Origin of the sequence: Pseudomonas sp. D4-21, assembly GCF_051132125.1 — a bacterium.
GTDB lineage: Bacteria > Pseudomonadota > Gammaproteobacteria > Pseudomonadales > Pseudomonadaceae > Aquipseudomonas.
Genome location: NZ_CP071664.1, coordinates 1,599,708 through 1,824,199 on the forward strand (window position 1 = coordinate 1,599,708; position 224,492 = coordinate 1,824,199).

The 224,492-nt window shown below is 60.8% G+C and carries 213 protein-coding genes, 5 tRNA genes, 1 rRNA gene and 2 pseudogenes (2 of these 221 cut by a window edge); 139 read left to right on the top strand and 82 right to left on the bottom strand.

Annotation, left to right across the window (positions count from 1 at the left end):
• The 5 genes from J3Q04_RS07165 to puuE all read right to left on the bottom strand — a co-directional run.
• Positions 1-141: the 5' end (the start) of a urate hydroxylase PuuD gene (locus tag J3Q04_RS07165; protein ID WP_434607215.1), read on the bottom strand. Its footprint begins 1,155 nt before the window's first position; the window shows 141 of its 1,296 coding nt (coding positions 1-141); it begins with the start codon at positions 139-141; its stop codon lies off the left edge, out of view.
• A 51-nt stretch (positions 142-192) separates the two neighbouring features.
• Complete coding sequence (locus J3Q04_RS07170; protein ID WP_025214983.1) at positions 193-696, bottom strand: ureidoglycolate lyase; 504 nt, start codon at positions 694-696, stop codon at positions 193-195.
• A 120-nt stretch (positions 697-816) separates the two neighbouring features.
• Positions 817-1,812, bottom strand: coding sequence for an allantoicase (alc, locus tag J3Q04_RS07175; protein ID WP_434607213.1), 996 nt, complete (start codon positions 1,810-1,812; stop codon positions 817-819).
• Positions 1,813-1,878: 66 nt separating this feature from the next.
• On the bottom strand, positions 1,879-2,394 hold the full coding sequence (gene uraD / locus J3Q04_RS07180; RefSeq protein WP_420766974.1) for a 2-oxo-4-hydroxy-4-carboxy-5-ureidoimidazoline decarboxylase: 516 nt from the start codon (positions 2,392-2,394) through the stop codon (positions 1,879-1,881).
• Entirely contained in the window at positions 2,391-3,317 is a 927-nt protein-coding gene (gene puuE, locus J3Q04_RS07185; protein ID WP_420766973.1) for an allantoinase PuuE, read from the bottom strand. Before puuE ends, uraD begins: the two co-directional genes overlap by 4 nt.
• A 412-nt stretch (positions 3,318-3,729) precedes the next feature.
• Between puuE and uraH the strand changes: the two genes are divergently transcribed.
• The gene (uraH, locus tag J3Q04_RS07190; protein WP_420766972.1) at positions 3,730-4,083 is read left to right on the top strand and encodes a hydroxyisourate hydrolase; all 354 of its coding nucleotides are present in this window, start codon (positions 3,730-3,732) and stop codon (positions 4,081-4,083) included.
• Positions 4,084-4,268: 185 nt separating this feature from the next.
• On the opposite strand, the gene J3Q04_RS07195 is transcribed toward uraH, so the two are convergent.
• The 3 genes from J3Q04_RS07195 to J3Q04_RS07205 form a co-directional block, all read right to left on the bottom strand.
• A complete protein-coding gene (locus J3Q04_RS07195; protein WP_420766971.1) occupies positions 4,269-4,895 on the bottom strand; it encodes a LysE family translocator in 627 nt (208 codons plus the stop codon).
• 63 nt (positions 4,896-4,958) lie between these two features.
• Positions 4,959-6,308, bottom strand: coding sequence for an NCS2 family permease (locus J3Q04_RS07200; protein WP_434560115.1), 1,350 nt, complete (start codon positions 6,306-6,308; stop codon positions 4,959-4,961).
• 332 nt (positions 6,309-6,640) lie between these two features.
• Positions 6,641-7,078, bottom strand: coding sequence for a MarR family winged helix-turn-helix transcriptional regulator (locus J3Q04_RS07205; RefSeq protein ID WP_420766969.1), 438 nt, complete (start codon positions 7,076-7,078; stop codon positions 6,641-6,643).
• Between the two features lie 81 nt (positions 7,079-7,159).
• On the opposite strand from J3Q04_RS07205, the gene J3Q04_RS07210 reads away from it, so the two are divergent.
• Positions 7,160-8,326, top strand: a complete 1,167-nt coding sequence (locus tag J3Q04_RS07210; protein WP_434607207.1) for a PLP-dependent aminotransferase family protein — start codon at positions 7,160-7,162, stop codon at positions 8,324-8,326.
• Positions 8,327-8,470: 144 nt separating this feature from the next.
• Here the strand turns inward: J3Q04_RS07210 and J3Q04_RS07215 are convergent, their stop codons facing one another.
• The 5 genes from J3Q04_RS07215 to J3Q04_RS07235 all read right to left on the bottom strand — a co-directional run bounded on the left by J3Q04_RS07215 (position 8,471) and on the right by J3Q04_RS07235 (position 11,243).
• Positions 8,471-8,842: a glutathione S-transferase N-terminal domain-containing protein gene (locus J3Q04_RS07215; protein WP_434560111.1), complete on the bottom strand. Its 372-nt coding sequence runs from the start codon at positions 8,840-8,842 to the stop codon at positions 8,471-8,473.
• Positions 8,843-8,945: 103 nt separating this feature from the next.
• Positions 8,946-9,491, bottom strand: a complete 546-nt coding sequence (folE, locus tag J3Q04_RS07220) for a GTP cyclohydrolase I FolE (RefSeq protein WP_030142335.1) — start codon at positions 9,489-9,491, stop codon at positions 8,946-8,948.
• Between the two features lie 78 nt (positions 9,492-9,569).
• Positions 9,570-10,127: a Smr/MutS family protein gene (locus J3Q04_RS07225; protein ID WP_045156639.1), complete on the bottom strand. Its 558-nt coding sequence runs from the start codon at positions 10,125-10,127 to the stop codon at positions 9,570-9,572.
• 74 nt (positions 10,128-10,201) lie between these two features.
• Complete coding sequence (locus J3Q04_RS07230) at positions 10,202-10,522, bottom strand: hypothetical protein (RefSeq protein ID WP_420766966.1); 321 nt, start codon at positions 10,520-10,522, stop codon at positions 10,202-10,204.
• Positions 10,523-10,652: 130 nt separating this feature from the next.
• Complete coding sequence (locus J3Q04_RS07235; protein ID WP_420766965.1) at positions 10,653-11,243, bottom strand: cysteine hydrolase family protein; 591 nt, start codon at positions 11,241-11,243, stop codon at positions 10,653-10,655.
• Between the two features lie 253 nt (positions 11,244-11,496).
• Here J3Q04_RS07235 and prmB point away from each other — a divergent pair, with 253 nt between their 5' ends.
• Positions 11,497-12,405 (top strand): 50S ribosomal protein L3 N(5)-glutamine methyltransferase, encoded by a 909-nt coding sequence (gene prmB / locus J3Q04_RS07240; RefSeq protein ID WP_420766964.1) that lies wholly within the window; start codon positions 11,497-11,499, stop codon positions 12,403-12,405.
• A gap of 85 nt (positions 12,406-12,490) precedes the next feature.
• On the opposite strand, the gene J3Q04_RS07245 is transcribed toward prmB, so the two are convergent.
• Both J3Q04_RS07245 and J3Q04_RS07250 read right to left on the bottom strand, forming a co-directional pair.
• Positions 12,491-13,288 carry a hypothetical protein gene (locus J3Q04_RS07245; RefSeq protein ID WP_420766963.1) on the bottom strand — a complete coding sequence of 266 codons (798 nt, stop codon included), beginning with the start codon at positions 13,286-13,288 and terminating at the stop codon, positions 12,491-12,493.
• A gap of 110 nt (positions 13,289-13,398) precedes the next feature.
• The gene (locus J3Q04_RS07250) at positions 13,399-14,364 is read right to left on the bottom strand and encodes an alpha/beta hydrolase (protein ID WP_434607203.1); all 966 of its coding nucleotides are present in this window, start codon (positions 14,362-14,364) and stop codon (positions 13,399-13,401) included.
• A 129-nt stretch (positions 14,365-14,493) separates the two neighbouring features.
• On the opposite strand from J3Q04_RS07250, the gene aroC reads away from it, so the two are divergent.
• From aroC to mtnC, 5 genes are read left to right on the top strand one after another with little or no spacing between them, the layout of a single operon-like run.
• On the top strand, positions 14,494-15,585 hold the full coding sequence (gene aroC / locus J3Q04_RS07255) for a chorismate synthase (RefSeq protein ID WP_434560105.1): 1,092 nt from the start codon (positions 14,494-14,496) through the stop codon (positions 15,583-15,585).
• A 34-nt stretch (positions 15,586-15,619) separates the two neighbouring features.
• A complete protein-coding gene (locus tag J3Q04_RS07260; protein WP_434564133.1) occupies positions 15,620-16,765 on the top strand; it encodes an MFS transporter in 1,146 nt (381 codons plus the stop codon).
• Complete coding sequence (locus J3Q04_RS07265; protein ID WP_434607201.1) at positions 16,762-17,382, top strand: methylthioribulose 1-phosphate dehydratase; 621 nt, start codon at positions 16,762-16,764, stop codon at positions 17,380-17,382. The genes J3Q04_RS07260 and J3Q04_RS07265 overlap by 4 nt, the downstream gene beginning before the upstream one ends.
• 17 nt (positions 17,383-17,399) lie before the next feature.
• Complete coding sequence (locus J3Q04_RS07270) at positions 17,400-17,945, top strand: 1,2-dihydroxy-3-keto-5-methylthiopentene dioxygenase (RefSeq protein ID WP_434560101.1); 546 nt, start codon at positions 17,400-17,402, stop codon at positions 17,943-17,945.
• 4 nt (positions 17,946-17,949) lie between these two features.
• On the top strand, positions 17,950-18,639 hold the full coding sequence (gene mtnC, locus J3Q04_RS07275) for an acireductone synthase (RefSeq protein ID WP_434607199.1): 690 nt from the start codon (positions 17,950-17,952) through the stop codon (positions 18,637-18,639).
• 64 nt (positions 18,640-18,703) lie between these two features.
• Here the strand turns inward: mtnC and J3Q04_RS07280 are convergent, their stop codons facing one another.
• A complete protein-coding gene (locus J3Q04_RS07280) occupies positions 18,704-18,982 on the bottom strand; it encodes a DUF3509 domain-containing protein (RefSeq protein ID WP_030142324.1) in 279 nt (92 codons plus the stop codon).
• 356 nt (positions 18,983-19,338) lie between these two features.
• On the opposite strand from J3Q04_RS07280, the gene J3Q04_RS07285 reads away from it, so the two are divergent.
• The 4 genes from J3Q04_RS07285 to J3Q04_RS07300 all read left to right on the top strand — a co-directional run bounded on the left by J3Q04_RS07285 (position 19,339) and on the right by J3Q04_RS07300 (position 22,644).
• Entirely contained in the window at positions 19,339-21,165 is a 1,827-nt protein-coding gene (locus tag J3Q04_RS07285) for a long-chain-acyl-CoA synthetase (protein ID WP_434607196.1), read from the top strand.
• Positions 21,166-21,260: 95 nt separating this feature from the next.
• Complete coding sequence (locus tag J3Q04_RS07290; RefSeq protein WP_420766956.1) at positions 21,261-21,779, top strand: ankyrin repeat domain-containing protein; 519 nt, start codon at positions 21,261-21,263, stop codon at positions 21,777-21,779.
• A gap of 71 nt (positions 21,780-21,850) precedes the next feature.
• Complete coding sequence (locus tag J3Q04_RS07295; RefSeq protein ID WP_420766955.1) at positions 21,851-22,381, top strand: hypothetical protein; 531 nt, start codon at positions 21,851-21,853, stop codon at positions 22,379-22,381.
• 71 nt (positions 22,382-22,452) lie between these two features.
• Positions 22,453-22,644 (top strand): PLDc N-terminal domain-containing protein, encoded by a 192-nt coding sequence (locus J3Q04_RS07300; RefSeq protein WP_053149901.1) that lies wholly within the window; start codon positions 22,453-22,455, stop codon positions 22,642-22,644.
• Between the two features lie 65 nt (positions 22,645-22,709).
• On the opposite strand, the gene J3Q04_RS07305 is transcribed toward J3Q04_RS07300, so the two are convergent.
• The 9 genes from J3Q04_RS07305 to gcl all read right to left on the bottom strand — a co-directional run bounded on the left by J3Q04_RS07305 (position 22,710) and on the right by gcl (position 33,639).
• A complete protein-coding gene (locus J3Q04_RS07305; protein WP_420766954.1) occupies positions 22,710-23,909 on the bottom strand; it encodes an MFS transporter in 1,200 nt (399 codons plus the stop codon).
• Positions 23,910-24,157: 248 nt separating this feature from the next.
• Positions 24,158-25,156 carry a sulfate ABC transporter substrate-binding protein gene (locus tag J3Q04_RS07310; RefSeq protein WP_434607193.1) on the bottom strand — a complete coding sequence of 333 codons (999 nt, stop codon included), beginning with the start codon at positions 25,154-25,156 and terminating at the stop codon, positions 24,158-24,160.
• A gap of 90 nt (positions 25,157-25,246) precedes the next feature.
• Positions 25,247-26,071 (bottom strand): ion transporter, encoded by an 825-nt coding sequence (locus J3Q04_RS07315; protein WP_420766952.1) that lies wholly within the window; start codon positions 26,069-26,071, stop codon positions 25,247-25,249.
• A 21-nt stretch (positions 26,072-26,092) separates the two neighbouring features.
• Positions 26,093-26,995, bottom strand: a complete 903-nt coding sequence (locus J3Q04_RS07320; RefSeq protein ID WP_434607191.1) for an urea transporter — start codon at positions 26,993-26,995, stop codon at positions 26,093-26,095.
• 123 nt (positions 26,996-27,118) lie between these two features.
• Positions 27,119-28,534 carry a pyruvate kinase gene (gene pyk, locus J3Q04_RS07325; protein WP_434607189.1) on the bottom strand — a complete coding sequence of 472 codons (1,416 nt, stop codon included), beginning with the start codon at positions 28,532-28,534 and terminating at the stop codon, positions 27,119-27,121.
• Complete coding sequence (locus J3Q04_RS07330; RefSeq protein ID WP_434607188.1) at positions 28,524-29,804, bottom strand: glycerate kinase type-2 family protein; 1,281 nt, start codon at positions 29,802-29,804, stop codon at positions 28,524-28,526. Before J3Q04_RS07330 ends, pyk begins: the two co-directional genes overlap by 11 nt.
• Before the next feature lie 149 nt (positions 29,805-29,953).
• Complete coding sequence (locus J3Q04_RS07335) at positions 29,954-30,844, bottom strand: 2-hydroxy-3-oxopropionate reductase (protein ID WP_420766948.1); 891 nt, start codon at positions 30,842-30,844, stop codon at positions 29,954-29,956.
• Between the two features lie 161 nt (positions 30,845-31,005).
• Positions 31,006-31,788: a hydroxypyruvate isomerase gene (gene hyi / locus J3Q04_RS07340; RefSeq protein WP_434607185.1), complete on the bottom strand. Its 783-nt coding sequence runs from the start codon at positions 31,786-31,788 to the stop codon at positions 31,006-31,008.
• Positions 31,789-31,863: 75 nt separating this feature from the next.
• Positions 31,864-33,639, bottom strand: coding sequence for a glyoxylate carboligase (gene gcl, locus J3Q04_RS07345; protein WP_434560083.1), 1,776 nt, complete (start codon positions 33,637-33,639; stop codon positions 31,864-31,866).
• Positions 33,640-33,906: 267 nt separating this feature from the next.
• Here gcl and J3Q04_RS07350 point away from each other — a divergent pair, with 267 nt between their 5' ends.
• Positions 33,907-34,341 (top strand): GlcG/HbpS family heme-binding protein, encoded by a 435-nt coding sequence (locus J3Q04_RS07350; protein WP_434607183.1) that lies wholly within the window; start codon positions 33,907-33,909, stop codon positions 34,339-34,341.
• Between the two features lie 210 nt (positions 34,342-34,551).
• Positions 34,552-35,010, top strand: a complete 459-nt coding sequence (locus J3Q04_RS07355; RefSeq protein ID WP_434607181.1) for an REP-associated tyrosine transposase — start codon at positions 34,552-34,554, stop codon at positions 35,008-35,010.
• A gap of 138 nt (positions 35,011-35,148) precedes the next feature.
• On the opposite strand, the gene J3Q04_RS07360 is transcribed toward J3Q04_RS07355, so the two are convergent.
• Positions 35,149-35,757, bottom strand: a complete 609-nt coding sequence (locus J3Q04_RS07360; RefSeq protein ID WP_420766943.1) for a TetR/AcrR family transcriptional regulator — start codon at positions 35,755-35,757, stop codon at positions 35,149-35,151.
• 131 nt (positions 35,758-35,888) lie between these two features.
• Here J3Q04_RS07360 and J3Q04_RS07365 point away from each other — a divergent pair, with 131 nt between their 5' ends.
• On the top strand, positions 35,889-36,803 hold the full coding sequence (locus J3Q04_RS07365; RefSeq protein WP_420766942.1) for a DUF808 domain-containing protein: 915 nt from the start codon (positions 35,889-35,891) through the stop codon (positions 36,801-36,803).
• A 129-nt stretch (positions 36,804-36,932) separates the two neighbouring features.
• Here J3Q04_RS07365 and J3Q04_RS07370 read toward each other — a convergent pair whose 3' ends face one another.
• Positions 36,933-37,721, bottom strand: a complete 789-nt coding sequence (locus tag J3Q04_RS07370) for an MlaA family lipoprotein (RefSeq protein WP_434607178.1) — start codon at positions 37,719-37,721, stop codon at positions 36,933-36,935.
• Positions 37,714-39,012 (bottom strand): serine/threonine protein kinase, encoded by a 1,299-nt coding sequence (locus tag J3Q04_RS07375; protein ID WP_420766940.1) that lies wholly within the window; start codon positions 39,010-39,012, stop codon positions 37,714-37,716. The genes J3Q04_RS07370 and J3Q04_RS07375 overlap by 8 nt, the downstream gene beginning before the upstream one ends.
• 427 nt (positions 39,013-39,439) lie before the next feature.
• Between J3Q04_RS07375 and J3Q04_RS07380 the strand changes: the two genes are divergently transcribed.
• From J3Q04_RS07380 to J3Q04_RS07390, 3 genes are all read left to right on the top strand, one after another.
• Positions 39,440-40,294, top strand: a complete 855-nt coding sequence (locus J3Q04_RS07380) for a glycine betaine ABC transporter substrate-binding protein (protein WP_420766939.1) — start codon at positions 39,440-39,442, stop codon at positions 40,292-40,294.
• 316 nt (positions 40,295-40,610) lie between these two features.
• Positions 40,611-40,922, top strand: a complete 312-nt coding sequence (locus J3Q04_RS07385; protein ID WP_420766938.1) for a DUF485 domain-containing protein — start codon at positions 40,611-40,613, stop codon at positions 40,920-40,922.
• Positions 40,919-42,577: a cation acetate symporter gene (locus tag J3Q04_RS07390; protein WP_434607175.1), complete on the top strand. Its 1,659-nt coding sequence runs from the start codon at positions 40,919-40,921 to the stop codon at positions 42,575-42,577. Before J3Q04_RS07385 ends, J3Q04_RS07390 begins: the two co-directional genes overlap by 4 nt.
• 277 nt (positions 42,578-42,854) lie before the next feature.
• Here the strand turns inward: J3Q04_RS07390 and gltA are convergent, their stop codons facing one another.
• Positions 42,855-44,144: a citrate synthase gene (gene gltA / locus J3Q04_RS07395; protein WP_003172803.1), complete on the bottom strand. Its 1,290-nt coding sequence runs from the start codon at positions 44,142-44,144 to the stop codon at positions 42,855-42,857.
• Between the two features lie 365 nt (positions 44,145-44,509).
• Here gltA and sdhC point away from each other — a divergent pair, with 365 nt between their 5' ends.
• From sdhC to J3Q04_RS07450, 11 genes are all read left to right on the top strand, one after another.
• Positions 44,510-44,884: a succinate dehydrogenase, cytochrome b556 subunit gene (gene sdhC / locus J3Q04_RS07400; RefSeq protein ID WP_024780620.1), complete on the top strand. Its 375-nt coding sequence runs from the start codon at positions 44,510-44,512 to the stop codon at positions 44,882-44,884.
• Positions 44,878-45,246 carry a succinate dehydrogenase, hydrophobic membrane anchor protein gene (gene sdhD, locus J3Q04_RS07405; RefSeq protein ID WP_003179222.1) on the top strand — a complete coding sequence of 123 codons (369 nt, stop codon included), beginning with the start codon at positions 44,878-44,880 and terminating at the stop codon, positions 45,244-45,246. Before sdhC ends, sdhD begins: the two co-directional genes overlap by 7 nt.
• Before the next feature lie 3 nt (positions 45,247-45,249).
• Positions 45,250-47,022 carry a succinate dehydrogenase flavoprotein subunit gene (sdhA, locus tag J3Q04_RS07410; RefSeq protein WP_039594132.1) on the top strand — a complete coding sequence of 591 codons (1,773 nt, stop codon included), beginning with the start codon at positions 45,250-45,252 and terminating at the stop codon, positions 47,020-47,022.
• A gap of 11 nt (positions 47,023-47,033) precedes the next feature.
• Positions 47,034-47,738 carry a succinate dehydrogenase iron-sulfur subunit gene (locus J3Q04_RS07415; protein ID WP_039594133.1) on the top strand — a complete coding sequence of 235 codons (705 nt, stop codon included), beginning with the start codon at positions 47,034-47,036 and terminating at the stop codon, positions 47,736-47,738.
• A gap of 262 nt (positions 47,739-48,000) precedes the next feature.
• The gene (locus J3Q04_RS07420; protein ID WP_420766934.1) at positions 48,001-50,832 is read left to right on the top strand and encodes a 2-oxoglutarate dehydrogenase E1 component; all 2,832 of its coding nucleotides are present in this window, start codon (positions 48,001-48,003) and stop codon (positions 50,830-50,832) included.
• A 42-nt stretch (positions 50,833-50,874) separates the two neighbouring features.
• Positions 50,875-52,098 (top strand): 2-oxoglutarate dehydrogenase complex dihydrolipoyllysine-residue succinyltransferase, encoded by a 1,224-nt coding sequence (gene odhB / locus J3Q04_RS07425; protein ID WP_420766933.1) that lies wholly within the window; start codon positions 50,875-50,877, stop codon positions 52,096-52,098.
• 111 nt (positions 52,099-52,209) lie between these two features.
• Positions 52,210-53,646, top strand: a complete 1,437-nt coding sequence (lpdA, locus tag J3Q04_RS07430; protein ID WP_434607172.1) for a dihydrolipoyl dehydrogenase — start codon at positions 52,210-52,212, stop codon at positions 53,644-53,646.
• Positions 53,647-53,843: 197 nt separating this feature from the next.
• On the top strand, positions 53,844-55,010 hold the full coding sequence (sucC, locus tag J3Q04_RS07435) for an ADP-forming succinate--CoA ligase subunit beta (protein ID WP_003179235.1): 1,167 nt from the start codon (positions 53,844-53,846) through the stop codon (positions 55,008-55,010).
• Positions 55,010-55,894, top strand: a complete 885-nt coding sequence (sucD, locus tag J3Q04_RS07440; protein ID WP_039594137.1) for a succinate--CoA ligase subunit alpha — start codon at positions 55,010-55,012, stop codon at positions 55,892-55,894. Before sucC ends, sucD begins: the two co-directional genes overlap by 1 nt.
• 330 nt (positions 55,895-56,224) lie before the next feature.
• A complete protein-coding gene (brnQ, locus tag J3Q04_RS07445) occupies positions 56,225-57,538 on the top strand; it encodes a branched-chain amino acid transport system II carrier protein (protein WP_434607169.1) in 1,314 nt (437 codons plus the stop codon).
• Between the two features lie 136 nt (positions 57,539-57,674).
• Positions 57,675-58,412, top strand: coding sequence for a DUF599 domain-containing protein (locus tag J3Q04_RS07450; RefSeq protein WP_420766930.1), 738 nt, complete (start codon positions 57,675-57,677; stop codon positions 58,410-58,412).
• Between the two features lie 73 nt (positions 58,413-58,485).
• Here J3Q04_RS07450 and J3Q04_RS07455 read toward each other — a convergent pair whose 3' ends face one another.
• A complete protein-coding gene (locus tag J3Q04_RS07455) occupies positions 58,486-58,737 on the bottom strand; it encodes a hypothetical protein (protein WP_420766929.1) in 252 nt (83 codons plus the stop codon).
• 147 nt (positions 58,738-58,884) lie between these two features.
• Between J3Q04_RS07455 and J3Q04_RS07460 the strand changes: the two genes are divergently transcribed.
• The 4 genes from J3Q04_RS07460 (at position 58,885) to J3Q04_RS07475 (ending at position 62,608) form a co-directional block, all read left to right on the top strand.
• Entirely contained in the window at positions 58,885-59,361 is a 477-nt protein-coding gene (locus J3Q04_RS07460) for a PaaI family thioesterase (protein WP_434560070.1), read from the top strand.
• On the top strand, positions 59,358-59,819 hold the full coding sequence (locus tag J3Q04_RS07465) for a PaaI family thioesterase (protein ID WP_434607166.1): 462 nt from the start codon (positions 59,358-59,360) through the stop codon (positions 59,817-59,819). Before J3Q04_RS07460 ends, J3Q04_RS07465 begins: the two co-directional genes overlap by 4 nt.
• An 87-nt stretch (positions 59,820-59,906) precedes the next feature.
• A complete protein-coding gene (htpG, locus tag J3Q04_RS07470; RefSeq protein WP_434607164.1) occupies positions 59,907-61,811 on the top strand; it encodes a molecular chaperone HtpG in 1,905 nt (634 codons plus the stop codon).
• Positions 61,812-61,879: 68 nt separating this feature from the next.
• Positions 61,880-62,608, top strand: a complete 729-nt coding sequence (locus J3Q04_RS07475) for a dienelactone hydrolase family protein (protein ID WP_434607162.1) — start codon at positions 61,880-61,882, stop codon at positions 62,606-62,608.
• A gap of 153 nt (positions 62,609-62,761) precedes the next feature.
• On the opposite strand, the gene J3Q04_RS07480 is transcribed toward J3Q04_RS07475, so the two are convergent.
• Positions 62,762-63,622, bottom strand: a complete 861-nt coding sequence (locus J3Q04_RS07480) for a pirin family protein (RefSeq protein ID WP_434607160.1) — start codon at positions 63,620-63,622, stop codon at positions 62,762-62,764.
• 120 nt (positions 63,623-63,742) lie between these two features.
• On the opposite strand from J3Q04_RS07480, the gene J3Q04_RS07485 reads away from it, so the two are divergent.
• Together J3Q04_RS07485 and J3Q04_RS07490 are read left to right on the top strand one after the other, a co-directional pair.
• A complete protein-coding gene (locus J3Q04_RS07485; RefSeq protein WP_420766923.1) occupies positions 63,743-64,759 on the top strand; it encodes an amidohydrolase family protein in 1,017 nt (338 codons plus the stop codon).
• A 146-nt stretch (positions 64,760-64,905) separates the two neighbouring features.
• Positions 64,906-65,370 (top strand): DUF3859 domain-containing protein, encoded by a 465-nt coding sequence (locus tag J3Q04_RS07490; RefSeq protein WP_434607158.1) that lies wholly within the window; start codon positions 64,906-64,908, stop codon positions 65,368-65,370.
• Positions 65,371-65,562: 192 nt separating this feature from the next.
• Here J3Q04_RS07490 and fabB read toward each other — a convergent pair whose 3' ends face one another.
• The 5 genes from fabB to J3Q04_RS07515 all read right to left on the bottom strand — a co-directional run bounded on the left by fabB (position 65,563) and on the right by J3Q04_RS07515 (position 72,551).
• Positions 65,563-66,783 carry a beta-ketoacyl-ACP synthase I gene (fabB, locus tag J3Q04_RS07495; RefSeq protein ID WP_420766921.1) on the bottom strand — a complete coding sequence of 407 codons (1,221 nt, stop codon included), beginning with the start codon at positions 66,781-66,783 and terminating at the stop codon, positions 65,563-65,565.
• An 11-nt stretch (positions 66,784-66,794) separates the two neighbouring features.
• Positions 66,795-67,310, bottom strand: coding sequence for a 3-hydroxyacyl-[acyl-carrier-protein] dehydratase FabA (gene fabA, locus J3Q04_RS07500; RefSeq protein ID WP_030138344.1), 516 nt, complete (start codon positions 67,308-67,310; stop codon positions 66,795-66,797).
• A gap of 250 nt (positions 67,311-67,560) precedes the next feature.
• On the bottom strand, positions 67,561-69,462 hold the full coding sequence (locus J3Q04_RS07505) for an ATP-binding protein (protein WP_434607156.1): 1,902 nt from the start codon (positions 69,460-69,462) through the stop codon (positions 67,561-67,563).
• Positions 69,459-70,391 (bottom strand): ABC transporter substrate-binding protein, encoded by a 933-nt coding sequence (locus J3Q04_RS07510; RefSeq protein ID WP_434607154.1) that lies wholly within the window; start codon positions 70,389-70,391, stop codon positions 69,459-69,461. Before J3Q04_RS07510 ends, J3Q04_RS07505 begins: the two co-directional genes overlap by 4 nt.
• Complete coding sequence (locus tag J3Q04_RS07515; RefSeq protein ID WP_434560056.1) at positions 70,392-72,551, bottom strand: TonB-dependent receptor plug domain-containing protein; 2,160 nt, start codon at positions 72,549-72,551, stop codon at positions 70,392-70,394.
• A 164-nt stretch (positions 72,552-72,715) separates the two neighbouring features.
• Between J3Q04_RS07515 and J3Q04_RS07520 the strand changes: the two genes are divergently transcribed.
• The 8 genes from J3Q04_RS07520 to J3Q04_RS07555 all read left to right on the top strand — a co-directional run bounded on the left by J3Q04_RS07520 (position 72,716) and on the right by J3Q04_RS07555 (position 78,897).
• Entirely contained in the window at positions 72,716-73,741 is a 1,026-nt protein-coding gene (locus J3Q04_RS07520; RefSeq protein ID WP_420766917.1) for an NAD(P)H-dependent glycerol-3-phosphate dehydrogenase, read from the top strand.
• Positions 73,742-73,769: 28 nt separating this feature from the next.
• The gene (locus tag J3Q04_RS07525; protein ID WP_420766916.1) at positions 73,770-74,117 is read left to right on the top strand and encodes a DUF4389 domain-containing protein; all 348 of its coding nucleotides are present in this window, start codon (positions 73,770-73,772) and stop codon (positions 74,115-74,117) included.
• Entirely contained in the window at positions 74,114-74,566 is a 453-nt protein-coding gene (gene sixA, locus J3Q04_RS07530; RefSeq protein ID WP_420766915.1) for a phosphohistidine phosphatase SixA, read from the top strand. The genes J3Q04_RS07525 and sixA overlap by 4 nt, the downstream gene beginning before the upstream one ends.
• 46 nt (positions 74,567-74,612) lie before the next feature.
• On the top strand, positions 74,613-75,056 hold the full coding sequence (locus tag J3Q04_RS07535) for a hotdog fold thioesterase (RefSeq protein WP_420766914.1): 444 nt from the start codon (positions 74,613-74,615) through the stop codon (positions 75,054-75,056).
• 151 nt (positions 75,057-75,207) lie between these two features.
• Positions 75,208-76,002: an alpha/beta fold hydrolase gene (locus tag J3Q04_RS07540; RefSeq protein WP_434607151.1), complete on the top strand. Its 795-nt coding sequence runs from the start codon at positions 75,208-75,210 to the stop codon at positions 76,000-76,002.
• Positions 75,999-76,850 carry an alpha/beta hydrolase gene (locus J3Q04_RS07545; RefSeq protein WP_434607149.1) on the top strand — a complete coding sequence of 284 codons (852 nt, stop codon included), beginning with the start codon at positions 75,999-76,001 and terminating at the stop codon, positions 76,848-76,850. Before J3Q04_RS07540 ends, J3Q04_RS07545 begins: the two co-directional genes overlap by 4 nt.
• A gap of 129 nt (positions 76,851-76,979) precedes the next feature.
• Positions 76,980-77,798: a DUF4892 domain-containing protein gene (locus J3Q04_RS07550; RefSeq protein ID WP_434607147.1), complete on the top strand. Its 819-nt coding sequence runs from the start codon at positions 76,980-76,982 to the stop codon at positions 77,796-77,798.
• Between the two features lie 61 nt (positions 77,799-77,859).
• A complete protein-coding gene (locus tag J3Q04_RS07555; protein ID WP_420766910.1) occupies positions 77,860-78,897 on the top strand; it encodes an AI-2E family transporter in 1,038 nt (345 codons plus the stop codon).
• Between the two features lie 9 nt (positions 78,898-78,906).
• On the opposite strand, the gene J3Q04_RS07560 is transcribed toward J3Q04_RS07555, so the two are convergent.
• Both J3Q04_RS07560 and J3Q04_RS07565 read right to left on the bottom strand, forming a co-directional pair.
• Positions 78,907-79,947, bottom strand: coding sequence for a sensor histidine kinase (locus J3Q04_RS07560; protein WP_434560046.1), 1,041 nt, complete (start codon positions 79,945-79,947; stop codon positions 78,907-78,909).
• Positions 79,947-80,705, bottom strand: coding sequence for a response regulator (locus tag J3Q04_RS07565; protein WP_434607144.1), 759 nt, complete (start codon positions 80,703-80,705; stop codon positions 79,947-79,949). Before J3Q04_RS07565 ends, J3Q04_RS07560 begins: the two co-directional genes overlap by 1 nt.
• 275 nt (positions 80,706-80,980) lie before the next feature.
• Here J3Q04_RS07565 and pyrF point away from each other — a divergent pair, with 275 nt between their 5' ends.
• Positions 80,981-81,679 carry an orotidine-5'-phosphate decarboxylase gene (gene pyrF / locus J3Q04_RS07570; RefSeq protein WP_420766907.1) on the top strand — a complete coding sequence of 233 codons (699 nt, stop codon included), beginning with the start codon at positions 80,981-80,983 and terminating at the stop codon, positions 81,677-81,679.
• Between the two features lie 76 nt (positions 81,680-81,755).
• On the opposite strand, the gene J3Q04_RS07575 is transcribed toward pyrF, so the two are convergent.
• A complete protein-coding gene (locus J3Q04_RS07575; protein ID WP_420766906.1) occupies positions 81,756-82,760 on the bottom strand; it encodes an NADP-dependent oxidoreductase in 1,005 nt (334 codons plus the stop codon).
• Between the two features lie 226 nt (positions 82,761-82,986).
• Between J3Q04_RS07575 and J3Q04_RS07580 the strand changes: the two genes are divergently transcribed.
• From J3Q04_RS07580 to J3Q04_RS07595, 4 genes and pseudogenes are all read left to right on the top strand, one after another.
• Positions 82,987-83,748 carry an SDR family oxidoreductase gene (locus J3Q04_RS07580; protein WP_420766905.1) on the top strand — a complete coding sequence of 254 codons (762 nt, stop codon included), beginning with the start codon at positions 82,987-82,989 and terminating at the stop codon, positions 83,746-83,748.
• A gap of 208 nt (positions 83,749-83,956) precedes the next feature.
• Entirely contained in the window at positions 83,957-85,354 is a 1,398-nt protein-coding gene (locus tag J3Q04_RS07585; protein WP_434607141.1) for a PLP-dependent aminotransferase family protein, read from the top strand.
• A 1,022-nt stretch (positions 85,355-86,376) separates the two neighbouring features.
• A pseudogene (locus tag J3Q04_RS07590) lies at positions 86,377-86,523 on the top strand (HAMP domain-containing protein); the annotation flags it as partial.
• 204 nt (positions 86,524-86,727) lie between these two features.
• Positions 86,728-87,432: a methyl-accepting chemotaxis protein gene (locus J3Q04_RS07595; RefSeq protein ID WP_434635635.1), complete on the top strand. Its 705-nt coding sequence runs from the start codon at positions 86,728-86,730 to the stop codon at positions 87,430-87,432.
• A gap of 164 nt (positions 87,433-87,596) precedes the next feature.
• On the opposite strand, the gene J3Q04_RS07600 is transcribed toward J3Q04_RS07595, so the two are convergent.
• The gene (locus J3Q04_RS07600) at positions 87,597-88,355 is read right to left on the bottom strand and encodes a hypothetical protein (RefSeq protein WP_434560042.1); all 759 of its coding nucleotides are present in this window, start codon (positions 88,353-88,355) and stop codon (positions 87,597-87,599) included.
• 371 nt (positions 88,356-88,726) lie between these two features.
• Between J3Q04_RS07600 and J3Q04_RS07605 the strand changes: the two genes are divergently transcribed.
• The 4 genes from J3Q04_RS07605 to J3Q04_RS07620 all read left to right on the top strand — a co-directional run bounded on the left by J3Q04_RS07605 (position 88,727) and on the right by J3Q04_RS07620 (position 89,140).
• Positions 88,727-88,802: transfer RNA gene (locus J3Q04_RS07605), tRNA-Glu, on the top strand.
• A gap of 2 nt (positions 88,803-88,804) precedes the next feature.
• Positions 88,805-88,880, top strand: a tRNA-Gly gene (locus tag J3Q04_RS07610).
• 105 nt (positions 88,881-88,985) lie between these two features.
• Positions 88,986-89,061: transfer RNA gene (locus tag J3Q04_RS07615), tRNA-Glu, on the top strand.
• A 3-nt stretch (positions 89,062-89,064) separates the two neighbouring features.
• A tRNA-Gly gene (locus J3Q04_RS07620) sits at positions 89,065-89,140 on the top strand.
• A gap of 181 nt (positions 89,141-89,321) precedes the next feature.
• Here J3Q04_RS07620 and J3Q04_RS07625 read toward each other — a convergent pair.
• Both J3Q04_RS07625 and J3Q04_RS07630 read right to left on the bottom strand, forming a co-directional pair.
• Positions 89,322-89,729 carry a PA2817 family protein gene (locus J3Q04_RS07625; protein WP_420766902.1) on the bottom strand — a complete coding sequence of 136 codons (408 nt, stop codon included), beginning with the start codon at positions 89,727-89,729 and terminating at the stop codon, positions 89,322-89,324.
• A gap of 77 nt (positions 89,730-89,806) precedes the next feature.
• Entirely contained in the window at positions 89,807-92,254 is a 2,448-nt protein-coding gene (locus J3Q04_RS07630; RefSeq protein WP_434560040.1) for an acyl-CoA dehydrogenase, read from the bottom strand.
• Positions 92,255-92,557: 303 nt separating this feature from the next.
• Between J3Q04_RS07630 and J3Q04_RS07635 the strand changes: the two genes are divergently transcribed.
• The 3 genes from J3Q04_RS07635 (at position 92,558) to J3Q04_RS07645 (ending at position 95,025) form a co-directional block, all read left to right on the top strand.
• On the top strand, positions 92,558-93,181 hold the full coding sequence (locus J3Q04_RS07635; RefSeq protein WP_420766900.1) for a glutathione S-transferase family protein: 624 nt from the start codon (positions 92,558-92,560) through the stop codon (positions 93,179-93,181).
• 135 nt (positions 93,182-93,316) lie between these two features.
• Positions 93,317-94,249 carry an ABC transporter ATP-binding protein gene (locus J3Q04_RS07640; protein WP_434607138.1) on the top strand — a complete coding sequence of 311 codons (933 nt, stop codon included), beginning with the start codon at positions 93,317-93,319 and terminating at the stop codon, positions 94,247-94,249.
• Positions 94,246-95,025, top strand: coding sequence for an ABC transporter permease (locus J3Q04_RS07645; protein WP_420766898.1), 780 nt, complete (start codon positions 94,246-94,248; stop codon positions 95,023-95,025). The genes J3Q04_RS07640 and J3Q04_RS07645 overlap by 4 nt, the downstream gene beginning before the upstream one ends.
• A 58-nt stretch (positions 95,026-95,083) precedes the next feature.
• Here the strand turns inward: J3Q04_RS07645 and J3Q04_RS07650 are convergent, their stop codons facing one another.
• On the bottom strand, positions 95,084-95,599 hold the full coding sequence (locus tag J3Q04_RS07650) for a DUF2062 domain-containing protein (RefSeq protein WP_420766897.1): 516 nt from the start codon (positions 95,597-95,599) through the stop codon (positions 95,084-95,086).
• A gap of 145 nt (positions 95,600-95,744) precedes the next feature.
• On the opposite strand from J3Q04_RS07650, the gene J3Q04_RS07655 reads away from it, so the two are divergent.
• The 12 genes from J3Q04_RS07655 (at position 95,745) to J3Q04_RS07710 (ending at position 107,239) form a co-directional block, all read left to right on the top strand.
• Positions 95,745-97,991 (top strand): DNA internalization-related competence protein ComEC/Rec2, encoded by a 2,247-nt coding sequence (locus tag J3Q04_RS07655; RefSeq protein WP_434607135.1) that lies wholly within the window; start codon positions 95,745-95,747, stop codon positions 97,989-97,991.
• Positions 97,992-98,087: 96 nt separating this feature from the next.
• Positions 98,088-98,723, top strand: a complete 636-nt coding sequence (locus J3Q04_RS07660) for a MotA/TolQ/ExbB proton channel family protein (protein WP_420766996.1) — start codon at positions 98,088-98,090, stop codon at positions 98,721-98,723.
• Positions 98,720-99,148, top strand: a complete 429-nt coding sequence (locus J3Q04_RS07665) for an ExbD/TolR family protein (protein WP_434607133.1) — start codon at positions 98,720-98,722, stop codon at positions 99,146-99,148. Before J3Q04_RS07660 ends, J3Q04_RS07665 begins: the two co-directional genes overlap by 4 nt.
• Positions 99,148-100,158, top strand: coding sequence for a tetraacyldisaccharide 4'-kinase (lpxK, locus tag J3Q04_RS07670; RefSeq protein WP_434607131.1), 1,011 nt, complete (start codon positions 99,148-99,150; stop codon positions 100,156-100,158). The genes J3Q04_RS07665 and lpxK overlap by 1 nt, the downstream gene beginning before the upstream one ends.
• Positions 100,159-100,180: 22 nt before the next feature.
• Positions 100,181-100,366 carry a Trm112 family protein gene (locus J3Q04_RS07675; protein WP_003179363.1) on the top strand — a complete coding sequence of 62 codons (186 nt, stop codon included), beginning with the start codon at positions 100,181-100,183 and terminating at the stop codon, positions 100,364-100,366.
• Complete coding sequence (gene kdsB / locus J3Q04_RS07680; RefSeq protein WP_434607129.1) at positions 100,363-101,127, top strand: 3-deoxy-manno-octulosonate cytidylyltransferase; 765 nt, start codon at positions 100,363-100,365, stop codon at positions 101,125-101,127. The genes J3Q04_RS07675 and kdsB overlap by 4 nt, the downstream gene beginning before the upstream one ends.
• Entirely contained in the window at positions 101,127-101,591 is a 465-nt protein-coding gene (locus J3Q04_RS07685) for a low molecular weight protein-tyrosine-phosphatase (RefSeq protein ID WP_434607127.1), read from the top strand. The genes kdsB and J3Q04_RS07685 overlap by 1 nt, the downstream gene beginning before the upstream one ends.
• A complete protein-coding gene (murB, locus tag J3Q04_RS07690) occupies positions 101,588-102,607 on the top strand; it encodes a UDP-N-acetylmuramate dehydrogenase (RefSeq protein WP_434560030.1) in 1,020 nt (339 codons plus the stop codon). The genes J3Q04_RS07685 and murB overlap by 4 nt, the downstream gene beginning before the upstream one ends.
• Positions 102,608-102,874: 267 nt before the next feature.
• Complete coding sequence (locus tag J3Q04_RS07695) at positions 102,875-103,345, top strand: (2Fe-2S)-binding protein (protein WP_420766995.1); 471 nt, start codon at positions 102,875-102,877, stop codon at positions 103,343-103,345.
• Positions 103,342-105,657: a molybdopterin cofactor-binding domain-containing protein gene (locus J3Q04_RS07700; RefSeq protein WP_434607123.1), complete on the top strand. Its 2,316-nt coding sequence runs from the start codon at positions 103,342-103,344 to the stop codon at positions 105,655-105,657. The genes J3Q04_RS07695 and J3Q04_RS07700 overlap by 4 nt, the downstream gene beginning before the upstream one ends.
• Positions 105,657-106,628 carry an XdhC family protein gene (locus J3Q04_RS07705; protein WP_434607120.1) on the top strand — a complete coding sequence of 324 codons (972 nt, stop codon included), beginning with the start codon at positions 105,657-105,659 and terminating at the stop codon, positions 106,626-106,628. Before J3Q04_RS07700 ends, J3Q04_RS07705 begins: the two co-directional genes overlap by 1 nt.
• Before the next feature lie 20 nt (positions 106,629-106,648).
• On the top strand, positions 106,649-107,239 hold the full coding sequence (locus J3Q04_RS07710; RefSeq protein ID WP_434607118.1) for a nucleotidyltransferase family protein: 591 nt from the start codon (positions 106,649-106,651) through the stop codon (positions 107,237-107,239).
• 1,731 nt (positions 107,240-108,970) lie between these two features.
• Here the strand turns inward: J3Q04_RS07710 and rne are convergent.
• Positions 108,971-112,147, bottom strand: a complete 3,177-nt coding sequence (rne, locus tag J3Q04_RS07715) for a ribonuclease E (protein ID WP_434607116.1) — start codon at positions 112,145-112,147, stop codon at positions 108,971-108,973.
• Positions 112,148-112,856: 709 nt separating this feature from the next.
• Between rne and rluC the strand changes: the two genes are divergently transcribed.
• The 3 genes from rluC to J3Q04_RS07730 are packed head-to-tail and all read left to right on the top strand — an operon-like array spanning position 112,857 to position 115,475.
• The gene (rluC, locus tag J3Q04_RS07720) at positions 112,857-113,813 is read left to right on the top strand and encodes a 23S rRNA pseudouridine(955/2504/2580) synthase RluC (protein ID WP_434607114.1); all 957 of its coding nucleotides are present in this window, start codon (positions 112,857-112,859) and stop codon (positions 113,811-113,813) included.
• Positions 113,803-114,465: an HAD-IA family hydrolase gene (locus J3Q04_RS07725; RefSeq protein ID WP_420767180.1), complete on the top strand. Its 663-nt coding sequence runs from the start codon at positions 113,803-113,805 to the stop codon at positions 114,463-114,465. Before rluC ends, J3Q04_RS07725 begins: the two co-directional genes overlap by 11 nt.
• 20 nt (positions 114,466-114,485) lie before the next feature.
• Positions 114,486-115,475: a S49 family peptidase gene (locus J3Q04_RS07730; RefSeq protein ID WP_434560018.1), complete on the top strand. Its 990-nt coding sequence runs from the start codon at positions 114,486-114,488 to the stop codon at positions 115,473-115,475.
• 42 nt (positions 115,476-115,517) lie between these two features.
• On the opposite strand, the gene J3Q04_RS07735 is transcribed toward J3Q04_RS07730, so the two are convergent.
• On the bottom strand, positions 115,518-116,096 hold the full coding sequence (locus J3Q04_RS07735) for a Maf family protein (protein ID WP_420767182.1): 579 nt from the start codon (positions 116,094-116,096) through the stop codon (positions 115,518-115,520).
• 105 nt (positions 116,097-116,201) lie between these two features.
• On the opposite strand from J3Q04_RS07735, the gene J3Q04_RS07740 reads away from it, so the two are divergent.
• The 23 genes from J3Q04_RS07740 (at position 116,202) to araH (ending at position 136,445) form a co-directional block, all read left to right on the top strand.
• Entirely contained in the window at positions 116,202-116,729 is a 528-nt protein-coding gene (locus tag J3Q04_RS07740; RefSeq protein ID WP_003204262.1) for a YceD family protein, read from the top strand.
• 13 nt (positions 116,730-116,742) lie between these two features.
• Positions 116,743-116,925: a 50S ribosomal protein L32 gene (gene rpmF / locus J3Q04_RS07745; protein WP_003179396.1), complete on the top strand. Its 183-nt coding sequence runs from the start codon at positions 116,743-116,745 to the stop codon at positions 116,923-116,925.
• Positions 116,926-116,929: 4 nt separating this feature from the next.
• Positions 116,930-117,940 (top strand): phosphate acyltransferase PlsX, encoded by a 1,011-nt coding sequence (plsX, locus tag J3Q04_RS07750; protein ID WP_420767183.1) that lies wholly within the window; start codon positions 116,930-116,932, stop codon positions 117,938-117,940.
• A 123-nt stretch (positions 117,941-118,063) separates the two neighbouring features.
• Positions 118,064-119,002, top strand: a complete 939-nt coding sequence (gene fabD / locus J3Q04_RS07755; RefSeq protein ID WP_434607108.1) for an ACP S-malonyltransferase — start codon at positions 118,064-118,066, stop codon at positions 119,000-119,002.
• A 15-nt stretch (positions 119,003-119,017) separates the two neighbouring features.
• On the top strand, positions 119,018-119,761 hold the full coding sequence (gene fabG, locus J3Q04_RS07760; RefSeq protein WP_420767185.1) for a 3-oxoacyl-ACP reductase FabG: 744 nt from the start codon (positions 119,018-119,020) through the stop codon (positions 119,759-119,761).
• A gap of 190 nt (positions 119,762-119,951) precedes the next feature.
• Positions 119,952-120,188 (top strand): acyl carrier protein, encoded by a 237-nt coding sequence (gene acpP, locus J3Q04_RS07765; RefSeq protein ID WP_003175607.1) that lies wholly within the window; start codon positions 119,952-119,954, stop codon positions 120,186-120,188.
• Between the two features lie 108 nt (positions 120,189-120,296).
• Positions 120,297-121,541 (top strand): beta-ketoacyl-ACP synthase II, encoded by a 1,245-nt coding sequence (gene fabF, locus J3Q04_RS07770; RefSeq protein WP_109754384.1) that lies wholly within the window; start codon positions 120,297-120,299, stop codon positions 121,539-121,541.
• Positions 121,541-122,356, top strand: coding sequence for an aminodeoxychorismate lyase (gene pabC, locus J3Q04_RS07775; protein WP_434607106.1), 816 nt, complete (start codon positions 121,541-121,543; stop codon positions 122,354-122,356). Before fabF ends, pabC begins: the two co-directional genes overlap by 1 nt.
• A gap of 3 nt (positions 122,357-122,359) precedes the next feature.
• Entirely contained in the window at positions 122,360-123,520 is a 1,161-nt protein-coding gene (gene mltG, locus J3Q04_RS07780) for an endolytic transglycosylase MltG (RefSeq protein WP_434560010.1), read from the top strand.
• A gap of 20 nt (positions 123,521-123,540) precedes the next feature.
• Positions 123,541-124,173: a dTMP kinase gene (tmk, locus tag J3Q04_RS07785; RefSeq protein ID WP_434607102.1), complete on the top strand. Its 633-nt coding sequence runs from the start codon at positions 123,541-123,543 to the stop codon at positions 124,171-124,173.
• The gene (locus tag J3Q04_RS07790; RefSeq protein WP_434607099.1) at positions 124,166-125,152 is read left to right on the top strand and encodes a DNA polymerase III subunit delta'; all 987 of its coding nucleotides are present in this window, start codon (positions 124,166-124,168) and stop codon (positions 125,150-125,152) included. Before tmk ends, J3Q04_RS07790 begins: the two co-directional genes overlap by 8 nt.
• Before the next feature lie 40 nt (positions 125,153-125,192).
• The gene (locus J3Q04_RS07795; RefSeq protein ID WP_186611513.1) at positions 125,193-125,549 is read left to right on the top strand and encodes a PilZ domain-containing protein; all 357 of its coding nucleotides are present in this window, start codon (positions 125,193-125,195) and stop codon (positions 125,547-125,549) included.
• 10 nt (positions 125,550-125,559) lie between these two features.
• Positions 125,560-126,354, top strand: a complete 795-nt coding sequence (locus J3Q04_RS07800; protein WP_434607096.1) for a TatD family hydrolase — start codon at positions 125,560-125,562, stop codon at positions 126,352-126,354.
• A gap of 383 nt (positions 126,355-126,737) precedes the next feature.
• Positions 126,738-127,376, top strand: a complete 639-nt coding sequence (locus J3Q04_RS07805; RefSeq protein WP_039593659.1) for a TetR/AcrR family transcriptional regulator — start codon at positions 126,738-126,740, stop codon at positions 127,374-127,376.
• 138 nt (positions 127,377-127,514) lie between these two features.
• Complete coding sequence (locus J3Q04_RS07810; protein ID WP_420767192.1) at positions 127,515-128,483, top strand: GTP 3',8-cyclase MoaA; 969 nt, start codon at positions 127,515-127,517, stop codon at positions 128,481-128,483.
• A 211-nt stretch (positions 128,484-128,694) separates the two neighbouring features.
• A complete protein-coding gene (locus tag J3Q04_RS07815; protein WP_039593661.1) occupies positions 128,695-129,300 on the top strand; it encodes a DUF4823 domain-containing protein in 606 nt (201 codons plus the stop codon).
• A gap of 15 nt (positions 129,301-129,315) precedes the next feature.
• Positions 129,316-129,876 (top strand): DUF1285 domain-containing protein, encoded by a 561-nt coding sequence (locus J3Q04_RS07820; protein ID WP_434607092.1) that lies wholly within the window; start codon positions 129,316-129,318, stop codon positions 129,874-129,876.
• A gap of 114 nt (positions 129,877-129,990) precedes the next feature.
• Positions 129,991-130,734 carry a FadR/GntR family transcriptional regulator gene (locus J3Q04_RS07825; protein ID WP_434560002.1) on the top strand — a complete coding sequence of 248 codons (744 nt, stop codon included), beginning with the start codon at positions 129,991-129,993 and terminating at the stop codon, positions 130,732-130,734.
• Positions 130,735-131,610 carry an SMP-30/gluconolactonase/LRE family protein gene (locus J3Q04_RS07830; protein WP_434560000.1) on the top strand — a complete coding sequence of 292 codons (876 nt, stop codon included), beginning with the start codon at positions 130,735-130,737 and terminating at the stop codon, positions 131,608-131,610.
• Positions 131,611-131,847: 237 nt separating this feature from the next.
• Entirely contained in the window at positions 131,848-132,666 is an 819-nt protein-coding gene (locus tag J3Q04_RS07835; RefSeq protein WP_434607089.1) for an SDR family oxidoreductase, read from the top strand.
• A 175-nt stretch (positions 132,667-132,841) separates the two neighbouring features.
• Positions 132,842-133,846: a substrate-binding domain-containing protein gene (locus J3Q04_RS07840; protein WP_420767197.1), complete on the top strand. Its 1,005-nt coding sequence runs from the start codon at positions 132,842-132,844 to the stop codon at positions 133,844-133,846.
• A gap of 75 nt (positions 133,847-133,921) precedes the next feature.
• Positions 133,922-135,466, top strand: coding sequence for an L-arabinose ABC transporter ATP-binding protein AraG (gene araG / locus J3Q04_RS07845; protein ID WP_420767198.1), 1,545 nt, complete (start codon positions 133,922-133,924; stop codon positions 135,464-135,466).
• A 10-nt stretch (positions 135,467-135,476) separates the two neighbouring features.
• Complete coding sequence (araH, locus tag J3Q04_RS07850) at positions 135,477-136,445, top strand: L-arabinose ABC transporter permease AraH (RefSeq protein WP_420767199.1); 969 nt, start codon at positions 135,477-135,479, stop codon at positions 136,443-136,445.
• A 205-nt stretch (positions 136,446-136,650) separates the two neighbouring features.
• Here araH and J3Q04_RS07855 read toward each other — a convergent pair whose 3' ends face one another.
• Both J3Q04_RS07855 and J3Q04_RS07860 read right to left on the bottom strand, forming a co-directional pair.
• Complete coding sequence (locus tag J3Q04_RS07855; protein WP_434559996.1) at positions 136,651-137,031, bottom strand: Rho termination factor N-terminal domain-containing protein; 381 nt, start codon at positions 137,029-137,031, stop codon at positions 136,651-136,653.
• Between the two features lie 32 nt (positions 137,032-137,063).
• Entirely contained in the window at positions 137,064-137,411 is a 348-nt protein-coding gene (locus J3Q04_RS07860; RefSeq protein WP_434559994.1) for a hypothetical protein, read from the bottom strand.
• Between the two features lie 166 nt (positions 137,412-137,577).
• Between J3Q04_RS07860 and J3Q04_RS07865 the strand changes: the two genes are divergently transcribed.
• Positions 137,578-138,060 carry a GNAT family N-acetyltransferase gene (locus J3Q04_RS07865; RefSeq protein WP_030137727.1) on the top strand — a complete coding sequence of 161 codons (483 nt, stop codon included), beginning with the start codon at positions 137,578-137,580 and terminating at the stop codon, positions 138,058-138,060.
• 3 nt (positions 138,061-138,063) lie between these two features.
• Here J3Q04_RS07865 and J3Q04_RS07870 read toward each other — a convergent pair whose 3' ends face one another.
• Positions 138,064-138,696 (bottom strand): glutathione S-transferase family protein, encoded by a 633-nt coding sequence (locus tag J3Q04_RS07870; RefSeq protein WP_420767202.1) that lies wholly within the window; start codon positions 138,694-138,696, stop codon positions 138,064-138,066.
• A 186-nt stretch (positions 138,697-138,882) separates the two neighbouring features.
• Here J3Q04_RS07870 and J3Q04_RS07875 point away from each other — a divergent pair, with 186 nt between their 5' ends.
• From J3Q04_RS07875 to J3Q04_RS07895, 5 genes are all read left to right on the top strand, one after another.
• Positions 138,883-139,866: a 2-dehydro-3-deoxygalactonokinase gene (locus J3Q04_RS07875; RefSeq protein WP_420767203.1), complete on the top strand. Its 984-nt coding sequence runs from the start codon at positions 138,883-138,885 to the stop codon at positions 139,864-139,866.
• Between the two features lie 19 nt (positions 139,867-139,885).
• Positions 139,886-140,506, top strand: a complete 621-nt coding sequence (locus J3Q04_RS07880) for a 2-dehydro-3-deoxy-6-phosphogalactonate aldolase (RefSeq protein ID WP_434607083.1) — start codon at positions 139,886-139,888, stop codon at positions 140,504-140,506.
• A gap of 49 nt (positions 140,507-140,555) precedes the next feature.
• Positions 140,556-141,704 (top strand): galactonate dehydratase, encoded by a 1,149-nt coding sequence (gene dgoD, locus J3Q04_RS07885; RefSeq protein ID WP_420767205.1) that lies wholly within the window; start codon positions 140,556-140,558, stop codon positions 141,702-141,704.
• A gap of 113 nt (positions 141,705-141,817) precedes the next feature.
• Positions 141,818-143,128 carry an MFS transporter gene (locus J3Q04_RS07890; RefSeq protein ID WP_420767206.1) on the top strand — a complete coding sequence of 437 codons (1,311 nt, stop codon included), beginning with the start codon at positions 141,818-141,820 and terminating at the stop codon, positions 143,126-143,128.
• A 57-nt stretch (positions 143,129-143,185) separates the two neighbouring features.
• Positions 143,186-143,989, top strand: coding sequence for an IclR family transcriptional regulator (locus J3Q04_RS07895; RefSeq protein WP_420767207.1), 804 nt, complete (start codon positions 143,186-143,188; stop codon positions 143,987-143,989).
• Positions 143,990-143,995: 6 nt separating this feature from the next.
• On the opposite strand, the gene J3Q04_RS07900 is transcribed toward J3Q04_RS07895, so the two are convergent.
• Positions 143,996-145,048: an NAD(P)-dependent alcohol dehydrogenase gene (locus J3Q04_RS07900; RefSeq protein WP_434607080.1), complete on the bottom strand. Its 1,053-nt coding sequence runs from the start codon at positions 145,046-145,048 to the stop codon at positions 143,996-143,998.
• A gap of 178 nt (positions 145,049-145,226) precedes the next feature.
• Between J3Q04_RS07900 and J3Q04_RS07905 the strand changes: the two genes are divergently transcribed.
• Entirely contained in the window at positions 145,227-146,117 is an 891-nt protein-coding gene (locus tag J3Q04_RS07905) for an AraC family transcriptional regulator (protein ID WP_420767269.1), read from the top strand.
• A gap of 183 nt (positions 146,118-146,300) precedes the next feature.
• On the opposite strand, the gene J3Q04_RS07910 is transcribed toward J3Q04_RS07905, so the two are convergent.
• Entirely contained in the window at positions 146,301-147,965 is a 1,665-nt protein-coding gene (locus tag J3Q04_RS07910) for an electron transfer flavoprotein-ubiquinone oxidoreductase (RefSeq protein ID WP_434607078.1), read from the bottom strand.
• A 546-nt stretch (positions 147,966-148,511) separates the two neighbouring features.
• Here J3Q04_RS07910 and J3Q04_RS07915 point away from each other — a divergent pair.
• The 11 genes from J3Q04_RS07915 to J3Q04_RS07965 all read left to right on the top strand — a co-directional run bounded on the left by J3Q04_RS07915 (position 148,512) and on the right by J3Q04_RS07965 (position 156,456).
• Positions 148,512-149,261, top strand: a complete 750-nt coding sequence (locus J3Q04_RS07915) for an electron transfer flavoprotein subunit beta/FixA family protein (protein ID WP_007908338.1) — start codon at positions 148,512-148,514, stop codon at positions 149,259-149,261.
• Between the two features lies 1 nt (position 149,262).
• Positions 149,263-150,192 carry an electron transfer flavoprotein subunit alpha/FixB family protein gene (locus J3Q04_RS07920; protein ID WP_420767210.1) on the top strand — a complete coding sequence of 310 codons (930 nt, stop codon included), beginning with the start codon at positions 149,263-149,265 and terminating at the stop codon, positions 150,190-150,192.
• 75 nt (positions 150,193-150,267) lie between these two features.
• Positions 150,268-151,092: a substrate-binding periplasmic protein gene (locus J3Q04_RS07925; protein WP_420767211.1), complete on the top strand. Its 825-nt coding sequence runs from the start codon at positions 150,268-150,270 to the stop codon at positions 151,090-151,092.
• A gap of 9 nt (positions 151,093-151,101) precedes the next feature.
• Entirely contained in the window at positions 151,102-151,461 is a 360-nt protein-coding gene (locus J3Q04_RS07930) for a DUF4398 domain-containing protein (RefSeq protein ID WP_420767212.1), read from the top strand.
• Complete coding sequence (locus tag J3Q04_RS07935) at positions 151,458-152,267, top strand: OmpA family protein (RefSeq protein ID WP_434607074.1); 810 nt, start codon at positions 151,458-151,460, stop codon at positions 152,265-152,267. The genes J3Q04_RS07930 and J3Q04_RS07935 overlap by 4 nt, the downstream gene beginning before the upstream one ends.
• Before the next feature lie 194 nt (positions 152,268-152,461).
• Positions 152,462-153,904, top strand: a complete 1,443-nt coding sequence (locus tag J3Q04_RS07940; RefSeq protein WP_420767214.1) for a PLP-dependent aminotransferase family protein — start codon at positions 152,462-152,464, stop codon at positions 153,902-153,904.
• Positions 153,905-153,989: 85 nt separating this feature from the next.
• Entirely contained in the window at positions 153,990-154,472 is a 483-nt protein-coding gene (locus J3Q04_RS07945; RefSeq protein WP_434559976.1) for a translation initiation factor 2, read from the top strand.
• Positions 154,473-154,619: 147 nt separating this feature from the next.
• Positions 154,620-154,874 carry a YkgJ family cysteine cluster protein gene (locus J3Q04_RS07950; RefSeq protein ID WP_434607072.1) on the top strand — a complete coding sequence of 85 codons (255 nt, stop codon included), beginning with the start codon at positions 154,620-154,622 and terminating at the stop codon, positions 154,872-154,874.
• A gap of 54 nt (positions 154,875-154,928) precedes the next feature.
• Positions 154,929-155,537 carry an START domain-containing protein gene (locus J3Q04_RS07955; RefSeq protein WP_420767217.1) on the top strand — a complete coding sequence of 203 codons (609 nt, stop codon included), beginning with the start codon at positions 154,929-154,931 and terminating at the stop codon, positions 155,535-155,537.
• Positions 155,538-155,675: 138 nt separating this feature from the next.
• Positions 155,676-155,912 (top strand): hypothetical protein, encoded by a 237-nt coding sequence (locus J3Q04_RS07960; protein WP_420767218.1) that lies wholly within the window; start codon positions 155,676-155,678, stop codon positions 155,910-155,912.
• A 202-nt stretch (positions 155,913-156,114) separates the two neighbouring features.
• Positions 156,115-156,456, top strand: coding sequence for a ribonuclease E inhibitor RraB (locus tag J3Q04_RS07965; protein ID WP_420767219.1), 342 nt, complete (start codon positions 156,115-156,117; stop codon positions 156,454-156,456).
• A 161-nt stretch (positions 156,457-156,617) separates the two neighbouring features.
• On the opposite strand, the gene J3Q04_RS07970 is transcribed toward J3Q04_RS07965, so the two are convergent.
• Complete coding sequence (locus J3Q04_RS07970; RefSeq protein WP_434607069.1) at positions 156,618-157,430, bottom strand: c-type cytochrome; 813 nt, start codon at positions 157,428-157,430, stop codon at positions 156,618-156,620.
• A gap of 610 nt (positions 157,431-158,040) precedes the next feature.
• On the opposite strand from J3Q04_RS07970, the gene J3Q04_RS07975 reads away from it, so the two are divergent.
• The 3 genes from J3Q04_RS07975 (at position 158,041) to J3Q04_RS07985 (ending at position 162,237) form a co-directional block, all read left to right on the top strand.
• Complete coding sequence (locus J3Q04_RS07975) at positions 158,041-159,246, top strand: acetyl-CoA C-acetyltransferase (RefSeq protein ID WP_434607067.1); 1,206 nt, start codon at positions 158,041-158,043, stop codon at positions 159,244-159,246.
• A gap of 24 nt (positions 159,247-159,270) precedes the next feature.
• Entirely contained in the window at positions 159,271-161,415 is a 2,145-nt protein-coding gene (locus J3Q04_RS07980) for a 3-hydroxyacyl-CoA dehydrogenase NAD-binding domain-containing protein (protein WP_434607065.1), read from the top strand.
• Positions 161,416-161,502: 87 nt separating this feature from the next.
• Positions 161,503-162,237, top strand: coding sequence for an amidotransferase (locus J3Q04_RS07985; RefSeq protein WP_434607063.1), 735 nt, complete (start codon positions 161,503-161,505; stop codon positions 162,235-162,237).
• Positions 162,238-162,332: 95 nt separating this feature from the next.
• Here J3Q04_RS07985 and J3Q04_RS07990 read toward each other — a convergent pair whose 3' ends face one another.
• From J3Q04_RS07990 to J3Q04_RS08000, 3 genes are all read right to left on the bottom strand, one after another.
• Positions 162,333-163,304, bottom strand: coding sequence for a magnesium and cobalt transport protein CorA (locus J3Q04_RS07990; protein WP_420767224.1), 972 nt, complete (start codon positions 163,302-163,304; stop codon positions 162,333-162,335).
• A gap of 132 nt (positions 163,305-163,436) precedes the next feature.
• A complete protein-coding gene (locus tag J3Q04_RS07995) occupies positions 163,437-164,159 on the bottom strand; it encodes a 1-acylglycerol-3-phosphate O-acyltransferase (RefSeq protein ID WP_420767225.1) in 723 nt (240 codons plus the stop codon).
• A 186-nt stretch (positions 164,160-164,345) separates the two neighbouring features.
• On the bottom strand, positions 164,346-165,035 hold the full coding sequence (locus tag J3Q04_RS08000) for a crotonase/enoyl-CoA hydratase family protein (protein ID WP_434607061.1): 690 nt from the start codon (positions 165,033-165,035) through the stop codon (positions 164,346-164,348).
• A 306-nt stretch (positions 165,036-165,341) separates the two neighbouring features.
• Between J3Q04_RS08000 and J3Q04_RS08005 the strand changes: the two genes are divergently transcribed.
• The 3 genes from J3Q04_RS08005 to J3Q04_RS08015 all read left to right on the top strand — a co-directional run bounded on the left by J3Q04_RS08005 (position 165,342) and on the right by J3Q04_RS08015 (position 167,309).
• Positions 165,342-165,431, top strand: a tRNA-Ser gene (locus J3Q04_RS08005).
• 237 nt (positions 165,432-165,668) lie between these two features.
• The gene (locus J3Q04_RS08010) at positions 165,669-166,691 is read left to right on the top strand and encodes a UV damage endonuclease UvsE (protein ID WP_434607059.1); all 1,023 of its coding nucleotides are present in this window, start codon (positions 165,669-165,671) and stop codon (positions 166,689-166,691) included.
• Between the two features lie 126 nt (positions 166,692-166,817).
• Positions 166,818-167,309 carry a nuclear transport factor 2 family protein gene (locus tag J3Q04_RS08015; RefSeq protein WP_434607057.1) on the top strand — a complete coding sequence of 164 codons (492 nt, stop codon included), beginning with the start codon at positions 166,818-166,820 and terminating at the stop codon, positions 167,307-167,309.
• Here the strand turns inward: J3Q04_RS08015 and J3Q04_RS08020 are convergent.
• Positions 167,284-168,261 carry a DMT family transporter gene (locus J3Q04_RS08020; protein ID WP_434607056.1) on the bottom strand — a complete coding sequence of 326 codons (978 nt, stop codon included), beginning with the start codon at positions 168,259-168,261 and terminating at the stop codon, positions 167,284-167,286. The two genes, J3Q04_RS08015 and J3Q04_RS08020, sit on opposite strands and share 26 nt — an antisense overlap.
• A 127-nt stretch (positions 168,262-168,388) precedes the next feature.
• Between J3Q04_RS08020 and J3Q04_RS08025 the strand changes: the two genes are divergently transcribed.
• From J3Q04_RS08025 to J3Q04_RS08035, 3 genes are all read left to right on the top strand, one after another.
• Entirely contained in the window at positions 168,389-168,970 is a 582-nt protein-coding gene (locus tag J3Q04_RS08025; RefSeq protein WP_434607054.1) for a hypothetical protein, read from the top strand.
• 44 nt (positions 168,971-169,014) lie between these two features.
• The gene (locus tag J3Q04_RS08030; RefSeq protein WP_434607052.1) at positions 169,015-169,590 is read left to right on the top strand and encodes a GNAT family N-acetyltransferase; all 576 of its coding nucleotides are present in this window, start codon (positions 169,015-169,017) and stop codon (positions 169,588-169,590) included.
• 254 nt (positions 169,591-169,844) lie between these two features.
• Positions 169,845-171,017 carry a zinc-dependent alcohol dehydrogenase gene (locus J3Q04_RS08035; protein WP_434559954.1) on the top strand — a complete coding sequence of 391 codons (1,173 nt, stop codon included), beginning with the start codon at positions 169,845-169,847 and terminating at the stop codon, positions 171,015-171,017.
• 143 nt (positions 171,018-171,160) lie between these two features.
• Here the strand turns inward: J3Q04_RS08035 and J3Q04_RS08040 are convergent, their stop codons facing one another.
• Genes J3Q04_RS08040 through J3Q04_RS08065 form a run of 6 tightly spaced genes read right to left on the bottom strand, consistent with a single transcriptional unit; the run spans position 171,161 to position 185,273 of the window.
• Positions 171,161-173,335, bottom strand: a complete 2,175-nt coding sequence (locus J3Q04_RS08040) for an HlyD family efflux transporter periplasmic adaptor subunit (RefSeq protein ID WP_434607049.1) — start codon at positions 173,333-173,335, stop codon at positions 171,161-171,163.
• The gene (locus J3Q04_RS08045; RefSeq protein ID WP_434607046.1) at positions 173,332-174,711 is read right to left on the bottom strand and encodes an efflux RND transporter periplasmic adaptor subunit; all 1,380 of its coding nucleotides are present in this window, start codon (positions 174,709-174,711) and stop codon (positions 173,332-173,334) included. Before J3Q04_RS08045 ends, J3Q04_RS08040 begins: the two co-directional genes overlap by 4 nt.
• A complete protein-coding gene (locus tag J3Q04_RS08050) occupies positions 174,708-175,469 on the bottom strand; it encodes an efflux RND transporter periplasmic adaptor subunit (protein ID WP_434607044.1) in 762 nt (253 codons plus the stop codon). Before J3Q04_RS08050 ends, J3Q04_RS08045 begins: the two co-directional genes overlap by 4 nt.
• On the bottom strand, positions 175,466-177,364 hold the full coding sequence (locus J3Q04_RS08055) for a TolC family protein (RefSeq protein ID WP_434607042.1): 1,899 nt from the start codon (positions 177,362-177,364) through the stop codon (positions 175,466-175,468). Before J3Q04_RS08055 ends, J3Q04_RS08050 begins: the two co-directional genes overlap by 4 nt.
• A 39-nt stretch (positions 177,365-177,403) precedes the next feature.
• Positions 177,404-185,002, bottom strand: a complete 7,599-nt coding sequence (locus J3Q04_RS08060; RefSeq protein WP_434607040.1) for an Ig-like domain-containing protein — start codon at positions 185,000-185,002, stop codon at positions 177,404-177,406.
• A 46-nt stretch (positions 185,003-185,048) separates the two neighbouring features.
• Positions 185,049-185,273 carry a hypothetical protein gene (locus J3Q04_RS08065; RefSeq protein ID WP_434607038.1) on the bottom strand — a complete coding sequence of 75 codons (225 nt, stop codon included), beginning with the start codon at positions 185,271-185,273 and terminating at the stop codon, positions 185,049-185,051.
• A 240-nt stretch (positions 185,274-185,513) separates the two neighbouring features.
• Here J3Q04_RS08065 and J3Q04_RS08070 point away from each other — a divergent pair, with 240 nt between their 5' ends.
• The 6 genes from J3Q04_RS08070 to J3Q04_RS08095 all read left to right on the top strand — a co-directional run bounded on the left by J3Q04_RS08070 (position 185,514) and on the right by J3Q04_RS08095 (position 190,666).
• A complete protein-coding gene (locus tag J3Q04_RS08070; RefSeq protein WP_434559940.1) occupies positions 185,514-187,703 on the top strand; it encodes a response regulator in 2,190 nt (729 codons plus the stop codon).
• Between the two features lie 656 nt (positions 187,704-188,359).
• Positions 188,360-188,776: a glycine zipper domain-containing protein gene (locus tag J3Q04_RS08075; RefSeq protein WP_420767236.1), complete on the top strand. Its 417-nt coding sequence runs from the start codon at positions 188,360-188,362 to the stop codon at positions 188,774-188,776.
• Positions 188,777-188,895: 119 nt separating this feature from the next.
• The gene (locus J3Q04_RS08080) at positions 188,896-189,069 is read left to right on the top strand and encodes a hypothetical protein (RefSeq protein ID WP_434559938.1); all 174 of its coding nucleotides are present in this window, start codon (positions 188,896-188,898) and stop codon (positions 189,067-189,069) included.
• Positions 189,070-189,111: 42 nt separating this feature from the next.
• On the top strand, positions 189,112-189,315 hold the full coding sequence (locus J3Q04_RS08085) for a hypothetical protein (RefSeq protein ID WP_420767238.1): 204 nt from the start codon (positions 189,112-189,114) through the stop codon (positions 189,313-189,315).
• A gap of 85 nt (positions 189,316-189,400) precedes the next feature.
• Entirely contained in the window at positions 189,401-189,772 is a 372-nt protein-coding gene (locus tag J3Q04_RS08090; RefSeq protein ID WP_434559936.1) for a hypothetical protein, read from the top strand.
• A gap of 198 nt (positions 189,773-189,970) precedes the next feature.
• A complete protein-coding gene (locus J3Q04_RS08095; RefSeq protein WP_434607034.1) occupies positions 189,971-190,666 on the top strand; it encodes an HAD-IA family hydrolase in 696 nt (231 codons plus the stop codon).
• 40 nt (positions 190,667-190,706) lie between these two features.
• Here the strand turns inward: J3Q04_RS08095 and J3Q04_RS08100 are convergent, their stop codons facing one another.
• A complete protein-coding gene (locus J3Q04_RS08100) occupies positions 190,707-191,453 on the bottom strand; it encodes a 3-oxoacyl-ACP reductase family protein (protein ID WP_434607031.1) in 747 nt (248 codons plus the stop codon).
• A gap of 125 nt (positions 191,454-191,578) precedes the next feature.
• Here J3Q04_RS08100 and J3Q04_RS08105 point away from each other — a divergent pair, with 125 nt between their 5' ends.
• Positions 191,579-192,502: a LysR family transcriptional regulator gene (locus tag J3Q04_RS08105; RefSeq protein WP_434559934.1), complete on the top strand. Its 924-nt coding sequence runs from the start codon at positions 191,579-191,581 to the stop codon at positions 192,500-192,502.
• A 125-nt stretch (positions 192,503-192,627) separates the two neighbouring features.
• Here J3Q04_RS08105 and J3Q04_RS08110 read toward each other — a convergent pair whose 3' ends face one another.
• The 3 genes from J3Q04_RS08110 to J3Q04_RS08120 all read right to left on the bottom strand — a co-directional run bounded on the left by J3Q04_RS08110 (position 192,628) and on the right by J3Q04_RS08120 (position 196,140).
• Entirely contained in the window at positions 192,628-193,356 is a 729-nt protein-coding gene (locus J3Q04_RS08110; protein WP_434607028.1) for an aspartate/glutamate racemase family protein, read from the bottom strand.
• 58 nt (positions 193,357-193,414) lie between these two features.
• Entirely contained in the window at positions 193,415-194,944 is a 1,530-nt protein-coding gene (locus tag J3Q04_RS08115; RefSeq protein WP_434607026.1) for an NCS1 family nucleobase:cation symporter-1, read from the bottom strand.
• Positions 194,945-195,396: 452 nt separating this feature from the next.
• On the bottom strand, positions 195,397-196,140 hold the full coding sequence (locus J3Q04_RS08120; protein ID WP_420767244.1) for a phosphoadenylyl-sulfate reductase: 744 nt from the start codon (positions 196,138-196,140) through the stop codon (positions 195,397-195,399).
• A gap of 172 nt (positions 196,141-196,312) precedes the next feature.
• Here J3Q04_RS08120 and thrH point away from each other — a divergent pair, with 172 nt between their 5' ends.
• Positions 196,313-196,930, top strand: a complete 618-nt coding sequence (thrH, locus tag J3Q04_RS08125; RefSeq protein ID WP_434559930.1) for a bifunctional phosphoserine phosphatase/homoserine phosphotransferase ThrH — start codon at positions 196,313-196,315, stop codon at positions 196,928-196,930.
• A gap of 103 nt (positions 196,931-197,033) precedes the next feature.
• Here thrH and pabB read toward each other — a convergent pair whose 3' ends face one another.
• From pabB to J3Q04_RS08145, 4 genes are all read right to left on the bottom strand, one after another.
• Complete coding sequence (gene pabB / locus J3Q04_RS08130; protein WP_434607023.1) at positions 197,034-198,377, bottom strand: aminodeoxychorismate synthase component I; 1,344 nt, start codon at positions 198,375-198,377, stop codon at positions 197,034-197,036.
• Between the two features lie 277 nt (positions 198,378-198,654).
• On the bottom strand, positions 198,655-199,641 hold the full coding sequence (locus tag J3Q04_RS08135; protein WP_039593716.1) for an alpha-L-glutamate ligase-like protein: 987 nt from the start codon (positions 199,639-199,641) through the stop codon (positions 198,655-198,657).
• Complete coding sequence (locus tag J3Q04_RS08140; RefSeq protein ID WP_420767247.1) at positions 199,641-201,173, bottom strand: inactive transglutaminase family protein; 1,533 nt, start codon at positions 201,171-201,173, stop codon at positions 199,641-199,643. The genes J3Q04_RS08135 and J3Q04_RS08140 overlap by 1 nt, the downstream gene beginning before the upstream one ends.
• A 5-nt stretch (positions 201,174-201,178) precedes the next feature.
• Positions 201,179-201,715 (bottom strand): ATP-dependent zinc protease family protein, encoded by a 537-nt coding sequence (locus J3Q04_RS08145; protein ID WP_434607019.1) that lies wholly within the window; start codon positions 201,713-201,715, stop codon positions 201,179-201,181.
• Positions 201,716-201,992: 277 nt separating this feature from the next.
• Here J3Q04_RS08145 and J3Q04_RS08150 point away from each other — a divergent pair, with 277 nt between their 5' ends.
• The 5 genes from J3Q04_RS08150 to prpF all read left to right on the top strand — a co-directional run bounded on the left by J3Q04_RS08150 (position 201,993) and on the right by prpF (position 208,795).
• Positions 201,993-202,706, top strand: a complete 714-nt coding sequence (locus J3Q04_RS08150; RefSeq protein ID WP_434607017.1) for a GntR family transcriptional regulator — start codon at positions 201,993-201,995, stop codon at positions 202,704-202,706.
• Positions 202,703-203,587, top strand: coding sequence for a methylisocitrate lyase (gene prpB / locus J3Q04_RS08155; protein ID WP_434607015.1), 885 nt, complete (start codon positions 202,703-202,705; stop codon positions 203,585-203,587). The genes J3Q04_RS08150 and prpB overlap by 4 nt, the downstream gene beginning before the upstream one ends.
• 40 nt (positions 203,588-203,627) lie before the next feature.
• Positions 203,628-204,755, top strand: coding sequence for a bifunctional 2-methylcitrate synthase/citrate synthase (gene prpC, locus J3Q04_RS08160; protein ID WP_434559924.1), 1,128 nt, complete (start codon positions 203,628-203,630; stop codon positions 204,753-204,755).
• A gap of 204 nt (positions 204,756-204,959) precedes the next feature.
• A complete protein-coding gene (gene acnD / locus J3Q04_RS08165; protein WP_434607012.1) occupies positions 204,960-207,551 on the top strand; it encodes a Fe/S-dependent 2-methylisocitrate dehydratase AcnD in 2,592 nt (863 codons plus the stop codon).
• A 53-nt stretch (positions 207,552-207,604) separates the two neighbouring features.
• A complete protein-coding gene (gene prpF, locus J3Q04_RS08170; RefSeq protein ID WP_434607009.1) occupies positions 207,605-208,795 on the top strand; it encodes a 2-methylaconitate cis-trans isomerase PrpF in 1,191 nt (396 codons plus the stop codon).
• Between the two features lie 125 nt (positions 208,796-208,920).
• Here prpF and J3Q04_RS08175 read toward each other — a convergent pair whose 3' ends face one another.
• From J3Q04_RS08175 to soxR, 9 genes and pseudogenes are all read right to left on the bottom strand, one after another.
• A complete protein-coding gene (locus J3Q04_RS08175) occupies positions 208,921-209,814 on the bottom strand; it encodes a metal ABC transporter substrate-binding protein (protein WP_434607006.1) in 894 nt (297 codons plus the stop codon).
• Positions 209,815-210,714, bottom strand: a complete 900-nt coding sequence (locus J3Q04_RS08180; RefSeq protein ID WP_434607003.1) for a metal ABC transporter permease — start codon at positions 210,712-210,714, stop codon at positions 209,815-209,817.
• On the bottom strand, positions 210,714-211,466 hold the full coding sequence (locus tag J3Q04_RS08185) for a metal ABC transporter ATP-binding protein (protein ID WP_434607001.1): 753 nt from the start codon (positions 211,464-211,466) through the stop codon (positions 210,714-210,716). The genes J3Q04_RS08180 and J3Q04_RS08185 overlap by 1 nt, the downstream gene beginning before the upstream one ends.
• The gene (locus tag J3Q04_RS08190) at positions 211,463-212,392 is read right to left on the bottom strand and encodes a metal ABC transporter substrate-binding protein (RefSeq protein ID WP_434606998.1); all 930 of its coding nucleotides are present in this window, start codon (positions 212,390-212,392) and stop codon (positions 211,463-211,465) included. Before J3Q04_RS08190 ends, J3Q04_RS08185 begins: the two co-directional genes overlap by 4 nt.
• Positions 212,393-212,427: 35 nt before the next feature.
• Positions 212,428-213,003: a DUF6162 family protein gene (locus J3Q04_RS08195; RefSeq protein ID WP_434606997.1), complete on the bottom strand. Its 576-nt coding sequence runs from the start codon at positions 213,001-213,003 to the stop codon at positions 212,428-212,430.
• Positions 213,000-213,326 (bottom strand): hypothetical protein, encoded by a 327-nt coding sequence (locus tag J3Q04_RS08200; RefSeq protein ID WP_420767257.1) that lies wholly within the window; start codon positions 213,324-213,326, stop codon positions 213,000-213,002. The genes J3Q04_RS08195 and J3Q04_RS08200 overlap by 4 nt, the downstream gene beginning before the upstream one ends.
• Complete coding sequence (locus J3Q04_RS08205; RefSeq protein ID WP_434606995.1) at positions 213,323-213,865, bottom strand: thiamine pyrophosphate-binding protein; 543 nt, start codon at positions 213,863-213,865, stop codon at positions 213,323-213,325. The genes J3Q04_RS08200 and J3Q04_RS08205 overlap by 4 nt, the downstream gene beginning before the upstream one ends.
• Positions 213,862-215,076 carry a PepSY-associated TM helix domain-containing protein gene (locus tag J3Q04_RS08210; RefSeq protein WP_420767259.1) on the bottom strand — a complete coding sequence of 405 codons (1,215 nt, stop codon included), beginning with the start codon at positions 215,074-215,076 and terminating at the stop codon, positions 213,862-213,864. The genes J3Q04_RS08205 and J3Q04_RS08210 overlap by 4 nt, the downstream gene beginning before the upstream one ends.
• Before the next feature lie 222 nt (positions 215,077-215,298).
• Positions 215,299-215,666, bottom strand: a pseudogene (soxR, locus tag J3Q04_RS08215) (redox-sensitive transcriptional activator SoxR); the annotation flags it as partial.
• Positions 215,667-215,918: 252 nt separating this feature from the next.
• On the opposite strand from soxR, the gene J3Q04_RS08220 reads away from it, so the two are divergent.
• From J3Q04_RS08220 to J3Q04_RS08235, 4 genes are all read left to right on the top strand, one after another.
• The gene (locus tag J3Q04_RS08220) at positions 215,919-216,185 is read left to right on the top strand and encodes a hypothetical protein (protein WP_420767260.1); all 267 of its coding nucleotides are present in this window, start codon (positions 215,919-215,921) and stop codon (positions 216,183-216,185) included.
• A 98-nt stretch (positions 216,186-216,283) separates the two neighbouring features.
• Entirely contained in the window at positions 216,284-216,904 is a 621-nt protein-coding gene (locus J3Q04_RS08225; protein ID WP_434606991.1) for a LysE family translocator, read from the top strand.
• 155 nt (positions 216,905-217,059) lie between these two features.
• Positions 217,060-218,226: a cysteine desulfurase family protein gene (locus J3Q04_RS08230; protein ID WP_420767262.1), complete on the top strand. Its 1,167-nt coding sequence runs from the start codon at positions 217,060-217,062 to the stop codon at positions 218,224-218,226.
• Positions 218,227-218,276: 50 nt separating this feature from the next.
• Positions 218,277-220,085, top strand: a complete 1,809-nt coding sequence (locus tag J3Q04_RS08235) for an aminopeptidase P family protein (protein ID WP_420767263.1) — start codon at positions 218,277-218,279, stop codon at positions 220,083-220,085.
• A 10-nt stretch (positions 220,086-220,095) separates the two neighbouring features.
• Here J3Q04_RS08235 and J3Q04_RS08240 read toward each other — a convergent pair whose 3' ends face one another.
• Entirely contained in the window at positions 220,096-220,686 is a 591-nt protein-coding gene (locus J3Q04_RS08240; protein WP_420767264.1) for a 2-hydroxychromene-2-carboxylate isomerase, read from the bottom strand.
• Positions 220,687-220,717: 31 nt separating this feature from the next.
• Positions 220,718-221,446 (bottom strand): SDR family oxidoreductase, encoded by a 729-nt coding sequence (locus tag J3Q04_RS08245; RefSeq protein WP_420767265.1) that lies wholly within the window; start codon positions 221,444-221,446, stop codon positions 220,718-220,720.
• Positions 221,447-221,535: 89 nt separating this feature from the next.
• Here J3Q04_RS08245 and J3Q04_RS08250 point away from each other — a divergent pair, with 89 nt between their 5' ends.
• Entirely contained in the window at positions 221,536-222,105 is a 570-nt protein-coding gene (locus tag J3Q04_RS08250; protein ID WP_434606987.1) for a TetR/AcrR family transcriptional regulator, read from the top strand.
• Between the two features lie 8 nt (positions 222,106-222,113).
• Here J3Q04_RS08250 and J3Q04_RS08255 read toward each other — a convergent pair whose 3' ends face one another.
• Both J3Q04_RS08255 and rhtA read right to left on the bottom strand, forming a co-directional pair.
• Positions 222,114-222,395: a hypothetical protein gene (locus J3Q04_RS08255; RefSeq protein ID WP_420767267.1), complete on the bottom strand. Its 282-nt coding sequence runs from the start codon at positions 222,393-222,395 to the stop codon at positions 222,114-222,116.
• 165 nt (positions 222,396-222,560) lie between these two features.
• Entirely contained in the window at positions 222,561-223,448 is an 888-nt protein-coding gene (gene rhtA, locus J3Q04_RS08260; protein ID WP_420767268.1) for a threonine/homoserine exporter RhtA, read from the bottom strand.
• 682 nt (positions 223,449-224,130) lie between these two features.
• Here rhtA and J3Q04_RS08265 point away from each other — a divergent pair.
• Positions 224,131-224,492 (top strand): 16S ribosomal RNA (locus tag J3Q04_RS08265) (it continues 1,177 nt past the right edge of the window).

Here is a 224,492-nt window from a genome sequence, read left to right on the forward strand (position 1 = left end):
CAGGCCGCTCTTGGGGTTGACGCGATTGAGGTTGTTTTCCAGCCAGACGAAGTAGAACGACGCGCCGATCCAGGCTACGCCAGTGATCATATGAACCCAGCGAATGCTCAGGTTCAGCCATTCCAGCATATGTGCTTCCACAGTCTTTACCTCTCGCCCGTCACGCTTGTTTTCGCGTGATCGGACCTTCTCTTATTGGTGGGGGGCGAGGATCAAAAACTCATCCTCTTTGAAAAAATGCTCATCGCAGTTGTTGCCTGTGCCACTGCGATCAACCACCAGGAAGTCATCCCGCTTTTCGATCGTCAGCACCGGGTGGTGCCAGACGCCGCGATGGTAATTGATGCCCTGCCTGCCGTTGGTGACGAAGGCGCGGACCAAGCCTGATACAGGTGCATCGCCAAGTGGCGCGACCACGATCAGAAAGGGGTTGCCGAGCAGCGGAATGAAGGCCTGGCTGCCCAGCGGATGGCGCTCCAGCATGCGCACGGTCAGTGGCATCTCCAGCGCGTCGGCGCGGAAGATGCTGATGATCGCCTTGTCGTCCGGCGTGGCGGTTTCTACCGTCGCCAGGCGATGAAAGCGCATGGTCGAACCGTTGTTGATCATGAAGTGATCGCTGCCGTCGGTTTCGATCACGTCACCGAACGGGGCGAAGGCTTCTTTGGTCAATGGTTCGATCTTGAGAGTGCGCATGCTGGTCTTCTTTACCTTGAATTCATTGTTGTCTGTTCTATTGCTATCGCGAGCAGGCTCGCTCCCACATTTGACCGCCTACCCTGTGGGAGCGAGCCCTGCTCGCGATTGGCTTCACCGCTATTTAGCGACCTTGCCAAGCACCCGCAGGCGACTCACGCCACCATCCGGGAACACGTTCAGGCGGATATGGGTGATTGGCCCCAGCGCCTTGATCTGTTCGGCGAAGGTGTGTTCGGCGTGCATTTCCAGCTTCTGGCTCGGCAGCAGCTCGCGCCAGAACAGCGATTGGGTTTCGATCTGGCTGTCGGTGCCACCTTTGACGAATGCGCCCTGGATCGAGCAGCTGTCCGGGTAATTGCCCTTGAAGTGCAGGGTGTCGACGACGACTTGTTCAACGATACCGGCATGGCCCAGGGCGACGATTACCCAGTCATTGCCAGGCGTGCGACGACGGGCGGTTTCCCAGCCATCGCCCATGTTAATGCCGCGGCCCGGGTTGAGAATGTTGCTCATGCGGCCGAAGTGCTCGTCGGAGCAGGCCAGGGCGCGCCCGCCATTGAGGGCGGCGGCCAGGTCGATCTGTTCGTTGTCGCCCACGGCGGACCAGTCGCGATACGGAACACCATAGACCCGCAGGCGAGCCACGCCGCCATCCGGATAAATGTTGAAGCGCAGATGGCTGAATGCTTGCTCGTTGCTGATTTCGTGGTAGTGGTGGCTGTTGCCTTGCAGCTCGACGGCCGACAGCACTTCAGTCCATTGGGTGTTTTCGTCCGGCTCGCCTTCGGCCAGGAAGCAGGCTTCCAGGGAAGCCGATGGCGGGTAGTTGCCGGTGAAGAATGAAGTGTCGATGTCCACGCCCTTGATCGAGCCCGGCACGCCCAGGCGGATCACCGCGCTGTCGTAGCCTTCGAAGCGCTTGCGGCGCGACTCCCAGCCATCCATCCACTTGCCGTTGTCATCGAACACGCCCTCCTTCCACACGGCCGGGGTCGGCTGGAACAGGCGGTTGGCGTCGGCGAACCAGTCGTCGGTGACCGAGATGATCTTGGTGCCCAGACGGGCGTCGGCCAGGTTGACGAACTTTTCGAACGGTACGGCGTAAGCTTTCATTCTTCTTGTCTGCCTTTGATAAGTTGGCTGGGGATGCTTGCAGGACCTGTCTTCAGGAGCCGCTCGCTAAAGGGTCAGTAATCGGAACAACGCGATCTTGTTGATCTCTGCCAGCGCGCATTTGAATTCGGCGTCTGCCGAGTGGTGGATGCGCGTCTCGAACGCGGCGAGGATCTGGTGCCGGTTGCTGCCTTTTACCGCCATGATGAAGGGAAACTTGAACTTGGCTTTATAGGCCTCGTTCAGCTCGGTGAAGCGCTGGAACTCTTCGGCCGTGCATTGGTGGATACCGGCGCCAGCCTGTTCGTTGGTGCTGGCTTCGGTCAGTTGTCCCTGGACGGCGGCTTTGCCGGCCAGGTCCGGGTGAGCGTTGATCAGGGCCAGTTGGCTGGCGTGATCGGCACTCAACAGGATGTCGCTCATGCGCTGGTGCAGGGTTTCGATCTCGTCGATCGAAGGGTCCTGGCCCAGGTCGAAGGCCTTTTCGGCCACCCATGGCGAATGTTCGTAAATGTCAGCGAAGGCTTTGACGAACGCTTCGCGGCTCAAGGTGGAAGGCTTGAGGGTTTGGAAAGCGGTCATTTGGACGCTCCCTGATACGGATGGGTCTGCTGCCAATGGCGAGCGATGTCGACGCGGCGACTGAACCACACCTGCTCATGACCCTTGACGTATTCGAGGAAACGCTTGAGGGAGGCCAGGCGCGCGGGGCGGCCGATCAGGCGGCAATGCAGGCCGATGGAAAGCATCTTCGGCGCTTCGGCGCCTTCGGCATACAACACGTCGAAAGCGTCCTTGAGGTACTGGAAGAAATCGTCGCCCTTGTTGAAACCCTGCACTTGGGTGAAGCGCATGTCATTGGTGTCCAGGGTGTAAGGGATGACCAGGTGCGCCTTGCCGGTGGGGTTGTTTGGCTCCCAGTAGGGCAGGTCGTCGTCGTAGGTGTCGCTGTCGTAGAGGAAGCCGCCTTCTTCCATCACTAGCCGGCGGGTGTTCGGGCCGGTGCGGCCGGTGTACCAGCCCAGCGGACGCTCGCCAGTGATTTCGGTGAGGATGCGGATCGCTTCGAGCATGTGCTCGCGTTCCTGGGCCTCGTCCATATATTGGTAATCGATCCAGCGATAGCCATGGCTGCAGATTTCGTGGCCGGCGGCGACCATCGCGCGAATCACGTCCGGATGACGCTGGGCAGCCATGGCCACGGCGAAGATGGTCAGTGGTATATCGAACTCCTTGAACAGCTTGAGGATCCGCCAGACCCCTGCGCGGCTGCCATACTCGTACAGCGACTCCATGCTCATGTTGCGCTCGCCCTGCAGCGGTTGCGCCGCGACCATCTCCGAAAGGAACGCTTCGGACTCCTTGTCGCCATGCAACACGTTGCGCTCGCCACCTTCCTCATAGTTGAGTACGAAGGAGAGGGCGATGCGGGCATTGCCCGGCCATTGGGGATGGGGAGGGTTACTGCCGTAACCGATCAGGTCGCGTGGGTAGTCAGCGCTCACTGCAGTCTTCCTTCTTGTTCGAACCATGTAGGTGGCGCCCTGGCGATGGATATCGGGCTGGCGTCACGACGATGGACTGATTGTATACAACTTTGTCTTCGACTTGTAAGCCTGTTTTTTGCATTTTTTACCGCCAACGTTGCCGTATCGGTGCTGCAAGAAACTTGCCTACCCAGTCAGCTAATGTTGCATAAGCCCTTATATGCCTGGGGTTGGGGTAAAAACAAATGACGATTGCCGTGGTTGGCGAAGTGAAGCAGATATCTGTTTTTTATTGTGTACAATTCAGCTTTAAAGTGTCTTAATTCGCTCACTGCCGTGATCTTTCGTGCTTCGAAATGGTGCGGCTTGTCTTTCAACTGATTCAGGAGGCGCCGTGCCTGGCTGTTCCGCATCCGGGCACGCACAATCGATGGGACGTCTGACTACACACGTTTTAGATGCCGCACACGGCTGTCCAGGCAGCGCGATCAAGATCGAACTGTATCGCGTCGAAGGTTCAGAACTGCAACGGGTTGCCAGTGCAGTGACCAACAGCGATGGCCGTTGTGACGCACCACTGCTGCAAGGAGACGACTACCGCAGCGGGGTCTACCAGATCCAATTCCACGCCGGCGATTACTACCGCGCCCGTGGCGTGCAACTGTCCGAGCCGGCCTTCCTGGATGTGGTGGTGCTGCGCTTTGGCATTTCGCAAGAGCAGGAGCATTACCATGTGCCGTTGCTGATTTCGCCCTACGCCTATTCAACCTATCGAGGCAGCTGAGCCCCCAAGCAGCTGCCTTGCCCTGGAAGCGACTGCGCATAGAGCTTCTTTGGTTTTTAGCCCGCTCACACTGCGGGCTTTTTTTCGCCTATCAAATAGGCGAGGGCCTTATCGCGAGCAAGCTCGCTTCCACAATCGAATGCGTTTCAACTGTGGGAGCGAGCCTGCTCGCGAAGATTTTTTTCTCAGCGGCTCAGCAAGGAGGCCGCCCCGGCCCCGCTGAACAACCCGGCGCTGACCCGGTTGAACCAGCTCTGGCCCTTGCCCGTGCGCAGATAGCGGGCAGCGCCATGGGCACCGAGGCCATACGCCAGCTTGCAGAGCAGGTCGAGCACGGTCCAAGTGGCGATCATCACCAGCAGTTGCGGCAAGAACGGCTGCTCGGCACTCAGGAATTGCGGCAGGAATGCCGCGAAGAAAAGGATGTCCTTCGGGTTGCTCGCGCCGAGTACGAACGCACGGCCGAACAGCGCGCGGAAACGCGGAATGGGGGCGGCTTGCGGTACCTCGGCACCCTGGGAAGGCTGGCGCGATTGCTGCCAGCTCTGCCAGGCGAGGTAGAACAGGTACAGCGCGCCGACGATTTTCAAGGCGCTGAACAACTGCTCCGACGCCAGCAACAGGGCACCGAGCCCCAGCGCCGACGCACTCAACAAGCAGATCGATGCCACCACTCCACCAAGGAAAGCCGGGTAGGATCGGCGCAAGCCGTAGTTCAGGCTGTTGCTGATCATCAGTAACGATAACGGGCCGGGGATAAGGATTACCACCAACGCGGCACCACTGAACAACAACCAGGTTTCCAGATTCATTGCTTTGCTCCTGACGTACAAAAGCCCCACCCGACAGGGTGAGGCGGGTAAGGCTCGTGCCGCTTACAAGAAGATGAACTTGGCGATAAAGATCGCACAAAGCACCCAGAGACTGACGGATATTTCCTTGTGTTTACCGGTGCCAGCCTTGAGCACGACGTAAGTGATGAAGCCGAGCGCGATGCCATCGGCGACCGAGAACGTCAGAGGCATCATGATGGCGGTGACGATCGCTGGAATGCTGTCGGTCGCTTCGTCCCATTCGATATGGGCCATGCCACCCATCATCAGCATGGCGACATAGATCAGGGCGCCGGCTGTCGCATAAGCAGGGATCATCCCGGCCAGCGGCGCGAAGAACATGGCGGCGATGAACAGCACACCGACCGTGACTGCGGTAAGGCCCGTGCGGCCACCGGCCGCGACTCCGGCGGCGCTTTCCACGTAGCTGGTCACGGGCGGCACGCCGACCATGGCGCCGAACACGCTGGAGGCGCTGTCCGCCTTCAACGCCTTGGACAGGTTTTCGATCTTGCCATCCGGTTTCACCAGGCCGGCGCGCTGGGCCACGCCCATCAGCGTCCCGGCGGTATCGAACATATGTACGAACAGGAAAGCCAGCACCACGCTGATCATGCTGACGTTGAATACACCGGCCACGTCCATGGCCATCCAGGTCGGTGCCAGGCTGGGCGGCGTGGACATCACGCCGTTGTATTGCACCAGCCCCAGGCCCCAACCGGCCAGGGTCACGGCGATGATGCTGATGAGGATCGCGCCGAACACGCGGTGGTAGCTCAGCACGGCAATCATCAGGAAGCATACGGCAGCCAGCAGCGGTCCCGGTTCATGCAGCGAGCCCAGCTTGATCAGCGTGGCGGGGCTGTCGACGATGATGCCGGCGGTTTTCAGGCCGATCAGCCCGAGAAACAGCCCGACCCCCGCGCCCATCGCGTAGCGCAGGCTCACCGGGATACTGTTGAGCAGCCATTCACGCACCCGTGACAAGGTCAGGAACATGAACAGCACGCCGGAAATAAACACCGCGCCCAAGGCGGTTTCCCAGTTGTAGCCCATGGTGCCGACCACGGTGTAAGTGAAAAAGGCGTTTAATCCCATGCCCGGCGCGAGGCCCACCGGCCAGTTCGCGTAGAGGCCCATCAGCAGGCAACCCAGGGCGGCGGCAATGCAGGTGGCGACGAACGCGGCGCCATGATCGATGCCCGCGTCGGCCATGATGTTGGGGTTGACGAAAATGATGTAGGCCATGGTGATGAAAGTCGTCACACCGGCAATCAACTCGGTCTTCACCGTGGTGCCATGCAAGCTGAGTTTGAAGATGCGCTCCAGCCAGCCACTGCGTGATGGCGGCGAAAGATCCAAGGTCTGGGCTTCGGGTTTGCGGCTTTCCACAGCGAGTACTCCTCAAGAGTTTTATTGTTATTTCCGGCACCGCACGCCCCCTGAGGGTGGCGGCGAGGCATTGAGGCAGGTAAGGCTGGCGTAGTAGTTGACTTGTTGGTCAGGAACTCGCACGAAGCGAATTATGCTTTTGTATACAAATAAAGCAAATAATGTTTTCTGTTTTGTTGACGAAATTTCGAGCGATAGGGATATATCCCTTCTGCGGACGCTATCGCGAGTGAGCTCGCTCACACAGTGGGCTGTGATGAATGCGAGATTTGTGATCACCGCTGAACGCTGTGGGAGCGAGTTTGCTCGCGATAGCGTTGGACCAGACGCTTTCACTCGCCAGATTTACCCAAGGCCAGGTTCACCGCCAGCCAGCCATCCACCGCCGCTTCCCCGGCCTCGGCAAACACCCGCTCCAGCAATTTCACTTGTTCGCGGCGCAGCGCCTGTTCGAATCGCTGGCCCTCGGCGGTCAGCTCCAACAATCGTTTGCGCTTGTCGGCCTCGGACGCGACGCTGTTGACCAGATGCATTTCCATCAATTGCCGCAATGGCATGTTCAATGCCTGTTTGGTCACGCCCAGCAGCGCCAGCAACTCCTTGACGCTCAAGGATGGGTAACGGGCGATGAAAAAGACGATGCGCTGATGCACTCGGCTCAAGCCCCGGCGTTCGAGCATTTCATCGGCCTTGGCGGTGAAAGCCTGGTAACCAAAGAAGAATGCTTCCATGGCCATTTGCTGGGAGGTGGGGTTTTTAAGGTCAAGCATATTGACGTTTCCAGAAAGAGCGGGGTAATTTCAGTCAAGCAGTTTGACTTATATTTCCAACGCTTCGCTACAGGTGACCCCATGGCTTTTTCCGAACGTGTCTCGCGCCTCAAAAGTTCTCTTATCCGCGAAATCCTCGCCGCGGCGCAGCGCCCGGAAGTGATGTCGTTCGCCGGTGGCCTGCCGGCCGAAGCCATGTTGCCAAAAGTGGAGTGGGCGGCGATGCCGTTGTCCATGGGGCAATACGGCATGAGCGAAGGTGAGCCGGCCCTGCGCGAAGCGTTGGCGGCGCAGGCGCGGTCGTTAGGGCTGGCTTGTGAGGCGAGCCAGGTTTTGGTGGTCAGCGGTTCCCAGCAAACCCTCGACCTGACGGCGAAGTTGTACATCGACGTCGGCACCGAGGTGATGCTCGAGGCACCTACCTACCTGGCGGCCTTGCAGATCTTCCAACTGTTCGGCGCCGACTGCATCACCGTCCCCCTTGAGGCGGATGGCCCGGACCTGGAACAACTGCGGGCGCGCCTGGAGCGGCATCGCCCGGCGTTCATCTACCTGATCCCGACGTTCCAGAATCCATCGGCGGTACGCTACAGCGAGGCCAAGCGCGATGCCGTGGCGGCGCTGCTGGATGAATTCGGCGTGACCCTGGTCGAAGACGAACCCTATCGCGAACTGACCTTCGACGGTGGCAGCGCCACGCCAATCGCCAGTCGCTTGAAAACGGCCAGCTGGATCTACACCGGCACCGTGTCGAAAACCCTGCTGCCGGGGCTGCGCGTGGGTTACCTGATCGCCAGTCCGGACCTGTTCCCGCACCTGCTGCGGCTCAAGCAGTCGGCGGACCTGCACACCAATCGCATCGGCCAATGGCAGGCGCTGCAGTGGATTGGCACCGAGCAATATCGCCGCCATATGCAGGAGTTGAGAGATTTCTATCGGGATCGGCGCGACCGCTTCGAGGCTGCATTGCAAAGGCATTTTGCCGACATCGCCGATTGGAACACGCCCCAGGGTGGGCTATTTTTCTGGCTGACGCTCAAGCAACCGCTGGACACCCGCACCTTGCTCGCCGCAGCGCTGGCGGCTGACGTGGCGTTCATGCCAGGGGAACCGTTTTTCCCTGAGCCAGACAAGCATCCTGGCCACTTGCGCTTGAACTTCAGCCACATCGATCCGGCGCGACTGGATGAAGGGTTGAAGCGGTTGGCGGGGGTGGTACGGGGGGCGTTGGCGGCCAGGGCAGCCTGAGATATCCAGTGGATGGGCCGACCCCATCGCGAGCAAGCTCGTTCCCACAGGGGACCGTGCATGATTGCAGATTTGTAATCAGCACCAGCCTTCTGTGAGAGCGAGCTTGCTCGCGATGAGGCCTTGAAGCTCACTACAAAACAATCAGACCGCCGAAAACCGCTTATCCAGATAATCAATGATCACCTTGGATTCATACATCCAGGTGGTCTCGCCATTTTCTTCAATGCGCAGGCACGGCACCTTGATCCTGCCGCCCTGTTCCAGCAGCGTCTGGCGATCCTGCTCGTTGTTCTTGGCATCGCGCAAGGCCACCGGTACGTTCAGGCGACGCAGGGTCCTGCGAGTCTTCACGCAGAAGGGGCAGGCATGAAATTGATACAGGGTCAGGCTGCGAGCGGCCTGGTCGACTTGCGCCTGGGCGTCGGCCGGGCGCTGTTTCTTGCCGGGGCGGGTGATGAAATCGATAAGGATGATGAGCTGGCCCAGGCCAACTCGAAGCGCTTTGACGATCACGTTATAGCCTCACGGCAGGGAAGAAGAGGGCGCGCAGCTTACCTGATTTTTCGCAGGCGAAAAAAAACCGGCGATCAATGCCGGTTTTCTTCGAGCGACGTTTTTATTTGATCAGGCTTAGGAATTCCATGCGGGTCGCCGCATTTTCGCGGAATTCGCCCAGCATCACTGAAGTGATCATCGACGAGTTCTGCTTTTCCACACCGCGCATCATCATGCACATGTGCTTGGCCTCGATCACCACCGCCACGCCCAGGGCACCGGTCACCTGCTGGACCGCATCGGCGATCTGGCGACTGAGGTTTTCCTGGATCTGCAGGCGACGGGCGTACATATCGACGATGCGCGCGACCTTCGACAGGCCCAATACCTTGCCGCTCGGGATGTAGGCCACATGGGCCTTGCCGATAAACGGAAGCAAATGGTGTTCGCACAGCGAGTACAACTCGATGTCCTTGACCAGCACCATCTCGCTGTTGTCGGAGCTGAACAAGGCACCGTTGGTGACTTCTTCCAGGGTCTGTTCATAACCGCGGCAAAGGTACTGCATGGCCTTGGCAGCGCGCTTGGGCGTGTCGAGCAGGCCCTCGCGGGAAACGTCCTCGCCCAATTGGCCGAGAATCGCGGTGTAATTCTGTTCCAGAGACATGAAACTACCTGTGGGATTTTACGCAAAGGGCAAGGGTACGGTGGCGGACACGGCGCTGCAAGCTCGGCAATCGAGCGGTTACTCGTCGCGGCCTTCCATCATGGTGCGCTTGAGCATCACGTAGACCGCACCGGCGCCGCCGTGCTTCGCCTGGCAGGAGGTGAAGCCGAGCACTTGTGGGTGCTGGCGCAGCCAGGTGTTGACGTGGCTCTTGATCATGGGGCGCTTGCCGTCCAGCCGCACGGCTTTGCCGTGGGTGACGCGTACGCAGCGGATTTCGAATCTGGTGGCTTCGGCCAGGAAGGCCCAGAGGGTCTCCCGGGCTTTTTCGACGGTCATGCCGTGCAGGTCGAGGCTGCCTTCGAAGGGGATCTGGCCTACCTTCAGCTTGCGCATCTGGCTTTCCTGAACGCCGTCGCGCGCCCACATCAATTCATCTTCGGGGCCGACGTCGATGACGAACTGATCGGACAAGCCATCCACGGTTGTCGCGTCGGTGCGCACGGTTGCGGCCTGGCGCAGCTTGGCGATTTGTGCGCGATCGGCCTTGGGTTTGCCCGTTTCGGCGCGATCGTGTTTGATTGGTTTTACGCCCTGGATCGCACTTTTGAACAGGGAAAAGTCGTCGTCTTGCATGTCAGCCTCCGCGAAGGCCGGCCAGTTTACCCAACTCCCGGGGATTAGGGCGCGACAAAACGTCGGATGGCGGATCAGTCGTGTTTTTTCATCAGATGCGGAGCCATGGCCAGCTCCAGGGATTGGCGGGCGCGACGGCGGCAGCGCCGCCAGAGCCAGATGCCCAACAGCAGTACCAGCAGTCCGATTGCCAGGATGACCGCCGAACCCAGCGGTGTGGCGTTCAGCTCGCCCAGTGCGGGCGGGCGACCGAGTAGGCTTGCGGCGCCAGCCATCGCCAGTAGCACGCCGAGCGTCGCCAGCAGGGCCGCGATCCCCGCGCCGATACGAAATCGCCAGTTGCTCGGGCCCTTGGGCCGCAAGCGACGTGCGTCAAAACCATCGGATATCTTCATTCCGACCTTCCTCAATGGGTATCGGCCCTTCGACCGGAAGATGTTCGGGTTGTTCCTGATACTCCAGTAATTGAAGCAAATGAGAGGCTTTTGCGGATGAGCGGCGCAGCAGGCCGCTCATCGAGCGCTATCAGGTGAAATCGTGGGTCAAGGCCAGTGTGGCGAAGTTGTCTGCCATGATCGCCATTTCGGTCTGGTGCACGTGGTCGGCGCTGAGTACGCCGCCCTTGTGCGGCAGATCACGAGTGGCGCAGGCGTCCTCGACCAGGGTGCAACGAAAACCCAGGTTCTTGGCTGCCCGCACCGTGGTGCTGACGCTGGAGTGGCTCATGAAACCACAGACGATCAGGTCCAGGGGACCGAGGTCTTCCAGGCGCTTCTTCAGGTCAGTGCCGTGGAAAGCGCTCGGCAGCAGTTTTTCGATCACGGTTTCGTCGCCCTGGGGTTCAAGGCCCGGAATGAATTCGCCGCGCTCGCCCTGTGGATCGAACAGCCCGCCATGGGTGCCCAGGTGGCGCACATGTACGATCGGCCGGCCGGCGGCGCGGGCAGCGCCGAGCAATTGCTTGATGTTCGCGACCGCCGCATCCATGCCGCTCAGGGCGAGGGGGCCGGCGAGGTATTCTTTCTGGGCATCGATGATGATCAGGGTCGCTTGACTCAGGTTGGCCGCTGCGTAACCGCGGCCGCTGAGTTGAAACATCGTTTTTGGAACGGACATTCTGGGGCTCCTTCGAGTGGGGCTTTTGCGACATTGTCCTCTGGCGGAGCGGTTCTGTGAATCGCTTCCATCACAAGCACCGTCGTTGCTGGCCTACAGCCTTGTCAAGACAGGCATCTTGTTCAATAGGGTTGACGGAAAACGGAAGGATCCTACGATTGCAGCGATATTTACTGTCGTCCTTGGAGCGCGTTTGGGTAGGCATGCGTTTGGCTGGTAGACTCGCCCGTCGATTTTCCTGGAGTTTGCCGCCGTGATCACTTCCCGCCTTCGTACCCTGCGCGACCATATCCGTTGGGCCGTCAGCCGTTTCCATGGGGAGGATCTGTTCTTTGGCCATGGCACCGACAACGCCTGGGACGAAGCGCGCCAGCTAGTCCTGGGCGCGTTGCACCTGCCTTGGGAAATTGCCGACAGCTACCTGGACTGCCGTCTAGAAGACGAGGAGTTGGTGCATGTGCAGCGTCTGCTGCGCCGACGTATCGCTGAGCGCATTCCGGCCGCTTACCTGTTGGGCGAGGCCTGGTTCTGCGGCATGTCGTTCATCGTCGACGAACGCGTGCTGATTCCTCGTTCGCCCATTGGCGAGTTGATCGAAAAACGCTTCGAGCCTTGGCTGGGCCAGGAGCCCGCGCGAATCCTCGACTTGTGTACCGGCTCCGGTTGCATCGGGATTGCCTGCGCCTATGAGTTCCCCGAGGCCGAGGTGGTGTTGGCCGACCTGTCGTTCGAAGCGCTGGAAGTCGCCAACCAGAACATCGAGCGCCACGGTGTGGACGAACGGGTGTTTACCGTCCAGGGCGATGGTTTCGATGGGCTTCCTGGGCAACGTTTCGACCTGATCGTGTCGAACCCGCCCTACGTCGACGCGGAAGATTTCGCCGACATGCCTCAGGAATACCAGCACGAGCCTGAGCTGGGCCTGGCCTGTGGCGACGACGGTTTGAACCTGGTACGCCGGATGCTCGCCGAGGCGGCCGATCATCTGACGGACAAAGGATTGTTGATCGTCGAAGTGGGCAACAGCCAGGTTCATGTCGAGGCGCTTTATCCAGAAGTCGACTTCGCCTGGCTGGAGTTCGAGCGCGGTGGGCACGGCGTGTTCATGCTCAGCGCCGAGCAATGCCGTGAGCACCAGGCGTTGTTCGCTTCGCGGGTTTGACGCTGGCTGTGTGGGCGACCCCATTCGTGGCGAGGGGATAAATCCTCTCGCCACGGGAGTTGCGTCAGACACTTCTGAGCAGCCATCAATGCCGTGTAGCAATCCAGATCAGCAACCCGGCCTGGAACATCGCAAACGCCACCAGGCAGGTGATGGTGAAGCGCAGGCCCGTGTCTTCACGCTTGAACTTATTGACCTTCTCTTCCTGCTTCTGCAGCTTGACTTCCTGCTCCGCCAGATTCTGCTCGGCCTGTTGCAACATCTGCGCGGCTTCGAGAATCTCGACGAACTGCAGCTTCTCGGTGTTCCAGTCGCCCAGCAGCTCGCCAACCTGGGCTTGCTTGACGCTGCCCTTGAGGTGTTGGGCATCGGCGTAGACCACTTCGAAGCCGTGGGCTTTGAGGAAGTGATCACGACGCAAGCGGGTGTCTTCGTTCAGCGCGTCCTTATTGTTCAGGTCAGTGCCGTCAACCCGATAGGTCGACCAACGCTTCTTGGCCCAAGTGATGCCCTGGGCGGCGAGGAAGCGGCCAATGCCCCGGTTCAAGGGCTCGACTTGCAAGCTGTCGGGCGAGAAGAACAGGCGTTTCTCGACGTGGTCGGCCCACACGTCGAGGTGATTCTGTTCCTTGCGCACTCGCTGGCCGGGCAACTGAATGCTCATGCGCAGCAAGCTGCGTTCCTTGCTATGGCGCTCGGCATAGCTGAACTCGACAAACCGCAGCGGCCGCGCACCGGTGGCGCGATCGGTCTTGAGCGGGGCCAGCCGAAGCATCTTGTGATGTTCGGCCTCAACGTCCGTCCAAGGCAGCTCGGGCGCCGATGGGCCTGCTGGCGCGGCCGCTTCGGCGGCGATGTCGGGAGAAGTCTGAGTCTCAGTCATAACGGCAAAAATCCTGTCCAGGCCGGCTTGTCGGCAGCCATTGCGCTGTCCGACACCGGTTTATCGGCCGGATTTGCCAAGACTAGAGGGCTATAGGCCACCAAACGCGCTTAACGGGCGGCCAACGTGCCAATAAAACTCAGGATGTGGGCACTGAGCTCCGCCGCCAGGGGCAGGTTCGGATCCTTGTAGGAGGCCAGTTGCCGCTTGACGTCGTTGGGCACGATGCGCATCACATGGTTCATGCCCTTGATCAGCGCCAGTTCGGCGTCGGGCTTGGCCACTTTCAATTGCCGGGCATCGTCGACGCTGACTTGGATATCGTGGCTGCCCTGGATGATCAGCGCCGGCATTTTCAGGGCTGCGAAGGCCTGGGCCGGATCCTGGCGGAACAGCGAGATCAAGTAAGGCTGCACGCTGGGGCGAAAGATGACCTGCAGTTGCGCAGGAACATTCGGGTCGGGACGGCCGGCCTTGAGGCTGTCGAGCAACTCGTTGCTGCGCAGCATCAGCGGCGGTGGCAGGCGGGCGCTGAGTTGCTGGCGCAAGACCTCGTCGATGGGGCGCGCGCTGCCGGCCACCGAGATGACCGCCGCCGCGTTGGCCTGGGGCGCGGCGAGGCTGGCGATCAGCGCCCCTTCGCTGTGGCCCAGCAGGATCAGTGGGCCCAGGCGAGGATCGGCGGCCAGCTTGTGGCTCCAGGCCACGGCGTCGGCTACGTAGGCTTCGACGCTCAGGTTGCGTTCGTCCGGTGTGGCGGCGAGGCTGGCGGCCACCCCGCGCTTGTCGTAGCGCACGCTGGCGATGTTCTGCCGGGCCAACACCCAGGCCAGGCGCTTGAGGCTGTCATTGCGCCCGCCTTCGGGGTTGTTTCCGTCACGATCCGTAGGGCCTGAGCCAGAAATGATCAGGACGACGGGCACCGGCGTGTCGGACTTTGGCAGCAGCAGGGAGCCGAAAAGTTCACCGTTGCCGGTGTCGAGGCTGATGGGACGTTGCAGGACGGTGGCCTGGGCGACGCCGCAGACCAGGCCCGTGAAGAGGGTAAGGCTCAACACAAACAGTTTTAACATCATGACGCCATGAGTTGCGAAGGTGCCGGTTGGACTGGCGGGCACTGATAAGGTTCGAGGATGAACTACTCGGGGAGCCTGCGTATACTGGCGCCCATCTCGATTTCTCAGCGATTTCTCGGAGCACCCTGCATGTCCGGCAATACCTACGGCAAGCTGTTCACCGTCACCACCGCGGGCGAAAGCCATGGCCCGGCGTTGGTCGCCATTGTCGACGGCTGCCCGCCGGGCCTGGAGATTTCCCTGGACGACCTTCAGCGTGACCTGGACCGCCGCAAGCCCGGCACCAGCCGCCACACCACCCAGCGCCAGGAAGCCGATGAGGTCGAAATCCTTTCCGGCGTCTTCGAGGGGCGCACCACCGGCTGTGCCATTGGCCTGCTGATCCGTAACACCGACCAGAAGTCCAAGGACTACTCGGCCATCAAGGATCTGTTCCGCCCGGCTCACGCCGACTACACCTACCATCACAAGTACGGCGAGCGCGACTACCGCGGCGGCGGGCGCAGCTCGGCCCGGGAAACCGCGATGCGCGTGGCGGCCGGGGCGATCGCCAAGAAATACCTGGCCAGCCAGGGCATCGTCATCCGCGGCTACATGAGCCAACTGGGCCCGATCGAAATTCCGTTCAAGACCTGGGACTCGGTCGAACAGAATGCCTTCTTCAGCCCCGACCCGGACAAGGTGCCGGAGTTGGAGGCCTACATGGACCAGCTGCGCCGGGACCAGGATTCGGTTGGCGCGAAGATCACCGTGGTCGCCGAAGGCGTGATGCCTGGCCTTGGCGAGCCGATCTTTGACCGTCTCGACGCCGAGCTGGCCCACGCGCTGATGAGCATCAACGCGGTGAAGGGCGTGGAAATCGGCGCCGGTTTCGCCTGCGTCGCCCAGCGCGGCACCGAACATCGTGACGAACTGACGCCACAAGGTTTCCTGAGCAATAACGCCGGTGGGATTCTCGGCGGCATCTCGTCGGGCCAGCCGATCGTCGCGCACCTGGCCTTGAAGCCGACGTCCAGCATCACCACGCCGGGGCGCTCCATCGATATCCATGGCAACCCGGTGGACGTCATCACCAAGGGCCGCCATGATCCGTGCGTGGGCATCCGCGCCACGCCGATCGCCGAAGCGATGATGGCCATCGTGCTGATGGATCATCTGTTGCGCCATCGCGGCCAGAATGCCGACGTTCACGTCGGCACCCCGGTGCTGGGTCAGCTTTGATGGCTGGCCTGCCGACCGCCGTGGCCTGACGACCATGGCGGCGTTGCCGTACTGGCGGCTTTCCAGTTTCTACCTGTTCTATTTCGCGTTGCTCGGTTCCACTGCGCCGTTCCTGGCGCTGTACTTCGATCACCTGGGGTTCAACGCGGCACGCATCGGCGAGCTGGTGGCGATCCCCATGCTGATGCGCTGCGTGGCGCCGAATCTCTGGGGGTGGCTGGGGGACTACACGGGCCGGCGCCTGGCGATCGTGCGGTTCGGCGCGATCTGCACGCTGCTGAGCTTCTCCCTGATCTTCATCGACAAAAGCTACGCCTGGCTGGCGATGGTCATGGCGCTGCATGCATTCTTCTGGCACGCGGTGCTGCCGCAGTTCGAAGTCATCACCCTGGCTCACTTGAGCGGACAAGCCTCGCGCTACAGCCAGATCCGCCTGTGGGGCTCCATCGGGTTCATCATCACGGTCGTTGTGCTCGGCCGCCTGTTCCAATGGCTGAGCCTGGACATTTATCCGGTGGCCCTGGCCTTGATCATGGGTGGCATCGTGCTGAGCAGCTTCTGGGTGCCCAACGCTCAGCCGGTGCAGGGGCCGCGGGTGGCCGGGGACGGATTCCTGCGGCAGTTGCGCAACCCGGGGGTGCTGGCGTTTTATGCCTGCGTCGGCCTGATGCAAATGAGCCACGGGCCGTATTACACCTTCCTGACGCTGCACCTGGAGCGCCTGGGCTACAGCCGTGGATTGATCGGCGTGCTCTGGGCCGTCGGCGTCGTGGCCGAAGTGTTGGTGTTCCTGTTCATGAGCCGGATCCTGGCGCGGTATTCCGTGCGTCGGGTGCTGATGGTCAGTTTCCTGTTGGCGGCGCTGCGCTGGTTGCTGCTCGGCTCGCTGGCCGAATTCCTCTGGGTATTATTGTTTGCCCAGGTGCTCCACGCCGCGACGTTCGGCAGCTTTCACGCCGCTGCCATCCATTTCGTGCAACGTAGTTTCGGCCCGCGCCAACAAGGTCAGGGCCAGGCGCTGTACGCCGCACTGGCCGGCACCGGTGGAGCGCTGGGGGCGTTGTACTCCGGCTATAGCTGGAATGCCATGGGCGCCGGTTGGACATTCAACATCGCCAGCCTCGCAGCCTTCGCTGCAGCCGTTATCATTGCCACACGCATGCAAGAGGACAGGCCATGAGCCTTACCCGTGAACAGCTCGCCCAGCAGATCATCGACGCCGGGCGTTTTTTGTACGGTCGCGGTTGGTCCCCGGCCACCAGCAGCAATTATTCGACCCGTTTAGCGCCCGACCAAGCCTTGCTCACCGTGTCGGGCAAGCACAAAGGGCAGTTGGGCATCGACGATGTGCTCGCCACCGACCTGGATGGCAACAGCCTGGAGCCGGGCAAGAAACCGTCGGCTGAAACCTTGCTGCACACCCAGCTGTATCGCTGGCGCCCACAGATCGGCGCGGTGCTGCATACCCACTCGGTAAACGCCACGGTGCTGTCGCGCCTGACCGGCGAAGCGTTCCTTGACTTTGAAGACTATGAACTGCAAAAAGCCTTCAGCGGCGTCACGACCCATGAGTCCCGGGTCCGCGTGCCGATTTTCGACAACGACCAGGACATCGCGCGCCTGGCCGCCAAGGTCCAACCCTGGCTGGACGCGCATCCCGATTGCGCCGGCTACCTGATCCGTGGCCACGGCCTGTACACCTGGGGGGCGGGCATGAACGATGCGCTGCGCCAGATCGAAGCGTTCGAATTCCTGTTCGAGTGCGAACTCAAGACCCGCGCACTCCTGAACCGATAATTGCTGGAGCCATTGCCATGAGCAGCCTGTCCGTCTACCACGTCTCAAGTCCCGAGATCCCGAACAAGGTACTGACCCACTTCGAGGACATCGCCTCGACCCTGGCCGAAAAGGGCGTGCGGTTCGACCGTTGGGAAGCCGCGGCGAAAATCCAGCCCGGCGCCAGCCCGGAAGAGGTGATCGCCGCCTACAAGTCCCAGATCGACCAATTGATGACCGAGCGCGGCTACGTCACGGTCGACGTCATCAGCCTCAACAGCGACCATCCCCAGAAAGCCGAACTGCGGGCCAAGTTTCTTGATGAACACCGGCATGGCGAGGACGAGGTGCGATTTTTCGTCGCCGGTCGGGGCCTGTTTACCTTGCACATCGACGATTACGTCTACGCGGTCCTGTGCGAGAAGAACGACCTGATCTCGGTGCCCGCCGGTACCCCGCACTGGTTCGACATGGGCGAGCACCCGCATTTTGTCGCCATTCGCCTGTTCAACAACCCGGAAGGCTGGGTCGCGAAATTCACCGGCGATGACATCGCCAGCCGCTTCCCGCGCCTGGAGGACTGACGTCGTGACGATCAAAGCCATCCTCACCGATATCGAGGGCACCACCAGCGCGGTGAGTTTTGTCTTCGACGTGCTGTTTCCCTATGCCGCCGAGCACCTGCCGGACTTTATCCGCCACAACGCCGGGCGCGCCGACGTTGCTCAACAATTGGACGCGGTGCGTCGGGACAGCGGCGAGCCGGACGCTGATATCGAACGGGTTATCGCGATCCTCTTGGGCTGGATCGCCGAGGACCGCAAGGCTACGCCGCTCAAGGCGTTGCAAGGCATGGTCTGGGAGCAGGGCTACGAGGCCGGGCAATTGAAAGGTCACGTTTATCCGGATGCGGTGGATGCGCTGAAACATTGGCATCAGCAAGGCTACCGGTTGTTTGTGTATTCCTCGGGCTCGATCCAGGCGCAAAAGTTGATTTTCGGTTGCTCCGAAGCCGGTGACCTGTCGCCGCTGTTCAGCGGTTATTTCGACACGACCTCGGGGCCCAAGCGGGACGTGCAGTCCTACCAGCGGATCAGCGAGGCGGTGGGTGTCGCGCCGGGGGAAATCCTGTTTCTGTCGGATATCGTCCAGGAACTAGACGCGGCTCGTGGCGCCGGGATGGCCACGTGTGGCCTGGCGCGTGACGGGGGCGACCTGTCCGGGCACGAAACCGTTGAAAGTTTTGCTCGAATCGATCCGTCCCGGTTCGGCGCTTGAACGGCGGACAAAAAAAATCAGGCCATGGAGCCATAAGCTCCAGGCCTGATCCCGGCACAGCGTGTCAGGCGCTGTGATAGGTCGGTAGCGCGAAACGATGCTGGCTTTGCAGCATCGCCACAGGCGGCAATTCGCTGGCTTGTTCAGCCAGATCGCGGCGAATGGCACTGATGGCCCAGGACAACTGGTCCCCGGCGTGCAATTGCGCATAGGAAATCGTGCGTTTGAACAGTTTGCCGTCGCTGTTGCGCAAGGTCAGCAGGATCCCGCCATCCGGGCGTGCCTGGGTAGTGACTTCGTAGTTGGAAAACAGCGATGCAAACTTCTCTTGAATCATGTTCATCGTTCATTGCTCCATGGTATGGCAAACCGTGGAGGGGTAGTTGCAGTGTCTGTGCCAGTATTTGATTTGTTAAAAAATCCTTTTAAAACAATGGCTTAATAAATATCTATATTTTTGCTTTCGTGCAAGTTGCATGAACGGCCATCGTGCATCCTGCATTTTGCGTGGTCCGACAATTATTTTTGGAACCAAACCGTGTCCCCGCGCTCACGCTTCGCCTGTTCCATGCAGCGGATACAAAACATTGCAAAAACCGCGTGTACAGCCTTGGAATCGCTGGCGTACTTTCGATCCAGATTTCGCATAACCCCACACAAGAACCGCGACCCATAAGGTCGGCCGGGGAAGGATCACCCATGAGTCGTACACCCAGCGACGCTATTACCTGGGGCATGATGTTGCGCAAGTTGCCCGCCATCGCCAGAGCTGTTCCCCGCATTGTCAAAGGCATGAAACTCGCCAACGTCCAGGACCCCGCGCAGCCCTGCGGCCTGGGTTGGTGCTTCGAACAAGCCACGCTACGCAACCCCCGAGGCCCGGCGCTACTGTGTGGCGATACGGTGCTGAGTTATGCACAGGTCAACGAGCAGGCCAATCGCATCGCCCATTGCTTGTTGGCGCGAGGCGTCGCGAAGGGCGACTGCGTAGCGATTTTCATCGAGAACCGTCCACAATTGCTGATCACGGTGCTGGCGGTGGCGAAAGTCGGCGCGGTCAGCGCGATGATCAATACCTCGCAAACGGGGGATGCACTGGTCCACAGCCTCGCATTGGTCGCGCCTGTTGCGGTGGTGGTCGGGGATGAGCGGGTCGCAGTGTTCAACGATGTGCGCGGTCGAACCGCGCTACCGGATGCTCGAACGTGGTGGGTGGCGGACCAGGATGCCTCCTCGGCGCCGTCCGGATTTGTCGACCTGATGGGCACAAGCCAGCAATTCCCCGGCGCCGACCCGGCCAGCAGCCAGCAGGTGTTTTTCAACGATCCCTGTTTCTATCTCTACACCTCCGGCACCACGGGGCTACCGAAGGCGGGGGTGTTCCGCCACGGCCGCTGGATGCGCACGTCCACCAGTTTCGGCCTGATCGCCTTGGACATGCAGCCCGACGACATTGTCTATTGCACGCTGCCGCTGTATCACGCCACCGGGTTATGTGTGTGCTGGGGCGCGGCGATCTGCGGTGCCTCGGGATTCGCGATCCGCCGCAAGTTCAGCGCCAGCCAGTTCTGGAGCGACGTGAGAAAGTATCGAGCGACGACCCTGGGTTACGTCGGTGAGCTGTGCCGTTACCTGGTCGATCAGCCTGCCAGCATCACGGACCGGCAGCACCGCGTGACGAAAATGATCGGCAATGGCCTGCGCCCTGACGCCTGGGCGGCGTTCAAGACACGTTTCGGCGTTGACCACATCTGTGAACTTTACGCGGCCAGCGACGGCAACATCGGGTTTACCAACATCCTGAACTTCGATAATACGGTCGGGTTTTCACTGATGGCCTGGGAGCTCGTGCAATACGATCACGACAGCGGCGCGCCCTTGCGCAACCTGCAAGGCCGCATGCAAAAAGTCCCCAAGGGCGAACCGGGCCTGCTATTGGCGCGCATCGACGAAAAGGCGCCGCTGGATGGCTATACCGATCCGGCGAAGACCGAGAAAACCATCCACCGGGACGTTTTCGTCCCGGGCGACCGTTATTTCAACACCGGTGATTTGCTGCGCAACATCGGTTTCGGCCACGGGCAGTTCGTCGATCGTCTCGGCGACACCTACCGCTGGAAAGGCGAAAACGTCTCCACCACGGAAGTCGAGAACGTGTTGCTGCAACATCCGCAGATTGCCGAGGCGGTGGCCTATGGCGTCGAGATCAACGGCACCAATGGTCGCGCCGGCATGGCCGCGATCACACCGGCCGAATCCCTGGCGACCCTGGATTTCAATGAACTGCTGCGGTTTCTCCAGTGCAAACTGCCCGCCTACGCGGTACCGCTGTTCTTGCGCATCAAGGTGAAGATGGACACCACCGGCACCTTCAAATACCGCAAAACCCGTCTCAAGACCGAGGCTTTCGACCCGTGCCAGACAGGCGATGAGCCGATCTACGCCTGGCTGCCCGAGACCTCGACCTATGTGCCCGTGGACCGGCAATTGGCGATGCGCATCCAAGGGGGACAGTACCGCTATTGATTCTGGCTATGAGCATCGCAGAGAAAAAAGGGATGACAGCCCCGGAGTCCCTCGGGAAACTAGCGGCTTTGTGATGAGCCTGATGGAGTTTTCCCATGTCTGATACAAGCCGCCAGATGACCCCGGAAGAAGCAGCGGAATTTGCCGAGCAGGTCTTCAACGTTGCCCGCCAGGGCGACGCCGCGATGATGGCCGCGCTGCTGAGCAAGGGCTTGCCGCCGAACTTGCGCAATCACAAGGGCGATACCTTGCTGATGCTGGCCGCGTACCACGGGCATGTCGAGACGGTAAAAGTCTTGCTGGAACACAAGGCCGATCCGGAAATCCGCAACGACAACGGTCAGAGTCCCATTGCCGGTGCAGCGTTCAAGGGTGACCTTGCGGTGGTTTCAGCCCTGGTGGACGGTGGCGCGCAAGTGGAAGGTTCCTCGTTCGACGGTCGCACGGCATTGATGATGGCGGCGATGTTCAACCGAGTCGAAATCGTCGATTACCTGATCGGCAAAGGCGCCGACCCGAAGGCCAAGGATGCCAACGGCGTCTCGGCACTGGACGCGGCCAGGACCATGGGCGCGGTGGACACCACGGCGCAATTGGAGAAGTTGTTGGGCTGACCTCGCCAAAGGGAGTGGGGGATGCGCTATCCTTCGCGCCCGAAAAAAACACATCGCCACAGGATCCGCCCATGAAAGCCGTACTCATCGAACTCATCAGCAAAATCAGCTCCGGCTGCCTGGGCGAGGCGGACATCGAGAAGATTGCCGATGAGGCGGCCCAGGCCTACGCCGACCCGGTGGCGTTCCTGGCGGCCAACCCGGACATCAATTACGACGACACTTTCCCCATCGCGCTGGGCGAGTGGGTGGTGGTGGGCAGCTTGCCCGATACCGTGTTGTTCCAGGCGGATACCTACGTCGAGTTGTTCGAGCAGATCGTCGCCTCGTTCGGCCCCGGCGTCGCGTTCAACCTCAAGCCCAAGCAACTGGCCAAGACTGAAGCCCTGACCGCACTCAACCGCATCCAGATCCAGATGAGCAGCCTGAACAAGGAAAACGGTGGCTACGTGCTGATGAATTTCAGCCAGTTGCTCGACGATGAATTGCAGATGGTGCTGGTGTACGGCAACGACGTGCCGCGCGTGCTGGAGTTGTGCGCCGAGGTGGGCATCGCCGCGGCACCGTCCTTGGAAGCGCTCAAGGTCGCGGTTCACGTCTGAAGCAATAAAACGGAACCCTTGCCCAGGGGCCGCTATCCTAAATGGGCATATCACCATTCGGGAGCGACACCATGGGTTCCACTTTCAACGGCCTGATTGGCCTGATTATCCTGGCGCTCGATATCTGGGCGATCATCAACGTACTCAAGAGTGGCGCGGGCACCGGGGCGAAAGTCCTTTGGGTACTGCTGATCCTGCTGCTGCCGGTGTTGGGCCTGATCATCTGGGCGATTGCCGGGCCGCGTGGCAACGTGCGGGTCTGACCGCCCGATAAAAAAAATGCCCGACAGGTCATGACCTGTCGGGCATTTTTATTTGCGCGCCGTTATCAGGCTGTCGCCAACGAGGCCTTCTGCGAAGCGCTCAAGAAACGCAGCAAAGCCAGCAGCGGGAAGGCGCTGCCGACGATCACCACCCACAGCCAGCCGCCGTGTTCGTAGACCGCACTGGCGATGGACGAACCGAACGCACCGCCGACGAAGATGCTGGTCATGTACAGCGCGTTCAGTCGGCTGCGACTTTTGGCGTCGAGGGCGTAGATGGTGCGTTGGCCCAGGACCATGTTCATCTGTACGCAGAAATCCAGGACCACGCCGGTCACCGCCAGGCCAATCACGCTGTAGGCCGGGTGAATGAAGGCGGGCAGGAAACTCAAGCTGGCGAACAGCATCGCCAGCAGCGAAGCGACGCGGGTGTGACCGGCATCCGCCAGGCGCCCGGCTATGGGTGCGGCTATGGCACCGATGGCGCCGACCAGGGCGAACAAGGCGATCTCCGTCTGGGTGAGACCATGGTTGCGCGCCAGCTCCAAGGGCGCGGCGGTCCAGAACAGGCTGAACGTGGCGAACATGCAAGCCTGGTAGAACGCCCGTTGACGCAACTGCGGTTGTTGGCGCAACAAGGTGCCGAGCGATCCCAGCAGCTGGCCGTAGGAAGCGCTGTGATCGGGCTGGCGCTTGGGCACGGTCAGCGCCAGGACGATGCTGATGGCCGCCATCAGCACGGCGGCGATCATGAACATCGCCCGCCAGCCGAAATGATCGGCGACGACGCTGGAGATCGGCCGCGCCAGCAGAATTCCAAGCAACAGGCCGCCCATGATCCCACCGACAACCCGTCCCCGGGATTCCTCGGGTGCCAGGTGCGCTGCCAGTGGAATCAGCACTTGCACCGAGACAGAACTGAAGCCAACCAGTAGCGAGACCAGCAGGAACACATTCGGCTGATCGGTGAAGGCCGCACCCAGTAGGCTGGCTATCGCGACCACGGTGGTGAGGATCATCAAGCGCCGGTTTTCCAGCAGATCGCCCAATGGCACCAGGAAAAACAGGCCCAGGGCATAACCGATCTGGGTCAGCGAGACGATCAGGCTGGCCATGGTGCTGGACAGGCCGACGTCGGGAGCGATCAGTTCGATGATGGGTTGGGCGTAGTAGATGTTGGCGACGATGGCGCCGCAGCAGAAGGCGAACAGCAGGACCATGCCGCGGGTCAGGGTGACGCCGGGCGAGGAGGGATGAGCACTCATGGCAATCTCGTCGATCGATTGAAAGGATGGCGTGAGGCTAAAGACTTGCAGGCCTCTGGAACAGGCTTTGCGGCTGATATCAGTCATGCCCGGGATTAATGATGGCCATCAAATTCCTGTGGGAGCGAGCTTGCTCGCGATAGCGGCTGCTTATTCAGCATCGTTGATGCAGACAGACCGTATCGCGAGCAAGCTCGCTCCCACAGGGTGGGGCTTGGCTGACAGGCGGTGTTTATGTGAGTCGAGTCTTACTGTCCGCTATAGATCTGATCGAAAACCCCACCGTCATTGAAGTGAGTTTTCTGCACGGAGCGCCAGTCACCGAAGGTTTTTTCCACCGACAGGAAATCAACTTTCGGGAAGCGGTCCGTGTATTTGGCCAGCACGGCCGGATCCCGCGGACGCAGGTAGTTGGCGGCGGCAATTTCCTGGCCTTCGGGTGACCACAGGTATTTGAGGTACGCCTCGGCGGCTTCGCGGGAGCCTTTTTTCTCGACCACTTTATCCACGACGCTCACTGGCGGCTCGGCTTCGGCGGACACGCTTGGGTAGACCACTTCGAACTGGTCGCGGCCAAACTCGCGGGCGATCATTTCCGCTTCGTTCTCAAAGGTCACCAACACGTCGCCAATCTGGTTGGTCATGAAGGTCGTCGTCGCGGCGCGGCCGCCGGTGTCCAGCACGGGGGCTTGTTTGAACAGCTTGCCGACGAAATCCTTGGCCTTGTTCTCGTCGCCGCCGTTCTTGAGCACGTAACCCCACGCCGACAGGTAGGTGTAGCGACCATTGCCGGAGGTTTTCGGGTTGGGCACGATCACCTGCACGCCGTCCTTGAGCAGATCAGGCCAGTCCTTGAGCGCTTTCGGGTTGCCCTTGCGCACGATGAAGACCGTGGCCGAGGTGAACGGCGCGCTGTTGTTCGGCAAACGGGTGACCCAGTTTTCCGGAACCAGCTTGCCGTTGTCCGCCAAGGCATTGATGTCGGTGGCCATGTTCATGGTGATGACATCCGCAGGCAGCCCATCGATCACCGAACGCGCCTGCTTGCTGGAGCCGCCGAAGGACATCTGTACGGTGATGTTCTCTTTGTGCTCGGCTTGCCAGTGCTTCTGGAACGCAGCGTTGTAGTCCTTGTAGAAATCGCGCATTACGTCGTAGGAAACGTTCAGCAGGGTTGGGGCGGCGTTGGCCAGGCTGCCGAAGGTCAGGCCGGCGGCGAGAAGGGAGGCGCCAAAGAAGTTCTTCACTGCGAATTCCTTTTTATAGGGGGAGGCGGGCGAGTAGCCAGCACACTAATGGCAAGTCTATAGGCCTTCAAGAATTTAAAAGTGCTTTGCTTATTCCGTTTTCTTGAAAAGTGCATTACCGCAACGAGAGCAGAAAGCAGCGCCATGTTCATGGTTGTTTTTGCTGCACACCGGGCAATCGTGCTTGAGCTGGTCGCCCCGCATGGCCGTGGCGAGTTCAGCCGTGAAAATACCCGTGGGCACGGCGATGATCGAGTAACCGGTGATCATCACCAGCGACGACACCACTTGGCCCAGGGGTGTCTTGGGCACGATGTCGCCAAATCCTACGGTGGTCAATGTCACGATAGCCCAATAGATGCCCTTGGGAATGCTGGTGAAACCGTGCTCGGGGCCCTCGATGACGTACATCAGCGTGCCGAATACGGTCACTAGGGTCGAGACGCTGACGAGGAACACGATGATTTTCTGCTTGCTGCCCCGTAGCGCCGCCATCAGGTAGTTGGCTTGCTTGAGGTACGGGCTGAGCTTGAGCACCCGGAAGATCCGCAGCATGCGAATGATCCGCACGATCAACAGGTATTGGGCATCGCTGTAGTACAGCGCCAGGATGCCCGGCACGATTGCCAGCAGGTCCACCAATCCATAGAAACTGAAGGCATAGCGCAGCGGTTTCGGCGAGCAGTACAGGCGTAGGACGTACTCGACGAGAAAGATGAAGGTAAAGCCCCATTCGATGTAGGCCAGCAGGGCCGCGTAGTTCTTGTGCACGCTGTCGATGCTGTCGAGCATCACGATCACCAGGCTGGCAAGGATGATCAGCAGCAGCGTACTGTCGAAGCGCCGGCCGGCCACGGTGTCGGTCTGGAAAATGATCACATAGAGGCGTTCACGCCAGTTGTTGCTGCTGTCCATAACCTTCGCCTGAATCGATGATCAGCGAAGCCTAGGGCGATTGCCCCGCAGAGCGCAAGGCTCGTTATCAAGGATGGCCTGGTGCCAGAGCCGCTCTGTTGAGTGAACCAGCCAGCAGGCGAGGATGAATGGCGCTGTCAGTGGGGCCAGGCCCAGGGCGGCGAAGCCCGGCGTGAGAAAGACCGCCAGTAAAATGCCCGTCAGCGGCTTCCATGGTCCACGGGCCCGTTGACCCAGGGCCACGGCCACCAGCGCCGGGTTATAGCCGCCCAATCCGGACAGGGCGAGGCTACTGTCGTGTTGTAGCCAGGCGAACCCAAGGCCGACGACGGAGCCGAACAGCGCCCAGCCAGCGGCGCGGCGATTGGCGATCAACAGGCCGATCGCGACCAGCGCTCCGGCCAACGGCTGGTCGAGAAACATGACCTGGCCCAGCCCGATCAAAGGGGCCGTCAACAGATCGGGTAACGTCATGTCCAGCGCCGCGGGTGAGGGCGATGGCGGGGGGAAACCCAGCAACAACCAGCCCATCCCCACGAAGGGCGCGGTGTAGGCGGGCAAGCAGCGAGGGCCGGTGGTTCGCTTGAGCCATTGTTGGGTCAGCATCGCACCGAGGCCGCCACCGGCGATGATCAACGGTGGCAGCAACACCGACCACGGCAGGGCCAGGCTCAACAGCAATCCCAGCAGGATGCCGTTGTAGCTGAAGAGGCCAGCTTGTCGATCTTCCTTGGTATAGCCGCGTCGTTGCGCCGTCAGCAATCCAGCCACGCCGCCCAGCAGCGCACCGCCGAGCAAGGTGGGTGCGGTGAGCAGGATGGCCAACAGGCACAGCAAGCCGCACAGCGGATGGCGCTGGAGGAAAATCTGGCTGAAGCCGTTGAGCAGGGCGGTGGCCCAGTCGGGGCAGTGGGGGTTGGGCATGATAGGTGATGTCAGAGGGACCGAGTCGCCTTCATCGCGAGCAAGCTCGCTCCCACAGGGGGTTTGTGATCGCCGCAAATCCAGTGTGGGGCGAGCTTGCTCGCGATAGGGCCAGTACAGGCGCTAGATCAACGTCTCAATGCGCAACGAGTTGGTGGACCCCGGCTGCCCGAACGGCACGCCCGCCGTGATCAGCAAGGTGTCGCCACGCTGGGCCATGCCTTGGGCCTGGGCGATTTCCAGCGCCGTGGAGCACACTTCATCCACCTGCCGCAGCCGATCGTTGACCACCGAATGCACGCCCCAGGCCACGGTCAGGCGGCGAGCGGCCTGCAGGTTCGGCGTGAGGTTGAGGATCGGCACTGTCGGCCGTTCCCGTGCGGCCCGCAGGCTGGAGCTGCCCGACTCGCTGTAATTCACCAGCACCGCCACCGGCAGGACGTTGCTGACCCGGCGAATCGCGCAACTGATGGCGTCCGACACTGTCGCCTCGGCTTTCGGCCGGCTGACGTCCAGTTGCGCCTGGTAGTCGGGGCCGTTTTCCACCTGGCGGATGATCTTGCTCATCATCTGCACGGCTTCGAGGGGGTAATCGCCAGAGGCGGTTTCCGCCGACAGCATCACCGCATCGGCACCTTCGGCCACGGCGTTGGCAACGTCGGTGACTTCGGCGCGGGTCGGCGCCGGGGAGAACCGCATCGACTCCAGCATCTGCGTGGCCACCACCACCGGTTTGCCCAGGGCACGGCAGACGCCGATGATGTTTTTCTGGATATGCGGCACGCTCTCGGCCGGCACCTCGACGCCGAGATCACCACGGGCCACCATGATCGCGTCGCTCAGTTCGGCAATCTCTTGCAATTGGGTGACAGCCGAGGGTTTCTCGATCTTGGCCATCAGGAACGCCTTGTCGCCGATCAGCGCGCGGGCTTCGCGGATGTCCTCGGGGCGCTGCACGAACGACAGCGCCACCCAATCGACGCCCAGCTCCAGGCCGAAGCTCAAGTCGCGGCGGTCCTTGGCGGTCAGCGGGCTCAGGTCAAGCACGGCCTGGGGCACGTTCACGCCCTTGCGGTCCGACAGTTCGCCGCCGTTAAGCACCTCGGTGTCGATGGCGTCGGCATGCTGGGTGATTACCCGCAGGCGCAGCTTGCCGTCGTCCAGCAACAAGTCCATGCCAGGCTCCAACGCCGCGATAATCTCTGGGTGAGGCAGGTTCACCCGGCGTTGATCGCCCGGCGTCGGGTCCAGGTCCAGTCGAAGGGCCTGGCCCCGTTGCAGCAGCACCTTGCCGTCGGCGAATTTGCCAACCCGCAGCTTCGGGCCCTGCAAGTCCATCAGGATGCCCAGCGGATAATTGAGCTGCTGCTCGACTTCGCGAATCCACTGATAGCGCTGGGCGTGGTCGGCGTGATCACCGTGGCTGAAGTTCAGGCGAAAGATGTTCACACCGGCCTGCACCAGTTCGCGGATGTCATCGATGCCACGGGTGGCAGGGCCGAGGGTCGCGAGGATCTTGACCTTTTTATCAGGCGTCATTTTTTGGGGTCTCGAGGATCAGGATGGCGCGAAAGTCGTTCACGTTGGTGCGGGTCGGTTCGGTGACGATCAGCGCGTCCAACGCGGCGAAGTAGCCGTAGCCGTTATTGTTGTCCAACTCGTCGCTGGCGTTGAGGCCCAGCTCGGCGGCGCGGCGATAACTGTCAGGCGTCATGAGGGCGCCGGCATTGTCCTCGGAGCCGTCGATGCCATCGGTGTCGCCGGCCAGCGCATAGATGCCGGGATGGCCCTTGAGGCTGTCGGTCAGGCTCAGCAGGAATTCGGCGTTGCGCCCGCCACGGCCGTTGCCGCGCACGGTGACGGTGGTTTCGCCGCCGGAAAGGATCACGCACGGCGCCGCCAACGGTTGGCCGTGCAGGGCGATTTGCCGGGCGATGCCGGCATGGACCTTTGCCACCTCCCGGGATTCGCCTTCCAGGTCACCGAGGATCAATGGGCTGAAACCAGCCTGGCGCGCCTTCACGGCTGCGGCTTCCAAGGATTGCTGGGGGCGAGCGATCAGTTGGAAATGACTGCGGGCCAGGCTTGGGTCTCCGGGTTTGACGGTTTCCGATTCCGGGCTTTGCAGCCAGGTGCGTACCGAGGCCGGCACTTCAATGTTGTAGCGCTTGAGAATCGCCAGGGCCTCGGCCGAGGTGCTGGGGTCGGCCACGGTGGGGCCGGACGCGATGACCGTGGCGAGATCGCCGGGCACATCGGAAATCGCATAGGTGTACACCGTCGCCGGCCAGCAGGCCTTGCCCAGGCGTCCGCCTTTGATGGCCGAGAGGTGTTTGCGCACGCAATTCATCTCACCAATGGTGGCGCCGGATTTGAGCAAGGCTTTGTTGATCGATTGTTTGTCGGCCAGGGTGATGCCGGCCGCTGGCAAGGCCAGCAACGCCGAGCCCCCGCCGGACAGCAGGAAAATCACCCGGTCGTCTTCATTGAGGTTGCTGACGAGTTCGAGCACCCGTCCGGCCACTTCCAGGCCCGCGGCGTCCGGCACAGGGTGAGCGGCTTCGACCACTTCGATTTTCTGGCAGGGCGCGCCATGGCCGTAGCGGGTCACCACCAGGCCGCTGACCTCGCCTTGCCAGCAACGCTCGACCACTTGCGCCATGGCCGCCGCCGCCTTACCGGCCCCGATGACGATCACTCGGCCGCTGCGGTCGCTGGGCAGGTATTGTTCGAGGACTTGCTGCGGATGAGCCGCGTCGATGGCTGTGGCAAACAGCTCGCGCAGCAGTTGTTGCGGATCGACCGACATGGCGGGCTCCCGAGATTCTTGTTATTTGAGGGCAACGCAGACTCCTGTGGGAGCGAGCTTGCTCGCGATGGCTATTTCAGAACCAACAATGATGCTGACTGAACGACCGCTATCGCGAGCAAGCTCGCTCCCACAGGGTTATTTGAGTGTCAGTTGTCGCGAATCGAGAAATTCGCCATATGCTCCAGCCCTTTGATCAACGCCGAGTGGTCCCAGTTGCTGCCGCCGATGGCCGCGCAGGTGCTGAACACTTGCTGGGCGTTGGCGGTGTTGGGCAGGTTGATGTTCAGTTCCTTGGCGCCTTGCAGGGCCAGGTTCAGGTCCTTCTGGTGCAGGCTGATGCGGAAGCCCGGGTCGAAGGTGCCCTTGATCATGCGCTCGCCATGGACTTCGAGGATCTTCGACGAAGCGAAACCACCCATCAGCGCTTCACGGACCTTGGCGGGGTCGGCACCGTTTTTCGAGGCGAACAACAGGGCTTCGGCCACGGCCTGGATGTTCAGGGCAACGATGATCTGATTCGCCACTTTGGCGGTCTGGCCGTCGCCGTTGCCACCGACCAGGGTGATGTTCTTGCCCATGGCCTGGAACAGCGGCAAGGCTCGTTCGAAGGCAGCGTTGTCGCCACCGACCATGATGCTGAGGGTCGCGGCCTTGGCGCCGACTTCGCCGCCAGACACCGGGGCGTCAAGGTACTGCGCGCCCCTTTCATTGATTTTCGCCGCGAAGGTCTTGGTGGCGGTCGGCGAGATCGAGCTCATGTCGATCACTACCTTGCCCGCACCCACGCCGGCCGCGACGCCATCGGCGCGAAACAGCACGTCCTCGACCTGTGGCGTGTCCGGGACCATGACGATGATGAATTCGGCTTCCTGGGCGACTTCCCGAGGATTGGCCAATGCCACCGCGCCACCGGCCACGAGATCGGCCGGGGCGGCGTCGTGGTGCTGGGTCAGGAACAGGCTGTGACCGGCTTTTTGCAGGTTGAGAGCCATTGGGTGGCCCATGATGCCGGTGCCGATGAATCCGATTTTAGCCATGAGAAAAATCCTCTCTTATTAAAGTGCCCACGGACTCTGTGGCGAGGGAGCTTGCTCCCGCTGGGCCGCGAAGCGGCCCCAGAAATCCATCGGTGAAAAAACATGCGTCTGCTTCGCAGCCGAGCGGGAGCAAGCTCCCTCGCCACACGAGCTCTCGCCAGTCAGATTGCGTTATGGGTTTTCAACCAGCCCAAACCTGCTTCGGTCGTAGTGAGCGGCTTGTATTCGCAGCCGATCCAACCCTGGTAGCCGATGCGATCCAGGTGTTCGAACAGGAAGCGGTAGTTGATCTCGCCGGTGCCCGGCTCGTTGCGGCCCGGGTTGTCCGCCAATTGCACATGGTTGATCTCGCCCAGGTGCGCCGACAGGGTCCTGGCCAGGTCGCCTTCCATGATTTGCATGTGGTAGATGTCGTATTGCAGGAACAGATTGGCGCTGCCCACCTGCTCGCGGATCGACAGGGCCTGGGCCGTGTTGTTCAGGTAGAAGCCCGGGATGTCGCGGGTATTGATGGCTTCCATGACCAACTTGATGCCTTCGCCTTGCAGCTTTTCGGCGGCGTATTTGAGATTGGCGACGAAGGTTTTTTCCGCCAGTGCCTCGTCGCACTTCTGTGGACGAATCCCGGCCAGGCAATTGACCTGGGTATTGCCCAACACTTTTGCGTAGGCGATCGCCAGGTCGACCCCGGCGCGGAACTCTTCGACTCGGTCCGGCAGGCAAGCAATGCCGCGCTCACCGTCGGCCCAATTGCCGGCCGGCAGGTTGAACAGCACCTGGGTCAGGCCGTTGGCGTCGAGCAGGGCCTTGAGTTCGGCAGAGCTGTAATCGTAGGGGAACAGGTATTCGACTCCACTGAAACCGGCCTTGGCGGCCGCTTCGAAACGGGCGAGAAAATCCTGTTCGGTGAACAGCATGGACAGGTTGGCGGCGAAACGCGGCATGGTTGTCTCCTGTGGATAGTTGGCAGGCCCCCTTGTGGGAGCGAGCTTACTCGCTCCCACAAGGGGGCCACTCGGTCAGTCGAGCAATGAGATGGCCGTAGGTGCATCGTTGCCTACCAGCGCCAGGTCTTCAAATTCATTGACGGCGTTAATCTCGGTGCCCATGGAAATGTTGGTCACGCGTTCCAGAATGATCTCGACGATCACCGGCACCTTGAATTCCTCAATCATTTCCTGAGCCTTGCGCAGTGCCGGCTGGATGCCAGACGGTTCGAACACTCGCAGAGCCTTGCAGCCCAGGCCTTCAGCGACGGCGATGTGGTCAACGCCATAGCCGTTGAGTTCCGGGGCATTGAGGTTGTCGAACGACAGCTGCACGCAGTAGTCCATGTCGAAACCGCGCTGGGCCTGGCGGATCAAGCCCAGGTAGGAATTGTTCACCACGACATGGATGTACGGCAGCTTGAACTGCGCGCCCACCGCCAATTCTTCGATCATGAACTGGAAATCATAGTCGCCCGACAGCGCTACGACTTTGCGGTTCGGATCGGCCTTGACCACTCCCAGGGCGGCTGGGATGGTCCAGCCCAAGGGACCGGCCTGGCCGCAGTTGATCCAATGGCGTGGCTTGTAGACGTGAAGAAACTGCGCCCCGGCGATCTGCGACAGGCCGATGGTGCTGACGTAGCAGGTGTCCTTGCCGAACACCTGGTTCATTTCCTCGTAGACACGCTGCGGCTTGACCGGCACGTTGTCGAAGTGGGTCTTGCGTTGCAGGCTGGCCTTGCGTTGCTGGCAGTCCTGCAGCCAGGCGGTGCGGTTCTTCAGCTTGCCGGCCGCTTGCCATTCACGGGCCACCTCGATAAACACGGTCAGGGCCGAAGCGGCGTCGGAGACGATGCCCAGGTCGGGGGTGAATACACGGCCGATCTGGGTGGGTTCGATGTCGACGTGAATGAACGTGCGGCCTTCGGTGTAGACATCCACCGAACCGGTGTGACGGTTGGCCCAGCGGTTGCCGACGCCCAGCACGACGTCAGACTTGAGCAACGTAGCGTTGCCATAGCGATGCGAGGTCTGCAGGCCGACCATGCCGACCATCAACGGGTGATCGTCGGGGATGGTGCCCCAGCCCATCAACGTAGGAATGACCGGGATGCCGGTCAGCTCGGCGAATTCCACCAGGAGGTCGCTGGCATCGGCGTTGATGATGCCGCCACCGGCCACCAGCAAGGGGCGCTCGGCCTGATTGAGCATTGCCAGGGCTTTCTCGATCTGCACGCGGTTGGCCGCGGGTTTGGCCAGGGGCAGCGGCTGGTAGGCGTCGATGTCGAATTCGATCTCGGCCATCTGCACGTCGAACGGCAGGTCGATCAGCACCGGGCCGGGACGGCCGGAGCGCATTTCATAAAAAGCCTTCTGGAAGGCATAGGGCACCTGGCCGGGTTCCAGGACAGTGGTGGCCCACTTGGTCACTGGCTTGACGATGCTGGTGATATCCACAGCCTGGAAGTCTTCCTTGTGCATCCGGGCGCGGGGCGCTTGTCCGGTGATGCACAGGATCGGAATCGAGTCGGCCGACGCGCTGTAGAGGCCGGTCACCATGTCCGTACCAGCCGGGCCCGAGGTGCCGATGCACACGCCGATGTTGCCGGCCTTAGTCCGGGTGTAGCCCTCGGCCATGTGCGAGGCACCTTCAACGTGGCGAGCAAGGACGTGATCGATGCCACCCACCTTCTGCAGGGCGGAGTACAGCGGGTTGATCGCAGCACCCGGGATGCCGAAGGCGGTGTCCACGCCTTCACGGCGCATCACCAGAACGGCGGCTTCGATTGCTCTCATTTTGCTCATTATTTTGTGCCTCTTACGTTTTGTAATTGTATACAAGTGGCTGTGCGAAGAGTTTATTCACGGCGGATGGCGCAGGTCAATCCCTTTCCTCAAGCAGCTGTTTCATTCGTCGGCCGAGCTGGTTTATAACGGCTCTTTGCTGAATAAGGTGGGTTTGAGAAAATTATTGTATACAAAAACACAACGTGTTGTGTTCTATTTGTGGGGTTCGGTTTTGCTGCAAAGTGAAGCCCGAGGCTTTCCCATGACAAAAGAAGGACAGCACCCATGAGCGCTCTGACTTTGAAAATCGCCCTCGACCTGGCTGGGCAAGCCCTTGCCATCGGTCGTGAAATAAGCGCCGCACCCCTGACCGTCGCGGTCCTGGACAGCGGCGGGCACCTGGTTGCCTTGCAACGCGAAGACGGCGCCAGCCTGCTTCGCCCGCAGATCGCCATCGGCAAGGCCTGGGGGGCCATCGCCCTGGGCAAAGGCTCGCGGCTTCTCGCCCAGGACGCCCAGCAACGCCCAGCGTTCTTTGCCGCTTTGAATGGCTTGGGCCAAAGCAACATCGTGCCGGCCCCGGGCGGGGTGTTGATCAGGGATCAGGAGGGCAGGGTGTTGGGGGCGATCGGGGTGAGTGGGGATGTTTCGGATGTGGATGAGCAGGTGGCGGTGAGGGCGGTGGAGGCGGTGCAGTTGAGGGCGGATGCGGGGGCTTGATTTGCTCTGACTGAGCCTGCCATTTCGCGAGCAGGCTCGCTCCCACAAGGGATTTGGGTTGTTCGCAGTTTCGGAGTCAACAACGAACCCTGTGGGAGCGAGCCTGCTCGCGAAGGCAATCCTGCTGACACATCCAGCTAAAAGTTGGTACTGCGCCTGGTCATTCGGCGGGCTAGCCTTCCTCCAGACTCAACCAAAAAAGGACATGGAATGTCTGGTTTATCTGTTTCACATCGGCTTCGCGTCGGCCGCTATTCTGAGTCCAATCGGATCTACCTATTAACCACGAATACACTTGGGCGGGAGCCTGTTTTCAAGGACGTTGTCCTCGGCAGGTTGGTGGTTGATCAATTTCGAAAAGCTCAGGAGCAAGGCTGGGCCGATTCATTGGCTTGGGTGGTCATGCCTGACCACTTCCATTGGCTGATCGAGTTGCGCAAGGGATCTTTGAGTGAGTTGATGCAACGGACCAAATCATTGAGCACCAAAGCGGTAAACCTACGCTTGGACAATAAAATCAGCCTTTGGCAGCAGGGGTTTCATGACCGGGCATTGCGGCGAGATGAAGATTTGGTGTTCATGGCTCGCTATGTCATCTGCAACCCCTTGCGGGCAGGGTTGGTGAAAAGGCTTGGTGACTATCCGCTCTGGGATGCCATTTGGCTTTGACTGGATATCGAGTTGCCTTCTTCGCGAGCAGGCTCGCTCCCACAGGGGTTTTGTGGTGAAAAAAGAATCTGCAAGCAACCTGAGTCTCGTGTGGGAGCGAGCCTGCTCGCGATAATGGCGACTCGGTCCCCAGCCTAGCTAGCGATCCAGCTCACACCCCTTCAAAACCAACCGGATAATCGTCTGCGCCGCCGCTTCGTAATCCGCTTCATCCAGCTTGGCCTTGCCGGTCACGGCGCTGATCTGCCAGTCGAAATCGGCGTAGGTCTGGGTGGCGGCCCAGATGCTGAACATCAGGTGGTTGGGGTCGAGGGGGGCGATCTGGCCGCGGTCGATCCAGGTCTGGATGCAGTCGATGTTGTGCCGGGCCTGGGCGTTGAGCTGTTCCACCAGGTCCGCGCTCAGGTGCGGGGCGCCGTGCATGATTTCGCTGGCGAAGACTTTCGAGGCGAAGGGCAGGTCGCGTGAGATACGGATCTTGGAGCGGATGTAGTGGCTCAGCACTTCGCCCGGCTCGCCATCGGCGTTGAACGGTGTCGAGGCTTGGAGGATGGGTTCGATGATGCTTTCCAGGACCTCGCGATAGAGGTTTTCCTTGGACTTGAAATAGTAGTAGACGTTGGGTTTGGGCAGGCCCGCCTTGGCCGCGATGTCGCTGGTTTTGGTCGCGGCGAAGCCCTTGTCGGCAAATTCTTCGCTGGCGGCACGCAGGATCAGTTCTTTGTTGCGCTCGCGGATAGTGCTCATAAACCCTGGGTTTCCTTGCCGGTTCTGGCGGTTGCGCATGGTAGCACCGGCCTCGCGCGACGCTCAAGAATGCCCCTAGGATGCGTGGCTCGCGCTATGCTTCGCAGCATTATTTGTTCAAGGAGCCCCCCATGGCTGGAAGCAGTTTGCTGGTTTTGATCGACGACATCGCTACCGTGCTCGACGATGTGGCATTGATGACCAAGATGGCCGCCAAGAAAACCGCCGGCGTGCTGGGCGATGACCTGGCGCTCAATGCCCAGCAGGTGTCAGGCGTGCGTGCCGAGCGGGAGCTGCCAGTGGTCTGGGCGGTGGCGAAGGGATCCTTTATCAACAAGCTGATCCTGGTGCCGTCGGCGCTGGCCATCAGTGCCTTCGTCCCTTGGCTGGTGACGCCGCTGTTGATGGTCGGCGGCGCCTACCTGTGTTTCGAAGGGTTCGAAAAACTCGCCCACAAATTCCTTCACAGCAAGTCCGAGGACCAGGCCGAGCACGCGCAACTGGTCGAGGCGGTGGCGGATCCAGCGGTCGATCTGGTCGCCTTCGAAAAGGACAAGATCAAGGGCGCGGTGCGTACCGACTTCATCCTCTCGGCGGAGATCATCGCCATTACTCTCGGCACTGTTGCCGATGCGCCGTTGACCCAGCAGGTGATCGTGCTGTCGGGCATCGCCATTGTCATGACCGTCGGCGTCTACGGCCTGGTGGCGGGAATCGTCAAGCTCGATGACCTGGGCTTGTGGCTGACCCAGAAGCCAGGGCAGGCCGCCAAGAGCATTGGCGGGGCGATCCTGCGCGCAGCGCCTTACATGATGAAAAGCCTGTCGGTGATCGGCACGGCAGCGATGTTCCTGGTGGGCGGCGGCATCCTCACCCATGGCGTGCCGGCGGTGCATCACTGGATCGAAGGCGTTGCCGCGAGTGCCGGTGGCGCCGGGTTCATCGTGCCAATGCTGCTCAATGCGGTGGCGGGAATTGTCGCGGGGGCGATGGTGTTGGCGGGTGTGCTCGTCGTGGGCAAAATCTGGAAAGCGCTGAAAGGCTAGGGCCGCCAACACTAAGCAACTGTGGGAGCGAGCCTGCTCGCGAAGGCGGCGTGTCAGACGACTATTCGTAAACTGACACGACGCCTTCGCGAGCAGGCTCGCTCCCACAGTGTTTTTTGGGGGCGAACGTTACTCGGCGATCTGCAACTTCCGCGACTCGGTATACACGTACCGCACCTTTTCATACTCGAACGGCGAATTCAGCTGGCCGTAGCGGAAGCTCGTCTGGTAGCGCCTGTCCACGCCGCGCAGCAACAATAGTTCCGGGTGGTTGGAGCTGACCTCCGACACGTTGAGGAAGTTGATCGCCGATTCCGCCGTGTAGTCCACCAACAAGCCCGACGTGTCGCGCAGGTTCGAAGGGCCGAAAATCGGCAGCACGAAATACGCGCCGCCCGGTACGCCGTAGAAGCCAAGGGTCTGGCCGAAGTCTTCGCTCTGGCGCGGCAGGCCCATGGCGGTGGCCGGGTCCCACAGGCCGGCGATGCCGACGGTGGTGTTGAGTAGCAGCCGCGCCGTGGTTTCCATCGAACGCTTGCCCTTGAATTGCAGCAGGCTGTTCATCAGGTTCGGCACGTCCCCCAGGTTATTGAAGAAGTTGCTGACCCCGGTGCGCACAAAGGTTGGGGTGATGTAGCGATAGCCGTCGACCACGGGCAGGAACACCCACTGGTCGAAGCGGTAATTGAAGTGGTAGACGCGTCGGTTCCAGGATTCCAACGGGTCGTAGACGTTCAGCGCGTTGAGCGTCGAGCGTTCGAATTCCCGTTGATCCAGGCCCGGGTTGAACTTGAGTTTGGTCAGCGGCTCCTTGAAGCCGTCCGAGTCCACCACCACAGGCGCGTCGGCCTTGCTGTTATCGGCGTGGACCATGCCCGCGCTCATTAACGCGGCGATCAGCAGGAGGTATTTAGCCACGGAAGAACTCCAGCATGGCGTCGCTGTTGACGCGATAGTTAAGGTTGCCGCAATGGCCGCCCAGCGGGTAGACCGTCAGGCGATCACCAAAGGTCTTGCGCAGGAAGCCCAGGTCACCCGGGCCGAGGATCACATCGTCGGCGTTGTGCATGACCGCGATCTTCGGGCTGGCCTGCAAGTAATCCTTCAGTGCATAGAGACTGACCTGGTCAACCAGTTGCAGCAGGCTGCCGCCGTCAGTGCGTGCTCGCCACATCGGGATCACCTGCTCGGTGAGATAACAATCGAAGTCGCATTGCAGCGCGCGCTTGAGGAAGGGCGTCAGGCTGGTGCTCTCGGTGATCGGAAACTTGGGCGGGGTGATGAGGCCGCGACGATTGATCAAATCCGAAGTGAAGGCGATGTCGGCCGCCGAGAAACGGAACGACGTGCCGATCAGCATCGCCATCTGCTCGTTGCTCAAGTGCTGCTTGGACTGCTGAAAATCGTAGAGCAGCGCATCGTTGAGGTCGATGTAGCCTTTTTGCTGGAAGTAGCGGGTCAGCTTGTTCAGGACCAGTTCATAGAACGTGGTGGTGCTGTTGATGCCCTTGACCTCGGTCTGGACCAGCTTGTCCAGGTTGGTGATCGAGGTATAGAGGTTCACCGGTGGGTTGAGCAGCAGCACTTTCTTGAAGTTGAAGCTGCGTCGGGTTTCGTCCAGGTGCGCGACGAACGCTGCGTCCAGTGCGCCGAGGCTGTAGCCGGTCAGGTAGTACTCGGTCACGGGCACTTTTGGATTTTGCGCGCGCACGGCCTGCATCACTCGATACATGTCTTCGGCATCCTCCTTGGTGATGCCCGGTGTGGCGAAGCGCGAAGCGGCGCTCATGAAGTCGAAGCTGGTGGGCGAAGACAGCTGCACCACGTGGTAACCGGCCTTGTAATAGAGGCGCTTGAGGTATTCGTTGAGCGTGCTGTCATACCGCGCGCCGGTGCCGGCGATCAGGAAGATCAGCGGCGCCGGTTTGTCCTGGGTGGCCATGCGGTAGGTGAGGCTTTTCACCGGCCAGAAATTGTCCGGCAGGATGAACTCCCGTTCGGGGCGCAGGGTGACGTTGTAGTCCGCCTGGTCGATGTCTTCGTTCAGCGGCAGTTCCGGTCTAAGGTCTGGCGGCGTTGTCGCGATCGTCGCCTCGAACGGGTTGGTCAGGGGGTAGCCATAGCTGGCGGCGTCGACATCCACCGCCAGCGCGGACGCACTCAGGATAAGGCCGCCGAGGAGGGCAGCGAAGCGCAAGGAACGGAGCATGACTGGATCCCTTAGAGGAAGGTGCCGAATGAGGTTCGCAGCCTATGACCATCGAAGTGAAGCCAAGTGCCATGACGGCTGCAAAACAAGCGCGTGCGAGGCGCGACAGTAGCGGGACAATACACGTTGGAGCGTCGAGGCGGCTAGTGGAGCCGCCAGCTTCCTGGTACTGGCATGCAAAGTTTGGGCGAAAATGACCCTGCTAAACCGGTTAGATGGGTTGCTGGCTTTCTGATGTCGTTTCTCGCTGCTTCGGCGTCGCAGACAGAGCAGGTTCCAGATCGGCGCAGGTTGATGATCAGTCGGTCAGTACTCCACTGGCGTTCGGAGCGGTTTGCAGGCGAGCGTGATGGGGGCGCTGGGCACCATAACAATACGTTGAAGCCGCTCGGCATCCGCCGGGCGCAGCACTTTCGGGGAAGTAACGATGAAGATGCGACGACTCTTGGGCGCAGGTGCCGCACTGGTACTGGCGATCAGCTCCACCTTGGCCAGCGCCGAAACCAAAACCCTGAGCATTGGCTACGTTGACGGTTGGTCCGACAGCGTTGCGACCACTCACGTGGCCGCCGAAGTGATCAAGCAAAAACTTGGCTACGATGTGAAGTTGCAGGCTGTCGCGACCGGGATCATGTGGCAGGGCGTTGCCACCGGCAAGCTCGATGCGATGCTGTCGGCCTGGCTGCCGGTGACCCACGGCGATTACTGGACGAAGAACAAAGACCAGGTCGTCGACTACGGTCCAAACTTCAAGGACGCGAAGATCGGCCTGATCGTACCGGAGTATGTCAAGGCCAAGTCGCTCGAAGACCTGAAGACCGATGACTCCTTCAAGAAGCGCATCGTTGGCATCGACGCCGGTTCAGGCGTAATGCTCAAGACCGACCAGGCCATCAAGGACTACGACCTGACCGGCTATCAACTCAAGGCCAGTTCCGGCGCCGGCATGATCGCCGAGCTGACCCGTGCCGAGAAAAAGAACGAGTCCATCGCCGTCACCGGTTGGGTGCCGCACTGGATGTTCGCCAAGTGGAAACTGCGCTTCCTGGACGACCCGAAAGGCGTCTACGGCGCGGCTGAAACCGTGAACAGCATCGGCAGCAAGGAATTGGGCACCAAGGCGCCAGAAGTGGCCGAATTCCTGAAGAAGTTCCAGTGGGCCTCGAAAGACGAAATCGGCGAAGTCATGCTGGCGATCCAGGAAGGCGCCAAGCCGGACGCCGCCGCCAAGGATTGGGTCGCCAAGCACCCGGACCGCGTGAAGGAGTGGACCGGCAAGTAATCGGCCTGGTTTGACTGTTCCAAAAGCCGCATGACGTTGTGTCATGCGGCTTTTTTGTGCCCGCGATTCCTGGATTCTCCTCAAAACACTGTGGGAGCGAGCTTGCTCGCGATGACGACGCAATATTCAACAGAGATGCAAGCAGACACACCGCTATCGCGAGCAAGCTCGCTCCCACAGGAGGGTGATTATGGAAATGTGCGGCAAACTGGCGCAACCGTCATGTCGTTCTAATACTAAGGTCGTCTGGAACCTGGCCTTCAGCCGCATAGAGTAGAGCGGTACCAAATAAATCTGTGCTGCGAGGATAAAAACAATGAACGACAGCATTTACCTCTCGATTCAAAACAGCCCGCGCTTCAAGGAGCTGGTGAAAAAGCGAGAGAAGTTCGCCTGGATTCTCTCGGCGATCATGCTAGGGCTGTATTCCGGCTTCATTCTTCTGATCGCCTATGGGCCGCATATTCTCGGGGCCAAGATGTCGCCCGAGTCGACCATCACCTGGGGTATCCCTATCGGGATTGGCTTGATTCTGTCGGCCTTCGTCCTGACCGGCATCTACGTGCGACGCGCCAACGGCGAATTCGACGACCTGAACAATGCGATTCTCAAGGAGGCTCAGCAATGATCCGGCGTCTACTGGCTCTTTTGAGCATTGCAGCATTTGCACCGGGTGCCTGGGCGGCTGATGCCCTGACCGGCGCCGTGCAGAGACAACCCCTCAACGTCCCGGCTATCTTGATGTTCGTGGCCTTCGTGGGCGCGACCCTGTACATCACCTACTGGGCTTCCAAGAAAAACAACTCGGCGGCCGACTACTATGCGGCCGGCGGCAAGATCACCGGCTTTCAGAACGGCCTGGCGATTGCGGGCGACTACATGTCGGCGGCGTCCTTTCTTGGGATTTCCGCACTGGTATTCACCTCCGGCTACGATGGCCTGATCTACTCCATCGGCTTCCTGGTGGGCTGGCCAATCATCCTGTTCCTGATCGCAGAGCGCCTGCGTAACCTGGGTAAATACACCTTTGCCGACGTGGCGTCCTATCGCCTCGGGCAAACCCAGATCCGCACCTTGTCCGCCAGCGGCTCGCTGGTGGTGGTGGCGTTCTACCTGATCGCGCAAATGGTCGGTGCCGGCAAGCTGATCCAGCTGCTGTTCGGCCTGGACTACCACGTTGCGGTGATCCTGGTCGGCATCCTGATGTGCCTCTATGTACTGTTCGGCGGCATGCTGGCGACGACCTGGGTGCAGATCATCAAGGCGGTGCTGTTGCTGTCGGGTGCGTCGTTCATGGCCCTGATGGTGATGAAGCACGTCAACTTCGATTTCAACATGCTCTTCGCCGAAGCGGTCAAGGTTCACCCTAAAGGCGAGGCGATCATGAGCCCCGGCGGCTTGGTGAAGGATCCGATCTCGGCCTTCTCCCTTGGCCTGGCGCTGATGTTCGGTACCGCTGGCCTGCCACACATCCTGATGCGCTTCTTCACCGTGAGCGACGCCAAGGAAGCTCGCAAGAGCGTGCTGTATGCCACTGGCTTCATCGGCTACTTCTACATCCTGACCTTCATCATCGGCTTCGGCGCGATCCTGCTGGTCAGCACCAACCCGGCCTTCAAGGACGCGGCGGGTGCCTTGCTGGGCGGCAACAACATGGCGGCGGTGCACCTGTCCAACGCGGTTGGCGGCAGCATCTTCCTGGGCTTCATCTCGGCGGTGGCGTTCGCGACCATCCTGGCGGTGGTAGCGGGCCTGACCCTGGCCGGTGCTTCGGCGGTGTCCCATGACCTGTATGCCAGCGTGATCAAGAAGGGCAAGGCCAACGAGAAGGACGAGATTCGCGTCTCGAAGATCACCACCATTGCCCTGGCAGTGCTGGCGATCGGCCTGGGCATCCTGTTCGAGAAGCAAAACATCGCGTTCATGGTGGGCCTGGCGTTCTCCATCGCGGCAAGCTGCAACTTCCCGGTGCTGCTGCTTTCGATGTACTGGAAGAAGCTGACCACCCGTGGCGCCATGGTCGGTGGCTGGCTGGGCCTGATCAGTGCCGTGGGCCTGATGGTGCTCGGCCCGACCATCTGGGTACAGATCATGGGTCACGAGAAGGCGATCTTCCCGTACGAATACCCTGCGCTGTTCTCGATGATCATCGCGTTCGTTGGCATCTGGTTCTTCTCCGTTACCGACAAGTCGGCCGAAGGCGTCAACGAGCGGGCGCTGTTCTTCCCGCAGTTCGTGCGTTCGCAGACTGGCCTGGGGGCGAGTGGGGCGGTGAACCACTGATGCAGAGGTAAGTGTTTGAAGAAATACCCCGGTCGAGAGGCTGGGGTATTTTTTTGTGTAAGGTTTATGGAAGGCAGACCTGCCCCCATCGCGAGCAAGCTCGCTCCCACACTGGAGCACGTTCATCCTATGAGAGCGAGCTTGCTCGCGATGGCGCCGGGTCTGCCAATGCAGTTACCGGATCAGATTAAAAGAGGCATAAACAAAACAGCCCCCGCTCTTATATAAGAAGCGGGGGCTGTTTCAGTGCAGCTTGGGACCTATCGCAAGGCAGGTCTTACTTGCGGTCTTCCAGCTTGGTGATGTCACGCGACTCGTAGCCGGTGTACAGCTGGCGTGGGCGGCCGATCTTGTACGGGCTGGAGAGCATTTCCTTCCAGTGGGAGATCCAGCCCACGGTCCGCGCCAGGGCGAAGATCACGGTGAACATGCTGGTTGGAATGCCGATCGCCTTGAGGATGATCCCCGAGTAGAAGTCGACGTTCGGGTAGAGCGAGCGCTCGATGAAGTACGGGTCGGTCAGGGCGATCTCTTCCAGGCGCATGGCCAGTTCGAGTTGCGGATCGTTCTTGATCCCCAGTTCCTTGAGCACTTCGTCGCAGGTCTGCTTCATGACGGTGGCGCGTGGGTCGCGGTTCTTGTAGACCCGGTGACCGAAGCCCATCAGCTTGAACGGATCGTTCTTGTCCTTGGCCTTGGCGATGAACTTGTCGATGTTGGAGACATCGCCGATTTCATCGAGCATGGTCAGTACCGCTTCGTTCGCACCGCCGTGGGCAGGGCCCCAGAGCGCGGCGATACCGGCGGCGATACAGGCGAACGGGTTGGCACCCGACGAACCGGCCAGGCGCACGGTGGACGTGGAGGCGTTCTGCTCGTGGTCGGCGTGGAGGATGAAGATCCGGTCCATGGCCTTGGCGAGCACCGGGCTGATCGGTTTGATCTCGCACGGGGTGTTGAACATCATATGCAGGAAGTTCTCTGCATAGGTCAGGTCGTTGCGCGGGTACATCATGGGCTGGCCCATGGAGTACTTGTAGACCATGGCTGCCAGGGTCGGCATCTTCGCCACCAGGCGGATCGCGGAGATTTCGCGATGCTGGGGGTTATTGATGTCCAGGGAGTCGTGGTAGAAGGCCGAGAGGGCACCGACAACGCCGCACATGACGGCCATCGGGTGGGCATCGCGACGGAAGCCGTTGAAGAAGGTCTTCAACTGTTCATGAACCATGGTGTGGTTCTTCACGGTGCTGACGAACTGGGCCTTTTGCTCTGCGGTCGGCAATTCGCCGTTGAGCAGCAGGTAGCAGGTTTCCAGGTAGTCCGATTTTTCAGCCAGTTGCTCGATCGGGTAGCCGCGGTGCAGCAGGATGCCGTTGTCGCCGTCGATATAGGTGATTTTCGATTCGCACGAGGCGGTCGACATGAAACCTGGGTCAAAGGTGAAACGGCCCGTGGCCGTCAGGCCCCGTACGTCGATTACATCGGGACCAACGGTGCCGGTTAAAATGGGCAGCTCGACGGGGGCTGCGCCCTCGATGATCAACTGCGCTTTTTTGTCAGCCATGTGGCCTCCTATTAATGCTTGGAATCATCAGACAGACCCCCCACGCAGGGCCCGCACCACTATAGTGAGATAAATCCGAATGTCAATTTGCCTAAAGTCTTGCTCCAGAAGGCTTTAACCGGACTTTTTCCGCGAAATTGCCTGCCGTTTACGCCTTTTGCCTCATATGTGCAATGCGCTATTAGGGGAAGGTGAACGCGTTGTCATTAGTAGCCTAACTGTCTATACTCGGCCACCGACCGCCAGGGGCTTTTGGGCCTGCTTTCTTGGGGGTCGTCACTCCCTGGGTGGTGAGTACCTGACCAGTGCGCGCCCCAACAACTTTGCCCTGATTGTTAGGGGCTCTTCAGTGTGAAAAAAAAGCCGTGAAAAGCCAACGACCTGTAAACCTAGACCTAAGGACCATCAAACTCCCAGTCACTGCTTACACGTCCATTCTTCACCGTATTTCCGGTGTCATCCTCTTCGTCAGCCTGGCCATCATGCTTTATGCATTGGACAAGTCGCTCGATTCGGAAGAAGGCTTCGGTCAGGTGAAAGCGTGTCTGACCAGTCCGCTAGCCAAGCTAGTGATTTGGGGCATCCTGTCCGCCTTGCTGTATCACTTGGTCGCCGGTGTGCGCCACTTGATCATGGACATGGGCATCGGTGAGACGCTGGAAGGCGGCAAGCTGGGCTCGAAAATCGTTATCGCCGTTTCGGTGGTGGTAATCGTTCTGGCAGGAGTCTGGATATGGTAACCAACGTCACGAACCTCTCGCGTTCTGGCCTGTATGACTGGATGGCGCAGCGTGTGTCTGCGGTCGTTCTCGCGGCTTATTTCATCTTTCTGATTGGATATGTAGTCGCCAACCCCGGCCTGGGCTACGCCCAATGGCATGAACTGTTTGCAAACAACTGGATGCGTATCTTCAGTCTGCTGGCACTTGTCGCACTGGGCGCCCACGCCTGGGTCGGCATGTGGACCATCGCGACCGACTACCTGACGCAGATGGCGTTCGGCAAGTCGGCGACTGCCGTACGTTTCCTCTTCCAGGCAGTATGCGGCGTTGCGATGTTCGCTTACTTCGTCTGGGGTGTGCAGATTCTCTGGGGTATCTGATTCATGGCTAACATTCCAACGATTTCTTTCGACGCCATCATCATTGGTGGTGGCGGTGCCGGCATGCGCGCTGCGCTGCAACTGGCACAGGGCGGTCACAAGACTGCCGTGATCACCAAGGTTTTCCCGACCCGTTCGCATACCGTGTCCGCCCAGGGTGGCATCACCTGCGCCATCGCTTCGGCCGACCCGAACGATGACTGGCGCTGGCACATGTACGATACCGTCAAGGGTTCCGACTACATCGGTGACCAGGACGCTATCGAATATATGTGTCAAGAAGGCCCGGCCGCTGTGTTCGAGCTGGACCACATGGGCCTGCCGTTCTCGCGTACCGAAACCGGCCGCATCTACCAGCGTCCGTTCGGTGGTCAGTCCAAGGACTACGGCAAGGGCGGCCAGGCGGCGCGTACTTGCGCGGCGTCCGACCGTACCGGTCACGCTCTGCTGCACACCCTTTATCAGGGCAACCTGAAAGCCGGCACCACGTTCCTGAACGAGTATTACGCCGTTGACCTGGTGAAAAACCAGGACGGCGCGTTCGTCGGTGTGATCGCGATCTGCATCGAAACCGGCGAAACCACCTACATCCGCTCGAAAGCCACCGTATTGGCGACCGGCGGTGCAGGCCGTATCTACGCCTCCACCACCAACGCCCTGATCAACACCGGTGACGGCGTTGGCATGGCCCTGCGTGCTGGCGTGCCGGTGCAAGACATCGAAATGTGGCAGTTCCACCCGACCGGCATCGCCGGCGCTGGTGTACTGGTCACCGAAGGCTGCCGTGGTGAAGGCGGTTACCTGATCAACAAGCACGGCGAGCGTTTCATGGAGCGTTATGCTCCGAACGCCAAGGACCTTGCCGGTCGCGACGTCGTGGCTCGTTCGATGGTTAAAGAGATCATCGCCGGCAACGGCTGTGGCCCGAATGGCGACCACGTGATGCTCAAGCTCGACCACCTTGGCGAGGAAGTGCTGCACAGCCGCCTGCCAGGTATCTGCGAGCTGTCGAAGACCTTCGCTCACGTCGACCCAGTCGTTGCGCCGGTTCCAGTGGTTCCAACGTGCCACTATATGATGGGCGGCGTTGCCACCAACATTCATGGCCAGGCAATCACTCAGAACGCCGAAGGCGTGGACGAAATCATCCCTGGCTTGTTCGCCGTGGGTGAAGTGGCTTGCGTATCGGTACACGGTGCCAACCGCCTGGGCGGCAACTCGCTGCTCGACCTGGTGGTGTTCGGCCGCGCTGCCGGCCTGCACCTGGAAAAAGCGCTGACCGACGGTATCGAATACCGCGACGCCAGCGACACCGACATCGACGTGGCCCTAAAGCGTCTGGCTGGCCTCAACGAGCGCACCGAAGGCGAAGACGTCGCCACCCTGCGCCGCGAGCTGCAAAGCTGCATGCAGAACTACTTCGGTGTGTTCCGTACCGGCGAGTACATGCAGAAGGGTATTGCCCAGCTCGCACAATTGCGTGAACGAATCGCCAACGTGAAGATCAACGATAAGTCGCAGGCGTTCAACACTGCGCGTATCGAAGCGCTGGAGCTGCAGAACCTGCTGGAAGTGGCCGAAGCCACCGCCATCGCCGCAGAAGTGCGCAAAGAGTCCCGTGGTGCCCACGCCCGCGAAGACTTCGAAGACCGTGACGACGAAAACTGGCTGTGCCACACCTTGTACTTCCCAGGTGAAAAACGCGTCGCCAAGCGTGCCGTGAACTTCTCGCCGAAGACTGTTCCGACTTTCGAACCAAAAGTCCGGACTTATTAAGGGTGACCGCTATGTTGCAAGTCAGTGTTTATCGCTACAACCCTGATCAGGACGCCGCGCCGTTCATGCAGGACTTCCAGGTCGATACCGGTGGTAAAGACCTGATGGTGCTGGACGTGCTGGCCTTGATCAAAGAGCAGGACGAAGGTTTTTCCTATCGTCGCTCGTGCCGCGAGGGCGTTTGTGGCTCCGATGGCATGAACATCAACGGCAAGAACGGCTTGGCCTGCATCACGCCGCTGTCGGCTGTGGTCAAGGGCAACAAGCTGATCGTTCGTCCGCTGCCAGGTTTGCCGGTCATCCGTGACCTGGTCGTCGATATGAGCATCTTCTACAAGCAATACGAGAAGGTGAAGCCATTCCTGCAGAACGACACGCCGGCTCCGGCCATCGAGCGTCTGCAGTCCCCTGAAGAGCGTGAAAAGCTCGACGGTCTGTACGAGTGCATCCTGTGCGCTTGCTGCTCGACCTCGTGCCCATCCTTCTGGTGGAACCCGGACAAATTCCTGGGCCCGGCCGCCCTGCTGCAAGCGTACCGCTTCCTGGCAGACAGCCGTGACACCAAGACGTCCGAACGTCTGGCCGCACTGGATGACCCGTTCAGCGTATTCCGCTGCCGCGGGATCATGAACTGCGTCAACGTCTGCCCGAAAGGCCTGAACCCGACTAAGGCCATCGGTCACGTACGTAACATGCTGCTGCAAAACGGCGTGTGATTCAGCTGCTGTACCCGTAGAACCGCTGTACCCGTAGAGGCGAGGGCGTGGGCTTCAACCCACGTCCTGGCTATAACCAGAACAGCCGCTCACAAAGCGGTCGTTCTTATTTTGAAGAAATGAGACAAGCAGGGGCATCCGGGCTGGTACCCGGACTATCAGCGTGATCCTAAGTGGCTTGTTTTAGTCGCTGCACTCGGACTTCTGCAAGTTTGCTCGGTGTTTTCGCCGGTGGTGTTCCCCTAATCGAGGGTGACCAAGCATGCAAGAAAGCGTGATGCAGCGCATGTGGAACAGTGCCCACCTCTCCGGTGGTAACGCTGCCTATGTGGAAGAGCTCTACGAGCTCTACCTGCACGACCCTAACGCTGTGCCAGAAGAATGGCGCACCTACTTTCAGAAGTTGCCGGCTGACGGTAACTCTGCCACCGATGTTTCGCACTCGACGATTCGCGATCATTTCGTGCTGCTGGCAAAGAACCAGCGCCGCGCTCAACCGGTTTCTGCCGGCAGCGTGAGCTCCGAGCATGAGAAGAAGCAAGTTGAAGTGCTGCGACTGATCCAGGCCTACCGGATGCGTGGCCACCAGGCAGCCCAGCTGGACCCGCTGGGGCTGTGGCAGCGTCCTGCTCCTGCAGACCTGTCGATCACTCATTACGGCTTGACCAATGCCGATCTTGATACGACCTTCCGTGCCGGCGACCTGTTCATCGGCAAAGAGGAAGCGAGCCTACGCGAAATTCACGAAGCGTTGCAGCAGACATATTGCCGCACCATCGGCGCTGAATTCACGCACATCACCGATTCCGAGCAGCGCCAGTGGTTCCAGCAGCGTCTGGAAAGCGTTCGTGGCCGTCCGACGTACTCCGCCGACATCAAGAGCCACTTGCTCGAGCGCGTCACCGCCGGTGAAGGCTTGGAAAAATACCTGGGCACCAAATACCCAGGCACCAAGCGTTTCGGCCTGGAAGGCGGCGAAAGCCTGATTCCGATGCTGGACGAGCTGATCCAGCGCTCCGGTTCCTACGGCACCAAGGAAGTCGTTATCGGCATGGCCCACCGTGGCCGTCTGAACGTACTGGTCAACACTTTCGGCAAGAACCCACGCGAGCTGTTCGACGAGTTCGAAGGCAAGAAGAAGGTCGAGCTGGGTTCCGGTGACGTGAAGTATCACCAGGGCTTCTCGTCCAACGTGATGACCACAGGTGGCGAAGTCCACTTGGCCATGGCGTTCAACCCGTCCCACCTGGAAATCGTTTCCCCGGTGGTCGAGGGTTCCGTCCGTGCGCGCCAGGATCGTCGCAACGATCCGACCGGTGAGAAGGTATTGCCAATTTCCATCCACGGTGACGCGGCATTCGCCGGTCAAGGCGTGGTCATGGAAACCTTCCAGATGTCCCAGACCCGCGGTTTCAAGACCGGTGGTACGGTTCACATCGTCATCAACAACCAGGTCGGTTTCACCATCAGCAACCCGCTGGACTCGCGTTCCACCGAGTACGCAACCGACGTCGCGAAAATGATCCAGGCGCCGATTCTCCATGTGAATGGCGATGACCCGGAAGCCGTGCTGTTCGTGACCCAGCTGGCCATCGACTACCGCATGCAGTACAAGCGCGACGTGGTGATCGACCTGGTCTGCTACCGTCGTCGCGGCCACAACGAGGCCGACGAGCCAAGCGGCACCCAGCCGCTGATGTACCAGCAGATCGCCAAGCAGCGCACCACTCGTGAGCTGTACGCCGAGCGCCTGACCCAGAGCGGTGTTCTGGATGCCGAGCGCGTCCAGGAAAAAGTCGATGAATATCGCAACGCCCTGGATAACGGCCTGCACGTTGTGAAGAGCCTGGTCAAGGAACCGAACAAGGAACTGTTCGTGGACTGGCGTCCTTACCTGGGCCACGCCTGGACCGCTCGTCACGACACGCGCTTCGATCTCAAGACCTTGCAGGAACTGTCCGCCAAGCTGCTGGAAATCCCGGAAGGCTTTGTGGTCCAGCGTCAGGTCGCGAAGATCTACGAAGACCGGCAGAAGATGCAAGCCGGCGGCCTGCCGATCAACTGGGGTTACGCCGAAACCATGGCGTACGCGACCCTGGCGTTCGAAGGTCACCCGATTCGCATCACCGGCCAGGACGTAGGTCGCGGCACTTTCTCGCACCGTCACGCGGCGCTGCACAACCAGAAAGACGCCAGCACCTACATCCCGCTGCAACACCTGTACAAGGGCCAGCCACGTTTCGACCTGTACGATTCGCTGCTGTCCGAAGAAGCCGTCCTGGCGTTCGAATATGGCTATTCCACCACCGAGCCGAATGCGCTGGTGATCTGGGAAGCCCAGTTCGGCGACTTCGCCAACGGTGCCCAGGTGGTTGTCGACCAGTTCATCACCAGCGGCGAGCACAAGTGGGGTCGTCTCTGCGGCCTGACCATGCTGTTGCCACACGGTTATGAAGGGCAGGGGCCGGAGCACTCTTCGGCGCGTCTGGAGCGTTACCTGCAACTGTGCGCCGAGCACAACGTCCAGGTTTGCGTACCAACGACCCCGGCGCAGATCTACCACCTGCTGCGTCGTCAGGTCATCCGTCCGCTGCGCAAGCCGCTGATCGTGCTGACACCGAAGTCGTTGCTGCGTCACAAACTGGCGATTTCCACGCTCGAAGACCTGGCCGAAGGCTCGTTCCAGACCGTCATTTCGGAAATCGATACCCTGGACGCAGCGAAGGTGACTCGCCTGATCCTGTGCAGCGGCAAGGTCTACTACGACCTGCTGGAAAAACGTCGTGCCGAAGGCCGCGAAGACATCGCCATCGTGCGTATCGAGCAGCTTTACCCGTTCCCGGAAGAGGACCTGATGGAGGCCATCGCGCCTTACACCAACCTCACCCATGTGGTGTGGTGTCAGGAAGAACCGATGAACCAAGGCGCGTGGTACAGCAGCCAGCATCACCTGCGTCGCAGCATCGGCAACCATAACAAGGCCCTGGGCCTTGAATATGCCGGCCGTGATGCGTCTGCGGCACCTGCTTGTGGTTATGCATCGATGCACGCCGAGCAGCAGGAAAAACTGCTGCAAGATGCCTTTACCGTTTAATGCCTTCGCGCACCTGAAACCGAATTTAAGGAACCACAGATAATGGCTATCGAGATCAAAGCCCCCACTTTCCCGGAATCGGTTGCCGATGGCACCATTGCCACCTGGCACAAAAAACCGGGCGACGCGGTCAAGCGCGACGAACTGATCGTCGACATCGAAACCGACAAGGTCGTGTTGGAAGTATTGGCCGAAGCTGACGGCGTCCTGGGCGCTATCGTCAAGAACGAAGGCGACACCGTGCTGTCCGCTGAAGTCCTGGGCTCCATCGAAGAGGGCGGTGCCGCCGCCGCCGCTCCAGCCGCCGCTGCCGCACCGGCTGCTGCTCAAGCCGACGCGCCTGCTGCCTCGGGCGAAGACGATCCAGTCGCCGCTCCGGCCGCTCGCAAGCTGGCTGAAGAAAACGGCATCAACATCGCTTCCGTTGCCGGTACCGGCAAAGGCGGTCGCGTGACCAAGGAAGATGTGGTTGCAGCCGTTGCCGCCAAGAAAGCCGCTCCAGCCGCTGCCCCGGCCAAGCCAGCCGCGCCTGCCGCTTCCGCGCCAGTGTTCGCTGCCGGTGACCGCGTTGAAAAACGCGTTCCGATGACCCGCCTGCGTGCCAAGGTTGCCGAGCGCCTGGTTGAAGCCCAGTCGAACATGGCGATGCTGACCACGTTCAACGAAGTCGACATGACCGAAGTCATGGCCCTGCGTTCGAAGTACAAGGACCTGTTCGAGAAGTCCCACAACGGCGTACGCCTGGGCTTCATGTCGTTCTTCGTCAAGGCTGCCACCGAAGCGCTGAAACGCTTCCCGGCCGTCAACGCGTCGATCGACGGTTCCGACATCGTCTACCACGGCTACGCCGACATCGGTGTTGCGGTCTCCAGCGACCGTGGCCTGGTGGTTCCGGTCCTGCGCAACGCCGAGCTGATGAGCCTGGCCGAAATCGAAGGCGGCATCGCTACCTTCGGCAAGAAGGCCCGTGACGGCAAGCTGTCCATCGAAGAGATGACCGGCGGTACGTTCACCATCACCAACGGTGGTACATTCGGTTCGATGATGTCGACCCCGATCGTCAACCCGCCGCAAGCGGCTATCCTGGGCATGCACAACATCCTGCAGCGTCCGATGGCGATCAACGGTCAGGTCGTGATTCGTCCGATGATGTACCTGGCTCTGTCCTACGATCACCGCCTGATCGACGGCAAAGAAGCCGTGACGTTTTTGGTAACCATCAAGAACCTGCTTGAAGACCCGGCTCGTCTGCTGCTGGATATCTGATTTTCGCCGCGAGGGCCGGTCTGTCGACCGGCCTCTTGCTGAAACAACCGGTTTCGTCCCTCGACGGTCATCACAAGTGATCGTCCGGTTTGATTCGAAAAGGAATGACTCATGACTCAGAAATTCGACGTGGTAGTGATTGGTGCGGGCCCTGGTGGCTACGTAGCGGCCATCAAGGCTGCGCAACTGGGCCTTACCACTGCCTGCATCGAGAAATACACCGACAAGGAAGGCAAACAGGCCTTGGGCGGTACTTGCCTGAACGTCGGTTGCATTCCTTCCAAGGCGCTGCTGGACAGCTCCTGGAAATACAAGGAAGCGAAAGACAGCTTCAACGTTCACGGTATCTCTACCGGTGAAGTGAAAATGGACGTCGCCGCGATGGTTGGCCGCAAGGCTGGCATCGTCAAGAACCTGACCAGCGGTGTCGCCACCCTGTTCAAGGCCAACGGCGTGACCTCCATCGAAGGCCACGGCAAACTGCTGCTGGGCAAGAAAGTCGAAGTGACCAAGCCGGACGGCTCGGTTGAACTGATCGAAGCCGAAAACGTCATCCTGGCGCCGGGCTCGCGTCCGATCGATATCCCGCCTGCTCCAGTCGACCAGAACGTGATCGTCGATTCCACCGGCGCCCTGGAATTCCAGACCGTGCCAAAACGCCTGGGCGTGATCGGCGCTGGCGTGATCGGCCTCGAGCTGGGTTCGGTATGGTCGCGCCTGGGCGCTGAAGTGACCGTGCTCGAAGCCCTCGACACCTTCCTGATGGCCGCCGACGCCGCGGTTTCCAAGGAAGCGCTGAAGACCCTGACCAAGCAAGGCCTGGACATCAAACTGGGCGCCCGCGTGACCGGCTCCAAGGTCAACGGCGACGAAGTCGTGGTGAACTACACCGACGCCAACGGCGAACAGACCATCACCTTTGACAAGCTGATCGTGGCCGTCGGCCGTCGTCCAGTGACCACCGACCTGCTGTCCGCCGATTGCGGCGTGGAAATCGACGAGCGCGGTTTCATCGCGGTCGATGACCATTGCGCAACCGCCGTACCGGGCGTCTTCGCCATCGGTGACGTGGTTCGCGGCATGATGCTGGCCCACAAGGCTTCCGAAGAAGGCATCATGGTCGTCGAGCGCATCAAGGGCCACAAGGCCCAGATGAACTACGACCTGATCCCATCGGTTATCTACACCCACCCGGAAATCGCATGGGTTGGTAAAACCGAGCAGGCCTTGAAAGCCGAAGGCGTTGAAGTTAACGTCGGCACCTTCCCGTTCGCCGCCAGTGGCCGTGCCATGGCAGCCAACGATACCGGTGGTTTCGTGAAAGTCATCGCCGATGCCAAGACGGATCGCGTATTGGGCGTTCACGTCATCGGCCCAAGCGCTGCCGAGCTGGTCCAGCAAGGCGCGATCGGTATGGAATTCGGCACCAGCGCCGAGGACCTGGGCATGATGGTCTTCTCCCATCCGACCCTGTCCGAAGCCTTGCACGAAGCGGCCCTGGCTGTGAATGGCGGCGCCATCCACGTGGCCAACCGCAAGAAGCGTTAATAGATAATAAGAAACCACGGCGGTATCGGCCCGTCGTGAGCCTTGCGCGCAAGACTCACCGCGGAATGTCCGCTGGACGCAGTCTTGCGTAGCAGCGCCGGTTGACCGGAGCGCTACGCAAGCAGCAGTCACAGGTGGTGCGGCACCACAACGGTGCAGCACCGAATGCGCAGTACCTAACGAAGACGGTAATAAGCATGAATCTTCACGAGTATCAGGGTAAGCAGCTGTTCGCTGAGTACGGCCTGCCAGTATCCACCGGCTACGCTGTAGACACCCCGGAAGCGGCAGCAGAAGCTTGCGACAAAATCGGCGGCAGCGAATGGGTCGTCAAAGCCCAGGTTCACGCCGGTGGTCGCGGTAAAGCGGGCGGCGTCAAGCTGGTTCGCAGCAAAGAAGACGCCAAAGCCTTCGCACAGCAGTGGCTGGGCAAGCGTCTGGTGACCTACCAGACCGACGCCAACGGTCAGCCAGTCACCAAGATCCTGGTTGAATCGTGCACTGATATCGCTAAAGAGCTGTACCTGGGCGCTGTCGTTGACCGTTCGAGCCGCCGCATCGTGTTCATGGCTTCCACCGAAGGTGGCGTGGACATCGAGAAAATCGCTCACGACACCCCTGAGAAAATCCTCAAGGCCACCATCGATCCACTTGTTGGCGCACAGCCGTTCCAGGGTCGCGAGCTGGCATTCCAGCTGGGCCTGGAAGGTAAGCAGGTCACTCAGTTCGCCAAGATCTTCGTAGGCCTGGCCAAGCTGTTCCAGGACCACGACCTGGCACTGCTGGAAGTGAACCCGCTGGTGATCAAGGCCGACGGCGATCTGCACTGCCTCGATGCCAAGATCAACATCGACGCCAACGCCATGTACCGTCAGCCTAAGCTGAAGACTTTCCACGATCCGTCGCAAGACGATCCGCGCGAAGCGCACGCTGCCAAGTTCGAACTGAACTACGTAGCCCTGGAAGGCAACATCGGCTGCATGGTCAACGGTGCCGGCCTGGCCATGGGTACCATGGACATCGTCAACCTGCACGGCGGCAAGCCAGCCAACTTCCTCGACGTGGGCGGCGGTGCTACCAAGGAACGCGTTACCGAAGCGTTCAAGATCATCCTGTCCGACACCAACGTCGCTGCAGTACTGGTCAACATCTTCGGCGGCATCGTTCGTTGCGACATGATTGCCGAAGGCATCATCGGCGCCGTGAAAGAAGTCGGCGTGAAAATCCCGGTTGTTGTTCGCCTCGAAGGCAACAACGCTGAGCTGGGCGCTAAAGTACTGGCAGAAAGCGGTTTGAACATCATCGCTGCTACCAGCCTGACCGACGCTGCTCAACAAGTCGTTAAAGCTGCGGAGGGCAAATAATGAGCGTCCTGATCAACAAAGACACCAAGGTTATCTGCCAGGGCATTACCGGTTCGCAAGGTAGTTTCCACACCCAGCAAGCCATCGAGTACGGCACCCAGATGGTTGGCGGCGTAACTCCGGGCAAGGGCGGCACCGAACACCTGGGCCTGCCTGTCTTCAACACCGTGAAAGACGCCGTAGCGGCCACTGGCGCCACCGCCAGCGTGATCTACGTTCCAGCTCCTTTCTGCAAGGACTCCATCCTTGAAGCAGCGTTCGGCGGCATCAAGCTGATCGTTTGCATCACCGAAGGCATCCCGACCATCGACATGCTGGAAGCCAAGGTCAAGTGCGACGAACTGGGTATCACCCTGATCGGCCCTAACTGCCCAGGCGTGATCACTCCAGGCGAATGCAAGATCGGCATCATGCCAGGTCACATTCACTTGCCAGGCAAGGTCGGTATCGTTTCCCGTTCCGGTACCCTGACTTACGAAGCCGTGAAGCAGACCACTGACGCCGGTTTCGGTCAGTCGACTTGCGTCGGCATCGGCGGTGACCCGATCCCAGGCTCCAACTTCATCGACATCCTGAAGCTGTTCCAGGAAGACCCGAAGACCGAAGCGATCGTCATGATCGGTGAGATCGGCGGTTCCGCTGAAGAAGAAGCCGCAGCCTACATCAAGGCCAACGTGACCAAGCCGGTTGTTTCCTACATTGCTGGTGTGACTGCTCCTCCGGGCAAGCGCATGGGCCATGCTGGCGCAATCATCTCTGGCGGCAAAGGCACTGCAGACGAGAAGTTCGCTGCGCTGCAAGACGCAGGCGTGAAAACCGTGCGTTCGCTGGCAGACATCGGCAAGGCCCTGGCCGAGCTGACTGGCTGGGAAATGAAGAAGTAAGCTTCGGCGGACTTTTTTGTTTCAGCAACAAAGGCCACCTTCGGGTGGCCTTTGTCGTTTCTGGCATTGGATCGCGTTTGCTCTAGTGCGAACCCGGTTAGTCGGAAAAAAGATACGTAAACGCGACACAGAAACGTCGTGTATCGGATAGTTCGCCCTGTAACAGTGCGTTTTTCCGCCAAATTCGTTAGTCTGGCGGCCAATTTTGCGACCGCGGCCCACAAGGCGGCGATGCGCTCAACGGGTCGATCCCATACGGATCGGCAGCATTTCCCTCACCCTTCAGGGAAATCCCTCTCTAAATTCCGATTCAGTAGTGTGGTTTCCTTAATGAAAGTGTTGAAAGGTCAGGACATCCTGGCGCTTGGTTTCATGACATTTGCCCTGTTCGTCGGGGCCGGCAATATCATCTTCCCGCCTATCGTTGGTTTGCAGTCCGGGCCTCATGTCTGGATGGCGGCGTTGGGCTTCCTGATCACTGCGGTTGGGTTGCCGGTGATCACCGTCGTTGCGCTGGCGAAAGTCGGTGGCGCGATGGACGCGTTGAGCAGCCCAATCGGCAAGATTGCCGGTGGCTTGCTGGCGGCAGTCTGTTACCTGGCGGTCGGCCCGCTGTTCGCCACGCCCCGAACCGCCACCGTATCGTTTGAAGTAGGCCTGGCGCCGCTGACCGGCGAAAGTCCGTTGGCGCTGTTTCTCTATAGCGCGGTGTACTTCCTGCTGGTGTTCTTCATTTCGCTCTATCCAGGACGCCTGCTCGATACCGTCGGGCGCTTTCTCGCGCCGCTGAAAATCATCGCCCTGGCCGTGCTCGGCATCGCTGCGTTTGCGCTGCCCGCAGGCGATATCGGCGTGGCGACACCCGAGTACGTGGCGGCTCCGTTTTCCCAAGGCTTCATCAATGGTTACCTGACCATGGATACCCTTGGCGCTCTGGTGTTCGGGATTGTTATCGTCAACGCCATCCGTTCTCGGGGCGTCGAGTCGCCGGCCTTGATCACCCGTTACGCCATCATCGCCGGGCTGATTGCCGGTGTGGGGCTGGCGCTGGTTTATGTCAGCCTGTTCCGCCTGGGCTCCGGTAGCCACGAAGTGGCGGCGGGCGCGACCAACGGCGCCGCTGTGTTGCACGCCTACGTACAGCACACCTTCGGCAGCTTGGGCAGCGGCTTCCTTGCGGTGTTGATTTCCCTGGCATGCCTGGTGACCGCCGTCGGCCTGACCTGCGCCTGCGCCGAGTACTTCAGCCGTGTACTGCCGCTGTCCTACAAGACCTTGGTGATCATCCTCGCGGCATTTTCGCTGCTGGTGTCCAACCTGGGCCTGACCAAGCTGATTGCCTTCTCGATCCCGGTCCTGACTGCGATCTACCCACCTTGTATCGCGCTGGTGGCCCTGAGCTTCTGCAAGGATTTCTGGCACGAGCAAGGTCGGATTGTCGGCCCGGTCATGCTGGTGTCGTTCCTGTTCGGCTTGATCGATGCGCTCAAGGGGGCAGGGCTGGCGGATTGGATGCCGGCGCAACTGGCCCATCTGCCGTTGAGCGAGCAAGGCCTGGCGTGGCTGGTGCCTTCGTTCATGACCCTGGCGGTCGCTGTGGTGTGCGATCGGTTGCTGGGCAAGCGCAGCGAAGCCTTGGCGTAAGCGTCTCGCTGCAGCTCACCGATAAAACCGAAATGCCCCGTATCAGTCGATACGGGGCATTTTTTTGCCCGCGGTGTCTCCCACAGGCTTCGCTGATACTATTGCCACCGATTTTGTTTCTGCCACAGGGAATTGCATGTCATTCATCCAAGCCAACCTGATCCATCTCCTGGCCGCGGTATGGTTCGTCATCTGCTGGGCCGGTTATACCCGGTATGCCTCTTGGAAGGCTCGCGACACGGCATGCCTGGCCAGCGTTATGCATTTGTACCGTGAAGACTGGATGCGACGCATGTTGCTGCGCGACAACCGCATCGCCGACGCCAGCGTGATCGGCAACCTGGAGCGCAACGCGTCGTTTTTTGCCTCCAGTACATTGATTATCCTGGCGGGTATCCTGACGGTGCTCGGAGCGTCTGATCGAGCGGTTTCGTTGCTGGCTGACCTGCCGCTGGTGCAGCAGGCCTCCCAAGGCATGGCGGAAGTGAAGCTGCTGTGTCTGGCGTTGGTGTTCGTCTATGCGTTCTTCACGTTCAGCTGGTGCATGCGCCAATACAATTTCGCCGCCGTCCTGGTGGGGTCGGCGCCGATGATCGGTGAGCGGCACGTGTCCGAGCTTGAGCGCAAGGCCTTTGCTTCGAGGGCGGCGCGGGTTATTTCCATGGCGGCCAACCAGTTCAACTTCGGTTTGCGTTCCTATTATTTCGGCATGACCATGTTGGCCTGGTTCGTCAGCCCGTGGTTGTTCATGTTGATGAGCGCCGGCGTGGTCTTTGTGTTGTATCAGCGCGAGTTCCATTCGGACGTGCTGGACGTCATGGTCTATACGCCCACCGAGGCACCAGCGCCCGAAACCGGCAAGGAAACTGCCTGACGGCGTGACTGGTTGAATCGCAGGCAAAAGAAAACCCGCACCAGGCGGGTTTTCTTTTACTGCTAAAACCGTATCAGTTGGTTTTAGGCGCGTCGGCAGGGGCTTGTTCCTGTTGCGCGGCATTGTTCGATTCAGCCTGATCTTTGGCGGCTTCGGCGTTTTCTTTCGCCGCGTCGTTCACTTTATCCTGTGCTTTGTTCATGTCTTGCTGAGCTTGTTCAGCGTGTTGTTGGGCATCTTGAGCCTTGTCCTCGGATTTTTTATCGCAGGCAGCGAGACCGAGAGAGGCGGCCAACATCAAGGCAATAGCTAAAGTCTTACGCATGGGGTGTTTCTCCTTATGGATATAACTACTGGCCTTTTGAACCGTGCCCTCAGGGTTAAGTTCCTCTCGCTCGTTAGATATATAACTTTGCACACCGATGGAACTTTGCCGGGTGCACCTGAAAGTCCCTGAAGGAGTTATCGGTCAATGGCTGAAGATCCCGTTTTTGAGCGCGCGACCCGCTTTTTATCGGCGCTCAGGCATTGCCACGTGCTGGGCATCAAACTGCACAGCGCCAGTCGCGATGGGTTGACGCTGGAGTTGCCCTACAGCGCTCATCTTGTCGGCAATCCCCTGACGGGCATTGTCCATGGCGGAGCGCTGACTTCATTGATGGACACCGCCTGCGGCATGTCGACCTTATGTGTACTGCCGCAATTCGAAGTCTGCCCGACATTGGACCTGCGCATCGACTACATGCACGCTGCCAGGCCCAACAAGGCCATCTATGGTTTCGCCCAATGCTATCGGGTGACGCCGGATGTGATTTTCAGCCGGGGATTTGCCTATCAGGATGATCCCGAGCAGCCCATTGCCCACGTTGTGGGTACTTTCATGCGCCTGGGCGACAACGCCCGAGGACTCAAGGGAGGCGGCCCCACGGCTGCCGCGCTGACACCATGACCGATCTTACCGAGGTGCAACTGCGCCAGGCTTGCGAGCAGGGTGACGTCGCGATGCTGCTGGCTTCGATTCCCTATGCGCGGCTCATCGGCGTCGAATGCACCCGCCAGGGTGATGATCTGCTGTTTCGCCTGCCGGCCAATAAAGACAACATCGGTAACCCTTTACTGCCCGCTATCCACGGCGGGGTCATCGCCGGATTCATGGAGCTGTCGGCCGCCGTTCATCTGCTGATTGCCACCCGTGCGACTGGTGTGCCGAAGATCATCGATTTTTCCCTGGATTACCTGCGTGCCGGGCAGTTCCGCGACACCTTTGCCCGGTGCCAGGTCTGGCGCCAAGGGCGGCGCGTGGCCAACGTGGCGGTCACGGCCTGGCAAGAGTCCGAAGCCGAACCCATTGCCACCGCCCGTGCCCATTTCAAGATCCCGGGGCCCTCCAGGCCGAGCGGCCCTTGAAATCATCAACGTTGCCCCCACCTTGTGGACATCCCGCCGCCATTCTCTGCGAGGCGGACACCACCATCCACTTGGAGTTTGATGACCATGAGCGTGGAAACTCAAAAGGAAACCCTGGGCTTCCAGACCGAGGTGAAGCAACTGCTGCACCTGATGATTCACTCGCTGTATTCGAATAAGGAAATTTTCCTCCGCGAGCTGATTTCGAACGCCTCCGACGCTGTCGACAAATTACGTTTCGAAGCGCTGTCCAAGCCAGAACTGCTGGAGGGCGGCGCCGAGCTGAAAATCCGTGTGAGCTTCGACAAGGACGCCAAGACCGTCACCCTCGAAGACAACGGTATCGGCATGAGCCGCGACGAGGTGATCACGCACTTGGGCACCATCGCCAAGTCCGGCACCGCCGATTTCATGAAAAACCTGTCTGGCGACCAGAAGAAGGATTCCCACCTGATCGGTCAGTTCGGCGTCGGATTCTATTCCGCGTTCATCGTTGCCGATCACGTTGAAGTGTTCAGCCGCCGTGCCGGCCTCGCCCCGAGCGAAGGCGTGCACTGGTCCTCCAAGGGCGAGGGCGAGTTTGAGGTCGCGACCATCGACAAGGCCGATCGCGGCACCCGCATCGTCCTGCACCTCAAGTCTGGCGAAGACGAGTTCGCCGATGGCTGGCGCCTGCGCAACATCATCAAGAAGTACTCCGACCACATCGCGCTGCCGATCGAGCTGCCGAAGGAAGCCACCGCTGCCGAAGGCGAAGAAAAGCCCGAAGTGGAATGGGAAACCGTCAACCGCGCCAGTGCCTTGTGGACCCGTCCGCGCACCGAAGTAAAGGACGAGGAATACCAGGAGTTCTACAAGCACATCGCCCACGATTACGAAAATCCGCTGAGCTGGAGCCATAACAAGGTCGAAGGCAAGCTGGAATACAACTCGCTGCTGTACGTGCCGGCCCGCGCGCCGTTCGACCTGTACCAGCGCGAAGCGCCACGTGGCCTGAAGCTTTACGTGCAGCGCGTGTTCGTAATGGACCAGGCCGAATCGTTCCTGCCGCTTTACCTGCGCTTCATCAAGGGTGTGGTGGATTCCAATGACCTGTCGCTGAACGTTTCGCGGGAAATCCTGCAGAGAGATCCGATCATCGACTCCATGAAGTCGGCGCTGACCAAGCGCGTGCTGGACATGCTGGAGAAACTGGCGAAGAACGAGCCCGAGCAGTACAAGAACTTCTGGAAAAACTTCGGCCAGGTCATGAAAGAAGGTCCGGCCGAAGACTTCGCCAATAAAGAGAAGATCGCTGGCCTGCTGCGCTTTGCCTCGACCCAGGGTGAGGATGGCGAACAGATCGTTGGCCTGGCCGACTATCTGGCTCGCGCCAAGGAAGGACAGGACAAGATCTACTACCTGACCGGCGAGACTTATGCACAGGTCAAGAACAGCCCGCACCTGGAAGTCTTCCGCAAGAAAGGCATCGAAGTGCTGCTGCTGACCGATCGCATCGACGAGTGGCTGATGAGCTACCTCAACGAGTTCGACGGCAAGAGCTTCGTCGACGTGGCCCGTGGCGATCTCGACCTTGGCAACCTGGATTCGGAAGAAGACAAGAAAGCTGCCGAAGAAGTCGCCAAGAGCAAGGAAGGCCTGGTCGAGCGGATCAAGACTGCCTTGGGCGAAGCCGTCAGCGAAGTGCGGGTTTCCCACCGCTTGACCGATTCCCCGGCGATCCTGGCCATCGGTGAGCAAGACCTCGGTTTGCAGATGCGCCAGATCCTCGAAGCCAGCGGACAGAAAGTCCCGGACTCCAAGCCGATCTTTGAATTCAACCCGGCCCACCCGCTGGTGGAGAAGCTCGACAACGAGCAGAACGAAGAGCGTTTCGGCGACCTGTCGCACATTCTCTTCGACCAGGCGGCCCTGGCGGCTGGCGACAGCTTGAAAGACCCGGCTGCGTATGTACGTCGCCTGAACAAGCTGTTGGTTGAACTGTCAGCTTGATCAAGTGAGACAAAACCCGCTTCGGCGGGTTTTGTCATTTCTGGTGTTCAGTCAAAGAGGAGTCCGTCATGAGTCAGGTTACGGTTCGTTCGCTGGTCTATCAGGTCGATGGTCAAAGTTATGAGGGGCGCCTGGCCTTCGACGTCAATCAACAGGGCCCACGTCCGGGTTTGCTGATGGCGCCGAACTGGATGGGTGTTGGGGCGGGGGCCGAGGAAATCGCCAGGTCTGTGGCGGCAAACGGATATGTGGTGCTGATTGCCGACCTTTACGGGCAAACAGTGCGCCCGAGCAATGCCGATGAGGCGGGAGCGGCGATGATGCCGCTCAAGAACGACCGGGCGTTGTTGCGCAAGCGCATGCAGGCAGCGTTCGAGCAACTGCAGAGCCAGGACCAAGCGAAGGTCGACACGGCGAAGCTGGCCGCTTTTGGTTTTTGCTTTGGGGGATGCTGCGCCTTGGAGTTGGCTCGCACTGGCGCCCCCTTGAAAGCGACGATCTCATTCCACGGCACCCTGGATACGCCGAACCCGGTTGATGCGCAGAACATCGAGGGCGCGGTATTGGTCCTGCACGGCGCCTCCGACCCGCTGGTGCCAAAGGAACAGCTGCCGGCCTTCGAAGATGAAATGAACGCGGCTGGGGTGGATTGGCAATTGCTGAGCTACGGTGGTGCGGTGCACTCGTTCACCGACCCGCAGGCCAATGTGCCTGGCAAGATGATGTACGACGCCAAGGTCGCCGGACGGGCGTTCCGGTCGATGCATAACCTGCTGGATGAAGTGTTCAAGGGCTGAAGTCGGGCCCGGATCTCTTTTGTCTGGTACAAAGCCATCGCGAGCAAGCTCGCTCCCACATTGGATCAAGTTGTTCTCGGCATTTGCGAACCGCACCGATTCAGTGAGGGCGCGAGCTTACTCGCGATGTCTGCCTGACAGGCAACCCTTGAATCAGGGCAACTCGATCCGCTCGCTTTCCCCTGGTACGGTTGGCCAGTCCCCGGCCGCCCAGCGTCGGCGGGCTTCGTCTATGCGGGCCGGGTCGCTGGAGACGAAATTCCAATTCATCCGCCGTGGCCCATCCAAGGGCGCACCGCCGAACAGCACGGCATGGCACTCGGTGTCGGCAGACAGCGTCATTTCTTCCCCGGCAGGCAATATCGCCAGCGAATGGGGCTCAAGCGGTTCACCGTCCAACTGCGCCTCGCCGCCCAGGATGTACAGTGCGCGTTCTTCATGTTCCGTGGGAATCAGCAACGTCGTTGCGGTCTGCAGGTTCAGTTCGGCATAAAGCGTAGGAGACAGCACTGGCACCGGCGATTCCAGGCAAAAGCCTGACCCGGCGATCATGCGGATGTTCACCCCCAGGTTCTCACTGACCGGCAGGCTCTGTGCCGGATGATGGCTGTAGTGCCCGGGACCTTCCTCGTGAGACTTGGGCGAGGCCAGCCAGATTTGCAGCCCATGCAGCACGAAGCCGCTCTCCAACAACGCTTTTGGTGTCCTCTCGACATGGGCAATGGCGCTGCCGGCGGTCATCCAACTGACATCCCCGGCGTTTACCACCTGATCGGAACCCAGGCTGTCCTTATGCTGGATCTGGCCCTCGAACAAGTAGGTGAGGGTGGACAGACCGATGTGTGGATGTTGGCGAATGTTCATGCCTCGACCGGCCGGGTAGGACGTTTGCAGCATATGGTCGAAAAACACGAAAGGCCCGACGCTGCGGCATTTAGCGGACGGCAAGGGCCGAAGAATCGGCTGGCCTTCCACGTCTTCTGCGCGGGGACGAACGATGAGGGGAGCGGTCATGGTGTCTTCCAGGTTGAACGACGGATGGGCAGAGCATAACCCGAGGTTGCAACGGACGGCAGCGCCGGCTTGAACCCAGGCGGGACGGCTGGGGTCTATGCTGCTCATGGCCTATGGAGAATGCCCGTGCCCTCGATCCGTTTGATGTTCGCCTGCCTGCTGGCCGTTACGTGCAGCACCGCCTCGGCTCGCGAATATGCCTACAGTGATGCGCACCTGCATTACGTCGATTTCTTCCAGGAAACCGCCGGCATGGCCAAGCTCCTCAAGGCCATGGCGGACAATCGCATCGAGCATGTGATGATTTCCGGCGTGCCCGTGGCGAAGAAATGGCACGAAGACGAACCCAAGCGACCGCGTTACTACGCCGGTGACGATGCGGACGCCTATTGGTACAGCGCCACCGATGTGATTGTCGCTGCCGCGGTGTCCAAGCTCCCCGCTGAGCAACGCCAGCATTTCCATCCATTCCTGTCGGGCTTCAACCCCAATGACAAGAACTCCGATGCGCATATCCAACGCATGCTCGATCTCTATCCGGGGCTGTGGCAAGGCATCGGCGAAGTGTTCACCCGTCATGACGACCTGACGGCGCTGACCTCCGGCGACACGCCGCGCGCCAACAACGAAGCCATGACCCGCATCTATCACCTGGCGGCGGAGAATGATCTGCCCGTGATGCTGCATTCCAACATCACGTCCAAGCGTGAGAGAAATCCGCTGTACCTGGCAGAAATCGAAGAACCGCTGCGCAACCATCCACACACACGGTTCATCTGGGCCCATGCCGGCACGAGCATGGAGATTCACCGGCACCAGACCCGGCTGGATTTTCTGCTGCCGACCCTGACGCGGATGCTGGAGTCTTATCCCAATCTTTTCATCGACCTGTCCTGGAGCATGCTCACGCCGTATCTACTGGATGAGGCGGGCAAGCCCCGGGATGAATGGTTGAAACTGGTGGAGCGCTTCCCGGAGCGGTTCATGGTGGGATCGGACGTGGTAGGACGATTCAATAAATTGGGTAAGGAGTTGCACAGCTTCGATCCGTTCCTGGATGCCTTGCCTGAGGATGTGGCGCGGAAGGTGGCGCGGGATAACTTTCTGGCGGTGTTGCCGCGCTCAGTCGCCCGCTGAGCCCGCTCTTGTCGCGAGGGAGCAAGCTCCCTCGCCACAGGTCAACCCTGTATCCGGGCTTTAGCTGGCCTGTTGAACACCGCTTTGTCATCAGCCTGTCACCCCCGCGTCATACCCTCGCGCTCATCTCAATCAAGGAGCGCACCATGCACCTCACCCGTTCAAGCGCACTGCTCGCGCTGTTGTTGACCTGCGGCCTGGCCCAGGCGGAAGTTCGTGTCGAAGGCCCGGTGGAATATGGGGTATTCGAAGGGCCGAAGGCCGAGTTGCAATCGGGCGAGCGGGTCTTGCGTCGCAGCAATGAGCAGATCCGCCAGACCGAAAGTGTTCCGGCCAAGCTGGGTACGAAGTTCGGCATGCGCTATCAGTTGGCGGGCAAGGTCGCTGACGACCAGCCGTTGACCCTGTTGTACTTCACCCCCGGTATCCGCACACCCGATGGCGTACGCCACGACAAATTCGAAGTCATCCAGAAACTGGTGGCCGGCGCGCCCCAGGACGTCATGGCCTATGAATTTACCGAAAGCCACGAAGTGGTGCCGGGGGAGTGGCGGTTCATGGTGTTCCAGGGGGATCGGCTGTTGACGCAGCAACGGTTTGTCGTGCGCTGAAACTTCATTTGCACAGATCAAAGTGTGGGAGCGAGCCTGCTCGCGAAGGCGGTATGACAGTCAGAGCGTTGTTGCTTGATACTCCGCTTTCGCGAGCAGGCTCGCTCCCACAAGGAATTCAGGCATATCCGTCAGACAAAAAAACGCCCCGAACCAGTCGGGGCGTTTTTGTGTGTGGCGTACCAGCGGGAATTACTTGCCCTGCCAGCGCTTCATCACCAGGGTAGCGTTGGTGCCACCGAAGCCGAAGCTGTTGCTCATCACGGTGTTGATGGTGGCGTTCTCGCGAGTTTGGGTCAGGATAGGCAGGTCGGCCACTTCCGGATCCAGTTCGTCGATGTTGGCGGAACCGGCCATGAAGTTGCCTTCCATCATCAGCATGCAGTAGATCGCTTCGTGAACGCCGGCGGCGCCCAGGGAGTGACCCGACAGGCTCTTGGTGGAGCTGATGGCCGGGGCCTTGTCGCCGAACACTTCGCGCACACCCTTCATTTCCGCGACGTCGCCGACCGGGGTCGAGGTGCCGTGGGTGTTCAGGTAGTCGATCGGTGCATCGACGGTGGACATGGCCATCTGCATGCAGCGCACGGCACCTTCACCGCTCGGTGCGACCATGTCATAGCCGTCGGAGGTGGCGCCGTAGCCGACGATTTCCGCGTAGATCTTCGCGCCACGGGCGAGGGCGTGTTCCAGCTCCTCGACCACGACCATGCCACCACCGCCGGCGATGACGAAACCGTCACGGTCGGCGTCGTAGGCACGGGAGGCTTTTTCCGGCGCGTCGTTGCGCTTGCTGGACAGGGCGCCCATGGCGTCGAACAGGAACGACTGGCTCCAATGTTCTTCTTCACCGCCACCGGCGAACACGATGTCCTGCTTGCCCATCTGGATCTGTTCCATGGCGGTACCGATGCAATGGGCACTGGTGGCGCAGGCGGAAGCGATGGAGTAGTTCAGGCCCTTGATCTTGAACGGCGTGGCCAGGCAGGCCGAAACGGTGCTGCTCATGGTCCGCGTGACGCGGTACGGGCCGACACGCTTGACGCCTTTTTCGCGCAGGATGTCCAGCGCTTCCATCTGGTTCAAGGTGGAGGCGCCGCCGGAACCTGCTACGAGGCCGGTCCGTACGTTGGAGACCTGCTCTTCGGTCAGGCCGGAGTCAGCGATGGCGTCTTTCATGGCCAGGTAGGCATAAGCCGCTGCGTGGCCGACGAAACGGTAGATCTTGCGATCGATCAGCTCTTCGAGGTTCAGGTCAATGGAGCCGGAAACCTGGCTACGCAGACCCATTTCGGCATATTCCGGATTGAACCGGATGCCAGGGCGACTTGCACGCAGGTTAGCGGAGACGGTCTCTTTGTCATTGCCCAGGCACGAAACGATGCCCAGACCAGTGATAACGACGCGGCGCATGCGGATAACCCTTAGAAGTTGTCAGTGGAAGTGAAAACGCCAACCCGGAGGCCTTCGGCGGTGTAGATCTCGCGACCGTCGACAGCCACCGAACCATCGGCGATGGCCATGTTCAGCTTGCCCTTGAGGACGCGTTTGATATGGATGTTATAGGTGATCTTCTTCGCAGTCGGCAGTACCTGACCGAAGAACTTCACTTCGCCCGAACCCAGGGCGCGGCCGCGACCCGGCAGGCCTTGCCAGCCGAGGAAGAAGCCGACCAGTTGCCACATGGCATCCAGGCCCAGGCAGCCGGGCATCACCGGATCGCCTTCGAAATGGCAGGCGAAGAACCACAGGTCCGGAGTGATATCCAGCTCGGCGACCAATTCACCTTTGCCGTACTTGCCACCCTCATCGCTGATATGGGTGATGCGATCCACCATCAGCATGTTCGGGGCGGGCAGTTGCGCGTTACCTGGGCCGAACAGCTCACCGCGACTGCAGCGCAGCAGATCTTCCCGAGTAAAGGCGTTTTGTTTGGTCATGCGAGCTCCTCAATAGTCCCATGCGGCAGGGTGGGGCAAATCTTCCCGACCGATCGAAGCGTTCATGCCTCGAGTCGGCAGCCTACTCATAGACTATTGCGTTGTAGTGAAAGTCACAGCACACGGGAAAATCAATGTACACCTGTGCACTGAAATAGTTATTCCTTCCCCGATCGAGGCGTGGCCGGGTGCTTAAGACTGCCGCACTTTCGCCTTTCACGCCAGTCGCAGATAGTCCTAGGCCCTGCATTTACCCGACCCAGCGTTGCAGAATCTGCTGCAAGTCGATTCGTTTGAAGGGTTTGGCCAGGTAATCGTTCATGCCCGCTGCCAGGCACGCTTCGCGATCACCCTGCAGTGCATTGGCGGTCAGGGCGATGATGGGCACGTCGGTGCAGCCGGGCAACTGGCGGATCTGCCGCGTGGCTTCGTAACCGTCGATGACCGGCAACCGGCAGTCCATCAGGATCGCTTCGAAAATCAGGCTCTCGGCGCTACGTACGGCCTGGGCGCCATCGGTGGCGACGCTGACCTTGAAGCCGAGGCTGCGCAGCATCGCTTCGATCACCGTCTGGTTAACCGGATTGTCTTCCACCAACAAGACATTGCGGCCTTCTCCGTTGCTACCGCCGCCGGGCAGGCGCGGGGGCAGGGTCGGTGGCGCCAGGCGCGACAGGGCCAGCGGGATTTCCAGGGTAAACACCGAGCCCTGGCCTTCCTGGCTCTGGGCCCGCAGCGTGCCGCCCATGCGTTCGGCCAGGGTGCGGGCGATCGGCAGGCCGAGGCCCGTGCCGCCGTAGCGTCTTGAAATGGAACTGTCGGCCTGCTGGAAGGCGTCGAACATGCGCTCCAGGCTTTCGGCCGGGATGCCAATGCCGCTGTCGCGCACGGTGCAGGTGAACCACAGCAATTCGTGATCAAGGGCCTGCCACTGGCACTGCACCGTAACGCGGCCCTGGTCGGTGAATTTCAACGCGTTGCCGATCAGGTTCACCAGGATTTGCCGGATCCGCGTCGGGTCGCCTTGTACCTGCAGCGGTTTCATGTCGTCGGGGACCAGCAGGTCCAGGCCCAGCTTGCGCTGCGCGGCGCTGTGCTGGAACGACTGCGCGCAACTGCCCACCAGCTCGGCCAGGTTGAACGGGATGTGCTCCAGCTCCAGCGCCGAACGCTCGATGCGCGAGAAGTCGAGAATGTCGTTGATGACCTTCAACAGGTGCTCGGTGGATTCCGATGCCAGCGCGGTGTATTCATGCTGCTCATCGGTCATATGGGTGGTTTCCAGCAATTGCAGCATGCCCAATACGCCATTCATGGGCGTGCGCAGTTCGTGGCTCATCATCGCCAGGAATTCCGACTTGGCGCTGTTGGCCTTTTCTGCTTCCTCCCGGGTCTTGATCAATTGAGCCATGGCCTGGTGCTGCTCGCGGCTTGCTTGTTCGAGGCCCGCGGCCAGGTTGTTGATGTGCCGCGACAGGGCGCCCAATTCCCCGTCGTCGACAATAGGCAAGGGCCTGCTGTAATCACCCTGCTGGATGGCCTTGACCGCATGGCCGATGTCGCGAATCGGCTGCGACAGGCTCGCTGCCAGGCGGCGCGCCACCAGAAACGTGAACAGCAGCGCAAACAGGGCCAGGACCGCTGCCTTGAGCAGGATCTCCTGTTGCCGCTGGCTGAAGGCGTCGCTGGACATGCCGACAATGACGCGGCCCAGGTAATCCTCGCCGGCCGCCTCGATGGGCGGACTGTTGCCTTGCAGGAAATCATTGTTGAGGGCAATGCGCTGCAGGCGAACGGGGGCCTGGAATACTTCGACCTGCTGGGAATGGTTGCGGGTTTGCGACGGCTGTTCCACGTACACGAGAACCCGCTCGGTGCGGTCCTGGACTTCCAAAAAGCGCACGTGAGGCGTGGCGAGCGTGGCCGTCAGCAGGCTTTCCAGCACGTCATTGTTACCGGATATGACGCCGTACTCCGCGGCTGGAGCGAGTTGGTTGGCGATCAACTGCCCGGTGTGGTTGAGTTCCTGGCGCAGGTCCTGGATTCGCACGAAGGTGAAGAAGCTGATCAACAGCACCGTCAGCAGCAGTGCCGGCCCCAGGGCGATGAGCTGGGTACGGGTATTGATATCCCAGCGGCGACGCAAGGTCATGGACGGTGTTCTCCTTCTGCCAGCTGCGTAGCGACGGATTCGACGTCAATCGGTTCGATCCCCAACGAGCGAGCGACCTGTTGATTGCTCAAGACTTTGAAGCGGGGCGGATACAGGCTGCGCGGCCACGTGGCGGCGGGGCGGTCCAGCAATTCGTCGAGAATCGCCAGCCAGTCTTCCTGGCCGCTGTAGGTGCTGGCCAGGCTGCCGGCCTTGACGAAGGCGGCGCTTGGCCCGATCAGCGCGCGTTGCCGGGCGTAACTGCTCAGCAGCAGGTTCTTCACGGTCTTGGGGTTATAAAGGTCGGGGTCGTCGAGGCCCAGCAAGACGTCGCTTTGGCCCAGCAGGTTTTGCAAAGGGCGGCTGTCGTTGATGTCGTCCCAGCGTTCGCTGACGATTTGCAGGCCCAGCGGCAACGCTGCCTGCTGAAGGTCCTTGAGCAGGAACTCGCTGTGCCTGTCGTACAGCACGCCGACCCGCCGTACTTGTGGCAGGACCTGACGAATCAGGCGCAACTGCCGGCCCATCGGTGGATCGCTCCAGAGCAGGCTCAGGTGTCCGGGCGTCCCGTCACCCAGGCGTTCCCGGGCTTGCTGACGGCTGATCCGCAGCACCAGAGTGGCCGGCCCGCGAGGCGTTTGCAGGCGCCAGTCGAGGCTCGGCGGGTCGAGCAGGATCAGGCGCGCGTCATCCGGCAACCGATCCGGCGCCGGCAGGTTGGCCAATGGGGTGAATCGCACGCGGTCCTGGGGACGCCGGGCCTGCAAGGCCTGGGTGAATGACTGCACGCCGGGGCTGTCCTGGGCGCCTGTCAACAGGACCTCGGCGGCCCGAGCCTCGAGCGTGACCAGCAGGCCGGCAAATGCCAGGCACAGTAACCACCACAGGCGGCCACGAAAGGGCGTCGTGCGGGGTTGGCACCGGGACATCTAGAAGGACAACTCCGCGCTGAAATACACCACATGGCGGGAATCGTAGCGGTTGTCGACGAACGTGGTCGGCTGGTCATCGAGGCGTTGCTGCAGGGTCCCCGCGACTTCCAGGCTGGCTTTGCCCAGGGGGATGCGCCGGGCGAGGCGGGTGTCGATCCGTTCGTAGCGGTAACCGTTGAGGGCGTCGGCGGCGTAATAGAAAACCGCGCTGTTCCAGCCCCGGCCCCAATCGCGCAGCCAGCCGGCCGAACCGCTGTTGCGGGCGGTCAGCTGTTCGTCGAGGGGGTTGCTGGCCAGCGCATCGACATAGGCGTAGGTCAGGCGCAGCCGGTCGGCCGCTGTCATCCGCCAATCGAATTGGGTTTCGGCGCCGGTGAACTGCGATTCGTTGCTGTTGCTGGCGATGTACTGGTTGTTGCGCAATGGTTCGCTGATCATTCCGGTGATTTGGTCGTGGAACAGCTTCACATCCACCGCCAGGCCCAAATCCATGAAATAACCGTTGTAGCCAAGCTCACGCGAGCGCATGTGCTCCTGATCCAGGTTTCCAGGGCCGCGCGTTCGAACGAAATAACGGGCGCTGTCCTGACCAAAGGCGGCCGGCCGTAGATTGGTGACTTGATAGCTCCAGTTGACGTTGTTCTCGAACATGTCCGGCGAGCGCACCGCCTCGGAATAGACCGCCCGGAGGCCGTGTCGCGGGGTGATCAGGTAGTTGATTGCCATCCGAGGGGTCAGCGAGCTGCCCGTCAGGCGTGCATCCTCGAACATCGCGCCGCCCTGCAACAACCAGTGTTCGCTGGCCCGCCATTCGAGCTGGCCGAACAAACGGTAGGTGGTGTCGTCCAGGGTGCCGTTGAAGTACGTCTGCGAATCGGCCCGGTCGTAACGATAATTCACGCCGGTGACCAGCCGCAGGCTGTCGGAAAGACTGAGGGTGTCCTGGACCTCAAGGTCGTAGCGCGACTCCCGGGCGCTCTGGTCGATATCGCCACACAGTGTCCGGGAAGCACCGTTTCGCCATTGATCGAGCACTTGATTGGCCAGTGCCTGTTCCTGGGCCGTGCCGGCGGGGACCCCGGTATTCAGGAAACTGGGAATATTGCGCGCCAGCTTCTCGGCATAGTTGGGGTTGAGCTGCCACAGATCGGTCAATTGCGGGCTGAACGACACCTCGGCATCGCAGGCGCGCCAAGTCTGCTGGCGATCCCAATGCTGCATCGAACCCTGGATATAAAGGCTGTGGTTAGGATTCAGGTCCAGGTTCCAGCGCAGCGAAGCGGCGTAATCCTTGGCGCTGACGTCGGAGTTATCCCCAGCTTCGGTAATCCCGGCGAACACCGGACGGTAGGTGTAGGGCCGCTGATTGGTCCCTTCCTTGGCATTCAACTGCCAGTCAATGCTCTGGTATTCATCCAGGGTTTGGCTGACGGACAGGTTGAAGCGGTTCAGGCGACGGCTGTCGCGGTAGTCGGCCCCGTTGCGGTTGCTGTCAAAACCGTCGTCTTGCTGGCCGGACAGCGACAATCGCATGTCACCATCTTCCCAACCTGTGCCCTGGCTGGCGTACCAATCGCTGATGCCGTTCTGGCCTCGGGTAACCTTGAAACGGGTGCCGTGGCTGTCGGCCGGGGCGCGGGTGATGATGTTGACGACGGCCATCAGTGCATTGGCGCCATAGCTGACGGTGTTGGGGCCGCGAAAGACTTCGATCCGCTCGATGTCTTCCATGGCGACCGGTATATCGCTCCAGTCCACTGTCGCCAGGCCGGCCCGGTACACCGAGCGACCATCGATCAGCACTTGCATGCGCCGCGCTTCACTGGCACTGGTGCCGTGGTAGTTGGCGGTGGGCTGGTTGCCGCTGATGTTGCCGACCATCATGCCTGGCACCAGGCGCAACAATTCGCTGATGTCCCGAGCGCCGCTGGCCTTGATCAATTCACGGTCCAGCACGGTCATGCTGCCCGGTACCGCCGCCGGCGACTGCTTCAGGCGCGTGGCGGTCAATACCTGGGGGAGGGGCTGGTTGTCCACGAACAAGTCGTCGGCCACCGCTGGCGGGCTGATGATCAGCGCCAATAGCAGTGATGAGCCTGGACGGGTGGGGCCAACGAACACGGCACAGCCTTTGGATAGAAGAAGGATGGCGGGCATGTTAACCGAGCCGAACGACTTTTCCATTCACGTTGACAGCATTTTCCTAGGAATTGGTGGTCAGCTTCCTACAGCGATGGGTAATTGCGGACGGGGCTGGTCGCGCTCTGGCTGCTCCGTATAATGCCCGGCATTGCCACTTGGTATGGAAGAGCGGATTGTATATGACTGAACAGCGCCCGATTGCGGTCCTGGGAGGCGGGAGTTTCGGCACCGCCGTGGCTAACCTGCTGGCGGAGAATGGCCACGCGGTGCGCCAGTGGATGCGTGACCCGGAGCAGGCCGAGGCCATCCGGGTCAACCGGGAAAATCCGCGTTATCTCAAAGGCATCAAGGTCCGCCCTGAAGTCGAGCCGGTGACCGATTTGCAGGCCACGCTCCAAAATAGCGATCTGTTTTTTGTCGCCTTGCCCTCTAGCGCCCTGCGTTCGGTGCTGGCACCGCACGCCGAGCGCTTGAGCGGCAAATTGCTGGTGAGCCTGACCAAAGGCATCGAGGCGCAAACGTTCAAGCTGATGAGCGAGATTCTTGAGGACATCGCCCCCAAGGCGCGAATCGGCGTGATATCCGGGCCTAACCTGGCGCGGGAGATTGCCGAACACGCCCTGACCGCCACCGTCGTCGCCAGCGAAGATGAAGAGCTGTGCCAGCAGGTCCAGGCCGCGCTGCATGGCCGCACCTTCCGGGTCTATGCCAGCGCGGATCGTTTCGGCGTGGAGCTGGGCGGTGCGCTGAAGAACGTCTATGCGATCATCGCCGGCATGGCGGTCGCCCTGGGCATGGGCGAGAACACCAAGAGCATGCTGATCACTCGGGCGCTGGCGGAAATGACCCGTTTCGCCGTGAGCCAGGGCGCCAACCCGATGACCTTCCTCGGCTTGGCCGGCGTGGGCGATCTGATCGTCACCTGTTCCTCGCCCAAGAGCCGCAACTATCAGGTCGGTTTCGCACTCGGCCAAGGCCTGAGCCTGGACGAGGCCGTCTCGCGCCTGGGCGAAGTGGCCGAAGGGGTCAACACCCTCAAGGTGCTCAAGGCCAAGTCCCAGGAAGCCGGCGTGTACATGCCGCTGGTCGCCGGTCTGCATGCGATTCTGTTCGAAGGGCGCACGCTGGAGCAGGTGATCGAACTGTTGATGCGTGGCGAACCCAAGACCGACGTCGATTTCATTTCCACCAGCGGTTTCAACTGATTCCGTTGACCGCAAGCAGGAGCGAACCATGAACGATCCGAAAGGGCAGCCGCAATACGAATCCATCCTGCTGCGAGTGCTGTGGATGGTGATTTACCTGCTGGTCTGGCAGGTGGCGCAATTGATCCTCGGCGCCGTGGTGCTGGTGCAATTGATCTACCGGCTGATCTACGGCGCACCGAGTGCCAGCCTGATGAATTTTGGCGACAGCCTGAGCCAGTTCCTGGCGCAGATCGGTCGCTTCGGCACTTTCCATAGCGACCAGAAGCCTTGGCCATTCGCCGACTGGCCAACCCCACGCACACCGGAAGGTGAAACCCCCCACACCGTTGCACCGGCACCACATCCCGCCCGGGACGAGGAGCCGAAGCTATGAAATTGTGGGTGTTGCGTCATGGCGAGGCCGAGCCCCACGGTGTTCGTCCCGACCCTGAACGGGTGCTGACCATCCATGGCCGCGAGGAAGTCTTGCTCAGCGCCGGTCGGTTGATGGGCGAGCCCCTGCGGGCCATTTTTGCCAGCCCCTATGTACGTGCCCAACAGACCGCGCAATTGGTTCGCGAGGCGCTGGGGTTCGAGCCGGAGTTGGTCACGGTTGATTGGCTCACGCCGGAAACCCGTCCGGCCGAGGTATTGAAACACCTGGATGATCAAGACAACGTGCTGCTGGTCAGCCATAACCCACTGGTGGGCAGCTTGCTGGGGCTTTTGCAGCACGGTCATCTGCAGCAACCGGAACAAGTATCGACGGCAGGCCTGGCCGAGCTGGAGGGCGACCTGCCGCTGGCCGGTTCGATGAAACTCAAGAGCCTCAGGCACCCCTGAGAACAACCGTCCCAAGACAAAACAAAAACATAAAGGAAGGGCAGCGATGAGTCTGTGGCGCACCACCCCCAATATTGAACAACTGAACGCGGCCGGTAAGAACACCATCAGCGAAGTGCTGGACATCCGTTTCGAATCTTTCGACGACGAATCCCTGACCGCGAGCATGGTGGTCGATCATCGCACCCATCAACCGTTCGGCCTGTTGCACGGCGGCGCGTCCGTGGTGCTGGCCGAGACAGTCGGCTCCATGGCGGCCTATCTGTGCGTCGACACGAGCAAGTTCTACTGCGTCGGCCTGGAAATCAACGCCAACCACTTGCGTGGCGTGCGCAGCGGGCGAGTAACCGCGACGGCCCGGATGGTTCACCTGGGCCGCACCACCCAGGTCTGGGACATCCGCCTGGTCAATGATGACGGCAAGGTCAACTGCGTATCGCGCCTGACCATGGCGGTGGTTCCATTGGGTGAGCAGCCGCCGGCGCGCTAAGAGACGTTACAAGCTAAGCAGTCCCGCTTTTACTTGTAGCTTGCAGCTCGAGGGTCAATGTTGCTGTCATCATTCCTGTCAGTTCCGGTCATTGCCGCACCATCAGGTTCTGCGCAAAATCGGTCGCAGTTCTCGCAATGGATCGGCCAATATGTCGCAACAGGTGTTTTTCGCCCACGCCAATGGTTTCCCCTCCGCCACCTACGGTAAATTGTTTGCCGCGCTGGCGCCGCAGTACGAGGTTTCCCACCTCGAACTGCACGGCCATGACCCGCGATTCCCGGTCGACGACAATTGGAACAATCTGGTGGACGAACTGATTCACCACCTTGAGCGGCAATCGCAGCCGGTGTGGGGCGTCGGGCATTCTCTGGGCGGCGTACTGCATTTGCATGCGGCGTTGCGCTGCCCGCAGTTGTATCGTGGTGTGGTCATGCTCGATTCCCCGGTCCTGACCCGCGCCGACCGCTGGCTGATTCTTGCCGCCAAGCGCCTGGGCTTCATCGATCGCTTGACGCCGGCCGGGCGAACCCTGGGGCGGCGGGAAGAATTCAACGACCTGGCGTCGGCGCGGGAATATTTTGCCGGCAAGACGTTGTTTCGCGGTTTCGACCCGGAGTGCTTCGAAGCGTACCTGCAACATGGTTTGCAGCCTGTTGGTGATCGGTTGCGGCTGCGCTTCGACCCGGCCACGGAAATCAGCATCTACCGAGGCGTGCCGCACACCAGCCCCGGGAGGGCTCGAAAGCTCGACATGCCGTTGGCGGTAGTGCGGGGCCGACAGAGTCGGGTGGTGATGCGTCATCACGCCCGATCCGTGAGCCGCATGCCCTTGGGCGAATCCTTGACCATGCCGGGTGGTCACATGTTTCCACTCGAATATCCCCAGGACACGGCCAACTTGCTCAAGGGCCTGCTGCAGCGCTGGCAGGGTCGTAGCCCATGAGCGTCGTCGAAGAAATTCGCCTGAGCCTGCCCCATATCGAGTTGGCGGCCCATTTGTTCGGGCCGGAAGATGGCCGGCCGGTGATTGCCCTGCATGGCTGGCTGGACAACGCCAACAGCTTCGCCCGGCTGGCGCCTATGCTCCAGGGCGTACGGGTGATTGCCTTGGACATGGCCGGTCACGGACATTCCGGGCACCGTCCGCCTGGCGCCGGCTATGCCCTGTGGGATTATGCCCACGATGTGCTGCAAGTCGCCGAGCAACTGGGCTTGAAGCGTTTCGGGCTGCTGGGGCATTCCATGGGGGCCATTGTCTCGCTGGTCCTGGCCGGTGCTTTGCCGGAGCGGATCAGTCACTTGGCATTGATCGATGGGGTGATTCCTCCTACAGCGAAAGGCGACAATGCGGCCGAGCGCATGGGCATGGCCCTGCAAGCGCAACTGGATTTGCAGCAAAAACGCAAACCCGTCTACAAAACCCTCGACCGGGCCATCGAAGCGCGTATGAAGGGACTGGTGGCAGTCAGTCGCGAAGCCGCCGAGCTACTGGCCCAGCGCGGCTTGATGCCGGTGCCGGGAGGGTTCACCTGGCGCACCGACAATCGCCTGACCTTGCCCTCGCCGCTGCGCCTGACCGACGAACAGGCCATGGCCTTCGTCGCGCGGGTCGCTTGCCCCGCGCACTTGGTAGTCGCGGCCGACGGCATGCTTGCCCAGCACCCCGAATTGCTGGAACGTCTACCCTTCAGTCATGAACAGTTACCTGGCGGCCATCATTTGCACCTGAACGACGAGGTCGGTGCCGCTCTTGTAGCAGACTGTTTCAATCGGTTCTTCAGCGTTTCTTGACTTGCGCCGGGCAAGTGTCGAGGCTGGGCGGGTTGAAAGGGAGCCAACCATGACAGATATCCATTCACTTGCCTTGCTGTGCATTGATGAACGCCTTTGCGTCGCGCGGACCCAGGCCAAGCCGATCCAATGAAACTATCCATTCGTTCATTCGTCCTGCTGGCACTGGCCGGTTTCAGCCCGCTATCCCTGGCTGCCGATGTACCCGGCAGCCAGGATCTGGAACGCGTGCCGCGCATGCCCGACGCGCAAATCGTCGATTATCGGCAAACCAGCGACCTTGAGCGTATCTACCCCATGGGGTCGATTCGCAAGATCAGCGGCCAACTGCGTTTCGACGGGCAGGTCGATGCCCGTGGCAACGCCACCTCGGTGACCTACGAACTGCCGCCGGAACATACCGCCACACAAGCGTTCACCGCCGTCCGCGAAGCCTTGCAGAAACAGGGCGCCGAGCTGCTGTTCTGGTGCCAGGCCCGCGATTGTGGCGAAAGCAGCCTGTGGGCCAACGAAGTGTTCGGCAATGCCAAGCTCTATGGCGCCGACAATGGCCAGGCCTACCTGTTGCTGCGCCTGGCGCCGCCGGCGGACAACACGCTGATCGCGCTGTATGCCATCACCCGTGGCAACCGCAAGGCCTACCTGCATATCGAGCAGTTCGAAGCGAGCGCGCCCCTGGGGGATGTGCTGCCGACTTCTGCCACGTTGTTGCGCCAGCTCAAGGACACCGGCGTGCTGGACTTGCCGCGTCTTGCCGGCGAACCGGAGGAAGCCTGGCTACGCCTGTTGTCTCGGGCCTTGAACCTGGACACCGGCCTTCGGGTCAGCGTCGCCGGCCCACACGCCGAGGCGTGGCGCCAGGCGCTGGTCGAGCAGGGCGTCCGGGCGGCAAGAATGGAAGCGGCCGGCGGTAACACGGCGGGCTTGCACCTGGAGCTGTTGCGATAAGCTGACGTGGCAAACGCGCGTGTCGTCCTAGCCCGGCCTTGTTCATTTCTCGAGACCCTACATGCTCAATAACGATCGGCTGTTGGTGCAAATACTGCTCCTGGTGTTGTTCGGGGCCAGCCTCTGGGTGATGGCTCCGTTCTGGTCGGCGCTGTTCTGGGGGGCTGTGCTCGCTTTTGCCAGTTGGCCACTGATGCGCCTGCTGACCCGTTGGGTCAACGGTCGCGAATCCTTGGCGGCGGCCTTGCTGACGGTCGGCTGGATGTTGCTGGTGGCGGTGCCGCTGGTGTGGCTGGGCTTCAATCTCGCCGATCATGTGCGCGATGCCACGGCCTTTGTCAGGGATGTGCAGGTCGATGGCCTGCCCGAAGCCCCCGACTGGCTCGCCGGCGTACCGCTGGTGGGCGGGCGCCTGGTAACGCTCTGGAACAGCATCGACCAGCAGGGCGCGGCGATGATGGTGTCCATCAAGCCCTACCTGGGACGTGTCGGCAACTGGTTGCTGGCCCGTAGCGCGCAGATCGGCGGCGGAATCCTCGAACTGACCCTGAGCATCGTGTTCGTGTTCTTTTTCTACCGGGACGGCCCGCGATTGGCGGCGTTTGTCCAGGGGCTGCTGGAGCGGCTGATCGGTGATCGTGCCGGGTACTATGTCGAATTGGTGGCCGGCACGGTGCAGCGAGTGGTCAACGGGGTGATCGGTACCGCCGCGGCTCAGGCGGTACTGGCGCTGATCGGCTTTTTGATCGCCGGGGTGCCGGGTGCGCTGGTACTGGGTATCGTCACCTTCCTGCTCAGCCTGATTCCCATGGGGCCGCCGCTGGTCTGGATACCTGCCACGGCCTGGCTGGCGTGGAAGGGCGAGTATGGGATGGCGGTGTTCCTGGGTATCTGGGGCACGTTCATCATCAGTGGCGTGGACAACGTGCTCAAGCCCTACCTGATCAGTCGTGGTGGAAACCTGCCGCTGGTGATCGTGTTGCTCGGGGTGTTCGGTGGCTTGATCGCGTTCGGTTTCATCGGGTTGTTCATCGGTCCGACCCTGCTGGCGGTGGCGTACAGCTTGCTGACGGATTGGAGCAAGAGCCAGGCGCGGTAACGCAGCGGTTCAGGCCACACGGGGCACGCGAATCACCGCCGTCAACCCGCCGCCGGGTGTTTCTTCCAGGCTCAAGTGCCCGCCCAGGCGTTCGGCGGCCTCCCGGGCGATGGTCATGCCCAGGCCGACGCCTCCCGAGTTGCGGTTGCGCGAACCCTCCAGGCGAAAGAATGGCTCGAATACCGCTTCGCGCTTGTCCGCCGCGATGCCGGGGCCGTGGTCAATCACCCGGATCAGCAACTGGTGCTGCTGATCGTCCAGCACGATCGATGCGTCGCCCGCGTAACGCACGGCATTGTCGATGAGGTTGTTGATGCATGAACGCAGTGCCATCGGTTGCACCCGCAAGGGCGCGCAGGTACCGCTGGCATGCACATTGGCGCCGTGGTCCTGGGCGTTTTCGCTTAATGATTCAACCAGCGCCTGCACGTCCATCCATTGCAACGCTTCGCTGGTGCGTTGTTCGTGGAGATAGGTCAGGGTCGCGTCGAGCATGCCGATCATATCGTCCAGGTCTTGACGCATCTGATCCTGCAGCCGGGGGTCGTTGATCTGCTCCAGGCGCAGCTTGAGTCGCGCAAGTGGGGTGCGCAGATCATGGGATACCGCGCCAAGCATGCGCGAGCGTTGCTGTACCTGCTCGCGGATCCGTTGTTGCATCAGGTTGAACGTATGGGCGGCTTGGCGGGCCTCCCGCGGACCGTTCTCTTCCAATGGCGGGCTATGGAGGTCCTCGCTCAGCCGTTGGGCGGCGTCGCTCAGTCGCTGGATGGGCCGAGTCAACAGCTTGGCGCCGTACCAGGCCGCAACGATCAGGAACACAAATTGAAACGTCAGGGGCACCACAGGCCCGCCAAACCGGGGGCGTGGGCCGGGTGGCGGGCCGGAGTGCGAGGGACCTGCGGTTTGATGGGAAAATTCCGGGGGCGGCCCGGGAGGTGGCTTGTCGTAATGAAAAAACCAGGCAAAGGCCAGCAGGTGCGCCAGCACGATCGCCACCAGCAGCACGCCGAACAGGCGGCCAAACAGGGAATCGAAGCGCAGGCGCATCAACCGATATCCCGCGCATCGAACAGGTAGCCTTCACCGCGCACGGTCTTGATCAACTGCGGAGCCTTCGGATCGTCCCCCAGTTTCTGGCGCAAGCGCGAGACCAGCAGATCGATACTGCGGTCGAAGGCCTCGATCGAGCGACCGCGCGCGGCGTCCAGCAATTGTTCACGGCTGAGCACTCGGCGTGGTCGCTCGATGAACACCCACAACAGGCGGAATTCTGCGTTGGAGAGGGGCACTACCAGCCCGTTGGCGGAAACCAGTTGGCGCAGCACGCTGTTGAGCCGCCAGCTATCGAAGCGAATGTTGGCGCGCTGCTCGCTGCGATCGTCGCGCACCCGGCGCAGGATGGTCTGGATTCGCGCCACCAGCTCCCGGGGTTCAAAAGGTTTGGCCATGTAATCATCCGCGCCCAACTCCAGGCCGATGATGCGGTCGGTGGGTTCGCAGCGGGCCGTCAGCATCAGGATTGGAATATTCGACTCGGCGCGCAGCCAGCGGCACAGTTGCAAGCCGTCTTCGCCCGGCAGCATCAGGTCTAGCACGATCACGTCGAAGTGTTCTGCCTGCATCGCCTGGCGCATGGCCGCGCCATCGGTTACGCCACTGGCGCGAATGCCGAAGCGGCCCAGGTAGTCGATCAGCAGCTCGCGGATCGGTACGTCGTCATCGACGATCAGCGCGCGGGTGCTCCAGCGCCTGTCGTCGTCGGACACTTTCTGATCGCCAGAATTTGCAACAGGGGTGTACTGCATGAGATGCATCATCTGCCATTGGGGCTGCCAACCGAAAGAAGGCGGCGGGGGGTGGGGTGAGCATAAGCTTCGCGGCGGTGGGCCGTGAAGCGTTGAAAGAGCGGCGTTCGGCGGCTGAGGGTAGCGTCCCGTCGTGTTGTGCGCATGTCATGAATGTATCGGCGTTGACACACATGACGGCAGGGCCGATCAATGATTTGCCGATCATCGGGTCCCGTTAGGGCGCTGGTTCCGCTACAATGCGCGCCGATTTCGACTTGCCTGAGAGCTCATCCATGTCCGCCTGCCAGACGCCTATCATCGTCGCCCTGGATTTTCCTACCCGTGACGCCGCCCTGAAGCTGGCCGACCAGTTGGACCCCAAGCTCTGCCGGGTCAAGGTCGGCAAGGAGCTGTTCACCAGCTGCGCGTCGGAAATCGTCGGAACCTTGCGGGACAAGGGTTTCGAAGTGTTCCTGGACCTCAAGTTCCACGATATCCCCAATACCACCGCCATGGCCGTCAAGGCCGCTGCGGAAATGGGCGTGTGGATGGTCAATGTGCATTGCTCCGGTGGCCTGCGCATGATGGCTGCCTGTCGTGAAGTGCTGGACCAGCGCAACGGCCCCAAGCCGTTGCTGATCGGCGTGACCGTGCTGACCAGCATGGAGCGTGAAGACCTGGCGGGCATCGGCCTGGACATCGAGCCCCAGGAGCAAGTGCTGCGCCTGGCGGCGCTGGCGCAAAAGGCGGGAATGGACGGCCTGGTTTGCTCGGCCCTGGAGGCCAACGCCCTGAAAACGGCCCACCCCTCGTTGCAGCTGGTGACCCCGGGCATTCGCCCGGCGGGCAGTGCCCAGGACGACCAGCGCCGCATCCTGACCCCGCGCCAGGCACTGGACGCTGGCTCCGACTACCTGGTGATCGGCCGGCCGATCAGCCAGGCAGCCGATCCGGCCAAGGCGCTGGCGGCGGTAGTGGCGGAGCTGGCCTGACCCAACTACGCGGGCCCCTGTGGGAGCGAGCTTGCTCCCACAGTTGTTTTGCGTCGGCCACTCACAGTGATGTGCCTCAGACCTTCAACACCAACTTCCCAAAATTCTCACCACTGAACAATTTGGTCAGCGTCTCGGGGAATGTCTCCAGCCCTTCGACGATGTCTTCCTTGCTCTTGAGCTGCCCCTTGGCCATCCAGCCGGCCATTTCCTGCCCGGCGGCGGCGAACTGCGAGGCATAGTCCATGACCACGAACCCTTCCATCCGCGCGCGGTTGACCAACAGCGACAGGTAGTTGGCCGGGCCCTTGACCGCTTCTTTGTTGTTGTATTGGCTGATGGCGCCGCAGATCACCACGCGGGCCTTGAGGTTCAAACGGCTGAGCACCGCATCGAGAATGTCGCCGCCAACGTTATCGAAGTACACATCCACGCCTTTGGGGCATTCGCGCTTCAGGCCGGCGTGAACGTCTTCACTCTTGTAATCGATGGCACCGTCGAAGCCCAGCTCATCGATCAGGAATTTGCATTTGTCGGCGCCGCCAGCGATGCCGACCACGCGACAGCCTTTGATCTTGGCAATTTGCCCGGCAATGCTGCCTACCGCCCCGGCGGCACCGGACAGGACTACGGTTTCGCCGGCCTTCGGTGCGCCGACATCCAACAGGGCGAAATAGGCGGTCATGCCCGTCATGCCCAGCGCTGACAGATAACGTGGCAGCGGCGCCAGTTTCGGATCGACTTTGTAGAAGCCTCGCGGCTCGCCGAGGAAATAATCCTGCACACCCAAGGCACCGTTCACGTAGTCGCCTACCGCGTATCCGGGGTTATTCGAGGCGACGACCTGGCCTACGCCCAAGGCGCGCATAACCTCACCAATGCCGACCGGCGGGATGTACGATTTTCCCTCATTCATCCAGCCACGCATGGCCGGGTCCAGGGACAGGTACTCGTTCTTGACCAGGATCTGGCCGGGCGCCGGCTCGCCAACCGGGACTTGTTGATAAGTGAAGGTCTCACGGGTAGCGGCGCCCACCGGGCGTTTGGCGAGCAGGAACTGGCGGTTGGTCAGGGCGGTCATGACAGGCACTCAAGATGAATGAAGCCTTGTTGATAGACGCTTGGAGCCTTCGCTGCAAGGTTTGCCGATACAGCGAATGCACATCGATCCAACCCAGTGATAATCCGCCGGGTATCGTTATCACTGGCGTTCATGCGACGCCAACCGGCGGTTGGATAGTGCTGCCGCACCGAAGCGATGGATGGCTATATTGCAGCGACAACGGTAATTCTTCGAGGCATTGACGATGAGCATGACGTTTTCCGGACAGGTTGCCGTGGTGACGGGCGGCGCGGCGGGCATTGGTCGCGCCACGGCCCAGGCGTTCGCAGCACAGCACCTGAAGGTAGTCGTCGCCGACCTGGACGTCGCGGGTGGCGAAGGCACGGTGCAGTTGATTCGCGATGCGGGTGGCGAGGCTGTGTTCGTGCGCTGCGACGTGACACTGGACAGCGACGTGCAAAATCTCATGAATGAAGTCATCGGCGCCTACGGTCGCCTCGATTACGCATTCAATAACGCGGGCATCGAAATCGAGAAGGGCAAACTGGCTGACGGGACGCTGGATGAGTTCGACGCGATCATGGGCGTCAACGTTAAAGGCGTCTGGTTGTGCATGAAATACCAACTGCCCTTGCTGCTTGCCCAGGGCGGCGGCGCGATCGTCAATACGGCCTCGGTGGCAGGGCTTGGGGCGGCGCCAAAGATGAGCATCTACGCGGCGTCCAAGCATGCGGTGATCGGCTTGACCAAGTCTGCGGCGATTGAATATGCCAAGAAGAAAATCCGCGTTAATGCGGTGTGCCCGGCGGTGATCGATACAGACATGTTTCGTCGGGCCTATGAGGCGGACCCGAGAAAAGGCGAATACGCCAACTCGATGCATCCGGTGGGCAGAATCGGCAAGGTCGAGGAAATCGCCAGCGCCGTGTTGTATTTGTGCTGCGACGGCGCGGCATTCACCACGGGCCAGGCGTTGGCGGTGGATGGGGGGGCTACGGCAATCTGATTCCGACAAGCGCTTTTCTCGCTGCAGGACAAAGCCCGCACTGGTTGCGGGTTTTTCTTTGGAGGGCAAAGGTTCCCCTGATGGGTTTGCCATTGTATTTCAAGAAATGAGAATCAGCCGTTTTTGCGTGTTCTCTTACATCGCCCAGCATCGCCCTGTGCTTAACTGTTTGTGGAAATAAAACAAACGCTTAGGAGCTTGGTTACTCATGGAGTTGAGAATCGACCGGCAGGCCCTGGTGCCCGTCGTGCAGCAAATTGTCGATGCGTTGGCCTGCTGGATTCGACAGGGCGCGGTGGAGCCGGGGACTCGCCTGCCATCGATCCGCCAGCTGGCACGGGAGAACCTGCTGAGTCAGGCGAGCGTCCATGAAGCCTGCCAGCGTTTGGTCGCCCAGGGCTTGCTGGCGTCGCGCCATGGTTCGAGTCTTGTCGTGGCTCCGGCCGCTTGCGCAACGGAAGAAGCCTTGGCCCATGGCTGGCTGCAAGGTGTATTGGCCGATCATGACGCCCCGGCAGGCGTTATGTATCAAGCGCTGAAGCTGGGCGGCGGCGGGCTGCCTGAAAGCTGGCGCGAAAGTGATGACCTGGGGTATGCGATACGTCAGGTGACTCGCACCGACATGGCGGGGTTGTTCAACTACAGCACGCCACTGGGACTGCCAGCCCTGCGTGAGCAGCTGTCCAGGCGATTGAAACAGTTCGATATCGATGCCGATGAAAAACGCATCCTGACCACCCTGGGCGCTACCCACGGGCTCGACCTGATCGTGCGCACGCTTCTGCGACCGGGCTGCTGCGTGGTGGTGGAGAGCCCCGGTTACTCAAAGCTGTTCGACCTGCTCAGGCTGCACAAGATAGACATGATCGAGCTGCCCAGGACACCCCGGGGCCCGGACGTCGACGCCCTTCAACGCCTGCTGGCGGTTCATCGACCCAGCGCTATTTTCGTCAACAGCGCCTGCCACAACCCAACCGGCAGCAGCCTGGCGCCGGCGGTGGCCCAGCGTCTGCTGCAACTGGCGCAAGAGCACGCGATGCTGGTCATCGAAGATGATGTCTACGCCGATTTCCAGGGGCCAACGCGGGCCCGATTGGCGGCGCTGGATACCGACGTGGTCTACCTGGGCAGCTTCTCCAAGACCTTGAGCAGCTCTTTACGCGTCGGGTTCATGGTGGCGGCGCCCTCCGTCATCGCGCGTCTGGGCGAGATCAAGGAGATCACTTGCCGGGGCGGTTCCCGATTCGCCGAGTCCGTGCTGGCCAGCCTCCTGGCCAATGGCGCCTATCGCAAGCTGGTCCAGCGCCAGCGCCAGCGCCTCAATGCCGACATGGCGGTGGCGTTGCAGCTTTTGGAGGATGCCGACTGGAAAGTATTCGGCAAACCGGCGGGAGGCCTGTTCATCTGGGCACGTCCGCCGCTGTGTGACTATGCTGAGGTACAGCGTCTGGCCAGGCGGTGCGGCATTCAGTTGTCATCCCGCACGGCGTTCAGCCCATCGGGTGCCGAGACGGATTGGCTGCGGGTCAACGTCGCCTATGCCCGGGATCCCAGGGCCTTGGCTTTCTTCCGGGCCACGGCTCTGGATCGACCTCAAATGTCCTGAAAACGACGCGGCTGTAGCTTTTTGCCATTATTCCGACGCCAGCATCTTGTGTTGCGGGGCGTCTCGTTGCGAATCTGCAATCAACACACACCGGCAGAGGACTGGGCGCAATGATTTCGGCCGTGCAAGGACGTTTTGCCAACCTGGGTATGGCAAAGAAATTGGGTATCGGCTTTGTCTTGGTGCTGCTGCTTACCGCAGTAGTGGCGGCCATTGGCGTCTGGTCCCTGCAAACCATCAGCCATCGCTTCGACGGCTTGAAGCAGATGTCATCCCTCAACAGCCGGTTGCTCAAGGTCCGGCTGCTGGAGCAGGAATTTGCCTTGCGTTCAGACCCCAAGTCCGCCGATGCCCTGCGACAGGGGGTCGATGGCTTGCTGGCCCTGGCGAACGACCTCAGGACACGGTCAGACGGCAATGCGGCGGTGATGAATGAGGTGGAGCAGGCGCTGACGGCGTATCGCAAGGCCTTCGATGAGTTCGTCGGGCTGAGCCAGAGCAAGGACCTGGCGCTGGAAATGGCCAGCTGGTCGGTGTCCAGTGTCGCCAACAACCTGGATGTATTGCAGGCCGGACTCGCCGATGATGGCGCCTATACCTTGAAGGATTCCGAGGGCAAGGAGGGTGCAGAGTTCATCGAGCAGGCCAACCAGGTCAGCGAAGTGTCGCGACTTATGCTGCAGTCGATGAACGAAGCGCGCGTTCGGTTGGACCAAAGCCGTAAAGGCAGTGATGAGGCTGCCGGGCAGGGCAATATCGAACAGGCCGAGCAGGCCATGAAGTTGGCGGAAGCGCTCAAGGGCGCGGTCAAGGACCCGGGTTACCAGACCGTACTCAACGAGGTCGCCGGGCACATCGGCGGGTTCAACCAGCAACTGGCGGAATACACCGCGCTGCTGGCCAAGGAAAAGATCGTCTACCAGCAATTGCATGAGCGCGCCGATCAGGTGATGGCGCGGGTCGACCAGGCCTACAGCGCCGAAGACAGTGCCATGCAGACGGAACTTAAGAAAAATTCGTTGATGATCATCGGCTCGTCGGCTTTGGCGCTGCTGGTTGGATTGATCGCGGCCTGGGTGATTACCCGGTTGATCGTCGCCCCGCTGCGCAGTGTGATCCGTGTCGCCCAGCGGATCGCCGCCGGGGACCTGAGCGCCAAGGTCGAAGTGATGCGCCGGGATGAGATTGGCCAGCTGATGTTGGCGATGCAACAGATGGGTGCCGGCTTGAGCAGTATCGTCAGCGGTTTGCAGGCTGGCATCGACCAACTGGCCAGCTCCGCCCAGTCGCTGTCGTCCGTCACTGAACAGACCAACCTGGAAGTCAGCAGCCAGAAGGAAGAAACCGAGCAAGTGGCCACGGCGATGAACCAGATGACTGCCACGGTTCACGATGTAGCCCGCAATGCGGAGGAGGCGGCGCAAGCGGCCCAAACGGCTGATGATAAAGTCGAAAGCGGCCAGCAGGTCGTGCGCCAGAGCATGGTCCGTATCGAGCAACTGGCTGACTCGGCGACCATGGCGAGCACCAGCATCGAAAGCCTGAGCGCCGAGATACAAAACATCGGCACCGTGCTGAGCGTGATCAAGAGTGTCGCCGAGCAAACCAATCTGTTGGCGCTCAACGCAGCTATCGAGGCGGCGCGGGCTGGCGAACAGGGCAGGGGGTTTGCGGTGGTGGCCGATGAAGTGCGGGCCCTGGCCAGGCGCACGCAACAGTCCACCGAGGAAATCGAGCGCCTGGTCAGCGCGCTACGCTCTGCTGCTCAAGCGTCCGTACAGCAAATCCAGAGCAGTGGCGAGCTGGTAAAAATGGCGGTCAGCGATGCATTGCAGACCGAAAGCGCGCTAGGCAGCATCGCGGCGGCGGTGTCGTTGATCCAGCAAATGAACCAGCAGATCGCAGCGGCCGCCGAACAACAAAGCTCCGTGGCCGAAGAAATCAACCGCAGCGTCACCAGCATCCGCGCCAGCGCCGATCAATCATCCGTGGCCATGCAGGGTAATGCTGCCTCCAGCGTTGAACTGGCGCAGTTGGGCGTTGAGTTGAAAGGAATGGTGGGGCATTTCAAGTTGTGAGTTGGGGAGCTGTTGCTGCCACTATCGCCAGCAAGCTGGCCCCCACGTGGGATGTCCGGTGAACACAAGGTTCATGTCGCCGCAAATCCTGTAGGAGCGGGCTTGTCCGCGAAGAGGCCAGCACGTTCCAACCTTCTCACCCCATCCCGCTCCGCACCCCAACCTCAGTCGTAGACCTTCTTTTTCTTCCACTCGTCGTTCGCTTCGTCTTCCTTCAACCCCTCGGTCAACTGGTTCACCTCACCCTCCACAGGCTGAGTGCTCGCCAGGACCTGGGCATTGGCCCGAGCCAGAAGCTTTTCCAGATAAGCCAGCTGTTCAGCATAGACCTGCGGTTCCTGCTGCTTGCGCAAATACTGGACACCACGCTCGAACGCCAGGCGAGCCTGCCCGGGCTGTTCCTGCTGCAGCGCCTGCTGGCCGAGGTTGTTGAAGAATTCGATGTGCAGCAGCACCAGAATGTGCCGGACCTCGCGAACCCAGCGCTTGGCCTCGTTGGGCGGCAGGAAACCGTCCTGGGCCGCGCGGGTGATCTGGCCGTGCAAGGCCTCGAGCAGGAACCGAACATCCTTGGCCTTCGCTTCGGTCTGGATCGGCGCCGGCGGGTTGTTGACCGGAATCGATTCACCCTGGGCGGCCAGTGCAGTCAGTTCGTCCAGGCGTGCCTTGACCTGAGCGTTGGACTTGTCGAGATTCAGCAGGCGCTGGCAGACGTTCAGCTCAAGACGCGTGATCAACAGCTTCAGGGCAGGGGTCATCAACTGGCCGGGGAAGGTTTCGGTGAGCTCGCCACAACGACGCAGGCGGTCGTTGAGCTCGACCTTGGTGCGGGCCTTTTCCAGCTTGTTATTTTCCACCACATGGTTCATGTAGCCAATGGCGATCAACAGTGCGATCCCGGCTACGACGAGCAGGGTGATCATGAGTGGTGTCACCGGTAAGACCTCTTTAATGGGGAACGCATGTCATGAGTGTAGTGGCTTGGCTTTTAAGCGCATAGGCCCGAGCGACGCGATTAGACGGGCGTCGTGCTGTTTATAGGGCTTACAGCGGCGTAGATGCACATTGCCACTATTTGCCTGGTGCGACTATAGCGCCTTGGCGGGTGACAGAATATAGGCGTCAGAGACCGGGCGGACAAAATTCGCGAAGCCGCTTCAAAGCGGGGGAAGTCATTGATTTAAATAAATTTATATCTGGGGGTTGACGACCCTCCAATCCATCCATAGAATGCGCGCCACTTACAGCGTAAAGCACCTAGCCAAACGCGATAAGCAGTGAATGTTGTACGTGTGTCCCCTTCGTCTAGTGGCCTAGGACACCGCCCTTTCACGGCGGTAACAGGGGTTCGAGTCCCCTAGGGGACGCCAATGCGGGAATAGCTCAGTTGGTAGAGCACGACCTTGCCAAGGTCGGGGTCGCGAGTTCGAGTCTCGTTTCCCGCTCCAATTTTAAACAGCGTTGCTTTCGGGCAGGGCTGAGTGAAGCCAGAGCCGACATCTTAGGATGCGGATTTGGGCACTGGAATACACACCATGTGTTCCAGTTAGTGTGTCCCCTTCGTCTAGTGGCCTAGGACACCGCCCTTTCACGGCGGTAACAGGGGTTCGAGTCCCCTAGGGGACGCCATTTGCGGGAATAGCTCAGTTGGTAGAGCACGACCTTGCCAAGGTCGGGGTCGCGAGTTCGAGTCTCGTTTCCCGCTCCAAATTCAAGAAAACGCCGCTCATTGGAGCGGCGTTTTTTTATGCGCCTATAAAAAGTCTCCTAGCCCTCCAGGCGGTCGCGAGCCGCGATGACTCAGCGATCGGGCTGGGTTGCGCTGCTCCACAGCAAAGAAAAAGCCCGCAAGGTGTAAGCCGTGCGGGCCTGTTTTTTACTGGCTGCGATCAGTGTTTGCTGTCCTGGTCCGACATCGCCAGCAATTGTTTTTCCTGGTTCCAATCGAAGGGCTCGTCGTTCTGCTCAGCTTCGAACCGACGTTCCTCCAAGGCCTGGTACAGGTTGATTTCTTCGTCGGGCATGTAGTGAAGGCAATCGCCGCCGAAGTACCACAGCAGGTCGCGAGGCACCAAGTGGGCAATCTGCGGATATCGGACGATCACTTGGCACAAGAGGTCCTGGCCCAGGTATTGGCTTTCGATCGGATCGACCGGCAACTGCGCGCGCAAATCATCAAAGCGTTCCAGAAACAGCGCATGGCTTTCTTCGGGCACCTGTTCGGCCTCACCCACGGCGACCAGGATGCTGCGCAAGTGGTCAAGCAAGACGAGGTGATCGGCAACGACGTTGGACACGAGATAAGTCCTCAAGAGCAAAACGGGCGCAGGAGTATAAAGCGCCTGCGCCCGCTTTTACATGCTGGTCGTCCGGATCAACGGACTTTGTCCTCAGTGAGCGTCAGCGCTTGCGGGTCGAAGTCGTCCACGTCGATGACCTTGCGGCGTGCCGTTTCAGCGGCTCGCAGGGTCTGCGCTTCGGTTGCATTCAGCACGCCCGCTTCGAGCGCTGCATCGATAAGGGGCTCTCCAGGTGCCGGGTCGAGCTGACCCTGCTTCAATGCCACGTGCAATTTCTTGTGCAGCGGATGGGCGGTGGCCAGCAGGTCGGCGGCGTATTGCAGCGCACCGACAGGATCATCCTGTGACTGTGGGCGATAGCAGCCTTGAAGCAACTCCTCCAAAGTCGGATCGCCCTTGGCGCGACCGATAACCGCTGCCACCTCGGCATCGAGCCGGTCGCTCGGACCTTTATGACGCCGGCCGAAAGGAAACACCACCACACGCAACAGGCAGCCCAGCAGCCGGCTTGGGAAGTTGGCCAGCAGCTCGTCCAACGCCCGCTCCGACTGACCCAGGCTTTCTTCCATGGCCCACTGGAACAGTGGCGCCATATGATCCGGCGAATCGAGATCGTGGTAGCGCTTGAGTGCAGCCGAGGCCAGGTAAAGGTTGCTCAACACATCACCCAATCGGGCAGACAAGCGCTCGCGGCGCTTGAGCTCACCACCCAGCAACATCATGCTGAGGTCCGCCAGCAAGGCAAATGCCGCCGCTTGCCGGTTGAGGGCGCGGAAATAGCCTTGGCTCAAGGCGTTGCCTGGCACGTTATCGAAATGCCCCAGGCCGAGATTCAGCACCAAGGTGCTGGCGGCATTGCTGACCGCGAAACCGATGTGCTTGAGCAGCAGTGCGTCGAATTCGAGCAATGCCTGGTCTTTGTCCTCGCGGGTGGCCAGGGCCATTTCCTTGAGCACGAACGGATGGCAGCGGATGGCACCCTGGCCGAAGATCATCAGGTTGCGCGACAGGATATTCGCGCCTTCGACCGTGATGAAAATCGGCGCGCCTTGCCAACTGCGTCCCAGGTAGTTGTTAGGACCCATGATGATGCCTTTGCCGCCGTGAACGTCCATCGCGTGGCTGATGCATTCGCGGCCACGTTCGGTCAGGTGGTACTTGAGGATCGCCGACAGCACCGAAGGTTTTTCGCCGAGGTCCACCGCGTTGGCCGTCAGCATGCGCGCGGCGTCCATCAGCCAGGCGTTGCCACCGATGCGCGCCATGGCTTCCTGGATGCCTTCGAAGGCCGACAACGGCACGTTGAATTGTTCACGCACCTGGGTGTACTGGCCGGTGACCAGGCTGGTGAACTTCGCCGCGCCGGTACCGACCGCGGGCAATGAAATCGAGCGCCCGACCGACAGGCAGTTCATCAGCATCATCCAGCCCTTGCCGAGCATGGCCTGGCCGCCGATCAGAAAGTCCAGCGGGATGAAGACATCCTTGCCCCAGTTCGGCCCGTTCATGAAGGCGGCGCCGAGGGGCAGATGGCGACGGCCGATCTGAACGCCGGGCGTGTCGGTGGGGATCAGCGCCAGGCTGATTCCCAGGTCTTCTTCGTCGCCCAGCAAGTGGTCCGGGTCATAGGCCTTGAAGGCCAGGCCGAGGAGGGTGGCGACCGGGCCTAGGGTGATGTAGCGCTTTTCCCAGTTCAGGCGCAGGCCAAGGGTTTCCTCGCCTTGCCACTCGCCTTTGCAGATGATCCCGGTGTCGGGCATCGCCCCGGCGTCGGACCCGGCCAGTGGGCCGGTCAGCGCGAAGCAGGGGATGTCGTCGCCACGGGCCAGTCGCGGCAGGTAATGGTTGCGTTGTTCGTCGGTGCCGTAATGCAGCAACAGTTCCGCGGGGCCGAGGGAATTGGGGACCATGACGGTGGAAGCCAGGTCGCCGCTGCGGGTGGCGAGCTTCATTGCCACCTGGGAGTGGGCATAGGCGGAGAACCCCTTGCCACCGTATTCCTTGGGAATGATCAGGGCGAAAAAACCATGCTCCTTGATGTGTGCCCACGCTTCGGGCGGCAGGTCCATCGCCTGGCCGATCTGCCAGTCGCTGACCATCGCACAAAGCGCTTCGGTAGGGCCGTCGAGGAACGCCTGCTCCTCGTCGGTCAGACGAACCTTGGGGTAAGCCAGCAGCGTGTCCCAGTCTGGCCGTCCACTGAAAAGCTCGCCATCCCACCATACCGTGCCAGCGTCGATGGCGTCGCGCTCGGTCTGGGACATGGGCGGCAGGGTTTTCTGGAACCAGTCGAACATCGGCGCGCTGAAGTATTTGCGGCGCAGGTCCGGTAGCAGCAGCGGTGCCGCGATGGCGGCGAGCACCAGCCAGAGAACGAGCATCAGCCAGCCGGGTGCATGGCTGGCGATGCCCATCACCAGCAGGTAGACGGCGACGATGCCCAGCGCCGGTAGCGGGGCGGTGCGACGATGCGCCAGCCAGGCTACCCCGACGACCAGAACCAGTATCCACAACAACAGCATAAGTGATCCTCCGTGAACCAAGGCAAAACCGACCTTCAGAGCTTAGACGGCCCCTGCAAAACCGGCAGTCGGCGCGATGTGATTGATTTCGTGGGAAACCCTCGACGTATCGCGCCAGTCTGGTTGGCAACAACCGTGGGAAATCGTTCGTTGCCAGCGTGAGAAAACGCCATTGTTTGGCACAAATGCCGTGTCGGCCCCGGATGGGTCGACAGCGCGGGTCGGCTCCGTGGCGGGTAATGATTTGAGCCGTTCCTCATCCGGCGTATGCTGCTGCGGCATTTATCCTTTGAGGAAGCCGAGATGCTGAAGATTTGGGGCCGGAAGAACTCATCGAATGTTCGAAAGGCGTTGTGGTGTGCCGAGGAACTGGGACTGGCCTACGAGGCCATCGATGCCGGCGGGGCCTTCGGTGTGGTGGATACGCCGCAGTACCGCGCCAAGAACCCCAACGGTCGGGTTCCGATGCTGGAAGACGAAGGCTTCGTGCTCTGGGAGTCGAATACCATCGTTCGCTACCTGGCCGCTCGTCATGCATCGGGTTCGGCTTGGTACCCCGACGATGTCCAGGCCCGGGCCAAGGCAGAGAAGTGGATGGACTGGACCACGTCCAGCTTCGCGGCCCCGTTTCGCACGGTATTCTGGGGCGTCCTGCGCACCCCGCCCGAGCAGCAGGACTGGGTTGCCATCAAGGCGGCGATCAAGGAGTGCGACGACCTGCTGGCGATGGTCGACCAGGCCCTGGCCGAACAGCCTTACCTTGGCGGTGATGAAATCGGCATGGGCGACATTCCCCTCGGCAGTTTCATTTATGCCTGGTTCGAGATGCCCATCGAGCGCGCCGCGCTGCCGAACCTCCAAGCCTGGTATGCACGGCTCAGGCAGCGTCCGGCCTATCAGAAAGCTGTCATGACCGCGTTGACTTAATAGTTACTATCGACACACTTCACTGTACTTGTGCGGCGACGCCACGCACCATTGCCTTCGTGCGCCATGGTTGCATTGCTCGCCGTGCGCCCTTATCTAGTGTTCTTCTTCCCCCTTCTTGGTGCGTAATCCGATATGAGTTCCGCTCTGTCCATACGGCAGTTAACCAAAACCTACGGCAACGGTTTCCAGGCCCTGAGTGGTATCGATCTGGACGTCGCCGAAGGTGATTTCTTCGCCTTGCTTGGCCCGAACGGGGCAGGCAAATCCACGACCATCGGCATTCTTTCCACTCTGGTGAACAAGACCAGCGGCACGGTCAATGTCTTCGGCCACGACCTGGACCGCGCGCCCGCCGCGCTCAAGCGCTGCATCGGCGTGGTGCCTCAGGAATTCAATTTCAACCAGTTCGAAAAGACCTTCGACATCGTCGTGACCCAGGCCGGCTACTACGGCATCCCACCGAAGATTGCCAACGAGCGCGCCGAACAGTACCTGACCCAACTGGGCTTGTGGGACAAGCGCGACGTGCCGTCCCGTTCGTTGTCCGGTGGCATGAAGCGACGTTTGATGATTGCGCGCGCGCTGGTGCATGAACCGCGCCTGCTGATCCTCGATGAACCGACCGCGGGCGTGGACATCGAACTGCGCCGTTCGATGTGGACCTTCCTGACCGAGCTGAACCAGAAAGGCATCACCATTATCCTCACGACGCATTATCTGGAAGAAGCCGAGCAGCTGTGCCGCAATATCGGCATCATCGACCACGGCACTATCGTCGAGAACACCAGCATGCGGCAGTTGCTGAGCCAATTGCACGTGGAAACCTTTTTGCTGGATCTCAAGCATGACTTGAGCGTCACCCCTCAGCTCGTAGGCTATCCGGCCCGGCTGCTGGACGGCCACACCCTGGAAGTCCAGGTCGACAAATCCGTCGGCATTACCGGGCTGTTCACCCAGCTGGCCCTGCAAAACATCGAAGTGCTGAGCCTGCGCAACAAGACCAATCGCCTTGAGGAGTTGTTCGTGTCCCTGGTGGAAAAAAACCTGGCGAAGGTGGCGGTATGAGTTCGGAACTGCGCCCCAACCTGATCGCCCTCAATACGATCGTTTATCGCGAAGTCCGACGCTTCATGCGGATCTGGCCGCAGACCTTGCTGCCCCCGGCCATCACGATGGTTTTGTACTTTGTGATCTTCGGTAACCTGATCGGCCGGCAGATCGGCGACATGGGCGGCTTTACGTACATGGACTACATCGTGCCGGGGCTGATCATGATGTCGGTGATCACCAACTCCTACGGCAACGTCGTGTCGAGTTTCTTCGGCAGCAAATTCCAGCGTTCGATCGAAGAACTGATGGTCTCACCGGTTTCGCCCCATACGATCCTGATCGGGTTTGCCTTGGGCGGTGTGTTGCGAGGATTGGCGGTGGGCCTGATCGTGACCCTGCTGTCGCTGTTCTTCACCGACCTGCAGGTGCATCACCTGGGCGTGACGATCCTGGTGGTGGTGCTGACGGCTACGATCTTTTCGCTGCTGGGTTTCATCAATGCCGTGTTTGCGCGCAACTTCGACGACATCTCCATCATCCCGACCTTCGTACTGACGCCGCTGACCTACCTGGGTGGAGTGTTCTATTCGATCTCCTTGCTGCCCCCGTTCTGGCAGACCGTATCGCTGGCCAACCCGGTGTTGCATATGGTCAACGCGTTTCGCTACGGGATCCTTGGGGTGTCGGACATTCGCATCAGTATCGCGATCACCTTCATGCTGGTTGCGACCGTGGTGCTTTACGTGGGGTGCGCGCGGTTGCTGGTGAGTGGGCGGGGAATGCGTACCTGAGATTGTCTTGGGTTCTTCGTTTTTTTTGGGGTGCGTGAATACATGCACCCCAAAATCATCACATCCGACTCCGCTTGCGCCGCCTCCATTGTCTGGTAACCCACCAGCGCCAGTACGCCATCGTCACGAAGTATGCCAGCGCCCCAAGTACCAACCCAGTCACCACCGAACCCAACAGAAACGGCTGCCACAACGTCGCCAGCTGGTGGGTGATCCACTCCCAGGTCAATTCGTCCGGCAACGTCCGGGCTGGCACATCCATCAGCCAGGCGCCGGTTTGATAAGTGCAGAAGAACACCGCCGGCATGGTGATGGGGTTGGTCAGCCAGACCAGGCTCACGGCAATCGGAATGTTGCCGCGAACCGTGATGGCCAGCGCCGCGGCCAGCAGCATTTGCAGGGGAATGGGCAAGAAAGCGGCGAACAGGCCGACGGCCATCGCCCGGGCGACCGAATGGCGATTGAGGTGCCAAAGGTTGGGGTCGTGCAGCAGCGTACCGAGAAAGCGTAAGGATTTGTGTTCCCGAATGCTCGCTGGGTCAGGCATGTAACGTTTGAATAGGCGCCGGGGCATAAGGCTTCTCGGTCGGATCACAGCAGTCAGGCCGCAAGTATGTCCGGATTCTACGACTGACAGATTCAGACTTTGTGACAATTGATAACGCGCAGGGTGCCATTGAGCGTCTAAGCCTGGAGAGGGAACTCTCAAGGATGGGCTTATGCGCACGGCAATGGTCGCGCTTGCACTGGGGCTGCTGGCCCCGATTTTTCTACCGGCCTTGCCGCCGTCCTGGTTGATTGCAGCCATGACTGTGGCGGCATTGTTGGTGTTGCCGACGCGTACGTACTGGGCAGGCTTGTTCTTCATCGGGCTGGCCTGGGCCTGTTTTTGCGCACAGCTCGCATTGGACGATCGGTTGTCCGTCGCGCTGGAGGGTGAGACTCGCTGGGTCGAGGGGCGGGTCGTCGGTTTGCCGCAACAGGGTGATGGCGTCGTGCGTTTCGAGCTCGCCGATGCGCATTCCCGGCGTACGCGTTTGCCGGCGTCGATGCGCCTGGCCTGGTATGGCGGGCCGCTGGTCAGTAGTGGAGAGACGTGGCGCCTGGCGGTGAAACTCAAGCGACCCGCGGGGTTGCTCAATCCCCATGGCTTCGACTATGAGGCCTGGCTGTTGAGCAGGGGGATCGGTGCGACCGGCACCGTCAAGGATGGTTCGCTGCTACAACCGGCCAAGGGCGCCTGGCGCGATGGGGTGCGCCAGGCACTGGCAAAGGTCGATGCCCAGGGCCGTTCCGGTGCGCTGCTGGCGTTGATCCTCGGCGACGGCGCCGGGTTGAGCCGCGAAGAATGGCGGGTGCTGCAAGACACTGGCACCGTCCATCTGCTGGTGATTTCCGGGCAGCATATTGGCCTGCTTGCCGGCCTGGTCTATCTGCTGGTGGCGGGGGCGGCGCGTTATGGCGTCTGGCCGGCGCGTTTGCCGTGGTTGCCCTGGGCGTGCGCCCTGGCATTTGCCGCGGCCCTGGGGTACGGCCTGCTCGCCGGGCTCGATGTGCCGGTGCGACGGGCCTGCGCAATGATTGGCCTGGTGCTGTTGTGGCGCTTGCGTTTCCGCCAGGCTCAACCCTGGTGGGCCTGGATGGCGGCGTTCGTCGGGGTGCTGGTGCTGGATCCGCTGGCCAGCCTGCGGCCAGGCTTCTGGTTGTCGTTCGCTGCGGTGGCGATATTGATGTTCACTGTTGGCGGTCGCCTGGGGCCGTGGCGCTGGTGGCAGACGTGGACCCGCGCCCAGTGGTTCATTGCCCTGGGGCTGTGCCCGCTGTTATTGATCCTGGGACTGCCGGTCAGCCTCAGCGGTCCTTTGATCAACCTGCTGGCGGTGCCCTGGATCAGCCTGTTGGTGTTGCCCTCGGCACTGCTTGGCACGGCGTTGCTGCCGATCCCCTTCGTCGGTGAAAGCCTGCTCTGGATCGCCGGCGGGCTGCTCGATCTGCTGTTCAATGGGCTCGGCTTGGCTGCCGGGCAGGTGCCGGCCTGGGTGCCTCTCGCCATACCGCTGTGGGCGTGGTGCATTGCAGCGACCGGTGCTCTGCTGTTGTTGCTGCCCGAGGGCGTGCCCCTACGCCTCCTCGGATGGCCGATGTTGTTGCTGATGGTTTTTCCTCCCAGGGACGAAGTGCCTCCGGGCCAAGCGGAAGTCTGGCAATTGGACGTCGGCCAGGGGTTGGCGATCCTGGTGCGCACCCATCGGCATACCTTGCTCTACGACGCAGGGCCGCGCTTTGGCGAGGCGGATTCAGGCGAGCGCGTGGTCGTGCCGACCTTGCACAAGCTTGGTGTGGAAAAGATCGACCTTCTGTTGCTTAGCCACGCCGATGCCGATCACGCCGGCGGAGCCCAGGCCGTGCGCAACCGATTGCCAACGACTCGGGTCATCAGCGGTGATCCGCAAGCGCTGCCCGGGGATTTGCAGGCGGGTTCATGCGATAGCGGCGAGAGCTGGGCATGGGACGGGGTCAGGTTCGAGCTCTGGCGCTGGGATTCAGCTGTCGAAAGCAATCAGAAATCCTGTGTCTTAGTGGTCATGGCGGGCGAGGAGCGACTGCTGTTGACCGGCGACATCGATACCCACGCCGAGCGCGCCTTGCTCGAAGGTCCCTTGGCGGGACCGATCCAATGGCTGGCGGCACCGCACCATGGCAGCCGCAGCTCATCGTCGATGGCGCTGCTGGCGCGGCTCAAACCTCATTCGGTGTTGATATCCAGGGGGCGGAGCAACGCGTTCGGCCATCCGCACCCCTGGGTGATCGAGCGATACAGGAGGTTGGGCCTGTCGATTTTCGACAGCGCCGAGCAGGGCGCCATTCGTCTGCAACTGGGCGCCTTCGCGCCGGCGCGCACCCAGGCAGGTGTTCGGCGTTACTGGCGTGACCGGCTGGCCGCGGGGGCTTGGACAGAACATTGACCCAGCTCGTCAGTCATGGTCGTGTTGTCGGCGGCACGGGTCTGCACCGCGCGTCTGTATGATAAAGTGGCGCACTTTTTCGAGGGGGCAGTCACTGTGTGGGAATTGGTCAAATCCGGCGGCTGGATGATGTTGCCGATCATTCTGAGTTCCATCGCGGCATTGGGAATCGTTGCCGAACGCCTGTGGACCCTGCGGGTCAGCCGCGTGACCCCGGAGCATCTGCTCGGGCAGGTCTGGGTCTGGATCAAGGACAAGCAGCTGAACAAGGACAAGCTCAAGGAGTTGCGTGCCAGTTCGCCGCTGGGCGAAATCCTTGCGGCGGGCCTGGCGAACTCCAAGCATGGCCGCGAGATCATGAAGGAGTGCATCGAAGAGGCGGCTGCCCGGGTCATCCATGAGCTGGAGCGCTACCTCAATGCCTTGGGAACCATTGCCGCCATGGCCCCGTTGCTGGGATTGCTGGGCACGGTGCTGGGCATGATCGATATTTTCAGTGCATTTACCGGGACCGGCATGACCACCAATGCATCGGTGCTGGCCGGTGGCATATCCAAGGCGTTGATCACCACCGCAGCCGGTTTGATGGTGGGAATCCCCTCGGTATTCTTCCATCGTTTCCTGCAACGTCGCGTCGATGAGTTGGTGGTGGGCATGGAGCAGGAAGCCATCAAGTTGGTCGAGGTGGTGCAGGGCGACCGCGATGTGGACCTGGCCGGGGGCAAGAAGTGAAATTCCGCCGCAAACCACGGGAAAACATCGAGATCAATCTCGCGTCGCTGATCGACGTGGTATTCATCCTGCTGCTGTTTTTCGTCGTGACCACCACGTTTACCCGGGAGACCCAGCTCAAGGTCGAATTGCCGCAGGCCGTCAGTGGCTCGCCGGCCGAAGACCAGCAACTGAAGAACCTGGAGGTCATCATCAGCGCCGAAGGGACGTTCTCGGTCAACAACAATCTGTTGCCCAAAAGTGACCTGGCGAGCCTGATCGAGGCCCTGCAGAGGGAGTCCGGCGGCGATACCAGCCTGCCGCTCTCCATCAGCGCCGACGGCAAGACGCCTCATCAATCGGTCATCACCGCCATGGACGCCGCCGGCAAGCTCGGCTTCAGCCATCTGCGCATGACCACCGTCGAGGCGGCGCCCGCACCCTGATGGCCATGTCCGATCGATTGCTTGCCGCCTGGTATGAAGGGCATCCCGCCCTCGCGCTACTGCGGCCACTTGAATGGCTGTACCGACGCGTCGTGGTCGGCAAACGCGAGCGTTTCCTGGCAGGCGAGGGTGAGGTTTACCAGCCGCCCGTGCCGCTGATCGTGGTTGGTAATATCACCGTTGGCGGCACTGGCAAGACGCCGCTGATTCTGTGGATGATCGAACATTGCCGGCGCAGTGGCCTGCGGGTCGGCGTAGTCAGCCGGGGCTACGGCGCCAAGCCGCCGCAATTGCCCTGGCGGGTCGCGGCGGACCAGGGCGCCGACATCGCGGGCGACGAGCCGCTGCTGATCGTCCAGCGCACCGGCGTGCCATTGATGATCGATCCCGATCGCAGCCGCGCTGTCCGGGCTTTGTTGGAAAGCGAGCCGCTGGATCTGATCCTGTCCGACGATGGCATGCAGCATTATCGCCTGGCGCGGGACCTTGAACTGGTATTGATCGACAATGCCCGGGGCCTGGGCAACCGGCGTTGCCTGCCTGCCGGTCCGCTGCGCGAGCCGGTCGAGCGCCTGCAATCGGTCGACGCCGTACTGTTCAACGGCGCCAGCGCTGATCGCGAGGACGGCTTCGCCTTCCAGCTCCAACCCACCCTGCTGGTCAACCTGGCCAGCGGCGAACGGCGCTCCCTCGATCATTTTCCACCCGGCCAGGCCCTGCACGCCGTGGCCGGCATCGGCAATCCGCAGCGTTTCTTCACGACCCTTGAAACGCTACACTGGCGGCCAATACCGCACGGGTTTGCCGATCATGCCGAATACAGTGCCCAGGCGTTGAATTTTACGCCGTCCCTGCCGGTGGTCATGACGGAAAAGGACGCGGTCAAGTGCCGTGCCTTCGCCGCGCCCGACTGGTGGTACCTGGCGGTGGACGCAGCACCTTCGCCGGCCTTCGCGGCCTGGTTCGATACGCAGCTGATGCGCCTGTTGCCGGATCGGCTCTTGCCTTAAACGTTTTTCCAGGGGATTTTTCATGGACACCAAACTGCTCGATATCCTGGCTTGCCCGGTCTGCAAAGGCCCGCTCAAGCTCAGCGCCGACAAGACCGAGCTGATCAGCAAGGGCGCCGGCCTGGCCTATCCGATTCGCGACGGCATCCCGGTGATGCTCGAGAGCGAAGCCCGCACCCTGACCACCGATGAGCGCCTGGATAAATGACCACAGCCTTTACCGTCGTCATTCCGTCGCGCTTCGCCTCGACGCGCCTGCCTGGCAAGCCGTTGTTGTTGATCGCCGGCAAGCCGATGATCCAGCATGTCTGGGAACAGGCCAGCAAGAGCAGCGCCCGACGCGTAGTGGTCGCGACGGACGATGCGCGCATCGTTGAGGCGTGCGAGGGCTTTGGCGCCGAGGTGGTGATGACGCGCGAGGACCACAACTCTGGTACTGATCGCCTGGCGGAAGTGGCCGCGAAGCTCGGGCTGGCGCCCGATGCCATCGTCGTCAACGTGCAGGGCGACGAGCCATTGATACCGCCAAGTGTCATCGACCAGGTGGCCGCGAACCTGGCGGCCCATCCCGAGGCGCGCATGGCCACCCTGGCCGAGCCGATCGAGGACGTGCCGACGCTGTTCAACCCCAATGTGGTCAAGGTGGTCAGCGACCTCAACGGCCTCGCGCTCACGTTCAGTCGCGCCACCTTGCCCTGGGCCCGGGAGGCCTTCGCGCAGAGCCGCGACGTGCTGCCCGACGGCGTGCCGTACCGCCGCCATATCGGCATCTATGCCTACCGCGCCGGTTTCCTCCAGGACTTCGTCGCGTGGGGGCCGTGCTGGCTGGAAAATACTGAGGCCCTGGAGCAACTGCGCGCATTGTGGCATGGCGTGCGGATCCACGTTGCCGATGCCTTGATCGCGCCTCCGACCGGGGTGGATACCCCCGAAGACCTTGAGCGCGTTCGTCGCCTGCTGGAGGCTTGATGCGGGTTCTGTTCGTCTGTCTTGGCAATATCTGCCGGTCGCCCACAGCCGAAGGTATCTTGCGCCACAAATTGCGCGAAGCCGGGCTGCAAGAGCAGGTGGAAGTCGCTTCCGCCGGCACCGGCGACTGGCATGTCGGTAAAGCGCCGGACAAACGCAGCATGGCCGCGGCCCTGCGTCGCGGCTACGATTTATCGGCCCAGCGAGCCCGGCAGGTGACCCGCGCCGATTTCGCCACCTATGACCTGATCCTGGCGATGGACAGCAGCAACCTGCGCAACCTCAAGGTCTTGCAACCGGCCAATGCCCGAGCAGAGCTGGACCTTTTCCTGCGTCGCTACGAAGCCGAACTCGATGAAGTGCCTGACCCTTACTACGACGGTGAGCAAGGTTTCGAGCAGGTGCTGGATCTGATCGAGCGCGCCACGGATCGTCTGGTGATCGAATTGAAGGGGCGGTTATGACCTTGCAAGTCCAGACGGGCGTCAGCCTCAAGCCGTACAACAGCTTCGGCGTGGATGTCGGCGCCCGGCTGTTCGCCGAAGCCCACAGCGATACGGATGTTCGGGAAGCCTTGGCCTATGCCGCCGGCCACGACGTGCCGCTGCTGGTCATTGGCGGCGGCAGCAACCTGTTGCTGACCGGCGACATCAACGCGCTCGTGTTACGCATGGCCAGCCGGGGGATTCGCTTGCTCGTCGATGACGGCGAGCGGGTGGTGATCGAGGCCGAGGCCGGGGAGCCGTGGCATCCGTTTGTCCAGCACACGCTGGCGCAAGGTTGGTCGGGCCTGGAAAACCTCAGCCTGATTCCCGGTACGGTGGGGGCGGCGCCGATGCAGAACATCGGTGCCTACGGTGTGGAAATAAAGGATGTTTTCGCCGGCCTCACCGCGTTGGATCGCTACACCGGCGAGCTGCGCGATTTCACCGTCGACGAATGCGCCTTCGCCTACCGCGACAGCCTGTTCAAGCAGCAGCCGGACCGCTGGTTGATCCTGCGGGTGCGCTTTGCCCTCAGCCGTATCGCGCATTTGCACCTGGAATACGGCCCGGTGCGCCAGCGCTTGACCGAACAAGGCATCGACCAGGCGACGCCTGCCGATGTCAGCCGGGCGATCTGCAGCATCCGCAGCGAGAAACTCCCAGACCCCGCCGTACTCGGCAACGCCGGGAGTTTTTTCAAGAATCCATTGGTGCCGGCCGCTCACGTGGCGCATCTCAAGGCGCAATACCCCGACCTGGTGGCTTATCCACAGGCTGGTGGGCAGATGAAAATCGCCGCCGGCTGGCTGATCGAGCGGGCCGGTTGGAAAGGGTTCCGCGAAGGCGACGCCGGAGTGCATAAGTTGCAGGCGCTGGTGTTGGTCAACTATGGCAATGCCACGGGGCTGGAGCTGCTGGATCTGGCTCGACGGATTCAGAAAGACATCGCCGAGCGTTTCCAGGTCGAGCTGGAAATGGAACCTAATCGGTATTGATAGCCCTCGCAATCGCGTCAGGAAAAACGCCCTGCACCGCCCGCACAATGTGATTTGTGCAGGATTGTGCAGGGCGTTTTGCATGTTCCTGGGTTAATTTAACTGGCTGATGATGCGAGCATTCGCGTCCCAAGGCCCGGTGCAGACGCTTGCTTGCGTATGCGCAACGAAGAGCCCGATTAGCCTGAGCCAATCTGCGATACCGAACCGATTACCCAACGGCAGATGGCTCGACCCTCATAACTCGATAACGATGCGGGCGTGCCCATGATTACCCTGAAACTCAATGGAAAAGATCACTCACTGGATGTGACCGAGGACATGCCTCTGTTATGGGCGATCCGAGACGTGGCCGGCTATAACGGCACCAAGTTCGGCTGCGGCATGGGCCTGTGCGGCGCCTGCACCATCCACATCGACGGCGCCCCGGCGCGCAGTTGCATCACGCCGATCGGCTCAGTGAAAGGCCAGAACATCAGCACCATCGACGCGCTTCACGTCGATCCGGTCGGGCAGGTCGTGCAGAAGGCCTGGCTGGATACCGCCGTCGCCCAATGCGGCTATTGCCAGGGCGGGCAAATCATGTCCGCCACCGCATTGCTCAAGACCAACCCCAACCCCAGCGACGAGCAGATCGAAGAAGCCATGGCTGGCAACATCTGCCGCTGCGGTACGTATAACCGGATCAAGACCGCGATCCGCCAGGCTTCCACTCACTTGAAGGAGGCCAAGGCATGAGCCGCTTGCCCGCTGATTTCGCGCTGAGCAACCTCAGCCGTCGTGGATTTCTCAAGGGCGCCAGCGCCACCGGCGTGCTGGTCCTGGCCGCCACTTGGGGCCTGCCGGATGCCTTTGCCGAAGAGAAGAAGTTCGGCGCCGAGGGCATGCCCCATGGCGCGGTCGATGATCCGAAGGTGTACGTCAGTATCGCCGCCGACGGCAGCGTGACAGTGATCTGCAACCGTTCGGAAATGGGCCAGGGCGTGCGTACCAGCCTGAGCATGGTAGTGGCCGACGAACTGGATGCCGACTGGGCGCTCGTCAAGGTCCAGCAGGCGCCGGCGGACGAGGCGCGTTTCGGCAACCAGGACACCGACGGTTCACGCAGCATGCGTCACTGGTATGAGCCGATGCGTCGTTGCGGTGCTGCGGCCCGGACCATGCTCGAACTCGCCGCCGCTGCGCAGTGGAAGGTGCCGGCGCAAGAATGCCGTGCACAGCTGCACAAAGTGGTGCATCAACCTTCAGGGCGCGAGTTGGGTTATGGCGAGCTGGCTGTCGCCGCCAGTGCCTTGCCGGTACCGGCTCGCGACAGCCTACGCCTCAAGCAGCCCTCGGAGTTCCGCTACATCGGCAAGCAAGCGAGCCGCGCCATCGATGGCGCAGACATCGTCAACGGTCGTGCGGTCTTTGGCGCCGATGTGCATTTCGACGGAATGCTCTACGCCGTCGTGGCCCGTCCGCCGGTCTATGGCGGCAAGGTCAAGTCCGTGGATAGCAGCGCAGCGCTGAAAGTACCTGGTGTGGTCAAAGTGCTGCAGATCGAAGGGCGCCCGTTGCCTTCCGAGTTCCAACCCTTGGGCGGCGTCGCCGTGGTGGCGAAGAACACTTGGGCGGCGATCAAGGGCCGCGATGCACTGAAGATCCAGTGGGACGATGGCCCGAACGCTGGTTATGACTCCATTGCCTACCGCGGGGAATTGGAAGCGGCCGCCCTCAAGCCCGGAAAAGTCCTGCGCAGCACCGGCGATCTCGACGGTGCGCTGACCCAGGCTGATTCAACTCTTGACGCGTCGTATTACCTGCCGCACCTGTCCCAGTCGCCCATGGAACCGATGGTGGCCGTCGCCCGGTTCAAGGACGGTCAATGCGAGGCCTGGGCACCCAGCCAGGCACCGCAGGTGACCCGTGAACGCGTGGCCGAGCGCCTGGGCATTCCTTTCGAAAAGGTCACGGTGAACATCACGCTGCTGGGCGGCGGTTTCGGACGCAAGTCGAAACCCGACTTCGTCGTCGAAGCGGCTGTCCTCGCCAAGGAATTTCCCGGCCAGGCCGTACGGGTGCAATGGACCCGCGAGGACGATATCCATCACTCGTATTTCCATACGGTATCGGCTGAATACCTGAAGGCCGGCCTGGACAAGAACGGCATGCCCTCCGCTTGGCTGCACCGCACCGTGGCCCCGACCATCACCGCGCTGTTCGCGCCCGGCATGACCCATGAAGCACCATTCGAAGTGGGCATGGGCGTGACGAACATGGCCTACGCCATTCCCAACATGCGCCTGGAAAACCCCGAGGCGGTGGCCCATACCCGGGTTGGCTGGTATCGCTCGGTCTCGAACATTCCCCATGGCTTCGCGATCCAGAGTTTCATCGACGAACTGGCCCACAAGGCCGGCCAGGATCCGCTGAAATACCACCTCAAGTTGCTGGGCCCGGACCGCAAGATCGATCCGAATTCCCTGAATGACGGTTGGAACTACGGCGAATCCCCCGAGCGTTATCCCATCGACACGGCGCGGATCCGTACCGTGCTGGAAACCGCCGCGAAGGCCGCCGGTTGGGGACGTGAGCTACCCAAGGGGCGGGGATTGGGATTGGCGGTGCACTACAGCTTCGTCACTTATGTGGCAGCGGCGATCGAAGTCGAGGTCAAGGACGACGGCACGGTGATCGTGCACAAGGCGGACATCGCCGTGGACTGCGGTCCGCAGATCAACCCTGAGCGCATCCGCTCGCAGTTCGAAGGCGCCTGCGTCATGGGGCTGGGCAATGCGATGGTCGGCGAGATCAGCTTCAAGGATGGCAAGGTGCAGCAGGACAATTTCCATATGTACGAAGTGGCGCGAATGTCCCTGGCGCCCAAGGAAGTGGCGGTGCATCTGATCACTCCGCCGGGCGAGGTGCCGTTGGGCGGTGTTGGCGAACCGGGCGTGCCGCCCATTGCGCCGGCCTTGTGCAACGCGATCTTCGCTGCCACTGGCAAGCGTATCCGCAATCTGCCCGTGCGTTATCAGCTGCAAGGCTGGCAACAGGCCAAAGCCTGATGGACAGCGTTGACCTGAACGTATTGCGCAGCGTCCTGGAATGGCGCCGCGCTGGGCAGCGGGTAGTGTTGTTCACCGTGGTTCAGACCTGGGGCACCGCGCCCAGACCTCCGGGGGCCATGTTGGCCCTGCGCGAGGACGGCGTGGTGATCGGTTCGGTATCGGGCGGTTGTGTCGAGGATGACCTGATCGCCCGGCTGCACGACGGCCGTATTCCCGAGGACGGTCCGCCGGTGCAACTCATCACCTACGGCGTCACCCGCGAAGAGGCGGCGCGCTTCGGCCTGCCGTGTGGCGGTACGTTGCGCCTGACCGAAGAGCGGGTCGGCGATCCTGCCTGGGTCGCCGAATTGCTTGAGCGATGCGAGGCCCATGAAATCGTCGCCCGGGAGCTGACGATCGCCAGTGGCAATGTGACTCTGGCGCCGGCGAGCAAAACCGACGCCCTGGTGTTCGACGGGCAGCTGCTGCGAGCCATTTATGGCCCACGTTGGCGCTTGCTGCTGATCGGCGCTGGGCAACTGTCCCGTTACGTGGCGGAAATGGCCCGATTGCTGGATTTCGAGGTGCTGATCTGCGATCCGCGCAAGGAGTTTGTCTACGGTTGGGAAGAACAACATGGCCGCTTCGTTCCCGGCATGCCCGACGAAGCGGTTCTGGACATCCAGACCGACGAACGCACGGCGATCGTGGCCCTGACCCATGATCCGCGCCTGGACGACATGGCACTGCTCACCGCCCTGGATTCCAAGGCCTTTTACGTCGGCGCCCTGGGCTCGCGGGTCAACAGCCAGAAGCGCCGAGATAACCTGGCTCAGCTAGGCTTGTCCGCAGAGGCGATCGGACGCTTGCATGGACCAATCGGCCTGCACATTGGCAGCCACACGCCGGCGGAGATCGCTTTGTCGCTGTTGGCTGAAATCGTGGCCATCAAAAATGGCGTGGAACTGCGGCAGAAAAAAACGTTGTAGGCCGTGGACGAGGAGGGCGTATGGAAAAGTCGATTGGCGTGATCATCCTGGCGGCGGGATCGGGCAGTCGCTTTCGTCAGGTAGCCGGCGCGGACAAGGATAAGTTGCTGGCCGACTGCACGGGGCGTGACGGCGCCGTCAGATCGGTAATCGAGCATGTGTTGGTCAACCTGCCGGCATCCTTGGAACGGCGCGTTCTGGTGGTGAACAACGACCGGCCGCAAGCCATTCGCATGGCCCAGGCCTATGGCTGCGATATTGTGGAACTGAACTCCCCCGGCCTGGGGGATAGCATTGCCGCGGGTGTCCAGGCCTGCCCGGATGCCGATGGCTGGCTGATTATGCTGGGCGATATGCCTTTCATCCTGTCGTCGAGCATCGAGCAAGTGGCCGCGGTAATTAGCGAGGAGGGCATCAGCGTGCCGGTCCTCACCGGTGAGTACGGGCACCCGGTGGGATTTGGTCGTGGGTTCGGGCCGAAACTGATGGCACTGACCGGGGATTTTGGTGCCAAGGCGCTGTTTATCGGAGCGCAAGTGCTTGAGGTTCCGGTGGACGACCCTGGCGTAACCTGGGATGTCGATGTGCCAGATGCGCTGGCCTTCAAATAAACCATCGACGATGGACCATGACTGGTGTCGGCTGCACATCCCGTGTGAGAGCTTTAGGGGATAGAAATCCTGCGCCTGGCCCGAATTTCCTGTGGGAGCGAGCCTGCTCGCGATAGCCGTCTGGCATCCACCATGGGTGCAAGCTGAGCCGGCGCCATCGCGAGCAGGCTCGCTCCCACATTGGATCTTCAGTGGATATAAATCCTGAAGCCGGCCCGAATCCCCTGTGGGAGCGAGCCTGCTCGCGATAGCGGTCTGGCATCCACCCTGGTTGCAAGCTGAGCCGCCGCCATCGCGAGCAAGCTCGCTCCCACATTGGATCTTCAGTGGATATAAATCCTGCGCCTGGCCCGAATCTCCTGTGGGAGCGAGCCTGCTCGCGATAGCGGTCTGGCATTCACCATGGTTGCAGGCTGAGCCGGCGCCATCGCGAGCAGGCTCGCTCCCACATTGGGTCTTAAGTGGATAGAAATCCTGAGGCCGGCCCGAATCCCCTGTGGGAGCGAGCCTGCTCGCGATAGCGGTCTGGCATTCACCCTGGTTGCAAGTTGAGCCGGCGCCATTGCGAGCAGGCTCGCTCCCACATTGGGTCTTCAGTGGATATGAATCCTGAGGCCGGCCCGAATCCCCTGTGGGAGCGAGCCTGCTCGCGATAGCGGTCTGGCATTCACCCTGGTTGCAAGTTGAGCCGCCGCCATCGCGAGCAGGCTCGCTCCCACATTGGGTCTTAAGTGGATAGAAATCCTGAGGCCGGCCCGAATCCCCTGTGGGAGCGAGCCTGCTCGCGATAGCGGTCTGGCATTCACCATGGTTGCAAGCTGAGCCGGCGCCATCGCGAGCAGGCTCGCTCCCGCATTGGATCTTCAGTGGATATAAATCCTGAAGCCGGCCCGAATCCCCTGTGGGAGCGAGCCTGCTCGCGATAGCGGTCTGGCATTCACCATGGTTGCAAGCTGAGCCGGCGCCATCGCGAGCAAGCTCGCTCCCACATTGGATCCTCAGTGGATATAAATCCTAAAGCCGGCCCGAATCCCCTGTGGGAGCGAGCCTGCTCGCGATAGCGGTCTGGCATTCACCATGGTTGCAAGCTGAGCCGGCGCCATCGCGAGCAGGCTCGCTCCCACATTGGATCTTCAGTGGATATAAATCCTGAGGCCGGCCCGAATCCCCTGTGGGAGCGAGCCTGCTCGCGATAGCGGTCTGGCATTCACCATGGTTGCAAGCTGAGCTGGCGCCATCGCGAGCAGGCTCGCTCCCGCATTGGATCTTCAGTGGATATAAATCCTAAAGCCGGCCCGAATCCCCTGTGGGAGCGAGCTTGCTCGCGATAGCGGTCTAGCATTCCCCACGGGTGCAAGTTGAGCCGGCGCCATCGCGAGCAGGCTCGCTCCCACATTGGATCTTCAGTGGGTATAAATCCTGAGGCCGGCCCGAATCCCCTGTGGGAGCGAGCCTGCTCGCGATAGCGGTCTGGCATTCACCATGGTTGCAAGCTGAGCCGGCGCCATCGCGAGCAGGCTCGCTCCCACATTGGATCTTCAGTGGATATGAATCCTGAAGCCGGCCCGAATCCCCTGTGGGAGCGAGCCTGCTCGCGATAGCGGTCTAGCATTCACCATGGTTGCAAGCTGAGCCGGCGCCATCGCGAGCAAGGATGTGTTTGTATATCTGCGTGCATGAAAAAGCCCCGCCTGGCATCACCAGGCGGGGCTTTTTTACTGGGCGGTGGGATTAAGCGTGAGGTTTAGGCTCGTGCTCTTTTTCCAGCGCTTCAGTGTGACGCGGTGCGACTTCTTCAGCGGTGTGCTGAGGTTCGTCAAACGTCGGAGCCGGTTCAACCGGGGTTTCGGCGACCGGGGCAGGAGCTGCCTCGGCGACTTCTTCCACGGCCGGAGCGGGCTCGGCAGCAGGGGCTTGGGCGGCGGCAGCTTGTTCGGCTTCCTTCTGCAGACGCTCGGCTTCACGCTTGCGGCGACGCACTTCGCGCGGATCGTTTGGAGCGCGACCGTTCGGAGTCAAGGCGCTGACAGGGGCAGGCTCTTCAACCGGGGCAGGTGCTTCGACAACCACGGGCGCTTCGACCACTGGAGCAGGTTCGACCACTTCTGGCTCGGCCGCTTTCACGGGCTCTGGCGTCGGCTCAGGCTCGACAACGGCGGCCGTTGCGGCTGGCTCCGCGGTCCAGTTGAACGCAGTCTGCTCTTCGCGGGCAGGCTCTGGCGCCTTTTCCTCGATCGGTGCTTCGACAACCGGCTCGGCAGCAACAACGGGTGCTTCGACGACCGGCGCAGGCTCGGCGGCGACTTCAACTTCAGGCTGGGCTTCGGATGCCGGTGCGAGTTCCACTTCAGGTGAAGCGGTAGCTTCCACCGGGGCAGAGGATTCGACCACAGGCGCTTCAACCGGCGCGTTTTCCACCGCAGCGGTGGCACGTTCAGCCTGCTCGTTTGCCTGGGCTTCGGCCGGGGCGCTGATCGCGCTGCTGGCAACTGCCGCAGTGACCGCCAGGCCAGCGGCCAGGTCAGCAGCGCTTGGCGTTTCGGCGTTCTCGGTGGATTCGGATTCTTCCGAACCTTCGATCACGTTGCCATTGGCGTCGCGCTGACGCTCACGACGGTTGCTGCGACGACGCTGGCCACGGGAGCGGCGGCGTGGACGATCGCCTTCGGCGGTGTCCTGGCCGTCTTCCTGCAACTGCTCTTCGGTGTTCAGCACTTCTTCTTCGCTGGCAGCGGCGGCTGCCTGCTCGGCGCGTGGCTGGCGTTCCTCGCGTGGAGGACGCGGTGCGCGCTCTTCACGAGGCTGGCGAGCCGGACGCTCTTCAGCGACGGCGGCGGCAACGGCCGGGGCCGCATCCAATGGCTCTCGCAGTTCGCGAACGCGCTCTTCACGCTCGCCGCGAGGCTTGCGGTCTTCACGCGGCGCACGCGGTTGGCGTTCTTCACGCGGCGGACGCGGTGCGCGCTCTTCGCGGGCTACGGCCGGCGCTTCCTCACGGGCTTCGCGAGGTTGGCGCTCTTCACGCGGCTCACGTTGCGCACGCTCTTCACGCGGGGCACGTTCTTCGCGCGGCTTGCGCTCTTCGTCGCGACGACCGTTGCGGTTGCGGGTCTGCTGGCGACCGTTGCGGCGTTCTTCGTTGCGGGCCGGACGCTCGGAAGCGGCGGGCTTGGCGACGACGGTCGGGGCAGCCGGCTCTTCCTTGGTGGCGAACAGGCTGACCAGCGACTTCACCAGGCCTTTGAACAGGCTCGGTTCCGGGGCGGCGGCCGGGGCGGCAACCGGAGCGGTCACTTCGGTCGGAACCGGAGCGTTGGCGCGGGCCGGAGCGGTCTTGACCGCTGCCTCCTGGCGAACCAGGGTGCGAGTGGCGGCGGCCGGCTGGATGTCTTCCACTTCGGCAGCGGCAGCGGCGATTTCGTAGCTGGACTGGTTGGTGTGGGCTTCCGGGCTGTCATCACGCAGGCGCTGCACTTCGAAGTGCGGCGTCTCGAGATGATCGTTCGGCAGGATCACGATGCGGGCGCGGGTGCGCAGTTCGATCTTGGTGATCGAGTTGCGTTTTTCGTTGAGCAGGAACGCAGCGACCGGGATCGGCACCTGGGCGCGAACTTCGGCGGTGCGGTCCTTCAGGGCTTCTTCTTCGATCAGGCGCAGGATCGCCAGGGACAGCGATTCAACGTCACGAATGATGCCGGTGCCGCTGCAGCGTGGGCAAACGATGCCGCTGCTTTCGCCCAGGGATGGACGCAGGCGCTGACGGGACATTTCCAGCAGGCCGAAGCGCGAGATACGGCCGACCTGTACGCGGGCGCGATCGGCTTCCAGGCATTCACGGACTTTTTCTTCCACGGCGCGCTGGTTCTTGGCCGGGGTCATGTCGATGAAGTCGATGACGATCAGGCCGCCGATGTCGCGCAGGCGCAACTGACGGGCGATTTCCTCGGCGGCTTCAAGGTTGGTCTGCAGGGCTGTCTCTTCGATGTCGCTGCCTTTGGTGGCGCGCGCCGAGTTGATGTCGATGGACACCAGGGCTTCGGTCGGATCGATGACGATGGAACCGCCGGACGGCAGCTCGACGACGCGCTGGAAGGCGGTCTCGATCTGGCTTTCGATCTGGAAGCGGTTGAACAGCGGAACGCTGTCTTCGTAGAGCTTGATCTTGCTGGCGTACTGCGGCATCACCTGGCGAATGAAGGTCAGGGCTTCGTCCTGGGCTTCGACGCTGTCGATCAATACTTCGCCGATGTCCTGGCGCAGGTAATCGCGGATGGCGCGGATGATCACGTTGCTTTCCTGGTAGATCAGGAACGGCGCGGAGCGATCCAGCGATGCTTCTTTGATGGCGGTCCACAGTTGCAGCAGGTAGTCGAGGTCCCACTGCATTTCTTCGCTGCTGCGGCCCAGGCCGGCAGTGCGCACGATCAGACCCATGTCGGCGGGGGCTACCAGGCCGTTGAGGGCTTCACGCAGTTCGTTGCGCTCTTCGCCCTCGATGCGGCGGGAGATGCCGCCGGCGCGTGGGTTGTTCGGCATCAGGACCAGGTAACGGCCAGCGAGGCTGATGAAGGTGGTCAGGGCGGCGCCCTTGTTGCCACGTTCTTCTTTTTCAACCTGGACGATGACTTCCTGGCCTTCGCTCAGCACGTCCTTGATGTTGACGCGGCCTTCAGGGGCTTTCTTGAAGTATTCGCGGGAGATTTCTTTGAGGGGCAGGAAGCCATGGCGCTCGGAGCCGAAATCGACAAAGGCAGCCTCAAGGCTTGGTTCGATGCGAGTAATCCGGCCTTTATAGATATTGGCCTTCTTTTGCTCGCGTGCACCGGATTCGATATCCAGGTCGTAGAGGCGCTGGCCGTCTACCAGTGCAACACGCAACTCTTCGGGTTGAGTTGCGTTAATCAGCATTCTTTTCATGTAGTACCGTCGGTTTCCGGGCTGCCGGAAACGGCGTTCGGCACACACGACTTCTCACGGTCGGTGTCAGGTGCGTCCTGGAAATGGCGGGGCCATTCCAGTGTCCAGCGAGTTCGACCCAATGATGGCGAAGTCGCGACGGACGCGTCCTGCTTGCTGGTACTCAAGCACTCAGTCAGGAGGAGGAATCAACCGGCGCCTGTGGACGAGATGAAGCGTCTAAATATAAGCCTAGTGCTACACAGTCCGACGGTTGTACATCTCCACCCTACACGTATCCCTGATAGTTCGGGTGCTGCCGCGCGCAGAATCCGCAGCGGGTTGGCATTTACCGTGAGCTCCGAAAGGGGAAGTCACGCATCATGGCTAATTTAGGCGTTGTTTCCGAAGCTCTCGCTCGGGGTCGTTCCCGGGTGACTGCACTTTGTGAACTGGCCGTGAATGTGGCGCGCAAGGCGAGTCAGAACTCTGCTTTGCGGCGTATTTCAGGCCTCATGTCACCTGCGCTCGTTGCACCTGCAAACTCTGCCGTTACGTAGCAAGAACCCCGTAGGACGGCCTCTCGTCCTCGTGAATTGCGTTGGTCAGGGCCGGTTTTTTGACCGTTAGTCCGCTGTCCAGCCACTTTTGGCGGCGTTCGCGACTATAGCAGCAATGATTAAGTGCTTCAATTCCATAAAAAATTGTTATGATCGCCGCCATGACGACTACTGCCCCTTCGACCCCTGGCGTTCAACTGCTCGAGGTCTCGCCGGAATATGCCGGCCAACGAATCGATAATTTTCTCCTTGCCCGGCTCAAAGGTGTGCCCAAGACCTTGATCTATCGCATTTTGCGCAAAGGCGAAGTGCGGGTGAACAAAGGTCGGATCAAGCCCGAATACAAGCTGCAGGCCGGTGATGTCGTGCGTGTACCACCGGTTCGCGTGCCGGAACGTGACGAGCCGGTGCCTTTGGCCCAGGGCCTGTTGCAACGCCTGGAGGCTGCCATCGTCTTCGAAGACAAGACCCTGATCGTGGTCAACAAGCCTGCGGGTATTGCGGTCCATGGCGGCAGCGGCCTTAATTTCGGTGTGATCGAAGCCTTTCGTCAGTTGCGTCCGGACGCCAAGGAATTGGAGTTGGTCCATCGTCTCGACCGCGACACCTCCGGCCTGCTGATGATCGCAAAGAAGCGCAGCATGCTGCGCCACCTGCACGAGCAATTGCGCGGCGATGGCGTCGACAAGCGCTACATGGCGTTGGTGCGTGGCCGCTGGGAGACCTCTGTCAAGCAGGTCCGCGCCCCGTTGCTCAAGAGTAACCTGCGTTCAGGCGAGCGCATGGTGGAGGTCAACGAGGAAGGCAAGGAAGCGCTGACCGTATTCAAGGTGCTTCGACGCTTCGGCGACTTTGCCACCATGGTCGAGGCCAAGCCGGTCACCGGGCGTACCCACCAGATCCGCGTGCACACCCTGCATGCCGGGCACTGCATCGCCGGCGACAGCAAATACGGCGATGACGATTTCACCAAGGAAATCCGTGACTTGGGCGGCAAGCGCCTGTTTCTCCATGCCTATATGTTGACGGTGCCGTTGCCTGACGGCGGCGAGCTGAAGCTGCAGGCTCCCGTGGATGACATGTGGGCCAAGACCGTGGAGCGGTTGAGTGCATCCTGACTACAAGCTGCTCATATTCGATTGGGATGGCACTCTGGCGAACTCCATCGGTCGGATCGTGGATGCGATGCACGTTGCGTCGGATCGCACGGGGTTTCCCCGGCGGGATGATTTCGCGGTAAAAGGCATCATCGGTCTCGGCTTGCCGGAGGCGATTCGAAGCCTGTACCCGGAAATCGATGATCAAGAGCTGATCGTTTTTCGCCAGCACTACGCCGATCACTACATTGCCCTGGAAGCCGAGCCTTCGCCGCTGTTTGACGGCGTGGTGCAAACCCTCGGGGCCTTGCGGGAGGAGGGGTATCGGCTGGCGGTTGCGACCGGCAAGGCCAGGCGTGGGCTGGATCGGGTATTGAAGGCGCATGGTTGGGAAGATTATTTCGATATCACTCGTGCCGCGGATGAAACGGCGAGCAAGCCACATCCTCTGATGCTTGAGCAGATCCTGGCTCATTGCAATGTGTCCGCTGGCCAGGCGCTGATGGTCGGCGACTCATCGTTCGACCTGCAAATGGCCCGTAACGCAGGCATGGGGTCGGTGGCTGTCAGCTATGGCGCGCAGACGATCGAGGCGCTCAAGGCCTTCGAGCCGTGCCTGGCGATCGACCATTTTGCGCAATTGCACGCTTGGTTGAGCCAGCGTGCCGATTAAGTTCTGATGGAGATGCATGCATGACGGATGAATGGAAGGCACCGGCCAAGGCGAGCGCCGAGAGCGGTGACGATAAAAGCTGGAAGCTGCTGGAGAAGACGTTGCTGGCTAGCGTCCAGGAGCAGCGCCGGTCCCGTCGCTGGGGGATTTTCTTCAAGCTGCTGACGTTCATCTATCTCTTTGTCGCGCTAATGCTGTTTACGCCGCTGATGAGCATAGAGAAGGGGGCCGTGAGCGGCTCGGCTTATACGGCGCTGATCGACATCGAAGGCATGATCGCCGACAAGGAACCTGCAAGCGCGGACAATATTGTCGGCAGCCTGCGGGCGGCGTTCGAGGATCCAAAGGTCAAGGGTGTGGTGTTGCGCATCAACAGCCCGGGCGGTAGCCCGGTTCAGTCGGGTTACGTCTATGACGAAATCGTTCGGTTGCGCGGGTTGCATCCAGACATCAAGGTCTACGCGGTGATCGCCGATCTCGGTGCGTCCGGGGCCTACTACATCGCCAGTGCGGCGGACCAGATCTACGCCGACAAGGCCAGCCTGGTAGGCTCCATTGGTGTAACGGCGGCCGGCTACGGGTTTGTCGGCACCATGGAGAAGCTGGGCGTGGAGCGGCGGGTCTACACCTCAGGCGAGCATAAATCGTTTCTTGATCCGTTCCAGCCGCAAAAGCCGGAGGAAACCGCATTCTGGCAAGGCGTGCTGGACACCACTCACAAGCAATTCATCGCCAGCGTCAAGAAGGGTCGGGGCGAGCGTTTGAAAGACAAGGAGCATCCGGAGCTTTTTTCCGGGCTGGTCTGGTCTGGCGAGCAGGCTCTGCCGCTGGGCTTGATCGATGGCCTGGGCAGTGCCAGCTCCGTGGCTCGGGATGTAATCGGTCAGAAAGACCTGGTGGATTTCACTATCGAAGAATCGCCGTTCGATCGCTTCTCCAAGAAGTTGGGGGCGAGCATCGCTGAGCACTTGGCGATGTGGATGGGCTTCCAGGGGCCGGCGTTGCGCTAGGCTCTGGCGGGGCCCCTCGCAACAAATGGGTTGTCTAGGGTTTCAGGGAACCTGCACGCCCTCAGCCAGCAACATATCCACAAGGCGAATCAGCGGTAGGCCGATCAGGCTTGTGGCGTCCGGGCCTTCGGTGCTCTGGAACAGGCTCACGCCCAGGCCCTCGGCCTTGAAGCTGCCGGCGCAGTCGTACGGCTGCTCGGCGCGCAGATAGCGCTCTACGCGAGCTTGATCCAATGCCCGCATATTCACGGTGAAGGGTACGCAGTCGACCTGGCATCTGCCGGTCTGGCTGTTAAGCAGGGCCAGGCCGGTCAGGAATGTCACTCTGGCGCCGCTGGCGGCCATCAGTTGCTCGCGGGCATTTTCGAATGTGTGAGGCTTGCCCAGAATGCGGTCGCCGAGCACGGCGACCTGATCCGAGCCGATGATCAGGTGGCCTGGGTGGCTATCGGCGAGTGCCAGGGCTTTCTCCCGGGCCAGGCGCTTTACCAGTTGGGCCGCAGGTTCGTCGGCGTGACGGTTTTCGTCGATGTCCGGCGAACTGCAGACGAATGGCAGCCCCAGGCGGGCCAGCAGTTCCCGGCGGTAAACCGAGCTTGAAGCGAGTAATAAGGGCAGCATGGCTATCTCCGATGGGCAGGGAAGGATTCTAGCCAGGCACGCAAGTGACGGACAGGGCTGAATTTCCTTTGACATGGCCCGGTGCATCCCTATAATGCTGCGCCTATGTTGAATGACCCGATTCCACCTCACGTTGACCCGCGCAAATTGGCTGATCGTGGCACCACCCTCCAAGGTGAACTGCTGCTGGCCGATTTGAAGAGACTCTGCGACCCGCTTTCCGACGATGTCGGTACGGTCCAGGCCAAATTCGTTTTTGAACGAGATGAACGTAAATCTGTGGTAATCCACAGCTTTATCGACACTGAAGTCAAAATGGTTTGCCAGCGTTGTCTTGAGCTGGTCACCCTGCCGATCCACAGCGAATGCAGTTACGCGGTGGTGAAGGAGGGTGCGAATACCCAGTCGTTGCCGAAAGGTTATGACGTGCTGGAACTGGGCGAAGATCCTTTGGATCTGCAGTCACTGATCGAGGAGGAGCTTTTGCTCGCCTTGCCCATTGTGCCTGCTCATCATCCGGAAGAATGCCAGCAGCCGGCGGGAGCAGATGAGCCCGAACCGAGCGAGGACGAGGTAACGCGGTCCAACCCGTTCAGTGTATTGGCGCAGTTAAAGCGTGACCCAAACGTTTAGGAGTTAATCAATTATGGCTGTTCAGCAGAACAAAAAATCCCGCTCTGCCCGTGACATGCGCCGTTCGCACGACGCTCTCGAGGCTAGCACCCTGTCTGTAGAAAAAACCACTGGTGAAGTTCACCTGCGTCACCACGTATCGCCAGAAGGCGTATACCGTGGCCGTAAAGTGATCGACAAGGGCGCTGACGAGTAATCACTTGTCCGCTCAAGTCATCGCGATTGACGCAATGGGCGGGGACTTCGGTCCCCGCAGCATTGTCCAGGCCAGCCTTGCTTGCCTGCGTGCCACGCCCTCGCTGCACCTGACCCTCGTCGGTCAACCCTCCCTTCTAGAAGAACTGCTCGGCGGCCAATCGGCTGCGGATCGCGCGCGCCTGTCGATCATGCCCGCGTCCGAAGTCATCGCCATGGACGAAAAGCCAGCCCAGGCCCTGCGCGGCAAGCCTGACGCGTCGATGCGGGTGGCCCTGGAGTTGTTGCGCGATGGCAAGGTCCAGGCGTGCGTCAGTGCAGGCAATACCGGGGCGCTGATGGCGCTGTCGCGCTACGTGCTCAAAACGTTGCCGGGCATCGATCGTCCGGCAATGGTGGCGGCGATCCCGACCCAGCGCGGGTTCTGCCAATTGCTTGATCTGGGCGCGAACGTCGATTGCAGCGCCGAGCACCTGCTGCAATTCGCCGTGATGGGTTCGGTTGCGGCGCAGACCCTTGGCATTGCGCGTCCTCGCGTGGCGCTGCTGAACATTGGCACCGAAGAGATCAAGGGCAACCAGCAGGTCAAGCTGGCGGCGACTTTGTTACAAAATGCACCGGGCATCAATTACATCGGATTCGTCGAAGGCGATGGCTTGTATCGCGGCGAGGCCGATGTGGTGGTGTGTGACGGCTTTGTTGGCAATATTCTGCTCAAGTCCAGCGAGGGATTGGCCACCATGATCGGGCAGCGCATCGAGGCGTTGTTCAAGCAGAGTTTGGCCTCGCGGGTGGTGGGTGCGCTCGCGCTGCCGTTGATGCGCCGGTTGCAGGCGGACCTGGCGCCGGCGCGGCACAACGGTGCAAGTTTCCTGGGGCTGCAAGGTATCGTGATCAAGAGCCATGGTTCGGCCGGGGTGCAGGGGTTCCAAAGCGCCATCAACCGGGCGGTGATCGAGATCCAGGAAAACCTGCCGGAACGCCTTCATGGGCGCCTCGAGGATTTGTTAACTTAGGCGTTTTCGTCCGACAATGCTTAAATGTGACCGGTCGGTTCAAGCCGTCATCCAACTGTCAGTTTCCTAGCGCCCCCAGGGGCGTCAATTTTTGACGACAAGATCATTAGGGGCTTTGTTTTCATGTCTGCTTCCCTCGCATTCGTCTTTCCAGGACAGGGCTCGCAGTCCCTCGGCATGCTGGCCGAGCTGGGCGCGCAATACCCGCTGATCCTCGAAACATTCAAAGAAGCATCCGATGCACTCGGCTACGACTTGTGGGCACTGACCCAGCAAGGGCCGGAAGAGCAACTCAATCAAACCGATAAAACCCAGCCGGCAATCCTGACGGCCTCCGTTGCGCTGTGGCGCCTATGGTTGGCCGAGGGCGGCGCGCGCCCGGCGTTTGTCGCCGGTCACAGCCTGGGCGAATACAGCGCCCTGGTGGCTGCGGGTAGCCTGAGTCTCGGCGACGCGGTGAAGCTGGTGGAACGTCGTGGCCAATTGATGCAGGAAGCCGTTCCGGCCGGGCAGGGCGGCATGGCCGCGATCCTCGGCCTGGAAGACGCCGACGTGTTGGCAGCGTGTGCCGAAGCGGCTCAGGGTGATGTGGTCAGTGCGGTCAACTTCAACTCCCCGGGCCAGGTGGTCATCGCGGGGGCCAAGGCCGCCGTCGAGCGCGCCATCGAGGGTTGCAAGGCCCGTGGTGCCAAGCGCGCCATGCCGTTACCGGTCAGCGTGCCGTCGCATTGCGAGCTGATGCGTCCAGCCGCCGAGCGTTTTGCCGAGTCCATCGCCGCCATCGACTGGCAGGCTCCGCAGATTCCCGTGGTGCAGAACGTCAGCGCCAACGTCGCAGCAGACCTGGAAACCCTCAAGCGCGACCTGCTGGAGCAGCTCTACAAGCCGGTTCGTTGGGTTGAATCGGTCCAGACGCTGGCAGCCAAGGGTGCGACCGAACTGGTCGAGTGCGGTCCTGGCAAAGTGCTGGCAGGCCTGAACAAGCGCTGCGCCGAAGGCGTGTCCACTTCCAACCTCAACACCCCAGACGCTTTCGCTGCCGCTCGCGCAGCGCAAGCCTGAACAGGAGAAGCTTGCATGAGTCTGCAAGGTAAAGTTGCACTGGTGACCGGTGCAAGCCGCGGCATCGGCCAGGCCATCGCCCTGGAACTGGGTCGCCAAGGCGCCATCGTTGTCGGCACCGCGACGTCCGCTTCGGGCGCCGAGCGTATCGCCGCCACCTTGAAGGAAAACGGCATCCAGGGCACCGGTCTTGAGCTCAACGTGACCAGCGATGAGTCTGTTGCGGCGGTATTGTCCAGCATTCAGGAGCAGTTCGGCGCGCCGGCGATCCTGGTCAACAATGCCGGTATCACCCGCGATAACCTGATGATGCGCATGAAAGATGACGAGTGGTTCGACGTGGTCGATACCAACTTGAACAGCCTGTACCGGCTGTCCAAGGGCGTCCTGCGTGGCATGACCAAGGCTCGTTGGGGCCGAATTATCAGTATCGGCTCGGTTGTGGGTGCCATGGGCAACGCAGGCCAAGTAAACTATGCTGCAGCGAAGGCCGGTCTGGAAGGTTTCAGCCGTGCGCTGGCACGAGAAGTCGGTTCGCGCTCGATTACGGTAAACTCGGTCGCACCGGGTTTCATCGACACCGACATGACCCGTGAACTGCCGGAAGCGCAGCGTGAAGCCTTGTTGACACAGATTCCGCTGGGTCGTCTGGGGCAAGCTCAAGAAATCGCGTCCGTGGTCGCTTTTCTTGCTTCGGACGGTGCGGCATACGTGACTGGGGCTACAATCCCGGTGAACGGCGGGATGTACATGAGTTAAATGTGACGGATTGCTTCAAAAAAATGTCATACGAGCTGTCTAAAATCCGTTATAAAGCTGCAATCTATTTATAGGCGGCGGGCCCCAGGTTCGAGGAGTGAAGCTTTCGGTTGAAAAACCGAAAAGTCTTTCTATACACTTACCCACCGGCCAGCTGCCTGAATTTGTCCATTAGGAGTGAAAACAAGGTATGAGCACCATCGAAGAGCGCGTCAAGAAAATCGTTGCCGAGCAACTGGGCGTTAAAGAAGAAGAAGTTGTGAACACCGCTTCCTTCGTTGAAGACCTGGGTGCCGACTCCCTTGACACCGTTGAGCTGGTGATGGCTCTGGAAGAGGAATTCGAGACCGAGATTCCTGACGAAGAAGCTGAAAAGATCACTACTGTACAAGCTGCTATCGACTACGTTACCAGCCACCAGGCGTAATCGTATTCAGTCGTCGCTAGCTGTCATGGAAAAACCGCACTGCCATCACGGCGTGCGGTTTTTTCTTTAGGCCTGATGCAAAGTCGTCATTTGAAAAAGGAGAGTGCTGTGTCGCGTAGACGCGTCGTAGTCACCGGTATGGGTATGTTGTCGCCACTGGGCACGGATGTGCCGAGCAGCTGGCAGGGCATTCTGGCTGGCCGTAGTGGCATTGGTCTGATCGAACACACCGACCTTTCTGCCTATTCCACCCGTTTTGGCGGCTCGGTAAAGGGCTTCAATGTCGAGGAATACCTGTCGGTCAAGGAAGCTCGCAAGCTTGACCTGTTCATTCAATACGGTTTGGCTGCCGGTTTTCAGGCAGTGCGTAACGCCGGCCTGGAAGTCACCGACGCCAACCGCGAGCGCATCGGCGTGGCAATGGGTTCAGGTATTGGTGGCTTGACCAATATCGAAGAAACCAGCCGCACGCTGCATGATTCGGGGCCGCGACGGATTTCTCCGTTCTTCGTGCCGGGCTCGATCATCAATATGATTTCCGGTTTCCTGTCCATCCACCTCGGTGCACAGGGGCCTAACTATGCCATCGCCACGGCGTGCACCACCGGCACCCACTGCATCGGCATGGCCGCGCGCAACATCATGTACGACGAAGCCGACGTGATGATCGCCGGCGGCGCCGAAATGGCGGCCTGCGGTCTGGGCATGGGCGGTTTCGGCGCCTCCCGCGCGCTGTCGACCCGCAACGATGAGCCTGCACGGGCCAGCCGGCCTTGGGACAAGGGCCGCGACGGCTTCGTGCTGTCCGATGGCGCCGGTGCGCTGGTGCTCGAAGAATTGGAGCACGCCAAGGCTCGCGGTGCGACCATTTATGCCGAGCTGATCGGCTTCGGTACCAGCGGCGATGCGTACCACATGACGTCGCCACCGGCCGATGGCGCTGGTGCTGCCCGCTGCATTGCCAATGCCTTGCGTGATGCGAAGATCAATGGCGAGCAGGTCCAGTACATCAACGCCCACGGCACTTCGACCCCGGCGGGTGACCTGGCTGAAGCCCAGGCGATCAAGACGGTGTTTGGCGAGCACGCCTACAAGCTGGCCGTCAGTTCCACCAAGTCCATGACCGGTCACTTGTTGGGTGCGGCGGGGGCGGTGGAAGCCATCTTCAGCGTACTGGCGATCAATAGCCAGACCGCGCCGCCGACCATCAACCTCGATGAGCCGGACGAAGGTTGCGACCTTGACTTCGTGCCGCATACGGCCCGCAGCATGGACATCGATGTGGTGTTGTCCAACTCCTTCGGCTTTGGCGGAACCAACGGATCGCTGGTGTTCCGCCGGTTCGCCGGTTGATGGAAAGCTGGGTCGACGGTCAGCCGGCAGACGTCCTGTCGCTGAAAGATCGCGGCCTGGCTTATGGCGATGGGCTGTTCGAGACCATCGCCGTGCGCAATGGCGTACCTGTACTGCTGGAACGCCACCTGCAGCGTCTGGAGGCCGGTTGCCAGCGTCTGGCGTTCAACGTCGACTTGAGTGTGCTGGGTGCTGAGCTGAGCGCCTATGCCCAGCGCCTGGGCAATGGCGTGATGAAACTCATCGTGACCCGGGGCAACAGCCTGCGTGGTTATGCGGCCGATCCGTCGAGTCCGGCCAGGCGTATTCTGCAAGGAAGCCTGCCGGCTGCTTATCCCGCCACCCATGCCGAACAAGGCATCCAAATGTTCCCCTGCACCGTGCGTTTGTCCGAACAGCCCTTGCTCGCCGGCCTCAAGCACCTCAATCGCCTGGAGCAAGTGCTGGCCCGCGCCGAGTGGCGCGACATCGAGCATGCCGAGGGATTGATGCTTGATACGTCCGGACGGGTGATCGAAGGCGTCTTCAGCAACCTGTTCCTGGTGCGCGATGGCGTTCTGTTCACAGCGGACCTGAGCCGTTGTGGCGTGGCCGGTGTGATGCGCGCCGAATTATTGTTTCAAGCCAAGTCCCAAGGCATCGCCACGCAAATCACCGACATCAGCCTCGAACAGCTGCACCAGGCCGATGAAGTCATGGTCTGCAACAGCGTTTATGGCGTGTGGCCGGTACGCGGGTGCGGTTCGGCGCGCTGGCCCGTTGGCCCGCTCACCCGTAAACTGCAGGCCCTTGCCCGTGCGCTATTGGATGCTTGATTCGTGAGACGTAAATTCTTGTTGTTGCTGGAGACCGGACTGGTTCTGGCAGGGCTGTTGTTGGGCGCTTCGGCCTGGAAAATTCATTCGGCGCTGCAGCAGCCGTTGAACATCACCCAGGAAGAGTTGCTGGATGTGCCCAATGGGACCACGCCGACCGGAACCCTCAATCGTCTCGAAGCCGATGGCCTGATCAAGGATGCGTTCTGGCTGCGCGTCTATTGGCGTTTCAATCTTGCCGGCCAGCCGTTGCACACTGGTGAATACCGGATGGTGCCGGGCATGACGATGGAAGGCCTGATCGGCGTCTGGAAGCGCGGTGAAGTGGTGCAGTACAGCGTGACGCTGGTGGAGGGCTGGAACTTTCGCCAGGTGCGCGCGGCGTTGGCCAAGGATGAAAAGCTCGAGCAGACGCTCGCCGGCCTCAGTGATAGCCAGGTCATGGATCGCCTTGGCCATTCCGGCGTATTTCCGGAGGGTCGGTTCTTTCCGGACACCTACCGATTCGTGCGCGGTACATCGGATGCCGACCTGCTGAAGAAAGCCTACGAGCGGCTCGATGATGTGCTTGCCAAGGAATGGGCGCAACGGGCTGCCGACGTGCCCTACACCCAACCCTATCAAGCATTGATCATGGCTTCGCTGATAGAAAAGGAAACCGGTGTGCCCCAGGAACGGGGTCAGATTGCCGGGGTGTTCGTGCGGCGCCTGCGCCTGGGCATGCTGCTGCAGACCGATCCCACTGTGATCTACGGCCTGGGGGAGCGCTACACCGGCAAGCTCACCCGATCCCATCTGAAAGAACCCAATCCCTACAACACCTACCTGGTGCCGGGCCTGCCGCCTACGCCTATCGCGATGGTCGGGCGCGAGGCGATTCACGCAGCATTGAACCCGGCCGACGGCAACAGCCTTTACTTTGTTGCGCGGGGCGACGGCAGCCATGTGTTTTCCGATGATCTGGAGTCGCACAACAATGCGGTGCGTGAATACCAGCTCAAACGTCGCGCCGACTACCGCTCCAGCCCGGCCCCGGCCACACCTGAAGATTCGGCGCCGATTCCCGCCGCGTCACCTGATACCGCGCCGCAAGACGGGCCCCAGGTGCCGCCTCAGGATCCGGCCCCCGAACCGGATGCCAGTGAGCCACCGAACCCGCAATGACTTTGACTAAGGATCGCCCCGTGACTGGTTTGTTTATCACGCTGGAAGGCCCGGAAGGCGCCGGCAAGAGCACCAACCGCGAATACCTCGCCGGACGCCTCCAGGCCGCCGGCATCGAGGTGGTCTTGACCCGCGAGCCGGGCGGTACGCCGCTGGCCGAGCGGATTCGCGAGGTGTTGCTGGCGCCCCTTGAAGAAGTCATGAACCCTGATGCTGAGTTGTTGTTGGTGTTCGCTGCCAGGGCGCAGCACCTGGCCGAAGTGATTCGACCGGCGCTGGCCCGAGGAGCCGTGGTGCTTTGTGACCGCTTCACCGATTCGACTTACGCCTACCAGGGCGGTGGCCGAGGCTTGTCCGTCGAGCGTATCGCTGCGCTGGAAACGTTCGTCCAGGGCGACCTGCGGCCGGACCTGACCCTGGTTTTCGACCTGCCGGTGGAAATCGGCCTGGCGCGGGCCAGCGCTCGTGGCAGGCTGGATCGCTTCGAGCTTGAAGGGGCAACGTTCTTCAATGCCGTGCGCGACGCCTTCATCGAGCGCGCCAAGGCCGATCCGACGCGTTACCTGTTGATCGATGCCGCGCAGCCGTTGACCCAGGTCCAGCAATCGCTGGATGCGGTGTTGCCCGGGTTGCTGGAGCGTGCCCGTGGCTGAAGCCTATCCCTGGCAGGACGGTCTCTGGCAGCAACTGGCCGGCCGCACGCAGCATGCCCACGCGTACCTGTTGCATGGCCCGGCCGGTATTGGCAAGCGGGCGTTGGCCGAGCGCCTGATGGCGAGCCTTTTGTGCCAGGCCCCGACGGCCACGAATGCCTGCGGGGAATGCAAATCGTGCCTGCTGCTCAAGGCTGGCAGTCATCCGGACAATTACGTGCTGGAACCTGAAGAAGCGGACAAAGCGATCAAGGTCGACCAGGTCCGTGACTTGGTCAGCTTCGTGGTCCAGACCTCGCAAATGGGCGGGCGCAAAGTCGTGCTGGTCGAGCCGGTTGAGTCAATGAACATCAACGCCGCCAACGCTTTGCTCAAGAGCCTCGAAGAGCCTTCCGGCGATACCGTCCTGTTGCTGGTCAGTCATCAGCCGAGCCGTTTGCTGCCGACCATCAAGAGCCGCTGCGTGCAGCAGGCCTGCCCGCTGCCCAGCCAGGCGATGAGTTTGCAATGGCTCGCCCAGGCCATGCCTGACAGCACCGATGAGGAACGTGGCGAACTGCTGACCCTGGCCGCCGGTTCGCCGCTGGCGGCCGTCAGCCTGCAGGCCCAAAGCGTGCGCGAGCAGCGGGCGTTGGTGGTGGACGGCGTGAAGAAGCTGCTCAAGCAGCAACAATCTCCAACGCAACTGGCCGAAGGCTGGAACGCCATTCCCCTGTTGCTGTTGTTTGACTGGTTCTGCGATTGGTCGAGCCTGATCCTGCGTTATCAGCTTACCGAGGACGAAGCCGGCCTCGGATTGACCGACATGCGTAAAGTCATCCAATACCTGGCGCAAAAAAGCAGCCAGGACAAAATCTTGAACATCCAGGACTGGATTCTTGCCCAACGTCAGAAGGTGTTGAGCAAGGCCAACCTCAATCGCGTATTGCTGTTGGAGGCGCTGTTGGTGCAATGGGCGAGTTTGCCTGGTCGTACCTGACAGAGGCACTAGACTCAGCTCAATCGCAGCGGAGACCAGCATGAACGAACCTGTCAGTCCCGGACCACGCAACGGCATTCTGTCCCTGACCATCAAGGACAAGTCGGTGCTCTACGCGGCCTACATGCCGTTTATTAAAAACGGCGGCCTGTTCATTCCCACCAACAAGAATTATCGCCTGGGCGACGAGGTGTTCATGCTGTTGAGCCTGATGGACGAACCGGAAAAAATCCCGGTCGCCGGCAAGGTGATCTGGATGACTCCCAAAGGCGCCCAGGGCAACCGGGCCGCCGGCGTTGGCGTGCAGTTCAACGAAGGCGACAACTCGGCTCGCAACCAGATCGAAACCCACCTGGCCGGAACGCTCAAGTCCGACCGTCCCACCCATACGATGTAGCCTGGCCCTTATGCTCGTAGACTCTCATTGCCACCTCGATCGCCTTGACCTCGCCGCCCATGGCGGATCCCTCGACGCCGCGTTGGATGCGGCGCGCCAGCGAGGGGTGGGGCATTTCCTCTGCATCGGTGTCAGCGCCGACAACGCCGCCGACGTCAAGCGCCTGGCTGAACGATACGAAGACGTCGATTGTTCGGTGGGCATCCACCCACTGGATGTGCAGCCCGATGCCACGCCGGCCCTGGATTGGCTGTTGCACGAACTCGATCATCCGCGAGTCGTGGCTATCGGCGAGACCGGGCTCGACTATCACTACGAGCCGGAGGCCGCCGAAGTCCAGCAGGCGTCGTTCCGGTTGCACTTGGAGGCCGCCAGGCAGACCGGTAAGCCGGTGATCATCCATACCCGTGGCGCGCGGGCCGATACCTTGGCATTGCTGCGGGACGCGGCGCTGCCCCACGCCGGTGTGCTTCATTGCTTCACCGAGGATTGGGATATGGCCAAGGCTGCCCTGGACATGGGTTATTACATTTCCTTGTCCGGCATCGTCACGTTCCGTAATGCCGACGCCCTGCGCGACGTCGCAAGCAAAGTGCCAGCCGATCGTTTGTTGGTGGAAACCGACTCGCCTTATCTGGCGCCCATCCCTTATCGTGGCAAGCCCAACCTTCCGCAGTATGTCCGGGAGGTTGCCGAATACCTGGCGATGCTGCGGGGGGAACCGTACGACCGGTTCGCGGAGCAAACCACCGAAAATTTCAAGCGGCTGTTCCCGTTGGCTCGGGTCCGTACGGCAAGAGCCTGAAATCGAGGCAAAAAAAACCCGGGTTCTGGGGGGTGAATCCGGGTTAAGACCATTAGGAGTAAAACAAAGGCACGCGGTCCGTTGGTACCTTTATCGGCGCGTCACTTGGGGGAGATGTCGTGCCGACAGTTCAAGTATTGATCAGTCTGGCGATGAGTCCAGTTTGACCGAGGTCGTTTTTAAACAAATTTGGAATACGTTCGCTTCGGATAAGTTCTCATTGCCGGCAAAGCCTGCCCAGGCGGGTCCGCGCTTACCAACTGAGGAGCTGGGGTCGCACCGTTTTGTGAAGAACTGTGGCCGTGCGCGGATGATCCGTGCATTTTTGCGTAAGTTAGGCATAATACCCGGCTTCGAATTTTGACCCTTCAGACCTTTTTCTTATGCACAAAGAACCTCGTAAGGTCCGTGAGTTTCGTCGCCGCGAGCAGGAAATTCTCGACACCGCGCTCAAGTTGTTCCTCGATCAGGGTGAAGACAGCGTCACCGTCGAGATGATTGCGGATGCCGTGGGTATCGGCAAAGGCACGATTTACAAACACTTCAAGTCCAAGGCAGAGATCTACCTGCGGCTGATGCTCGATTACGAGCGGGATTTGAACGAGCTGTTGCATTCGGCCGATGTCGACAAGGACAAGGAAGCGCTGTCCCGAGCGTACTTCGAGTTCCGCATGCGCGACCCGCAGCGTTACCGCTTGTTCGATCGCCTGGAAGAAAAGGTGGTCAAGGGCAACCAGGTGCCGGAAATGGTCGAGGAGCTGCACAAGATCCGCGCCTCGAACTTCGATCGCCTGACCTTGCTGATCAAGGGCCGGATCAGCGAAGGCAAGCTTGAAGACGTCCCGCCGTATTTCCACTACTGCGCTGCCTGGGCGCTGGTGCACGGCGCGGTGGCGCTGTACCACTCGCCGTTCTGGAGCAATGTGCTGGAAGACCAGGAAGGCTTCTTCCAATTCCTGATGGATATCGGTGTGCGCATGGGAAACAAGCGCAAGCGCGACACGGATACGCCGAGCAGTTGAGGCATTCAGCTGCTTAATTGCGCCATGTCCGCTTACATGGCGCAGTGCCCCAGGAATATACTCGGGCTTGGGTCTTGCGAAAACTTGATTTCTAGGTCAATTTTCACGGGCTCGATTCTTCTTTCGCCGGAGTGATCCATGATCGTTGACCGTCAAGGCAGGCGTTTTCGCAATTTGCGGATCAGCCTGACTTCAGCCTGCAATTACGCCTGTACCTACTGCGTGCCTGATGGCAAGCGGCTGGTGGCTGCGCAGGATGAACTGTCGGCCGAGGCCATGGCGCGAGGCGTGGCGTATCTGATCGAAGCGGCTGGAATCGAGCGGTTGCGCATCACGGGTGGCGAGCCGCTGGTCAGCCCCAAGCTTGAGAGCTTCATGACAGCGGTAGGGCAGATGGGCCTTGAGGACATCAGCCTGACCACCAACGGCCAGTTGCTGGCCAGGAAGCTGCCCCTGCTAATGAATGCCGGTATCCGCCGGATCAACGTTTCCCTCGACACCCTGGACGCCGCTGCCTTTCGCAGCATAGCCCGCGGAGGAGACCTGGCGACTGTGCTCGATGGCATGGAGCAGGCCCGGGCGGCGGGCCTGAAGATCAAGGTCAACATGGTGCCGCTGCGCGGGCAGAACCTCGATCAGGTGATGCCGTTGCTTGAATACTGCCTGGAACGTGGCTATGAGTTGCGCTTCATCGAGTTGATGCGCATGGGGCACCTGGCCAAGGATTCCAATGCGTTCCTTCAGCAATTCGTCAGCCTTCAGCAACTGCTGGGCCTGATTGGCGACCAATACGAATATTTGCAAGCCGACGCTCCCGTCGATGCCACGGCTGTGCGCTATGAAATTCCCGGGCTCGGGCACTTTGGCGTGATCGCCAACGAAAGCGTGCCGTTCTGCCGAACCTGTTCGCGACTGCGGTTGTCGTCCACTGGCTGGCTGCACGGCTGCCTGTCGTCGAGCAACCGTCATTACGTCGGCGATCTGCTGGACAAGCCCCGACACCAGGCGTTGCCGGCGCTCCAGCGCTTGCTGGTCAAGGCGTTGGGAGACAAGCAGGAAGTAGCGTTCTCGGGTGGCGCGACCATCATGAAGATCATTGGCGGCTGACTGGCTTCTCGTGGCGAGGTAGCTTGCTCCCGCTCGGCTGCGAAGCAGTCGCAACGTGCAAAGGGGCCGCTACGCCGAAGCGTCGGACCGGCCCAGCGGGAGCAAGCTCCCTCGCCACAGGTATTCCAAGGCGCATACCCTGCAAGCTGGCGCAAAAGCTGCATCCCACGGCCATTCGCCGGTTTTCCGTCACCGGTTTTTGGAGGATAGGATGCGTAGCCTGTTTTTGCTGCTGACCGTTTTGACGCTTGGTGGCTGCATGAATGTCAGCGATATGGGGGAGGGCGTTCGTTATCACATGAGCGATGCCGGCCTGCTGGACCATAGCGACAGCCGCCGTGTAAACAACCTGCGCATCCAGCCGGATTCCTTCATCTACATCGCTCAGGGCGCTTTTGCTCCGCCAGGTAGCGCCTATCCGCGACCCAACGTCGTCGCTGAAGAAGCCTTCAATGGATTCATCGAATATTTCCCGATGGTTCGTCGCGCCCGGGTCCCGGAAGGCCTCGATCAGGCGATGGGTGAAGCGCGTGCCGCCGGTGCCCACTATTTGCTCTACACCCGATTTGCCAAGGCGGACAACCGCATCGGCAACACCGACGAATGGCTGGATGAAGAGGCGGTGGATCGCCTGGGTGTCGACACCAGTGTGATTCAAATCATGTTGATCGAGACCAGCACCCAGTATTTGATTGATACTGCACGCATCAAGAGTCGTGGCGGTTTGCTGACGTTGCACGACAAGCAGCCACAAGACCTCATCGCCGCGCCGTTGCGTGAGTACGCCCGCAGCTTGTTGGGGATGAGCAACGAATAAACAGAAGGGGGCACCATGAGCGGACCGCAAAAAGCCAATGACCTGCTGGGGCAGATCCCCAAGACCAAAGGCCTGCCGCCGGTCCACTTGTGGAACCCTGACTTCTGCGGCGACATCGACATGCGAATCGCCCGGGATGGCACTTGGTACTACCTGGGCACCCCCATCGGACGCAAGCCGATGGTCAAGCTGTTCTCCACCATCATTCGCCGCGACGGCGATGATTACTTTCTGATTACCCCTGTGGAAAAAGTCGGCATCAAGGTCGATGACGCGCCGTTCGTGGCCGTGACCCTGGAGGTCGAAGGAGAGGGGGAAGGGCAGTTGTTGCGCTTTACCACCAATGTCGAGGAAGTCACCGAAGCCGGCCCGGAACATCCGATGCGGGTGATGATCGATCCCCAGACCCGGGAACCGGCGCCTTACATTCATGTGCGCAGCAATCTTGAAGCGCTGATTCATCGCAATGTGTTCTATCAATTGGTGGAGCTTGCGGTCAGCCGTGAGATAGATGGGCAGCGCTGGTTGGGCGTCTGGAGTGGTGGCGAGTTTTTCCCCATCGGCCTGGAGCCCTGATTTTTCTGTAGGAGCGAGCTTGTTCGCTTTCACAAGGCGCCAAAAATTCAAATTGACACCCAATCGTATGATGATTAGCGTGGGCACCTAACAAGAAATGCCCACGGGGTGCTCATGTCCAGCAGTTTTCACGCGTCGACCGTCGATTGGCTGGGGGGCTGGATCGCCGCCGGCCAGGTCAAGCCTGGGCAAACCATCAAGGTCGAGGCGGATCTGGGCGAGCAACTGGGCGTCAGCCGCACGGTGATTCGCGAAGCCATCAAAACCTTGGTGGCCAAAGGCATGCTGGAAGTCGGGCCGAAGGTCGGCACGCGGGTGTTGCCGGTGCGCCGCTGGAACCTCTTTGATCCACAAGTGGTGGGCTGGCTGTCGCGCAGCGGCTTGCCGGAGAATTTTGTCGACGATCTGCTGGACCTGCGCCGCACCATCGAACCGATGGCCGTGCGTTGGGCCTGTGAACGGGCGACGGCCGACCAGGTGCAGGCGATCCGCCTGGCCTATCATGCGCTTGAGCGGGCGGTGGACAGCGGTGCGGATTACAACCGCGCCGACCAGTTCTTCCACGAATGCATCCTCGCGGCCAGCCACAATCAATTCATCGAACAAATGGTCCCAGCCCTCGGAGCGTTGTTGGCGGTTTCGTTCGAGGTGTCGGCCGCCGACCCGGACGAACTGCGCCGCACGCTGCCGATCCACAAGGACATCGCCGAAGCCATCGCCGCTCGGGACGCGACGCGAGGCGTCTGGGCCTGCATGACGCTGATCGATAACGCAGACCTGGCCATCAAGCGTTTTTACCCCAATGTCATGGCCGGTCGAACAGACAACGCCGGGAAACTCGGGAACAGGAGGTTTTAAATGAAGTGGACGGCTGTGACGGAGCATCGGGCGAAGCTGGGCGAGGGGCCTTTTTGGGACGAGCCGACCCAGGCGCTGTATTGGGTCGATATTGCCGGCAAGCAGGCGTTGCGGCTGATTGGCAAGAACGTGCAGATCTGGCAGATGCCTGAGCACGTCTCTGCATTCATCCCGACCCAGAGCGGCGATGCCTTGGTGACGTTGAGCAGTGGCGTTTACCGGTTGGACCTGGACTCCCCAGGCCTGGAACCGCGCCTGAAGTTGCTGTGCATGGCCGATCCCCAGCCGGGCAATCGCGCCAACGAAGCCCGCTGCGATGCGTTGGGCCAGCTCTGGCTGGGCACCATGCAGAACAACATCGGGGAAGATGGCGAAGACTTGCCCATCGAGCAGCGCTCCGGTGGGCTGTTTCGTGTCGGCGGCGATGGCCGCGTGATGCCGCTGTTGCGTGGCTTGGGCATCCCCAACACATTGTTGTGGAGCCCTGATGGCACGACCGTCTATTTCGGCGAGAGCCTGGACGGGACCCTTTATCGGCACTTTATTTATCCCGATGGAAAACTCGCGCCCGCCGAAGTCTGGTTCGGACCCCATTCCCGTGGCGGGCCGGATGGTTCGGCGATGGATGCGCGGGGCTATATCTGGAACGCCCGTTGGGACGGCAGTTGCCTGCTGCGGTTGCATCCGGAGGGTCACGTCGATCAGGTGATCGAATTGCCGGTCAGTCGCCCTACCAGTTGTGTATTCGGTGGTGAAGACCTACGGACTTTGTATATCACCAGTGCGCAAAGTCCCCTCAATCACCCATTGGACGGGGCGGTGCTATCGATGCGCGTCGATGTGCCGGGCGTGGCTTGTACGCGGTTCGCGGGGTAAATCCCAAAATATGGGATGTAAATATATATATTGAGATTATTCGGCGGTCGGGTTTATAGTCGGCTCCATCAGCAATACGCACTCACACTTAAAAAAACAAAACAGGTGAAGTGATGCATCGTTTTTTCCCGGAACGCCTCGGCGGTGTTCGCGAATCAGTGTTGAGCCCACAGCTTTTGAACCGGCCATCGTTGGGTGTCCGGTTTTTGTCGTGTGTTTGCACTGGAGGCCCCGTCCATGGCTGAAGCGCTTTGCTTGCCGCCGGTGCCTGAGCCCGTGAAGGGCGAACGCCTGAAAGACAAGGTCGTGCTGTTGACCGGCGCTGCCCAGGGCATCGGCGAAGCCATTGTCGCCGCGTTCGCTTCGCAACAGGCCCGGCTGGTCATCAGCGATATCCAGGGGGAAAAGGTCGAAACCGTCGCCGCCCATTGGCGTCGACAGGGTGCGGATGTCCAAGCGCTGAAGGTTGATGTCTCGAACCAACAGGATTTGCACGTCATGGCCCGCCGGGCGGTCGAGTTGCATGGTCGCATCGACGTGCTGGTGAACTGCGCAGGCATCAACGTGTTCCGCGATCCGCTGGAAATGACCGAAGAGGACTGGCGCCGTTGCTTCGCCATCGACCTGGATGGCGCTTGGCACGGTTGCAAGGCGGTGTTGCCACAGATGATCGAACAGGGCGTGGGCAGCATCATCAACATCGCGTCGACCCATTCGTCCCACATTATTCCCGGTTGTTTCCCATACCCCGTAGCCAAACATGGCCTGCTGGGCCTGACCCGTGCCCTGGGCATCGAGTACGCACCCAAGGGCGTGCGGGTGAATGCCATTGCGCCGGGCTACATCGAGACTCAACTGAACGTCGACTACTGGAACGGCTTTGCCGATCCCCAGGCCGAACGCCAGCGCGCGCTGGACCTGCACCCGCCACGGCGCATCGGGCAGCCGATCGAAGTGGCAATGACGGCCGTATTCCTGGCCAGTGACGAAGCACCGTTCATCAATGCCTCATGCATCACCATCGATGGTGGGCGTTCGGTCATGTACCACGACTGAACATTCTTGGATTGCGGAGGGAAACTTCGCCTGTAATCCAATCATCATACGATATGACTATTTACACCTATGCTTGTGCAGTAACACGATTTGACCGGCCAGCCTGCGCAATTCCACCCATGTGGAGCAGATCCCTGGACGTTTGGCTTTCAATAAAAAAAACAAGGAGTCAGCTATGAAATATCGTCGTGGGATCCGTTCCCTGTGTCGTGCCGCCCTGGCGGTGACCGCGGTCAGCCTTAGCAGCAGCCTGCTGGCAGCGGATCCGGTAAAAATCGGTTTTCTGGTCAAGCAGGCGGAGGAGCCCTGGTTCCAGACCGAGTGGGCTTTCGCCGAGAAGGCGAGCAAGGACAAAGGCTTCGAGTTGATCAAAATCGCCGTGCCCGATGGCGAAAAAACCCTTTCGGCCATCGACAGCCTTGCCGCCAACGGTGCCAAGGGCTTCGTGATCTGCCCGCCGGACGTGTCTCTCGGCCCAGCCATCATGGCCAAGGCCAAGCTTAACGATCTCAAGGTGATCGCCGTCGACGACCGTTTCGTCGACGCCAAAGGCAAGTTCATGGAGGACGTGCCATACCTGGGCATGGCGGCCTTCGAGGTGGGCCAGAAGCAGGGCGCCGCGATGGCCGCCGAGGCGAAAAAGCGTAACTGGGACTGGAAAGACACCTACGCGGTGATCAACACCTTCAACGAACTGGACACCGGCAAGAAGCGCACCGACGGTTCGGTCGATGCCTTGAAGAAAGCCGGGATGCCGGAAGACCACATTCTGTTTGCGGCGCTCAAGACCCTCGACGTCCCCGGCAGCATGGACTCCACCAACTCGGCGCTGGTGAAGCTGCCAAGCGCTGCGAAAAACCTGATCATCGGCGGTATGAACGACAACACCGTGCTGGGCGGCGTGCGCGCCACCGAAGCAGCCGGCTTCAAGGCGGCCAACGTGATCGGCATCGGCATCAACGGCACCGACGCCATCGGCGAGTTGAAGAAACCGGACAGCGGCTTCTTCGGTTCGATGTTGCCGAGCCCGCACATCGAAGGCTACAAGACCGCCGAAATGATGTACGAGTGGATCACCACCGGCAAGGAACCGCCGAAGTACACCGCCATGGACGAGGTGACGCTGATCACCCGGGAGAACTTCAAGCAAGAGCTGGAAAAGATCGGCCTGTGGAACTGACGGCCGGTTGATTCAAAAGCGGCCCTGGCCACATGAGTGGCAGGGTCGCTTGATCTCTGTGAGTTCGAGGTGGTTATGCAAGCGCAAACAGCGACACGGCAACACAACATCGGCGGCAGCTTGCGATTCAACGGGATCGGCAAGTCCTTTCCTGGCGTGCAGGCGCTGGCCAATATCAGTTTCGTTGCTCATCCGGGGCAGGTGCATGCCTTGATGGGCGAGAACGGCGCGGGCAAGTCCACGTTGCTGAAAATCCTCGGGGGCGCCTACATCCCGAGCAGCGGCGACTTGCAGATCGGCGAGCAGACGATGGCCTTCAAAGGCACCGCCGACAGTATCGCCAGCGGTGTGGCGGTGATTCACCAGGAATTGCACCTGGTGCCGGAAATGACCGTCGCGGAGAACCTGTTCCTCGGTCATTTGCCGGCGCGTTTCGGCCTCGTCAATCGCGGCGTACTGCGTCAGCAGGCGTTGACATTGCTCAAAGGCCTGGCGGACGAAATCGACCCGCAGGAAAAAGTCGGTCGTCTGTCCCTTGGCCAGCGCCAGTTGGTGGAAATCGCCAAGGCCTTGTCCCGTGGCGCCCACGTCATTGCCTTCGACGAACCGACCAGCAGCCTGTCGGCCCGGGAAATCGACCGTTTGATGACGATCATTGCCCGCCTTCGAGACGAGGGCAAAGTGGTGCTGTACGTCAGCCACCGCATGGAGGAGGTGTTCCGCATCTGTGACGCGGTGACGGTCTTCAAGGACGGTCGTTATGTCCGCACCTTCGAGAACATGAGCGAGCTGACCCACGATCAGTTGGTCACGTGCATGGTCGGTCGCGATATCCAAGACATTTATGACTACCGCCCCCGGGAGCGCGGCGATGTGGCGTTGCAGGTGAAAGGCCTGCTCGGGCCGGGCTTGCGCGAACCGGTGAGTTTCCATGTACACAAGGGCGAGATCCTCGGCTTGTTCGGGCTGGTCGGCGCCGGTCGTACCGAGCTGCTGCGTTTGCTCAGTGGCCTGGAACGTCAGAGCGAGGGCAGCCTGGTCCTGCACGGCAAGGAATTGAAACTGCGTTCCCCCCGGGATGCCATCGCCGCTGGTGTGCTGCTCTGTCCGGAAGATCGCAAGAAGGAGGGCATCATTCCGTTGGGCAGCGTGGCCGAGAACATCAACATCAGCGCCCGTCCGGCTCATTCCGCGCTCGGCTGCCTGTTGCGTGGCGAGTGGGAGCGGGGCAATGCCGACAAGCAGATCAAGTCGCTCAAAGTGAAGACCCCGGCGGCGAGCCAGAAAATCATGTACTTGTCCGGCGGTAACCAGCAGAAAGCAATCCTGGGACGCTGGCTTTCCATGCCGATGAAAGTCCTGCTGCTTGACGAGCCGACGCGAGGCATCGACATCGGCGCCAAGGCCGAGATCTACCAGATTATCCACAACCTGGCGGCCGATGGCATCGCGGTGATTGTGGTGTCCAGTGACTTGATGGAAGTGATGGGCATTTCCGACCGGATCCTGGTGCTGTGCGAAGGGGCCATGCGCGGCGAGTTGCCGCGTGACCAGGCCGACGAATCCAACCTGCTGCAACTGGCGCTGCCGCGCCAACGCGTTGCCGACGCGGCGAACTGAGAGGTAAATCATGACCATCCAAAACAATGCACTGCCAACGGCGCGCAAACCCCTGGACCTGCGCCGCTTCCTCGACGACTGGGTCATGCTGCTGGCGGCCATCGGCATCTTCGTGCTCTGCACCCTGATGATCGACAACTTCCTGTCGCCGCTGAACATGCGCGGCCTGGGCCTGGCGATTTCCACCACCGGCATCGCGGCATGCACCATGCTGTATTGCCTGGCGTCCGGGCATTTCGACCTGTCGGTGGGTTCGGTGATTGCCTGCGCCGGCGTCGTCGCGGCCGTCGTGATGCGTGACACCAATAGCGTATTTCTCGGCGTGAGCGCGGCGTTGGTGATGGGGCTGATTGTCGGCCTGATCAACGGCATCGTCATCGCGAAACTGCGGGTCAATGCGCTGATTACCACGCTGGCGACCATGCAGATCGTACGCGGCCTGGCCTACATCTTTGCCAACGGCAAGGCGGTGGGGGTGTCGGAAGAATCGTTTTTCGTCTTTGGTAACGGCCAGATGTTCGGTGTGCCGGTGCCGATCCTGATCACCATTGCCTGCTTTCTGTTCTTCGGCTGGCTGCTGAACTACACCACTTATGGGCGCAACACCATGGCCATCGGCGGCAACCAGGAAGCGGCATTGCTGGCAGGCGTTAACGTTGATCGCACCAAGATCATCATCTTCGCCGTGCACGGTGTGATTGGTGCGCTGGCAGGCGTCATCCTGGCGTCGCGCATGACCTCGGGCCAGCCGATGATCGGCCAGGGTTTCGAACTGACCGTGATCTCTGCTTGTGTTCTGGGTGGCGTTTCGTTGAGCGGCGGCATCGGCATGATTCGCCATGTCATCGCCGGCGTGCTGATCCTGGCGATCATCGAGAACGCGATGAACCTGAAGAACATCGATACGTTCTACCAGTACGTCATCCGCGGCTCGATCCTGCTGTTGGCGGTGGTGATTGACAGGTTGAAACAGCGTTGAAGATTATTGGAGGCTGACCTGCCGCCATCGTCGGATCGCCGCCCGGAGCAGGCTCGCTCCCACACTGGCTCTGCACTGTTCCGAAGTCCTGAGCCAGGCGAAAAACCGGTGGGAGCGAGCCTGCTCGCGAAGGCGTCGGTACATCCGACACTTCCTTAGCTGACCCACCGCATTCGCGAGCAGGCCCGCTTCCACAGTTTTCGCTCTACCCCGCCTTGCGCAACGCCTCGACCAGTTCCTGCTTGCGCATTTTCGAGCGTCCGGGAATATTTTTTGCCCGGGCTTCTTTCATCAAGCTGTCCACGGTCTGGGCCTCATGGGAGGCTTTGCTGGTGCGCGGCTGGCCTTCGCGGCTCTTGGCGGCGCGCCGGGCCGACTCCTTGCGGTCGGATTGCTTGGCTTCGGCGGGTTTCTTCTTGCCGGATCCACCAGAGCGTTCGCCGCCTCCCGATTGCTTGTTCACCGTGGCCCAGGCCCGAGCCTCGGCCTCGCCTTCCGACACACCTTTTTGCTCATAGCTGTCTTCGATGTGCTCGGCCTTGCGCTTCTGCTCATCGGTGTACTTGTCTTTGCTTCCACGAGGCATGGGAACGGTCCTCCTCAATGGCTGGGTAGAAGTTATTGGCTGGAGGCCCCACCACCTTCAGAGCCTGAACCTCCGGTTGTGGTTTTCGAACCCACGCCAGTATCGGCATTGTCGGGCGCAGTGGAGTCAGGTGTGTTCATCCCGCCTTGGCGGCCCGTGTCGTTGCCTTGGACCCTCGGATCGGTGCCTGTAGCAGGCGGCTGGCCATTGTTCAAGGTGCCGCCCGTGCCATCGGTGTTCAGTTTGGGCAAACCTTGGGTGGCCGGCGAGTTGGGTGCCTGAACCGGGTCGGTCGGTCCGGTGCCACTGGTCGTGGCCGCGAAAGCCGCCGAAGACAGCAGCGTGGCGAATGTGAGTGCAGTCAGCCTTGAATAGATCATGGTGTCGCCTCCATTTTTTGAAATGCTTGCCAGATTTTTGGCCGCGCTGGAGTGGGGTTGGTGCCGCAGGGGCGACGAACGGCGCTATTGGGGTGTCTTTAGAAGATGTGACGAGCGCCGCAGAGCGGCTTAGTATGATGCTTTCAATTGGCGACAAGGCCTGTTCATGTCCATCGAGATCCGTCCCGCGCAGCCCAGCGATGCGCCGCAAATCCTTGCTTTCATCACTGAGCTGGCCGATTACGAAAAAGCTCGCCACGAAGTCATCGCCAGCGTGGCCGACATCGAGCGCAGCCTGTTCAGCGAAGGCGCCACCGCCCACGGCTTGATCTGCCTGCGCGATGGCGTGCCGATCGGTTTTGCGGTGTTTTTCTTCAGCTATTCCACTTGGTTGGGCAGTAATTGCCTGTACTTGGAAGACTTGTACATCACGCCTGAACAGCGCGGTGGCGGGGCGGGCAAAACCTTATTGCGACATCTGGCGAAGATCGCCTGCGACAACGATTGTGGTCGCTTCGAGTGGAGCGTGCTGGACTGGAACACCCCGGCCATCGACTTCTACAAATCCCTCGGCGCGCAACCGCAGGAAGAGTGGGTGCGCTACCGGATGGATGGCAAGGTGCTCCGGGACTTCGCTAACGGCAACTGACGTTCATGAGTACGCGTCGGACGCCCACTGGGTAAACCCGGGTCGCTGTTGGAGTCGCGTGCAATAAGCGGCTACGGCTGGATAGTCCGGACGCTCCATGGGCGTCTGCCGCCAGCGGTGTACGGATAGGCCAATGAGTACGTCTGCAAGGGAAAAGTCCGCACCGGCTACGTAGGCGCCGGTGTGGTCCAGCTGTTGTTCCAGCAAGCCCATCTTCTCATTCCAGCCTTTGACGCCGGCGGCGATGAGTTGTGGGTCCTGGAAATCCGGGTGCTTGCGCACCAGTCCGTAAAACGCATCGCCCCACGACGGATTGAGCTCGGTGGCTTGCCAATCCATCCACTGCTCTACACGCGCCCGTGCGGCAGGCTCGACAGGCAGCAGGTCGCTGCGCCCGTGCTTGCCCACCAGATAGCGGCAAATGGTGTTCGACTCCCAGAGCACGCCGCTCTCGTCGACAATCACCGGCACCTGGGCGTTGGGATTCAATGCCAGGAACGCCGGGTCATGGGTCGACGCGAAGCCGATGCCCCAGTCTTCGCGCTCGTAGGAGATTTCCAGTTCCTGGCAAGTCCACAAGACCTTTCTGACGTTAATCGAGGAAGTGCGGCCGAGGATCTTCAACAATTGTCCCATCACTTTTTCCCTGAGTTGTTTGGCGTCCGGTCAGAAACGTAGCAGGGTCTTGGGTGGATGGCGATGCCTTCACGATAGAATTGATATCCCAATATGTGGGAGAGATATTTATATATTGAGATTTTCCTGCGTCCGGGTTTATAGTCCGCGTCACTCACTGCCCAATAAACAAAACAGGTGAAGCGGATGCAGGCGCAATTGATCGCGCTCGATTGGGGAACGACCTCATTACGGGCTTACAAACTAGCCGCGGGAGGCGAGGTGCTCGAGCAGCGTTCGCTGTCGTCGGGGATCATGCAGTTGCCGTCCGGGCCGCGGACGATAGCGGGCCAGGTCTGCATCGACGGTTTTGAGCTGGCCTTCGATGAAGCCTGCGGCGATTGGCTCGATGCGCAGCCAGGCTTGCCCGTCATCGCCTGCGGCATGGTGGGCAGCGCCCAAGGTTGGCGGGAAGCGCCTTACTGCGACACGCCGGCAAACGTCGCCAATCTCGGACATTCCCTACAAATTATCCGGAGCCTTCGCGGTGTTGATGTTCACATCGTGCCAGGGGTAATCCAACGCTCCCGACTGCCCAATGTGATGCGCGGCGAAGAAACCCAGGTGCTCGGTGCGTTGCCTGGCTTGCCCAACGAAGCGGTGCTGATCGGCTTGCCGGGCAGCCATTCGAAATGGGTGGAAGCGGCCGAGGGCTGCATCGTCCATTTCGACACCTTCATGACCGGCGAGATCTTCGCCGTGCTCAGCGACCACAGCATTCTCGGCCGCACCCAGCAGCGCGGCGCGGCGTTCGATGGCGTGGCTTTCGATCGCGGCGTGCAGGTGGCGCTGTCGTCGGATGGGCAGATTGGCCCGCTGTCCACCGTGTTCAGCGCCCGCAGCCTGGGCCTGACCGGCGAGCTCGGCGCGAGCGCCCAGGCCGATTACCTGTCGGGTGTGCTGATCGGCCATGAGTTGACGGCCCTGGCCGCCGTGCAACGTCAACGGCGCAACAGCGTTCACCTGCCGACGGTCGTGCTGATTGGTAATTCTCAACTCTGCGCCCGTTACCAGCGGGCCCTCGACGCCTGCGGTTTCGCCCGCGTGATCCTGGCCGAACAGGCCACCGAACGCGGTTTGTGGCAACTGGCCTTGGCGGCCGGGCTGCTCGGACCCACCGCGTCGCGTTAAACCTGACTGGAGACCTGACATGCTCAAACAAGCATTGGCGCACAACGGGCTGATCGCGATTCTTCGCGGCCTGCGCCCCGAGGAGGCGGCATCTATCGGCGAAGTCCTGTATAGCGAGGGATTTCGAGTCATCGAAGTGCCGCTCAATTCCCCCGAACCGTACGAAAGTATCCGCATCCTGCGCAGTACCTTGCCCGCCGATTGCCTGATCGGCGCGGGTACCGTGCTGACCCCGGAGCAGGTGGAGCAGGTCAAGGCGGCCGGTGGCCAGGTGATCGTCATGCCTCACAGTGACCCGAAGGTCTTGCGGGCGGCAAAAGCGGCGGGGCTGTACCTGTCGCCCGGCGTCGCCACGCCGACCGAAGCTTTCGCCGCGCTGGCCGAGGGCGCTCATGTGCTGAAGATGTTCCCCGCCGAGCAAATGGGCCCGGCGGTGGTCAAGGCCTGGCTCGCGGTTTTACCGGCCGGGACCGTGCTGGTGCCGGTGGGCGGGATTACGCCGGACAACATGGCGGTTTTCGTCGAAGCCGGCGTCAAGGGTTTCGGCCTGGGTTCCGGGTTGTTCAAGCCGGGCCTGACAGCAGATCAAGTGGCGGTGCGCGCCAAGGCCTATGTGGCCGCATGGAATGCCTTGAACTGAAGACTTTTCCAGCGCTCCGAGCGCTGCATCTGACAAGAGAGACAACAAGATGAAAATCACCAAGCTGACCACGTTTATCGTTCCGCCGCGCTGGTGCTTCCTCAAGGTCGAGACCGATGAGGGCGTGACCGGTTGGGGCGAACCCGTGGTCGAAGGCCGTGCCCACACAGTGGCGGCTGCGGTTGAAGAATTGTCCGACTACCTGATCGGCAAAGACCCACGCAACATCGAAGACATCTGGACCGTGCTCTATCGCGGTGGCTTCTACCGCGGCGGGGCCGTCCACATGAGCGCCCTGGCCGGTATCGACCAAGCGTTGTGGGACATCAAGGGCAAGGCCCTGGGTGTGTCGGTCAGCGATCTGTTGGGCGGCCAGGTGCGGGACAAGATCCGTGTCTATTCATGGATCGGCGGCGACCGGCCGGCGGACACCGCCCGAGCGGCGAAAGAGGCGGTGGGACGCGGCTTCACGGCGGTGAAGATGAACGGCACCGAAGAACTGCAGTTCCTCGATACCTTCGAAAAAGTCGACCTGGCCCTGGCCAACGTGGCAGCGGTGCGCGACGCGGTCGGGCCGAACGTCGGCATTGGCGTGGATTTCCACGGCCGTGTGCACAAGCCAATGGCCAAGGTTCTGATGAAGGAGCTCGACCCCTTCAAGCTGATGTTCATTGAAGAACCGGTGCTCAGCGAAAACTACGAAGCCCTCAAGGAACTGGCGCCGCTGACCAGTACCCCGATTGCCCTGGGCGAGCGGTTGTTCTCGCGATGGGATTTCAAGCGGGTGCTCAGCGAAGGCTATGTGGACATCATCCAGCCGGATGCGTCCCACGCCGGCGGCATCACCGAAACCCGCAAGATCGCCAACATGGCCGAGGCCTACGATGTGGCGCTGGCACTGCATTGCCCGTTGGGTCCAATCGCCCTGGCGGCGTGCCTGCAACTGGACGCGGCTTGCTACAACGCGTTTATCCAGGAGCAGAGCCTGGGCATCCATTACAACGAAAGCAATGACTTGCTGGACTACATCAAGGACCCGCGAGTGTTCGACTATGACCAAGGCTTCGTAAAAATTCCGAACGGTCCTGGCCTGGGTATCGAGATCAATGAGGAATACGTCATCGAGCGCGCGGCCATTGGCCATCGCTGGCGCAACCCGATCTGGCGCCATGCCGATGGCAGTTTTGCCGAATGGTGAGTCACGCCTGACCCTGTGGGAGCAAGCTCGCTCCCACAATTTGATCTTCGCAAGCAGGGAGATCTTCTTCGATGCGCCCGTTTCCTCAATAAACATAAAAAGAGGCACCTCACATGCAAGCGCACACCCTGAGCGCGCAGGCGTCGTCGGTGACGCCCAGCCGCAAGCGTTTTTTCATCATGGTGTTGCTGTTCATCACGGTGGTGATCAACTACCTGGACCGCAGCAATCTCTCGATCGCGGCCCCCGCATTGACCAGCGACCTGGGCATCGACCCGATCCACGTCGGGCTGATTTTCTCGGCGTTCGGCTGGACCTACGCCGCCATGCAGATCCCCGGCGGCTGGCTGGTGGACCGGGTGCCGCCGCGCATCCTGTATAGCGTGGCATTGTTGCTGTGGTCGGCGGCCACGGTGATGCTCGGTTTTGCCGCCAGTTTCATCGCGCTGTTCGTGCTGCGCATGGCCGTCGGTGCCCTGGAAGCGCCGGCTTATCCGATCAACAGCCGCGTGGTCACCACCTGGTTTCCCGAGCGCGAGCGGGCCACGGCCATTGGTTTCTATACCTCCGGGCAGTTCGTTGGGCTCGCATTTTTGACACCGGTGCTGGCGTGGCTGCAACACGCGTTTGGTTGGCACATGGTGTTTGTCGCCACGGGCGCGGTGGGCATTCTCTGGGCGGTGATCTGGTATGCGGTATATCGCGAGCCTCGGGATTTCAAGGGCGCCAATGCCGCGGAAATCGAGTTGATCCGTGAGGGTGGGGGGCTGGTGGACATCCAGGCCGATACCGCCAAGGCCAAGGCCAAATTCAGCTGGAGCGACCTGGGCATCGTCCTGACCCAACGCAAGTTATGGGGTATCTACCTGGGGCAGTTCTGCCTCAACTCCACGCTGTGGTTTTTCCTGACGTGGTTCCCGACCTACCTGGTGAAGTATCGCGGCATGGACTTCATCAAGTCCGGCTTGCTGGCGTCGTTGCCGTTCCTTGCGGCATTCGTCGGCGTGCTGTGTTCCGGCTTCTTCTCGGACTGGCTGATCCGCCGAGGCGCCACGGTGGGTTTTGCGCGCAAGCTGCCGATCATTGGCGGGCTGCTGATTTCCACCTCGATCATCGGCGCCAACTTCGTGGAGTCGACGCCCCTGGTGATCGCCTTCCTGGCCCTGGCGTTCTTCGGCAATGGCCTGGCGTCGATCACGTGGTCACTGGTTTCCACCTTGGCACCGGCGCGGTTGCTCGGTTTGACCGGCGGGGTGTTCAATCTCATCGGTAATCTGGCGGCCATCGCCACGCCGATTGTCATCGGCTTCCTTGCCAGCGGTGATTCGTTTGCCCCGGCCATTACCTATATCGCCGTATTGGCATTGGCCGGGGCGCTGTCCTACATCCTGCTGGTCGGGAAGGTCGAGCGCATCGAGTTGTAGTCCGACGGGGCGGGCGACCATAATGCCGCCCGTTCCCCGCACTGTTGAAGGCCGGATATGCAGCAAGACGATCCAAAAATCATCAAGGATGCCGCTCCTACTGGCACGCAGACCTTGCTGCGCGGCCTGGGCGTGGTCCAGGCGGTCGCCAGCGGTGCTCGCGACTTGAAGGAAATCGCCCGGCTGATCGGCACCACCCGCAGCACCACCCACCGCCTGGCCAGTTGCCTGGTGGACGAACGTTACCTGCGCGTGGTGCCGCAAGTGGGTTACCTGCTGGGGCCGAAGTTGATCGAGCTGGGTTTCCAGGCTCGGGAAGAGTTGCCACTGGTGAGCCTGGCGGGGCCGTACCTGGACGAGTTGTCGGCGCTCACCGGGGACACCGTTCACCTGGCGATTCGCGAGGGCGATGAAGTCTTGTATCTGCTGAAGAATCCGGGGCGTAACGGGCCGGAAATGCGTTCGCGCGTGGGCCATCGCATGCCGTTGGCGCGGACAGGGATCGGCAAGGCGCTGATGCTCGATGATGCCCAGGAACAATGGAAGCGGCTGTACGAAATCAGCCTGCCGGCGGGTGGGAAGAATCAATTCTGGCCCCAGCACCAGGAGCAATCCTGGGAACAGTTCCAGCAACGGATGGTGGAGTATGTGGCGGGGGGCTATGCCTTCGACCTGGAGGACAACGAACCGTCGATCCGCTGTGTGGCGGCGCCGATCCGTGACGCCGGCAAGCGCATCGTCGCCGGTATCAGCATCGCCAGCACGGTGCCGTACATGCCTTTGGAAAAGATGGCCGAGCTGATTCCCCTGGTCAAAGGGGTCACAGCCCGGCTGTCGGCGGAACTGGGTGCCAAGGTTTGACGAACGTCAGGCCTTGAGCGTCGCCATGTCGATAACGAAGCGGTACTTCACATCCCCGGCGATCATGCGGCTGTAGGCCTCGTTGATCTGGCGGATGTCGAGCATTTCAATGTCGCAGCTGATGTTGTGTTTTGCGCAGAAATCCAGCATTTCCTGGGTTTCGGCGATGCCGCCAATCAGCGAGCCGGCCAACACTCGGCGACCCAGGATCAGCTTTGCCGCGTGTACGGGTGGGGCGACCGGCTCGACCAGGCCGACGATGATGTGCACGCCGTTGAAATGCAGCGTATCGAGGTAGGGATTGAGGTCGTGCTGCACCGGAATGGTGTCCAGCAGGAAGTTGAAACGTCCGGCGGCGGCCGCCATCTGTTCGGCGTCGGTGGACACGATCACATGGTCCGCGCCTTGGCGACGGGCTTCTTCTGCCTTGCTCGCCGAGCGGGTGAACAACGTCACTTCCGCGCCCATGGCCTTGGCGAACTTGATGCCCATGTGGCCCAGGCCACCCATCCCCAGCACGCCGACCTTGTCTCCGGCCTTCACGCCATAATGCTTGAGGGGAGAGTAGGTGGTGATGCCTGCGCAGAGCAGCGGCGCGGCGCTGGCCGGGTCGAGTGTCTGGGGGACGCGCAGTACAAAATGCTGGCTGACCACGATGCTGTCGGAATAGCCACCCATGGTGTGGCCGCCGCTCACGTGGTCCGGGCTGGCGTAGGTCTGGGTCATGCCTTCCAGGCAGTATTGTTCCAGATCGGCACGGCAAGCTTCGCATTCGCGGCAGGAGTCGACCATGCAGCCTACGCCTACCAGGTCGCCGACCTTGTGATGGGTGACATTCGCCCCCACGGCGGTGACTTTGCCGATGATTTCGTGGCCGGGCATCAGCGGATAGACGGCGATGCCCCATTCATTCCGGGCCTGATGGATGTCGGAGTGGCAGACGCCGCAGTAGAGAATTTCGATCGCCACATCGTCCGCGCGCGGGCTGCGGCGCTCGAACTTCATGGGGGCGAGGGGCGTGGTGGCCGATTGGGCGGCATAGCCGATGGCTGTGTACATGATGGACCTCGCTATCATTGAACGGTGAGGGGTTCATTCTGGAAGGCAGGGCGGCCGGTGGCGATGGCGATTCCTACGCCTGTCATGCCTAATCCTACGGCGTTGGCCAGGATTCGATTCCATGTGGCGCCAGACCTGCGATGATGTTTTCATCCCTTTCTTCGTGAAGTTTTCGCTCATGCTGCTGACCCGTCATCTCGATGCCAACGCCACGCTGGTTTCGCTGATAGAACCTTTGGCGACCCACGACGGTTTTGTTCCTACGCGACTGCCAGGGGTGCACGCGCTTCGCGCCAGCCAGGACGTCGCTCGTGGCCCGCAGCTTTACGAACCGAGCCTGGTGATCATTGCCCAGGGCAGCAAACTGGCGTACCTGGGGCCCCGCACAATGGAATATGGCGCGGGGCATTATCTGATCCAGGCCCTGCCGGTGCCGTTCGAATGCGAAACCTACGCCATGCCCAATGCTCCGCTGTATGGAGTTTCCGTTGCGATCGATCGTGCGATGCTGGGCGACTTGGTGCTGGCCATGGGGTTGATGCCGGGGCGGAATCTGCCGCCTCAGACGCCGGAGTCCATGACTTGCGCAGTGCTCGATGACGCCATGCGTGGGTGTGTCGAGCGCTTGTTGCGCTGCTTGCACGACCCGTTGGAATGCCAGGTCATGGGCCAGGCGCGGCTGCGGGAGCTGCTGTTCGTCGCGTTGCGCGGACCCCAGGCCGATGTGCTGCGGGCGTTGGTGGAACAACAGGGCCAGTTCGCCCGGATTGCCGCTGCCCTGGGCCATTTGCATGCGCACTTCACCGAGCCGTTGAACGTCGAGATCCTGGCCAGTCGCGCGAACATGAGTGCTTCGACCTTTCACGAGCATTTCAAGCGCAGCACGTTGCTATCGCCGGTGCAGTACCTCAAGCGATTGCGCCTACTCAAGGCCCAGCGGCTGCTGCTCTGCGAGGGCATGAGCGTGGCCCAGGTCGCGCACCAGGTGGGGTATCAGAGCCCGTCGCAATTCAGCCGGGAGTACAAGCGTTACTTCGAGCGCAACCCAGGGGACGAACGCGCCGCCTGAATTGTGCAGGGAACCCTGTGGAAGCGAGCCTGCTCGCGAAAGCGGTTTATCATTCAACACACATGTCGACTGAGACACCACTTCGCGAGCAGGCTCGCTCCCACTTTGGTTCGGTGTGTTTCCCGGAATCGCGGGCAACAAAAAGGCCCCCATTGCGGGAGCCTCGATGTTCAGCGTTCCGGCTTACATGTTCGGGTAAGTCGGTCCGCCGGCGCCTTCCGGCGTGACCCAGGTGATGTTCTGTGCAGGGTCCTTGATGTCGCAGGTCTTGCAGTGAACGCAGTTCTGGGCGTTGATCTGGAAGCGCTTCTCGCCATCTTCCTTGGTAATCACTTCATAAACGCCGGCCGGGCAGTAGCGCTGGGCCGGTTCGTCGTACAGCGGCAGGTTCTTGCTGATCGGGATGCTCGGGTCGGTCAGCTTCAGGTGGCAAGGCTGCTCTTCTTCATGGTTGGTACCGGAGATGAACACCGAGCTGAGCTTGTCGAAGCTGATCTTGCCGTCCGGCTTCGGGTAGTCGATCTTCTTGCATTCGGCCGCAGGTTTCAGGCAAGCATAATCTGGCTTGGTGTCGCGCAGCGTGAATGGAATCTTGCCGCCGAAAATGTTCTGGTCGAGCCAGTTGAAACCGCCGCCGATGATCGCACCGTACTTGTGGATCGCCGCGCCGAAGTTGCGGCTGGCGAACAGCTCTTCATACAGCCAGCTGTTCTTGAAACTGTCGACATAGGCCGTCAGTTCATCGCCGCCTTCGGACTCGGCGAACAGGCGATCAGCCACGGCTTCGGCAGCGAGCATGCCGGATTTCATCGCGGTGTGACTGCCCTTGATCTTGGCGAAGTTCAGGGTGCCGAGGTCGCAACCGATCAGCGCGCCGCCCTTGAAGACCATCTTGGGCAGCGAGTTCAGGCCGCCCTTGGCGATGGCGCGAGCGCCGTAACTGACGCGCTTGCCGCCTTCCAGATACTGCTTGAGCACAGGGTGATGCTTGAGGCGCTGGAACTCGTCGAATGGTGACAGGAAGGTATTGCTGTAGGACAGGTCGACGATCAAGCCGACGACCACCTGGTTGTTTTCCAGGTGATAAAGGAAAGAGCCGCCGGTATTTTCGGTGCCCATGATGTCCAGCGGCCAGCCGGCGGTGTGCACCACCAAGCCCGGTTGATGCTTGGCCGGGTCGATTTCCCAGATTTCCTTCAGGCCGATGCCGTAGTGCTGGGTGTCGGCTTCGCTGTCGAGGTTGAAGCGCTTGATCAATTGCTTGCCGATGTGGCCACGGCAGCCTTCGGCGAACAGCGTGTACTTGCCGCGCAACTCCATTCCAGGGGTGTAGAGGCCTTCTTTCGGATTGCCTTCGCGGTCGACACCAAGGTCGCCGGTGATGATCCCGCGGACGACGCCGTTTTCGTCGAACAACGCTTCCTGGGCGGCGAAGCCCGGGTAGATTTCCACGCCCAGGTTCTCGGCCTGCTGGGCCAGCCAACGGCAAAGATTGCCAAGGGAAATAATATAGTTGCCTTCGTTGTGCATGGTCTTGGGCACAAAGAAGTCAGGGATTTTGCTCGCGGTCTCGGCGTTTCTCAGGACATAAATGTCATCGCGCTTGACCGGCGTGTTCAACGGAGCGCCGAGCTCTTTCCAATCCGGAAACAGTTCGTTCAGGGCGCGCGGTTCGAACACTGCGCCGGAGAGGATGTGCGCGCCGACTTCGGAGCCTTTTTCGACCACGCAGACGCTGATTTCCTTACCGGCTTCGGCGGCCTTCTGTTTCAGTCGGCAAGCGGCAGACAGGCCAGCGGGGCCGGCACCGACGATGACCACGTCGAATTCCATGTATTCGCGTTCCACAGGCTATCTCCTACTCAAGGCTCAACAGTTTTTTCTAATTGGAGGTTTGGCGTTGCATCCGTTGTTTCCTTCGCGAAGCGACGAAAGCGACAATGGATGACCCGCGCTTCTCTCTTAAGCGGCGCATTATATCTACACCACTCTCAGGGTCCAATACAAACGTTTGTTTGAAATTGCCGCAGCCCAGATAAATCACTGACGTACGGCTTATGACTGACCATTTTGCCGTATTGACCGGAATAGACGTTCCGGTCAAGATACGGGCGGTTTTGCGCTCGCCGTAGGCTGACTGTTGGTTCCAAGAGCACCTCTAAAGACAGGGCGAAGGCAGCACAAAGTGACGAGTTGCGCGGTTCGGACGCGCAGTTTACACGCCGCGATAATGAATGACTCATCGGTCATCACTGACGAATGGTCTTCACTCCCGTGAGCAAAGGTCATGTGTGGTTCATGCCGGCGTTTTTAGAGGTGCCCTTGCGCCCATGATCATCAACCGCCAGGTTCGCCCAGGCGACTTTCTTTTCACCGGAGAGTAACGAGGAATCCATGAAGGTTCTTGTAGCTGTCAAACGAGTGGTCGACTATAACGTCAAGGTTCGCGTCAAGGCGGACAACTCCGGCGTCGACCTCGCCAACGTCAAGATGTCGATGAACCCTTTCTGCGAAATCGCCGTAGAAGAAGCCGTACGCCTGAAAGAAAAAGGCGTGGCGACTGAGATCGTCGTCGTTTCCATCGGCCCGACCACCGCCCAGGAACAACTGCGCACCGCGCTCGCGCTGGGTGCCGATCGCGCCATCCTCGTCGAATCCGCCGAAGACCTGACTTCCCTGGCCGTTGCCAAGCTGTTGAAAGCCGTAGTTGACAAGGAACAGCCACAGCTGGTGATCCTCGGCAAGCAGGCCATCGACAGCGACAACAACCAGACCGGCCAGATGCTCGCTGCGTTGAGCGGCTACGGCCAGGGCACCTTCGCGTCGAAAGTCGAAGTGTCGGGCGACAGCGTTGCCGTGACTCGCGAAATCGACGGCGGCGCGCAGACAGTTTCCCTGAAACTGCCGGCCATCGTCACCACCGACCTGCGTTTGAACGAGCCGCGTTACGCGTCCCTGCCAAACATCATGAAAGCCAAGAAGAAGCCGCTTGAAGTGCTGACTCCTGACGCTTTGGGCGTTTCCACCGCCTCCACGAACAAGACCCTGAAAGTCGAAGCGCCGGCTGCACGCAGCGCCGGCATCAAGGTCAAGTCGGTGGCTGAACTGGTCGAGAAACTGAAAAACGAAGCGAAGGTAATCTGATATGACTATCTTGGTAATCGCCGAACACGATAACAAGGCGCTGGCTCCGGCCACGCTGAACACCGTTGCTGCCGCCGCCAAAATCGGTGGCGATGTCCACGTCCTGGTGGCCGGGCAGGGCGCTGGCGCCGTTGCCGAAGCCGCCGCCAAGATCGCTGGCGTGAGCAAAGTCCTGAACGCCGATAATGCTGCCTATGCGCACCAACTGCCGGAAAACGTTGCTCCATTGGTAGCTGAGCTGGGCAGTGGCTACAGCCACATCCTGGCGGCCGCGACATCGAACGGCAAGAACATCCTGCCTCGCGTAGCTGCTGCATTGGACGTCGACCAGATCTCCGAAATCATTTCGGTAGAAAGCGCCGACACCTTCAAGCGTCCGATCTACGCTGGCAACGCCATCGCCACCGTGCAATCGACCGCTGCGATCAAGGTCATCACCGTTCGCGCCACCGGTTTCGACCCGGTTGCCGCCGAAGGTGGTTCGGCTGCCGTTGAAGCCGTGGGCGCTGCCCACGACAAGGGCATTTCCAGCTTCGTCAACGAAGAGCTGGCCAAGTCCGATCGTCCTGAGCTGACCGCCGCCAAGATCGTCGTTTCCGGCGGCCGCGGCATGCAGAACGGTGACAACTTCAAGCACTTGTACGCCTTGGCTGACAAGCTGGGCGCTGCCGTTGGCGCATCCCGCGCAGCGGTCGACGCCGGTTTCGTTCCCAACGACATGCAGGTCGGCCAGACCGGCAAGATCGTTGCACCACAGCTGTACATCGCCGTCGGTATCTCCGGCGCGATCCAACACTTGGCCGGCATGAAGGACTCCAAGGTGATCGTTGCGATCAACAAGGACGAAGAAGCGCCAATCTTCCAAGTGGCCGACTACGGCCTGGTGGCGGACCTGTTCGAAGCCATCCCTGAGCTGGAGAAGCTGGTCTAATCCGGCATCTTCACTTATAAAGAGCCCGGCCTTTTGGCCGGGTTTTTTATTTCTGTTTCCGGAGCGCTTAGTGCCATGGATCTTCGCCGTTTGGCTTGCTCGTCGTTGTTCTGGGCGTTGGCGTGCGCGCCAGGGCTGTCTGCCGCCGCTGGCAAATGCGAGCGCCTGATCGCTACTGGCAGCCCCGATGCGCCGCCTTATCTTTGGCAAGATCCCCAGGATCCCAAGCATTTGATCGGTGCCGGGGCCGACCTGCTGGCGCAGGTGGCGCAGGCGCTGGGGATCAAGATCGAATTGCTCTACGCCGGCAAACGCGCCCAGGCGTTGGACGAAGTGCGCAGCGGACGCATGGACCTGCTCACCGATGCCCCGCTGACCACGACTGGGTTGCAAGCCTTGGATTACGTGCACCCGCCACTGCTGGAGAACGATTACCTGGTCTGGACACGCAAGGATTCGACGCTGGTGGTCGAGCGACCGGAGGATCTTCACGGGCATAACGGCGCCTTGTCGGAAAAGGCTCGCATGACACAGGGATTTGGCCTTTTCGCTGAGCAGAATCTAACCGTGACCCGTACGCCCAACCTGACCCAGGCCTTTCAGAAACTGCTCCTGGGTGAAGTGGAATATGTACTGGCGGGGCGCTACTCGGGCCTGGCGATGGCGCAGACGCTAGGGATGGCGAATGACTTGCAAGCCGCGCCGCAAGCGGTGGACAAGCCGGGCTTGTTCCTCGCGCTTTCCCATAACTCCGCCTGCAATGACCCATGGTTACGCGGACAGCTGGCGCAAAAGATGACAGAATTGGCCGCGTCTGGCCTGGCGGAGGCTGTGTTGCAGCGCAATCTGGAGCGTTGGAGAGCACAGTTGAAGTCCCCCGTCAGCGCCCCCAAACAGTAGGGAATATTAGTGACTATTCGACCTCTTTTCGCTGCCCTGGCCGTTCTGGCTCTGGCGGGTTGCGCAGCCGATCCAGCGCCGAATGAACAGATCCGCCTGACTGAACAGGCCATTGAGCAAGCGCGTGCGGTGGGTGCCACCACCGACGAAGTACCCGAATTGAAACTGGCTGAAGAAAAATTCACGCGCGCCAAATCCAACATGGCCGATGAATCCTATAAAAAGGCGCGCATGCGCGCTGAACAGGCCGAGTTGGATGCACGCCTGGCCGAAGCGAAGGTGCTGACGCTCAAGAGCCAGGAGCAATTGAACGTGCTCGACACTCGCATCAAGCGCTTGCGCAAACAGCTGAGGGAGGATGCCCAATGAAGCACTCCCAAGTATTGGGCGGCCTGGTCCTCGCGGGGCTGGCCAGTCTGTACGGTTGCGCCGGACAGCGCAGCGAGGTGGCGCTGGAAAAGGCCAGCGATGACTTCCAGAAGGTCAAGGAAGATGCCAACGTGCTGCGTGCGGCGCCCCGGGACGTGATCCGGGCCGGCGAATCCCTGGCCCGCGCCGATCGCTTGTCCAGCTACTGGGGTAGCGGTGAGGACGTGCAGCATTACGCCTACTTGAGTCAGCGCTACAGTCAGATTGCCCGTGAGCACAGCAACCAGGTGCTCAACGAAGAGCGCGCGACGAAGCTCGAGCTGGAGCGCCAGCGCCTGCAGCTGGCCCTGCGCGAATCCAAGCTGCTGAGTGTCCAGCAGCAGGGCAAGTGGCTTGAAGAGCAGATCATGGCGATGGCGACCACCCAGACCGATCGCGGCCTGGTGATGACCCTCGGGGATGTGCTGTTCGATACCGGCGAAGCCGAGTTGAAAAACTCGGCCAATCGCGTGGTGCTCAAGATCGTGCAGTTCCTGCAACTCAATCCCAAGCGCGTGGTGCGCATCGAGGGCTACACGGACAGCACCGGCGGCAAGCAGGAAAACCTCAAGCTGTCCCGCGACCGCGCTCAGGCCGTGGCGGACGTGCTGGTGGACCTTGGCATTGACGAAAAGCGCATCCAGGTCGAAGGCTACGGCGATCAATACCCGGTGGACGTCAACGCAACCGAGCGTGGCCGGGCGCAGAACCGTCGCGTTGAAATCGTATTCTCCGATGACAAGGGCCAGCTCGGCGCCGCCCGTTGAGGACGGCGTCACTGGAAAACCCGGCCCCTTCGAGGCGCCGGGTTTTTTTTCGCCTGATGTTTGGGATGAGTACAGTTGGGGCTGTCAACCCACTGTACTGTCGAGTAATCTGGCAACTGTCCCAGTACACTTCTAAACTGTGCCGGTAGAATTTCCGACAAGAATAAAACGCCTGCGAAATCGAGTACTGCGTCATGACCAACCTCCTGCTCTATCAACGTATTGCGCAACAGTTGGCGGAAGACATCCGGCGTGGGGTGTATCAGCCGGGTGAACGCGTGCCTTCGGTGCGCAAGATGAGTTCGCAGCTCAACGTCAGCCATGCCACCGTCCTCCAGGCCTATGCGAACCTTGAAGACCAGGGGCTGATTCGCGCGCGGCCGCAATCGGGCTATTACGTGCACCAGACGCCGGCGTTGACCGCGCCGACGCCGGACATTGCCCGGGTCGAGCGCCCCGGATTGGTGACGCGCAGCAGCATTATCCAACAGGTGTTGGTCGAGTCGCGCCGCGAAGGGGTGTTTCCGCTGGGCGCGGCGGTGCCGAGCGTTGATTATCTGCCCGTGCGGGCGTTGCATCAGCAGTTGGCCAAGGTCACGCGTTTCCACAGCCCGCGGGCGTTCAGCTACATGTTCAGTCCCGGCTTCGAGCCGTTGCGCCGCCAAGTCGCGATCCGCATGCGTGACGCCGGCGTGGTGGTGGATCCTTCCGAGGTCGTCATCACCCATGGCTGCGTCGACGCCCTGCAGATGTCCTTGCGCGTGCTGACGCGTCCCGGGGATTTGATCGCCGCCGAGTCGCCCACTTACTACGGGCTGCTGCAACTGGCGGATCTGCTGGGCCTGAAGGTCATCGAGATCCCCAGCGACCCGGTCACTGGCATGAGCCTTGAAGCCTTGCAATTGGCGGCCAACCAATGGTCGATCAAGGCGCTGGTCCTGACCACGCGCCTGAGCAATCCCCTGGGTGGCACGATGCCCGAAGAGCGGCAAAAACAACTGCTGCGCCTGGCATCGGATTTCGATATCCAGATCGTAGAGGACGACATCTATGGCGAACTGATGTTCGAACAGGGCCGGACCAAGGCATTGAAGGCCTACGATCGCTTGGATCGGGTGATCTACTGTTCGAGTTTCTCCAAGACCCTTTCGCCCGGCGTTCGGATTGGCTGGATGATCGCCGGCAAGTTCCAGCAGGAGATCCAGCGACTCCAGACGTTCAGCACCCATTCGGCGTGCAGCGTCACTCAGATGGGGATCGCGGCTTACCTGGAGAATGGCGGCTATGACCGGCACTTGCGCTATATTCGCCAGGAGTACCGCAAGAACCTCAGCGCTTTTCAATTGGCGGTGCAACAGCACTTTCCGGAAGGCACGCAGATGAGTCGTCCCACCGGTGGGTTCATTCTTTGGGTCAGCCTGCCGGGGCGGGTCAACACCCAGGAACTGCACGTCCGCGCGCTGCAACAGGGCATCAGCATCGCCCCCGGGCTGATTTTCAGTAACACCGAGCAATTCAACCACTGCATCCGCCTGAATTGCGGCATACCCTGGAATCGCGAGGCAGAGCGTGCGTTGATGACCCTGGGGTTGCTGGCGACCCAGTTGTGCCAGGAGACCGCCAGCGGGTTTTTATAGAAATCAGCGGCTTGGCCCGATGTGCTTGTCAGCGCCTCAATATCGGGCGAGCATGGACATCTCTGCCGTAGGTGTCGTCGTGTCTATGAAAGCCATTGTTCCTGCTGCGTGGGTTTTGATCGGCCTGTTGAGTGTCCTCGACATGGGGAGTGCCATGGCAGCTTCGGCCCAAGAGAAACCGGCCGCCAGCGCCGCCAAGCCCACCGCGAAGAAAACCGCCGAGATAAAAAAGACTGTCAAAAAGACGCCCGCCAAAACGGCCGCCGCAAAGAAAAAGCGCGCCCCCATTGCCTCCAAGAGCAAATCGGCCCGCGAAGTCGCCAAAACCCCTTTACCACCGGCCAGGCTGGACCTGAGCCTGCCACACGATATGGTCGATCAGTTGCAGCCACCCGGCAAGGTGCCCCTGCCCAAGCGTGAGCCACTGTTGCCGTCCATGTTTGGGGAAAAGCCCGGCCCATTCCAGCTCAACGGCCGTCTGCTGAGCAACGAGATGCAGCTGCCCTTGCGCAATCAGGAGCGCAACGAAGTGGAAGGCGCGGCACTGGAATTCGAATTCAAGCAATAAGGCCATGCAATGCTGCTGTTCGTCGCTGACTGCCGGGTCACTCCACCACTACGAAAAAAACCCCCGGACGGCGATTTCAAACGGCTGTTTTAGCCGTTACCCTGTGTCCTGTTACCAATCATTACTTGTCGTGAGGATCCTGTCGTCATGAAGTGCCGTGAAGGCTGTGGCGCCTGTTGCATCGCCCCTTCCATCAGTTCTCCCATCCCTGGCATGCCCCAAGGCAAGCCGGCGGGAGAACGTTGCGTGCAGTTGTCGGCCGGTAATCTCTGCCTGATCTTCGGCCAGTCTGAACGCCCGGCGGTGTGTTCGGCGTTTGAGGCGGACCTTGAGGTCTGCGGCAATAGCAGCGAAGAAGCCATTCGATTGATTGGCTGGTGGGAGCAGGTCACGGCAGCGTAGTGGGGCAACGATCGGAAACGACATGAACGAACTTGGACGATAAGGAAAATAATTATGGGTTCGCTGCATCGTATGGCTGTGTTGTGTGGATTGACCGTCCTGTTGGCAACAGCTACCGCCCAGGCAGAAGACTGGCAAGTCGCCAAAGAAAAGGAAGGTATCCAGGTGTCGCTGAGTGAGGTCGCTGGCTCGAAGTACAAGGCCTATCGCGGCGTGACCGTCATGAAAACCACCATGGCCAAACTGCGGGCCCTGCAGGAAGACGTTGCGGATGCGTGTGGATGGATCCATGAATGCAAAAGCCAGAAGTTGCTCAAGCACGAGGGCGACAAGAGCTGGACGTACACCCAATTCAATACGCCGTGGCCGGTCACGGCCCGCGACTCCGTGCTGGAAGTCACTACCGTTGAAGGAGCTGATGGCAGCCTCACTCGCAAACTCAAGGGCGTGCCTACCTATCTGCCGGAAGAGAAAGGCTTTGTGCGCGTGACGCAGGTCGAAGGCTTCTGGAAGTTCACCCCCAAGGCGGCGAACCAGATCGAAGTGACTTACCAAGTCCACACCGAGCCGGGGGGTGATGTACCGTCCTGGCTGGCTAACAAGTTCGTGGTGGACGCGCCATTCAATACGCTGAAAGCGCTGAAAGAGCGTGCCGAAAAATAATCGGTAGGCCGCGATGAAGAAACCGCCCACGAGGCGGTTTTTTCATTGGTGCCGTCAGCGAACTCAGCGGAACGATTGTTTCGCCATCAATGTCGAGATAGACGTAAGCCCGGCCATGTATTGATCGAGGAGACACCGATGCAGAAGTGGGAAATCACTTTCGTTGATGATCACGGCGAAGCCGTCGCCGAGCAGTTCGATTACGACCAGGAGCCCACAATGGAACAGGCCGCCCAATTGATCCGCCAGAGACTGCTCCCCGTGCCCGCCAAGCTTGATCTCAACGATCTGGAAGGTCGCACGCAAGACCCTACGCTCAAAAGCCTCAAGACCCAAAACAGCATTGAAATCATCAGCATTAAACCGATTTCATGAAATTCATTGTTCGGTCCCGCTTGGCAGTGGCGATGACTTGAAGCTACTCTGCAACCGAGATCAGCGAAAGGATCGCCAAGGTCCGGTCTTGTCAGCTACATGCTTGTGTCCCGACGGCCAGTTGATGCCGTACTGCTTGTAACCAGCGGTTGCACGCACGGGAAGACGGAAAGTCTATCCATCGGTCTGAGGAGGACGTTTCATGAGCACAGCCTATCAAGAAGACATCAGCACCAGTGTGCTGCGCCGCATGAAAGAAGGCGGTTTCGATTTCTCCCAATTTCATCCCATCGAGTTCTATGCCATTTTCCCCGACGAGGAACGGGCGCGCAGGGCGGCAGGCCAATTCAGGGGGGAATCGCTGAATGCGCAGATCAGCGCGCGGGACGATGGAGCCTGGTCGCTCGAACTGAGCCGGGTGATGTACGCCACTTATGATGACATCGGCGATTTCGAGTTGAACTTCGAGGCCGTGGTCGAGCCCTTGGGTGGCGTTATCGAAGGGTGGGGCGTCAAGCAGGAGATCCGTCGCCTGCAGGCCTGAATGTTTTATGCATCCAGCAACGGCTGACCTTTGTGTCGGCCGTTTTCATGTTGGGTGCTGATCGATTTTCTGTCGTCATCGCGAGCAAGCTTGCTCCCACAATCGGTCTGCGATCCGCCACAACGCCCAGTGGTAACGGGCTTTGCGGCGAAGGAACGCGCCTACGGCTTCAACGGCTGCTTGCGTCCTGCCATGTGCTTCAAATACCCCACCAACAGGTCAAGCTCAGAATCCGGCAACACCGCTGCGGAGAATCCCGGCATTTTACCCTGTGGCCAGTGGCGCAAGCTTTGAGGGTCACGGATGTAACGTTTGAGGAAATCTTTCGAAAAGTATTCCGTAGGGTTGAAGGGAATGTTCAGGTCCGGTCCGAACTGCGCATCACCCGCGCCGTTGAGTCGATGGCAAGCCAAACAGTTTTTCTGAAACAACTCGAAGCCTTTGTTGACCGGATCGTTTTTGGCCAGGCTGGGCGAGGGCAGCAGGGCGGGGAAGCGGTCGGCCACTGGTGACAGGCGCTTGATGCTTGCCAGCGCATACGGCCATTGCTCGGGGCTGATATGGCCCGCTTGAGGATCGGTCCAGATCAGATAGAAAGGACCGGCGCTTTGCTTGCCTTCCCCCAACGCCGGCCAGGGTTTGGTCGGGTCCTCGATCGCCAGCCACGCGCGGGCGCCGTGTGCATTGAGTAATGGCGCCGCTGGCAGTTCAGCTGCGAAACCGTCCAGGGCTACGGCTTGCAGATGATCGTTCGGTTGCACCCCGGTCAATAGCGAGGTCAACGGCACGGCGCGATAGCTCATGGGTTTCTTGTAGGAAACGTCTTCGTTGATCTGAACCGTTTGAACGTCGGGATGCTTGAGTAGCTCTTCAGTCTGCCAGGTGCGGGTACCCGCGCCCAGCTCCAGCGTGAGCTGCGCCGCGTACAGAGGGCCGCTGATCAGCAGTGCCCCGAGGACAATAAGTGCTTTCAAGTGAATCGCCGTCCATGTCGAGAGGGAGGCGCAAAGGTTGGCACAGCCACCGTTGCCGGAACAATCAACCCTCTCACATTTATTTAGCGAAACGACTGTAATAAAGCGGACATCGCGCGTCTGGGTCAGCCGATCACTTTAGTGATGTTCGGCAAGATCAACAGCAGCGTCGTGGCGAAGAGAATGAGTCCGGCTTGACGAACTTTCGTATGTTTGAACATGGCTGACCCGCCTTTTTGTTATTTCCTGAGGCCAGCCTGCATTACTCCGTGACGGCTGGCGTTGCACTTCCTGTCTGACAAGCGCCTCGGCAAAACCCGACGACTTACTTGTACAAGGTTTACATTAGGGGCCGCAGCTGGCTTCGCTTAGACCCAATTAGTATCAGTTTATGGGTCCAGGTTATCAAAACAGCATGAGGCCTATTGCCAGCTGCTTGCGGGCCCTTTTGCTAGACAGCTTGCTTACCTGAAACGGTTAATCCGATAGCTCGCTACCGTTCGTCTGAGCGTGCCTGTCAATGTCGTTGAGCACTGAGGTCATTGAATCCGCCGCCGCTGGGCTTAAGGTTAGAGGTGTTTGTAAAAGCCGATCGCGGTTTGAGGATGTCATGACCGAAGCTATGATTTTTGACGCATTACGCACGCCTCGCGGTAAGGGAAAAGCTGACGGCGCCCTGCACACCGTCAAGCCGGTGAACCTGGTCGGTGGCCTGTTGACGGCGTTGCGCCACCGCATGAGCCTGGACACCAGCCAGGTGGACGACATTGTGCTCGGCTGCGTGACGCCGATCGGCGATCAAGGTGCCGACATCGCGAAGACCGCCGCCCTGATGGCTGACTGGGATGTCAGCGTGCCCGGCGTTCAGCTCAACCGCTTTTGCGCTTCGGGTTTGGAAGCGGTGAACCTGGCCGCGATGAAGGTTCGTTCCGGTTTCGAAGACCTCGTAGTGGCGGGGGGCGTCGAGTCCATGTCCCGTGTGCCTATGGGCAGCGATGGCGGCGCATGGGCGCTGGACCCGCAATCCAATCTGCACGGCCATTTCGTTCCCCAGGGCATCGGCGCCGACTTGATTGCCACCCTCGAAGGTTTCAGTCGCGAGGACATCGATGCCTTTGCGTTGCAATCCCAGCAAAAAGCCGCGCGAGCACGGGAGAACGGCTCGTTCGATAAATCCCTGGTGGCAGTACGGGACCAGAATGGCATCGTGCTGCTCGACCATGACGAATTCATCCGCGCTGACTCGACGCTCGAAGGCCTGGGCAAACTGCGGCCAAGCTTCGAAGCGATGGGCCAGATGGGCTTCGACGCCACGGCATTGCGCGTCTATAGCCATGTGGAGCGGATCAATCATGTGCACACGCCGGGCAATAGCTCGGGCATCGTCGATGGCGCCGCGCTGATGCTCATTGGCTCCCCGGCCAAAGGTCGCGAGCTGGGCTTGCAACCCCGGGCGCGGATTGTTGCCACTGCCGTCACCAGCAGCGAGCCGACCATCATGCTCACCGGTCCGGCCCCTGCCACCCGCAAGGTATTGGCCAAAGCTGGCCTGCGGGTCGAGGACATCGACCTGTTCGAAGTCAACGAAGCCTTTGCCTCGGTGGTGCTCAAGTTCATCAAGGACATGGCCATCGATCCCGCCAAGGTCAACGTCAACGGCGGCTCGATCGCCATGGGCCATCCGTTGGGCGCCACCGGTTGCGCAATCCTTGGCACGCTGCTCGATGAGTTGGAGGCGCGTCACCTGCGCTATGGCCTCGCGACACTGTGTGTCGGCGGCGGCATGGGCATTGCCACCCTTATCGAACGCCTCTGAGCCCCGATTTTGAAGGAACACTTCATGACCCATGCCATTCGTTTCGAAACCGGCCCGGACCGGATCGTCGTGCTGACCCTGGACATGCCGGGGCAGGCGGCCAACACCATGAACGCGATATACCGCGAGGCCATGGGCGCCTGCGTTGCTCGCCTGATCGCCGAAAAAGACTCGATCGCCGGCGTGATCATCACTTCGGCCAAAAAGACGTTTTTTGCAGGCGGCGACCTGAACGAGTTGGTCCAGGTCGACAAATCCCAGGCCCAGGCCTTTTACGAAACGGTGTCCGAGATCAAGGCGCAGCTGCGCGCATTGGAGACCCTCGGCAAACCGGTGGTCGCCGCTATCAACGGTGCGGCCCTGGGCGGCGGCTGGGAAATCTGCCTGGCCTGCCATCATCGGGTGGCGCTGGACCATCCCTCGGTGTTGATCGGCCTGCCGGAAGTCACCCTTGGCCTGTTGCCGGGCGGCGGCGGTGTGGTGCGGATGGTGCGCTTGCTGGGCTTGGAGAAGGCATTGCCGTATTTGCTCGAAGGCACCAGGGTTCGTCCGCAACAAGCGCTGCTGGCTGGTTTGATCGATGAGCTGGCGACGGATCGCGACGAGCTGCTGGACAAGGCCCGGGCCTGGATTCTCGCTAACCCGAGCGTGGCCCAGCCGTGGGACATGAAGGGCTATCGGATCCCTGGGGGCACGCCGTCCGCCCCGGCGGTCGCCCAGATGCTGGCGATCGCGCCTTCGATTCTGCGCAGCAAGACCCAGGGCTGCCTGCCCGCACCGGAAAAGATCCTCTGTGCGGCGGTGGAAGGCGCGCAGGTAGGCTTCGATGCGGCGCAGTTGATCGAAACCCGATACTTCACCGAGCTGACGACTGGCCAGGTGGCGAAAAACCTGATCGGTACGTTCTGGTTCCAACTCAACGAGATCAAGGCCGGAGGTTCCCGCCCGCAGGGTTTTGCGCCTTTTCTGACGAAAAAAGTCGCTGTGCTCGGCGCCGGGATGATGGGCGCGGGTATCGCCTATGTCAGTGCTGCGGCCGGCATCGACGTGGTACTCAAGGACATTGACCTGGACGCAGCGCAAAAGGGTAAGTGCCGCGCGGCGTTGCTGCTGGACAAGAAAGTCGTCCATGGCCTACTCACCGCGCAACAGCGCGACGCCATCCTGGCGAGGATCCAGCCGACCGACAGCGATGCGGACCTGGTCGGCTGCGACCTGGTCATCGAGGCCGTATTCGAAGACCGCGTCCTTAAAGCCAGCGTGACGGCCGCAGCCCAAGCAGTGGCCGGGCCGGACGCGGTGATTGCGTCCAATACTTCGACCTTGCCCATCACCGGCCTGGCGATGGCGGTGCCGGACGAGGGCAAATTCATCGGGCTGCATTTCTTCAGTCCAGTGGAAAAAATGCCCTTGGTCGAGATCATCAAGGGTGCCCGCACCTCTGACGAAACGCTTGCCTGTGGCTTCGATTTCGTCCGGCAAATCGACAAGACGCCGATTGTCGTCAACGACAGTCGTGGGTTTTTCACTTCGCGGGTGTTCGGCACCTTTACCCACGAAGGCATCGCGATGCTCGGCGAAGGCGTGAGCGCGCCGATGATCGAAACCGAGGCACGCAAGGCCGGGATGCCAGTCGGGCCGCTGGCTGTCTCCGACGAAGTTTCACTCAGCCTGATGAGGCATATCCGCACGCAGACTGCCAAAGACTTGCGAGCAGAGGGGAAAGCTCCGACTGAGCACCCCGCATTCGCTGTGATCGATCTGCTGCTCGAAGAATACAAACGGCCAGGTAAAGCGGCCGGAGCCGGTTTCTATGAGTACCCAACCCAAGGGCAGAAATATCTCTGGCCGGGGCTCAAGGCGCGTTTCGACAAACCCGCGGGGCAGATTCCAGCCCAGGATATCCGTGATCGCCTGCTGTTCATCCAGGCCCTGGAAACCGTTCGTTGCGTCGAGGAAGGCGTTGTCACCTCGACGGCGGACGCCAATATTGGCTCGGTCTTCGGCATCGGATTCGCGGTCTGGACGGGCGGGGCGTTGCAGTTTATCAACCAGTACGGTTTGCAGGCGTTTATCGCCCGCAGCCAGTACTTGGCCGAGCAATACGGCGAACGTTTTTCACCCCCGGCACTGTTGCTGGAAAAGGCCGCCGCTCAAGCACTGTTCTGACTATGCGCGGGGGGCTTGCCTTGGGACGGTGTTTCAGGGCAGGCTCTGGGGTGTGCAATATTCCCATCATCGTGTCAGGTATTTTTTATGTCGCTACGCATCTGCATTCTGGAAACCGATATCCTGCGTCCAGAACTGGTCGACCAGTATCAGGGTTACGGGCAGATGTTCCAGCGCCTGTTTTCGCAGCAGCCCATTGCGGCAGAATTTGTCGTGTACAACGTGGTGGAAGGGCAGTATCCAAGCGTCGATGAACAATTCGACGCTTATCTGGTGACCGGCAGCAAGGCGGACTCCTTCGGGACCGATCCGTGGATACAGACGCTCAAGACTTATCTCCTGGACCGCTACCAGCGTGGCGACAAGCTGCTAGGCGTCTGCTTCGGCCATCAATTGCTGGCACTGCTGTTGGGCGGCAAGACCGAGCGCGCCAGCCAGGGTTGGGGGGTGGGCACCCATCGCTACAAACTCGCGGCCAAGGCCCCCTGGATGAGCCCGGTGAAGGAGGAGCTGACCTTGTTGATCAGCCATCAGGATCAAGTCACCGAGCTCCCGGAAAATGCCACCGTCATAGCCTCGAGCGATTTCTGCCCGTACGCGGCTTATCACATCAATGATCAAGTCCTGTGCTTCCAGGGCCATCCGGAATTCATCCACGACTATTCCCGGGCCTTGTTGGAGATTCGCCAGCAACACCTCGGTGAGAAGATCTACAGCCAGGGCGTGGCGAGCCTGGAACAGGAACATCACGGTACGACGGTAGCGGAGTGGATGATGCGTTTCGTCGCCCATAAACCCCAAGCCGATGCCGCCCAGGGCTGACTACTCGGGCATGCCACCGTTGATCAGCGGTTCACTGCTGATCAACGGTGTGAAGCTGCTCGCGAAGAAGGCTACGCAAATCCCGTCGAAAAATCCTACAACCACCCCGACCGCTTGAAACTTGCCCACAACGCGGTACATCCAACCCCGATGAACCCGAGCACCAGGAAATATCCATAGTGCCAGGTCAGCTCCGGCATGTTTTCGAAGTTCATCCCGTAGATGCCGGCCACCGCCGTCGGAAACGCCAGGATTGCCGCCCAGGCGGCGAACTTGCGTTGCACCACGCTCTGGCGCGAGGCTTCGAGCAGCACGCCGATTTCAATCGTCTGGCTGGCAATGTCCGCCAGGGTCGCCAAGTCTTCCATCTGCCGTGTGACGTGGATCTGCACGTCGCGGAAATAGGGGCTCATGTTCTTGTCGATGAAGGGGAAATCCAGGCGCTGCAGTTCTTCGCTGATTTCCACCATCGGCGCCGCATAGCGACGCAGGCGCAGCACGTCGCGGCGCAAACTGTGCAGGTTCTGGATGTCCCGCTCATTCAGGGCGCTGCATAGCACGTTGCGCTCCAGTTCATCGATCTCGGCATGAATGGCTTCGCCCACCGGCAGGTAATTTTCAATGACGAAATCGAGGATTGCATAAAGGACGAAATCCTCCCCGTGCTCCAGCAGGATAGGACGTGCCTCACAGCGTTGCCGGACATGGGCGTAAGACGCCGAGTGACCGTTGCGGGCGGTAATGATGTAGCCCTTGCCGGCGAAGATATGGGTTTCGATGAACTGCAGCTTGCCGTCCTTGCGCACCGGCGAATACGTGACGATGAACAGCGCATCGCCGAACGTTTCCAGCTTGGGCCGGCTGTGCTTCTCCATCGCGTCTTCAATCGCCAGCTCATGCAGGTTGAACTGGCGCTGCAGGTTGGTCAGTTCCTGGGTGCTGGGCTCTTCGAGGCCGATCCACACGAAGTGTCCGGGCTTCGCCGCCCAGGCGCTGCCTTCATCGAGGGTGATATTGGTGACTTTCTTACCGGCGCTGTAAACCGCAGCAGCAACAACTCTACCCATGATGTGGTTCGCTTCTTCTTGGAAATTGGCAGTGGGGGCAGCGTCCAGCTTAGCGCGCCACGCTGATTGAGAGTCAGCGAAATTCGCGAAGTTCGCGTAAAAGAAAACCCGCCGTAGGGGCGGGTTTCTTGTTCACATGGGCTGCAACTGCCGGTCCATCGTCTCGATGCACTCGCGCATCTGCTCACGACATTGAGCGATAAGGCGAGGCATGTCGTCCATGCTCAGGCCCGCCGTGGGAATTGCCGGCAGGGAGCGTATGAGAATGTCACCACTGCGCCAGCGATTGAGCTGCATATGCTTGATATAAGTGCTCACACAGACTGGGATGATCGGCACTCCGGCAGCAATCGCCATCTGGAACGCGCCTTTCTTGAACGGCAGCAATTCAGCGCCCAAGTTGCGTGTGCCTTCCGGAAACACCCAGATCGAGGTGTCTTCATGCTGGAGGGTGTGGGTGGTGGTCAGCATCGACTTGCGGGCCTTGATTGCATTGCCCCGATCAATCAACACGTTGCCCGCCAGCCAGAACAATTGACCGAACAGCGGTACCCATTTCAGGCTCTTCTTGCCGATGCACACGGTACGACGCGGTACCACATTGCCGAAGACAAACAGATCATAGTTGGATTGATGATTGGCGATGATCACGCTGCTCTGGGCTTTATTCGCCAGTGTGTCGACTTCGGCCTTGACCCGCAGGCGCAGGATCCACATCGCGGGTACCGCATACAGCCTGGCGCACAGACGGCTGTTGTCAGGGTTGAACGGGCGACACACACCCAGAATCACCCCCAACACACCCGCCAGGATAAAGTGCAGGCCCATCAAAGACATACGCAGTGCAAACAACATCAACAGGCCCCACAGGGACAAAAGGTGGCGCAGTGTACGGATGTGCACTGTTTTCAGCAATTGCCCCTATAGAGGTAGGAGATGGGCGATGTTTAAGCTGATGTTTCGAAATGGCGCGTAAGAAGCGGCTTAGAGCGGTCGCCGGGTTTTAAGCCGCACGTGTCGAAACCTCACTTCAGCCAGGGTTCAGCCCATGTATTCCTGGTCCAGCAATATCGCGCTGTCCAACGCATCCAGCAGCGACTTGCGAACCTTAAGCTTGGTGTTTTTGTGGGCGGTCATATTGATCTTTTTCAACTGACGCGCCGCTTCCAACGCCGTAGCTTGCAATTCGTCCGCCGACACCACCTTATCGAGGAAGCCCGCATCCACGGCGCTCTGGGGATTGAACATCTCGCCATTGATGACCGAGCGGTGGAATGCCGACTTGCGCAACCGATCCCGGGCCAGCTCGATACCGGCATGGTGCATGGTCATGCCGATCTGCACCTCGTTCAGGCCGATCGTGAACGGCCCTTCGACACCAATGCGGTAATCCGCCGACAACAACAGGAACGCTCCCTTGGCGACCGCATGCCCCGGGCAAGCGACAATGACAGGGAAGGGGTGCGACAACAGGCGGCGAGCCAGGGTCGAACCGGACGCCACCAGGCTCACCGCTTCCTTGGGACCTGCGGTCATTACTTTCAAATCGTACCCGCCCGACAGAATCCCCGGCTGCCCGGTAATGATCACCACCGCGCGATCGGCCACTGCCTGGTCCAACGCAGCGTTGAACGCGGCAATCACATCAGGCGAAATGGCATTGACCTTTCCGTTGTTCAAGGTCAGGGTCGCGATACCGTCTTCGAGATGGTAGGCAATCAGGTCGCTCATGACGCTATTCCTTGTAAGAGAAGTCAGCAGACGTTACCCACCGTCGCAGGCCAGGTAAAGCGCCGTGACTGACTCACCGGTCAGCCCCGCCCCTTTCAAACGGCCTCGCCCGCCCGATGGGCCGCGCTTGCTTCTATAAGCGGGCCTGCGGACAAAGCCGAAGTTTGGCCGGTTTGCCATGCCCCGACCCGTTTGAAATGCTGGCCTGCCTTAAGCACATGAAAATTCTGAAAAAAACCTTTGCCATCGCCAAGGCTTTCGACTACATTAGCGCGCCTCGACAGACTGAACAGTTTGCCGAGACACGGTGAAGTGTCCGAGTGGCTTAAGGAGCACGCCTGGAAAGTGTGTATACAGGAAACTGTATCGAGAGTTCGAATCTCTCCTTCACCGCCACATTCTACAAACACAAACCCCTGATTTTCCTAGAGAAAGTCGGGGGTTTGTGGTTTTTGGCGTCTGGAAAAGGGGCGGTATGGGAACAATGTGGGACCAGCCCACGCTTCTGTTCTGGCCGGCACTGCCTGATCTCGAATACTTTCCGAGGAGAGCTGTTTCAACGACCAATCAAAAACGACGACTCGGCCGCCAGGATGTCTACCGCCAACACAGACTCAACGGCCAGGACTCCCCATGACCCACCCCCGCATTGGCTTCGCCTGCCAATACCGGCACCCTGATCGCGGCCTCTCGGCGGCCGCGCTAAAGACAATCGAAGCCCCCTTCAATCCGCGCACCACAACGTTGCGCTGGATGGACAGCGTCTCCCCACAGGTCGCCCGCGACAAGCTGTTGGAAATCATCACGCATAATCTCGACGCGCAGTTACGCCTTATCGCCTACGTCGCCGAGCTTCCCCCGACCCTGCGCATGCTTCGGCTGAGTAGCGATCTATTGCCGTTCTACAGTCATCCGAAGGTGAGCGCGTTCTATCAGGACCCTGCCATCCAAGCCCAACTGGAAGAGCGCTTTGGCGCGATCGGGGACCTGGCGCGTTCAGCGGATATCCGCCTGTCCTTTCACCCTGGGCAATACTGCGTGCTCGGTTCGGATAAACCACCGGTGGTGGAGAACAGCCTCGCCGAGTTCGAGTACCACGCCGACATGATCCGGATGATGGGCTTTGGTCGGCATTTCCAGGATTTCAAATGCAACGTGCACATTGCCGGGCGGCTGGGGGGCGAGGGGATATGTTCGGTCTGGCCACGGTTGTCGGAGGCGGCGCGCAATTGCATTACCTTCGAAAACGAGGAAAAGACCTACGGCCTGGATGATTGTCTGGAACTTGCCGACCTCGCACCCATCGTGCTGGATATCCATCACTGTTGGATCAACGAGAACGATTACATCGCGCCGGATTCCCCACGAGTCGATCGCGTCATCGACAGTTGGCGCGGCGTGCGGCCCACCATGCATTACTCCCAACCCCCGGAGCGGCTTCAGGCGTTGGGTTTCGATGCCGACGATAAGCTTGAGATGGATGCCTTGTTGAGGGTCGTGTCCAAGCGTGACCTGTACGGCCACAGCGCGCAGATGTGGAATCGCTGGACGAACCAGTACGCCCTCAGGTTTCTGGACCGGTTCGACATTATGTTGGAGGCGAAGGACAAGAATCTGGCAGCGCAGGGTTTCTACGAGGACGTTGTACGGCGTTGATGGCGGTATCCACGTGATAGCTCAGCGCCAAACAGCATCAGGCAACCCCACTGCAGTATCGAGCAAAGACCTATACCCGTATGCCGTTAAGGTTCTATTGAAATTTAATGGCTGTGGGAGAACATCATGACCCGGTGGATGAGTTTGGCTTGGCAAGCCCAAGTGCTTGCACTTTCTTTTATATTCTCAGCGGGCAACGGCTGGGCTTCGGACAATGTTCAACGTACCAATACGGATCTGGTTCGCCAGGCTTTCGCGAATTGGCAGGAGGGCAAGGGCACGGTCTTCGACCTGCTGGCGCCGGATGCCAAATGGACCGTGGCCGGCACAAGCCCGGTGTCAGGCGTCTACACCAGCAAGGCTGAGTTGGCCCAAGCCGTGCGCCCGATCACTGCTCGGCTGGCTACGCCGATTGTGCCAACGGTGCAAAGCATCATTGCCGAGAACGACGTCGTGGTTGTTCTTTGGAACGGGACAGCCACGGCACTTGATCACAAGCCCTATAAAAACACTTACCTGTGGCACATGACGCTCAAGGATGGGCAAATCACACAGGTGACGGCGTTGTTGGATACTTACGCATTGGATGAGCTCATGCGTCGGGTGACGCCGCAATAACGCTTACATGGTCCCGCGTCGTCAGGATGATCCGCACCGCCATGACCACCCCAACCAGTACAGCCGCAAGTCCTGATGCCTCTAGAAGCGTCGGAAGTCGGTGGTGAAACCATAGGCCAAGCAGCGTGGCGAACACCGATTCCAAGGCGATCAATTGCCCGGAAAGCACCATGGGCAAACGCTGGGACGCGGCGTTCCAAGCCCAGGCACCGACTAAGGACGACATCAGCGCAATCACGAAACCCCAGAGATATAAACGGCCCGCAACGGAAACGCTGAACCCCAGGCTCGGCAGTTTGAGCAGGTCGAACGCTTGTACCGCCGGTAACAAGCACAAGGTGCCCAGTCCGGCACCGACCATCATGAGGCCAGTCCACGCACCGGATGCGTGGGGTGGCAGCGCGAGCAAGGCGCGTTGGTTCAACCCGCTGAATGCGAGCCATAAGAGCACGGCTGCGATTGAGAACATTAATCCCATCAGCCACGATCCTGCGCCCGCAGCGGGATGATGGAGAGCCCCGAGATTCGACACCAGCAGCCCAACCGTCAAGAAAACCAAGGGGATCGCCAGTTTGCGCCACGGGAGGGTCTTGGCCGTGGCGTTGCCCAGCAGCGCCAGCAACACGGGCACCATACCAATGAAGGCCGGCGTCAGCACCGGCCCGCCGAAGATGATGCCGGCGGCGATGCACGCGCTATAGCCGAGGTAGCCGATCACGCCCAGGCTTGCGGCCACAAGCATCTGATCACACCGCAGGTGCCGAAGCTGGGCCCGGTAGAGCAGCACGACACCCAGGCCCAGGGCACCGGCAACCAGGAACCGTACGACCAACAAGTCGTAGATCGTGTAGGCACCGGTGACGTAAGGCGCAATGAAGTTCAAGGCCCAGCTCAGCGTCGCGATGATTGCGAGGGCCAAGCCCGCGATGAGGTTTGATTGAGCCTGGATCATCAGGCGTGCGCCCCGATACATCGGCCATTGCAGAGTGTCTGCGAACCCCTTATAAAATCTCGCGCTGACATCGCGTCCCTCTCGACCGTCGTTGGCCCTGGATAACAGACCTGCATGGAGCATCATCGTGAGCGAATCACCGCACCCCCTCAACCCCCGACTCAACATTTGCTCGCGCAAGACGTCCCGCGTGCTGCGACAGGCCTGGAGCATCAGCCTCCTGGCCCTGCTCAGCGGTTGCGGAGCGCTGTCGGATGTCCGTTCTTTCTCCACCCCTTACTCAACGCCTGACGGTGGCGAGACCGCGCGTTTGCGGGTGATCAGCGACGGCATGGTCAGGGCCGTACCCAAGTCTGACTGCGTGGACTTCCGCCAGCCAGGCGCCGGGGTCATGGTGGCGTTCCGGGATGGCTATGCCAATCGCAACGGCGAAAGCCTGGGCATGCCAGACGACGACAAGCATTCATCTTCCACGGTCATGACTGAGCTGTTGATACCGGCCGGGCAGCCCATCGCTTTTCATTACATCGGCGATCGATGCTACAACATGTTCAGCTTTGTCCCTAAGGCAGGGGAGGATTACCAACTGGACGCCGCGGGCCGTTTTGAATGTGAAGTGAGGCTCAAGCAACTGCCCGCGGCGACGACGCAACTGCCCCCTTCATTCTTGAAGGACAGCAAATTGTGCAGGGTTACGGATAACCTGTAGCGGGGGGCGGGCACGCCATAACATCTGAAAAAGGAGTTTTCATCATGAGCCCCATTCCCACGCTCCAAACCCGCCGCCTTATCCTTACCCCCCTGGCGCTGTCGGACGCACCGGCAATTCAACGGCTATTTCCGCATTGGGAAGTGGTCCGCTACCTCGACAGTCGTGTGCCCTGGCCCTACCCGGATGACGGCGCGCTGACCTACGTGCGCGATCAGGCGCTCCCCGCTGTTGCCGCCGGACGCGAGTGGCACTGGATGATTCGCTTGGCCGAAGATCCCACTCAGCGTATCGGCAGCATCAGCCTGTACGACCAGCCCGGCAACAACCGCGGTTTCTGGTTGGCGCCGCAATGGCAGGGAAAAGGCTACATGCGCGAGGCTTGCGCGGCGATCAACATCTATTGGTTCGAAACGCTGGAGCGTCCGGTCATGCAAGTGCCGAAGGCGGTGGGTAACCTGGCTTCTCGCAGGATTTCGGAGCGTGAAGGCATGCGGATGGTCGGGACGCAGCAGGGCGACTTTGTCTTTGGGGCGTCGCTCAAGGAGGTTTGGGAGATGACGCGTGAGGAGTGGTTTGGGGAAAAGCTGTGTCAAGGATACCCAGTCGTACCTGAATGAACCCGGATTTTTGGGCGCGGTCTTTCTTATCGGGCCGGTGGAGGCAAGTTTTTCGGGGGCAATGAGTCTGGGGTGAGCGGAGGGAAGAGCCGCTTGATAACCCGAGCGACGGCGCAACCGTCTATCGCGTTTTACCGATGTGTGCAGACATGCTTTGAACTTGTCGCGTTTTCCTCCGACCGAAAACATCAGTAGGTGCGCATAACGAGAATGTTCATGGCTGGCGCACCGACCTGTTCAGGAGGTGTACCAAGATGAAAGCGTTACGCTGGCATGGAAAAAAAGATATCCGCTGTGATGATCATCTGCCCGACCCCACCATAGAAGACCCACGTGACGCCATTATCAAGGTCACCTCGTGCGCCATCTGCGGCTCGGACCTGCACTTGTACGATGGCTTCATGCCCGGCATGAAGCATGGCGACATCATGGGCCATGAGTTCATGGGTGAAGTAGTCGAAGTGGGTTCGGCCAACAAGAAACTGAAAATTGGCGATCGCGTGGTGGTGCCCTTTACGATTTGCTGTGGTGAATGCGATCAATGCCGTCGGGGTAACTTCTCGGTCTGCGAGCGCAGCAACCGCAACAAGGACCTGGCCGACAAGGCCTTCGGCCACACCACTGCCGGGCTGTTCGGTTATACCCATCTGACTGGCGGCTATCCTGGCGGCCAGGCCGAGTACGTGCGGGTGCCTTATGCGGACTTTACCCCGGTGGTGATTCCGGACGGCCTGACCGATGAGCAAGTGCTGTTTCTAGGGGATATATTCCCCACCGGTTGGCAGGCGGCCGTGCAATGCGATATCCAGCCCACCGACACCGTGGCCATCTGGGGCGCCGGTCCGGTAGGACAGTTCACGGTGCGCAGCGCGGTGATCCTGGGAGCCAAGCAGGTGGTGTGCATCGACAACGTGCCCGAGCGCCTGGCCATGGCCAAGGCCGGGGGCGCCATCACCATCAACTTCGATGACGAAAGTGTGCTGGACCGCTTGGCCGAGCTGACGGGCGGCAAGGGCCCAGAGAAATGCATCGACGCGGTAGGCATGGAATCCCACGCGACCCGTTCGTTCGATTCCATCTACGATCGGGTCAAGCAAGCGGTGATGCTGGAGTCAGACCGCCCCCACGTGCTGCGGGAGATGATGTATGTGTGCCGCCCCGCCGGCACGTTGTCCATCCCCGGTGTGTATGGCGGCTTGATCGACAAGATCCCGTTCGGCGCGGCCATGAACAAGGGCCTGACTTTCAAGATGGGGCAGACCCACGTGAACCGCTGGACCGACGACCTGCTCCGGCGCATCCAGGAGGGGCAGATCGATCCAAGCTTCGTCATCACTCATACCGTGAGCCTTCAAGACGGCCCGCAAATGTACAACACCTTCCGGGACAAAAAAGACGGCTGTGTGAAGGTGGTGCTCAAGCCTTGAGCCGACGATGCACCCGTGGCGAGGGAGCTCGCTCCCGCTTGAGTGCGAAGCGCTCACAGAAAAGGGGCCGCTGCTCCCGAGGCGTCGGAGCGGCCCAGCGGGAGCAAGCTTCCTCGCCACGGGGGAGCAGGCGAAAGCCCCCGTCAGAACCCGCTTTCTCTGATCAGAATCGACAACGCATCGGTGAACAGCTCTGCAACCGGGCTGATGCGGGCCCCCTCGATGGACACGTTGCCCAGCCGCATCATCATCTGGGCGGGAGGGGCGTCCAAACGTATTCTCACCCGGTAAAGGGCATCACGGATCTGCAGGTTCCGGTCCTGTTTTGCGGAGACGGCGATGGGACCGCCGTAGGTCGTGCTCAGCATCAGATGCGGGACGTTCTGGGTGCGTGAATCGTCAATGCCGATCACTTCTCCCTCAAGCGTCGTGCCGCTGCCTCCCTGTGCATAGAAGCGCGCGCGAGCGCCAACGGCCACGCGCGAGAGGTCTTGCTGGCGAACGAATGCTTCCACCGTCCAGCTATCGGGGCTGACCAAGACGCCCAGCGGCTGATTGGGCTTGACCCAGACGCCGGGCTGCACGGCGGGGTCGATGTCGATGAGCACTCCGGCCATCGGGGCGCGCAATGTCAGGCGTTGCAACTCGGCCGCCTGGGCGGCGGACTCGGCTTGCTGACGGTTGAGCTGGCTGGCAATCGAGGCATATTTTTCGGCCCCATCGGCAGTTCCGGGGAGTCCGGCGAGTTGCGCGCGCAACGCGAGGGTCGCTTTGTGAGACCGTTCGGCCTTGTCGCGTATGACCGGGGAATCCAGAACGACCAAGGTTGAACCGGCTTCGATCGGTTGCCCGACGAGAGGCATTTCCACCAGCCGGGACGGCAAGGGACTATAGAGCGTGTATTGAACCTCTGCATGCAGCCAGGCGGGCGCCTGCACCTGGGTGCTCCACGGCAAGGCGGCCAATAGCATCAGCGCGCCTGGCCCGAGCAAAAGCAGACGACCTCGCCGCGTGGGGATCTCCTTGCGACGATCCCACCAGACCTTGAGTTCACGCTGGATAGGCATGACGACGAACCATGCAATTTCGACTAGGAACAACAAGATACCCAGCGCCTTGAAAAACAGGTAATACACGGCGACGGCGATGCCGAGAAACACTACCAGGCGATAGATACGGGTGACGATGGCAAAGGCAATGAGAAAACCACGCAGGCGCGGCGCTACGACTTCCGGATCGGGTTCGTCCCAGGACAACAGGCGACGGCGCATCCAGGCTTGCGCCAAGGCACCCGAGCGCTCGTGGAGGTTGGGCAGGTCGAGCCAGTCGGACAGCAAAAAATACCCATCAAAGCGCATGAAGGGGCTGGCGTTGAGGGCCAATGAAATCATCCAACTGGTGGTCGCCAGGAAGAACAGCCCGCTCTTGAGCATTGGGTTTTCGCACAAGGCCCAACCTAGCGTCGAAACTCCGGCAACCAGCAGCTCCACGAGAATGCCGGCACCGGCGATGTGAAAGCGTTGACGGCGGTCGGCGAGCTTCCAGGATTCGCTGGTATCGGTGTAGAGCACCGGCCATAGCACCAGGAACGCCACGCCCATGTGCGCGACGCGCACGCCGTAGCGCGTAGCCGTATAGGCATGGCCGAGCTCGTGAAGGCACTTGGTAATCGCCAGGGCTACCAGATAACCGACCAGGCCTTGCGGTGACAGGCTTTGCTGGAAGCTGGCAACGAACACATCCCATTGCTGTTCGACGAAGAACAGGCCCAGCACGATGGCGAGGGCGATGCACACCAGAAAGGTCCGGCTGAACAGTGGCGCGACCCAGGGCAGGGTTTTTTCTAACAGGCGCTGCGGACGCCAGAGCGGCACGCGCATGAACAGGTAATTGTGAAGCAACCATTGCCAACCGGTGTGCTTGCCTTGCCGGGCCATCTCTTCCAGGCGTCGGGTACCGGTGACGTCGCTGACATGCAATAACTGATGGCGGCTCAGAAACGCCAACAAGGCCGCCAGTTCCGCTCGGCTGACGTTCAGGGGCGTTTCGGCCGCGAGCGCCTCGAGCAAGCGGGTCGGGCTACCCAGGGACCAGCGTGACAGGATCTCGAACTCCAGCCAGCCGATGTTGAAGAACCGGTTACCGACCGGGTCCTGGATCATCCAGGCTGGCGAGCCATCACGTTGCGAGGCCGCGGGAATCAGGCGCAAGTCTTCGCGCACCGCGGGCAGGTGTTCGGGAAGATGTACGTCTGGGTCTTGCAATGTCGATCCGGCCGATGAGCCCGACAGCAGAGTCGCCAGGTCCAGTTCGCTCACAGCCCGCTCCATTCACGCAGGGCGGCCAACGGACGGCGCATGACGTAATAGATCAGCGGTACCGATTCGCCATACAGCTTGGCGGTGCCCTTGAGGCCGATCCGAGCCAACTGGCTGGCATCACCCTGGAACTGCCCCCGAATGCGATACGAGGGAATGTTGTCTGGCGAAAGCGTGGCCTGGTAGCTGGTCTGGATCAGGCTGGCGGTCAAGGGCGATAGCGGCGCAACGTGCAGGAACAGACGAATTTCAGAACCGGTATCGAGGTTGATGGCATTGGCCACCGGGAGCCAGACCAGCACCCCCGCATCTTGCGGGTCGGCCAGCTGGATGATGCGCTCGCCAGTGACCACCGGCTTGCCGATCCAATCATTGGTGTCGCCAAATATCGCGATGCCGTCGCGTGGCGCTCGGACCACATTGCGCTCAAGCATTTCGTCGAGCCAAGCGACCTCGGCCTGTTTCTCCTGCACTTGCCCATTGAGCGCGGCCAGCTCGCCCTTGCTCTGTGCGCTTTCGAAGGCTTTTTGCGCAGCGAGCAACGCTTCGGACCGGGCGACTTCCAGCGCTTGCCGGGCAACCGCGCGGCGATTGCGCAGGGTCGTGTCGTCGAGGCTGAACAGCGGTTGATCCTTTTGCACCATCTGGTTGGGCTGCACCAGGAACTCGTGCACCACGCCATCTTGCGGGGAGGCGATGGCCATCGCGTTATGGGCTTCGATCTCGGCCGGCGCCAGGGCGCTCAGTCGGACCGGCACCAGGCACGCCAGGGCCATGGCCGTCCCCAACGCCAATAAACGCCACGGGCGCTGTCGCCAGACTTGCCAGCGGGCGCCGAGCGTGGGGCGTTTGTTGGTCAGCGCCGCGAGGCAGTAGGCATAGGTTTGCCCCAGTCTGGCGAGCAGGGCCTGGGTATGTTCGTCCGGCTCGGTATCGCAGGCAAGCAGCAACATGCCACGACGTGAATGATCGCGAGGCGGTAGCGGTACGCACAGCAGATGCATCGGCATCCATTCGGTCCAGCCCTCGGCGAAGCTTTCGGGAAGGTCCCGGGCTCGCAACAGATGCAAGACGGTGGCTGGTGTCGATTCGGCCGATAACGCGGGCTGCGTCCAGAGATGCTGGGCCAGCCTCTTGAGCCAGACGGTAAACGGTGTCTCTTCAGGCAGCACCGCCAAGCTGGAAACGTTGCTCAGCGAGGGCTTGCCCAGCACATCGCTGACGAATATATAGCCCTGGCGATAACGCAAAAGCTGCCACGTTTCGTTGACCATCACAAAACCCAGCTCGGCGGTACTGCGCGCTTCTTGTGCGCGCTGCTCAAGATGCAGCAGCACCGCGACCGGGTTGGGCGCTGTATTGGCTTGGGCGTTCATTGCGGCGCTTCGAACAGCGCAGTGCCACTCATGCCGGCGAGCAGATCGACGGGCCGGCCTTCGATCACCCCTTCAAGCTCGATGGTCTGGCTGACGGCGTCGACCTGGCCGTTGATGGCGCTGACTTTGGCGGGATAACGTTTGCCGGTCTCACCCAAATCAACCTGGAAGGGCAGGTCGGGCTTGAGCCAGACCAACCATTTGGAAGGTACATTCACACGTACCTTCAATGGCCCTTTGCTGATGATGTCGAGCAGTGGCTGGCCCAGGTTGACGCCCTGAAAGGCTTTGACCTGGACCTTGACCACGCGCCCGTCGAACGGTGCGAGCACATTGCATTGTTGTTGCTGGGCCCGGTACTGGGCCACCTGGGCAGCGGCTTTCTCTGCGGCACTGGCGGCCAGCGAAACTTCCACCTCGCCGGCGGACTGCAACCCTTGCAAGCGCAGCTTGGCGTCATGGGTTTCACGGGCGGAGCTCAGGTCGGCCTGGGCCATCTTCAGGCGAGCGACCTGTTCGTCGCAGTCGAAACTGACGAGCACGTCACCCTTGCTGAACGTCGATCCCAGCGACGCGTTGACCGCGCGTACCCGCCCCACCAGCTGGCTCGCCAGGGTGGTTTCCTGGTCGGCCACCAGCAGCACGCGTACGCCGGCATCGGTTTCGCTTTGTGCCCATGCCGGTTGCGCTGACACGACCAGGCCGAGCAACGAACCGCCGATCACAGAAAGAGAAACACAACGTGATCGGATCTTCATTTCGAGGCCACCTGTGTTGGGCCCGATTTCAACCACGCGCGCAAATTCGGCACTTCAGCGACCGTGGCGGCTTCGCAGAATGCGTTCAAGGAATCCCTGTCCGGCTGGGCGCGCAACGTGCTCTGGTAGTGACTGGTGCCTGCCACGCTTCCGTCGGCACGGCGCAGGCTGACGCTCCATTCACCGCGACGGATACCGTCCTGAACGTTGGCGATACGCAGTTGCATGATCAGCGTAGGCCCGGGCTGGTTGTTTTCGGCAAGCACGAACTGGTTGCGTTTCAATGCTTGGCGAGCCACTTCGAGCATGTCATTGGCTGCCCGAGCATCGCCTGAGTATTCCAGGCGTACCGCCAGCGGTTGCTGCGAAGGCAACTCTCCGATCGCCGTCGTGAACGCCTGGCGTTCTGAACGGCTCAGGCTTTCCTGCAGTTGTTGCGAGAGTTGCTGCAAGTCGCTGGCGTCGCGCACGTCTTCGGGTAGCACGTCCAGGCCCAGGGAGTTATAGATGCGCCCGAAAGCGGTCTGCGCCGTGGCGTAGGCCGAGTATCGCTGGAACTGTGCGAGCAGGGCGCGGGTTTCGGTGCGAATGACTTCAAGCTCGGAATCGGTGCGGGACGACACCGAAGCGCGGGCGAACTTGGCCATGCGTTGATCGACCTGGCTCGACTGGTCGGCCAGGTCGTAATCGACCAAGGCGAGCTTGTAGCGCTCCACCGAGATGCGCACTTGTGTCAGCACGGCCATCGAGAGCGCAAGGCGGCGCGCGTTGTCGGTTTTTTCCTGGGAGGCGCTGGCTTTTTGCGTGGCCGGGATGGCCGCCAGCTTGAACAGGTTGGCGCTGACCTGTACGCCGCTGTCGACCCAATTGCTGTTATAGAGATACTTGTTGGAGTCGTACTGATCGTTGATGTTGATTCCAAGGCTGGGCAGCAGTGCCAGCAATTGGCGTCGCGCTTCGTCCGCCGAAATGCGCTTGCGATAGTCTTCCTCACGCAGCTCAGGACGCGCCTGTAAGGCGATTTCCTCAAGTTTGGCCATGTCGACCGGGACGCCAGGCAGCGAGGGCTCGCTTTCTTCAGCCAGCGTGAATTGGGTGCCCGGTGGAATGCTCATCAGCGCGGCCAATTCGCGTTTGGCGAATTCCAGATCCTGGCGGCGAGCGTTGAGCAAAGTGGTCGCGTCCAGCAGGGCGCTTTGGTAAGCCAACGCCTGTGCCGGCGGTAGCAGACCCTGTACCTCGGCCTCCCGTGATTTGCCCAGCGCCAGGCGTACACGGTTCAGCAGCTCGTCGGCCTGGCTTTCAAGACGCTGGGCGCCCAGGGCGCGCCAGTAGGAGGTGCGCAAGTCCTGCAGAACCGTTTGCATCACGCGTCGGCGTCGCTCCTCGGCGATCAGGTATTGGTCGGCACTCTGCTTGGCGCGGTAGTAGCTGACGCCAAAGTCCAGCAGGTTCCAGGAAAACTCAGCGTTGGCCAGTGTCCGGTTACGCTCGACGGAGGAGGAGGGGATCAACGAAACCGTGTTGGTTTCAATGCCGACGCTCGTACCACCCGACTCGTTGTTGCGCGACGTGTAGCCAGCCGAGACCAGCATCTTGGGAAGCATGTCGTAACGTGAAACGTCATGCAGGCCCGCCGCCAGAGCCGATTCCATCAACTTCAGGCGATAGTCGAGGTTGTATTTGAGCGAGCGTGCCAGCGCGTCGGCGAAGGTCAATGGCCCCTTGATCGGTTCCTGGTCGGCGTAAAGCTGGAGCTGGTCCCCGGCCACTCGTTGGTGAATTTCATCTTGTTGCAACGGTTTCGGCGCAACGGAGCAGCCTGCCAGGCCGATAACCATGGCCGCGACCCAGCCTGCGCCCAGTACTGAACGATTTTTTTCCATCAAAGACATGTGATTACCGTTTTTATAAGGAAAGTAGAGGACGTTGGGTCAACCTTTGCGCTGGGGCGCCGGTAGCCGTTCGACTTGAGTGGACGAATGAGGCTGGCGCTGTTTGGCGGCCTGGCTGATTTGGTCACTGAAGGAAACGGCCGCCTTGGGCTGATCAGACGGCGGGCTGGGCTTGACTTCTCTTGCCGAAGGCTCTTCAGCCACAGGCTGCAAGGCATCGAAATCGCCGAACAAGCTATGGCCACCGGTGAAATACAGGCTGTCCTTGAATTTGAGCGAACCTTCCTGGTAATCGACGGTTTTTTGCGAATCCTGTACCGCCAGCGTGACGTGTAGGTTAGGAACGAAACCGAGGCCGATCCCGATCGACTCCGAACGTATTTCGCCGCTGTAGGCTTCGGCATAGCCGGAGCGCAGCGGGTCGAGTCGTTCATCGGCCTGGATTTGCGAATCCATCACCGGAAGCGTGACGAACAAGCCCGGCACCATGTCGCGCCGTACGCTCAACGAATCAAGCTGCCAATCCGGGTATTCATGGCGCAGAACGTCGCCGGTGGGCGCGTTCCGATCCGTCGAGACATCGGACGTGGGCGGCAGCGGCAATGTCGAGGAGTCCATGCGCAGCCTCAATTGCGCCGTTGCGAAGCCGCCATGGTCGTCGGTGATCCGATAATCGATGGTCGGCACCGCGCCGAGATAATTGGCGTTCGGTGTAAATACGAAGCGGCCATCGAGGTCGAGCCTAATCGTGCCGACGCCTGGGATTGCCACGCTGTCGCCGGCCGCGAAGGTGCCGGTCACGCCATCCACGGTGAAGTCGACCACATGAATCGCATCGTTCTCGGGGTCGCTGTCGTTGCCGAGCACGCTGCCCCTGATCGGGTCTCCTTGGGGCGCGCTATGAACGCCGTCGTTGACGGCCACGGGCGGCTCATTGATATGGATGCGCACTTGGGCGGTGTCGCTGCCACCCACGCCATCGCTGATCACGTAGGTGATCGTGACATCGCCCGTGACGCCGGGTGCCGGGGTGAAATCCAGGGTTCCGTCTGGGTTGATCGTAACGCTGCCGTCAGCGCTCTGGGCGTGGGTGACGGTGAGCGGATGGCCGCTCGGATCGGTGTCGTTGGCCAACACCGGTATGGATTGGATGGGCGTGTCGCGGTCTGTGAGCAACACCCCGTCATCGTTGGCGACAGGCGTGGAATTGACCCGGATGGTCAGGTCGGCATTGTCGGTACCGCCCGCGCCGTCGGTGATGCTGTAGGTCACCACCGGCACATCGCCGTGGAAGGTCGCAACCGGCGTGAAGAGGTAACTGCCGTCGGCGTTGAGCGTCAGGGTGCCGACACCGGTAATGGTTGCGGTATCGCCAGGATTGAAAGTGCCCGCAACCCCCGCGACGGTAAACCCGGCGACGCTCAGCGGATGACCTTCCGGATCACTGTCGTTGGGCAGGACGTTGCCGCTGGCCGACGTGCCCTGCTGGACGGTTTGCAGCCCATCGTCTACCGCCACTGGCGGCGCGTTGACCCGAATCGTCAGGTCGGCGCTGTCGGTACCGCCCACGCCGTCGGTGATGCTGTAGGTCACCACCGGTACATCGCCGTGGTAGGTGGGGATCGGCGTGAAGAGGTAGCTGCCGTCGGCGTTGAGCGTCAGGGTGCCGACACCGGCAATGGTTGCGGTATCGCCAGGATTGAAACTGCCGACTACCCCCGCCACGGTGAACCCGCCGACACTCAGGGGGTTGCCGTCCGGGTCGCTGTCATTGGGCAGGACATTGCCGCTGGCCGGATCGCCTTGCTGGACGGTTTGCAGACCATCGTCCACCGCAACCGGTGGCGCGTTGACCCGGATGGTGAGGTCGGCGGTGTCGGCGCCGCCCGTGCCATCGGTGATGCTGTAGGTCACCACCGGCACATCGCCGTGGAAGGATGGCGCTGGTGTAAACAAGTAGCTGCCGTTGGCATTGAGCGTCAGGGTGCCGACGCCGGCAATGGTGGCGGTATCGCCAGGATTGAAAGTGCCGACGACCCCCGCGACGGTGAACCCGGTGACACTCAAAGGGTTGCCGTCCGGGTCGCTGTCATTGGGCAGGACATTGCCGCTGGCCGGATCGCCTTGCTGGACGGTTTGCAGGCCATCGTCCACGGCCACCGGCGCGGTGTTGAGGTGGATGGTGATGGTTTGCGTCGCGATTTTCCGCCCTTCGGCGCCTTGGTCCTGGCCGCTGCCGGCAGTGCCGCTGTCGGTGGTGTTCGGGTTCTGGTCGTTGAGCACGAAGTCGACGGCTACGTCGGCGCTGGCCGATGTCGAGGCGTTGGTGTTGCTGTAGGTGACGGCGCCCATCACTTTGCCGACCACTGAACCGTCGGCATCGGCGTTGAAGGTGACTTGCAGCGTGCCCGAGGCATTGCTGATGCTGCCCACGACCACCCCGTCGACGAGCAGGTCGCTGCCGTTGACCTGAACACCGACCGCATCGTTCCCCGCATCGCTGTCGAAAAGGCCAAAGACATCATCGGCATTGCCGCCGCCCTGACGGTTGATGGTCAGCGTCGCGCCCTGCCATTTGTCAGCACTCACATCCAGTTCGAGGTCGCTGACGGTCACATTGCCGTCGCCATCCAGACGAACGGGGTTGCCGCCCTTGGTCACGGTTTGCGAGCTGTCGAGGCCCGAGGCCAAAGGCGCATCGTTGACCGGCAGCACGGTTACATTGATCGTGCGGGTGGTGATCAGCGCGGCGGTGGTGCCGTCGGCGTAGTCGAAATCGCCCGGGTTCTGGTTGGCATCGTCGGTGTCGCCGGTCAACGCTCCAGGACGCTGCCCGGTGCTGCCGCCATCGTTGACGGAAACCGTCACCGTGAAGTTGCCCGTGTAGTCGCTGCCTGCCGGCGCGCCCGTGGCCGTCGGGTAAGTAATCGTCAGGGCCTGCAGACGAGCGTTGACTTCGGCTTGGGTGGCCCCGCTGATCGTCACCGTATCGCTGCCCACACCGCTGATCGAACCACCACTGCCGCCCACGCCGGAAATCACCCCCTGGCTGACGTGTACGGTGGCCGAGAACGTATTGGCACCGTTGGCGTCCGGGTCACTGATGGTGAACCCACCCACGCTGCCGGTCAGGTTGAGGGTCGCCGAGCCTTCCCTGACGGTGACGTCGCTGGCGGTAACCTGGGTCGGGTCGTTGAGGCTGGAAACAAACAGCGTCCGCGTGTTGCTGCCCATATTGAGCGTGAGCGAGCCAGGCAACGCCGCGTAGGGATCGATAACGGTGGCGGGGACGACGGCGGTCGAAGCTCCGGACGGATTCAAGCCGCCGTTGGCCAGACCACTGGCATCCAGCACGCCGGTGGCAACGTCGCGAATGCGGTCGTCGGCAATCACCTGCACCCTGTAGCTGGTGTCGGTGTTGGCAAGGGTGCCGCTGAGGGTAACCTGCAAACCCGCGAGGTAAGCATTGACGTTGGCCAGGCTGCCGCGGATGACCAGTGCACTGTCGGTGCCGGAATGGGTGTCATCGATTTCGAAGCTGGTGTGATCTTCCGTGGGCGAGCTGGTGGAGCCGAGAATGATGTCGGTGTAGCTCGCTTGGCTCAGCGGCACGCCATTGGCATCGGTCAGGCGCACGGTCACCTGAGTGAAGTCCTGTTCCGGCGAAGCGCTCTCGCCTGGCGGTGCGCTGATGCCCCCACCGTCGTTGTAGTCTCGATCCGAGACCGAGAACCCCGGTACGGCCACCGCTGCGCCGCTTTGGCCTATCGCCAGGCTACCGCTGCCTGCGGTTACGGTAGGGGCGTCGTTGGTCGCTTGCAGGGTGATTGCCAGTTCGCTGGTCTGGGCGGGCGACGCAACGCTGCCACTGCCCACGTCACCACCGATGGCGGCGGTGCCTTCGTTCAATTGCACGCTGAGCGTAACGTCGCCAGCAGCGGCACCGTTGTAGTCGTGGTTGGCGTGGGGTGCGCTGGTGTAGGTCAAGCCAGTGCCGGCGGCGTTGAGCAGCGACTGGATATCGTCGGCACGCCCGATCAGGGTCACGCTGTTGCTGTTGTCGCCACTGATGTTCACCGTCCGTCCTGACGGTAGGGTGATGGTGGTCTGCGTACCCGCGCCGCCAATCCCCAATATGCCTTGGCCCGATGGCACGCTGACCGTCACGGAGACCGGAACGTCGAGGGCCGTGGACTCGGTATCGACCACCGAGATGCCGGTGACGGCGGTCGAGCGATCTTCGTTGATCAGTTGGGACGCCGGGATACCCACGCTGGGCAGGCTGTTGATTGTCGACACGCGGACCAACACGCTGGCCTGTGCCAGGTTGAGGTCGGTGCCGGTGACGCTGTCGGTGTATCCATCGAATTCAACGGCGGAGATCGGCTGCCCGTTGCCGCCGGGGGTGGCCGCCTGGTTTTCGCTGCCGCCATTGGCCCCCGTCGTCAGGTTGCCGCCGGCGTCACGCAGCCGATCATCGACCACGACCTGGATACGGTATTGATGGTCCTCGTTGCTGGGGTCGTTGACGCTGGCGGTCAGGGTCGCCAGCGCCGCGTTGACTTCGGCCCGGGTGCCGCGAAGGACCAGGTAATCGCCATTGCCGTCTTTATCGGCGTCTCGGGTAGCGCCGCCGCCCAGGCCGACGGAGAGGGTGACGCCCGCATACTCGCCCGCCGTGAAAGCGGTGCCGTCGGTCTGGGTCAGCCGCACGATGACTTGCACCGAATCCTGCGTGCCGACGCCGCTCAAGTCATCGAGATCGCCCACCGTGAAGCCGCCCACCGGATTGTTGCCAGCGACGGTGCTGTCGATATTGACCGGGTTGTTGGGGGCAGACACCGTTGGCTTGTCGTTGGTCGGCAGAATTTCGATGTTGTAGGTCGATGCCGTGGCGGTGACGCCCTGGGCGAATGAGCCACTGTCGTTGGCGCTGAAATCACCGTCACTGACGATGTAGGAAAATGAGTCGTTGCTGGTTTCACTGCCGTCATGTTGATAAGTGACGCGATTGGCGTCCAGGTCGGCTTGGGTGAAGACCGAGCCGAGCCCGAGGACGCCGCCGTTGAGCATCAACCTGCCATGCTCCGGAATAGCGGTGAGCCGGTATTGGCGCTGTAGGCTGGAGTTATCGTCATCGCCGTACACAAGGTGCGCGCCGCCCACCGAGCCATTTATCGTCCCGGATCCATCGGCATTGGCATAACCCGATGCACCGCCGATCACTGCCGATTCCCCTTCGTGGATGGCGCCCGCTTCACCGGCGACCAGTTGGGATTTGGAATTGAACGCGGGCGCATCGTTGACCGGTGATATGGTGATCGGCACCACCAAAGCCGAGCCGGTGCTGGATTGGTTGGTACCCGCTCCGACGGCCACGCCCTGGTCGTCAACGGGCACCACGGAAAAACTGTCAGTAAAGTTTTCGCTGCCGTCATGGACGTACTTCAGGTCGCCCGCGGCCAATTGTGCCGAGGTCACGGTCTGATTCAACGTCACGGTCACGCCGCCAAGCGTCAGGTGACCGAATTGTGGCAGCGCACTGATCTGCAAGATGACGTCGTTGCTCGTGGCGTACTGGGTGCCGCCGCTGGCATCGGCTTGTCTGTCGGTATCGGCGACCACGATGTTGCCGTTGGTAATGGTGACGGTGCCGCCTTCGGCCGTGAATACCCGATCGTCATTGGTGGCGGTCGGTGTGTCGTTTTTCGGCACGATACTGAGGCTGAAATTTTCGGTCGCGGTGGTCAGCGTCCCGTCGGAAACCGAGAATTGGAAGTTGTCGACAAAGTGTTCGTCGCCGCTGTGCTGGAACGTAACGCGTCCAGCGTCCACGTCGGCCTGGGTGAAGGTGCCGAACGCACCGATCGCCACACCGTCGAGCAGCAATGTGCCGCTGCCCGGCGTGACCAGCACCCGGTACGTCAAACCGTCGGCGGGGGTGAAGTCATCCGTGGCGTTGAGGTCGGCGGTCGTCAGCGTGTAGCTGGCGGCTTCGTCGATCGTCGCGGTTTTGTCGCCGCCGCTGACGGGCGCCTGGTTAGGCGCGGGGTCGGCCGGCAGTGCCCCCGGCAACGTCGATGGCTCGGCCGGCACGTGGACGTTGAACGTCTTGACCGTCAACGAGCTGTTGGCCGCGTCGGTGTCGTAGATACCGCCATCGCGCGCGCTTGGATACAGGCGTACGCCGCCGTCCTTGACGGTAAAACTCATGCTGTCGGTTCGCGCCGTGCCGGTATAGGCCCGAACGTGATAGACCACGTTGCCTGCGTTGATGTCGGCCTGGGTAAAGCTCGATCCCACCACCAGCAACCCACCGTTGAGCGTGAAATAACCGACGTTTCTGTCGGGCACGGCGGTGAGCGTATACCTGAGGCTGGAATCGAAGGAGTCGTTGTCGGTGACCTGCAGCATGGCGTTGGTGACGACGCGAATCGTTTCCCCAGGATTCAGGTTCTGGTCGATGCTGTGATCCAGGACCGGATCGTCGTTGTTGGGCAGGATGGTGAGATCGACGGTCAACGTCGACGTCTTGGGCACACCGGTGCCGCCGCCATCATCGGTGACATTGAGCAAGAAGCTATCGGTGGCGCCGGCCCCGCTGGCTTCGCTGCCGTCGTGGCTGTAGGTGAGCTTGGAGAGGTCCAGGATGACGAAGCTGCTGTCGGTGATCACCACGCCGTCATAGCGCAACGTACCGTGGGTCGGCAGGGAGTTGAGCGTATAGGTGAAGTCGACACCCGGGGATTGATCGGGATCGCCGATCTGGATCGTGCCACGGGGCGTGCCGATCGGGCTGACCAGATTGCCGTTGTCGGTCAGGTTGACGCTTTGCTCGCCCTCGATGATCGTGATGGTGCCGCTCGATGTCGGCGCCTGGTTCACCGGATTGACGTGAACCTGCACGTTGTGGTCGTGAACGACGCCGCCGGCGCCGTCATCGATGGTAATGGTGAAACTGTCGGTGAGGCCCGCGGGATTGATGACCTGGTCGCCATTGTGGCGATAGCTGAGGTTGGCGATCTGGTCGATGGAAAAACTCGACCCTACCCCTAGCTCCTTACCGTTGAGCAACAAGGTGCCATTGCTCGCCAGGGAGGTGAGCTTGATGATGACCTGTTGCTGCACGTTATCGACGTCGGTCATGCCCAGGTTGCTTTGGGTGAAGCCCTTGCCGTCGGGGGAGCTGGTGGCCGGCGAGAAATTCGCCGTCCCGCCTTCGTCCACCTGCAACGCCGGGCCACTGCCGGAAATCGTCGGTGCGTCATTGACCGGGGTCAGGTTGATGTCGATGGTTTTGCTGGTGGTATTGCTGCCGTCGTTGCTGGTCAACGTAAACGAGGCAGCACCATTGAAGTTGCTGTCGCCCCGGAACGACATGCCGTTCAAGGCGGCGTTGATGTCTGCCAGCGAGCCGCTGAAACTGATGCTGGCGCCGCCATTGCCGGTCAAGCCGGTGAGGCCATTGGTACTGGCCAGGTTCAGCGTGCCATGGCTGGCATTCAAGGTGACGTGTTGTGTTGCGCTATCGGTGTCGCTGACGCTGATGCCGCTAATCGCGACGGAAGCATCTTCGGCGCCGCTACGTGCCACGACCGCAGTATCGGCGATGACCGCCGCCGCGCCGTCGAATAGCATTCGTTGTTCAAGGGCGAAAAACCTGTTGCGTGATACTGGAGATACATCACTTCTGGGTTTGGTGTTCTTCACCGTTTCGCCCCTGATTTTTTTTCTTATCTATATGTCCTTCGCCTGTTTCGTCGGACACCTGCGTTATCGCAGTCTCGTCCGCTTGCGCCTTCGTCTCCATGTCTCGGGCGGGTATGGCAAATACCAAGTGCGCCTGTTTTATCGGCGCCTGCAAGCCGATCTTTAGCCCCATGATCCGCATCTTTTCGAGTCGCTGCATCGCCTTGATCCGACGATGCGTACTGGTCGCCAGAGGAGGCGAAAGCCCGCCACTTTCGTTGGTTTGTAGGACGTTGCTGTAGCCTTTCGGTCGAGAATCGTCATTTGTTGGGTAATTGCAGCCCGACACATCCCACAATCCAATCGCACTTTCCTACCCCGCGCGGGATAATACGGCCCTGCCTGGGGTCACAAGCTTTTCCCCTCGCTGGGTATTGGCGTGCCAGAAGGATCGAACGCAATGACAGATTGGCTCCAGAGCTATGGAGAAATGGCTGAAAGGGTGCGCCGTCACGATTGGAACGACACCTCCCTCGGACCCTTCGAAAAATGGCCAGATGTGCTCAAGACCACCGTGGCGCTGAGTTTTGCGTCCCATTTTCCCCAAGCAATCGTTTGGGGCCCCGAGCTGGTCATGCTGTACAACGATGCGTTCTTGCCCATCCTCGGTAGCAAACCCGAAGCATTGGGCCGTCCGTTCGATCAGGTTTGGCAGGAAGCCTGGAGCGATATCGGGCCGATCGTGGGCGCCGCCTTCGAGGGACAAGCGACCTATATCGAGAATTTTCCGTTGGTCATCGAACGTGGCGGTGGCCCCGAGAAAGCTTTTTTCACGTTCTGCTACAGCCCCATCCGGGATCAGTTCGGCAAGGTCGTGGGTATGCTGGACACGGTCACCGAGACGACTTCCACGGTGCTTATGACCCAACGCCTGGCGGTGCTCGATGCCATTGGCAGTGCCGTGGCCAATGCAACGGATCCGCAGGCGATCATGGCAACCACCGCGCGCATTCTCGCGGCGCACCTCAACTTGTCCAACTGCGCCTATGCCGATATGGATGAGGACGAGGATGGCTTCACGATTCGTGGCGATTGGGCGAGGGCTGGTTCGCCCAGCATTATCGGGCATTACCGTCTGCTGGATTTCGGCCGGTTGGCGGTCACCAATCTGCGGGCCGGCAAGCCATTGGTGATCAACGACAACCTGACGGAGCTGGCGCCTGAGGAAGCGGCTGCGTTCCAGTCGATAGGCATCGCGGCCACCATTTGCGTCCCGCTGATCAAGGATGGTCGCTTGACTGCGCTGATGGCGATCCATGACAAAACACCGAGAACCTGGACGTCGAACGACCTGACGTTGCTGATGGAGGTCACCGAGCGCTGCTGGGCCCACATCGAACGCGCCCGTGCGGACGCTGCGGTGCGTGAAGGCCTGGCGGCACTGGCCGAACTGAACGCGACCCTGGAACAACGGGTCGAGGAGCGCACGACGCGGCTGCAACAGACCGAAGCGGCGCTTCGCCAGTCGCAAAAGCTCGAAGCCATCGGCCAGCTCACCGGTGGTGTGGCCCATGACTTCAACAACCTGCTGACCATCATCCGGTCCTCGGTCGACTTCCTGCGCATGCCCAACCTGTCCGACGAGCGCCGGCAGCGCTACATGGTCGCGGTTTCCGAAACGGTGGAGCGGGCTTCGAAGCTGACCAGCCAGTTACTCGCGTTTGCACGGCGACAGCCGTTGAAGCCGGAAATCATCGACGTGGGCAAGCAAGTCCAAAGCCTGGGGGACATGCTGGAAACGGTCACGGGGGCGCGCATCCACGTCAAGGTCCAATTGTGTGAACAGCCTTGCTACATTCGCGCGGATCTGAGCCAGTTCGAGACGGCGCTGATCAACATGGCCTTGAATGCCCGGGATGCCATGAACGGCCAGGGAACGTTGTGGTTGAGGCTCGATTGTGGGCACAGCATGCCGCCGATCCGAGGCCATGCCGGGGCAGGGCAGGCCTTCGCCGCCATCGCCCTGGAGGACACCGGGACGGGAATCGACCCGCAAATACTCGAGCATATTTTCGAACCGTTCTTCACCACCAAGGAAGTGGGCAAGGGCACGGGGCTGGGGTTGTCCCAGGTCTTTGGTTTCGCCAAGCAGTCGGGAGGCAACGTCGATGTTTCCACCGTCGTCGGTAAGGGCACCGTCTTTACGCTGTATCTCCCGGAAGTCGAACCAGAAGGAGTCCAGGCGCCAAAACGCGAGGAAACCACGCCTATGGTGCTGGAGAAGGGTCGGCGTCGGGTATTGATCGTGGAAGACAACTTGGAAGTGGGGCGTTTCGCCAACCAGATCCTGCAAGACCTGGGATACGAAACGGCCTGGGCGACCAATGCCGAGCAGGCGTTGGAGATGATTGGCCAGGATGCGACGAGGTTCGACGCCGTATTCTCCGATGTCGTCATGCCCGGCATCAGCGGAATCGCCCTGGCGAGGGAATTGCACAAGCGTCGCCCGGAGCTGCCGGTGGTGTTGACGTCTGGTTACAGCGAGGAGCTGGCTCGAAGCGGGCATGAAGGTTTCGAGTTTCTGTCCAAACCATATTCGGCTGATCAGGTTTCCAGGGTTCTGAGCCGCACCATACTGGGCGCGGAGTGAGTGTTTCCTTTTTGAAACAGTGGGTTCCGTTCGTCGGTCAGGGCGGGTTGCGGACAGGCAGTCTGTTGATGACCCGCTAGTCTCACTGACGTGAAAGTCGATATTTATAGGCAATCGTTGTTGCCGGTATCGGCTTCGTCAAAAGGGGAAATGCGATGGGAGCACAGTACAGCGAGGAAAATGGCGCCGCGTATCCGGTCAACGAAGGTCTACAGTGTGGTCAGTCGGCCTATCGATCGGATTTCGGCGACGAGCCGATCAAGTCCATCAAGACGAGAGTATCCAAGGTACAGCGAGGGGAAAAAGCCAAATTCCTGCCCCGAATACCCGTCAGGAAATAATCGTCAGCGCAGCCCCGTCATCGAATGGGGCTTTTTTTCGCCCGTTCGTTTCGTAAAAACGGGACGTTTCCTGAAATTTTTCATTTTTTTCCTACAGAGATTTGCTTTCACGTTTCTTTCACAGTCGGTCGCGTAGTCTCAGCTCATCCGTTAGAAAGCAGTACCTGCCCGTTTCCCCAGCGGGCTTTTTTTTGCCTGTCATAAAACTACCCCCTTGCTTGTGGTCCAACCGCCATGGCTGTCGCGGTTTGGCGTACACTCGCGCCCGCGCGCGCCGGCCTTTTCCCCCGATGCGGCATTCTTGAGGTTTTTATCATGCGTTTGACTTTGTCCACCTTGGCGCTTGGGCTTGTGCTCGCTCAGGGCGCGATGGCCGCTGGCGACGGTACTGCTGCGGTTGGCGGTGGTCTGGGCGGTGTGTTGGGTAATGTGGTTGGCCAACAGATGGGCGGCAGCACTGGCGCCGCGATTGGCGCGGGTGTCGGCGGTGCGGCCGGTAGTGCGGTGGGCGCGCGCAAGGGCAGCCGTACGGAAGCAGCCATCGGTGGTGGGCTGGGTTCGGCGGGTGGCTCGATCGTTGGCAACCGCTTGGGCGGATCGACCGGATCCACCATCGGCGCGGGCATTGGTGGGGCGGCAGGCGGTGCGCTGGGCAGCAACCTGTCCAACGACAATGATGGACACTCGGGCGGCAAGAAGCACAAGCACAAGCACAAGAAAAAGCATCGCTGAGCGATCCACGCATTGAAAATACCGGCCCAGCGCCGGTTTTTTCTTATGGGCATTTACCCGGAACGATTAGCTTTCTATCGCCTCGAATTCATACATTCACGTGTGATTGGAGGTGTGCCATGACGCCGGAAACTGAAGGCAAGGAAGAAAAGGGCCCGTCGGGTGTTCCCTTCATCAACGATCCGGGCGTCAACGATCCGGGTAACGAAGACCCTGGTTCCCTGATGGATGATGCTCAGGTTCCCTTGATCGACGATGAAGATGCCGAGGTTGAGGATGAGTCCTACAAATAAGTCCGTCTTGCTTGCGCTTACTGAAAATACCAGGAGGTTGCCATGACTGCTGATACGCCCGTACCCGACGACGAGACGCCGGAATATCCGCTGCGTTCACCCACCGACCCGCTAAGCCGCGACCAGCGACCCCCTGATGACGACGACACTGGAGTCGAGCAGGTGCCAAGCGATGATCAGGATGTCGAGGCGACGCCGGACGATCCGGACATTGCCGGTGACGACGCTTCGGGCACGCCCAGCTGATCGTCATCCGCCCGTCGATTTCGCGGCACCATCGGCGCGCCAGGGTTGCCTGACATGAAGTAATCATCTGAAAAGGAGATTGACCATGATGAAGTCAAACCTGACGGCTCTGGCATTCGCCGGAGTCCTCTGCGCCAGTTCACTGGCGGCTTTCGCCCAATCGTCGGACAACGCGCCCGTGGACAAGGGAGGCATGCCGCCTTCGACGCAGATGGATGCGGGATCCACCACCGACACCACCGGCAACGCCCTGCCACCCGGCTCCGTGGGTGGAGGCAACGGCGGTGATGCCAGCGGCAGCAGCACCAGCCCGGGGACCGGTAGCGGTTCCACCAGCGGCGGCAGCACGATGGGTGGCGGTTCCGGCTCAAGCAGTGGGACCGGCAGCAGCAGCGGTAGCGGCGGTAGCTCAAGCGGCGGCGGGTCGGGCTCCGGCTCAGGTGGTTCCGGCAGCTGACGCACGTTCCCGTCGATCATCCCAACTGTTCGTGACGGGGGGTTGCAGTTGCCAATCCCCCGTCACCGTCCTAATAAAATTCCCATTGCCTGTATCGAGCGCGCCTCGTTATTCTGCTGAATCCTTTAAGGCGAATACGTTGCGCCGGGCGCACCTGAGCCATCCCTGAAATGCTGAGTTGATAACGGATCAGATGCGATGAATGCACCGCTGAAAAAGTTTGGCCCGATCAAGGCCGTGATTTTCGACATGGATGGCTTGCTGCTGGACACCGAAGGCATCTATACCGAAGTCACGTCCATCATTGCCGAGCGCTACGGGCGCACGTTCGACTGGAGCGTCAAGCAGAACATCATCGGGCGTGGCGCCACGGACCTGGCCAACTACGTTGTCCAGGCGCTGGAGTTGCCAATCACCCCCCAAGAATTCCTGACCATTCGCGAACCCTTGATGCGCAAGCGTTTTCCTCATGCCATGGGGATGCCTGGCGCTGAGGAGCTGGTGCGGCATTTGAAGGCTCACCACATCCCGATTGCGGTAGGGACGAGTTCGGCTCGCCCATCGTTCGAGCTGAAAACCACCCTGCATCGGGACTGGTTCGCGTTGTTCGACTGCATCGTGACCGCAGATGATCCGGAAGTGGGTGCGGCCAAGCCCGCTCCGGATATCTTCCTCACCGCGGCCCGACGCCTGGGCGTCGATCCTCGCGATTGCCTGGTCTTCGAGGATTCCCCGTTCGGCGTCACGGCGGCGAAAGCGGCGGGCATGACCGCCATCGCTATTCCGGATTCGGCCATGGCCGACGAAAAGTACGCCCACGCCGATGCGATCATCCGATCACTCAAACTGTTCCAGCCAAGCCTGTGCGGTTTGCCGGAACTGGAATGGGCTTGATGCGAAAGGGCTGCTGTGCAGCCCTGCGGGTTGCCTCGGATCAGGCGCCGAAACCGCCGTCGATGGTCAGGCTGGCCCCGGTGATATAGGCAGCTTCCGGGCCCGCGAGGTAGGCAACGAAGCTGGCGATTTCTTCCGACGTGCCGTAACGGCCAACCGCCATGAGGTCTATCAGGCTGGAGGCGAAGTCGCTGTCGGCCGGGTTCATGTCAGTGTCCACCGGGCCGGGCTGCACGTTGTTGACGGTGATGCCCCGTGGGCCTAGGTCACGGGCCAGGCCTTTGGTCAGGCCTACCAGCGCGGATTTACTCATGGCGTACGTGGCGCCTCCAGCGAAGGGCATGCGATCGGCGTTGGTGCTGCCGATGTTGATGACCCGGCCACCTTCGCCCATGTGCCGCGCGGCGGCCTGGGTGGCGACGAACACACTGCGCACGTTGACGGCCAGGGTCTGGTCGAAATCTTCCAGCTTGAACTCATCCAGCGGCGCCATTGCCAGCACGCCGGCATTGTTGACGAGGACATCCAGGCGGCCAAAAGCCTCGACGGTGGCGGCGACGGCGTTGCGCACGGCGTCGGCGTCGGCGCTGTCAGCCTTGATGGCCAGGGCCTTGCCGCCCGCTGCGGTGATGCTGTTCTGCAGTTCTTCGGATTTTGCGCCAGAGCTGACGTAGGTAAAGGCGACTGCCGCGCCTTCCGCAGCCAGGCGCTTGACGATGGCGGCGCCGATGCCACGGGAACCGCCCTGGACCAATGCGACTTTGCCGTTCAGTGCTTGGGTATTCATGATGTTCTCCATAAGGTGCCGGGGCGAGGTGCCGCGGTGATGGGGCGAGTATCAAGACTAGGCTATCGGCTGGGTAGACCTTCGTTGATATAGTCTGTGTAAACCCAAAGTTGGTAGTGGGCGCCATGGAGAGTTTCAGCAGTATCGAATGTTTTGTTCGCAGCGCCGAAGTCGGCAGCTTTGCCGAGGCGGCACGACGTTTGGGCGTGACCCCGGCAGCGGTGGGTAAAAGCGTCGCCAAGTTGGAGGCGCGGATGGGGGTGCGCCTGTTCCAGCGCAGCACCCGCAGCTTGAGGCTGACCGAAGCCGGCCAGTTGTTTCTAGGAGAAGTTGGCAGCAGTTTCAACACCATCCAGAATGCCGTCGCCAACCTGGCCAGCGCCGGCGGACAACCGGCGGGAACGCTGAAAGTGAGCATGGGCACGGCGTTCGGGCGGTTGTATGTCGTGCCGTTGTTGGGGGAATTGCTGCGCAGGTACCCGGCGATCAGTCCGGATTGGCATTTCGATAACCGGCAGGTGGACTTGATCGGCCAGGGCTTCGACGCGGCTATCGGCGGCGGTTTTGAGTTGCCTCAGGGCGTCGTTGCTCGAAAATTGGCCGTGGCCCACCGGGTGCTGGTTGCGTCAGGCGATTATTTGCAGAAATATCCAGAGATCATCGAGCCCGGGGATCTGGCGCACCATCGAGGCATTCTTATTCGCTCGCCCCAAACCGGGCGTGTCCGTTCATGGCAATTGACCAGCCGCGACCAACAACATAGCCCGCTCATGCTTAAACCCGGCATGACAATGAGTGATTCAGAGGCCGATTGCGCCGCCGCGGCTCAGGGGTTGGGCATCGGTCTGGTCAGCATGCCAGTAGCTCTTCCCTTCCTCGACAGCGGCGCCGTGCAACGGGTCCTGCCGGACTGGTACGTCGATGATGGCAACATTTCCATCTATTACGCTGAGCATAAACTGTTGCCAGGCAAGACTCGGGCGTTCGTGGACTTCATCATTGAGCAGTTTGGCGAACAGGGGTTGGCTCGGCGGTTTAGCGCGGTCTGATTTGGACGTTGACCGAAGTTGGCTCTAATCGCGAGCAAGTTCGCTCCCACAGGATTTCGCAATAACACAGTTTGTGTGGCCGCTGGAATCCATGTGGGAGCGCGCCACGGGCTAGTGCCGCACACTCACCGCCCAAACCGCCCCGGCCAGCCGATGATGTTCTTCGGCCGAGGTGTCGCGTAGGTGCGCACCTTAGAGGTGGACAACCCCAGCCGCACCAGCGATTCGGCAATCTTCACGGCCGCGGTCACCCCGTCGACCACCGGCACGCCGGTGCGCTGGCGGATCTGCTCATCGAGCCCGGCCATGCCGCCGCAGCCCAGGCAGATCACTTCCGCCTTGTCCTGCCTGACCGCCAGTTCGGCCTGCTGCACGATCGCTTCCACCGCCCGTTGCGGGTCCTCTTCAAGCTCCAATACCGCAAGGCCGCTGGCCCGCACCGAGGCGCAGCGATCGAACAGGCCGGAGAGTTTGAGACGATCTTCGATCAGCGGCACTGTGCGGTCGAGCGTCGTGACGACCGAGTAAGCGTGGCCCAGGAACATGGCGGTGCTGGCGCCAGCGTCGGTGATGTCCACCACCGGCACGTCGAGCAACTCCTGCAAGCCCTCGCGACCATGCTCGCCGTAGCCGGCCTGGATTACCGCATCGAAGGGTTGGTCATAGGACATCACCCGGTCCATGACGGCGATGGCCGCCAGGTAGCTCTCGAAGTTGCCTTCGATGGAATCGGCACCGAAATGCGGCGTGAGCCCGATGATCTCGGTACCCGGCGCGGCGACGGCCTGGGCTTGTCGGGCAATGGCCTGGGTGATGGAATCGGTGGTGTTGACGTTGACCACTAGAATTCGCATGAGCTATTCCTTTTGAACGAAAACAGGAGGCCCGTACCTGACGAGCCATTTCCATGGATTAATGGCTGACGTTATCCACAGCGATGGATTCGCCGCTTACGTCCTCGTAGTGCGGCTCGCGCTTGGCGATGATCAGGTACAACAACCCTGCAATCGAAGCGCCAATCAGCCAGGAAAACGGTGAAATGCTGTCAAAGCCGGGCACCAGCGCCAGGACAATCGCGATCAGTGCCGCTGGAATGAACGCCGCCACCGCCCGCAGGTTGACCCCGTTGCTGTAGAAATACGCACCATTTGGGTCGTCGCTGTACAGTTGCGGCACGTTGATGCGGCCTTTTCGCAGCAGCCAGTAGTCGACCATGATCACGCCATACAGCGGCCCGAGCAGGGCGCCGAGGCCGGACAGGAAATACACGATCACCAGCGGGCTGTTATAGAGATTCCACGGCAGGATCAGCACGGCAATGGCGGCGCTGATCAACCCCGCGCGGCGGAAGGTCAGGTACTTGGGCGCCAGGTTGCTGAGCACGAACGCCGGGGCGACGAAGTTGGCCATGATGTTCACCGCCACGGTGACGATCAAAAAGGCCAGGCAGCCAAGCACCAGGAAGAACGTATTGGGAATCGAGGCGATGACCTGGGTCGGGCTTTCGATGATCTGGCCGTTGATCTGGAACTGCGCACCGCACAACAGGATGGTAATGGCGGCAAACACCAGAATGTTCACCGGCAAGCCCCAGAAGTTTCCTACGACGATGGTTCGGCGGCACGGCGACGAGCGGGCGAAATCGCAGAAATTCAAAATGAGCGTGCCATAGATCGCCAGCCACAGCGCTCCGCCCGCCAATATGTTGCGCCACATCTCGCCTCCGGTCAGGGGCTCGCGGATCGACCAGGCAATGGTTGCGTCGGCCTGCAGATACATCCAACCGGCAAGTGCCGCGACCGTCACCAGAATTACCGGCCCGGCGAAGCCTTCGTAGCGCCGGACCATCTCCATGCCGTAGGCCAGGATCACCAGTTGCACGAACCAGATGGCCACGAAGCACACCCAACCCAGGCTCGACAGCCCGAGGATGGAGTTCTGGTCGTACTCGGCGAAGCCAGGGTGGACCGCGGTCAACAACACGCGAAATACCACTGAAGCCAGGTACGTCTGAATACCAAACCAGGCGATGGCGATAACGGCCCTGATCAGCGCAGGAATCTGCGCGCCGTGGATACCGAAACTGATCCGGCTGATGACGGGAAAAGGTACTCCAGTTTTCTGCCCCATGTAGCCGGACAGGTTCATGAAGCCATACACCAGTGCCGCGCCGATCCCCAGGGACAGCAGGATCTGCCAGCCGCCCAGGCCCAGGGCATAAAGGCCGATGGCGAATGAATAGTTGGCGATGTTGTGTACGTCGTTGGTCCACAGGGCAAAGATGCTGTAGCGACCCCAGCGCCGGCCTTCGACCTTGGTTGGCGCTAAATCCTTGTTATGCAATCTGGGGCTCAAGGCGAGAGGAGCTGCTGCTCGTTCTTCGAGCGCAGTGGTTGGGGAGGGCAGATCCAGCGCGATGTTATTAGAAAGACTTGTACGCATTCCGGCAGGCTCCAGAGTCTCGGGCCACGGTGACTGTGCATGAGCGCGAGGCTCGGCAGATCTTCGTCGCGGCGGCGAGCATCATTGGTTACGGGGCATCTGCAGCCTGTACGGGATAGGGCGCTTCAGGCTTGCGGATCGAAAAGTGTGTGTATTGTGTTTTATTTTTGTATACAAAACACTGGTCGTCTTAAGCCAGATATATGCCACTTCAGGATCTAACGAATGGGTCGTTGATTTCGGTTTGTTATGGATTGCAAGTAACCGCCTGAAATATCGAATGTAAAATTTGACCGTTTGAACAGGTATTTATTTTCAACGCTAGCGTCAAGCGGGGGGAGGCAGCAGGTAGGGTTTTAGAGTCGGTGTAACTTTTAGGGGCATTCAAGCGGGGCATGCACACAAAAATGGCACCTGAAGTGACATTTTTGTGTACAGAAAATGAGGAAGGGCTAAACAGTCTTGGATTTGGCGATGATATTGCCGGCGTGCAGCCCGCATTCTTTCTGCGTGGCTTCCTCCCACCACCAGCGGCCCTCGCGCTCATGTTGGTTCGGCAGGACGGGGCGGGTGCATGGCTCGCAGCCGATGCTGATAAAACCGCGTTCGTGCAGGCTGTTATAAGGCAGCTCGAGCATGCGGATATAACCCCAGACTTCCTCGCTGGTCATCTGCGACAGCGGGTTGAACTTATACAGCGTGCGCTCGGGCGTAGAGAATGCCGTGTCGATTTCCAACACCGCCACCTGGCTGCGGGTGCCAGGGCTCTGATCGCGACGCTGGCCGGTGGCCCAGGCGCGCACGTCGGTCAGTTTACGCCGCAACGGCTCGATCTTGCGGATGCCGCAGCATTCGCCATGGCCGTCCTTATAGAAACTGAACAGGCCTTTTTGCTTAACGAAAGGGTCCAGTTTCGTATGGTCGGGCGAGATCAATTCGATGTCGATCTTGTAGTGGTCGCGGACCTGGTCGATGAAACGATAGGTTTCCGGGTGCAGGCGGCCGGTGTCGAGGCTGAACACCTTGACGTTCTTGTTCAGTTTCCAGGCCATGTCCACCAGCACCACGTCTTCGGCGCCGCTGAAGGATATCCACAGGTCATCGCCGAATTCGGCGAAGGCCAGCTTGAGGATGTCTTGGGGGGACTTGTTGGCATAGGTCGTGGCGAGTTCCACGACGTCAAACGATGGGCTCATCAGGGCGGTTTCCTACAGGTCGGTGGCGCTGGGCGCTCTATATGGGGCTGATGGTAACAAAAGCAACGGGGGCTGGCGCGCTCCTGTGCGTTGCGCGGGCTTCGTCGAATGGCTAGAGTCGGCAAGCCTTTTGTTCGCTCAACCGATAAACATCAAAAAATGGGAGTGTCTTGTGGAAATTGCCTGTCTCGACCTGGAAGGTGTGCTGGTCCCGGAGATCTGGATCGCCTTCGCTGAAAAAACCGGGATTGAATCCCTCAGGGCAACCACTCGGGACATTCCCGACTACGACGTGCTGATGAAGCAACGGTTGCGCATCCTTGACGAGCATGGTCTCAAGCTCTCCGATATCCAGGAAGTCATCGCCACCCTCCAGCCGCTAGACGGCGCCATCGAATTCGTCGACTGGCTGCGGGAGCGGTTCCAGGTGGTGATTCTTTCCGACACCTTTTACGAGTTTTCCCAACCGCTGATGCGTCAGCTGGGTTTCCCGACGCTGCTCTGCCATCGTTTGATCACCGACGACGGCGGGCGAGTGACTGGCTATCAGCTGCGTCAGAAAGATCCCAAGCGTCAGTCGGTCCTTGCCTTCAAGAGCCTTTACTATCGGGTGATCGCGGCGGGAGATTCCTACAATGACACCACTATGCTGGGCGAAGCCGACGCTGGGATACTGTTCCATGCGCCTGAAAACGTCATCCGCGAGTTTCCGCAATTCCCGGCGGTGCATACGTTTGCCGAGTTGAAGCAGGAATTCATCAAGGCTTCGAACCGCCCCCTCGGCCTGTAACACTTCTCAGTGTGGGAGCGAGCCTGTTCGCGAAGCGGTTTGTCAGTCAACATCAATGCTGGCTGAACCACCGCCTTCGCGAGCAGGCTCGCTCCCACAGGGTTTACAGGTTCTGCAAGGTTTCCAGCAGGACCTTCACCTTGGTCATCGACTCCTGATATTCCGCCTGCCAATCTGAATCCGCGACAATCCCACCACCGCCCCAGCAACACACCTGTCCATCCTTGACCAACAAACTGCGGATGGCGATCGAGCTGTCCATTTCCCCGCGCACATCCAGATACAGCAGCGAGCCGCAATACAACCCGCGTCGGGTCGGTTCGAGTTCGTCGATGATCTGCATGGCGCGGATTTTCGGCGCGCCGGTGATCGAGCCGCCGGGAAAGCTACCAGCGATCAGGTCCAAGGCGTCCTTGTCAACCGCCAGTTCGCCGGTCACGCTGCTGACCAGGTGATGCACGTTCGGATAACTTTCCAGGCTGAACAGCTCTGGCACTCGCACCGAGCCGATGCGGCACGTGCGGCCCAGGTCATTGCGCAGCAGGTCGACAATCATCAGGTTTTCCGCTCGGTCCTTGGGGCTGGCCAGCAGTTCGGCGGCGTGGGCCGTGTCTTCCTCGGGCGTTGTGCCGCGGGGTCGGGTGCCCTTGATCGGGCGGGTTTCGACGTGGCCTTCGCTGACCTTGACGAAACGCTCCGGCGACAGGCTCAGTACCGCGCCGCCCTCCGGCAGGCTCTGGAAACCGGAAAAAGGCGTCGGGCAGGCCGCCCGCAGCGCCTGGTAAGCGGGCCACGCATCGCCCTGGCACCGGGCGCGAAAGCGCTGGGCAAAGTTGACCTGATAACAATCGCCGGCCTGGATATACGCCTGGATACGTTCGAATGCCTGCTTATAGGCTTCAGCGCTGAGGTCGGGCGCCATCGGGCCCTCAAGACTGAACGCCTTGGCAGGCGCCGCGAGCGGCTGGCTGAACAGTTCAATCAAACGTCGGCGTTCACTTTCGCCGCAATGGGGATGGAAAACCAGTTGGCTGGTAGCGGCCTGGTGATCGGTAATCAATGCCCAGTCGTACAGGCCGAAACGTGCGTCGGGCAGTTGCAGGTCATCGTGTGCATGGGACGGCAGTGCTTCGAGGTGTCGGCCGAAGTCGTAGCTCAAGTAGCCAATCAGGCCGCCAGCGAAGGGCAATTGCACCGTGCCAGGTAGCTCTGCGTGGCCCAGCTGCGTTAGATGCATCCGAAGACGCTGTAGGAAATGGCCACCGCTTTCATCCGGCACCACCGCCAGTTGTTCCAGCGGCCAGGCACTGAGCAGGTCATAACGCCCCCGCTCGGCGCTCGGCCGGCCGCTGTCGAGCAGCACGCTTCCCGGGGCATGGCGGATCGCCGCGAAATAATCGGCGGGGTTGGCGCGGTAGGGCAGCGGGTGTACGAAGCAGGTTGGCATGGGCGGGGTGGGTCGGCCGTTCAGGCGGGGTGGCGATTGTAATCCCCTGTAGGAATTGCTCCTAGAGGGATGTCGGTATTGAACAGGTCTGAAGCTTCAATGAGACCCGTGGCGAGGGAGCTTGCTCCCGCTGGGCTGCGAAGCGGCCCCCTGGGCAGTTGAGCGCGATCATTCTGATACACCGAGGTGCTGGGCTTTGGGGTTGCTGCGCAACCCAGCGGGAGCAAGCTCCCTCGCCACAGGGTTCAACCTTCAGCTTCGGTTTTCATCCTCAGCTTCACCCCTCTACCGGCGGAATGTGCCCAAACAATTCCTGGGCAAACGCCACGCGCTCTTCCACGGTTTCGATCACGCCTCGGGCCTTGAGCTCTTCCAGGCGTGCTTCCACGGCATGGGTGCGCAGGGTCAGCCCGCAGTCGTTGGCAATCTGGATGTTCAGCCCGGGGCGGGCGTTCAGTTCGAGGATCAACGGCCCTTTTTCCTGGTCCAGCACCATGTCTACGCCGATGTAGCCCAGCCCGCACAGTTCATAGCAACCGGCGGCCAGTTTCATGAAGCCGTCCCAGTAGGGCAACTGCACGCCATCCACCGCGTTGGTGGTGTCGGGGTGCTTGGTGATGATGTTGTTCAGCCAGGTGCCGCGCAGGGTGAGGCCGGTGGCGAGGTCGACGCCGACGCCGATGGCGCCCTGGTGCAGGTTGGCCTTGCCGCCGGACTGACGGGTCGGCAAGCGCAGCATGGCCATCACCGGGTAGCCCATCAACACGATGATGCGGATGTCCGGCACGCCTTCGTAGCTGATGCTCTTGAAGATCTGGTCCGGCGTCACGCGGTACTCGATCAGCGCCCGGTCACGGTGCCCACCCAAGGAATACAGGCCGGTGAGGATGCTCGAGACGTGGTGCTCGATTTCCTCGTGGCTGATGATCTTGCCGGACACGGTGCGGTAGCGGCCTTCGAAGCGATCGGCGATGACGATGATGCCATCGCCGCCGGCGCCCTGGGCCGGCTTGATCACGAAGTCGGTGCGCCCGCCGATGATCTCGTCGAGCTTGTCGATTTCCTTCTCGGTGGAGATCACCCCGTACAGCTCCGGCACATGAATGCCGGCGGCGATAGCCCGTTCCTTGGTGATGATCTTGTCATCGACGATGGGGTACAGGCTGCGCTTGTTGTACTTGAGCACGTAGTCGGCGTTACGCCGGTTGATGCCCATGATGCCCCGGGCTTCCAGGGCTTTCCAGGTCTTCCAGAGGCCGAACATCAGGAGTCAGCCTTGACGAAGGCCTTGAACCGAACCAGCTCGGTCAGGCGATAGCCGCGATAGCGACCCATGGCCAGCATGAAGCCCACCAGGATCAGCAGGATCGCCGGGAAGGTGAACACGAAGTACACCAGCTCAGGAACACTCATGATCAGGTGCGCCAGCGACGCGGCGAACAAGGTGCCGATGGCGACTTTCATCGCGTGGCCGGCGCCGCGTTCTTCCCAAGTGATGGACAGGCGTTCGATGGTCATGGTCAGGATCACCATCGGGAACAGCGCCACTGACAAGCCGCGTTCCAGGCCCAACTTATGGCTGAACAGGCTGATGGCGGCGATCAGCACCACCACGAACGTCAGCACCACGGAGAGCCTCGGCAGCATTTGCAGCTTGAGGTGCTCCAGGTACGAACGCAGCGACAGGCCCAGCGTGGTGATCACCGTGAACAGTATGATGCCGAAACCCAGTTGGGTTTCGCGGAAGGCGAGGGCGATCAGCACCGGGGTGAAGGTCCCCAGGGTTTGCAGGCCGATCAGGTTGCGCAGCACCAGGATCACCAGCACGCCAATCGGGATCATCACCATGATCATGAAGGTTTGCTGGGTCTGCAGCGGCAGGCCGTACAGGGAATATTCGAGGAAGTTGGCGTCGGTGTTCTCATCCGTCAGCTTGGCCAGGCGAATGGCGTTCATTTCGCTGTTGTTCATGCTGAAGGTGACGGTCGCTTTCTTGCCGCCATCGACGGTGATCAGGTTCTCATCGCCGGTCCACCACAGCAAACGGTCGGTGGGCAGGCCTTGCTCGCCGGTATCCGGGTTGAAATACAGCCAATCGGTGCCGTTGAAACTGCGCAGCCACAGCTCGGGTGTCTGCGGTTGGTCAGCCACCAGCCGGATGGTGTGGACCTTTTCCACCGGCACGTGGGCAATGGACAGCACCAATTCAACGATGCGTGCCTTGTTGGCCGACGAAGGATCACCGGCCAGCAACAGCTTGACGTTGTCGTCATTGAGGTTGTTGACCCGCTTGATCGCTTCGCTGATGAAGGTCTCGACGTCGGCCGAATGCTGGCGGATCGGCGCGAGCAGTGCTTCGGCGGCGAGTTTTTCCGGCCCTTCGACGGCAATGCTGTCGCGGAAGGTCGGGCCCTTGACCTTGGTTTTCTCGGCGCTGTAGCGCTTGGTCAGCACCAAGCGGTAATAGAGGGTCTGGTTGCCCTTGGCGCGACGGGCCGACCACGTCACCTTGCGGTTGCCGTCGACCCGGTTCACCGCCACGCCGTAATTATTGGAAATGAAGCTCTCGTTGAGGCTCACATAGTCGCGGCTCAAGGGGGGCACGAACATCTGGATCTTCACCGGATCCTTGGCGTTGGGCACGAACTCGACCTTGGCATCGATATTCCAGAGGTCATCGGTGGCGTCTTCGGTCACCGGGATGCCGAGCACGAAAATCTGATAGGCCGTTACCGACAGGCCCAGCACCACTAGGATGGCGATCAGCATTTTCAAATGGAGGGTAAGGGAGCGCATTGGAATTACTCTGCGGTGTGAGCGGCATTGGCGCAGGCGGGTTTGCCGGCTGCGTATTTGAGACTGGGGTCGACCAGCGCGTCGAAGCGTTTAAGCGCCTCGGAGCCGATCAGCAACGGGTATTGAAAGGCGCTGCGGTCGGTCAGGTTCACTTCGATGCTGCGCAGGGCCGAGCCCATGCAGATGTCCAGTTCGATGACCGGCCGGGCCGTGTACTTCTTGCCTTCTTCGGGGCCGTAGTCACCGGCGCGGCGCTTGATCTTGCTGACCCGGGCCAGCGGGCGTTCGATGGGGTGCGAATGGGCGGCGTCGATCGCCAGGTAAAAGCGCACCCAGGATTCGCCGTTGCGCTTGAAGCGCTTGATGTCGCGGGCACTGAGCGAGGCCGTCTTGGCACCGGTGTCCAGCTTGGCGGCAACCTCCAGGTCAATGCCCTGCAGCGCCGCATATTCGTTGAGGCCGTACACGGTTTTTTCCCCCGCCGCGGCGAGCCCCGGCAGGCACATGAAGCAAAAGGCAGCAGATAAGGGCTTGAGTGTCATAAATCCTGGTGCGCAGCGTTCCGTTTTCGGTTCAGGCCCTGGCATTACTGCACAAGCTCCCTAGGTGCCTTCTCTATATAGAAGAGTGGCAAATGCGGCGGCATTCTAGCACGGTGGTTTTCTGACGCCACCGCTGGCCGGGGGCTACGATACTTCGAAGCGGCAAGTTATGTCAGCACGCGTTATTAGACGATTGTCGACAATATGGTTTTTTGCTTTGACGTTTGAGGGTTATACGTTTAGTTTTTGCCGTATTGATTTTAAAGGTGTCGACAATATGCTCGATCAGCTCGAAATGCCGGTCCTCGTCCAAGACGATGTCGAGACCTTGTCCGAGAACGTTTTTCGACGCATCCAGGCTGCCATCGTCAAGGGCGAGATCGCCCCGGGCAGCAAGATCTCCGAGCCCGAACTGGCCCGTACCTACGGCATCAGCCGTGGGCCGCTGCGCGAGGCGATCCATCGCCTCGAAGGCCAGCGCCTGCTGGTGCGCATCCCCCATGTCGGGGCACGAGTGGTCTCGCTGAGCCATGCCGAGCTGCTGGAGCTCTATGAAATTCGCGAGTCCCTGGAGGGCATGGCCTGTCGCCTCGCGGCGCAGCGCATGACCCTGGAGGAAATCGACGAACTGCGCCGGGTCTTGGAAACCCACGAGCGCGATGCGGCGTTCCAGGCCGGTGTCGGCTATTACCAGCAGGAAGGCGACTTCGACTTCCACTATCGGATTATCCAGGGCAGCGGCAATCGCACCCTCACGCAGATGCTCTGCGGCGAGTTGTACCAACTGGTGCGCATGTACCGCATCCAGTTTTCCACCACGCCCAACCGTCCGCGCCAGGCTTTTGCCGAGCACCATCGGATTCTCGATGCCATCGCCGACCGTGACGGCGAACTGGCTGAATTATTGATGCGCCGGCACATCGGCGCGTCCAAACGCAACATTGCGCGTCATTTCCAGGACAGCGCCGCCACTGAACGAGGTGAGTCATGAGCAACAGCACTCCAGGCCAGCGATTCCGCGATGCGGTCGCCAGCGAGCATCCGCTGCAAGTGGTCGGCACGATCAACGCCAACCACGCGCTGCTGGCCAAGCGCGCCGGTTTCAAGGCGATCTACCTATCGGGTGGCGGCGTGGCAGCCGGCTCTCTCGGCGTGCCGGACCTGGGCATCACCGGCCTGGATGACGTGCTGACCGACGTGCGCCGCATCACCGATGTTTGCGACTTGCCGTTGCTGGTGGACGTGGACACCGGTTTCGGTTCCTCGGCGTTCAACGTGGCGCGCACGGTCAAGTCGATGATCAAGTTTGGTGCGGCGGCGATTCATATCGAGGACCAGGTCGGCGCCAAGCGCTGCGGCCATCGCCCGAACAAGGAAATCGTCTCGCAGCAGGAAATGGTCGACCGCATCAAGGCCGCCGTCGATGCCCGCACCGATGACAGCTTCGTGATCATGGCCCGTACCGACGCCCTGGCGGTGGAAGGCTTGGAATCGGCCCTGGACCGCGCCGCCGCATGCATCGAGGCCGGCGCCGACATGATTTTCCCCGAAGCCATCACCGAACTTGAAATGTACAAGCTGTTCGCCAGCCGCGTGAAAGCGCCGATCCTGGCCAACATCACCGAATTCGGCGCGACCCCGCTCTACACCACCGAACAACTCGCCGGGGCCGACGTGTCCCTGGTGCTCTACCCGCTGTCGGCCTTCCGGGCCACGAACAAGGCGGCCGAAAACGTCTACACCGCCATCCGTCGCGACGGCACGCAACAGAATGTCATCGACACCATGCAGACCCGCATGGAGCTTTACGATCGCATCGACTACCACACCTTCGAGCAGAAGCTCGATGCGCTGTTCGCGGCGAAGAAGTAAGGCGCGACTCCCTACAAATTCAAGAAAATGGAGACAGAACATGGCCGAAGCAAAAGTACTCAGTGGCGCCGGGCTCCGTGGCCAGGTAGCTGGGCAAACTGCCCTATCCACCGTAGGCCAGTCGGGCGCCGGGCTGACCTATCGCGGCTACGACGTCCGCGACCTGGCGGCGGATGCGCAATTTGAAGAAGTGGCCTACCTGCTGCTGTACGGCGAGCTGCCGACCCAGGCACAGCTGGACGCCTACACCGGTAAATTGCGCCAATTGCGTGACTTGCCCCAAGCCTTGAAAGAAGTGCTGGAGCGCATTCCCGCCGACGCCCACCCGATGGACGTGATGCGCACCGGTTGCTCGTTCCTCGGCAACCTTGAGCCCGAGCAGGATTTCTCCCAACAGCACGACAAGACCGACCGCCTGCTCGCGGCGTTCCCGGCGATCATGTGCTACTGGTATCGCTTCAGCCACGAAGGTCAGCGCATCGAATGCGTAACTGACGAAGTGTCCATTGGCGGCCACTTCCTGCATCTATTGCACGGTAAGAAGCCGAGCGAGCTGCACGTCAAGGTGATGAACGTGTCGCTGATTCTCTACGCCGAGCACGAATTCAACGCCTCGACCTTCACCGCCCGCGTCTGCGCCTCCACGCTGTCGGACCTGTTCTCTTGCATCACGGCCGCCATCGGCTCGTTGCGCGGCCCGTTGCATGGCGGCGCCAACGAGGCGGCGATGGAAATGATCGAGCGCTTCAGCTCACCCCAGGATGCCATCGAAGGCACCCTCGGCATGCTGGCGCGCAAGGACAAGATCATGGGCTTCGGCCACGCGATCTATAAGGACAACGACCCGCGCAACGAGGTCATCAAGGGTTGGTCGAAAAAACTTGCCGATGAAGTGGGCGACACGGTGCTGTTCCCGGTTTCCGAAGCCATCGACAAGACCATGTGGGAGCAGAAGAAACTGTTTCCCAACGCCGATTTCTACCATGCCTCGGCGTACCACTTCATGGGCATCCCGACCAAGCTGTTCACGCCGATCTTCGTCTGCTCGCGCCTGACCGGCTGGGCCGCCCACGTGTTCGAACAACGCGCCAACAACCGCATCATCCGACCGAGCGCCGAATACACCGGCGTCGAACAGCGCAAGTTCGTGCCAATCGAACAACGCTGAGCTGGAGGGCTAGCCGCAGGAACTGGGGAACTGGATAAACCCACAACCCTGTGGGAGCGAGCCTGCTCGCGATAGCGTCGGGTCAGCAGCATCAATGTTGGCTGACACACCGCAATCGCGAGCAGGCTCGCTCCCACAAGGGAACATGTTCACTTCAGTAGCTGCGCCAATCCTTCTGAAACCACCGTGACCCGAGTCCTGACGATGAACACAGAATTTCGCAAACCGCTGCCTGGCACTTCGCTGGATTATTTCGATGTTCGCGCGGCCGTGGAGGCCATCCGCCCCGGCGCCTACGATGGCTTGCCGTACACCTCTCGCGTATTGGCGGAGAACCTCGTGCGCCGCTGCGACCCGGCCACGCTGCGTGAATCGCTGCTGCAACTGATCGAGCGCAAGCGCGACCTGGACTTCCCATGGTTTCCGGCGCGGGTGGTGTGCCATGACATTCTCGGCCAGACCGCCCTGGTGGACTTGGCCGGTTTGCGCGACGCCATTGCCCAGCAGGGCGGCGACCCGGCGCAAGTCAACCCGGTGGTGCCGACCCAACTGATCGTCGACCACTCCCTGGCGGTCGAGAGCGCCGGTTTCGATCCCCAGGCCTTCGCCAAGAACCGCGCCATCGAAGACCGCCGCAACGAAGACCGCTTTCACTTCATCAACTGGACCAAGAAAGCTTTCAAGAACGTCGATGTGATTCCGCCGGGCAACGGGATCATGCACCAGATCAACCTGGAGAAAATGTCGCCGGTGATCCAGCAGCGGGACGGCGTGGCCTTCCCGGACACGTGCGTCGGCACCGACAGCCACACGCCCCACGTCGATGCACTGGGCGTGATTGCCATCGGCGTTGGTGGCTTGGAAGCAGAAAGCGTCATGCTTGGCCGCGCCTCGTGGATGCGCTTGCCGGAAATTGTCGGCGTCGAGCTGACCGGCAAGCTGCAACCGGGCATCACCGCCACCGACATGGTGCTGGCGCTGACTGAATTCCTGCGTAAACAAAAAGTCGTGGGCGCATGGCTGGAGTTTTACGGCGAAGGCGCCAGCGCGCTGACCTTGGGCGACCGGGCGACCATCTCCAACATGGCCCCTGAGTACGGCGCCACGGCGGCAATGTTCCATATCGATCGGCAGACGATCGACTACCTGAAGCTCACTGGGCGCGAAGACCAGCAAGTGCAGCTGGTCGAACACTACGCCAAGACCATTGGCCTGTGGGCAGACAGCCTCAAGGGCGCGCAATACGAGCGTGGCCTGACGTTCGATCTTTCTTCGGTCGTGCGCAACATGGCCGGCCCGAGCAACCCCCACGCCCGTGTCGCGGTGTCGGATCTGGCCGCCAAAGGCATCTCCGGCCAGTGGGACGACGTGCCTGGGCAAATGCCCGACGGCGCGGTGATCATCGCCGCGATCACCAGTTGCACCAACACCAGCAACCCGCGCAACGTGATCGCCGCAGGCCTGCTGGCGCGCAACGCCAACCGCCTGGGCCTGGCCCGCAAGCCGTGGGTCAAGTCATCCCTGGCACCGGGCTCTAAAACCGTGGCGCTGTACCTGGATGAAGCCGGCCTTACGCCCGAGCTCGAGAAGCTGGGCTTCGGCGTGGTGGCGTTTGCCTGCACCACCTGCAACGGCATGTCCGGCGCGTTGGACCCGGTGATCCAACAGGAAATCATCGACCGCGACCTGTACGCCACCGCCGTGCTGTCGGGCAACCGCAACTTCGACGGGCGTATCCACCCGTACGCCAAGCAGGCGTTTTTGGCCTCGCCGCCGCTGGTGGTTGCTTATGCCATCGCCGGGACCATTCGCTTCGACATCGAGAAGGATGTGCTGGGCGTGGTGGACGGTCGTGAAATCCGCCTCAAGGACATCTGGCCAAGCGACGAAGAAATCGAAGCCGTGGTCAAGGCGGCGGTGAAGCCGGAGCAGTTCCGCCAGGTCTACATCCCGATGTTCGCCATCCAGGAAGACACCGGCCCGAAAGTCACGCCGCTGTACGACTGGCGCCCGCAAAGCACCTACATCCGCCGCCCGCCTTATTGGGAAGGTGCATTGGCCGGTGCGCGGCCGCTGCAGGGCATGCGCCCGCTGGCGGTGCTGCCGGACAACATCACCACCGATCACCTGTCGCCATCCAACGCCATCATGTTGGACAGCGCCGCCGGTGAGTACCTGGCGAAAATGGGCCTGCCGGAAGAGGACTTCAACTCTTACGCGACCCACCGCGGCGACCACCTGACCGCGCAGCGCGCGACCTTCGCCAACCCGAAACTGTTCAACGAAATGGTCGTTGAAAACGGCAAGGTCAAGCAGGGCTCCCTGGCCCGGGTCGAGCCGGAAGGCAAGGTCATGCGCATGTGGGAAGCCATCGAGACCTACATGGAACGCAAGCAGCCGTTGATCATCGTCGCTGGCGCCGACTACGGCCAGGGATCGTCGCGGGACTGGGCGGCCAAGGGGGTGCGTCTGGCCGGTGTCGAGGCGATCGTTGCCGAAGGCTTCGAGCGCATCCATCGCACCAATCTGGTGGGCATGGGCGTGTTGCCGCTGGAGTTCAAGCCCGGTACAGATCGCAAGACCTTGGGCATCGACGGCAGCGAAATATACGACGTGATCGGCGAGCGCACCCCGCGCGCGACGTTGACGTTAGTCATCACCCGCAAGAACGGCGAGCGCGTCGAAGTGCCGGTGACCTGCCGCCTCGATACCGCCGAGGAAGTGTCGATCTACGAAGCCGGGGGCGTGTTGCAGCGCTTTGCCCAGGACTTCCTCGAGTCGGCGGTGGCCGTTTAAATCGCCTGGGTGGCCGGTTTTTCCGGCCGCCCGTTTTTAAGGAGTTGGAGCACATGGCTCACTCGCCTCAAATCAAGATCCCCGCGACTTACATGCGTGGCGGCACCAGCAAAGGCGTGTTCTTCAGCCTGCCAGACCTGCCCGAAGCCGCCCGAGTCCCTGGCCCGGTCCGGGATGCCCTGTTGCTGCGGGTGATCGGCAGCCCCGACCCGTACGAAAAACAGATCGATGGAATGGGCGGCGCGACGTCCAGCACCAGCAAGACGGTAATCCTGTCCAAGAGCACCCGGGCCGACCACGATGTCGACTATCTGTTCGGCCAGGTGTCCATCGACAAGCCTTTCGTGGACTGGAGCGGCAACTGCGGCAACCTGTCGGCGGCGGTGGGGTCGTTTGCCATCAGCACTGGCTTGGTGGAGCCGGCCCGGATTCCGCAAAACGGTGTGGCCGTGGTGCGGATCTGGCAGGCCAACATCGGCAAGACCATCATCGCCCATGTGCCGATCACCGACGGCGCGGTGCAGGAAACCGGCGACTTCGAACTCGACGGCGTGACCTTTCCGGCGGCTGAAGTACAGCTGGAGTTCATGGACCCGGCTGCCGAGGAGGAGGGCGGTGGCGGCTCGATGTTCCCAACCGGGAACTTGGTGGACGACTTGGAAGTGCCCGGTGTTGGTACATTGAAGGCGACGCTGATCAACGCAGGCATCCCGACGATTTTCATCAATGCCCGGGATATCGGGTACACCGGTACTGAATTGCAGGGCGCCATCAACGGCGATCCGAAGGCGCTGGCGATGTTCGAAACCATCCGCGCCCACGGTGCCTTGCGCATGGGGTTGATCAAGCATCTGGACGAAGCGGCTCAGCGCCAGCACACCCCCAAAGTCGCGTTTGTCGCGCCTCCAGCGGATTACCTTTCGTCCAGCGGGAAAGCCGTGGCGGCGGGCGACGTCGATTTGCTAGTGCGGGCGTTGTCCATGGGCAAGCTGCACCACGCCATGATGGGCACCGCCGCCGTCGCCATCGGCACCGCCGCCGCGATTTCCGGCACCCTGGTGAATCTGGCCGCCGGCGGTATCGAGCGCAACGCCGTGCGTTTCGGCCACCCGTCCGGCACCTTGCGTGTCGGCGCCGAGGCCAGCCAGGTCGACGGCGAATGGACTGTGAAAAAAGCCATCATGAGCCGCAGCGCGCGGGTATTGATGGAAGGGTTCGTGCGGGTGCCCGGGGATGTTTTTTAACGGGTTCCTTCAGACATAACCCAAGACCTGTGGGAGCCTGCTCGCGATGAGGCCGGCACATCCAGCATCTATGTTGGTTGACACACCGCTTCTCGCGAGCAGGCTCGCTCCCATCGTGGCTGTGGTTAGCCTCCCATCAATGCCGTGACGACCACCCCCACATTAGTTTCCAACTCCGCCACCGGGTCGGCGCCATCGGTGCTCAGTACCAGCAACTGACTGCCGCCCTCGGTAACGGCCGCTTTCACAGCTTCCGACGGCTGGCGATGATGCAGCACCAGCGCCACGTCATTGTCTTTCAACGTTGTGGTCAATTGCTTCAAGGCCTCGGGCGTCCACTCGGCGTCGGGCCGGGCGTCAGTACTGATGCCATCCAGATTCAACCCGCTGATCAAGTAACCAAAATGCTCGCTCAGGCTGACTACGCTCAGGTTATCGGCACTGGCGAGACGTTTTTCGCTGTCGGCGCTGAGCTTGAGCAGGCGTTGCTTGAGGGCCGCCAGGTTGGCGTCGATTTTCGCTTTGTCGTTTGGGGCCAGGCGCACCAGGTCGGCGGCGATCACGTCGGCCATCCGCCCCAGGTTGGGGCTGGCCATCCATGGCTGGCTCGCCAAACCGTCAGCCATCCCCGGTTGCACGGCGATACCGGGCAGGGCGCCGTCCACCGGGCGGGCCGCGTCGACTTCGACGATGCGGATGTTGCTGCGTCGGGCCATGGGGTACAGCGGATCGTCCGGCCATAACGAGCGCAGGCCGATCACGGCATCGGCATCACTGGCCAGTTTGCCCAGGGCCGGCGCGCCACGGCCGCTGAAATAGGCATTCTGGCGGGTGCCAGGCAGATTGGCGGGCGCGGCCCGCTCCAGGCTGACCTCGGTGCCCTTGAGCAAGGCCTCGCCCAACCCGTAGGTGACCGGCAACGACGCCAGCAGACGGACCTTTTCGGCGGCGAATGATGAAGTGACGGCCACGCCGCACAACGCGACGGCCAGGGTCAGTTGTCGCAGTGAAAAAACCATTTATCCAAGATTCCCTTTGAGGCTGGGGACGATGCCACGGGCGATGGCGCTCAGGGCGAAGGCGATGCCGGCCACCAGAATGATCGCGGCACCGGACGGGATCGGCAGGTCGAAGACGATCGGCGCGAGAATCCCGCACAACGTGCTGACGGTGGCGATCAGTACCGAACACCAGAAGAAGCCTTTCAACGATTGGCTGAGCAGGCGCGCGGCAGCCGCCGGGATCACCAGCAGCGCCCCCACCAGAATGGCGCCAATGACTTTCACCGCCGCCACGGTAATCAATGTCACCAAGATCACGAACAGGTAGTCCAGGGCCTTGACCGCCACCCCGCGCACCGCCGCCAGTTGCGGATTGAAGCTGGCGAGCATGATGCGGTTGTACAGTGGCAACGCCAGCGCCATCACCAGTGAACCGACCACCGCCAGCACCAGCAAGTCGTTGCCGTTGACCGTCAGCACGGAACCGAACAGCACGTTCTCCAAGATGTGTACGTTGATCTTGCCCGCCAGGATCAACAGCAGGCTTGCACCCAGGGCCAGGGACACCGAAAGGAAGACGCCAATCAGGGTGTCCGGCGACAGGCCGGTTCGGTTGCGCAGGTAATTGAGCAGGATGCCGAACAGCAGGCAATAGCCGAACAGGCTTCCGTATGGCCCGGTGTAGGGTTCGCCGAGCAGGATGCCGACGGCCACGCCAGTCAGCGCCGCATGGCCCACGGCTTCGGAAAAAAACGCGAAGCGCTTGACCACCACCAGCGTACCGAGGCCGCCAAGCACCGGGCCGATCAACAACCCGGCCAACAATGCGTTGACCACAAACCCATAGGCCAGCGCTTCGGGCAGATAGCCGGACGAGGCCCAGCCCTGGACCATCAAGCGAAAGGCTTCGTAACTCATCAGGCCGCGCTCCCGTTGGTGCGTGGATGGGTGGAAAACAGCGTGAGCAGTCGCTCCGGGGTCAGGGTCTGGCGTGGCGGGCCGTCGAACAGTACCCGGCGATTGAGGCCCGTGACCCGGTCGGCCAGCCGCCCGACGGCGTCCAGGTCATGCTCGATCCACAGCACGGTGATCCCGGCCTGGCGCCAGTCCTGCAGCAACCGCTCGAACACCTGGATGCCGGCCTCGTCGAGGGCTGACATCGGTTCGTCCAGGACCAGCAGTTGCGGTGAAGGGATCAAGCCCTGGGCGAGCAATACCCGCTGGCGCTCACCGCCGGACAGCGCGCCCATCCGGCGCTTGCGCTTATCCTGCATGCCGACCCGCTCCAGGGCCTGGCCGATGGCACCGGTGTACTGCTTGCTCAAGCCGAGAAAGGCCGGGCGCCGTTGACACATCGCGGCCATGAAATCGTCCACCGTCATGGGCAGGCCACGATCGAACTCAAGGGCCTGGGGCACATAGCCGATGACGCCGGGCTCACCTGGCCACTGCAAGCTCAGGCGCCCCTTGTGCGGCATTTGTCCGAGCAGGGTCTTGATCAGGGAACTCTTGCCGCCGCCGTTGGGGCCGACCAGGGCATGGACGCTGCCAGGTTGTATCAGCAAGCCCACGTTGTCGAGAATCGTGGTGCGCCCCAGCTCGAGGCTGATGTCGATGAACTCGATCAGCGGGCCGGCCTTTGGCTGGATAAGGGTTTGCTGCACGGTCATGCGCCGGACTCCTGGATCGCCCGGACCACGGTGTCGAGGTTGCCGGTCATCTCCTTTTCGTATTTCTCGGCGCTGTATTCACCGTAGGAAATGTGCGAAAGCGGGTACAGCTTTACGCCTGATTCACGTTGAATGGTGTCGACGTAGGTGGAGGGAAAATCCATCTCCGAAAAGATCACTTTCACATCCAGTTCGCGCAACTGATCGATGGTCTTTTTCAACTGGCTGGGGCTCGGCTCGATACCGTGGGCCGGCTCGACCACGGCGGTCACTTCCAGGCCGAATTCGCGCAGCAGGTAATCGTAGGCGGCATGTACAGTCGCGACCCGCAACTCGGCGTTCGGCGCCTGGGTCAGCTTGGCCAGGGCGTCCGCACGCATCTGCCGCAGGCGCTTGCCGTAGGCGCGAGCGTTTTGCGTGTAGGTCTTGGCGTTATCGGGGTCGAGCTTGCCCAGCTCCCGGGCGATGTTGTTGACCTGGGCAATGGACGCGCTGATGGACAGGAACGTATGCGGGTTGACGACTTTGCCCGCGCCCCTGGCGGCAGTGCCGGTGGCGGCCAGCAAGGGCACGTTTTCGTTGGCTTCGATGACCTTCACGTCTGGTGTTTCGCTGGCGGCGATCATGCGGTCGGCAAAATCGTCATGGCCGACGCCGTTGAGCACGATCACATCCAGACCGCTGATGCGCTTGATGTCTTCGGCCCTGGGTTCATAGGCGTGGGGATTGAATCCGGCCGGGATCAACGGCACCACTTCGGCCTTGTCACCGACGATGTTCGCCACGTAACTGTAGTAAGGGTGCAAGGTGATGCCGATGCGCAGGCGCTTGGACGTTTCGGCGCTGGCCATCGGGGCGAGCAGGCAGGCCAGCAGGCCAAGCAACAGCAGGCACAGGAACGGGCGGCGTGGAGAGGCGATAGACATGGGCAAGCGGTCTTCTCTTGGATGAGGGCGAGGGGTCAATGCCGGTGCTGGCGGGTCACGCCGGCATCGAATTGCGCGACGATCTGTTGCCAGCCGGATGCGGACAAAGCAGCGTCGTCCAACACGGCAGGGGCGGTCGCAGGATTGCTGCGGTTGAGCCAGATGTCCGGGGGCGCGTCGGATGTTTCGCTGATGCGCATCAGAAAGGAGCCTGCGATTGACGGGGTAGCACTCGCGCCAAAGTAGGCTTTTTCACCCAGCAGTTGCCAGGCGTGGCCGCCGCGGGTGACAGAACTGGCATCTTGGGCGAACGGGGCAAAACCTTCGTCCGCCAACGCTTGCGGGCCGGGAAGGGCTAGCTCGCTTTCGCGCAGAATGCGGATCTCGTCCAGCGTGACCCGCAGGTCGACATAGATGCCTTGCTCGGCGGCGCTGAGGTCGCGACGGGCATCCAACTGGTTGCTTTGCACGTGAGTGACGTCCTGGGTTTCGCCATGCCAGGCCACCACCGACCCGGCTCCCAATACGATGATCAGGCACAGCAGCAAGACATAAAGGGTTTCGTGGCCCGCGCCAGCGGGGCGAACGACGTGGTGGGTAGGTGTGCTCATGGGGCCTCGATGTCGGCTTGGTCGATTTCCACGACGTGCCCGGGGCCGGCGTCGAAGAGTACGTAGAACTCGGCGTCCGGTTTCTTGAAGGTCAGCGTTGAGTCGGCGCCGAGCTTGCCGGGAACGAGGATGGTTTCGTCATAGCCAATCACGTCCAGCGTCACTCCGGGTGCACCGCTGCCGTCGGAAAAACCGCCGGTGCATTGGATCTGCTCGGCGTCGATGGCCTTGCACTCGCACATCGGGTTATGGGCCAGTGCGCTGGTGCTCAAGCTTGCGCAAAGGAGCAATGCCATGCTGTTGAGGAAGGCGCGGAGGGTCATGGTCGGGCTCCTTGGGTTTTCAGCCAGGCAACGGTGGCCGGGGAGGCCTGGTTCAGTGGAATCGAGGCCTGGTGCATCGAACCGTCCCAACCCTCGAGGGTTATCCACAGTTCGGCATCGGGCTGGGTCTTCGGCGGGACTGGCAACAACGCGCCCATGCGATAGGGCGAGCCAAAGAAAATCACCCCGGCGGCCCGCAGGCTGCGGGGCTTGCCAATGCGCAGATAGGTGGCTTTCACCTGGCTGATGCAGCGTTGGCACAGCGCGGCATTGAAGTGCTTCATGGGGCCGGCGGGACCCTGGGTACGAGGGGCTTCGTTGCGAAATTCCGCCAGGCGCAAGCTCCACGGCCCGACCTGGATCTCACCGACTTCCCGCTCTCCGAGCCCGCCGTCGCCACGGAACAACGCAGCTTCCGAGAAATACTTGGGCATGAAGCCCAGGGGAATCAGCAGCAACAGCACATTGAGATGGAAACGCCATTTATGCCAGAACCGGCCCAGGCGAGAGGGTGGCAGGGTTGTGGTGGACGGATTCACAGGCTGCCCTCCGGCGAGTCACGGTGGAGGGAGGGTTGCAATGGGGGGGCGATCCGGGCGGGCCGGGCAGGTTTCTGGCTGCGCTTGACGGCGTTGGCAGTGGCCAGGGCGGTGCGTTTGGTCCAGATCAGCAACCCACTGAGGACCATCATGCTCAGGATCAGACCGAAGAAAAACCAGATGAGCTTGATCCAGAGGCCGCCGAAGTCCCCGGTGTGCAATGGCCGCATGGATTCGGTGACGAACTCCAGGGGCGTGCGGTCCGCCAACAATCGCGTGGCGTCCACCTCGCCGCTGTAGGGATTGATGGTCGCGGTCTGGAACATCAATGGATACCAGCCGCGCCCGCCGATTTCGACGTGGCTGTAGGCATTGCCGGGTAGGCTGACAAAACTCGCGTCCAACCCCGGGATTTGCTGCCGGGCGATCTCGATGGCTCGGTCCAGGTTCAATCGTGGTGGAGCAATACCATCGGCTGACAGTGGAACGCTTTCACGAGCCACGACCGGGACGACCGGCGCGCTGGAGATCGAGATGCCGTTGTCGGCCAGTGTGGCTTCGATCAGGAACCAGGTGCCGGTCACGGAAATGACCGCGATGAACCAGATCGACCAGATACCGCTGAGCCGATGGAAATCGCCCCAGAAAATCCGCGCGCCGTGACGGATACGCAAGGTCGGGCGCAGGAAACCTTTCCAGAAGCGTTTGTAGACGACAAGCCCGGTAACCAGTGATGCCAGCATCGGCAGGCCGAGGAGAGACACCAGGTACCAGCCCCAGCTGTAGCCGTTGGTGAACGGCACCAGCCACCATCCATGCAGGGCGCGGGTAAAAGCCCTGAAATTGAACGCCGGGGCCGATCCCTGGATGACGCCGCTGTAGGGATTGACGTAGACGGTGTCCGGGCGGCCGTCGGGGTAGGTGACTTTGGCTTCAAGGGCAAAATGCGACTCATCCGGACGCACGATACTTTGCACTTGTGTCAGCGGCTGGGCTTGCTTGATGGCGGCCATGACCTGGTCATAGCTGAGCAACGGGGCGTCATCGCTGGGCTTGCTGGCGCGCATCTCAGGATTGACCAGCCAGACGATCTCCTGGCTGACCACCGCCAGAGTGCCGGTGACGCAGACGATAAGGACAAAAAACCAGATGGGCAACGCCAACCAGCTATGAACGAGAAACCAGAGTTTGGAGCGGGACTTCTTCGACATGATTGAACGTCTTGATTCGATGGAAGGTTCCGTGTCGCGGGCTTCGCAACGGCCTGAACCCTGGAAAAGCAGGCCGTGGCTTTTGCCGACGCGGCCTGCTGCATCTAATTAAGACGAACGAGACACTCAAATCCTGAAGAGTAAGTTGAAAGAAAATGTTTCGCGTTAGCGATAAGCGTGGTCTGGTGTTTGGGTGGCGAGCCATCAAGCTCCCGAACGATCACACACACAACCGATGCAGCCGTCAGTCGGTCGCGCAGAGCGATCAGTTGATTGATGCGCTCATCCAGATTCCGGCTCCACTGCGCCGACAAGGTCTGCCAGTCGGCTGCTGTCGGGGCGCGATCCGCCGGCAGATTCTTCAGCGCCTCGCCAATCTCCGCCAAGGGAATGGCCGGGCGTTGGGCGACTTTGATCAGCGCCACCCGCCTTAGCACTTCCCGAGGGTAGCGACGTTGATTGCCCTGGTTGCGGGTGCTTTTGATCAGCCCCTTGGACTCATAGAAGTGCAGCGCCGTGACCGCTACGCCGCTGCGAGCGGCGACGTGGCCAACGGTGGGCTCCTTGTGGAGGTTTATAGGAATCGTCATTTCAGATGGCGAGGGGAATTTCTGGTGGCTGGTTCACAAGCATCGGGCCAAAGCGGTGACGTTCGGCTCATTTCAGGTACTGCGCATTATCGAGCGCAGCCTGGACGGCGCTCTGCATTGCCCCTGGGTCAGCCAAGCGCAACGAGAGATACGAGAGGGCGATACCCACTATCGAAACCGTTGATTTTTGCCGTTCCATGCTGGCGGGTAGCCTTTGTTCATCGCCCCACTACAGAACATTGGACGCCCGCCATGAACCGTATCCTTGCTGTCTTGCTACTGTTGGCCGTCACCGTATTGAGCGGTTGCGCCTCGTCGTCTCCGGAGCTGCGTCCTTACACAGCTGAGGAAACTCGTGAGCTGGCGCTCGAAGCGCTGAATCGCCGAGGCCTTTCTTTTGAGGAATATCACGCGAAGAAAGCCGAATTGCTGGGACCGTCGCAGAAAAATACCGGTTTCGACGAGCGTGGCGAAATGAATGCCGAACGGACCGTTCAACTGCCTGGCCGACCAAGCTGAAGGACTGTACCGCTCGAAGTTTTGCCTAACTGTCCATGGGCGCGTGCCGGGACGTGGGGTAGGGTCATCATTTGACTGCCCCAACGGATTGACCTGCCATGACGCTCTCGCTTGACCTGCTGCTGGGCTTCGCCCTGTTTGCCCTGGTGACCTCGATCACACCAGGCCCCAACAACACCATGTTGCTGGCCTCGGGTGTCAATTTCGGTTTCAGCCGTACGATCCCTCACATGCTGGGCATCACCTGCGGCTTTTTTTCCCTGGTGCTGGCGGTGGGCCTTGGCCTGGGCGCGGTGTTCCAGACTTATCCATTGCTGTACACCGTGCTGCGCTACATAGGCGCGGCGTATCTCATGTACCTGGCATGGAAAATCGCCCATTCCAGCCCGGTCTCGGACAGCTCAACGGGCAACAACAAGCCGATCGGTTACTGGGGCGCGGCGGCGTTCCAATGGGTCAACCCCAAGGCCTGGATCATGGCCATCGGTGCAATCAGCACCTATACACCGCTGCAAGGCTACTTTTTCAATGTGGTAGTGATCGCGGCGGTGTTTGCCTTGATCAATCTGCCAAGCGTCAGCCTTTGGGTCGTTTGTGGCAGCCTGTTGCGAAACCTGTTGCGTGATCGTCGATGGTTGCGCCTGTTCAACTGGGGCATGGCGCTGCTGTTGGTCGCGTCGCTGTATCCGTTGTTGCTCGAAAGCATGAGTGAGGGCTGAGCTTCGGCGCGATGCCTGCTAAGCTCGCTGTTCCAGGAGCGTTCCTACGCACTTATAAATGAAGTCCGACTTCTTTAAAGGTCTTGATCAGGTAATGCTTGTCTCGAATCCAACGAGGGCACCCTGGTCTTGGAACCGGCTCTGCGAGTTTCCTTATGAATAAGCGTCCTTTGTATTTCGATTACGCCGCCACCACGCCGGTGGATGAGCGGGTTATCCAGGTCATGATCCAATGCCTGGGCTTCGACGGTAACTTTGGCAACCCAGCCTCCAGCTCCCATGCGTTCGGCCAGGAGGCACGACAAACCGTGGAGCAGGCACGCCAGCAGGTGGCCCGGTTGGTTGGCGCTCGAGCCGATCAAATCATCTGGACCTCCGGTGCCACCGAATCCAATAACCTGGCCTTGAAGGGCGTGGCGCAGGCGCGCGGTGCCGGTGGTGGGCATGTCATTACCAGCCTGATCGAACACAAGGCGGTTCTCGATACGGTCAGGCAACTAGAGGAAAGTGGCGTCGAGGTGACTTGGCTGGCGCCAGACGCTGATGGCCTGATCACTGCACGCGCGGTTCGCGAGGCCCTGCGCGAAGACACGTTCCTCGTGTCGCTGATGCTGGTGAACAATGAGTTGGGGACCGTCAACGACGCCGTTGCCATCGGTGAGATCGTTCGCGAGCACGGCGCGCTGTTCCACATGGACGCCGCCCAAGGGGCGGGAAAGGTGGGCATCGACCTGGCCCGGTGGCCGGTGGACCTGATGTCCTTTTCCGCGCATAAGATCTACGGACCCAAGGGTATCGGCGCGCTATACGTTGGCGACCGTGCGCGGCCTCGGGTATCGGCACAGATTCATGGCGGAGGCCACGAAGGTGGTTTGCGCTCCGGCACCCTGGCGACCCATCAGATTGCAGCCATGGGCGCTGCGTTCGAGCTGGCGGCGCAGTCGTTCGACCAGGAGCTTGCCCAGATCGCCCGGTTGCGCAATCGTTTGCTCGAGCCGCTATTGGCATTACCCGGTGTATGTATCAATGGCAGTGCGAGCTGCCGTATTCCCCACACGTTGAGCCTGACGTTCAATGAAGGTGAATTCAACTCGGCGACATTGGGTGCGTCGATTGCATTTTCGGCTACTTCGGCCTGCAATTCAGCGCAGAACAGCCCATCCCATGTCCTGCTGGCCCTGGGGCATGATGCACGTGCGGCCGGGCGGACTATCCGCTTGAGCCTGGGGCGTTTCACTAGCGAACAGGATATTGATGAGGCGGTGCGGGTTATCAAGGAAGCCTGCGCTGCTGCGCCGGCGTTTTGGGCGACGACCCCTTGAACCGACCGACCTTTTGCAACGAACAATAAAATCGATTAGCAGGAGTAATAATGAGTACCGAGCCTTTGACCCCAGGAGAGGTGCCCCAGCGCCTGGCCCGAATTCGCCAGTTGATGAGCGAGGAGGGCGTTCATGCGCTGCTGGTCCCGTCGGCCGATCCGCATCTGTCCGAATACCTGCCAGGCTATTGGCAAGGGCGTCAGTGGTTGTCCGGCTTCCATGGATCGGTCGGCACCTTGATCGTGACGGGGGAATTCGCCGGGGTCTGGGCCGACAGTCGATACTGGGAACAGGCCACGAAGGAACTGGAGGGCAGTGGGATCGAGTTGGTCAAGCTCATGCCAGGTCAGCCCGGCCCATTGGACTGGCTGGGTGAACAAACACCCGAGGGTGGTGTTGTGGCGGTCGACGGTGCAGTCATGGCCGTTGCGTCGGCCCGCACGCTGAGCAGTAAGCTTGAATCGCGCGGCGCGCGGTTGCGTACCGACGTCGACCTGCTGCATAAGATCTGGACCGATCGTCCAGCCCTTCCGGATCAGCCCGTCTACGCCCACCTGCCACCCCAAGCCACGGTGAGTCGTGTAGAGAAGCTTGCCAAACTGCGCGAATCCCTCAAGGAACGCGGTGCCGATTGGCATTTCATTGCGACCCTGGATGACATTGCCTGGCTGTTCAATTTGCGTGGCGCGGATGTGTCGTTCAACCCGGTGTTTGTCTCCTTCGCGTTGATTGGCCAACAACAGGCGACGTTGTTCGTAGCCTTGGACAAAGTCGGTGCGCCATTGCGTGCCACTCTTGAACAGGATGGCGTGACGCTGCGCGATTACAGCGAAGCCGCGGCCGCGCTGCGTGAAGTGCCAAGCGGTGCGAGCCTGCAGATCGATCCGGCGCGGGTCACGGTCGGCTTGCTGGATAACCTGGACAGTGGCGTCAAGCTGGTCGAAGGTCTCAACCCCACGACCCTGGCCAAATCCCGCAAAACCTCGGCGGATGCCGAGCATATCCGCCAGGCAATGGAACAGGACGGTGCGGCGCTCTGCGAATTCTTCGCCTGGCTGGAAAGCGCCTGGGGCCGCGAGCGCATCACCGAGCTGACTATCGATGAACATCTGACCGCGGCACGCAAACGCCGGCCGGATTTCGTCTCCCTGAGCTTCAATACCATCGCTGCCTTTAATGCCAATGGCGCAATGCCCCACTACCACGCCACGGAAGAAGCGCACGCCGTTATCGAAGGCGATGGCCTGTTGTTGATCGATTCGGGTGGCCAGTATCTCGGCGGTACCACGGACATCACACGCATGGTACCGGTCGGAACGCCAACGCCGGAGCAGAAGCGTGATTGCACCCGAGTCCTCAAAGGTGTGATCGCGTTATCGCGGGCCAAATTTCCCCGGGGTATCCTATCGCCTTTGCTCGATGCCATCGCCCGCGCGCCAATCTGGGCCGAGCAGGTGGATTACGGTCATGGGACTGGCCATGGCGTCGGTTATTTCCTGAACGTGCACGAGGGGCCACAAGTCATTGCCTATCAAGCCGCTGCCGCGCCACAAACCGCGATGCAGCCGGGTATGATCACGTCCATCGAACCGGGCACTTATCGCCCGGGTCGCTGGGGTGTGCGCATCGAGAACCTGGTCCTCAACCGCGAGGCAGGCAGTAGCGAGTTCGGTGAGTTCCTGTCCTTCGAAACCCTGACGCTGTGCCCGATCGATACCCGTTGCCTTGAGCCAGCGTTGCTGACCCAGGATGAAAGGGACTGGTTCAACGCCTACCACGCCGAGGTTCAGCGTCGGTTGAGCCCATTGCTGCAAGGCGATGCGCTGCAATGGTTGAACACCCGGACAGCGGCGATCTGATGCAAAAAGGTCAGGCTAGGGCTTCACGGACGAAGTCCAGCCGATCCTGGCCGAAGAACAGCTCGTTGCCTACAAACATGCTCGGCGCGCCAAACACGCCTCTGCGGATCGCTTCTTCGGTGGAGTTTTTGAGCTGGTCCTTGACCTGTTGATCAGAGGTCAAGGCCAGTACATACCCAGGATCAAAACCGCCGTCTTCCAGAACCGCCGCAACTGTCGCTGGATCGTTGAGATTTCGGGCGTCAATCCAAAGCGCGCGGAACAGGCAATCGATAAAGGTCTCGAATCGGTCTGGGTGGCGCAATTGCATCCCGGTTACGGCGCGCATCAACAGCAACGTGTTGATTGGGAAATAGGGGTTGAGCTTGAACTCAACGCCATAACGGGTAGCAAAGCGATTCAGATCCTTGAACAGATAAGGCCCTTTGGCCGGTACGGTAACAGGCGATGCGTTGCCGGTTGCCTTGAAGACACCCCCCAGCAACATCGGGCGGTAGATCAGCTCACTATCCGCTTGTGCGCAAAGCGCAGGTAACTGCGTGTAGGCCAAGTAGGTGGTGGGGCTGCCAAGATCGAAGAAAAACTCTACGGATTTGCTCATGGGCTGCTCTTTTTTGTTATGAGGTGGAGGCTTACCAGCGTTCGCTCCAGGGACGCAGATCCAGCTCGAATGTCCAGGCATCGCGGGGCTGGGTATGCAAGTACCAGTAATTTTCAGCAATGTGTTCCGGATCGAGAATGCCGTCTTCGTCCTTGGTGGCATATTTTTCCGGGAAGTTGTCGCGAATGAAGGCCGTGTCGATGGCGCCGTCCACTATTACGTGAGCGACATGGACGTTCATCGGGCCCAGTTCGCGCGCCATGCTTTGCGCCAACGCTCGCACGCCATGCTTGGCCCCGGCAAACGCGGCGAACCCTGACGCTCCGCGCAATCCGGCCGTGGCTCCGGTAAACAGGATTGTCCCGCGCTGGCGCTTGACCATGCGCTTGGCCACTTCCCGAGCATTGAGAAAGCCGGAGAAGCAAGCCATTTCCCAGATCTTGAAATACTTGCGCGCCGTCTCCTCCAGAATGCTGCAGGGCACATTAGCGCCAATGTTGAATATGAAAGCTTCAATCGGTCCGATCTGTACTTCAATTTGCTCGATCAGCCCGATGACTTCATCTTCGTTGCGCGCATCGCAGGCGAAACCGTGAGCATCACCTCCCTCGTCCCGAATGCTGTTAACTAACGGCTCAAGCTTGTCGGCACTTCGACGCGTGACGCAGGCAACGAAACCCTCCCGGGCGAAACGCCTGGCTATTGCCCCGCCGGTGGCATCGCCAGCACCCACAACCAGTACGACCTTCTTGTTATTCATAGTCCGTCCCATTGCTAAACGATCGTTAACTAAACGGACGTTATGTTAAGATCCGGCCAACGTCAAGGTGTGCATTCAGAGGCAGGACGATGCGTTATTCAGCCAACCACAAGATGGAAACTCGCGAAAAACTGCTCGCCAGCAGCGCTATCTCCGCTAAGAAATCCGGATTTGCAACGGTGGGCGTTGATGGCCTGATGAAGGCGATCGGGTTGAGCGGCGGCGCGTTCTATAGCCATTTCTCATCCAAGGATGAGCTTTTCAGGGCGATTGTCGAACGAGAGCTGGCCCACAGCCTGGACCGCTTGAGTGGCGATGGGATCATGGACTCAACGAAACTGGAGCGTTGCCTCAAGCAGTACTTGAGCATGAGCCATGTGGAGCAACCGGAGGTGGGGTGTGCCTTGCCCGTGTTGGGGGCAGAGATCGCGCGCTCGGATATTCAGGTACGGGAGGCGGCACAGACTTGGATCTGCCGGTTGCATGAAGGCTGGGCGCGGATAATGGGAAGTGACAGCCTGGCATGGGCGGTCCTGTCACAATGTGTCGGGGCATTGTTGGTGGCACGCATGTTGGCATCGCCTGAGATTCAGCGCGATGTCCTCAAATCCAGCCGTGAGGAAATCAGTCGTCGAATCGCCGAGCGACCCTTTGACTGATCCGCTGATTATTTGCAGATGACGATCATGCTGCGGCTGGTATACCCGGCGGGGTTGAGCCCGAAGGGATAGTCACCCGGTTCCTCGACGGCATCACCGGATTTGGCGATCACCTTGTAGTTCTTGGGGGCGCATGAATTGGCCGCCGTGGCGGCGCATTGGTCCCAGGATGAAGTCAGACCGGAGCAATTGATGTGAAGGCCCTTTTTACCGCGTTTCATTTCGGTTTTCGATGTCGCCGCGCAGCCCGCAACTGCCAGCACGGCGATTAAGATCAAGATTCGTTTCATTCCCGTCCTTATGCCGTCGTGGATCTTGTGTCTACGTACGGCTGTGTTCGCTTTCGCTTGAAGCGTTCATGACGTCCTGTATAAAAAAATCCATGCCTGGCATTAGGTTACGGGGCTAAACATGGCCTAAATGTGCGGTAAATACCAGAGCTATATAAAAACTGCTCAATCTGCTGCGATGGCGGGCTTTGCGGTATCGCCCATCGTCAGTGTCGCGCCGACTGATGCAAGGACGATGCAGGTGATGGCGGCCCACTGCGCCAGCGACAGGTATTCCTGAAGGAAGATAAATCCCGACAAGGCGCCGATCGCGGGCTCGACGCTCATTAGCGTGCCGAACGTGCGGGCTGGAATCCGGGTCAGGGAAATCATCTCCAGGGTATAAGGCAGGGCTGTGGACAGGATGGCGACCCCGATGGCGACCGGAATCAGACTCGGCGTCAGCAGCGCGGCACCGGCGTGCACAATACCAATAGGGGCGACAAACAGAGCCGCTATCATGACTCCCAATGCTGCGGTCTGAACGCCATTGTCCGCGCCGGCCTTCTGGCCAAACAGAATGTATAGCGCCCAACACACGCCTGCGCCCAGGGCGTAACCGGCACCTACCAAGTCGATGCCGGTGTCAGCTGCCCCGGTAGGTATCAATAGCAGCAATCCGATCACTGCCAAGGCGATCCAAAGGAAATCGATCGCCCGACGCGAGGCGTAGATTGCAACCGCCAGCGGGCCGGTGAATTCCAGTGCCACGGCAATGCCCAGCGGAACGCTACGAAGAGACATATAGAAGAGGAAGTTCATGCCGCCGAGCGCCATCCCGTAGACCATCACCGTGCGCAGGGATTGAGCGGTGAGCTTGGCGCGCCAAGGGCGTAGCAATAACAACATGATGATGCTGGCGAAGATAAGGCGCAGGGTCGTGGTTCCTTGCGCGCCCACTACCGGGAACATGCTTTTGGCAAGAGCCGCGCCAGACTGGATCGAGGCCATCGCGATTATTAGCAAGGCAACCGGGAATAAAGAAGAAACCAGGTTGCGATTGGCTGGAGTCATTACGGGGTGTCATCCAATAAAAGGGCAAGAGAAACGGGTTTGAGCAATATAGTGCGCATTTCAAGCGGCGCAGTCTATATATCAGGCGGGTTTGGACCCGTTCAGCCGGAAAGATAAAGAAAGGAAAAAATAACGGTTGACGGCAAATTCTGGATGTCTATAATTCGCCCCACTTCCGGCGCAGTCGAAACGGAAAACTCCTTGAGTTTCAATGAGTTAGCCAGGTTTCGGTAAGTGCTTCGCTTCAGTTCATCGAAGCACGGAAGGAGTGGGTAGGCCGGTTTGTTGGGCGCTATCGACGGTTCGATCTTCTCGGTCGAAAGCGGTAAAAAAGAGGTGTTGACAGCAGCGAGTAACGCTGTAGAATTCGCCTCCCGCTAACGAGAGATCGAAAGCGCAAGTGGTTGAAGTTGTTAAGGATTTCCAAGCGAAACTTTGAAAACTTCTTAAAATAACCGCTTGACAGATACACGGGGCGCTGTAGAATGCGCGCCTCGGTTGAGACGAAAGGCTCAACCCACCGCTCTTTAACAACTGAATCAAGCAATTCGTGTGGGTGCTTGTGGAGTCAGACTGCTAGTCAACAGATTATCAGCATCACAAGTTACTCCGCGAGAAATCAAAGATGTAACCAACGATTGCTGAGCCAAGTTTAGGGTTTTCTCAAAACCCAAAGATGTTTGAACTGAAGAGTTTGATCATGGCTCAGATTGAACGCTGGCGGCAGGCCTAACACATGCAAGTCGAGCGGCAGCACGGGTACTTGTACCTGGTGGCGAGCGGCGGACGGGTGAGTAATGCCTAGGAATCTGCCTGGTAGTGGGGGATAACGCTCGGAAACGGACGCTAATACCGCATACGTCCTACGGGAGAAAGCAGGGGACCTTCGGGCCTTGCGCTATCAGATGAGCCTAGGTCGGATTAGCTAGTTGGTGAGGTAATGGCTCACCAAGGCGACGATCCGTAACTGGTCTGAGAGGATGATCAGTCACACTGGAACTGAGACACGGTCCAGACTCCTACGGGAGGCAGCAGTGGGGAATA

What these genes read in the sequence shown, in the direction of transcription:
- J3Q04_RS07170 (WP_025214983.1), bottom strand. Translation starts at nt 696, where the DNA reads ATGCGCACTCTCAAGATCGAACCATTGACCAAAGAAGCCTTCGCCCCG.
- alc (WP_434607213.1), bottom strand. Translation starts at nt 1,812, where the DNA reads ATGAAAGCTTACGCCGTACCGTTCGAAAAGTTCGTCAACCTGGCCGAC.
- uraD (WP_420766974.1), bottom strand. Translation starts at nt 2,394, where the DNA reads ATGACCGCTTTCCAAACCCTCAAGCCTTCCACCTTGAGCCGCGAAGCG.
- uraH (WP_420766972.1), top strand. Translation starts at nt 3,730, where the DNA reads ATGGGACGTCTGACTACACACGTTTTAGATGCCGCACACGGCTGTCCA.
- J3Q04_RS07195 (WP_420766971.1), bottom strand. Translation starts at nt 4,895, where the DNA reads ATGAATCTGGAAACCTGGTTGTTGTTCAGTGGTGCCGCGTTGGTGGTA.
- J3Q04_RS07205 (WP_420766969.1), bottom strand. Translation starts at nt 7,078, where the DNA reads ATGCTTGACCTTAAAAACCCCACCTCCCAGCAAATGGCCATGGAAGCA.
- J3Q04_RS07210 (WP_434607207.1), top strand. Translation starts at nt 7,160, where the DNA reads ATGGCTTTTTCCGAACGTGTCTCGCGCCTCAAAAGTTCTCTTATCCGC.
- folE (WP_030142335.1), bottom strand. Translation starts at nt 9,491, where the DNA reads ATGTCTCTGGAACAGAATTACACCGCGATTCTCGGCCAATTGGGCGAG.
- J3Q04_RS07225 (WP_045156639.1), bottom strand. Translation starts at nt 10,127, where the DNA reads ATGCAAGACGACGACTTTTCCCTGTTCAAAAGTGCGATCCAGGGCGTA.
- J3Q04_RS07230 (WP_420766966.1), bottom strand. Translation starts at nt 10,522, where the DNA reads ATGAAGATATCCGATGGTTTTGACGCACGTCGCTTGCGGCCCAAGGGC.
- J3Q04_RS07235 (WP_420766965.1), bottom strand. Translation starts at nt 11,243, where the DNA reads ATGTCCGTTCCAAAAACGATGTTTCAACTCAGCGGCCGCGGTTACGCA.
- J3Q04_RS07245 (WP_420766963.1), bottom strand. Translation starts at nt 13,288, where the DNA reads ATGACTGAGACTCAGACTTCTCCCGACATCGCCGCCGAAGCGGCCGCG.
- J3Q04_RS07250 (WP_434607203.1), bottom strand. Translation starts at nt 14,364, where the DNA reads ATGATGTTAAAACTGTTTGTGTTGAGCCTTACCCTCTTCACGGGCCTG.
- aroC (WP_434560105.1), top strand. Translation starts at nt 14,494, where the DNA reads ATGTCCGGCAATACCTACGGCAAGCTGTTCACCGTCACCACCGCGGGC.
- J3Q04_RS07260 (WP_434564133.1), top strand. Translation starts at nt 15,620, where the DNA reads ATGGCGGCGTTGCCGTACTGGCGGCTTTCCAGTTTCTACCTGTTCTAT.
- J3Q04_RS07265 (WP_434607201.1), top strand. Translation starts at nt 16,762, where the DNA reads ATGAGCCTTACCCGTGAACAGCTCGCCCAGCAGATCATCGACGCCGGG.
- J3Q04_RS07270 (WP_434560101.1), top strand. Translation starts at nt 17,400, where the DNA reads ATGAGCAGCCTGTCCGTCTACCACGTCTCAAGTCCCGAGATCCCGAAC.
- J3Q04_RS07280 (WP_030142324.1), bottom strand. Translation starts at nt 18,982, where the DNA reads ATGAACATGATTCAAGAGAAGTTTGCATCGCTGTTTTCCAACTACGAA.
- J3Q04_RS07285 (WP_434607196.1), top strand. Translation starts at nt 19,339, where the DNA reads ATGAGTCGTACACCCAGCGACGCTATTACCTGGGGCATGATGTTGCGC.
- J3Q04_RS07290 (WP_420766956.1), top strand. Translation starts at nt 21,261, where the DNA reads ATGTCTGATACAAGCCGCCAGATGACCCCGGAAGAAGCAGCGGAATTT.
- J3Q04_RS07295 (WP_420766955.1), top strand. Translation starts at nt 21,851, where the DNA reads ATGAAAGCCGTACTCATCGAACTCATCAGCAAAATCAGCTCCGGCTGC.
- J3Q04_RS07300 (WP_053149901.1), top strand. Translation starts at nt 22,453, where the DNA reads ATGGGTTCCACTTTCAACGGCCTGATTGGCCTGATTATCCTGGCGCTC.
- J3Q04_RS07305 (WP_420766954.1), bottom strand. Translation starts at nt 23,909, where the DNA reads ATGAGTGCTCATCCCTCCTCGCCCGGCGTCACCCTGACCCGCGGCATG.
- J3Q04_RS07315 (WP_420766952.1), bottom strand. Translation starts at nt 26,071, where the DNA reads ATGGACAGCAGCAACAACTGGCGTGAACGCCTCTATGTGATCATTTTC.
- J3Q04_RS07320 (WP_434607191.1), bottom strand. Translation starts at nt 26,995, where the DNA reads ATGCCCAACCCCCACTGCCCCGACTGGGCCACCGCCCTGCTCAACGGC.
- pyk (WP_434607189.1), bottom strand. Translation starts at nt 28,534, where the DNA reads ATGACGCCTGATAAAAAGGTCAAGATCCTCGCGACCCTCGGCCCTGCC.
- J3Q04_RS07330 (WP_434607188.1), bottom strand. Translation starts at nt 29,804, where the DNA reads ATGTCGGTCGATCCGCAACAACTGCTGCGCGAGCTGTTTGCCACAGCC.
- J3Q04_RS07335 (WP_420766948.1), bottom strand. Translation starts at nt 30,844, where the DNA reads ATGGCTAAAATCGGATTCATCGGCACCGGCATCATGGGCCACCCAATG.
- hyi (WP_434607185.1), bottom strand. Translation starts at nt 31,788, where the DNA reads ATGCCGCGTTTCGCCGCCAACCTGTCCATGCTGTTCACCGAACAGGAT.
- gcl (WP_434560083.1), bottom strand. Translation starts at nt 33,639, where the DNA reads ATGAGCAAAATGAGAGCAATCGAAGCCGCCGTTCTGGTGATGCGCCGT.
- J3Q04_RS07350 (WP_434607183.1), top strand. Translation starts at nt 33,907, where the DNA reads ATGAGCGCTCTGACTTTGAAAATCGCCCTCGACCTGGCTGGGCAAGCC.
- J3Q04_RS07355 (WP_434607181.1), top strand. Translation starts at nt 34,552, where the DNA reads ATGTCTGGTTTATCTGTTTCACATCGGCTTCGCGTCGGCCGCTATTCT.
- J3Q04_RS07360 (WP_420766943.1), bottom strand. Translation starts at nt 35,757, where the DNA reads ATGAGCACTATCCGCGAGCGCAACAAAGAACTGATCCTGCGTGCCGCC.
- J3Q04_RS07365 (WP_420766942.1), top strand. Translation starts at nt 35,889, where the DNA reads ATGGCTGGAAGCAGTTTGCTGGTTTTGATCGACGACATCGCTACCGTG.
- J3Q04_RS07375 (WP_420766940.1), bottom strand. Translation starts at nt 39,012, where the DNA reads ATGCTCCGTTCCTTGCGCTTCGCTGCCCTCCTCGGCGGCCTTATCCTG.
- J3Q04_RS07380 (WP_420766939.1), top strand. Translation starts at nt 39,440, where the DNA reads ATGAAGATGCGACGACTCTTGGGCGCAGGTGCCGCACTGGTACTGGCG.
- J3Q04_RS07385 (WP_420766938.1), top strand. Translation starts at nt 40,611, where the DNA reads ATGAACGACAGCATTTACCTCTCGATTCAAAACAGCCCGCGCTTCAAG.
- J3Q04_RS07390 (WP_434607175.1), top strand. Translation starts at nt 40,919, where the DNA reads ATGATCCGGCGTCTACTGGCTCTTTTGAGCATTGCAGCATTTGCACCG.
- gltA (WP_003172803.1), bottom strand. Translation starts at nt 44,144, where the DNA reads ATGGCTGACAAAAAAGCGCAGTTGATCATCGAGGGCGCAGCCCCCGTC.
- sdhD (WP_003179222.1), top strand. Translation starts at nt 44,878, where the DNA reads ATGGTAACCAACGTCACGAACCTCTCGCGTTCTGGCCTGTATGACTGG.
- sdhA (WP_039594132.1), top strand. Translation starts at nt 45,250, where the DNA reads ATGGCTAACATTCCAACGATTTCTTTCGACGCCATCATCATTGGTGGT.
- J3Q04_RS07415 (WP_039594133.1), top strand. Translation starts at nt 47,034, where the DNA reads ATGTTGCAAGTCAGTGTTTATCGCTACAACCCTGATCAGGACGCCGCG.
- J3Q04_RS07420 (WP_420766934.1), top strand. Translation starts at nt 48,001, where the DNA reads ATGCAAGAAAGCGTGATGCAGCGCATGTGGAACAGTGCCCACCTCTCC.
- odhB (WP_420766933.1), top strand. Translation starts at nt 50,875, where the DNA reads ATGGCTATCGAGATCAAAGCCCCCACTTTCCCGGAATCGGTTGCCGAT.
- lpdA (WP_434607172.1), top strand. Translation starts at nt 52,210, where the DNA reads ATGACTCAGAAATTCGACGTGGTAGTGATTGGTGCGGGCCCTGGTGGC.
- sucC (WP_003179235.1), top strand. Translation starts at nt 53,844, where the DNA reads ATGAATCTTCACGAGTATCAGGGTAAGCAGCTGTTCGCTGAGTACGGC.
- sucD (WP_039594137.1), top strand. Translation starts at nt 55,010, where the DNA reads ATGAGCGTCCTGATCAACAAAGACACCAAGGTTATCTGCCAGGGCATT.
- brnQ (WP_434607169.1), top strand. Translation starts at nt 56,225, where the DNA reads ATGAAAGTGTTGAAAGGTCAGGACATCCTGGCGCTTGGTTTCATGACA.
- J3Q04_RS07450 (WP_420766930.1), top strand. Translation starts at nt 57,675, where the DNA reads ATGTCATTCATCCAAGCCAACCTGATCCATCTCCTGGCCGCGGTATGG.
- J3Q04_RS07455 (WP_420766929.1), bottom strand. Translation starts at nt 58,737, where the DNA reads ATGCGTAAGACTTTAGCTATTGCCTTGATGTTGGCCGCCTCTCTCGGT.
- J3Q04_RS07460 (WP_434560070.1), top strand. Translation starts at nt 58,885, where the DNA reads ATGGCTGAAGATCCCGTTTTTGAGCGCGCGACCCGCTTTTTATCGGCG.
- J3Q04_RS07465 (WP_434607166.1), top strand. Translation starts at nt 59,358, where the DNA reads ATGACCGATCTTACCGAGGTGCAACTGCGCCAGGCTTGCGAGCAGGGT.
- htpG (WP_434607164.1), top strand. Translation starts at nt 59,907, where the DNA reads ATGAGCGTGGAAACTCAAAAGGAAACCCTGGGCTTCCAGACCGAGGTG.
- J3Q04_RS07475 (WP_434607162.1), top strand. Translation starts at nt 61,880, where the DNA reads ATGAGTCAGGTTACGGTTCGTTCGCTGGTCTATCAGGTCGATGGTCAA.
- J3Q04_RS07480 (WP_434607160.1), bottom strand. Translation starts at nt 63,622, where the DNA reads ATGACCGCTCCCCTCATCGTTCGTCCCCGCGCAGAAGACGTGGAAGGC.
- J3Q04_RS07485 (WP_420766923.1), top strand. Translation starts at nt 63,743, where the DNA reads ATGCCCGTGCCCTCGATCCGTTTGATGTTCGCCTGCCTGCTGGCCGTT.
- J3Q04_RS07490 (WP_434607158.1), top strand. Translation starts at nt 64,906, where the DNA reads ATGCACCTCACCCGTTCAAGCGCACTGCTCGCGCTGTTGTTGACCTGC.
- fabB (WP_420766921.1), bottom strand. Translation starts at nt 66,783, where the DNA reads ATGCGCCGCGTCGTTATCACTGGTCTGGGCATCGTTTCGTGCCTGGGC.
- fabA (WP_030138344.1), bottom strand. Translation starts at nt 67,310, where the DNA reads ATGACCAAACAAAACGCCTTTACTCGGGAAGATCTGCTGCGCTGCAGT.
- J3Q04_RS07505 (WP_434607156.1), bottom strand. Translation starts at nt 69,462, where the DNA reads ATGACCTTGCGTCGCCGCTGGGATATCAATACCCGTACCCAGCTCATC.
- J3Q04_RS07510 (WP_434607154.1), bottom strand. Translation starts at nt 70,391, where the DNA reads ATGTCCCGGTGCCAACCCCGCACGACGCCCTTTCGTGGCCGCCTGTGG.
- J3Q04_RS07515 (WP_434560056.1), bottom strand. Translation starts at nt 72,551, where the DNA reads ATGCCCGCCATCCTTCTTCTATCCAAAGGCTGTGCCGTGTTCGTTGGC.
- J3Q04_RS07520 (WP_420766917.1), top strand. Translation starts at nt 72,716, where the DNA reads ATGACTGAACAGCGCCCGATTGCGGTCCTGGGAGGCGGGAGTTTCGGC.
- J3Q04_RS07525 (WP_420766916.1), top strand. Translation starts at nt 73,770, where the DNA reads ATGAACGATCCGAAAGGGCAGCCGCAATACGAATCCATCCTGCTGCGA.
- sixA (WP_420766915.1), top strand. Translation starts at nt 74,114, where the DNA reads ATGAAATTGTGGGTGTTGCGTCATGGCGAGGCCGAGCCCCACGGTGTT.
- J3Q04_RS07535 (WP_420766914.1), top strand. Translation starts at nt 74,613, where the DNA reads ATGAGTCTGTGGCGCACCACCCCCAATATTGAACAACTGAACGCGGCC.
- J3Q04_RS07540 (WP_434607151.1), top strand. Translation starts at nt 75,208, where the DNA reads ATGTCGCAACAGGTGTTTTTCGCCCACGCCAATGGTTTCCCCTCCGCC.
- J3Q04_RS07545 (WP_434607149.1), top strand. Translation starts at nt 75,999, where the DNA reads ATGAGCGTCGTCGAAGAAATTCGCCTGAGCCTGCCCCATATCGAGTTG.
- J3Q04_RS07550 (WP_434607147.1), top strand. Translation starts at nt 76,980, where the DNA reads ATGAAACTATCCATTCGTTCATTCGTCCTGCTGGCACTGGCCGGTTTC.
- J3Q04_RS07555 (WP_420766910.1), top strand. Translation starts at nt 77,860, where the DNA reads ATGCTCAATAACGATCGGCTGTTGGTGCAAATACTGCTCCTGGTGTTG.
- J3Q04_RS07560 (WP_434560046.1), bottom strand. Translation starts at nt 79,947, where the DNA reads ATGCGCCTGCGCTTCGATTCCCTGTTTGGCCGCCTGTTCGGCGTGCTG.
- J3Q04_RS07565 (WP_434607144.1), bottom strand. Translation starts at nt 80,705, where the DNA reads ATGCAGTACACCCCTGTTGCAAATTCTGGCGATCAGAAAGTGTCCGAC.
- pyrF (WP_420766907.1), top strand. Translation starts at nt 80,981, where the DNA reads ATGTCCGCCTGCCAGACGCCTATCATCGTCGCCCTGGATTTTCCTACC.
- J3Q04_RS07575 (WP_420766906.1), bottom strand. Translation starts at nt 82,760, where the DNA reads ATGACCGCCCTGACCAACCGCCAGTTCCTGCTCGCCAAACGCCCGGTG.
- J3Q04_RS07580 (WP_420766905.1), top strand. Translation starts at nt 82,987, where the DNA reads ATGAGCATGACGTTTTCCGGACAGGTTGCCGTGGTGACGGGCGGCGCG.
- J3Q04_RS07585 (WP_434607141.1), top strand. Translation starts at nt 83,957, where the DNA reads ATGGAGTTGAGAATCGACCGGCAGGCCCTGGTGCCCGTCGTGCAGCAA.
- J3Q04_RS07595 (WP_434635635.1), top strand. Translation starts at nt 86,728, where the DNA reads ATGACTGCCACGGTTCACGATGTAGCCCGCAATGCGGAGGAGGCGGCG.
- J3Q04_RS07600 (WP_434560042.1), bottom strand. Translation starts at nt 88,355, where the DNA reads ATGATCACCCTGCTCGTCGTAGCCGGGATCGCACTGTTGATCGCCATT.
- J3Q04_RS07630 (WP_434560040.1), bottom strand. Translation starts at nt 92,254, where the DNA reads ATGCTGTTGTTGTGGATACTGGTTCTGGTCGTCGGGGTAGCCTGGCTG.
- J3Q04_RS07635 (WP_420766900.1), top strand. Translation starts at nt 92,558, where the DNA reads ATGCTGAAGATTTGGGGCCGGAAGAACTCATCGAATGTTCGAAAGGCG.
- J3Q04_RS07640 (WP_434607138.1), top strand. Translation starts at nt 93,317, where the DNA reads ATGAGTTCCGCTCTGTCCATACGGCAGTTAACCAAAACCTACGGCAAC.
- J3Q04_RS07645 (WP_420766898.1), top strand. Translation starts at nt 94,246, where the DNA reads ATGAGTTCGGAACTGCGCCCCAACCTGATCGCCCTCAATACGATCGTT.
- J3Q04_RS07650 (WP_420766897.1), bottom strand. Translation starts at nt 95,599, where the DNA reads ATGCCCCGGCGCCTATTCAAACGTTACATGCCTGACCCAGCGAGCATT.
- J3Q04_RS07655 (WP_434607135.1), top strand. Translation starts at nt 95,745, where the DNA reads ATGCGCACGGCAATGGTCGCGCTTGCACTGGGGCTGCTGGCCCCGATT.
- lpxK (WP_434607131.1), top strand. Translation starts at nt 99,148, where the DNA reads ATGGCCATGTCCGATCGATTGCTTGCCGCCTGGTATGAAGGGCATCCC.
- J3Q04_RS07675 (WP_003179363.1), top strand. Translation starts at nt 100,181, where the DNA reads ATGGACACCAAACTGCTCGATATCCTGGCTTGCCCGGTCTGCAAAGGC.
- kdsB (WP_434607129.1), top strand. Translation starts at nt 100,363, where the DNA reads ATGACCACAGCCTTTACCGTCGTCATTCCGTCGCGCTTCGCCTCGACG.
- J3Q04_RS07685 (WP_434607127.1), top strand. Translation starts at nt 101,127, where the DNA reads ATGCGGGTTCTGTTCGTCTGTCTTGGCAATATCTGCCGGTCGCCCACA.
- murB (WP_434560030.1), top strand. Translation starts at nt 101,588, where the DNA reads ATGACCTTGCAAGTCCAGACGGGCGTCAGCCTCAAGCCGTACAACAGC.
- J3Q04_RS07695 (WP_420766995.1), top strand. Translation starts at nt 102,875, where the DNA reads ATGATTACCCTGAAACTCAATGGAAAAGATCACTCACTGGATGTGACC.
- J3Q04_RS07700 (WP_434607123.1), top strand. Translation starts at nt 103,342, where the DNA reads ATGAGCCGCTTGCCCGCTGATTTCGCGCTGAGCAACCTCAGCCGTCGT.
- J3Q04_RS07705 (WP_434607120.1), top strand. Translation starts at nt 105,657, where the DNA reads ATGGACAGCGTTGACCTGAACGTATTGCGCAGCGTCCTGGAATGGCGC.
- J3Q04_RS07710 (WP_434607118.1), top strand. Translation starts at nt 106,649, where the DNA reads ATGGAAAAGTCGATTGGCGTGATCATCCTGGCGGCGGGATCGGGCAGT.
- rne (WP_434607116.1), bottom strand. Translation starts at nt 112,147, where the DNA reads ATGCTGATTAACGCAACTCAACCCGAAGAGTTGCGTGTTGCACTGGTA.
- rluC (WP_434607114.1), top strand. Translation starts at nt 112,857, where the DNA reads ATGACGACTACTGCCCCTTCGACCCCTGGCGTTCAACTGCTCGAGGTC.
- J3Q04_RS07730 (WP_434560018.1), top strand. Translation starts at nt 114,486, where the DNA reads ATGACGGATGAATGGAAGGCACCGGCCAAGGCGAGCGCCGAGAGCGGT.
- J3Q04_RS07735 (WP_420767182.1), bottom strand. Translation starts at nt 116,096, where the DNA reads ATGCTGCCCTTATTACTCGCTTCAAGCTCGGTTTACCGCCGGGAACTG.
- J3Q04_RS07740 (WP_003204262.1), top strand. Translation starts at nt 116,202, where the DNA reads ATGTTGAATGACCCGATTCCACCTCACGTTGACCCGCGCAAATTGGCT.
- rpmF (WP_003179396.1), top strand. Translation starts at nt 116,743, where the DNA reads ATGGCTGTTCAGCAGAACAAAAAATCCCGCTCTGCCCGTGACATGCGC.
- fabD (WP_434607108.1), top strand. Translation starts at nt 118,064, where the DNA reads ATGTCTGCTTCCCTCGCATTCGTCTTTCCAGGACAGGGCTCGCAGTCC.
- fabG (WP_420767185.1), top strand. Translation starts at nt 119,018, where the DNA reads ATGAGTCTGCAAGGTAAAGTTGCACTGGTGACCGGTGCAAGCCGCGGC.
- acpP (WP_003175607.1), top strand. Translation starts at nt 119,952, where the DNA reads ATGAGCACCATCGAAGAGCGCGTCAAGAAAATCGTTGCCGAGCAACTG.
- pabC (WP_434607106.1), top strand. Translation starts at nt 121,541, where the DNA reads ATGGAAAGCTGGGTCGACGGTCAGCCGGCAGACGTCCTGTCGCTGAAA.
- J3Q04_RS07795 (WP_186611513.1), top strand. Translation starts at nt 125,193, where the DNA reads ATGAACGAACCTGTCAGTCCCGGACCACGCAACGGCATTCTGTCCCTG.
- J3Q04_RS07800 (WP_434607096.1), top strand. Translation starts at nt 125,560, where the DNA reads ATGCTCGTAGACTCTCATTGCCACCTCGATCGCCTTGACCTCGCCGCC.
- J3Q04_RS07805 (WP_039593659.1), top strand. Translation starts at nt 126,738, where the DNA reads ATGCACAAAGAACCTCGTAAGGTCCGTGAGTTTCGTCGCCGCGAGCAG.
- J3Q04_RS07810 (WP_420767192.1), top strand. Translation starts at nt 127,515, where the DNA reads ATGATCGTTGACCGTCAAGGCAGGCGTTTTCGCAATTTGCGGATCAGC.
- J3Q04_RS07815 (WP_039593661.1), top strand. Translation starts at nt 128,695, where the DNA reads ATGCGTAGCCTGTTTTTGCTGCTGACCGTTTTGACGCTTGGTGGCTGC.
- J3Q04_RS07820 (WP_434607092.1), top strand. Translation starts at nt 129,316, where the DNA reads ATGAGCGGACCGCAAAAAGCCAATGACCTGCTGGGGCAGATCCCCAAG.
- J3Q04_RS07825 (WP_434560002.1), top strand. Translation starts at nt 129,991, where the DNA reads ATGTCCAGCAGTTTTCACGCGTCGACCGTCGATTGGCTGGGGGGCTGG.
- J3Q04_RS07830 (WP_434560000.1), top strand. Translation starts at nt 130,735, where the DNA reads ATGAAGTGGACGGCTGTGACGGAGCATCGGGCGAAGCTGGGCGAGGGG.
- J3Q04_RS07835 (WP_434607089.1), top strand. Translation starts at nt 131,848, where the DNA reads ATGGCTGAAGCGCTTTGCTTGCCGCCGGTGCCTGAGCCCGTGAAGGGC.
- J3Q04_RS07840 (WP_420767197.1), top strand. Translation starts at nt 132,842, where the DNA reads ATGAAATATCGTCGTGGGATCCGTTCCCTGTGTCGTGCCGCCCTGGCG.
- araG (WP_420767198.1), top strand. Translation starts at nt 133,922, where the DNA reads ATGCAAGCGCAAACAGCGACACGGCAACACAACATCGGCGGCAGCTTG.
- araH (WP_420767199.1), top strand. Translation starts at nt 135,477, where the DNA reads ATGACCATCCAAAACAATGCACTGCCAACGGCGCGCAAACCCCTGGAC.
- J3Q04_RS07855 (WP_434559996.1), bottom strand. Translation starts at nt 137,031, where the DNA reads ATGCCTCGTGGAAGCAAAGACAAGTACACCGATGAGCAGAAGCGCAAG.
- J3Q04_RS07860 (WP_434559994.1), bottom strand. Translation starts at nt 137,411, where the DNA reads ATGATCTATTCAAGGCTGACTGCACTCACATTCGCCACGCTGCTGTCT.
- J3Q04_RS07865 (WP_030137727.1), top strand. Translation starts at nt 137,578, where the DNA reads ATGTCCATCGAGATCCGTCCCGCGCAGCCCAGCGATGCGCCGCAAATC.
- J3Q04_RS07870 (WP_420767202.1), bottom strand. Translation starts at nt 138,696, where the DNA reads ATGGGACAATTGTTGAAGATCCTCGGCCGCACTTCCTCGATTAACGTC.
- J3Q04_RS07875 (WP_420767203.1), top strand. Translation starts at nt 138,883, where the DNA reads ATGCAGGCGCAATTGATCGCGCTCGATTGGGGAACGACCTCATTACGG.
- J3Q04_RS07880 (WP_434607083.1), top strand. Translation starts at nt 139,886, where the DNA reads ATGCTCAAACAAGCATTGGCGCACAACGGGCTGATCGCGATTCTTCGC.
- dgoD (WP_420767205.1), top strand. Translation starts at nt 140,556, where the DNA reads ATGAAAATCACCAAGCTGACCACGTTTATCGTTCCGCCGCGCTGGTGC.
- J3Q04_RS07890 (WP_420767206.1), top strand. Translation starts at nt 141,818, where the DNA reads ATGCAAGCGCACACCCTGAGCGCGCAGGCGTCGTCGGTGACGCCCAGC.
- J3Q04_RS07895 (WP_420767207.1), top strand. Translation starts at nt 143,186, where the DNA reads ATGCAGCAAGACGATCCAAAAATCATCAAGGATGCCGCTCCTACTGGC.
- J3Q04_RS07900 (WP_434607080.1), bottom strand. Translation starts at nt 145,048, where the DNA reads ATGTACACAGCCATCGGCTATGCCGCCCAATCGGCCACCACGCCCCTC.
- J3Q04_RS07905 (WP_420767269.1), top strand. Translation starts at nt 145,227, where the DNA reads ATGCTGCTGACCCGTCATCTCGATGCCAACGCCACGCTGGTTTCGCTG.
- J3Q04_RS07915 (WP_007908338.1), top strand. Translation starts at nt 148,512, where the DNA reads ATGAAGGTTCTTGTAGCTGTCAAACGAGTGGTCGACTATAACGTCAAG.
- J3Q04_RS07920 (WP_420767210.1), top strand. Translation starts at nt 149,263, where the DNA reads ATGACTATCTTGGTAATCGCCGAACACGATAACAAGGCGCTGGCTCCG.
- J3Q04_RS07925 (WP_420767211.1), top strand. Translation starts at nt 150,268, where the DNA reads ATGGATCTTCGCCGTTTGGCTTGCTCGTCGTTGTTCTGGGCGTTGGCG.
- J3Q04_RS07935 (WP_434607074.1), top strand. Translation starts at nt 151,458, where the DNA reads ATGAAGCACTCCCAAGTATTGGGCGGCCTGGTCCTCGCGGGGCTGGCC.
- J3Q04_RS07940 (WP_420767214.1), top strand. Translation starts at nt 152,462, where the DNA reads ATGACCAACCTCCTGCTCTATCAACGTATTGCGCAACAGTTGGCGGAA.
- J3Q04_RS07945 (WP_434559976.1), top strand. Translation starts at nt 153,990, where the DNA reads ATGAAAGCCATTGTTCCTGCTGCGTGGGTTTTGATCGGCCTGTTGAGT.
- J3Q04_RS07950 (WP_434607072.1), top strand. Translation starts at nt 154,620, where the DNA reads ATGAAGTGCCGTGAAGGCTGTGGCGCCTGTTGCATCGCCCCTTCCATC.
- J3Q04_RS07955 (WP_420767217.1), top strand. Translation starts at nt 154,929, where the DNA reads ATGGGTTCGCTGCATCGTATGGCTGTGTTGTGTGGATTGACCGTCCTG.
- J3Q04_RS07960 (WP_420767218.1), top strand. Translation starts at nt 155,676, where the DNA reads ATGCAGAAGTGGGAAATCACTTTCGTTGATGATCACGGCGAAGCCGTC.
- J3Q04_RS07965 (WP_420767219.1), top strand. Translation starts at nt 156,115, where the DNA reads ATGAGCACAGCCTATCAAGAAGACATCAGCACCAGTGTGCTGCGCCGC.
- J3Q04_RS07975 (WP_434607067.1), top strand. Translation starts at nt 158,041, where the DNA reads ATGACCGAAGCTATGATTTTTGACGCATTACGCACGCCTCGCGGTAAG.
- J3Q04_RS07980 (WP_434607065.1), top strand. Translation starts at nt 159,271, where the DNA reads ATGACCCATGCCATTCGTTTCGAAACCGGCCCGGACCGGATCGTCGTG.
- J3Q04_RS07985 (WP_434607063.1), top strand. Translation starts at nt 161,503, where the DNA reads ATGTCGCTACGCATCTGCATTCTGGAAACCGATATCCTGCGTCCAGAA.
- J3Q04_RS07990 (WP_420767224.1), bottom strand. Translation starts at nt 163,304, where the DNA reads ATGGGTAGAGTTGTTGCTGCTGCGGTTTACAGCGCCGGTAAGAAAGTC.
- J3Q04_RS07995 (WP_420767225.1), bottom strand. Translation starts at nt 164,159, where the DNA reads ATGTTGTTTGCACTGCGTATGTCTTTGATGGGCCTGCACTTTATCCTG.
- J3Q04_RS08000 (WP_434607061.1), bottom strand. Translation starts at nt 165,035, where the DNA reads ATGAGCGACCTGATTGCCTACCATCTCGAAGACGGTATCGCGACCCTG.
- J3Q04_RS08010 (WP_434607059.1), top strand. Translation starts at nt 165,669, where the DNA reads ATGACCCACCCCCGCATTGGCTTCGCCTGCCAATACCGGCACCCTGAT.
- J3Q04_RS08015 (WP_434607057.1), top strand. Translation starts at nt 166,818, where the DNA reads ATGACCCGGTGGATGAGTTTGGCTTGGCAAGCCCAAGTGCTTGCACTT.
- J3Q04_RS08020 (WP_434607056.1), bottom strand. Translation starts at nt 168,261, where the DNA reads ATGATCCAGGCTCAATCAAACCTCATCGCGGGCTTGGCCCTCGCAATC.
- J3Q04_RS08030 (WP_434607052.1), top strand. Translation starts at nt 169,015, where the DNA reads ATGAGCCCCATTCCCACGCTCCAAACCCGCCGCCTTATCCTTACCCCC.
- J3Q04_RS08035 (WP_434559954.1), top strand. Translation starts at nt 169,845, where the DNA reads ATGAAAGCGTTACGCTGGCATGGAAAAAAAGATATCCGCTGTGATGAT.
- J3Q04_RS08045 (WP_434607046.1), bottom strand. Translation starts at nt 174,711, where the DNA reads ATGAACGCCCAAGCCAATACAGCGCCCAACCCGGTCGCGGTGCTGCTG.
- J3Q04_RS08050 (WP_434607044.1), bottom strand. Translation starts at nt 175,469, where the DNA reads ATGAAGATCCGATCACGTTGTGTTTCTCTTTCTGTGATCGGCGGTTCG.
- J3Q04_RS08055 (WP_434607042.1), bottom strand. Translation starts at nt 177,364, where the DNA reads ATGTCTTTGATGGAAAAAAATCGTTCAGTACTGGGCGCAGGCTGGGTC.
- J3Q04_RS08060 (WP_434607040.1), bottom strand. Translation starts at nt 185,002, where the DNA reads ATGCTATTCGACGGCGCGGCGGCGGTCATCGCCGATACTGCGGTCGTG.
- J3Q04_RS08065 (WP_434607038.1), bottom strand. Translation starts at nt 185,273, where the DNA reads ATGCAGCGACTCGAAAAGATGCGGATCATGGGGCTAAAGATCGGCTTG.
- J3Q04_RS08070 (WP_434559940.1), top strand. Translation starts at nt 185,514, where the DNA reads ATGACAGATTGGCTCCAGAGCTATGGAGAAATGGCTGAAAGGGTGCGC.
- J3Q04_RS08075 (WP_420767236.1), top strand. Translation starts at nt 188,360, where the DNA reads ATGCGTTTGACTTTGTCCACCTTGGCGCTTGGGCTTGTGCTCGCTCAG.
- J3Q04_RS08080 (WP_434559938.1), top strand. Translation starts at nt 188,896, where the DNA reads ATGACGCCGGAAACTGAAGGCAAGGAAGAAAAGGGCCCGTCGGGTGTT.
- J3Q04_RS08085 (WP_420767238.1), top strand. Translation starts at nt 189,112, where the DNA reads ATGACTGCTGATACGCCCGTACCCGACGACGAGACGCCGGAATATCCG.
- J3Q04_RS08090 (WP_434559936.1), top strand. Translation starts at nt 189,401, where the DNA reads ATGATGAAGTCAAACCTGACGGCTCTGGCATTCGCCGGAGTCCTCTGC.
- J3Q04_RS08095 (WP_434607034.1), top strand. Translation starts at nt 189,971, where the DNA reads ATGAATGCACCGCTGAAAAAGTTTGGCCCGATCAAGGCCGTGATTTTC.
- J3Q04_RS08100 (WP_434607031.1), bottom strand. Translation starts at nt 191,453, where the DNA reads ATGAATACCCAAGCACTGAACGGCAAAGTCGCATTGGTCCAGGGCGGT.
- J3Q04_RS08105 (WP_434559934.1), top strand. Translation starts at nt 191,579, where the DNA reads ATGGAGAGTTTCAGCAGTATCGAATGTTTTGTTCGCAGCGCCGAAGTC.
- J3Q04_RS08110 (WP_434607028.1), bottom strand. Translation starts at nt 193,356, where the DNA reads ATGCGAATTCTAGTGGTCAACGTCAACACCACCGATTCCATCACCCAG.
- J3Q04_RS08115 (WP_434607026.1), bottom strand. Translation starts at nt 194,944, where the DNA reads ATGCGTACAAGTCTTTCTAATAACATCGCGCTGGATCTGCCCTCCCCA.
- J3Q04_RS08120 (WP_420767244.1), bottom strand. Translation starts at nt 196,140, where the DNA reads ATGAGCCCATCGTTTGACGTCGTGGAACTCGCCACGACCTATGCCAAC.
- pabB (WP_434607023.1), bottom strand. Translation starts at nt 198,377, where the DNA reads ATGCCAACCTGCTTCGTACACCCGCTGCCCTACCGCGCCAACCCCGCC.
- J3Q04_RS08135 (WP_039593716.1), bottom strand. Translation starts at nt 199,641, where the DNA reads ATGTTCGGCCTCTGGAAGACCTGGAAAGCCCTGGAAGCCCGGGGCATC.
- J3Q04_RS08140 (WP_420767247.1), bottom strand. Translation starts at nt 201,173, where the DNA reads ATGCGCTCCCTTACCCTCCATTTGAAAATGCTGATCGCCATCCTAGTG.
- J3Q04_RS08145 (WP_434607019.1), bottom strand. Translation starts at nt 201,715, where the DNA reads ATGACACTCAAGCCCTTATCTGCTGCCTTTTGCTTCATGTGCCTGCCG.
- J3Q04_RS08150 (WP_434607017.1), top strand. Translation starts at nt 201,993, where the DNA reads ATGCTCGATCAGCTCGAAATGCCGGTCCTCGTCCAAGACGATGTCGAG.
- prpB (WP_434607015.1), top strand. Translation starts at nt 202,703, where the DNA reads ATGAGCAACAGCACTCCAGGCCAGCGATTCCGCGATGCGGTCGCCAGC.
- prpC (WP_434559924.1), top strand. Translation starts at nt 203,628, where the DNA reads ATGGCCGAAGCAAAAGTACTCAGTGGCGCCGGGCTCCGTGGCCAGGTA.
- acnD (WP_434607012.1), top strand. Translation starts at nt 204,960, where the DNA reads ATGAACACAGAATTTCGCAAACCGCTGCCTGGCACTTCGCTGGATTAT.
- prpF (WP_434607009.1), top strand. Translation starts at nt 207,605, where the DNA reads ATGGCTCACTCGCCTCAAATCAAGATCCCCGCGACTTACATGCGTGGC.
- J3Q04_RS08175 (WP_434607006.1), bottom strand. Translation starts at nt 209,814, where the DNA reads ATGGTTTTTTCACTGCGACAACTGACCCTGGCCGTCGCGTTGTGCGGC.
- J3Q04_RS08180 (WP_434607003.1), bottom strand. Translation starts at nt 210,714, where the DNA reads ATGAGTTACGAAGCCTTTCGCTTGATGGTCCAGGGCTGGGCCTCGTCC.
- J3Q04_RS08185 (WP_434607001.1), bottom strand. Translation starts at nt 211,466, where the DNA reads ATGACCGTGCAGCAAACCCTTATCCAGCCAAAGGCCGGCCCGCTGATC.
- J3Q04_RS08190 (WP_434606998.1), bottom strand. Translation starts at nt 212,392, where the DNA reads ATGTCTATCGCCTCTCCACGCCGCCCGTTCCTGTGCCTGCTGTTGCTT.
- J3Q04_RS08195 (WP_434606997.1), bottom strand. Translation starts at nt 213,003, where the DNA reads ATGAGCACACCTACCCACCACGTCGTTCGCCCCGCTGGCGCGGGCCAC.
- J3Q04_RS08200 (WP_420767257.1), bottom strand. Translation starts at nt 213,326, where the DNA reads ATGACCCTCCGCGCCTTCCTCAACAGCATGGCATTGCTCCTTTGCGCA.
- J3Q04_RS08210 (WP_420767259.1), bottom strand. Translation starts at nt 215,076, where the DNA reads ATGTCGAAGAAGTCCCGCTCCAAACTCTGGTTTCTCGTTCATAGCTGG.
- J3Q04_RS08220 (WP_420767260.1), top strand. Translation starts at nt 215,919, where the DNA reads ATGAACCGTATCCTTGCTGTCTTGCTACTGTTGGCCGTCACCGTATTG.
- J3Q04_RS08225 (WP_434606991.1), top strand. Translation starts at nt 216,284, where the DNA reads ATGACGCTCTCGCTTGACCTGCTGCTGGGCTTCGCCCTGTTTGCCCTG.
- J3Q04_RS08230 (WP_420767262.1), top strand. Translation starts at nt 217,060, where the DNA reads ATGAATAAGCGTCCTTTGTATTTCGATTACGCCGCCACCACGCCGGTG.
- J3Q04_RS08235 (WP_420767263.1), top strand. Translation starts at nt 218,277, where the DNA reads ATGAGTACCGAGCCTTTGACCCCAGGAGAGGTGCCCCAGCGCCTGGCC.
- J3Q04_RS08240 (WP_420767264.1), bottom strand. Translation starts at nt 220,686, where the DNA reads ATGAGCAAATCCGTAGAGTTTTTCTTCGATCTTGGCAGCCCCACCACC.
- J3Q04_RS08245 (WP_420767265.1), bottom strand. Translation starts at nt 221,446, where the DNA reads ATGAATAACAAGAAGGTCGTACTGGTTGTGGGTGCTGGCGATGCCACC.
- J3Q04_RS08250 (WP_434606987.1), top strand. Translation starts at nt 221,536, where the DNA reads ATGCGTTATTCAGCCAACCACAAGATGGAAACTCGCGAAAAACTGCTC.
- J3Q04_RS08255 (WP_420767267.1), bottom strand. Translation starts at nt 222,395, where the DNA reads ATGAAACGAATCTTGATCTTAATCGCCGTGCTGGCAGTTGCGGGCTGC.
- rhtA (WP_420767268.1), bottom strand. Translation starts at nt 223,448, where the DNA reads ATGACTCCAGCCAATCGCAACCTGGTTTCTTCTTTATTCCCGGTTGCC.